Raw genomic sequence first — 227,982 nt, 5'->3', positions numbered from 1 at the left:
CAACAGCGACGGGGCCTGCGGTTGGCATCAGGCCAACAGTTTCAATTTCGATTTCAGCCTCTTCCATGCCAACGGCGAGGCAGTCAAGGCGAACTATGCCGGCCAGCAGTGGCAGGCACGCGCCTTCGCCGATCGCCTGGCCCAGGCCCGCGAACAGCTGGAGTACCTGAGCCGACCGCCCAAGGTGCTGTTGCCGGGCGCGTATCGCGCCTACCTGGCGCCGGCGGCCCTGGATGAAATCATCGGCATGCTGGGCTGGGGCGGTTTCTCTGCACAAGCCATCGCCAGCAAGAACAGCCCCCTGCAACGGCTGTACGCCGGCGAGGCACGCTTGAGTGCGCAGGTGAGCTTCGAGGAGCGCATCAGCGGTTCGTTGACCCCGGCGTTTTCCCTGGAAGGCTATCCGCGCAAGGACCTCTCGCTGGTCAGCCACGGCTTGGCCGTCGAACGCCTGGTGGACTCGCGCAGCGCGGCCGAATACGGCCTGCAAGGCAACGGCGCGGACAACTCGGAAATGCCCGGCGCGCTGCAGATGGCCGCCGGTGACCTGCCTTTGGCCCAGGTGCTGCAACGCCTCGGCACCGGGCTGTACATCAGTAACCTGTGGTACCTGAACTACTCCGACATGCCAGCGGCGCGCATGACCGGGCTGACTCGGTTCGCCACTTTCTGGGTGAAGGACGGTCAGATCGTTGCACCGGTCCAGACCATGCGTTTCGACGACAGCGTCTACAGTGTCCTGGGGGACCAGCTGGAAGCGCTGACGACCGAGCGCGAGCTGATCCTCTCGACCAGCACCTACGGTGAGCGCCAGACCAGCTCCAGTTTGCTGCCCGGCGCGTTGGTGAAGCGGTTGCTGTTGACGCTGTAGGAGCGGCCCGTGGCCGCGAAAGGTACACCGCCATCGGCCTGACACACCGCGGCGACCCCTTCGCGGCCGATGACCGCTCCTACAGTAGGTTGCGGCACTGCGGTCACTGTAGGAGCGGCCCGTGGCCGCGAAAAGGGCACCGCAGAGCGTCAGGTACACCGCGGCAACCCTTCGCGGCCGGTGACCGCTCCTACGACAGGTCGCGGCACTGCGGTCACTGTAGGAGCGGCCCGTGGCCGCGAAAGGCGCACCGCAGAGCGTCAGGCATACCGCGGTGACCGCTGCTACGGGGTTTGCCATGAACATTCGTCATTCACCTCAAACAACAAGAGGCCCCATGTCCACGCGCCCAACACTGGATCCCGCTACCGCTCGCTGGCTGCCCTGGGTCATCGCCATTGCCTTCTTCATGCAGGCCCTGGACGGCACCATCCTCAACACCGCGCTGCCGGCCATGGCCAGCGACCTGGCGGAAAACCCGTTGCGCATGCAATCGGTAATCATCGCCTACATGCTGACGGTCGCGCTGCTGATCCCCGCCTCAGGCTGGATTTCCGACCGCTTCGGCACACGCAAGGTGTTCTTCAGCGCCATCATGCTGTTCAGCATCGGCTCGCTGCTGTGTGCACTGTCCCAGAGCCTGGCGATGCTGGTGGCGGCTCGGGTCATTCAAGGCCTGGGCGGTGCCCTGATGCTGCCGGTGGGCCGGCTGGTGGTGCTGCGCGCCTACCCGCGCTCGGAACTGGTGCGCATCCTCAGCTTCATCACCGTGCCTGCCTTGCTCGGCCCGCTGCTGGGGCCGACCCTGGGTGGCTGGATGGTCGAATGGCTGAGCTGGCACTGGATCTTTCTCATCAACCTGCCGGTGGGCGCACTGGGCTGCTGGGCGGTGTGGCACTTCGTGCCCGACCTGCGCGGCGCCGAACGCACGCGCTTCGATGGCATCGGCTTCGTGCTGTTCGGGGCGGCGATGGTACTCATCACCATCGCCATGGAGGGCCTGGGCGAGCTGCACTTGCCGCACCTGCGAGTGATGCTGCTGCTGTTCGTCGGCATGGCCTGCCTGGCTGCCTACTGGCTGCGGGCGGGGCAGATCGACAACCCGCTGTTCTCGCCGAACCTGTTTCGCACGCGCACCTTTGCCATCGGCATTCTCGGCAATCTGTTCGCCCGCCTGGGCAGTGGCGCCCTGCCGTTCATGGTGCCGTTGCTGCTGCAAGTCGCCCTGGGGCATTCGCCTTCGGAAGCCGGCATGAGCATGATTCCACTGGCGGCAGCCGCCATGGTGTCCAAGTCGTTTTCCCGGCCGATCATCGAACGCTTCGGCTATCGCATCGTGCTCACCGGCAACACCTTGCTGCTGGGCGTGTTGCTGGCCAGCCTCGGCCTGGTCTCGGAAACCACCCCCTACTGGCTGCTGTTGACCCAACTGGGCTTGCTCGGCGCAGTCAACTCGCTGCAGTTCGCGGCGATGAACACCGTGACCCTGATCGATCTGGACGACGAAAACGCCAGCAGTGGCAACGGTCTGCTCTCGGTGGTGGCGCAGCTCTCCCTCGGCCTGGGCGTGGCCTGCGCCGGTGCTCTGCTGGGCGGATTCACCGCGTCCCTGGGCAACGAGGGTGTGGACACGGTGCTGGGTGCGTTCCAGGCCACGTTCCTGACCATCGGGTTGATGGCGATGCTGGCTGCCGGGATCTTCGTGCAACTGTCCGACAGCGATGGACGGCGCGCACCTCGTCAGGAACCTCCGGTGGAGCACTAAGCAGGCTTAGGGCGAAAGGCCACGGGGCTGATACACTGCGCGACATTTTGTTTTGCAGGCCCGTCCCGTGACCACCATTGCCACTGCTTTCAACACGCTGCCCCTGTCCGCCGCCATGCTGGCCAACCTGGAATCCCTCGGGTATGCCCAGATGACGCCGATCCAGGCGCAGAGCCTGCCGGTGATTCTCAAGGGCATGGACCTGATCGCCCAGGCCAAGACCGGCAGCGGCAAGACGGCCGCGTTCGGCATCGGCCTGCTGAACCCGATCAACCCGCGCTATTTCGGCTGCCAGGCGCTGATCATGTGCCCCACGCGCGAGCTGGCCGACCAGGTGGCCAAGGAAATCCGTCGCCTGGCCCGCGCCGAAGACAACATCAAGGTGCTGACCCTGTGCGGCGGCGTGTCGTTCGGCCCGCAGATCGCCTCGCTGGAACACGGCGCGCACATCATCGTCGGCACGCCGGGACGCATCCAGCAACACCTGCGCAAAGGTTCGCTGGTCCTCGACGGGCTCAACACGCTGGTGCTCGACGAAGCCGACCGCATGCTCGACATGGGCTTCTACGACTCTATCGCCGACATCATCGAGCAGACCCCGGAACGCCGGCAGACCTTGCTGTTCTCGGCCACCTACCCGGTCGGCATCAAGCAGCTGTCGTCCAAGTTCATGCGCGATCCACAGCAGGTCAAGGCCGAGGCACTGCATGCCGACAGCCAGATCGAGCAGCGCTTCTACGAAATCTCGCCGGATGACCGCATGGCCGCCGTGGTGCGCGCCCTGGGCCACTTCCGCCCACAGTCGTGCGTTGCCTTCTGCTACACCAAGCAGCAATGCCAGGAAGTGGTCGATCACCTGACCAGCAAGGGCATCAGCGCCGTGGCGCTGCATGGCGACCTGGAACAGCGCGACCGCGACCAGGTTCTGGCGATGTTCGCCAACCGCAGTACGTCCGTGCTGGTGGCCACCGACGTGGCCGCCCGTGGCCTGGACATCGATGCCCTGGACATGGTGATCAACGTCGAGCTGGCGCGTGACTCGGAAATTCATATCCACCGCGTTGGCCGTACCGGTCGCGCCGGCGAGAAAGGCCTGGCCATCAGCTTCGTCGCCCCCGCCGAGGCGCACCGCGCCCAGGCCATCGAGCAACTGCAGAAGTCGCCGTTGGCCTGGGCCGAACTCGACAGCCTGACTTCCAAGGGCGGCGAGCCGCTGCTGCCGCCAATGAGCACCCTGTGCATCGGCGCCGGGCGCAAGGACAAGGTACGGCCGGGCGATATCCTCGGCGCGCTGACTGGCGATGCGGGCATTCCCGGGACCCAGGTCGGCAAGATCGCCATTTTCGATTTCCAGGCGTTCGTGGCCGTGGAGCGCGGAATCGCCAAGCAGGCGCTGCAGCGTCTGAACAGCGGCAAGATCAAGGGCCGTTCGCTGCGCGTACGGATTCTCTGACCGCAGGCCAGGCCTCTTCGCGGGCAGAGGGCTCGCCGCCCGCCCCGCTCCCACAGGGCGAGGTCCGAACGCCTAACCTTGTGGGAGCGGGCTCTGCCCGCGAAGAGGCCTCCCCTGACACCCCCGATTCGAGAGGACCCAGCAGTGCGCTCTACCCCCGTCATCATCATCGGCGCCGGTGCCGCCGGCCTCATGTGCGCCTTGAGCGCTGCACAGCGAGGCCGCGAGGTACTGCTGATCGACCACGCCAACAAGCCGGGCAAGAAGATCCTCATGTCCGGCGGCGGTCGCTGCAACTTCACCAACATGTACACCGAACCGGCCAACTTCCTCTCGCAGAACCCGCACTTCTGCAAGTCTGCCCTGGCGCGCTATACCCAGTGGGATTTCATCGCCATGGTGGCCAAGCACGGCGTGCTCTACCACGAGAAGAAACTCGGCCAGCTGTTCTGCGACAACAAGTCCAGTGACATCCTCGGCCTGCTGCTGGACGAGTGCGAAAGCGCCGGCGTCGAGTTGCGCATGGACACCTCGGTGCAGTCCATCGAGAAAACCGCCGACGGCTATCGTTTGCAGACTTCACTGGGCCTGCTGGCGTGCCAGTCGTTGGTGGTGGCCACTGGCGGGCTGTCGATTCCGACCCTGGGCGCGACCGGCTTCGGCTACCAGATCGCCCGCCAGTTCGGTCACAGTGTGCTGCCCACCCGCGCAGGGCTGGTGCCGTTCACCATCACCGACCAGCTCAAGGACATCTGCACCGAGTTGTCCGGCACCTCGGTGGATTGTGTGGCCAGCTGCAACGACCAGGCGTTTCGCGAGAACCTGCTGTTCACCCATCGCGGCCTGAGCGGGCCGGCGATCCTGCAGATTTCCTCGTTCTGGCAGCCCGGCGACACCGTCGAGATCAACCTGCTGCCCGATCACGATGCGTTGGCGTGGCTGCAGCAACAGCAGGCCGAGCGGCCCAATTCGGAGCTCAAGACCCTGCTGGGTGAAGTCTTCACCAAGAAAATGGCCAACCTGCTGGCCGAACACTGGTTCGTGTCCAAGCCGATGAAGCAGTACACCCCGGCCGAGCTGCAAACGGTTGCAAATACGCTGGGCGCCTGGCAGTTGGTGCCGGCCGGCACCGAAGGCTATCGCACCGCCGAGGTGACCTTGGGCGGCGTCGATACCCGCGAGGTGTCGTCCAAGACCCTGGAATCGCTGAAGAGCCCTGGGTTGTATTTCATCGGCGAAGTGCTCGATGTCAGCGGGCATCTGGGCGGCTTCAATTTCCAGTGGGCGTGGGCCTCCGGATACGCCGCCGCGCAGTACGTGTAGCACGCCGGGGATCTGCGGCGCTGCCGGACGCGGCTCGCGCCGCTGCTACAGAGTCCCCACACTCTCTCGATCCGCCACCGCCCCTGTAGCAGCGGCGCAAGCCGCGTCAGGGGCCGCCGCGCAGTATCGGGCGTGCGCCGACAATGGTAGATTGACGCCGTTCATCAGTTCTCTCGCCTACAGGTCGACTCCTTCTTCATGGCATCCAGGTCGTTCCGCCAATCAATGCGCCGCTTGTGGGCGCTGGACAAGTTCAGCTACAGCGTACGGGTGTTCATCGCGCTGTCCGGCAGCATGGCGCTGTGCTGGTATGAAAACGAGATGCGTCTGCTGGTGCCACTGTTCCTGGGCATCATCGCCTGCGCCCTGGCTGAAACCGACGACAACTGGCAAGGCCGCATCCGCGCCCTGGCAGCCACCCTGTCGTGCTTCACCGTCGCCGCTTTTGCCGTTGAACTGCTGTTCCCCTACCCCTACATCTTCGTCACGGCCCTGGCCGTGGCCAGCTTCGCCCTGACCATGCTCGGCGCGCTCGGCGAGCGCTACGGTGCCATCGCCTACGCCACCCTGATCCTCTCGGTCTACACCATGATCGGCGTCGACCAGCGCGGCGGCGAAGTCAGCAACCTGTGGCGCGAGCCGGTGCTGCTGGTGGCCGGCGCCGCCTGGTATGGCCTGCTGTCGGTGCTGTGGCAGGTACTGTTTTCCAACCAGCCGGTGCAACAGGCCCTGGCGCGACTGTTCAGCGAACTGGGGCAGTACCTCAAGCTCAAGTCGAGCCTGTTCGAACCGATCCGCCAGCTGGACGTGGAAGCCCGCCGCCTGGAGCTCGCCAAGCAGAACGGTCGGGTCGTGGCCGCGCTCAACGCGGCCAAGGAAATCATCCTGCACCGGGTCGGCAACGGTCGTCCCGGCTCCAAGGTCAGCCGCTACCTGAAACTCTACTTCCTGGCCCAGGACATCCACGAGCGCGCCAGTTCCTCGCACTACCCCTACAACGCATTGGCCGACGCCTTCTTCCACAGTGATGTGCTGTTTCGCTGTCAGCGCCTGCTGCGCCAGCAGGGCGTGGCCTGCCAGCGGCTGGGCGAGTCGATCCAGTTGCGCCAGCCGTTCATCTACGACGACAGCTTCGCCGAGGCCTTGAGCGACCTGCACGCTTCGCTCGAACACCTGCGGATCCAGAGCAACCCGGCCTGGCGCGGCCTGTTGCGGTCGCTGCGCGCGCTGGCGGCCAACCTCGGCACCCTCGACCGCCTGCTCAGCGACGCCGGCAATCCCGACCGTCTGGCCGATGCCCGCGACAGCAGCCTGCTGGACCGCTCGCCGCACACCCTGAAGGACTTCTGGGGCCGCATCCGGCAGAACCTCACGCCCACTTCGCTGCTGTTTCGCCATGCCCTGCGCCTGCCCCTGGCACTGGTGATCTGCTACGCCATGGTCCACCTGATCCACCCCAGCCAGGGCTACTGGATCATGCTGACGACCTTGTTCGTGTGCCAGCCCAGCTACGGCGCTACCCGCCGCAAGCTGGGCCAGCGGATCATCGGCACCGCCATCGGCCTGACCGTGGGCTGGGCGCTGTTCGACCTGTTCCCCAGCCCCATCGTGCAATCGTTGTTCGCCATCGGCGCCGGCCTGGTGTTCTTCGTCAACCGCACCACGCGCTACACCCTGGCAACCGCCGCCATCACCTTGATGGTGCTGTTCTGCTTCAACCAGACGGGCGACGGCTATGGGCTGTTCCTGCCGCGGCTGTTCGACACCCTGCTCGGCAGCCTGATCGCCGGCCTGGCGGTGTTCCTGTTCCTGCCCGACTGGCAAGGTCGCAAGCTGAACAAGGTGCTGGCCAACACCTTGACCTGCAACAGCATCTACCTGCGCCAGATCATGCAGCAATACGCCAACGGCAAGAGCGACGACCTCGCCTATCGCCTGGCACGACGCAACGCCCACAATGCCGACGCTGCGCTCTCCACCACCCTGGCCAACATGCTCATGGAGCCCGGCCACTTCCGCAAGGAAGCCGACGTCGGCTTCCGCTTCCTGGTGCTGTCGCACACCCTGCTCAGCTACCTGTCCGGGCTGGGTGCGCACCGTGGCACCGAGCTGCCGGCCGAGGCGCGCGAACAATTGATCGGCGGGGCCGGCGAAAGCCTGGCACGCAGCATCGACGAAATCGCCACGGGCCTCGCCACGCGTGTGCCGGTACAGGTGCAGAGCGACAGCGAGGAAGCGCTGGCCGACGAACTGGAACAGATGCCCGAGGAGGTCGACGAAGGCCAGCGTCTGATGCAGACCCAGTTGGCGCTGATCTGTCGGCAGCTGGGGCCACTGCGCACCCTGGCCGCGCACTTGATCAAAGGCCCGACCTCAGCTGCCGCCAGCTAGCGGCGCAACCGAAACCTTGAACGAGGCAACCATGGCCATCGAATGGATGTGCATGCACCACAGCGAGCTGGATGTGCAGCAGCTGTACGAAATCCTGCGCCTGCGCAGCGAAGTCTTCGTGGTCGAGCAGCAATGCCCCTATCAGGATGTCGATGGGCAGGACCTGCACGCCGACACCTGTCACCTGCTGGCTTGGAGCGAGGGCCGCCTGGTGGCCTACCTGCGCCTGCTCGACCCTTCCACACAGGGCGGTGACGTGGTGATCGGCCGAGTGATCACTGCCCCATCTGCGCGCGGCACCGGGCTGGGCCACGCGCTGCTGGCCAAGGCTCTGGAGCACGCCGCGCGGCGCTGGCCGCAAATGCCGATAAAGCTATCGGCCCAGGCTCATCTGCAAGGCTATTACGGCCGCTACGGCTTCATTGCCCACGGCCAGGAATACCTGGAGGACAACATTGCGCACATCGCCATGTACCGGCGCGTCGAGGCTCAGGGGTAACCGAGTACCTGACGGATCTGCCCCAGGTTCTGGCCGATCCATTCACGGTCGATCGCGCCCCACTGCCTGATCACGTAGCGACCGATGTGGTTGCGCTCGCCATCCTGCTGCTCGAATTCGCAGGCGATGTCCAGGTCGGCCAGCGCCGCAATGGTGTCCTGGGCCGTGCGCCGGGGCATCCCGGTGGCCTCGATGAGGGCCGGCACGGTGGCCGCCTGGCCACTGTCGATCAGCCAGGCCACGTAGAGCCGGCGATAGAAACTGCTGCGGGTCTTGCTGACTTGCATGGGGATATCCTTCACGGCGGCGGGGGCAGATCACGGTAGGTCAGGTAGACACGCAGGTCGAATTCCAACTGTTGATAACCGGGCAGCATGTGTTCGCACAGCTGGTAGAACGCCTTGTTGTGGTCGCTCTCGCGGAAATGCGCCAGCTCATGCACCACGATCATCTGCAGAAACTGCGGCGCCGCGTCCTTGAACAGCGAAGCGATGCGGATTTCCTTCTTGGCCTTGAGCTTGCCGCCCTGAACCCGCGAAACCGCGGTGTGCAGGCCCAGTGCGCGATGCGTCAGGTCCAGGCGGTTGTCGAACAGCACCTTGTCGATGGCCGGCGCGTTGCGCAGGTACTCCTGCTTCAGGGCCATGGCATAGTTGTACAGCGCCTTGTCGCTCTGCACGGCGTGGCGATCCGGATAGCGCTGGCTCAGGTAGTCCGCCAGCTGTCCGCGCGCGATCAGTTGCCGGACCTGCTCCTGCAGTGCGGGTGGGTAGGCTTGCAGGTACTTCAGCGCGGTCATGGTGCCTGTTTCGACTTGAGAAAGGTGTCCAGTGTAACGCCTGCGCGGCGCTGGCGTCACACCGCTGCCGGCTGCACGCCCGCGCTGACCAGAGGAAAGTCGCTGGCGGCCTGCGCCGTCAATGGCCGGGCGATCACGAAGCCCTGGATCCACTCGCAACCGGCGGCGCGCAGCCACTGACATTGCTCGGCGGTCTCCACGCCCTCGGCGATCACCGTGATGTCGAACGCGTTGCAGGCCTGGATCACACTGCGCGCGAACACGCCATCGGGCTTGGAGTCGGGCAGTCGAGCGATCAAGTGACGGTCCAGCTTGAGCGTGTCGATGGGCAAGTCGCGCAGCAGTTTCAGCGAGCACGGGCCGGTACCGAAATCATCCAGGGCGATGCGCACCCCCAGGTTGCGCAACTGCTGCAACTGCGCGGTGGCCTGGGGCAGGTTGTGCATCAGCGAGCACTCCACTACCTCCACCTCGAGCTGACGCGGGCGCAACCCATGCAAGGCAATCGCGCGTTGCAGTTCGGCCACCAGGTTGGGCATGGCGAACTGGGCATTGCTCAGGCTGATGCTGAGCACCAGTTCGGCGGGAAAACGGCTGGACCAGGCGCGGCGCTGGGCAGCGCCTTCGGTGTAGATCCAGCTCGCCAGGCGACTGATCAGTCGCGCCTGTTCGAGCAAGGGAATGAACAGCCCCGGCTGTACGTCGCCGACGCTGGGATGACACCAGCGCAACAGCGCCTCGAAACCGCGCAGACGCCCATCGAGCAGGGACACCTGCGGCTGGTAGACCAAACTGAAATCACGGTTCTCGATGGCTTCACCAACACTGGTTTCCAGCAGCAGACGCGAGCGCGCGCGACCGTTCAAATCCTGATCGTAATAGCGGTATTGCTGGCGACCGGCCTGCTTGGCGGCATACATGGCGATATCGGCAGCGCGCAGCAGGCTGTCCAGATTGGTGCCACATTCGGGGTAGGTGGCAATGCCGATGCTGACGCCCAGGCTGATGTCCACTCCATCCACGGTCTGCTCGATGGCGATGCGTTCCATGAGTTTTTCGGCCACCTTGGCGGCCTGCTCGGGGTAGTCGAGGTTGTCCAGCAGCGCAGTGAATTCGTCGCCACCCATGCGCGCCACCACGTCGAAGGGGCGCAGCACCGCTTTGAGCTGTTCGGCCACCCAGCGCAAGGCCCGGTCTCCGGCGTCGTGACCATGGGTGTCGTTGATACGCTTGAAGCCGTCCAGATCCAGATACAGCAGCGCCTGAGCCTTTTCCGCACGCTCGTTGCGCACCAGCGCGCTCTCCACGGCCTGATAGAAACCGCGGCGGTTGAGCAGCCCGGTCAGCGGGTCGGTCACCGCCTGGTATTCCAGCTGCTGGTGCAGGCTGCGCACCACCGACATGTCGAGGATCGTCACCACCATGGCGCGCTGCTCGCCGGGCAACGGCGCGCACGACAGAGCCACCGGCAACTGCTGGCCGTTGGCCGTGCGCAGCAGCGCGTCATGCACCCGGTAGGTATTGCGCGTGCTGTAGGCGCGGTAGAAGTCGGACTCGGACCATTCGGGAATCTGCGGCTTGTGCAGGTAATCCGCCAGCACGCCGCGCTGCAGTTGCTCGACACTGGCACCCAGCAGGCGCGAGATGGCGGGGTTGGCGAAGGTGATCAGACCGTGCTCGTTGACCACCAGAATGCCCTCACCGGCATTTTCCAGCACCGAGGCATTGAAGGCGCGGGCCGCTTCCAGGTCACGGCTCAAACGCTGCAGGTCACGCCGGTTGCGCTGCTGTTCGAGCAGGGCCTGGACCTTGGGCCGCAGGATCTGCGGGTCGAACGGTTTGAACAGATAGTCCACCGCCCCTGTGGCGTAGCCCTTGAGCACGGAAGCCTGCGACTGCTCGTTGGCAGTCAGGAAGATGATCGGGGTCAAGCGCGTGCGCTGGCTGCCGCGCATCAGACGAGCCACTTCGAAACCGTCCATACCCGGCATCTGCACGTCGAGCAGCACCAGATCGACCTCATGCTCGAGCAGTTTGCCCAGCGCTTCGACACCGGAAGCTGCGGTCACCACCTGCCAGTCCTGGCGCTCGAGCAGGGCTCTCATGCTCAGCAGGTTTTCCGGATAATCGTCGACCACCAACAACGTGGAACCACCGTCAACGGACGGATCAGGGGCGCATTCCATGCTAATACTCGTTCAGACGTGCTGAATCCGGATTCGCCCGGAAACTTCTTGCGTTACTTTAGACGGGCTCGGCACAAAGCTGTAGGACAATTTCCCACGGTTTGCGTCACGAATGAGCACTCGCCGATGGACGGCGCGCCCTGCTCAAAAGGCAGTACCCTGCCCAGAACACCGCGCCAGAACGAAAAAACCCGCCAACAGGCGGGTTTTTCGACAGCGGTAAGGCCTAGTTGACCTTGGCGTTCAACTCGCCGCTGGCATAGCGCTGGAACATGCCTTCCAGGGAGATCGGCTTGATCTTCGAGGCGTTGCCGGCGGTGCCGAATGCTTCGTAGCGGGCGATGCAGACGTCACGCATGGCTTTCACGGTTTCGGCGAAATATTTGCGCGGGTCGAACTCGGCCGGGTTCTGCGCCATGAAACGGCGGATCGCACCGGTGGAGGCCAGGCGCAGGTCAGTGTCGATGTTGACCTTGCGCACGCCGTACTTGATACCTTCGACGATTTCCTCGACCGGCACGCCGTAGGTTTCCTTGATGGCGCCGCCGTACTCGTTGATGATCGCCAGCCATTCCTGCGGCACCGACGAGGAGCCGTGCATCACCAGGTGAGTGTTGGGAATGCGCGCATGGATCGCCTTGATGCGGTCGATCGCCAGGATGTCGCCGGTAGGCGGCTTGGTGAACTTGTAGGCGCCGTGGCTGGTGCCGATGGCGATGGCCAGGGCGTCGACCTGGGTCTTGGCGACGAAATCGGCCGCCTCTTCCGGGTCGGTGAGCATCTGGCTGTGATCCAGGATGCCTTCGGCGCCCACGCCGTCTTCTTCACCGGCCTGACCGGTTTCCAGCGAACCCAGGCAGCCCAGCTCGCCCTCTACCGACACACCGCAGGCGTGGGCGAAGGAAACGGTCTGCGAAGTCACGCGCACGTTGTAGTCGTAGTCGGTGGGGGTCTTGCCGTCGACGCCCAGCGAGCCGTCCATCATCACCGAGCTGAAGCCCAGCTGGATCGAACGCTGGCAGATGTCGGGGCTGGTGCCGTGGTCCTGGTGCATGCACACCGGGATATGCGGGAACTCTTCGATCGCCGCCAGGATCAAGTGACGCAGGAACGGGGCACCGGCGTATTTGCGGGCGCCGGCCGAAGCCTGGACGATGACCGGGGAATCGGTCTTGTCGGCCGCTTCCATGATGGCGCGCATCTGCTCGAGGTTGTTGACGTTGAAAGCTGGAACGCCGTAGCCGAATTCGGCGGCGTGGTCCAGCATCTGGCGCATGCTGATAAGTGCCATTGTAGTTGTGTCTCCCGGTTCAGGGTCGTTGATCGTTGCAGCTCACCGCATCGGCGGCCGCTCTTGAAGTAATGCCTATCATCGGGCTGGCGCAATGGGCCCAGCCGTCACGGAGCCTTGCAGCCCCGGCCAATCAAATCGTCGGTGGCGACCCAGTACACCAGGCCTTCGTCACCTTTCTTGTGAAACGCCAGCACACCATCGCTGAACAGCTCGCCCTCGGCCCCGGCCTGGGGCGTCAAGGCGTACTGCTTGTCGCTGCCGGCCAGGCGCACCTGCATCGCGCTCTTGTCGGCGACACTGTACCGCCATTGCACCTCGACCTGGCTGTCGCACTGCCAACGTGTCCAGTCGGGGGACACCGGCATCGGCTTATCCAGGTAGGCGCAGCCAGAAAGCAGCGCCATTGCCATTATCGCCAAACCGCCTTTCATTCATATACCTCTGAGCACTGGCTCACGCGCCGCAATCCTGTGCCGTGTTCCGGGCACCGGCCGGCGCACCAGTGGCGTTGGTCTGCACCCGTTGATCGTCCTGAGTCGTGGGCGTCACCACAGACACCGGGCTGAACACTTCACAGGCGCTGCCGGCGCCTGAACTCATGCAACCGCTGGACAGCGCCGCTGCCAGCAGGGTGGCCAAACCGAATGTCGCGGAACCGATCTTCATGGTGAACTCCTTGTGCCGCAGGCACAGATAATCTTGGTGCCAAAGGCAGTGATAATCGTGAGACTCACCACAGAAGACCCCTGGCAAGCGCCATTGGTTGCCCTCACGGACAACCCGGTGCCTGCGCCTGCTGTTCCGGCTCGTAGCGCTCCAGAGCCTCAGGCCCCATGCGCTTGCCGACCACTGGGATGCTTTCGGCCTGCCACTGCGACTGCGAACAGCCGCCACGGATCGCCGCCGGACCGTCGTCGACCGATGTTGCCGGCGCACCGGAACAGCCGGCCAGCAGGCCGATCAGCAACGCCAGGGTGGGTGCCTTGAGCATCCGTTTCTCCTCGAGCCTCAAAGGACGTCAGGCCTTGGCCCGCTGTTCCAGCATTTCCACGGCCGGCAGCACCTTGCCCTCGACGAACTCGAGGAACGCACCGCCGCCAGTCGAGATGTAGGAGATGTCGCCAGCGACGCCGTACTTGTCGATGGCCGCCAGGGTATCGCCGCCACCGGCGATGGAAAAGGCCGGGCTCTGCGCGATCGCTTTGGCCAATACCTGGGTGCCGTTGCTGAACTGATCGAACTCGAACACACCGACCGGGCCGTTCCACAGAATGGTCTTGGACGACTTGAGCAACTCGGCGAAGTGCTCGGCGGTCTGTGGACCGATGTCGAGGATCATGTCGTCATCGGCTACGTCGGCAATCAGCTTGACCGTGGCTTCGGCGCTTTCGGCGAACTCCTTGGCCACCACCACGTCGACCGGCAACGGCACGCTGACTTTGGCCGCGATGGCGCGCGCCGTGTCGAGCAGGTCAGGCTCGTACAGCGACTTGCCAACCTTGTGCCCGGCTGCGGCCAGGAAGGTGTTGGCAATGCCACCGCCCACGATCAGCTGGTCGCAGATGCCGCTGAGGCTATTGAGCACGTCCAGCTTGGTCGAGACCTTGGAGCCGGCAACGATGGCGGCCATTGGCTTGGCCGGGGCGCCCAGCGCCTTGCCCAGCGCTTCAAGCTCCGCGGACAGCAGCGGGCCGGCAGCGGCCACCTTGGCGAACTTGGCCACGCCATGGGTGGAGCCTTCGGCGCGGTGCGCAGTGCCGAATGCGTCCATCACGAACACGTCGCACAGCGCCGCGTAGCGTTGAGCCAGCTCGTCGGCGTTCTTTTTCTCGCCCTTGTTGAAGCGCACGTTCTCGAACAGCACCATATCACCCGCCTCGACCTGGACGCCGTCCAGGTAGTCGGCGACCAGCGGCACGTCGCGGCCCAAGGCCTTGCTCAGGTACTCGGCCACCGGCTTGAGGCTGTTCTCGGCAGAGAATTCGCCTTCGGTGGGCCGGCCCAGGTGCGAGCAGACCATCACCGCCGCGCCCTTCTCCAGGGCCAGCTTGATGGTGGGCAACGAGGCGAGGATGCGCGCGTCGCTGGTTACCTTGCCATCCTTGACGGGTACGTTGAGGTCTTCGCGAATCAGTACGCGCTTACCTTGCAGGTCGAGGTCGGTCATCTTCAACACGGTCATTGCGTTCAGTCCTTTCAAGCTCGTTTGGAATTGTTCATGACGCGCAGGTAATGCCCCGCAACGTCGAGCATTCGATTGGCAAAACCCCATTCGTTGTCGAACCAGGCCAGCAGGTTCACCAGGCGCGGGCCGGAAACGCGGGTCTGGCTGGCATCGACGATGGCCGAATGAGGGTCGTGGTTGAAATCACAACTGGCGTGCGGCAACTCAGTGTAGGCCAGCAGCCCCTGCAACGGGCCACTGCACGCTGCTTCGTAGAGAATCCGGTTGACCTCCACGGCACAGGTGTCGCGCGCCATCTGCAGGGTAATGTCCAGGCATGACACGTTGACGGTCGGCACGCGCACTGCTTTGGCCTGGATTCGACCGGCAAGTTCCGGTAGCAGCCGTTCGATGCCACGGGCCAGGCCGGTGGAAACCGGAATGACCGACTGGAATGCCGAGCGCGTACGGCGCAGGTCTTCGTGGTGGTAGGCGTCGATCACCGGCTGGTCGTTCATGGCCGAGTGAATGGTGGTGATGGACACGTATTCCAGGCCGATGGCCTGATCCAGCAGGCGCAACAGTGGCACGCCGCAATTGGTGGTGCAGGACGCGTTGGAAACCAGCCGTTCGCGTCCGCTGAGGCAATCCTGATTGATACCGAACACGATGGTGGCATCGACGTCGGCTTCGCTGGCCATGGGCTGGGAAAACAGCACGGCCGGTGCGCCGGCGGCCAGGAAACGCTGGCCGTCGCCGCGGGTGTTGTAGGCCCCGGAGCATTCGAGCACCAGGTCGATGTCGAGCGCGGCCCAGTCGATCGCTTCGGGCGTGGCACTGCGGGTGACGCGTATGCGTTGACCGTTGATCAACAGGTGGTCGGCATCCACCGTGACTTCACCGGGAAAGCGGCCGTGGGTCGAATCGAAGCGCGTGAGGTACTCGATGCTGGCCATGTCGGCCAGGTCGTTGATCGCCACCACCTCGAACTCGGCCTGCGCACCGCGCTCGCACAACGCACGCAGCACGCAGCGACCGATGCGGCCGTAACCGTTGAGAGCGACTCTGTAGGGGCGTGGAGAAGACATGAGCAAGTACGCCTGGAATTATTATGAGCATCCGAGGACCACCCGTAGGAGCGGTCCGTGGCCGCGAAAGCCTCGCCGCGGTACACCTGACACACCGCAGCACGCCCTTCGCGGCCGATGACCGCTCCTACAGGAGGTCCGCAATCCCCGTAGGAGCGGTCCGTGGCCGCGAAAGCCTCGCCGCGGTACACCTGACACACCGCAGCACGCCCTTCGCGGCCCATGACCGCTCCTACGCGGGTGTGGATCAGTCTTCGAGCAATTCTTCGGCGGTGGCCAGGATATTCTCCAGGGTGAAACCGAACTCTTCGAACAAGGCCGGCGCCGGTGCCGACTCGCCAAAGCTAGTCATGCCGATCACGCGGCCTTCCAGGCCCACGTACTTGTACCAGTAGTCGGCATGCGCCGCCTCGATGGCGATGCGCGCGCTGACCTGCAGCGGCAACACCGACTGCTTGTAGCCTGCGTCCTGCGCGTCGAACACGCTGGTGCACGGCATCGACACGACGCGCACGTTGCGGCCCTGCTCGGTGAGTTTGTCGAATGCCTTCACCGCCAGACCAACCTCGGAACCGGTGGCAATCAGGATCAACTCAGGCTCGCCAGCACAATCCTTGAGCACATAGCCGCCACGGGTGATATCGGCCAGTTGGGCCTGGTCGCGGGTCTGGTGATCGAGGTTCTGACGCGAGAAGATCAGCGCCGATGGACCGTCGTTGCGCTCCAGGGCGAATTTCCATGCTACCGCCGACTCGACCGCATCGGCAGGACGCCAGGTGTCGAGGTTCGGGGTGCAGCGCAGGCTGGCCAGCTGTTCGATCGGCTGGTGGGTCGGGCCATCTTCGCCCAGACCGATGGAGTCGTGGGTGAATACGTAGATCACGCGCTTCTTCATCAGCGCCGACATGCGTACCGCGTTGCGTGCGTATTCCATGAAGATCAGGAAGGTCGCGCCGTACGGCACGAAGCCGCCATGCAGGGCGATGCCGTTCATGATCGCGCTCATGCCGAATTCGCGTACGCCATAATAGATGTAGTTGCCGGCGGCGTCATCTGCTTCGACACCCTTGCAGCCTTTCCACAGGGTCAGGTTGGAACCGGCCAGGTCGGCCGAGCCACCGAGAATTTCCGGCAGCAATGGGCCAAAGGCGTTCAAGGCGTTCTGGCTGGCCTTGCGGCTGGCGATGGTCTCGCCCTTGGCGGCCACTTCGGCGATGTAGGCGCTGGCCTTTTCGGAGAAATCGGCTGGCAGCTCACCGCTCATGCGCCGCACGAATTCATTGGCAAGTTCGGGGTAGGCGGCGGAATAGGCAGCGAAGCGCTGGTTCCACTCGGCTTCCACGGCAACGCCGGCTTCCTTGGCGTCCCATTCCTTGTAGATGTCGGCCGGGATTTCGAACGGGCCGTGGTTCCACTTCAGCGCGGCGCGGGTCAAAGCGATCTCTTCGGCACCCAGTGGCGCGCCGTGGCAGTCTTCCTTGCCCTGCTTGTTCGGCGAGCCAAAGCCGATGGTGGTCTTGCAGCAGATCAGGGTGGGCTGCTCGCTCTTGCGCGCGGTCTCGATGGCGGTCTTGATTTCGTCCGCATCGTGGCCGTCGACGTTGCGAATCACTTGCCAGCCGTAGGCTTCGAAGCGTTTCGGCGTGTCGTCGGTGAACCAGCCCTCGACTTCGCCGTCGATGGAGATGCCGTTGTCATCGTAGAAAGCGATCAGCTTGCCCAGGCCCAGGGTGCCGGCCAGCGCGCTCACTTCGTGGGAGATGCCTTCCATCATGCAGCCGTCGCCGAGGAACACATAGGTGTTGTGATCGACGATCTTGTGGCTGTCGCGGTTGAACTGCGCCGCCAGCACTTTTTCTGCAATGGCGAAACCGACGGCGTTGGCCAGGCCCTGACCCAGTGGGCCGGTGGTGGTTTCCACGCCTGGGGTGTAGCCGTACTCGGGGTGGCCCGGGGTGCGGCTGTGCAGCTGGCGGAAATTCTTCAGGTCCTCGATGCCCAGGTCGTAGCCGGTGAGGTGCAGCAGCGAATAGACCAGCATCGAGCCGTGGCCGTTGGACATGACGAAACGGTCGCGGTTGGCGAACGCCGGGTTGGCCGGGTTGTGCTTGAGGAAGTCACGCCACAGCACTTCGGCGATATCCGCCATGCCCATGGGGGCACCTGGGTGGCCGCTGTTGGCTTTTTGCACGGCATCCATGCTCAGTGCACGAATGGCATTGGCGCGCTCACGACGGCTGGGCATCGCATGTCTCCTGGGGTCTGTGTAGGCAGGGATACAACAAAGAACGACATTTTCCCCCACCGGCAGGGGGTTGGGCAATCGGACATTTGCCCCAGCGGGCAAATGCCCGGCCGCACCACCCCCGAACCAATATCAAAACTTTTTGATATTGGTCTTGCGAGGCTGCGCATCGCTCACTAGACTGCCGAACCTATGAACCTGCGCGCCCCTGCTTTCGACCATCAGGCAAGTGACGATCTGGCGGCCCTGTGCAAGGCCGGCGGCGATCCACTGCGCCTCAACGTGCTGCGCGCGCTGGCCAGCGATTCGTTCGGCGTGCTCGAGCTGGCGCAGATCTTCGCAGTGGGCCAGTCGGGCATGAGCCATCACCTCAAGGTGCTCGCCCAAGCCGACCTGGTGGCTACCCGCCGCGAGGGCAACGCGATTTTCTACCGCCGCGCCCTGCCCAACGCTCGCGCGCTGGGCGGGCGCCTGCACAGCGCTTTGCTCGAAGAGGTCGACGCGTTGAGCCTGCCGGCCGAGGCCCAGGTGCGCATGGCCGTGGTGCAGCGCCAGCGCGCGGCGGCCAGCGAAGATTTCTTCTCGCGCATGGAAGAAAAATTCCGCGCCCAGCAGGACCTCATCGCCGGCTTGCCGCAGTACCGCGAAAGCCTGCTGGCCCTGCTCGACAAACTCAGCTTCACCAGCCAGGCCAGCGCCTTGGAAGTGGGCCCTGGCGACGGCGGCTTCTTGCCCGAGCTGGCGCGGCGCTTTGCTCAGGTCACGGCGCAGGACAACAGCCCGGCCATGCTCGAACTGGCGCGTCAGGTCTGCCTGCGCGAGCGGTTGGGCAACGTGCGCCTGGAGCTGGTCGATGCCTTGGCACCCACCAGCCTGCGCGCCGACTGCGTGGTGCTGAACATGGTCCTGCACCACTTCAGCGACCCGCAGCAGGCCCTCGGTCATCTGGCCCAGCGCGTGCAACCGGGTGGCAGTCTTTTGGTCACAGAATTGTGCAGCCACAACCAGAGTTGGGCCAAGGAGGCCTGCGGTGATCTCTGGTTGGGTTTCGAACAGGAAGATCTGGCCCGTTGGGCCACCGCTGCGGGGCTTGTACCCGGAGAGAGCCTCTACGTGGGCTTACGTAATGGTTTCCAGATTCAGGTCCGACATTTCTCGCGGCCGGCTGGCGACACTCACCATCGGTCAATTTAGGAAACCGTCGAGATGAGCGAATACTCCCTTTTCACCTCCGAGTCCGTCTCTGAAGGACACCCGGACAAGATCGCCGACCAGATTTCCGACGCGGTGCTGGACGCCATCATCACCCAGGACAAGTTCGCCCGCGTGGCTTGCGAAACCCTGGTCAAGACCGGCGTGGCGATCATCGCCGGCGAAGTCAGCACGTCGGCCTGGGTCGACCTGGAAGACATCGTGCGCAAGGTCATCGTCGACATCGGCTACAACAGCTCCGATGTCGGCTTCGACGGCGCCACCTGTGCGGTCATGAACATCATCGGCAAGCAGTCGGTAGACATCGCCCAGGGCGTGGACCGCAGCAGGCCGGAAGATCAGGGCGCAGGCGACCAGGGCCTGATGTTCGGCTATGCCAGCAACGAAACCGACGTGTTGATGCCCGCGCCGATCTGCTTCTCGCATCGCCTGGTCGAGCGCCAGGCCGAAGCGCGCAAGTCCGGCCTGCTGCCGTGGCTGCGCCCCGATGCCAAGTCGCAGGTCACCTGCCAGTACGAAGGCGGCAAGGTCGTGGGCATCGATGCAGTGGTGCTGTCGACCCAGCACAACCCGGACGTGTCCTACAAGGACCTGCGCGAAGGCGTGATGGAGTTGATCGTCAAGCACGTGTTGCCGGCCGAACTGCTGCACAAGGACACCCAGTTTCACATCAACCCGACCGGCAACTTCATCATCGGTGGCCCGGTGGGTGACTGTGGCCTGACCGGACGCAAGATCATCGTCGACAGCTACGGCGGCATGGCCCGCCACGGTGGCGGTGCGTTCTCCGGCAAGGATCCGTCCAAGGTCGACCGCTCTGCGGCCTACGCCGGTCGCTACGTGGCCAAGAATATCGTCGCCGCCGGCCTGGCCGAGCGCTGCGAGATTCAGGTGTCCTACGCCATCGGCGTGGCCCAGCCCACGTCGATCTCGATCAACACCTTCGGCACCGGCAAGATCAGCGACGACCAGATCGTCAAGCTGGTGCGTGCGCACTTCGACCTGCGTCCGTATGCCATCACCACCATGCTCGACCTGCTGCACCCGATGTACCAGGCCACCGCGGCCTACGGCCACTTCGGCCGGGCGCCGGTGGAAATGACCGTAGGCGACGACACCTTCACCGCGTTCACCTGGGAGCGCACCGACCGTGCCGCGGCCCTGCGCGACGCCGCCGGCCTCAAGTAAGCCAGGCGCCTGACAGCAGTACACGAAAAGCCCCGGCCGGGTGACTGGCCGGGGCTTTTTTGTGTCGTCGCAAACGGCGCAGGCCTGCTTCGAGGCGAGACGGCTTTGACCTGGCCGGCAAAAGGTCCTTCAATGGAAGGATCATGTCGTGGGCCACTGCAGCAACTCGATACGTGGTGCCACGAATAGGACGCGTCCTACAGAAATTTACTTCAATTCATCGTCAACTATTCAGAATCATATTCACGGAGTCACCATGAACAAGCTTTCCTCCCTGTGCGCTTTGCTGGTCACCGGTGTGCTTGTCGCCCCGGCGATGGCTGCCCCTCCTGCCCCCGCCGTGGCGGCAGTGGCCACCGGTTGCGCCGCCAAGCAGCAGAACGTGCAGGCACAGATCGCCGTCGCCAAGGCCAACGGCAACCAGAATCAGGTCGATGGCCTGAACACCGCACTGCGCGAGATCCAGACCAACTGCACCGACAATTCGCTGCGCAAGGAACGTGAAGGCAAAGTGCTCGATGCCAAGCGCGAAGTCAGCAAGCGTCAAAGCGACCTGGACAAAGCCATGAAGAAAGGCGATTCGGAGAAGATCAACAAGCGCAAGGACAAGCTCGCCGAGTCGCGCAAGGAATTGCAAGAAGCAATGGATGAGCTGGACAAGTAACGAGCATTGCGCGGCGAGTCATGTCGATGATCCGCCGCCTGTACGCAAAGTGCCGCTACATCGAGACGAAGAAGTAACTGACGATGATCGCGAACCCGGTGAACCATACCAACGACCGCAAGGCAGCCCAGTCGGCCAGGTAACAGATGATGTACAGCAGACGTGTAGTGATGAACACCACTGCCAGCACGTCGAGCGTCACCTGTTGCGCATTGCCGACGATATCGGAAATGACCACTGCGGCGATGAAGCCGGGAAGAATTTCGAAACTGTTCAACTGCGCGGCGTGGGCCCGCTTGGGCAAGCCCTCCAGCGCGTCGAGGTAGGCACGCGGATCATGGTTGTGGCGCAAGCCGAAGTTGCCGCCCGTGAACTTGGCGATATAGGCGCATGCGTAGGGCAATACCAAAGCGATCAAGACACACCAGAAGGCGACGGTCATACAGAGTTCCTTGTTCGAGTCTTCCACACCGATGTGCCCATGCACGCTCGATAGATATTAAGAGGACACACGCCGCGAAAGGTTCGCCCGCGCAGAGTTCCATTGCAATTATCAATTTGGCCGCCTTTGCGGCACTCCCTATAATACGCGCCGCTGTATTGCTGCATCCTTTTGCGCTCCTATTCCAATAAATCGTGTTCTCTGCAGTTCATGCGGAGGCTGGCGCATGCCTTTGTCGGGCAACTCACCCTCCTACTCGAGAACATCCGCATGCCACTTGCATTGTTTGCATTGGCCGTCGCCGCATTCGGCATCGGCACCACCGAATTCGTCATCATGGGCCTGCTCACCGATGTGGCGCAGGACCTGTCCGTCAGCATCCCGGATGCGGGCTTGCTGATCACCGGCTACGCCCTGGGCGTGGTCTTCGGCGCGCCGGTGCTGGCGGTGCTCACCGCCAACCTGCCGCGCAAGGCTACCTTGCTGGGCATGACCTTGATGTTCATCCTCGGCAACGTGCTGTGCGCGCTGGCGCCCAATTACGCCACGCTGATGGGCGCCCGAATCATCACGGCCCTGTGCCATGGAGCGTTCTTCGGAATCGGCTCGGTAGTGGCCGCAGGCCTGGTGGCGCCGAACAAGCGCGCCCAGGCCATCGCCCTGATGTTCACCGGACTGACCCTGGCCAACGTGCTGGGGGTACCGCTGGGCACGGCGTTGGGCCAGTTCGCCGGCTGGCGCTCCACGTTCTGGGCCGTCTCGGTGATCGGCATCATTGCCTTGCTGGCGCAGATCGTCTGGCTGCCCAAGGCCATTCCCATGGAACGCGGCAACCTGGCCCGCGAGTTCCGCGTGCTGCGCAAGCCCAACGTGTTGCTGCCCCTGGCCATGAGCGCGATGGCCTCCTGCAGCCTGTTCAGTGTGTTCACCTACATTGCACCGATCCTGCAGGACGTTACCGGCGTCAGCGCCCACGGCATCACCGTGATGCTGCTGCTGTTCGGCGTCGGCCTGACCATCGGCAGCATGCTCGGTGGCCGTCTGGCCGACTCGCGCCTGCTGCCCTCGCTGGTGGGCATGGCCATTGCGGTGGTGTTGATCCTGGCCCTGTTCACCCAGACCAGCGGCTCATTGATCCCGGCCGCGCTGACATTGCTGGCGTGGGGCGTGTTCGCCTTCGCGCTGTGCCCGATCCTGCAATTGCTGATCATCGACCAGGCACACGAGGCGCCGAACCTGGGCTCGACCCTCAACCAGAGCGCCTTCAACCTGGGCAACGCCGCCGGCGCCTGGGTCGGCGGCCTGGTTGTCGCCAGTGGTGCACCACTGGTGGATTTGCCATGGACCGGCGCCATCACCGGCATCGGCACCCTGATACTCGCCGTGGTGTTCATCTATTGGCAGCGCAGGCCGACGGCGGCACTCAACGCGGCGGGATGAACGGGTGTGCCGTTCGGGCGCACGGCAACATCCAACAACATCGCAGCGCTTGATAGACCTCATCTATCGATAAATCTTCATCATTTGACCAAAGGAGCCCGGATGCTCGAGTTAGTTGCCACATTCATCTGCCTCACCACACTGCTGACCTATGTGAATTTCCGCTTCATCGGCCTGCCCCCTACCATCGGCGTGATGGTGACCGCTCTGCTGTTCTCGCTGATCCTGCAAGGCTTGAGTTTCATCGGCTACCCGGGCCTGGAAGAACGCGTCGAAGCATTGATGAACCAGATCGACTTCGGCGATCTGCTGATGAACTGGATGCTGTCCTTCCTGCTGTTCGCCGGCGCCCTGCACGTGAACCTCGCCGACCTGCGCAACTACCGCTGGCCGATCGGTCTGCTGGCCACTTTCGGCGTGCTGATCGCCACCTTCGTCATCGGCGCCCTGGCCTTCTGGATCTTCGGCCTGTTCGGCTGGCACGTCAGCTTCCTGTACTGCTTGCTGTTCGGCGCCCTGATTTCACCTACCGACCCGATCGCGGTGCTGGGCGTGCTGCGCACGGCCAACGCCTCCAAGCCGTTGAAAACCACCATTGTCGGCGAATCGCTGTTCAACGATGGCACGGCGGTGGTGGTGTTCACCGTGCTGCTGGGTATCGCTCAACTGGGCGAAACACCGACGGCGGGCGCAACGGCCATGCTGTTCCTGCATGAAGCCGTAGGGGGCGCACTGTTCGGCGGCCTGATCGGCTACATCGTCTACCGCATGATCAAGAGCATCGAGCAGTACCAGGTCGAGGTCATGCTGACCCTGGCGCTGGTGATCGGTGGCTCGGCCATGGCCTACGAGCTGCATGTGTCGGCGCCGATCGCAATGGTGGTGGCCGGGTTGATCATCGGCAACCTGGGGCGCAACCTGGCGATGAACGACATGACCCGGCGCTACATGGACGGCTTCTGGGAGTTGCTCGACGACATCCTCAACGCCCTGCTGTTCGCCCTGATCGGCCTGGAACTGTTGCTGCTGCCGTTCTCCTGGCTGCACCTGTTCGCAGCCTCCCTGCTGGCCGTGGCGATCCTGCTCTCGCGGTTGCTCACGGTGGCCCCGGCGATTCTGCTGCTGCGACGCTTTCGCAGCGTCCCGCGTGGCACCATTCGCGTGCTTACCTGGGGTGGCCTGCGCGGCGGCGTCTCGGTCGCCCTGGCCCTGGCCCTGCCGATCGGACCGGAACGCGACCTGCTGTTGAGCATCACCTACATCGTCGTGCTGTCCTCGATCCTGCTGCAGGGCCTGAGCATCGGCAAACTGGTCAAGGCCGTGACCCGCGAGCCGGATACGCAGGCCGTGCGCGAGCATTGATCGGCATCGTTCGCATACGAAAAACCCCGCTCTCGCGGGGTTTTTCATTTACAACATCACAACCAGGTCGCCATCAGAAGATGTTGATCGGGTACTCGACGAAAGCGCGTACTTCGTTGCCGTCGTCGTTATAGCCCGAAGCACGGACGTTGTCCGAGGTGCGCAACCACGAGCCGCGCAGACGCAGGGTCAGGTCCTTGGCCGGGCCGTTCTGCACCACGTACTGGACCTGGTTGAAGATCTCGCGTTCCTGGCCATCGCCCGTCGGGGTGCGGATGTTGTCGCCACGCACGTAGGCCACCTTGTAGGTCAGGCCGGGCACGCCGAACGTGCGGAAGTCGATGCCGTAGCCCAACTGCCAGGAGACTTCGTCTTCGGCGTTGAAGTCCGACCAGTACGAGTTGGCCAGGAAAATGGTCGAGCCACCGTCGCCCACGCCACCGGCGTTCTGATAGAAACCGTAGTTGTAGCCGGTATCGCCCGTGCTGCGCTGGTGTGCCAGGGTCAGCGAGTGCGGACCGAAGGCCCAGGTCGCGGCCAGGCTCCAGATCTTGTTGTCCTGGCCAGTGCCCAGCGTGCTGGCGTAGTCCTTGTCCAGGTGCGAGCGGTAGCCGTTGAAATCAAACGTCAGCGACTGTTCGCTCGGCAGGGCCAGCACGTAGTTGAGGTTGACGTACTGCTTCTTCAGCCGGTCTTCGACATCCGAGGCATACAAGGCACCGGTCAGGCTGTCGCTGAACTGATAGCTGCCGCCGTACACGTCGATTTTCTTCAGGCCACCGCTGTCGCGGGCTTCGGCGCTCTTGCGCGCTTCCTGGGTGAAGCGGCCGGCGTTGAGCACCAGGCCATCGATTTCCTTGGAGGTGATCAGGGTGCCGGTGAAGCTTTCCGGCAACAGGCGCGAATCGTCGAAATTGAGCACCGGCAGCGCCGGCATCTGGTCGCCGTACTTGATCACGGTATTGGAGATGCGCACTTTCACCGCTGCGCCGGCGCGGGCCAGATCGTGGGGCGCACTGCTTGGATCGTCCGAAGTACCGCCACGCTTGAAAAAGTCGATGCCGCCGGCACCGGCGCGACCGGTGCCGCCGTCCAGGCGCAGCGCATACAGGCCGAATGCATCGACGCCGACGCCGACCGTGCCCTGGGTGAAACCGGAATTGAACTTGGCGATCACACCCTGGCCCCACTCGGCCTTGTCCTGCCCGCCATGCTTGTAGTCACGACTGATGTAGGCATTGCGCAGCAGTACGTCGAGGTGGCTGTCTTCGACGAAGCCCTTGCTATCGGCCTGTTCGCTGGCCATGGCCTGGGTCGCCGCCATCACGCCCAGCGCGAGGACAGCCAGTTTCTTGTTCAACATCTTGTTTTCCCTAATCACCAGTGAGGACGCGACACGGCCACCCGCTCGTTTCCCGCCGTCCGCATTGCCAGCGCAACGCTCTGCAACAGGCATTCGGAGGGGCGGGGCAGGGTTTATGCGGGCCAGTGCGCGGGGTCGGATCCTAGCGATGGGAGGACGCGAAAGTCAAAATTTCGTGAAACTTTATCGCTATAAGCAGGTCGCTTTGCGGCATAACGCCCACAAAAAAGCCCGACATCAGGTCGGGCTTCAAAGGCTGGTCAGCCCGCCTCAGCCGCGCACGGGCGCCGGCTGCTGCTGGGTCAGGCAATGGATGTTGCCGCCACCGAGCAGCAATTCACGGCCCGGCACCATCACCACTTCGTGCTCCGGAAACAGCTGCTGCAACAGGGCCTGCGCCTGGCTGTCGAGCGGGTCGTCGAAGCTGGGCGCGATGATGCCGCCGTTGACGATCAGGAAGTTAACGTAGGATCCGGCCAGGCGCACGGACGGGTGACGCTCCTGGCTGCCGGCAACCAGATCGACGCCATCGCACTCCTGCTGGGTGGCATACAGGGGCCCCGGGATCGGCATCTTGTGCACCACCAGCGCCCGGCCCTTGGCATCGACACTGCTTTCCAGCACCTGCAGGGCAGCCTGGCAACGGGCATAGTTCGGGTCACTGGCGTCGTCGGTCCAGGCCAGCAGCACTTCACCGGGACGCACGTAGCAGCAGAAGTTGTCGACGTGTCCGTCGGTCTCGTCGTTGAACAGGCCGTCGGGCAGCCAGATGACCTTGTCCACTGCCAGATGATCGGACAGGATTCGCTCGATCTGCTCGCGGTTCAGGTGCGGGTTGCGATTGCGGTTGAGCAGGCATTCCTCGGTGGTGATCAGCGTGCCTTCGCCGTCCACGTGAATCGAGCCGCCTTCGAGCACGAAACCTTGCGTGTAGTAACCCTGGCAGCGCTCCATGCCCAGCACCTTGCTTGCCACCTGCTCGTCGCGGTTCCAGGGCGCATAGAGGCCACCTTCAAAGCCGCCCCACGCATTGAACGCCCAGTCTACACCGCGCACCTGGCCGCTTTCGTCGATCACGAAGGTCGGCCCGGTATCACGCATCCAGGCATCGTCGCTGCTCATTTCGACCACGCGAATGTTCGGCACGTCCAGGCGCGCGCGCGCGTTGTCGTACTGCCCGGCAGACACCCCGACCGTGACCGGCTCGAAACGCGCGATGGCCTTGGCCAGGGCGACATGCGCCGCCTGCACCGGCTTGCCGCCCAGGCGCCAGTTGTCCGGGCGCTCGGGCCACAGCATCCAGGTCTGGGTATGGGGCGCCCATTCGGCCGGCATGTGGAAACCGTCGGCGCGAGGGGTACTGTCGAGCGTGGTCATGGGTCAGGGCTCCGGTGGTCCATGAAAAAGGTATGGGCGCACTCTACAGGTTGTCGAGCGGATCGTGAAACGCGCCCAGGCCTGTCTTTCAGCCCTGGATTTCGTCAAGCACCTGCGCCACGCAATCGACGAAGAAATCCACGCTCTGTCGGGTGGTCACCATCGGCGGCTTGATCTTGAGGATGTTCAGGTGGTCACCGGTGGGCTGCATGAAGATGCCCAGCTCGCGCAGCCGCTCGCACAGCAACGCCGTCTCCTGCGTCGCCGGCGCCAGGCTATGGCGATCGCGCACCAGTTCCAGGCCCAGATAGAACCCGGACCCGTGCACGGCGCCCACCAGCGGATGCTGGTCGAGCAACCCTTGCAAGCGTGCCTTGAAATGCCCGCCGACCACCCTCGCGTTCTCCCACAGCCCCTCTTCGGCCATCACATCGAGCACCGCCAGGCCGATGCGGCAACTGACCGGGCTGCCACCGGACGATGAGAAGAAATACCCCTCGGCTTCCAGTGCCTCGGCTACCTCGCGGCGGGTAATCACCGCGCCCAGCGGGTGACCATTGCCCATGCCCTTGGCCATGGTGATGATGTCCGGCACCACGCTTTGCTGTTCGAACCCCCAGAAATACTCGCCCAGGCGCCCATAGCCAACTTGCACTTCGTCGGCGATGCACAGCCCGCCCCGCGCGCGAACGCGCTCATAGACCTGCTGCAGATAGCCCTCGGGCAAGGCTATGCCACCGGCGTTGCCGTACACCGGCTCGCAGATGAAACCGGCCAGTTGGCGGCCCTGCTCATCCAGCTGATGCAAGGTGTCGTTGACACTGCGGACGTAGCCTGCGGTGCAGTCGGGACCACGGAAAGTGCCACGGTAGCTGTTGGCCGCCATGACCGGATGGACCCAGTCCGGTCGCGTGCTCAACGCCTGCGGGTTGTCGGCGATGGAGGTGGAAATGGCATCGGTGGCCACCGACCAGCCATGGTAGGCCTCGAGCATGCTGAGCATGTCGCGCCCGCCGCTGGCTGCCCAGGCCAGGCGGATCGCCAGATCGTTGGCCTCGGTGCCGCTGTTGACCAGAAACACCCGATCGAAACCTGGCGGCGCAAGCGCCAGCAGGCGCTCGGAAAACTCGGCGATCGCTGCATAGTGAAAGCGTGAGTTGGTATTGAGCAGTGACCATTGCCGCGCCGCCACCTGGGCCATGCGCGGGTGTCCATGGCCGAGCACCGCGACGTTGTTGAGCATGTCCAGGTACGACTGGCCGTGCATGTCGATCAGATGGTTGCGCCAGCCGCGCTCGATCTGCGGCGGCGCCTGGTAATAATGCTTCTGCGAGCGAGCGAAACTGGCGTCGCGCCGCTGCAGCAGCAGACTTGCGTCGGGCGGTAGCGGCGCGTCGCAATCCATGCCGAGCACCCTTGCCGGCGACGGGCACAGGGACTGCCAGGCCGCCGCCCGCGCCGGCGTGCAGAACAGTGGCGGGCTCACATCAGGGCTGCGGCACAACTGCACCAGCAGCGAACCGTCGACCTTGCCCAACGGTGCGCCCGCAGCCAGCACGGTCCCCGCAGGGCTTGGGCAGTCGAGCCCCCACAGGTGCAGGCTCACGGAAGGACCTTCGAGCACCACGCTGGCATCTGCCAACCGCTTCAGCGTGCCAGCCCAGGGCGCCTGCAGGTTGGTGCCAGGCGGCGCCTGAACCTGCACGTGCAGCGCGCAGGTCGCCGACGCCGCGCAGGTATCGATGCGAGTACGCGAGAGGCGATACTCACCATAACCTGTACAGGCCCAGCCGCTGCCCGCTGCGGCACCGCTCAGCAGCCGTTCGTCGATATTCGCTTGCTCCCAGTTGCCGTCCGCGAAATGCTCGCTGAGTACGCTCAAGTCCACTCGACAAACTGTCGAATGCGTCACGTGAGCAAACAAAGGCAATATGCCATCTCCGGCTGATTCAGGTATGCTCTGCCCCACACTGCTGAAAATTGCCGCTTCCATCAATTCGAATGGTTCTGCGGTAGCTATGTCGAAGATTTCCCACTCATGCTCGACATTGGCCCGGATATAGTCGTTGTCCGGCGCCACGCTCAGCTGCCGGGCGCTGCTCGACACCAGCACCGCTGCCCGCAGCACCACCAATGGCCATAAGGCACGCAGCTCCGCTTGCTCGAGCGGATTGACCCGATGATAGGCTGCCACTGCCGGCAACACCGCGAACGGATCGCCATGGCCATGATGCAGCAGCGCAGCACAGGTCGCCGCCAGGTCCGCCACCCGCCAGGTGTGCACCAGATCACCGAAGTCGATCAGGCCCGCAAGCTGCCAGCGCAGGTCGGCATCACGCTGCCAGACACTGTTGTCATCGGTGATGTCCAGATGCACCGCCTGCAGCGGCAGATCGGCACTGACCGCACCCAGTCGACGCTGCGCCTGGAACGCCATTTCGACCACACGGCCGCGCTGCCCGGGATCGTCGAGCGCCGGCAACAGATGATCAAGCAACTTATGCGCATGTCGCGGGTCCCATTGCAGCGTGCGCGCAAGGCCAGGGTGTTGAAAGTCGAGCAAGGCGCGGTCTACCTCGCCGCACAACTGACCGATGCGCGCGATCGCAGCCGGCCCCAGATGCTTGAGGCGTGTCAACGGCTGACCGTCCAGATAGCTCAACACGCGCATCTGCAGGCGCTGCTGGCCCAGGTGTACGCCAAGGGTGTCGCGACCGTCGAGGGCAGCCAGTGCCTGTGGTACTGCAAGGCCGTGGCCAGCCAGATGGCGCATCGCGGCATGCTGGGCCGCGAGTGCCTGGGGGGCGTCATCGTGACAGAACTTCAGCACCCAGCGATGCTGGGCGCTTTCCACGCGAAAATTGAGGTCTTGCTGGCTGCCCAGGCTGTGCAGCTGACCTTGCAGGCCATAATGCTCGAACAACAATGCCTGCGCCTGTTCGATACTCACCACGGGGTTGGAACGACTGGCGCGATGCACGAGCGTGTCGAGCGGCATGAATGAAACCTCGATGGTCTGGTTTGCAAGTACTGTAGCGGTTCGCCGCGCAGGATTTCCACCGCCGGCAACCCTGCCACTCGCGATCCGATCGCGCAGGCAGGCTGCCGTTGAACTACGCCGCCCCAGGCCTGTGTCATTCACGAACAGGCCTGGGGCGGAACACCGTTGCACATTCGTTTGACAAACCGGGCTTGCACCGCCGCGCCCATCCACACAAGCTAGGCTGCAACGAATCATTGTCAGCTCAGGAAGAAGGCTTTCGACATGCGCATTCTCATCACCGGCGGCGCCGGTTTCATTGGCTCGGCACTGGTGCGTCACCTGATCGCCAACACCGAGCACGAAGTACTCAACCTCGACAAGCTGACCTACGCCGGCAACCTCGAATCACTGGCTGAAATCGCCAGCGACAGCCGTTACGAATTCGTCCAGGCCGACATTGCCGACCAGGCCGCGGTAAGCGCCGTGCTGGCGCGCTTCCAGCCCCACGCGATCATGCACCTGGCGGCCGAATCCCACGTCGATCGCTCCATCGACGGGCCGGGCGAGTTCATCCAGACCAACGTGGTCGGTACCTACGCCTTGCTCGAAGCCACCCGTGGCTACTGGCAGCACCTGCCGGCGGCCGAACGCGAAGCCTTCCGCTTCCACCATATTTCCACCGACGAGGTCTACGGCGACCTGCACGGCGTGGACGACCTGTTCACCGAAACCACACCGTACGCGCCAAGCTCGCCGTACTCGGCCAGCAAGGCAGCCTCCGACCACCTGGTGCGTGCCTGGCAGCGTACCTACGGGCTGCCGGTGCTGATCACCAACTGCTCGAACAACTACGGCCCGTATCACTTCCCGGAAAAACTCATTCCGCTGGTGATTCTCAATGCCCTGGCCGGCAAGCCACTGCCCGTGTACGGCAATGGCATGCAAGTGCGTGACTGGCTGTACGTCGAAGACCATGCCCGCGCCCTGTTCAAGGTCGTCACCGAAGGCGTGGTCGGCGAGACCTACAACATCGGCGGCCACAACGAGCAGAAGAACATCGACGTGGTGCGCAGCATCTGCGGCCTGCTCGACGAACTGGCGCCACAGCGTCCGGACGGCGTGGCGCACTATGCCGACCTGATCACCTTCGTCAAGGACCGCCCGGGCCACGATGTGCGCTATGCCATCGACGCCAGCAAGATCGAGCGCGAACTGGGCTGGGTGCCACAGGAAACCTTCCAGACCGGCCTGCGCAAGACCGTGCAGTGGTATCTGGACAATCTTCAATGGTGCCGTCGCGTACAGGACGGCAGTTATCAAGGTGAACGCCTGGGCTTCACCGAACCTAAGGATTTGATCGCATGATGAAAGGTATCGTTCTGGCCGGGGGCTCCGGCACCCGCCTGCACCCCATTACCCTGGGTGTTTCCAAGCAACTGCTGCCCATCTACGACAAGCCGATGATCTACTACCCGATCTCGGTACTGATGCTGGCCGGCATCCGCGAGATCCTGCTGATCTCCACCCCTCAGGACCTGCCGCAATACCGCCAGTTGCTCGGCGACGGCAGCCAGTTCGGGATCAACATCCAGTTCGCCGAACAGCCAGCACCGGACGGCCTGGCCCAGGCGTTCCTGATCGGTGAGGAATTCATCGGCGAAGACCCGGTGTGCCTGATCCTGGGCGACAACATCTTCCACGGCCAGCACTTCAGCGACCAGCTCAAGCGTGCCTCGGCGCACCCGACCGGCGCCACCGTGTTCGGCTACTGGGTCAAGGATCCGGAGCGTTTCGGCGTGGTCGAGTTCGACCAGGACGGGCGTGCACTGTCCATCGAAGAGAAGCCGACCGAGCCCAAGTCCAGCTATGCGGTCACCGGCCTGTATTTCTACGACAACGACGTGGTGCGCATCGCCAAGGATGTCCAGCCTTCGCCACGTGGCGAGCTGGAAATCACCGACGTCAACAATGCCTATCTGGAACGCGGCGACCTGCGCGTGGAACGCTTCGGCCGCGGCTTTGCCTGGCTCGACACCGGTACCCACGACAGCCTGCTCGATGCTTCGCAATACGTGCAGACCATCGAACACCGTCAGGGCCTGAAAGTGGCTTGCCTGGAAGAGATCGCCTACCAGAACCACTGGATCGACCGCGAACAGCTGCTGGTACGCGCCAAGTACTTCGGCAAGACCGGCTATGGTCAGTACCTGTACTCGCTGGCCGGAGAAACCCGATGAAAGTGATCGCTACCGACCTGCCCGATGTGTTGATCATCGAGCCGAAGGTTTTCGGTGACGAGCGCGGCTTCTTCTACGAAAGCTTCAATGCCAAGGCCTTCCAGGAGGCCACCGGCGTGACGCTGCCGTTCGTCCAGGACAACCATTCACGCTCCGCCCGCGGCGTGCTGCGCGGGCTGCACTATCAGGTGCAGCATGCCCAGGGCAAGCTGGTTCGCGTGGTCACCGGGCAAGTGCTCGACGTGGCAGTGGACATCCGCCGCAGCTCGCCGAACTTCGGCAAGTGGGTGGCGGTCGAGCTGTCCGCGCAGAACAGCCGTCAGTTGTGGATTCCGCCAGGCTTCGCCCACGGTTTCGTGGTGCAGAGCGAGTACGCCGAGTTCCTCTACAAGACCACCGATTACTACGACCCGTCGTCCGAGCGCAGCATTGCCTGGGATGACGAGCAGTTGGCAATCGACTGGCAGCTGGACGCAGCCCCGTCGCTGTCGGCCAAGGACCTGGCCGGCAAGCGCCTGGAAGAGGCCGACGTGTTCCCGTGATCGGCCTGCGGTAACGTCGCGATGCATGTCGACCGTGCTTCGCGGCGTTTACGTGGCGCATAATACGCCGGTCAATTCCGGCGTGTTGTCCTATGACCTCCAGACCTTTCATCACTCGCAGACCCCGCTGGCGCAGCCTGGCAATCCTGGCCCTGTGCCTGGCGCCACTGTTGTGGCCACTGGAGCATCTGGCCGAGCGCTATTACAAAAGCGAGCTGGTCAGCCAGAATCGGCAGACGCTGGACCTCTACGTCGCCAACCTGCTGGGCACCCTGCACCGCTACGAAACCCTGCCGCAGATCCTCGGTGACCTGCCGGCGCTGCGCGCCTTGCTGGCCGCTCCCCGCGATGCCCAGGCGATCCTCGACGCCAACCACCTGCTCAAGGACATCCGCGAACAGACCGGCGCCGAAGTCATGTACCTGCTGGACGCCGACGGCAATACCCTGGCCGCCTCCAACTGGGAACAGCGCGACAGTTTCGTCGGCCGCAATTTCGCCTTCCGCCCCTATTACAGCGATGCCGTGGCCGGGCGCCTGGGGCGCTTCTTCGGGCTCGGCACGACCTCGGCCAAGCGCGGCTACTTCTTTGCCGCCGCCGTGCATGACCAGGACAAGGTCATTGGCGTTCTGGTGGTGAAGGTCGACCTCGACCACACCGAAACCCTGTGGGGCAAGACGCCTGAACAGCTGCTGCTCACCGACCACAACGGCGTGGTCATCCTGACCTCGCGCCCTGAATGGCGCTTCCGTGCCACGCGCCCGCTCAGCGACAGCGAGCGCCAGGCCATCGTCTCGATCCTGCCCTACCCCACCCGCGATCCACAGCCGCTGAACCTGGACCCCGATGCCTGGCTCACGCAAACGCGCACCATCGCCGAAACCGGCTGGAACGTCAGCATCCTCGCCCCCAAAACCTTGCTCGATCGACCGGTGCGCACCGTCGTCGCCGTGGGCGGAGCCTTGCTCCTGGCATTGATGCTGCTGCTCGGCCTGATGATGCAGCGCCGCCGCCACTACCTCGAGCGCATCGAGTTCGAAGGGCGTACCCGGCACGAACTGGAAACCCGGGTGGTGGAACGCACCAGTGCGCTCGAAGGGCTCAACAGCAAGCTGCGCCAGGAAGTGCTCGAACGCGAGCAGGCCCAGCAGGAACTGGTGCGTGCCCAGGACGAACTGGTGCAGGCGGGCAAACTGTCGGCACTGGGCACCATGTCGGCCAGCATCAGCCACGAGCTCAACCAGCCCCTGGCGGCCATTCGCAGCTACGCCGAGAACACCGAAGTGCTGCTCGACCACGAGCGCATCGAGGATGCGCGAGGCAACCTCAAGTTGATCAGCGAACTGACCGGGCGCATGGCCTCGATCATCGCCCACCTGCGCGCCTTTGCCCGACGCGACCGCCACGCCCTGGAAAGTGTCGCCCTGCAACCAGCCCTCGACGATGCCCTGGCCCTGCTCGCCAAACGCCGCCGGGCCATGGCCGTCGAACTCATCCGCGACCTGCCCGATGCGCCGCTCTGGGTGCAGGCCGGTGAAACCCGACTGCGCCAGGTGCTAGGCAACCTGCTGGCCAATGCCCTGGATGCCTTGACCGAAAAGGCCAACCCGCGCTGCCTGTGGCTGAGCGCCGAACAAACGGCCGACGGCGTCGAACTGCGCATCCGCGACAACGGCCCAGGCTTCACCAGCGAGGCCATGGCCCGCGCCCGCGAACCCTTTTTCACCACCAAGACACGCACGCAGGGACTTGGCCTGGGCCTGGCGATCTGCGATACGCTGATGCGCGCGCTGGGCGGCGAACTGCTGCTGTCCAATCATCCCCAAGGCGGTGCCCTGCTGATCCTGCGCTTGCGCGCCGGAGAGCCCGGGGTCAGCCTGCAAGCTCCAGAGGACCCATCGGCATGACCAGCTACAGCGCCATCGACAGCAAGATCCAGGTCGTGCTGATCGACGACGATCCCCACCTGCGCCAGGCCTTGAGCCAGACCCTGGACCTGGCCGGGCTGAAAGTGCTGGCCCTGGCCGACGCCCAGGGCCTGGCCGCGCGCATCGAGCGCGACTGGCCGGGTGTCGTGGTCAGCGACATCCGCATGCCGGGCATCGACGGCCTGCAGTTGCTCGAACAACTGCATGCGCGGGACACCGAACTGCCGGTTCTGCTGATCACCGGGCACGGCGACGTCCCATTGGCCGTGCAGGCCATGCGCGCCGGTGCCTACGATTTCCTCGAAAAACCATTCGCCAGCGATGCGCTGCTCGACAGCGTGCGTCGCGGCCTGGCCGTGCGCCGGCTGGTGCTGGACAACCGCAGCCTGCGCATGGCCCTGAGCGATCGCCAGCAGCTGAGCACGCGCCTGGTGGGCCAGTCGGCGCCGATGGCGCGTTTGCGCGAACAGATCGGCGCCCTGGCCGGAACCAAGGCCGACGTGCTGATTCTGGGCGAAACCGGCGCCGGCAAGGAAGTGGTGGCGCGCGCTCTGCACGACCTGTCCAGCCGTCGCGGCGGTCCCTTCGTGGCAATCAACGCCGGTGCCCTCGCCGAATCGGTGGTGGAAAGCGAGCTGTTCGGCCATGAACCCGGCGCCTTCACCGGCGCGCAGAAACGCCGCATCGGCAAGTTCGAGTTCGCCAACGGCGGCACCTTGTTTCTCGACGAAATCGAAAGCATGAGCCTGGACGTACAGGTCAAGCTGCTGCGCCTGCTGCAGGAGCGCGTGGTCGAGCGCCTGGGCGGCAACCAGCAGATCCGCCTGGACATCCGGGTGATTGCCGCCACCAAGGAAGACCTGCGTCAGGCCGCCGACCAGGGACGCTTCCGCGCCGACCTGTATTACCGCCTCAATGTTGCCTCGCTACGCATTCCGCCGTTGCGCGAGCGTGGCGAAGACGTGCTGTCGTTGTTCCAGTACTACGCCGACGCTGCCGCCGAGCGCCACGGGGTACTGGCCAACGAGCTGTCGGCGGCCCAGCGTGCATTGTTGTTGCGGCACAGCTGGCCGGGCAATGTGCGCGAACTGCAGAACGCTGCCGAGCGCTTCGCCCTGGGCCTCGAACTGGCCCTGGACAACGGCGAGCCCGGCCCCGTGGACATGGCGCGGACGGTCGCCGGCGGGCTCAGCGAACAGGTCGAGCATTTCGAACGCGCCTTGATCGCGGCCGAGATGAGCCGCTCGCACACCTCCGTGCGCAGCCTGGCCGAGGCCCTGGGCATTCCACGCAAGACCTTGCACGACAAGCTGCGCAAGCATGGCCTGAGCTTTGGCGGGGGCGACGAACACGAGTGAATCCAGGGCTCTGCAGCGACTGCCTAGTGCTCGCTCCCGGCCTGCGCCAGCGTCACCAGCGACTGACGCCATGGCACCTCCCTGGGCAGCGCCAGGAACGACGGGTTGAGCAACGACTGGCGGGCAGGATAGACGAACGGCTGCCCGTCGATCTGCAGCACTTCGCCGCCAGCACCTTCGAGCACACCCTGGGCGGCAGCGGTGTCCCATTGCGAGGTTGGCGCCAGGCGCGGATAGCAATCGGCGGCGCCTTCGGCCAACAGGCAGAACTTCAGCGAGCTGCCGACACTGACCAGATCCAGGGGGCCCACCACGGCACTCAACCCGGCGAGCAGGTGCTCCTGCCCGGGGCTGGAATGGCGGCGGCTGGCAACCACCTTGAACGCGCTGCCTGGCGCAGGCGTGCGGCGCACGCTGATCGGTTGCGCCGGCTGCTGGCCCACGGCGTGCCAGGCGCCGAGCCCCGCCCCGCCATAGTAGGCGCCGCCCGTGGTTGGCACAGTGACCACACCGAACAGCACCTGACCATGCTCGATCAGGGCGATGTTGACGGTGAATTCCTCGCTGCCGTTGATGAATTCCTTGGTGCCGTCCAGTGGATCGACCAGCCACCAGCGGGTCCATCGTTCGCGCACGTCCAGCGCGATGTCCGCATCTTCTTCGGACAGGATCGGGATATCCGGTGCCAACGCCTTCAATCCATCGACGATGACGTGATGCGCGGCGAGGTCGGCTGCGGTGACCGGCGACTCGTCGGCCTTGGCCATGACCTGCACATCGGCCCGCCAGAACGGCAGGATCGCCGCTCCAGCCCGATGGGCCAGCGCCACTACTTCTGGCAACAGACGTTCGAGATCGCTCACAGGCTGAACACTCCACGCTGGATCAGCAGGTCGCGCGCCAGGTACAGGGCGGCCAGTGCGCGGCCTTCGGAGAACTGCGGATGCTGGGCCAGGCTGGCCAGCTCGCGCAGGTTCACCCGCTCGACCCGCATCGGCTCCGGCTCGTCGCCCTCGAGCTGCTCCTCGTACAGCCCTTGCGCCAGAACCACCTGGATTTTCTGGCTCATGTAGCCGGGCGACAACGACAGCTCGGTCAGGTGCTCGAGCTGCCGGGCGCCGAATCCGGCTTCTTCCTTGAGCTCGCGATCGGCTGCAGCCAGCACGTCTTCGCCCGGCTCGATCAAACCCTTGGGCAGCGACAGCTCATAGGCGTCGGTGCCCCCGCAATACTCTTCGACCAGCAGCGCATGCTCGGCATCGGCCATCGCCACGATCATCACCGCGCCATAGCCATTGCCGCGCCCCACCAGACGTTCGTAGGTACGCTCGACACCATTGGAGAAGCGCAATTGCACTTCTTCGACACGGAACAGGCGACTACTGGCGACGATTTCGCGGGCAAGGACTTCGGGTTTCTGGCGCATCGGGCAGCTCCTGGACGTGAACGGGTTACTATACCGTGGCTTGGCCTGCGGCAGGCCACCCTTGATCCACCACTGCCCGAGAATCTTCGCTATGCCACGCCTCGCCTGGAGCACCATCGATACCGTCCTGCTGGACATGGATGGCACCTTGCTCGACCTGCATTACGACAACCATTTCTGGCTCGAACATCTGCCGCAGCGCTATGCCCAACTGCACGGGGTGAGCCTGGCCATGGCACAGCTGGAGCTGCAACCGCTGTTCACCGACAACGCCGGCAAGCTGAACTGGTACTGCCTGGATTTCTGGACCCGCGAACTGAACATCCCGGTACGCGAGCTGAAACTGGAGACGGCCGATCTGATCGCCCTGCGCCCCGACGCCGACACGTTTCTGGCAGCGATTCGGCGCGCCGGCAAGCGGGTGATCATGATCACCAACGCCCACCGCGACTCGCTGTCGCTGAAGCTGGAGCGCATCGAGCTGGCGCCGTATTTCGAACGGCTGATCAGTTCCCACGACTACGGCTACCCCAAGGAAAACGGGCAGTTCTGGGACGCCCTGCAGGCCGACATCGGCTTCGACCCGGCGCGCAGCCTGTTCATCGACGATACCCTGCCGGTGCTGCGCAGCGCCCAGGCCTACGGGGTCAAGCATCTGCTCGCGGTGTGCGAGCCGGACAGCCGCAAGGGCGCCAAGGACACCGAAGAATTCGAGGCGGTGGGTGATTACCGCGAGCTCATCGCAGGTCTGTGACCCACCCTGCTGCCCACCGCCCCACCGCCAGCGCGTGCCGCTATACTGCGCATCGCCTACCCAGGAGCGAGCATGGACATCAAGCAACTCAAATTCCTTATCGCGTTGGATGAAACCCGTCATTTCGGCCAGGCCGCAGCGCGTTGCCACATCACTCAGCCGACCCTGTCGATGCGCCTGCGCAACCTTGAAGAAGAGCTCGAGTTGCCCCTGGTGAAGCGCGGCCAGCGCTTCGAAGGCTTCACTGCCCCAGGCGAGCGCGTGCTGGCCTGGGCGCGTACCGTGCTGGCCGCCTACGACGGCCTGCAGGCGGAAGCCGCGGCCTGTCGCGGGCATCTGGTAGGCACCTTGCGCCTGGGGGTGGTGCCGCTGTCCAGCTTCGACCCGGTGCCACTGCTGCACACCCTGCACGGTGCGCATCCGAACCTGCGCTTCGAGCTCAGCTCGCTGAGTTCCGAACAGATCCTCGAGCAACTGGCGAGCAACCGAATCGACCTGGGCGTATCGTTTCTGGAGCGGCTGGACCAGGAGCGCTTCGAATCGAGGGCGCTGGGAGAAACCCGCATGGGCCTGTTGTTCGATCAACGCCACTATGATTTCGGCGAGCAGGCCCTGAGTTGGGAGGCGCTCATCGAGTTGCCGCTGGGCATGCTCACCACCGGCATGCATTTTCGTCAGTCCATCGACCACAATTTCCACTCCCGCGGGCTGGCGCCGCAGCCCTTGCTGCAGACCGACGCGGTTCACCAGTTGATCCAGGCCGTACACGGTGGCCTGTGCTGCGCCATCATGCCCCTGGCCGGCGGGCTGGAAGGGCTGACCGAGCACTTGCGCCTGCAACCCATCGCCGACGCCCACACGCTGGCGCCGCTGGGGCTGATCATGCGCCGCGCGGCGCCGCGTTCGGCACTGGCCGAAGCCTGCTTCAAGCTGTATGACGCGCCATGATCAATGCGGTCTATCGTCGCATCGGCAATAGCAATTAGACGCTGGCTCGTCCTGCGCCTAGGCTAAAGGCTGAATTCACTGCCGGTCCATTCCCATGAACGCCAAGCACCCGGCCAGCGCGGTGCCCGTTTCTTCCTCGGTTGCACCCCTCGCCAACCCCATCGCCAGCCAGACCTACAGTTATTGCAGCTTGAGCCTGGACGAGCCCGGCAGTACGCCGCTGGCCGAAGAAGTGGCGCTGGCGATCGCCTACAACGGCATCAGCCAGGCGGTGATGCTGGTCACGCCCACCGATCTCGAAGACTTCGTCACCGGCTTCAGCATCGGCAGCGGCATCGTGGCCGATGCCAATGAAATCTACGACATCAAGCTCAGCGGCACTGGGTCGGCACGCCACGCCGAGGTACAGATCGCCAACCGCGCCTTCTGGAACCTCAAGACCCAGCGTCGGCAATTGGCCGGCAGCAGCGGTTGCGGGCTGTGCGGGGTCGAAGCCGTGGAGCAGGCACTGCCTGAACTGGCCGTGCTGGCCGGCGCCGACTTGCCGCCGGTGCAGTGGCTCGAGGGCCTGCGCCAGCGCATCGGCGCCTTCCAGCCCCTGGGGCAACGCAGCGGCGCGGTGCATGCGGCGCTGTTCATGGACGCCCAAGGCACCCTGCTGCTGGGCCGTGAAGACATAGGCCGGCACAACGCGCTCGACAAGGTGATCGGCGCCCTGGTGCGGCAGAACATCGACAGCACCGGCGGCCTGGCCATCGTCACCAGCCGGTGCAGCCTCGAACTCATCCAGAAAGTACTGCGCGCCGGCATCCAGACCCTGGTCAGCCTGTCGTCGCCCACCGGCCTGGCCCTGCAATGGGCACGCCGGCACAACCTGAACCTCATTCACCTGCCGCAGCACAGCGCGCCGCGGGTCTATAGCCCTGCGTTGGAGAATCAAGCGTGAGCATTCACAATCAAGCCGACAAGACCCCTGTTCCTCGCTACAAGCCCTACAAAGGTGCAGCGGGTGGCTGGGGCGCACTGATCAGCGTGACGCAGTTCTGGCTGAGCAGCGACAACGCGCTGAAGAACATCCGCACCCTGCTCAAGACCAACCAGAATGGCGGCTTCGACTGCCCCGGTTGTGCCTGGGGCGATTCGCCGGAAAGCGGCATGGTGAAGTTCTGCGAAAACGGCGCCAAGGCGGTGAACTGGGAGGCGACCAAGCGGCGTGTCGACCCGGCCTTCTTCGCCAAGCACAGCGTCACTTCCCTGCTCGAGCAGAGTGACTACTGGCTCGAGTATCAGGGCCGTCTCACCGAGCCGATGGTCTACGACCCTGCCAGCGACCGCTACGTGCCGATTGCCTGGGACGATGCGTACGCGCTGGTCGCCAAGCATCTGCTCAACCTCGAAAGCCCCGACCAGGCCGAGTTCTACACCTCGGGCCGGGCCAGCAACGAAGCGGCCTACCTGTATCAGCTGTTCGTGCGGGCGTTCGGCACCAACAACTTCCCCGATTGCTCGAACATGTGCCACGAAGCCAGCGGCGTTGCATTGTCGCAGAGCATCGGGGTGGGCAAGGGCACAGTGACGTTCGACGACTTCGAACACGCCGACGCCATCTTCGTCTGGGGGCAGAACCCTGGCACCAACCATCCGCGCATGCTCGAACCCCTGCGCGAAGCGGTCCAGCGTGGCGCCCAGGTGGTCTGCATCAACCCGCTCAAGGAGCGCGGCCTGGAGCGCTTCCAGCACCCCCAGCATCCGATCGAGATGCTCACCAACGGTGACCGTCCGACCAACACCGCCTACTTCCGTCCGGCACTGGGCGGCGACATGGCGATGATGCGCGGCATGGCCAAGTTCCTGCTGCAATGGGAACGCGAGGCCCAGGCCAACAACGCGCCGTCGGTGTTCGACCACGACTTCCTCAACGAGCACACCGCCACCGTGCTGGAATACCTGGCCGCGATCGACGACACGCCATGGGCGCACATCGTCGAGCAGTCCGGCCTGCCGCTGGAGGACATCGAGCTTGCCGCGCGCATGTACCTCAAGGGCAAGAACGTGATCATGTGCTGGGCCATGGGCATCACCCAGCATCGCCACTCGGTACCGACCATTCAGGAAATCTCCAACCTGATGCTGTTGCGCGGCAACATCGGTCGTCCCGGTGCCGGCCTGTGTCCGGTAAGGGGTCACAGCAACGTGCAGGGCGACCGCACCATGGGCATCAACGAGCGCCCACCGGCGTTCCTCCTCGACGCCCTGGAAAAACGTTTTGGCTTCAATGTGCCGCGCACCAATGGCCATAACGTGGTGGAAGCCATCCATGCGATGGCCGAAGGCAGGGCCAAGGTCTTCATCGCCCTGGGCGGCAACTTCGCCCAGGCCACGCCGGACAGCCCGCGCACGGCGCAGGCGCTGCGCAACTGCGAGCTCACGGTGCAGATCAGCACCAAGCTCAACCGCAGCCACCTGATGCACGGCAAGCAGGCACTGATTCTGCCCTGCCTGGGTCGCACCGACATCGATCAACAAAGCGAGGGCCCACAAGCGGTCACTGTGGAAGATTCGTTCAGCATGGTGCACGCCTCCAATGGCCAACTGCAGCCGCTGTCGAAGCACATGCGCTCGGAGCCGGCCATCGTCGCCGGCATCGCCGCCGCCACGCTCGGTACGCAGCCGGTGGACTGGAACTGGCTGATCGGCGATTACGATCGCATTCGTGACCTGATCGCCGATACCCTGCCCGGCTTCAAGGACTTCAACCAACGGCTGAAGCATCCGGGCGGCTTCTACCTGGGCAACAGCGCCGGTGCACGCCGCTGGAACACCCCCAGCGGACGGGCCAATTTCAAGCCCAACCGCCTGCCGCTGGACCTGATCGACGAACGCGTACGCGCCACCGGCCAGATACCGGACCTGATCATGCAGTCGATGCGCTCCCACGACCAGTACAACACCACCATCTACGGCCTGGACGACCGCTATCGCGGCGTGCGTGGCCAGCGTGACGTCCTGTTCGCCAATGAAGCCGACATCATTCGCCTGGGCTTCCGTCCAGGGCAGAAAGCCGATCTGGTGTCGATCTGGGAGGACGGCCGCGAACGGCGCGTGAAGGGCTTCACACTGCTGGCGTTCGACATTCCGGCCGGTCAGGCCGCAGCGTACTACCCAGAGGTCAATCCGCTGGTGCCGCTGGAAAGCGTGGGCGAAGGCAGCAGCACGCCTACTTCGAAGTTCGTTGCCATCCGCCTGGAGCAGCCCGCCCCGAGCGCCCGCATCGCCTGATGTCGAGCGCAGCCCCTTGTCTTTTCGCGGCGCGTGGGCCGCCGACGCGGCTGGCGCCGCTGCTACAGGTAGATCGTACGCCCTGTAGCAGTGTCGCCAGCCGCGTCGCTTTTGATCGTGATCTCGATCTCGACAAAAAGACGCCACTCCGGAAGTACGTGCGACCACCCTCCCTGCTCAAAGTTTCCCCATGAAACTTCCGAATCTCGGAACTGCGTACCCATCGTGCTTTCCATCACATCGTGCTTGTCGGCTGACCCATCGCATTGCAAAGTCGCGCCGTCATCCCTCTGAGATCTGATCGATGAAATTTCCCTCGATACTTTTGTTGACCCTTGGCCTGGTGACAGGCGCTGCTTCTGCAGGCAGCAACACCGAAGCCGGTGTAGGGGGCGCATTGGGTGGGGTTCTGGGCGCGGTGGTAGGCCAGCAACTGGGCGGCAGCACCGGCTCGACCATTGGCGCAGGCCTGGGTGGTGCCGCCGGCAGTGCAGTGGGCGCAGACAAGCGCAATCGCGGCCAGGCCGCCATTGGTGGCGCGCTGGGCGCTGCAGGTGGCAACGTGGTGGGCCGCACCGTGGGCGGCAGCACCGGCGGGCTGGTGGGCGCGGCGACGGGTGGCGGCGCAGGCGGCGCATTGGGCAACTACATGGGTACCTCGGCCGACCGCGACGACCGTGACGATCGTCGCTATCGCGGCCACGACAATCGCGGCAAATCGAAACATCGCGACCGCGGCCGCCACGTCGGCCACAACAAGCACTGGCGCGATCGCTGAGCCAGGCTTTCTGCAAACGCGGCAGGCGGCAAGGCTTCCAGCTGCAGGCCTTCAACCGTCCGCCTGTCCCAGAGCCATAAAAAAACCGCCCTCAAGGGGCGGTTTTTTTATTTCAGCAGACGCTTACAACTGCGGACCGGCAGCCTTGATCGAATCGCTCACTTCGAACTTCTTGAAGTTCTCGATGAACAGCGAAGCCAGGCCTTTGGCCGCTTCGTCGTAGGCAGCTGGGTCGGCCCAGGTGTTGCGCGGGTTGAGCAGGTTGGTATCGACGCCCGGTACGACCTTTGGCACGTCCAGGTTGACGATGTCCAGGTGCTCGGTCTCGGTCCCGATCAGGGCGCCGCTCTGGATCGCTGCAATCACGCCACGGGTGGTGGGGATGTTGAAGCGCTTGCCAACGCCGTAGCCGCCACCGGTCCAGCCGGTATTGACCAGGTAGACCTTGGAACCGAAGCCACGGATACGCTTGATCAGCAGCTCGGCGTACTCGCCCGCCGGACGCGGGAAGAACGGTGCGCCGAAGCAGGTCGAGAAGGTCGACTTGATGCCGCTGCCCGAGCCCATTTCGGTCGAACCTACCAGTGCGGTGTAGCCCGACAGGAAGTGATAGGCAGCCTGCTCTTCGCTGAGGATGGACACAGGCGGCAGCACGCCGGTCAGGTCGCAGGTCAGGAAGATCACGGCATTGGGCTCACCGCCCAGGTTCTTCGGCGCGCGCTTCTCGATCAGCTCGCGAGGGTACGCGGCACGGCTGTTCTGGGTCAGGCTGTCATCGGCGTAGTCGGCCTTCTTGTCGGCATCGAGCACGACGTTTTCCAGCACGGCGCCGTGTTGAATGGCTTTCCAGATGACCGGCTCGTTCTTCTCGGACAGGTCGATGCACTTGGCATAGCAACCGCCTTCGATGTTGAACACCACGCCCACGCCCCAGCCATGTTCGTCGTCGCCGATCAGGTAACGGCTTTCGTCGGCCGAAAGCGTGGTCTTGCCAGTGCCCGACAGGCCGAAGAACAGAGTGACGTCGCCGTCTTCGCCCATGTTGGCGGCACAGTGCATCGGCAGCACGTCGGCAGCCGGCAGCAGGAAGTTCTGCACCGAGAACATGGCCTTCTTCATTTCGCCGGCATAGCGCATGCCGGCGATCAGCACCTTGCGAGCCGCGAAATTGATGATCACGGTACCGTCGGAATTGGTGCCGTCGCGCTCTGGGACGCACTCGAACTCAGGCGCATTGAGCACCTGCCATTCGTCCTTGCCACCGCCGTTGTACTGCTCGGGGTTGATGAACAGGCAACGTCCGAACAGGTTGTGCCAGGCGGTCTGGGTGGTCATCTTGACCGGCAGGTAGTGCGCCGGATCGGACCCTACATGAACATGGGAAACGAACCGCTCGCGCTCGCCCAGGTAGGCTTCGACACGATTCCACAAGGCATCGAACTTGTCGGCCGGGAATTTGCGGTTGATCGGGCCCCAGGCGATGGCGTCCTGGGTGGTGGGCTCTTCGACAATGAAGCGGTCGACTGGCGAACGACCGGTGCGATGACCGGTACGCACTACCAGAGCACCGGTATCGGCAAGCTCGCCTTCACCACGGTTCAGGGCTTCTTTAACCAGATCGTCTACAGTCAGATCGGCGTACACGGCGTTCTTGGCTTGCGTCATGAGGTTCCCCGTCGGCTCTGGGCCGAGTGCTCCAAACATTTTGTAGTAAGTTTACAACAACCACTACAGCTAAAAAGTGGGCCGGATTATGCCAGAAACGCTCGAAAAGAATAGCGTCCTCCGGTCGGTAACGGCGTTATTCCGGCGTGTTTTTCTTCATTTAGCGAGACTAAATCGGTTCAGTGACGGGTATCTGACGGAGCGTCGACACCAGCACCACTGAAGAGTTGATCGACGTCGGTGGCGTCAAACAAGTAGCGCTGGTTGCAGAACTGGCAGTCGATTTCCACCGTACCGCCATGCTCCTTGAGCAACTCGCGTGCATCGTCGTGCCCCAGGCTGACGAGCGCTCGTGCCGAACGCTCCCTGGAACAGCTGCAGCGAAACCGTATCGGCTGGGTATCGAAAAGCCGCAGTGCCTGCTCGTGATACAGGCGGTACAGCACGGTTTCGTTATCCAGGCCCAACAGTTCTTCGGCCTTGAGGGTGTCCGCCAGGGTGATGGCGGCCGTCCAGCTCTCGGCGCGCTCGTCCTCGTCCTTGATCACGGCGGCAGGCAATTGCTGCAGCAGCAAGCCACGGGCACGGGTGCCGTCGGCCTTGAGCCAGAAGCGCGTGCCGAGCTGTTCGGAGAGGGCGAAATAATTCGAGAAACTTGCCGACAGGTCGGCACCTTCCAACTCCACGATGCCTTGGTAGCGCTGGCCTTCGGTAGGGTCGATGGTCATCGCCAGGGTTCCGGCGGGCATCAATTCGGGCAGGCCATCGGTGTCGTTGATCTGCTCGGCGTGGAAACGCGCCAGGCCGCGGATCTCGCGTTCGCTGGAGCACTCGATCATCAACAGTGGCACGGGGCCTTCGGAACGGGCCTGCAGGATCAGCAAACCGTCGAACTTGAGCGTACCTACCAGCAGGGCCGCGGCAGCCATGAACTCGCCCAGCAGCAACTGCACCGGCAACGGATAGTCGTGCTTGGCCAGAACCTCGGCATAGCTGCGCTCCAATGCTACCGCCTCACCGCGTACATCGGCGTCATCGAAAATAAAGCGTTGGGTGAAATCGGCTTCAGGAAGATCGTGCATAATTCCAGTATCTGAGAATGGTGACAAAATGTGTAGCGGCTTTTATAAAGCCCGCTTCAGGGCGTTCGCTTGATCGCTCACTGCCCTGTAGATGTAGAGGTATCTTATGAACAAAGCCCCGCTGTTCCAAGCCAGGTGGAACGTTAGCGGCTTGCTGCTGTGCAATACAATCCCGATCGTGCTGTTGTGCTTCTGGTTATGGCCTATTGGCCATCATTTGTGTACAGCATTCGACGAATGGCTGTTTCGGCTGCTCAACGCGCCCTTGGCCAGCAACGCCGCCTGGCGTTACGCCTGGACCCTGGGCAGTCTGCGCCCCTTCGATATCGTGGTCGGCGTGATCATGCTGGCGCTGCTGATCCGCGGCAACTGGGTGTTCAAGGCCCATCAGGTTCGCCAGGCTTTCTTCGGCTTCATGGCCGTGCTGTTGCTCTTAGTGGTGGTGCGCGCGCTGTTTTCCAAGTGGATACACGCAATGGGCTGGGACCATGACAGCCCGAGCATGGTATTGGCCGACCCGGTACTGCTCAGCGACTGGTACCCGAACCTGGAACGTCACTGGGAGCTCAAGGACCGCTCCAGCCAGAGTTTTCCCGGCGATCACGCTTCGGTGCTGTTGATCTGGGCGCTGTTCATGAGTGTCTGTACCCGCAGGCTCGGGCAGTGGCTGTGCATCTGGGCCCTGGCCGTGGTGTTCATGCTGCCGCGCCTGGTGGCTGGCGCCCACTGGGGGCAGGACGACTACATTGGTGGCGTGTTGATGGCCGTCTGGGCGCTGGGGTGGGGGTATTACACACCTTTCGCGGCCCACACTTCACAGTGGCTCGTACGTGCCACCGAGCCACTGTTCAGGCTGCTGGCGAAGCTGCCGGTGCTGGGACGGTTGAGTATCGTCGCGGGCTGATGTGTCGTCCGTGCCGGCCTCTTCGCGGGCAGAGCCCGCTCCCACCCGCCCCGCTCCCACAGTTTTTTCCTTGTGGGAGCGGGCTCTGCCCGCGAAGAGGCCGGCACTGCGCTGCATCAATCCACTGAGCGAAAACTGAACAGCTGCCGGCGCTGCTTCTTCGAAGGCTTGCCATCGGTGGTAACACCCAGGGCACCTGCCTTGCGCATGGCCGCCGCGGCCTCGCGCCTGGCCTGGCTCTGTTCGGTCTCGCGGTAGAGCGTCTGCGCTTCCGGCGCCCCACGCCGCACGATTGACAGCGCCTCGATGATCACGCTGCGCTCTTCGAAACCGGTGCGTATCTGCAACTCGTCGCCCACGTGTGGCTCCTTGCCAGGCTTGCAGCGCTCGCCGCGGTAATGCACCTTGCCGCTCTCGATGGCTTCCTTGGCCAGCGCGCGCGTCTTGTAGAAGCGCGCCGCCCACAGCCATTTGTCCAGACGGACCTTTTCCTCTTCTTCCTGCTTGTGCTTCTGTGCCACAGGCTCACCTCGCGAAATGCCGTCATCAAACTGTACTACCGTGCCTGTCGGATGCAAGCGGCGGTCTTTGCGATTACAGTGCACGCATGCTTGCCAAGCGGCGTCGGGCTGGGTTGAATTGATCCGGTCCGCGCCGGTCTGAAGCTTGCGTATACGGGTCCATCCCTACCTCTTGCGGTTTGCCGATTTGAAGACATTTGACCATCTGACTGTTATCGGTCTGCGCGAGTGGGTGGCGCTGCCCGATCTGGGTGTCGCCGGCCTGCGCGCCAAGATCGATACCGGCGCCAGCACCTCCAGCCTGCACGCCACGGACATCGAGCCGTTCACCCGTGCCGGTGAAAAATGGGTGCGTTTCACCGCTCATCTGGGCACCGTGGTACAGCTGCGCCACCGGCGCTGCGAAGCGCCGCTGGTGGCGATGAAAACCATCAAGAGCTCCAATGGCCATGCGCAGACGCGCTACGTGATCAAGACCACCCTGGCCCTGGGCGACCGGGTCTGGACAGTGGAATTCACCCTGGCCTGCCGCAAGTCCATGCGTTACCGCCTGTTGCTCGGCTCCAAGGCGCTGGTCCATGGCCAACTGGTCGTGAACCCGGGCGTCACCTACGTTCAAGACAAGCCGGTGTTCCCGGCCTCTACTACCTCTGCCACAGGTGTTGCATGAAGATCGCTGTGCTGTCGCGCAATCCGCGTCTGTATTCCACTCGTCGTCTGGTCGAAGCCGGTACTGCCCGTGGCCATGAAATGGTGGTGATCGACACGCTGCGCGCGTATATGAACATCGCCAGTCACAAACCGCAGATCCACTACCGCGGCAAACCGCTGCAGGGCTTCGATGCGGTCATTCCGCGCATCGGCGCGTCGGTGACGTTCTATGGCTGCGCGGTGCTGCGCCAGTTCGAAATGATGGACGTCTTTCCGCTGAACGAATCGGTGGCCATCGCCCGCTCGCGGGACAAGCTGCGCTCGCTGCAGCTGCTGTCGCGACGCGGTATCGGCCTGCCCGTCACCGGCTTCGCCCACTCGCCGGACGACATTCCCGACCTGATCAGCATGGTCAACGGCGCACCCCTGGTGATCAAGGTGCTCGAGGGTACCCAGGGCATCGGTGTGGTCCTGTGTGAAACCACCAACGCGGCCGAATCGGTGATCGAAGCGTTCATGGGCCTCAAGCAGAACATCATGGTTCAGGAGTACATCAAGGAGGCCGGCGGTGCCGACATCCGCTGTTTCGTGGTGGGTGACAAGGTGATCGCTGCGATGAAGCGCCAGGCCAGGCCCGGTGAGTTTCGCTCCAACCTGCACCGCGGCGGCTGTGCCAGCCTGATCAAGATCACACCCGAAGAGCGCATGACCGCGATCCGCGCCGCCAAGGTGATGGGGCTCAGCGTCGCCGGCGTGGATATCCTGCGCTCCAACCACGGCCCGCTGGTGATGGAGGTGAACTCATCACCCGGTCTGGAAGGGATCGAGGTGACCACCGGCAAAGACGTGGCCGGGATGATCATCGAACACATCGAAAAGAACAGCGGCCCGAACATGACCCGCACCAAGGGCAAGGGCTAAACACCGCAACATGCCGTTCGGCCAGCGTTGGCGAACGGCGTCCTCGTGGCGGCAGCCCTACACGGCGTCCCTGGGCAGCATCAGGCCCAGCGGCAGCCTGACACGCGCCTCCAGCCCACCCGTCGAACGATTGCGCAGCTCTACGTTGCCGCCATGCATGGCAGCGATGCGCTTGACGATCGCCAGGCCCAACCCGGTGCCCTTGCCACTGCGGGCACGGTCCCCGCGAATGAACGGGTCGAAGATGCCGGCCAGTTCACCCGGATCGATGCCTGCCCCCCGGTCCACCACACTGAGCACCACATAGGGCGCATTGTCGTCGCCCGAAACATGGACGGCCACTTCCACGCCGCTGCCGGCATGGTAGAGGGCGTTGCCGATCAGGTTGTTCAGCAGGCGCTTCATCGACACCCGGCGCAGCGGGAACGGCGGGATCGGTTCCAGGCGAAGCAGTACCTGTTCTTCTGCCTGGTTATAGGGCGCGACCACTTCCTGCACCAGATGGCCCAGATCGACGACCTCGACGCTTTCGTCACGGCCGTCGCGAATGAAGGCCAGGAACTGATCGAGGATCGCGTCCATGTCCTCGATGTCGCGGACCATGTCGGGGGTGAACTCGTTGTCCGAGGTCATCAGTTCCAGTGACAGCCGCAAGCGGGTCAATGGCGTGCGCAGATCGTGGGACACCCCGGCCAGCATCAGCTCGCGCTCGCGGCCGGCCTGTTCGACGTCCTCGGCCATCTGGTTGAACGCTCGGTACACCTCGGTCATTTCGCTGGGCGTGTCGCTGACCGGCAGGCGCACGCTGCGGCCCTGCCCCAATTGCCTGGCGGCGAACACCAGACGCTTGAGCGGCTGGTTGAGCTGACGCACGAAGATCCAGGCCGAAGCGGTCGACAGCAAGCCGATCGCAAGGAACCAGCCCAGCACGCTCCAGATCTTCTGCCCACGCAACGGGTGCGGGTACAGAGGCACTTTCAACCAGCCCGCGCCCAGGCTCGGCGCACGCACCCACAGCGCGGGCGGGGCGTGGACGCGCAGGCGCACTTCGGTGTCTTCGCCCAGTTCGGCCTGCATCTGGCGTTGGTAGATTTCACTGTACGGCCAGTGCTGCTCGCCTTCCGGCACGCCGCCGCCGACCACCCGGATCAGGCCCGCCGCATCGGCGATCTGGTCACGGTTGTTCTCGTCCGCCGCCCAGTAGGCACGCAGCGTCAGCGCCACGCCGTGACTGTACTGGCGGTCGACCAGCACGTCCTCGTTCATCAACAGGTAGACCAGGGTCAAGGCCTTCGAGAACAGGACGACGACCAACACCAGCCAGAGGGTTCGGGCGAAAAAACTTTGGGGAAACCAGACAGGGGTTTTCATTGCGTGGCGATCACATACGTTGCAGGAGCGAGCAGGCTCGCAGACATTGTGGATGACGAACATCCCGAATCAACGAGTGATTCAGGATATCGCTCCTACAAAAACCCCGGCAGTCTATCGGGCAGCGTTGCCATCGGGTACGAACACGTAACCCACACCCCAGACCGTTTGAATGTAGCGAGGCTTGGAGGGATCGGGCTCGATCATGCGGCGCAGCCGCGAGATCTGCACGTCGATGGAACGCTCCAGGGCATCCCATTCACGTCCGCGAGCCAGGTTCATCAGCTTGTCGCGGGTCAGTGGCTGGCGCGCGTTCATCACCAGGGCCTTGAGCACGGCGAACTCACCGGTGGTCAGCATGTGCACTTCGTCGCCGCGCTTGAGTTCGCGGGTGGCCAGGGAAAGCTCGTAGTCGCCGAAGGAAACCGATTCGTCCTCGCTGCCCGGAGCGCCGGGAACCGGCGCCGACTGGCGACGCAGCACGGCCTTGACACGCGCCATCAGTTCATCCGGGTTGAAGGGCTTGGCCAGGTAGTCGTCCGCGCCCAGTTCCAGACCCTTGATCCGGCTGAGTTCGTCACCCTTGGCGGTCAACATGATGATCGGGACCTGGTTGTTGCTGGCACGCAGGCGGCGGCAGGCAGACAGGCCGTCTTCACCGGGCAGCATCAAGTCCAGGACAACCAGATGGAACACTTCACGGGCGAGCAGGCGATCCATTTGCTCGACATTGGGCACGGCGCGCGCACGGTAGCCTTTGCTGGTGAAGAATCGCTCCAGCAGGCTGCTCAGTCCCGGATCGTCGTCAACGATGAGGATCTTTTCACCTTCGGCTGCTTGTGCGGTACTGCTCATGGGTTGCTCCTCTGATCTCGGCGCGCATTATGGCGTAGCTGCCAACGCTCGTGCCGTGTGCATTGTTAGCAGATTTTTCCTGGCCCGCCAGTCACAATCCTCGATCGCCCGGGCGTCGGGTTCGCGCCGCGACGATGTCGCTGGGTATACTGCACGGCTCGTCAGCCGGGCTCGGCGGGGATTGCACCTTGTACCCAACATTTTTCAGGTGGTTATCATGATCAGCATAAACAGCCGCATCGCCGAGGAACTCGGCGTCCGCCCTCAACAGGTCGAAGCGGCCGTCGCACTGCTGGATGAAGGTTCGACCGTGCCTTTCATCGCTCGTTACCGCAAGGAAGTGACCGGCAGCCTGGACGACACCCAGCTGCGTCACCTCGAAGAGCGCCTGCGCTATCTGCGCGAACTCGACGAGCGCCGGGCAAGCATCCTCGCCAGCATCGAGGAGCAGGGCAAGCTGACCCCCGAGCTGGCCCGCGAGATCAACCAGGCCGACACCAAGACCCGCCTGGAAGACCTTTACCTGCCGTACAAGCAGAAACGCCGCACCAAGGGCCAGATCGCCCTGGAAGCCGGCCTCGGCGAGCTGGCCGACCGCCTGTTCGGCGACCCTGCGCTGACCCCGGAAGCGGAGGCGGCACGGTTCGTCGACAGCGACAAGGGCGTCCTCGATACCAAGGCCGCGCTTGAAGGCGCCAAGTACATCCTGATGGAACGTTTCGCCGAAGACGCCACGCTGCTGGCCAAGCTGCGCGGTTTCCTCAAGCAGGAAGCCGTGCTCAGCGCCCGGGTGCTGGCCGGCAAGGAAGAGGAAGGCGCCAAGTTCCGCGACTACTTCGAGCATGACGAACCGCTCAAGAGCATGCCTTCGCACCGCGCCCTGGCGATCTTCCGCGGACGCAACGAGGGCATCCTCGGTTCTTCGCTGAAGGTCGGCGAGGAACTGCCGGGTACCCTGCACCCGTGCGAGATGATGATCGCCGAGCGTTTCGGCGTGAAAAACCAGCAGCGGGCCGCCGACAAGTGGCTCGGCGAAGTGGTGCGCTGGACCTGGAAGGTCAAGCTCTACACGCACCTGGAAACCGACCTGCTGAGCGAGCTGCGCGAGAACGCCGAAAGCGAGGCCATCAACGTCTTCGCACACAACCTGCATGACCTGCTGCTGGCCGCCCCGGCCGGCCCACGCGCCACCCTGGGCCTGGACCCGGGCCTGCGCACCGGCTGCAAGGTGGCGGTGGTGGATGCCACCGGCAAGCTGCTCGATCACGCCACGGTGTATCCGCACGTTCCGCACAACAAGTGGGACCAGACCCTCGCCACGCTGGCCGCGCTGTGTGCCAAGCATGCCGTGGACCTGATTGCCATCGGCAATGGCACTGCCAGTCGCGAGACCGACAAGCTGGCGGCCGAGCTGATCAAGAAATACCCAGGCCTGAAAATGACCAAGGTCATGGTGTCCGAAGCCGGTGCGTCGGTGTATTCGGCCTCGGAGCTGGCTGCTCGCGAGTTTCCCGATCTCGACGTGTCTATCCGCGGTGCGGTCTCCATCGCCCGCCGCCTGCAGGATCCGCTGGCCGAACTGGTCAAGATCGATCCGAAATCCATCGGCGTGGGCCAGTACCAGCACGATGTCTCGCAGCTCAAGCTGGCGCGGGGCCTGGATGCCGTGGTCGAGGACTGCGTGAACGCCGTGGGCGTGGACGTCAACACCGCTTCCGTGGCGCTGCTGGCGCGCATCTCCGGGCTCAACGCCACACTGGCGCAGAACATCGTCGCCCACCGCGACGAGCATGGTGCATTCAGAACCCGTGCGGCGCTGAAGAAAGTCTCGCGCCTGGGCGAAAAAACCTTCGAACAGGCGGCGGGCTTTCTGCGCGTCATGAACGGCGACAACCCGCTGGACGCCTCGGCCGTGCACCCCGAAGCATACCTGCTGGTGCAGCGCATTGCCGCGGGCACCGATCGCGACATTCGCTCGCTGATCGGTGACAGCGGCTTCCTCAAGCGCCTCGATCCGAAAAAATTCACTGACGAAACCTTTGGCCTGCCCACCGTCACCGACATCCTGCAGGAGTTGGACAAACCGGGCCGCGACCCTCGTCCCGGGTTCAAGACCGCCGAATTCCAGGACGGTGTCGAAGACCTCAAGGACCTGCAACTGGGCATGGTGCTCGAAGGCGTGGTCACCAACGTGACCAACTTCGGCGCGTTCGTCGATATCGGCGTCCACCAGGACGGCCTGGTGCACATCTCGGCACTGTCGGAAAAATTCATCAAGGACCCGCGTGAAGCGGTGAAGGCTGGCGACGTGGTCAAGGTCAAGGTGATGGAAGTGGACATTCCGCGCAAACGCGTAGGGTTGTCGATGCGTATGGGCGACACGCCCGGCGAGAAGATCGACGGCGCACGTGGCAGCCGCCCTGGTGCCGCCGGGCGCCAGCAGGCCGCTCCGGCGCGCGTCAAGGAACCTGCCGCCGCACCGGCCAGTGGTGCCATGGCGTCGTTGTTCGCCAATGCCAAACAGCTGAAGAAGCGCTGATGCAGGTCGACGACGAGTTGACCCAGAGCGCCTACTTTCGCAACCTTGGCTGCGAGGTGCGGCGCCTGGACGCCGGCGTGGCCGAGGTGGCACTGCCACTGGCCGCGCACCTGCGCAATCGTGGGCAGGTGATGCACGGTGGCGCCATCTTCAGCCTGGTCGACATTGCCATGGGCCTGGCATGTTCCACCGCGCACGGTTTCGATAATCGAAGTGTCACGCTCGAATGCAAGATCAATTACCTTCGCGCGGTGTCAGAAGGTGAGGTGATCTGCAAGGCCCAGGTATTGCACGCCGGTCGGCGCACGATGGTGGTCGAGGCCGAAGTGCTCCAGGGCGAAAAACTGATGGCAAAAGCACAAGGTACCTTCGTGGTTCTCTAGCCCGAAGGGGCCGTTATGCGGTAATTTCGGCACGGCGCAGGCGGTGCCGAACGCCGCACGGCCTGTACCCTGCCCGATCGAAACCAGGCGACAACGCCGGTTCCTTTTTGTCTTCACCCTTGCAGACCGTCCGCTCCACCCCCATATCGGGGCGACTGACGCGTGAAGGAATCCAACTTGAGCGAATTTCTCAACCGCCGCCTGACTTTGCTCGGCGAGCCTGCCACCCTTTCCCTGCTCGCGCAGTGCCTGCATGGCATAGAGCGCGAGTGCCTGCGCGTCAACCACGAGGGTCGCCTGGCACAGACGCCACACCCCGAGGCGTTGGGCGCGGCGCTGACCAATGAACAGGTCACTACGGACTATTCCGAATCGCTGCTGGAATTCATCACGCCCGCGCTCCAGGATCCTGCACAGACCCTGCACAGCCTCGAGCAGATCCACCGCTTCGTGTACAGCAAGCTGGGCAGCGAGTACCTGTGGAGCCCCTCCATGCCCTGCCCGCTGCCAGCCGAGGAAGACATCCCGCTGGCCTACTACGGCACCTCGAACATCGGGCGCCTCAAGTATGTCTATCGCCAGGGGCTGTCCCTGCGCTATGGCCGCACCATGCAGTGCATCGCCGGCATTCACTATAATTTTTCCCTGCCCGAGCAGCTGTGGCCGGTGCTCAAGCAGGCCGAGGGTTATGTCGGCACCGCTCGCGATTATCAGTCGGCGGCCTACATCGCACTGATCCGCAATTTCCGCCGCTACAGCTGGTTGCTGATGTACCTGTTCGGCGCCTCGCCGGCGCTGGATGCAGGCTTCCTGCGCGGACGTGCCCATCAACTCGAGCAACTGGATGCGCAGACCCTGTACCTGCCCTATGCCACCAGCCTGCGCATGAGCGACCTGGGCTACCAGAGCAATGCCCAGGCGGGCTTGACGCCGTGCTACAACGATCTGGCCAGCTACACCGACAGCCTGCGCAAGGCGGTTGCCACGCCCTACGCACCTTACGTCCAGGTCGGTACGCACAAGGATGGCGAATGGGTGCAGTTGAACACCAACATTCTGCAGATCGAAAACGAGTACTACTCCAACATTCGTCCGAAACGAGTGACCTACAGCGGCGAACGGCCGATCCAGGCCTTGATGGCGCGCGGCGTGCAGTACATCGAAGTGCGTTGCCTGGACATCAACCCGTTCCTGCCCACCGGCGTTGACCTGCCCGAGTCGCGTTTTCTCGATGCGTTCCTGCTGTTCTGCGCGCTGGAAAGCAGCCCGCAGATCGACAGTGCCGAGTGCTCGGCGTGCACCGACAATTTCCTCAATGTGGTCAAGGAGGGTCGCCGCCCTGGCCTGCAGCTGCAGCGCAATGGGGAAGCGGTCGAGCTCAAGGACTGGGCCAATGATCTGCTGGAGCGTATCGACGCCGTCGCCGCCCTGCTCGATCGCAGCACTGGTACCGATGAGCATGTGCAGGCGATGGCGGCGCAGCGTGCCAAGGTTGGCGATGCGTCGCTGACGCCGTCGGCGCAGGTACTGGCGAAGATGGCCGAGCAGAAGCAGAGTTTTGCCGAGTTCTCCTTCAGCCAGAGCCAGGCTCACGCCGACTACTTCCGCGAGCAGCCATTGAGCCCCCAGGACCAGGCGCGCTTCGAACAGCAAGCCCGCGATTCGCTGGTAGCCCAGGCGACGCTGGAAGCCGAAGAAGTTGGCGATTTCGATCTGTTCGTCGGCTCCTATCAGGCAAGCATCCTCGCCATCAGCAACTGACCAAGCGGTCGATCCTCGAAAGACCGCGGCGCCTGCTTCGCGGCCACGCACCGCTCCTACGGATGGCCTCAACCTCACGTAGGAGCGGTCATCGGCCGCGAAAGGGGCACCGCGTAGCATCAGACAAACCGCAGCGCGCCCTTCGCGGCCACAGACCGCTCCTACGGATGGCCTCGACCTCACGTAGGAGCGGTCATCGGCCGCGAAAAGGGCGTCGCGTAGCATCAGACAAACCGCGGCGCGCCCTTCGCGGCCACGGACCGCTCCTACGGATGGCCTCAACCTGACGTAGGAGCGGTCATCGGCCGCGAAAGGGGCACTGCCGATCCAGCGGATGCCCCGCTACAGCGCTTTTTCGAAGATCTTCGAATTGCGCTGGTAGTTGTACAGCGAGGCGCGCGCCGAGGGCAGGCGTTCGACACCGCTGGGCACGAAGCCACGCTCGCGAAACCAGTGCGCCGTACGGGTGGTCAGCACGAACAGGGTGTTGAGCCCGAGCGCGCGCGCCCGTTCCTCGATGCGCTCGAGCAGCTCGTCGCCACGCCCGCCGTGGCGGTATTCCGGATTCACCGCCAGGCAGGCCAGCTCGCCGGTCTGCGAATCGGCGATCGGGTACAACGCCGCGCAGGCGATGATCATGCCTTCACGCTCGACCACGCTGAACTGGGTGATCTCACGCTCCAATACTTCCCGGGAGCGGCGCACCAGAATGCCCTGCTCTTCCAGCGGACTGATCAAGTCCAGCAACCCACCGACGTCTTCGATGTTGGCTTCGCGCACCTGTTCGAACTGCTCTTGCGCCACCAGGGTGCCGCCGCCATTGCGAGTGAACAGCTCGGTCAGCAGTGCACCGTCTTCGGCGTAGCTGACGATATGCGCGCGGCTGACGCCACCCTTGCACGCCTGAGCGGCGGCATCGAGCAACTCGCCCTGGTAGTCGTTGCCCAGACGCAGCAAGTGCGCCGGTACCTGCTGCGGACGCAGCTCGCGCACCAGATGACCGGTTTCGTCGAGCAAGCCCGGCTCGGCGCCGAACAGCAGCAACTTGTCGGCTTCCAGGTCGATGGCTGCCCGCGTGGCCACGTCTTCGCAGGCAATGTTGAAGATCTCGCCGGTGGGCGAATAGCCCAGTGGTGACAGCAGCACGATCGAGCGTTCGTCGAGCAGGCGATTGATGCCCTTGCGATCGACCCGCCGCACTTCGCCGGTATGGTGGTAATCGACACCCTCGACCACGCCGATCGGCCGCGCCGTGACCAGGTTGCCGCCCGCCACGCGCAACCGCGAGCCCTGCATCGGTGAGGACGCCATGTCCATGGACAGGCGTGCCTCGATGGCGATCCGCAGGTGACCCACCGCATCGATCACGCATTCGAGCGTGGCCGCATCGGTGACCCGCAGGTTGCGATGGTAATGCGGGCTCAGACCGCGCGCGGCCAGGCGGCTCTCGATCTGCGGGCGCGACCCGTGGACCAGCACCAGACGCACGCCCATGCTGTGCAGCAGCACGAGGTCGTGGACGATATTGCCGAAGTTGGGGTGGGCAACGCCTTCGCCGGGAAGCATCACCACGAAGGTGCAGTCACGGTGGGCATTGATGTAGGGAGAAGCGTGGCGAAGCCAATTCACGTAGTCGGGCATGACAGCAAAAGCCTGTAGAAAAGTGGGACGAAAAGCATCACTCGGCGCACAGCGGTATGAGGGTTATCGTCGTGACAGGCTAGGCAACACGCGTGCACTCCTTGCATGGATGGCGGCCTCGGGCGCGGCCAGATTCAGGTGATCACCGATTCGAGGCAGTAATGCCCGATCAGTTCACGCAATAGACGCACGGTAGGCTGCAAACGTGACATTTCGAGGTATTCGCCGGGCTGGTGGGCACAGGCGATGTTGCCCGGACCCAGCACCAGGGTTTCACACCCCATGCTCTGCAGGTAGGGCGCCTCGGTGCCGAAGCCCACGGCGGCTGCAGTGTGCCCGGTCAGGCGCTCGGCGACCCGGACCAGCTCGGCGTCGGCACGCTGCTCGAAGGGCGGTACCTCGGCGAACAACGGGGCATAGTCGATCTTCACCTGGTGCAGCTCGGCCAACGGTGCCAGCTTGCCGAGAATCGCGGCACGCAGGACCTGCGGGTCCATGCCCGGCAACGGCCGCAGATCGAACTCCAGCGAGCATTGCCCGCAGATACGGTTGGGGTTGTCGCCGCCGTGGATACAACCCAGGTTCAAGGTCGGCTGGGGCACACTGAACTGGGCATTGTTGTACTCGCGCTGCCATTGTTGGCGCAGGCTCAGCAACTCGCCGATCGCCCCGTGCATCGCTTCCAGGGCGCTGTGGCCCAGGCTTGGGTCCGAGGAATGGCCACTGCGACCGAGGATGTCGATGCGTTCCATCATCACCCCCTTGTGCAGGCGTATCGGCCTGAGCCCGGTCGGCTCGCCGATGACCGCGGCACGGCCCAACGGGCGACCGGCCGCGGCCAGCGCCTTGGCGCCGGACATCGAACTTTCCTCGTCACAGGTGGCGAGGATGATCAGCGGCTGTTTGAACGGCTGGTCGATCAGGCCGCGCACCGCCTCGATCGCCAGCGCGAAGAAGCCCTTCATGTCGCAACTGCCCAGCCCGACCCAGCGTCCGTCGACTTCGGTGAGCTTGAGCGGATCGGTGCTCCACAGCGCCTCGTCGTAGGGCACCGTGTCGCTGTGCCCGGCCAGCACCAGGCCGCCGGGGCCGCTGCCGAACGTGGCGATCAGGTTGAACTTGCCGGGCTCGACCTGCTGGATATCGCAGGCAAAACCCAGGTCGGACAGCCAGCCGGCCAGCAGATCGATCACCTGGCGGTTGGACTGGTCCAGGCTGGGCTGGGTGCAACTCACAGAAGGCGCCGCAATGAGGGCGGCGAACTGTTCCTGCATGGACGGCAATGGCATGGCGAACCTCCCGGGGCGAGCCCCATCATAGAGCCATCGGGCGCCAAGAATAAACCGCCGTGGCGCGACTGCTGTACACTGCACGGCCTTATCTAGTCATCAGCGCGTTGTTGTCCGCCAGCGCTTGGATTGCCCCCTCATGCACAAAGAAACCGAAATCAAACTGCGCGTCAGCCGCGAAACGCTCGCTGCCTTGCGTGAGCACCCTTTGCTGAAGAAGCGCAACAAAAGTGGCTGGGAGCGCCGAGAGCTGTTCAACCAGTACTTCGACACGCCTGCGCGCGAACTGGCGGCGGCCAAGGTTGCCCTGCGCCTGCGTCGCGATGGCGAAGAAGTCATCCAGACCCTCAAGACCCGTGGCAGCAGCGTGGCCGGGCTGTCGCAGCGCAACGAGTACGACTGGACCCTGCCCAAGGCCAAGCTCGACCTGAAGAAACTCGACGGCGAATGCTGGCCCGAGCAACTGGCCGAACTCGACAAGAAGACCATCAAGCCGGTGTTCACCACCGATTTCGTGCGCGAGCGGGCAGAGATCGCCTGGGGCCGCGGCAAGGCCCGGGTGGTGATCGAAGCCGCCCTGGACCTGGGCAAGGTCATCGTCGGCAAGCAGTCCGAAGAGATCTGCGAACTGGAGCTGGAGCTGCGTGAAGGTGAGCCATCGGCATTGCTCGAGCTGGCCGCCGAACTGGCCGAGAAACTGGCGCTGATGCCCTGTGACATCAGCAAGGCCGAGCGCGGCTATCGCCTCAGCGATCCGGACAGCTACGCCCTGAGCCTGCCGGCGCCGGAACTGAACGCTGAAACCTCGCTCGACGACGCCTTCACCGCCTTGGCCTGGCACCTGTTGGCGAACAGCCAGCGCCTGGCCGAGCAGTACCGTTTCAACGGCCACTGGCGCCTGCTGCAGGACTGGGTACAACAACTCGTCGAACTGCGCGGACTGGTTGGCAGTCTCGGCCAGGCCGCTCCACGCACCAGCAGCAACGAGCTGCGCACCTCCCTCGATGCGCTGCTCGAAGACTGGCGCCCGCTGGTGCAGGCCGGGCAGGAGGACGAGGACGTGCGCAAGGCCGCGCCCGAGCAGTTCGCCGAAGAGCTGCTGGACGTGCGCTGGGGCCAGTTCTCGCTGAACACTTCGCGCTGGCTGCTGGGCCGCCTGTGGACGGTCGAGCGCAACAACCGCGGCAACCGCCAGGGCGCCGCCCAGCTGCAAAGCTGGCTGGGCCACCTGCTGGCCGAAGAAGGCGCAGCGCTGCAACTGCCGCGCTACCAGCAGCAGCCCGAGGACCTGGCCGAGCAGTTGCCACGCATCGAACGCATCCAGAGCTGGCTGCACCTGGCCCGCGGTGTGCTGGACGTGCCGGAAGTCGACCGCCTGTTCGGCGAACTGAACAAGCTGCATGCATTGGCCAGCCTGGATATCAGCGATGAAGTGCTGGACGCGCGGATGCAGCAGGCCATTGCCGTGAGCCAGAACCGCGCCTGGAAACTGCTGCTGCGCAAGTAAGCTTTGCGGGGTTTTTCCGACCTCTTCGCGGCTGCCAGCCGCTCCTACCGGGTGTTGTGAACCTGTAGGAGCGGCTGACATCGCGCCTCACCGATTCACCGGCAAACTGGTGGTGGACTTGATTTCGGACAGCGCCACCGTCGAATTCACCTCTTGAATGCCCGGCACCATCGACAGTTTCTCGAAGAAGAAACGCTCGTACGCTTCGATGTCCGGCGTGACGATGCGCAGCAGGAAATCGACATTGCCCATCAACACATAGCACTCCAGCACTTCCGGAAAGCCGCGTATCGCTTCGGTGAACTCGGTGAAGTTCGAGCGACCGTGGGCGTTGAGTTTCACTTCGGCGAATATCTGCGTGTTGAGGCCGATCTTCTTGCGGTCCAGCAGCGTCACCTGCGCCCTGATCACCCCCTCTTCCTTGAGCCGCTGGATGCGCCGCCAGCAGGGTGACTGCGACAAGCCCACCTGCTCGGCGATCTGCGCGCTGGAGAGCGTGGCGTCCTCTTGCAGCAATGCCAGGATGCGCCGGTCATAAGCATCCAAAGAACTTTGCATAGAAATGCCTCTGCCTTGCGGTTTATGGAATTGCACAATTCAAGATAGCTCAATAACTCGCCAAGTCAGGCAAGAAATACCCGTTCCAGCGTGGGAGACTTTCTCCCATCGACCACGGAGATCGCCCATGTCCGCCTTTGAACTGCTGACCTCGCCGCGCCCCGATGTCTGGGCCGCAGGCAACCTGACCACCACCGTGCAGTTCAGCCTGAGTGCCGAGATCGAGGCCGACGTGCTGTGCCGGGTGCTCAATCTGTTTGCCATGCAGTACCTGATCCCCCGGCAGCTCGCTGCATCCCAGGTAGCGGACAGCCTGCAGATCCAGGTGCAGGTGGGCGAGTTGACCTGGCACCGCGCACAGGTGATCGCGGAAAAGATGCGCAACCTGATCAGCGTGTTCGATGTGCAACTGGTCGATGCCCAGCACCCGGCCCAGGTACAGTCGTACGCTTGAGCGGTCGACAAATGCGGCAACGGTTGCCATGACGGCGACTTCCGGCACGGGCGCTAGGCTGGGTAGCACGACAGATCGCGCACCGCCAAGGAGGCCTCCGCATGACGCTCGTCGCCACTCCCCGCCGACATTGCCACGACGGCAGCCTGAACCTCGATGATCTGATCGACGCCCTGCTCGTCGAAGGCCTCATCGCAGCGGACGTCGCCCAGGCACTGTGCGACGACTTGAAACAGGAATGCGCGCACCCAGCCCACCCCCTGCAACGGCTCGCCGACTGCCGATTGCCCGACCCGCGCCAACCTGGGCACCTGCTGACGCTCGAGGTCCTGAGCCGGTGGCTGGCGGACCACGCCGGGCAACCCTACCTGCGCATCGACCCGCTGTGCATCGACGTTGCCACCGTGGTCGCCTTGATGCCCCAGGCCTTCGCCATGCGCCACAACATTCTCGCCGTGGCCGTGGACGAACACAGCGTCACCATCGCCAGCGCGCAGCCCTGGCAGCGCCAGTGGGAAGCCGACCTGGCCCACGCACTCAAACGCTCGATCAAGCGCGTGGTCGCCAACCCCGCGGACATCCAGCGTTTCACCGAACAATTCTTTCAGCTGGCGCGCTCGGTCAGCGGCGCCAGGGTCCAAGGCCAGCCCGGCGCCGCGGGCAATCTGGAGCAGCTGCTGCAACTGGGCGACATGGCCACGGTGCCCGCTGCCAGCGACCAGCACGTCATCAATATCGTCGACTGGCTGTTCCAATACGCGTTCGAGCAGCGCGCCAGTGACATTCATATCGAGCCGCGGCGCGACTTCGGTGCGCTGCGCTTTCGCATCGATGGCTTGCTGCATTGCGTGTACCGGTTCCCCGAGCAGGTCACCCTGGCTATCGTCAGCCGCCTGAAAAGCCTGGGGCGCATGAACGTCGCCGAGAAGCGCAAGCCTCAGGATGGTCGGATCAAGACGCGCCTGCCGCAGGGCCAGGAAATCGAGCTGCGCCTGTCCACCCTGCCCACGGCCTTCGGCGAAAAGCTGGTGATGCGCATCTTCGACCCTCAGGTATTGCTCAAGGATTTTGCCCAGCTGGGCCTGGTGGCCGAAGACCTGCGGCGCTGGCAGCAGATGACCTCCCAGGCGCACGGCATCGTGCTGGTGACCGGACCCACGGGTTCGGGCAAGACCACCACGCTGTACACCACCCTCAAGCAGCTGGCGACCCCGCAGATCAACCTGTGCACCATCGAAGATCCGATCGAGATGGTCGAACCGGCCTTCAACCAGCTGCAGGTGCAGCACAACATCGACCTGGACTTTGCCAGTGGCCTGCGTGCACTGATGCGGCAGGATCCGGACATCATCATGATCGGTGAGATCCGCGACCTGGAGACGGCCGAGATGGCGATCCAGGCGGCCCTCACCGGCCATCTGGTGGTATCGACGCTGCACACCAACGATGCCGTGGGCGCGATCACTCGCCTGCTGGAACTGGGTGTCGCGCACTACCTGATCAAAGCGACGGTGCTGGGCGTCATGGCGCAGCGCTTGGTACGTACGCTGTGCGAAGACTGCAAGGCGCCGGTGCGCATCGACCCGAAGAGCTGGCAGGCGCTCATCGAGCCTTGGCGCATGGCCGTGCCCGAGGGTGCGCGGCGGGCCGTCGGCTGTCCGCGCTGCCGCGACACCGGTTACTGCGGACGTGCCGGGGTCTATGAAGTGCTGCTGATAAGCGACGGCGTGAAGGCCTGCATCGACGCCCACACCGACCTCGCCGAGCTGCGGCGCCAGGCCTGCCGGGAGGGCATGCGCAGCCTGCGCCTGAGTGGCGCACGGCAGATCGCCGCCGGCCTGACCACGCTCGAGGAGGTGCTGCGCGTCACCCCGCGCAGCGAGTCGATGTAACGCCACGGCGATAGCCAAGCCGTTGGCCTTGGGGAACTTGGACGTGGTTGGCCGTATCCAACGTGCGAACGACAACTGCCCCGGATTACATTCGTACCGGATCACACTGTGGAGTCTCGATCATGCGCCTCAAAACCGCCGTTGCTACCCTCGCGTTGCTGTCCCTGCCCGTAAGCTCGGCCATGGCCGACCCCTTCTGGCGCAACGTGCTCTCTTCCGGCGCCACGACCGGCTCCTCCTACCTGACCTTCAAGGATCACAAGTTGATCATCGCCGCCCAGGACGATGCCGGCAGCTTCGTGGCCAGCGAAGGCGGTATCCGTGGCCCGTACCTGGAAGCCGCGATCCACAAGGTACGCGCCGAGAACCCTGGCCTGCAGGCTTCCGACATGGACCTGGCCAACGCCATCCTGGCCAGGAACGCCGTCGACGACAACTGATAGCGCAGCCATGAAAAAACCCTCGCACCCAGGTGCGAGGGTTTTTTTGTGTGCAGGTTATTTGCACGGGCGCGAGCGAGGGGCCGTGGGCCCCTTGCCCCTGTCAGCGCACCAGATGCAGGAACTGCATGTGCCGTTCGTACTGGTCGAGGATGTCGTTGATGATCTGCTCCTTGCTGTAGCCGACCAGGTCGTAGTCCTGGCTACCTTCGGCCAGATGCACCTCGGCACGGTAGTAGCGCCGGTTCTTCAGTTCCTGATTGCCCATGCCGCCACGGGCGAAGGATGGCGTGAAGTAACCGCGCATCTGCACCTGATAGATGAACGGCCGCTCTTCACCATGACCGATCTCGAAGATCACGTTGTCGTGAGGCGTGTCCTCTTGCGCAACGGCATCCAGGCCTTTCTCGGCGAACGATGCGGTCACTTCGGCCACGGCTGGCCGTACATGGGTGTCCATGAACCGGTACACCTCGTCACGCGAGGGGAAGCTCACGGCCTGACTCAATCGCTGCCGCCAGCCGCCACGCCCTGGGCGCGAGCTGGCAACCGGGGCCAGCGAATACAGCTGGGCGATCTTGCGCTGGCTTTCCATGTGGAACGCCTTGTGCAGTCCCCACATCATCGCCAGCAGAATGATCGAGAACGGCAGCGAGGTCAGCACCACCGCCGATTTCAGCGAGTCGATGCTGCCGGCGAACAGCAGGCCACTGGTGACCAGCGCGGTCATCGCACCCCAGAATACCCGCAGCCATTTCGGCCCGTCTTCGTCGGGGTTGCCGCCACGTGCCGACAAGGTGGAGAGCACGACGGTGCCCGAGTCGGCCGAGGTGACGAAGAACACGAAACTGATGAACACCGTAACGGCAATCACCGTCCTCGCCCATGGGTAGGTTTCGAGCAGCAGGTAGAGGGTCATCGACGGGTCGTCGATGGCCGACTGGCCGATGGCAGCCATGCCGTGGTTGATCACCTGGTCGATGGCGCTGTTGCCGAAGATCGACATCCAGGCCAGGGTGAAGCCCAGTGGAATCAGCAGCACGCCGAAGACGAACTCGCGAATGGTGCGTCCGCGCGAGATGCGCGCAATGAACAGCCCCACGAAAGGCGACCAGGCAATCCACCAGGCCCAGTAGAACACCGTCCAGTTACCCAGCCAGTCGCTGGGTTTGTCGTAGGCGTAGACGTCGAAGCTCTTGCTGGGCAGAGCACCCAGATAATCGCCAACGTTCTGCACCAGCGTGCTGAGCAAGTGCTGGGTTGGCCCGGCGAACAGCACGAAGAGCAACAGCGCACAGGCCAGCAGCATGTTGATGTCGGACATCACCCGCACGCCCTTGTCGACGCCGGAGACCGCCACCAGAATCGCTGCACCCATCATCAGGGTGATCAGGATCACCTGCACCCACTGGGTGTGGGCCACCCCGAACAGGTAGTCCAGGCCGGAATTGAGGTGCAGCACGCCGAACCCCATATCGGCCCCCAGGCCGAAGATGGTGGCGATGATGCCGAAGCCGTCCACGGCGTAGCCGATCGGCCCGTTGATGCGTTTGCCGATCAATGGATAGAGCGCCGAACGCAGCGCCAGCGGCAGGTTGTGGCGATAGGCGAAATAGGCCAGGGCCATGCCGACGAAGGCGAACACGCCCCACCCGTGCAGGCCCCAGTGCAGGAACAACAACTGCATGGCCTGGCGCGCGGCTTCCTGGGTGCCCGCCTCGCCCTGCGGCGGTTGCAGCATATGGGTCAGCGGCTCGGAAACGCAGAAGAAGAACAGCGTGATGCTGATGCCGGCGGCAAACAACATGCCGGCCCAGGACAGGTAGCTGAACTCGGGCTCGTCATGATCGGCCCCCAGCTTGATCTTGCCGTAACCCGACAGCGCCGTGACCACGACGAACACCAGGTACAGGGTCATGGCCAGCATGTAGTACCAACCGACCGTGTTGGCGGCCCAGCTTTGCGCCGCCATCAGCCACTGGCCAGCTGCCTGCGGAAAGGAGATGACGACGATGCCGAAAATCAGGATGAAACTGGCGGCGAAGTAGAACACCGGAGGGTTCATGCGCACGTTGCCGCTTGGCGCTGATGAAGATGCACTCATGCGCGGTGCACTCCACACGTTCGTAAATGGAAGAAACTGGGCGTTTTCAGCAAGGGATGGCCTCCTGTTGAACGCGAATCGCGATCCATGGTTTTATTGAACGAGCGTTCAATTAAAACACGACTGATAGGTAGATGGCCAATTGATGAGCCGAACGGTCCTGCCTGGCAGGCCGTTCGCGGCGTCTTGCCAAGCCCTATTTCTGACTGCCGTCGTCGTGCACCAGGTTGGCCTGGGTAAGGTTGCTGCCGGCCGGCACGGTGCGCGTGAGCCAGACGTTGCCGCCGATGGTCGAGCCGTGGCCGATGGTGATGCGACCCAGGATGGTCGCGCCGGCGTAGATGACCACATCGTCCTCGACGATCGGGTGGCGCGGATGCCCCTTCTGCAGCTGCCCGGACTCGTCCGCGGGGAAGCGCTTGGCGCCCAGGGTGACCTGCTGGTAGATACGCACCCGCTCGCCGATGACGGCGGTTTCGCCGATCACCACGCCCGTGCCGTGGTCGATGAAGAAGCTTGGGCCGATCCGCGCGCCGGGGTGGATATCGATGCCGGTCGCCGAATGCGCCAGTTCCGAGCTGATGCGCGCCAGCAACGGCAGGCCGGCGAGATACAGATGGTGAGCGAGGCGATGATGGATCACCGCGAGCACGCCGGGATAGCACAGCAATACCTCATCGACACTGCGCGCCGCGGGATCGCCGTGATAGGCGGCCAGCACGTCGGTGTCGAGCAAGCGCCGCAGGCCGGGCAGCGCCGCAGCGAAATCCTGGATCAGTTCCAGGGCCCTGGCGTCGACGGCAGGCAAGTCGCAGTCGCCATTGCGCGCGGCGTAGCGCAGTTCCAGGCGGGCCTGGGTCAAGAGTTCGTTGAGCGCGGCGTCCAGGGTATGGCCTACATAGAAGTCTTCGCTTTCTTCGCGCAGGTCCACCGGCCCCAGGCGCATCGGGAACAACGCGCCGCACAACTGCTCGAGCACTTTGGCCATGGCCTCGCGCGACGGCAGCTCGCGGCCGCCCTGCATGCCGCAACTGCGTCCGTTCTGCCGGCGCCAATCGGAGCGCGCCTCATGCAACTGGCCGACGATGGACTGCAACTGCCAATGGCCTCTGCGTGCCTGAGGAATGTCGTTCACGGTTATACCCTGCCTTGTGTGGAAACAGCGATGGCCGCCGATTGGCGCCCACCATACGGGAAAAATCCAGGCGGTAAAAAGAACGCTTTGGACGTGTCGTGGAGCATCTGAACATAAGCCGCGGTCATACGTTCCGTGGGCGCCGAGGGGGCTTGTGGGCCAGCGTGGCGGTGCCTATAGTCCTGTTTTCCCATTGCGCCTTCGCCTCGACGACCGGTAACCGCACAGGTGGCCGCCAACGCTGCGAAACCCTCCCTCATTTCAAGGATCCGCCATGAAGTTTCCCGCATTGCGCAAACACCTGCTGATCGCCGGCCTGGTTCTGGGCAGTTCGCTGCTGGGCCAGGCAATGGCTGGCGAACAATTGCAGAAAATCAAGGACGCCGGTGTCATCAACATCGGCCTGGAGGGTACCTACCCGCCGTTCAGCTTCGTGGACGAAAACGGCAAGCTGACCGGCTTCGAAGTGCAACTCTCCGAGGCCCTGGCCAAGGAACTGGGCGTCAAGGTCAAGCTGCAGCCCACCCCATGGGCCGGTATTCTCGCAGCGCTGGAGTCCAAGCGGCTCGACGTCGTGGTCAATCAGGTGACCATCTCCGATGAGCGCAAGAAGAAGTACGACTTCTCCAAGCCCTACACCGTGTCCGGTATCCAGGCCGTGGTCGCGAAGAAGAATGCCGACAGCATCAAGCAGGCCTCCGACCTGGCCGGCAAGAAAGTCGGCATGGGCCTGGGCACCAACTACGAGCAGTGGCTCAAGGACAACGTGCCGAGCGCCGTGGTGAAAACCTACGACGATGATCCGACCAAGTACCAGGACCTGCGCGTCGGCCGTATCGATGCGATTCTGGTGGACCGCCTGGCCGCATTCGACCTGATCAACAAGACCAACGAAACCCTCGCCCTGGCAGGCGATGCGTTCTCGCGTCAGGAAGCCGGGATCGCCGTGCGCAAGGGCGAGCCGGAACTGCTCAAGGCACTCGACGACGCTCTCGACAAACTGCGCGCCGACGGCACCCTGGCCAAGCTGTCCAAGCAATGGTTCAGCGCTGACGTCACGCAATGATCGAGAGCAGCCTGCAGCTGATGCTCGATTCGGCACCCTTTCTGCTCAAGGGTGCCTACTACACGGTCTTCCTCAGCCTGGGCGGAATGTTCTTCGGCCTGCTGCTGGGGTTCGGCCTGGCGTTGATGCGGTTGTCCCGAAGCCGCCTGCTGAGCTGGCCGGCCAGGGTCTACGTGTCGTTCTTCCGCGGCACGCCGTTGCTGGTCCAGCTGTTCGTCATCTACTACGGCCTGCCGCAGATCGGTATCGAACTGGACCCGTTGCCCGCTGCACTCATCGGCTTTTCGCTGAACATGGCCGCCTATGCCTGTGAAATCCTGCGGGCGGCGATCGCGTCCATCGAGCGCGGCCAGTGGGAGGCAGCTGCCAGCATCGGCATGACCCGCGCGCAGACCTTGCGCCGGGCCATCCTGCCGCAGGCCATGCGCACCGCCCTGCCGCCACTGGGCAACAGTTTCATTTCACTGGTCAAGGACACGGCACTGGCAGCGACCATTCAGGTACCGGAGCTGTTCCGCCAGGCGCAGTTGATCACCGCCCGTACGTTCGAGATCTTCACCATGTACCTGGCGGCAGCATTGATCTACTGGCTGTTGGCAAGCGTTCTGGCGCACCTGCAGAATCATCTGGAACGGCGGGTCAACCGCCACGACCAAGAGGCATGAAGCAATGATCGCGGTAAAGGGCCTGACCAAACAGTTCAATGGCCACAGCGTGCTCAAGGGCATCGACCTGGAGATCGCCGCCGGTGAAGTGGTGGCGATCATCGGCCCCAGCGGCTCGGGCAAGACGACCTTCCTGCGCTGCCTGAACCTGCTGGAAACACCTACCAGTGGCAAGATCCGTGTGGGCGACATCGAAATCGACGGAGCCCGCGTGGCGCAGCAGCAGGGCCTGATTCGCGAGTTGCGCCAGCAGGTGGGTTTCGTCTTCCAGAACTTCAACCTGTTTCCCCATCGCACGGCGTTGGCGAACGTCATCGAAGGGCCGCTGGTGGTAAAGAAGATGGCCATGGCCGAAGCGACCGAACTGGGCCGCGAGCTGTTGGCCAAGGTTGGCCTGGCCGGCAAGGAAGAGGCCTACCCCAGGCGGCTCTCGGGCGGTCAGCAGCAGCGCGTGGCGATTGCCCGGGCACTGGCCATGCAGCCGCAGGTCATCCTCTTCGACGAGCCGACTTCAGCGCTGGACCCGGAGCTGGTCGGCGAAGTGCTGGCAACGATTCGGGGCCTGGCGCAGGAAAAGCGCACCATGGTCATCGTCACCCACGAGATGCAGTTCGCCCGCGACGTGGCCAATCGCGTGGTGTTCTTCGACCAGGGGGTGATCGTGGAACAGGGACCGGCCCGCGAGTTGTTCGCCAACCCGCAGCAGGCACGGACCCGGCAGTTTCTCGACAAGTTCCTGCACCCGGAGGGCTAGCGCCGTTCAGCGCTTGCGGAACACGTAGAACAGGTTGGGTTCGCTGACCATGTACAGGTTGCCATCGTCGTCCATGGCGATGCCTTCGGGTTGCGGCACGCTCTTGCTCAAGCCCTGGCGGCCCTTGCGCAGCGACATGGTGCTCAGGGGCCGGCCCTGCACGTCCAGTTCCAGCACCAGCAGCGATTCGTCCGACAGGGCGAGCAGGTGGCCGCTGCGCTCGTCGTATTGCAGGCTGGAAAGGTCGCGCACGAACAGGCCGGCATCGCGCCGGCGGTCCTGGGTCACCTGCACGTCCAGCGGCTTGTCGCTGACCCCGCGCGGAAAGCCCTGCACTTCGTAGATCAGCATGGGATCGCGCTCGCGCGCCACGAACAGGCGCTTGCCGGTCGAGTCGTAGGCCAACCCCTCGAAACCCTTGTTGCTGCGGCCACCGAAGTTGAGGCTCAACTGCTCGGCCTGCTGGGCGTCGATGATCTGCGTATCGTCGGTGACGTTGACCTTGATCAGGCGCTGCTGGCGCTCGTCGGTGATCACGTAGACGCCAGGGCTGATGTACTCGACTGCCTCCGGGTCGCCGAACCCGACCAGCGCGATACGTCGCAGGATGGTGCCCTGCAGCGACAGCTCGATCAGCTCGGAACGCTGGTTGGTAACGGTGAACAGGGTCTTGCGCGATGGATCGAAGGTCAGTGCCGAAATGTCGTCGTCCAGGCCTTCGACCACCTGCGCCTCGATATCCACCTGATAGCTGTCCAGGTTGATTGCGCCTGGCAGCGGGCCTCCGAGCCAGCGCTCGACGTTGAAACTGGCCCGTTCGATCCAGCGAAAGTGATGCAGTGCGGCGAAGGCGCAGATCAGTGCAAGCAGTGCCGCGATCAGCAGCAGGTGAATGGGTCGAACGAAGAAACGCATCGCGTCGGGCTCTGAAGTGAAGTGTGCGCATCAAACCATTAAATGATGAAGCCAGGCTTAAGTTTCTACGGATTGATTTGTAGGAAACGTCGAAGCAATTGCAGCGCCAGAAGACGCTGCTATCCGGCTCAACGCTTGCGCAATACGTAGAACAGATTCGGCTCGCTGACCAGGTAGATCGTGCCTTCGTCGTCCATGGTCACGCCTTCGGCGCGGGGAATGGTGTCCTTGAGGCCGTTCATGCCGCCCAGCAGGGTCATGAAGCTCCACTGCTTGCCGGTTTCGTCGTATTCCATGAGCAGGTGCGAGTCGGCCGAGAGCAGCAGGCGGTGACCGGTGCGCGGATCCACTGCCAGCGCCGAAAGGTTGCGCATGTCCAGGTCGGGCGCATCGAGGCGTTGCTTCTCGCCGGCGGGCAGGCCATCGCTGCCCAGCTTCAGCGAGAACAGCGCCGGTGGTCTTTCTTCGCCGAGCAACAGGCGCTGGTTGCGCGGATCCCAGGCCAGGGCTTCGAAAGCCTTGTTCTGGTCCGCCGAAGGGCCGAGGTCGAACGGCGCGAAGTCGGCGATGTTCAGCTCGCGGGTGTCGGCCTCGACCTTGACCACGGTCAGTTGGTGCTGGCGCTCGTCGATGATCGCCAGGCGCCCATCGGCGAGTGTGGTGATGGCCTCCGGATTGCTCCAGCCGGTCAGCGGTATCTTGCGCAGCACGTCGCCCTGCAGGCTCAGCTCGACCAGATAGGGGTTCTTGCCCATCACCGCGAACAAGGTACGGGTGCCGGGGTGATAGGTGATGTCCGAGGCTTCGTCGCCTTCCATGCCGGGCAGGGCCTTGGCGTCGATCACGGCTTCATAGTCAGGCAGCCAGACACTGGCCTTGCGCTCGGCGCTGTTGTGCGTCCACTCCTGCACCCACAGCTCGGCGCGGTCGTCCCAGTGCAAGACCACCGCGACGATGTAGCCGATCAGCAGCACCAGCAAGGTCCACAGGTACCAACGTTTATGCAGGGGGCGGGATGAATGCAGCGCGGCGCGGACCATGAAGTACCCTTGCTGGAGACGGATTCATACGGGCACATCCGAACAATGCACCCACTTGGGTGGGGGCATTATCCAGATCGAATGTAAAAAAAAGGTGAGGCGTGGGGCGACTACTGGACGCGGCTGGTGAAGCGGCTGACACCGGGCAGTTCCAGCACGATTTCGGCGCCGATTTCGAGCGGGCCTACCCCGGCCGGGGTGCCGGTGAGGATCACGTCGCCAGCCTGCAGCGAGAAGCACCCGGCCATGTACTGGATCATCGGCACGATGGCGTTGAGCATCAGGTTGCTGTTGCCGTCCTGGCGCACGTCGCCATCGATGGTCAGGCGTATCGGGATGTCGGTGAGGTCGGGGAAGCTGTCGGCCGATACGAACGGTGCGATCACTGCCGCGCCGTCGAACGACTTGGCGATTTCCCACGGCAGGCCCTTCTCGCGCAGGCGCGCCTGGACGTCGCGCAGGGTCAGGTCCAGCGCCGGGGCGAAGCCGGAGATGGCATCGATGACTTCTTCGGCACTGGGCCGGGTGCTCAGTGACTTGCCCAGCAGCACCGCGATTTCCGCCTCGTAGTGCACCGCGCCGCGATCGGTCGGAATGGTGAAGGTTTCCTGCAACGGCACCACGCAGCTGCTTGGCTTGATGAACAGCAGCGGCTCGGTCGGAATCGGGTTGTCCAGCTCCTTGGCATGCTCGGCGTAGTTGCGGCCGATGCACACCACCTTGCCCAGCGGAAAGTGGATGCGGGTACCGTCGATGTACTGGTGCTGGTAGCTCATTGCTCGAACCTCTGCTCAGATGAACGTATCAAATGGAAAAGATCTTGCCAGGGTTCATGATCCCATTGGGGTCGAACACTGCCTTCATGGCTTTCATGTACTGGATTTCGACCGGCGAGCGGCTGTACTGCAGGTAGTCGCGCTTTACCATGCCCACGCCGTGCTCGGCGGAGATGGAGCCGTTGTACCTGCGCACGGTTTCGAAGACCTCGGTATTGACCAGCGCACATTCGGCAAAGAATGCGTCCTTGTCCATATGCTCGGGCTTGAGGATGTTCAGGTGCAGGTTGCCGTCGCCGATGTGGCCGTACCAGAGCACGTCGAATGCCGGATAGCGCTCGCTGACGATGGCGTCGATCTCGCGCAGGAAAGCCGGCACCTTGGAAATGGTCACCGAGATGTCGTTCTTGTACGGCACCCAGTGGGAAATGGTTTCGGAGATGTACTCGCGCAGCTTCCACAGGTTGCGCAACTGCTGCTCGCTCTGGCTCATGACGCCATCGAGCACCCAGCCCTGCTCCACGCAGTGTTCGAAGGTGGCCAGCGCGGTGTCGGCGATGTCGTCGGTGGTGGCTTCGAACTCCAGCAGGGCATAGAACGGGCAGGCCGTTTCGAACGGCGCCGGCACGTCGCCGCGGCCCAGCACCTTGGCCAGCGCCTTGTCGGAGAAGAACTCGAACGCCGTGAGGTCGAGCTTGCCCTGGAACGCATGCAGCACCGGCATGATCGCATCGAAGTCGGTGGTGCCGAGCACCATCGCGGTGAGGTTCTTCGGCGCACGGTCCAGGCGCATGGTGGCCTCGACGATGAACCCCAGGGTGCCTTCGGCGCCGATGAACAACTGACGCAGGTCGTAGCCGGTGGCGTTCTTGACCAGGTCCTTGTTCAGCTCCAGTACATCGCCCTGGCCGGTGACCACTTTGAGGCCCGCCACCCAGTTGCGCGTCATGCCGTAGCGGATGACCTTGATGCCGCCGGCGTTGGTGCCGATGTTGCCGCCGATCTGGCTGGAACCCGAAGAGGCGAAATCCACCGGGTAGTACAGGCCGTTTTCCTCGGCCAGGTTCTGCAGCTGCTTGGTGATGACGCCTGGTTGGCAGACCACGGTGCGGTCGGTGGCGTTGAAGTCGAGCACCTTGTTCATGTAGTCGAACGACACCACCACCTCGCCGTTGGCCGCCACCGCCGCAGCCGACAGACCGGTACGCCCACCCGAAGGGACCAGCGCCACCTTGCGCTCGTTGGCCCAGCGCACGATGGCCTGGACCTGCTCGGTGGTCTTGGGAAAGACGATGGCGCTGGGTGCCGGGGCGTACTGTTTGGTCCAGTCCCGGCCGTAGGTGTCGAGCGAAGCGGCATCGGTGAGGACCTTGCCAGGCTCGAGCAGGGTCTTGAGTTCATCGATCAGGGCATGACGGTTCATGGACGCGACTCTGCAAGTGAAGGATTCACGAATCGGGCGATTCGCGGCCCGCGAAACCTCGGACCATTCATAGTCACCCTGAGAACGGCTCATGACCCAGGATGGGCGTACGACAGGGAGGCTATGCTAGCATACGCCCCCCGCCAATCGAGCTCTGGCCCGGTGTGCGCCGCTTCACTTCCTGCCATTTTTTTCGGGACACAGGTTTACGCAGATGAGCAAGACTTCCCTCGACAAGAGCAAGATCAAGTTCCTTCTTCTCGAAGGCGTCCACCAATCCGCCGTGGACGTCCTCAAGGCTGCCGGCTACACCAGCATCGAGTACCACACCAAGTCGCTGCCCGAAGCCGAACTCAAGGAAAAGATCGCCGATGCGCACTTCATCGGCATTCGCTCGCGCACCCAGCTGACCGAAGAGCTGTTCGACTGTGCGAAGAAACTGGTCGCCGTGGGCTGCTTCTGCATCGGCACCAACCAGGTTGATCTGTCAGCCGCTCGCGAACGCGGTATCGCGGTGTTCAACGCACCGTATTCCAACACCCGTTCCGTGGCCGAACTGGTGCTGGCCGAAGCCATTCTGCTGTTGCGCGGCATCCCCGAGAAGAACGCTTCCTGCCACCGTGGCGGCTGGATCAAGAGCGCGGCGAACTCCTTCGAGATCCGCGGCAAGAAACTGGGCATCGTCGGCTATGGCTCGATCGGCACCCAGCTGTCGGTCCTGGCCGAAGGCCTGGGCATGCAGGTGTACTTCTACGACACCGTGACCAAGCTGCCGCTGGGCAACGCCACCCAGGTCGGCAGCCTGACCGAGCTGCTGGGCATGAGCGACATCGTCACCCTGCATGTGCCCGAAACCGCCGCCACCCAGTGGATGATCGGCGAGAAGGAAATCCGTGCCATCAAGAAGGGCGGTATCCTCATCAACGCCGCGCGCGGCACCGTGGTCGAGCTCGACGCACTGGCCGAGGCGATCAAGGACAAGCACCTGATCGGCGCTGCCATCGACGTGTTCCCAGTCGAGCCACGCTCCAACGACGACATCTTCGAAAGCCCGCTGCGTGGCCTGGACAACGTCATCCTGACCCCGCACATCGGTGGTTCCACCGCCGAGGCGCAGGCCAATATCGGCTTGGAAGTGGCCGAGAAACTGGTCAAGTACAGCGACAACGGTACCTCGGTGTCGTCGGTCAACTTCCCGGAAGTGGCTTTGCCCGCGCACCCTGGCAAGCACCGTCTGCTGCACATCCACGAGAACGTGCCGGGCGTGATGATGGAGATCAACAAGGTCTTCGCCGAGAACGCCATCAACATCTCCGGCCAGTTCCTGCAGACCAACGAAAAGGTCGGCTATGTGGTGATCGACGTCGACGCCGATTACTCGGACCTGGCGCAGGAAAAGCTGCAACAGGTCACCGGAACCATTCGCTGCCGCGTATTGTTCTGATAGCGGCCGGATTGCGGTGTGCCTGGCACACCGCGTCCTCTGGTTCGCGGCTGCCAGCCGCTCCTACAATCAACCCAGATCCCCTGTAGGAGCGGCTAGTAGCCGCGAACTAGGCGACGCGGTGTATCAGAACGGCTCGTTGCCCCGACGGCGGAACCAGCCGGTCAGCGACAGCCGATTGCGCTGCGCCGGCATCACTTCGTGCGGCACTTCTCCGGAAAGAAACACCACCAGCGTGCCACCGATCGGCTGCACGTCGTACGCCGTGTCCCCGCGCAGGTACATGCGCAGCTGACCCCCGTCCTCTTCGCTCCAGTCGGCATCGTTCAGGTACAGCACCGCTGACACCATGCGCCGGTCATCGTCGCGAAAGCGATCCAGGTGACGCAGGTACACGCTGCCCGGTGGGTACAGGGCGAAATGGCATTCGAAGTCTTCCAGGCCCAGAAAAAGACCACGATTGAGCGCTTCGCGCAGGCTGTCCATGATCTGCATGTAGGCGTCGCACGGCACGGCTTCGCCCGGTTCGATCCACTGGATGCGGTCACCGCGAATGCCTTCGCGGATCTCCTGGGATGGACCGCGCCCGACGGCCGCCGGCGCCAGTTCGCCTTGGGCATGGCGGGTACGGCACTCGGCCGCCAGCGCCAGGGTCAAAGCCTGGGGCACGAAGAGTTCCTGCTGCGACCAGCCGTGCTCGGCGAGGTCGTCGACGATGCGCAGCAGCAGTGGATGATCAGAAGGTATTTGCATGCCCGGCATAGTATCCATACGCCTGCAAAACCGACAGAGGCTTGCACGAGGTCGCTGCGCAGTCGATGCATCGAGGCGCAGCGTGCATGTCACTTCTCGACAAAGCCAGGCAATGCCACGGACAATGGCCCCTTGCCGACAGGAGTCCCTATGCGCCGCGTCCTTGTGTTCTTGATGATGTTCAGTACGACGCCCGCCTGGGCCGACGACCACGACCTGCTGTACAAGGCCGCTGGCTGGCCTGAACAAAGGGCGCATTTCAGCGACGCCCTCAAGGCGGCCCAGCAGCGCTACCAGAGCAGCTTGCCACCGGCGGTTTTCCAGGCACTGGTGAGCAACAGCGACCAACGCTTCGCGGCGCAGGCCATGGACCAGCGGGCCGAAGCGCGACTGCGCCAGGGCCTGGCCGATCCCAAACCGGCCCTCGCCTTCTTCGAGTCTGCCCTGGGCCGCAAGATCGTCGCCGCCGAGCTGCTGGCCACCCGCAGTGATCAACTGGCCAAGAACGCCCAGGGCCTGCCGAAACTGCAGGTCGAGTCGACCCGCGCGCTGTTGATCGGCCATCTGGCGCAGGCACTGCCGGCGCGCCAGGCTGGCGCAGAGGTCAGCCTGGCGATCGCCGGGGTGGCCGCCGACAGCCTCAGCTCGATGATTCCAGGTCTGTTGGGGGGCGGCCAGGCTGCAGGTCTGCTCGATGGCCAGCGTGAGCGGCTGCAACAGCAGATCGCCATCGACCTGAACAATACGCTGCTGTACGTGTACCGCGAATTGTCCGATCCGGAGCTGGAGGAGTTCGTCGGCTTCGCCGAGTCTGCCGCTGGCCAGGCTTATTATCAGGCGGCCCTGGAGGCGGTACGGGCTGGGCTGGCGGTTGGACAGACACCGGGCAAGGCGGGAAACTGAGGAGCGCCGTTCGCGGCCGCTGACCCACCCGCAGCAATGGCCCACCCCCGTAGGAGCGGTCAGCGGCCGCGAAGAAGACGACTCGGTTATAGATTCTGTTCGAAGAAATCGAAACACTTCGCCCGAATCGCAGGCAGCTCGTTGACCAGATGATGCCGGGCCCCCGCCACCTGCAACACCCGCACCTCGGCGAACTTTGCGCGCAGCACCTTGAGGTTGTGCCGCCAATCCACGGTGTCGTCATCCTCCCCCTGCACGACCACCACCGTGCGCGGGCTGCGCTGCGCTGCCTCGATGTGCTGCACCCACTGCACCAACGCCCCCACCCACGCTGTAGGCAGGCGCACGGGCTGCAGCGGGTCCGCCTGCAGGAACGGCATGAAATCCGGGTCGTTGGTATTGGCGCTGAACCGCCTGGCAATGCCGTTGACGAACGGCTTCAGCACGCGATAGCTGAGTTTGGACAAACCCCATGCGCTGGGCCGCACCAGCGGCGCCATCAGCAGCACCTGCCCCTGCGCCGCGGACTGCGCGCCCTGGTGCAGCAGATGGTCGACGATGATCGCGCCACCGGTGCTCTGCCCCAGCAGGTGCCAAGGCTGCGGCAGCTGCAGGGTACGTGCTTCGGCGAACAGGCCATCGAGCGTGGCCTGGTAATCGGCAAAGCTGTGAATGCTGGCTCGCTCGCCGCTGGACAGACCATGGCCCGGCAGGTCGCAGGAAATGACCGCGAAGCCACGCGCCAAGGCCCACTGCACGGCGTGCCGGTACAACCCCATGTGATCGTAGAAACCGTGCATGACGAAGAGCGTGGCGACAGGCCGCTCCGGCAACCACACCTGGGCCACCAAGTCGAAGCCGGCGGCACTGAAGCACCCCAGCCAGCTTTGTACCGGCAGGTCTAGCTGATAGAAGCGCTGGTAGGCCTGAGCCTCAGCGGACAGCGGCTGTCGGGTGCCCAAGGGTGGCAGGGAATTTCGCAGGGTGTCGGGATGAAATGCAATGGGCATGGATGATTGTTCCAAGGCAATACGTGTGCTGACCAGGCCGGCCTCTTCGCGGGCAGAGACCCGCTCCCACAATAAACCCGCGCTGTACCTGTGGGAGCGGGTCTCTTCCCGCGAAGAGCCCCCCTCCCACAAAAAACCCGCGCTGTGCCTGTGGGAGCGGGTCTCTGCCCGCGAAGAGGCCGGCAAGGGCGCTGGAGATCCAGCGCCCTGCCCTCATCACACCGACGCTGCCGGCCGCTGAGTCTTCGGCTGTTGCCAGGAGTTGGCGGCGCTTTCCTCGATGGCTTGCTGGATCGCCTTGCGACGACGCTCTTCGGCCCTACGCCCGAAATACCACACCAGGAACGTCACCAACGAAACGGCCAGCAGAATCAGGCTGGCCACCGCATTGATCTCAGGCTTCACGCCCAGGCGGACCGCCGAAAACACTTCCATCGGCAGGGTCGTGGAACCCGGCCCGGAAACGAAGCTGGCCAGCACCAGATCGTCCAGCGACAGCGCGAAGGACATCATCCCGCCGGCCGCCAGCGATGGCGCGATCATGGGAATGGTGATCAGAAAGAACACCTTCCAGGGCCGCGCACCCAAGTCCATGGCCGCCTCTTCGATCGACAGGTCCAGCTCGCGCAACCGCGATGACACCACCACCGCCACGTACGAGGCACAGAAGGTGGTATGAGCGATCCAGATCGTGGCGATGCCACGCTCCTGCGGCCAGCCGATCACCTGGGCCATGGCCACGAACAGCAACAGCAGCGACAGACCGGTAATCACCTCGGGCATCACCAGCGGCGCCGTCACCAGGCCGCCGAACATGGTGCGCCCCTTGAAGCGACTGATGCGCGTCAGCACGAACGCCGCCATGGTCCCCAGGGCCACGGCCGTCACTGCCGTGTAGCAGGCGATTTCCAGCGAGCGCATCACCGCGCCCATCAGCTGGGAGTTGTCCAGCAGGCCGACGTACCACTGCACCGACCAGCCACCCCACACCGTCACCAGCCGCGAAGCGTTGAAGGAATAGATGACCAGGATCAGCATCGGCGCATAGATGAACACCAGACCCAGCACCAGGATCAGTTTGGAGAACCCGAAACGCTTCATGCCTTGCCCTCCAGTTCTTTGGCCTGGCTGCGATTGAACAGCACGATGGGCACGATCAGAATCGCCAGCATCAACACAGCCAATGCCGAGGCAACGGGCCAGTCGCGGTTGTTGAAGAACTCCTGCCACAACACGCGGCCGATCATCAGGGTTTCCGGACCACCCAGCAGCTCGGGAATCACGAACTCGCCGACCACCGGAATGAATACCAGCATGCAGCCGGCGATGATGCCGTTCTTCGACAGCGGCACGGTGATCTTCCAGAAACTGTTGAAGGTGCTCGAGCCCAGGTCGGAGGCGGCCTCCAGCAAGCTGTTGTCATGCTTCACCAGATTGGCGAACAACGGCAGGATCATGAACGGCAGGTACGCATAGACCACCCCGATGTACACCGCCAGGTTGGTGTTGAGAATCTGCAGCGGTTGGTCGATCACCCCCAGCCACATCAGGAAGGCATTGAGCAGGCCGTTGTTGCTCAGGATGCCCATCCAGGCATACACGCGGATCAGGATCGCCGTCCAGGTCGGCATCATGATCAGCAGCAGGAGCACGGTCTGCAGGTCCTTGCGTGCCTTGCTGATGGCATAGGCCATGGGATAGCCGAGCAGCAGGCAGATCAGGGTGCTGAAGAAGGCCATCTTCAGCGAGCCCAGATAGGCCGAGATGTACAGATCGTCTTCGGTGAGCAGCGCGTAGTTGGCGAAATTGAGGATCAACTCGAACTTCTGTTCGGCGTAGCTCCAGATTTCGGTGTACGGCGGGATCGCCACGTCGGCTTCGGCGAAGCTGATCTTGAGCACGATGAAGAATGGCAGCATGAAAAACAGGAACAGCCACAGGAACGGTACGCCGATGACCATCTGGCGACCGTTGGGGATGATCCTCTTGAGCTTGCGTTTGATCTTGCGCAGCTTCATGAGCGCAGTACCACGCCGCTGTCGTCTTCCCACCAGACGAACACTTCGTCGTCCCAAGTCGGCCGGGCGCCACGGCGCTCGGCGTTGGCCACGAACGACTGCACCAGCTTGCCGCACGGCAACTGCACGTGGAACACCGAATGGCCGCCCAGGTAGGCGATGTCATGGACCTTGCCGCGCGACCAGTTGTGTTCGCTGTCGGGCTGCTGGGTGGTCACCAACATCTTTTCCGGGCGAATGGCGTAGGTCACGTTCTTGTCTTCGGCAGCGGTACTTACACCGTGACCGACATAGATGCTGCGCTCCAGCTCCGGGCTGCTGATCAGTGCGTAGCCTTCCATGTCCTCGACCACCTGGCCTTCGAACAGGTTGACGTTGCCGATGAACTCGCACACCAGGCGGCTGGTGGGGGTTTCGTAGATGTCGATCGGGCTGCCGATCTGCGCGATCCAGCCCAGGTGCATGATGGCGATGCGCTGGGCCATGGTCATGGCCTCTTCCTGGTCGTGGGTCACCATCACGCAGGTCACGCCGACCCGCTCGATGATCTCCACCAGTTCCAGTTGCATCTGCGAGCGCAGCTTCTTGTCCAGCGCGCCCATCGGCTCGTCGAGCAGCAACAGCTTGGGCTTTTTCGCCAACGAGCGTGCGAGCGCGACGCGCTGACGCTGGCCACCGGACAACTGGTGCGGCTTGCGCTTGCCGTACTGGGTCATCTGCACCAGCTTGAGCATTTCCGCCACCCGCGCGTCGATCTCGGCAGCAGGCAGCTTGTCCTGCTTGAGGCCGAAGGCGATGTTCTGCGCCACGGTCATGTGCGGAAACAACGCGTAGGACTGGAACATCATGTTGATCGGCCGCTCGTAGGGCGGCATATCGGTGATGTCCACGCCGTCGAGGAAAATACGCCCCTCGGTCGGCCGTTCGAAGCCGGCCAGCATGCGCAGCAGGGTGGATTTGCCGGAACCGGACCCGCCCAGCAAGGCGAAGATCTCACCCTGGTTGATTTCCAGCGACACGTCGTCCACGGCCACCGTTTCGTCGAATTTCTTCGTTACCTTTTCGATCCGGACCAGCACCTTTTTCGGTTGCTGGCTGCCTTCGAGGGCTTTTTTGTAGGCGCTGGAGGCAACAGCCATTCACGAAACTCCCAAACTTGAGTGGGGGCGGCTCTGGATCGGGCCGCCCCGAGTATTTATTTGCCCGACTTGACCTTGGTCCAGCTGCGGGTCATCAAACGCTGCACCTTGGGCGGCAGCTCGACGTTGACGTAGAGCTTGTCCTGGATGGCCTGCGGCGGGTAGACCGCCTCGTCGTTGCGCACGTCCTGATCCATCAGCTCGCCGGACTTGAGATTGGGGTTGGCATAGCCGACATAGTCGCTCACCTTGGCAATCACTTCAGGCTTCAACAGGTAGTCGATGAACGCCAGGCCCTGCTTGGCATCCGGCGCATCGGCGGGGATGGCCAGCATGTCGAACCACAGGTTGCCGCCTTCCTTGGGAATCGAGTAGGCCAGCTTGATGCCCTTGCCGGCTTCCTCGGCCCGTGCCTTGGCCTGGAATATGTCGCCGGAATAACCCACGGCCACACAGATGTTGCCATTGGCCAGGTCGCTGATGTACTTGGAAGAATGGAAGTAGGTCACGTACGGACGGACCTTGAGCAGCTTGGCCTCGGCTTGCTTGTAGAGCTTCTCGTCGGTGGTGTTGGGGTCCAGGCCCATGTAGTTGAGCACGGCCGGAAACATCTCGTCGGGCGAGTCGAGGAAGGCGACGCCGCACTTGGACAGTTTCTTGATGTTTTCGGGCTCGAACACCATGGCCCAGGAGTCGATCTTGTCGACGCCCAGCACAGCCTTGATCTTTTCCACGTTGTAACCGATGCCGTTGGTACCCCACAGATAGGGAACGGCGTACTGGTTACCCGGATCGTTCTTTTCCAGGCGCTTGAGCAGCACCGGATCAAGGTTGGAATAGTTGGTCAGCTGGGCCTTGTCCAGTTTCTGGAAAGCCCCGGCCTTGATCTGTTTGCCCAGGAAGTGGTTGGACGGCACCACCACGTCGTAGCCGGTATGGCCGGCCAGCAACTTGCCTTCCAGGGTTTCATTGGAGTCGAAGACGTCGTAGATCGGCTTGATCCCGGTGGCGGCTTCGAAATCCGCCAGGGTGCTTTCGCCGATGTAGTCGGACCAGTTGTAGATGTGTACGGTGCCTGCCGCTTGAGCATTGAGCGCCAGGGTCAGACCCGCACCGATCAGCATGGCCTTGCGAAACAAAGAGTGTGACAAGTGGAGGTCCTCTCAAGCGTTTGTTCTATAAGACAAACCGGCGCGCAACTTACAGCCCATGCGCGCGCGCCGCAATTGCTGATTCACCTGGCCCGAGCTCGCGGTGCGCCATTCGCGGCCACGGGCCGCTCCTACGGGGTATGTGTGGGAGCGGTCATCGGCCGCGAAAGGCGCATCGCAATACCAGCCCGGCTTACTTGCCCGACTTAATCTTGGTCCAGCTGCGCGTCATGATGCGCTGCGTCGCCGCCGGCAGGTCGGCAATGGCATACAGCTTGGCCTGCACATCGGCCGGCGGGTAGATGCCCGGATCGCCGCTGATGGCTTTATCCACCAATGCTGTTGCAGCCTGGTTACCGTTGGGGAACTGCACGCTGTTGGTGATCTCGGCCATGACTTCCGGTTTCATCAGGAAGGTCATGAACTTGTAGGCGCCTTCGACGTTCTCGGCATCCTTGGGGATGGCGACCATGTCGAAGAAGCTGCCAGCGCCTTCCTTGGGAATGTTGTAGCTGACCTTGACCTTGCCACCCGCTTCTTCGGCGCGCGACTTGGCCTGGTAGATGTCACCCGAATACCCCACGGCCACGCAGATATTGCCGTTGGCCAGGTCGGAGATGTACTTGGAGGAATGGAAGTAACCGATCGATGGACGCACCTTGAGGAACAGCGCCTCGGCCTCGGCAAGCTGCTTCTTGTCCTGCGAGTCCGTCGGGTAGCCCAGGTAATGCAGGGCGATCGGCAGCATCTCGGTGGGCGAATCGAGGAAGCTGATGCCGCACGACTTCAGCTTGGCCGCGTTTTCCGGCTTGAACAGCAGGTCCCAGCTGTTGGTCGGTGCATCGGCGCCCAGCGCAGCCTTGACCTTGTCGGCGTTGAAGCCGATGCCGATCGAGCCCCACATGTACGGGAAGGCATGCTTGTTGTCCGGGTCGCTCACCGACACCGCCTTGAGCAGCGATTCGTTGAGGTTTTTCCAGTTCGGCAGTTTCGAGCGATCCAGTTCCTGGTACACACCGGCCTTGATCTGCTTGGCCAGGAAGTTGTTGGAAGGCACGACGATATCGTAGCCGGACTTGCCGGCCAGCAGTTTGGCTTCCAGGGTTTCGTTGCTGTCGAATACGTCGTAGACGACCTTGATCCCCGACTCCGCCTCGAATTGCTTGATCGTGTCCGGCGCGATGTAGTCCGACCAGTTGTACACGTGCAGAACCTTGTCGTCTGCCTGCGCAGCACTGGCCATCGCCCCCATCAGGGCCACGGCGAGGAGGGTCTTGCCAAATATCTTCATGCGTTGTGCTCCTAAATGTTCTTGGTCTTAACCTGATGCCAATATTGATCGAGTGCCGTGTTTTGATGATCCGTAGGAGCGGTCATTGGCCGCGAAGAAACCACTGCGGTATCAGTCGAGACCGCGTCGCAGCTTTCGCGGCCGGTGACCGCTCCTACGGAACGCCGTCGCATTTTGCGTACCGATGCTCCCGACGGGAGCAAGCCTAGCATCTAGCCCCCGAGTGCTTCGAGTGTCAGGTCCAGGCAAAGCCGTGCCTTGCTCACCAGCTCGTCGATCTCGGCGTGGCTGATGACCAGCGGCGGTGCAATGATCATGGTGTCACCGACGGCCCGCATGATCAGCCCGTTGTCGAAACAGAACTGGCGACAGATCATACCGGCGCCGCGCCCTTCGTGACGGCTGCGAGTCGCCTTGTCCTTGACCAGTTCGATTGCGCCGAGCATGCCCAGGCCACGGACCTCACCCACCAGCGGATGGTCCTGCAGTTCGCGCAGACGCTTTTGCAAATACGGTGCCGCATCGGTCCGGACCGTGTCGACGATGTGCTCGTCGCGCAGGATACGCAGGTTTTCCAGCGCCACCGCCGCCGCGACCGGATGCCCGGAATAGGTGAAGCCGTGGTTGAAGTCGCCACCCTGGTTGATCACCTGCACCACCTCGTCGCGCACGATGACGCCGCCCATGGGGATGTAGCCGCTGGTGAGGCCCTTGGCGATGGTCATCAGGTCGGGCGCCAGATCATAGTAGTCGCTGCCGAACCAGTGGCCGGTACGGCCGAAGCCGCAGATGACTTCATCGGCCACGAACAGGATGTCGTAGCGCGCCAGCACTTCCTTGACCTTCGGCCAGTAGGTCTCGGGCGGAATGATCACACCGCCGGCGCCCTGGATCGGCTCGGCGATGAACGCCGCGACGTTGTCTTCGCCCACTTCCAGGATCTTCTTTTCCAACTGCTCGGCGGCCCAGATGCCGAACTCGTCCGGGGTCATGTCACCGCCCTCGCCGAACCAGTACGGCTGGGCGATGTGCACGATGCCCGGGATCGGCAGATCGCCCTGCTCGTGCATGCCCGCCATGCCGCCCAGGCTGGCGCCGGCCACGGTGGAGCCGTGGTAGCCATTGATGCGGCTGATGATCACCTTTTTCTCGGGCTTGCCCTTGAGCGCCCAGTAATGGCGCACCAGGCGCAGCACGGTGTCGTTGCCCTCGGAACCGGAGCCGGTGAAGAACACATGGTTCATGCCCTCGGGCGCCAGGTCGGCGATGGCCTTGGCCAGCTCGAGAGCGGGCGGGTGGGCGGTCTGGAAGAACAGGTTGTAGTACGGCAGTTCGCGCATCTGCTTGCTGGCTGCCTGCACCAGCTCCTCGCGACCGTAGCCGATCGCCACGCACCACAGGCCGGCCATGCCGTCGAGGATCTTGTGCCCTTCGCTGTCCCACAGGTACACGCCGTCGGCCTTGGTGATGATCCGCGGACCCTTCTGCGCCAGCTGCGTGTAGTCGCTGAACGGCGCCAGGTGGTGGGCGCTGCTCAAGTCTTGCCAATGCTGGGTCTGGGGGTTGTTGTTGCTCATCTGTCGCTCCTTTTTCTCACACCGCGAACAGCAGGAACTCACGTTCCCACGAGCTGATCACGCGTTTGAAGTTTTCGTGTTCGGCGCGCTTGACCGCAACATAGCCAACGACGAATTTCTTGCCCAGGTACTTCTCCACCGTCTTGCAGTTTTCCATGCGCTCCAGCGCATCCTCGATGGTCAACGGCAGCCGCAGGTTGCGCCGCTCGTAGCCGCGGCCCTGCACCGGCGCACTCGGGTTCAGGCCCTCGACCATGCCGATGTAGCCGCACAACAGGCTGGCGGCGATGGCCAGGTAGGGGTTGGCATCGGCGCCCGGCAAGCGGTTCTCGACCCGCCGGTTCTGCGGCGTGGCGTCGGGCACGCGCAGGCCAACGGTGCGGTTTTCCTCGCCCCACTCGACGTTGACCGGCGCCGAAGTGTCGGGCAGGAAACGACGGAACGAATTGACGTTGGGCGCGAACAGCGGCAGCAGTTCGGGAATGAATTTCTGCAGGCCGCCGACGTGGTGCAGGAACAGCTGGCTCATCGAGCCGTCTTCGTTGGCGAAGATGTTCTTGCCGGTGGCCGAATCGACGATGCTCTGGTGCAGGTGCATGGCACTGCCCGGCTCGCCCGTCATCGGCTTGGCCATGAAAGTGGCGGCGACGTTGTGCTTGAGCGCGGCCTCGCGCATGGTGCGTTTGAACACCAGGATCTGGTCGGCCAGGTGCAGGGCATTGCCGTGCCGGAAGTTGATTTCCATCTGCGCCGTGCCGTCTTCGTGGATCAGGGTGTCGAGGTCCAGGTTCTGCGCCTCGCACCAGTCGTAGACGTCTTCGAACAACGGATCGAACTCGTTCGCCGCTTCGATGGAAAACGATTGCCGACCGGTTTCCGGGCGTCCCGAGCGGCCGATCGGCGGCTGCAGCGGGAAGTCCGGGTCTTCGCAGCGCTTGGTCAGGTAGAACTCCATCTCCGGCGCCACGATCGGCTGCCAGCCTCGGTCCGCATACAGCTTCAAGACCTTCTTGAGCACGTTGCGCGGCGACAGCTCGATAGGGTTGCCCTGCTTGTCGTACGTGTCGTGGATGACCTGCGCCGTGGGCTCTATGGCCCAGGGAACGAGAAACACCGCGTTCTCGTCGGGGCGGCAGATCATGTCGATGTCGGCAGGGTCGAGCAACTCGTAGTAGATGTCGTCTTCTACATAGTCGCCAGTCACGGTTTGCAATAGAACACTTTCCGGCAAGCGCATGCCTTTTTCGGCGATGAACTTGTTGGTCGGGGAAATCTTGCCGCGGGTGATCCCGGTGAGGTCGGCGATCAGGCATTCGACTTCGGTGATCTTGTGATCTTTCAACCAATCGGTGAGCTGGTCGAGGTTGGGACTCATAAATACCTCAGGAGGCCATTGACCTGGCTCGCGGCGAGCCGGGCACGTGTTGACGCGTGGGCGTCGTTCGGAAAGCGGTCAAGCGAGGGCGGCACACTGCCCACCCGGCCTCTCGATACCCGGCCGGAACGTGAAGCTCAGGGTAGCGGTTTCGGGGCTCAGGCAGTACAGGAGGGACAAAAAAACAGAGACGCAACGCCGTGGGCTGTCAATTATTCTGGTCGCCGGCAACCGGTGGCTGCAGCGAGCTCCATCAGATAATGGCAGGCGTGCCATGACTCACCCTCGGTATTATTGAAATGGCGGGTTGAAAACGAGCTTAGCCTTGTTCATTTTTTTCCACAACTATCAGGCGGCAAACTTCCGCAGACACTTTTCAGGCAGTTGCAAGGCACCGTAATTGCCAGGCGCATGCGCCCCGATATGCAGCAAAAGAGGCTCAACAGCGCTCTTTCAGGGCAAAACCCGGCTCGCTTGACTTAGTGTTGGCTTTCGGATTGACTGAAACCTGTTCGACCCAATGATTGATATTTTTAACAACAAAGGTGTTGCATCATGTCGGTACCCCCGCGTGCCGTTCAGCTTAACGAAGCGAACGCATTCCTTAAGGAACATCCTGAGGTTCTGTACGTCGACCTTCTGATTGCAGATATGAATGGTGTGGTGCGTGGCAAGCGCATCGAGCGCACCAGCCTCCACAAGGTTTACGAGAAAGGCATCAACCTGCCCGCCTCGCTGTTTGCCCTGGACATCAACGGCTCTACCGTGGAAAGCACCGGTCTTGGCCTGGACATCGGCGATGCCGATCGTATCTGCTACCCCATTCCCGACACCCTGTGCAACGAGCCTTGGCAGAAGCGCCCTACCGCGCAGTTGCTGATGACCATGCACGAACTCGAAGGCGAGCCGTTCTTCGCCGACCCGCGTGAAGTGCTGCGCCAGGTCGTCGAGAAGTTCGACGCCATGGGCCTGACCATCTGCGCCGCCTTCGAGCTGGAGTTCTACCTGATCGACCAGGAAAACGTGAACGGTCGACCGCAGCCGCCGCGCTCGCCGATCTCCGGCAAGCGTCCGCATTCGACCCAGGTGTATCTGATCGACGACCTGGACGAGTACGTGGACTGCCTGCAGGACATCCTCGAAGGGGCGAAGGAACAGGGCATCCCGGCCGACGCCATCGTCAAGGAAAGTGCGCCGGCGCAGTTCGAGGTCAATCTGCACCACGTTCCGGATGCCATGAAGGCCTGCGACTATGCAGTGCTGCTCAAGCGCCTGATCAAGAACATCGCCTACGACCACGAGATGGACACCACGTTCATGGCCAAGCCCTATCCGGGCCAGGCGGGCAACGGGCTGCACGTGCACATCTCGATCCTGGACAAGGACGGCAAGAACATCTTCACCAGTGAGGATCCCGAGCAGAACGCCGCATTGCGTCACGCGATCGGCGGTGTGCTCGAGACCCTGCCCGCGTCGATGGCGTTCCTGTGCCCGAACGTCAATTCGTACCGCCGCTTCGGTGCTCAGTTCTACGTGCCCAACTCGCCCTGCTGGGGCCTGGACAACCGTACCGTTGCCTTGCGCGTGCCTACCGGAACCCCGGATGCCGTGCGCCTGGAACACCGCGTTGCCGGCGCCGATGCCAACCCTTACCTGTTGATGGCCGCAGTATTGGCCGGCGTGCACCACGGCCTGACCAATCAGGTCGAGCCCAACGAGCCGGTGACGGGCAACTCCTACGAGCAGAACGAGCAGAGCCTGCCGACCAACCTGCGCGATGCCCTGCGCCTGCTGGACGACAGCGAGGTGTTGGCCAAATACATTGATCCGAAATACATCGATATCTTCGTGGCCTGCAAGGAAAGCGAGTTGGAAGAATTCGAGCACTCCATCTCGGACCTCGAGTACAACTGGTACCTGCACACCGTATAAGGGCCGGACCCTGTGGTATGCCAGCCATACCACAGCGTTCATGAACGCGTCTTCTGGCCTGCGGTGCGGCAGGTGCACCGCGTCGCACCCGGACGCGGCTTGCGCCGCTGCTACAGGGTTTCATCGTGTCATCTGAATGCGGTGTGTCTTCTGGGCTGCGGTGCGGCAGGTGCATCGCGTCGCACCCGGACGCGGCTCGCGCCGCTGCTACGGGGGATCGCCGTTTCGTCTAGGTATGCAGTCCCTGTAGCAGCGGCGCGAGCCGCGTCGGCGGTACGTGCGGATTACCTGACGTACCGCGTCCGGATCAGCATGCCCAGCGCAACTGGGTCGGCAATGGCGACGGCGGCTCGGGCTCCGGTGGATTGCCCGGCAGCGCCAATACTCGATTGAGCACTTCGCTTTCCAGCGCCGCCAGGCGATGGGAACCGCGAGCGCGCGGACGTGGCAACTCGACGGCCAGGTCCAGACCAATGCGCCCCTCCTCGATCAGAATCACCCGGTCGGCAATCGCCACCGCCTCGGCCACATCGTGGGTTACCAGCAACACGGTGAAACCGTGCTTGCGCCACAGGCTCTCGATCAACTGCTGCATCTCGATGCGCGTGAGCGCATCCAGCGCCCCCAAGGGCTCGTCCAGCAGCAACAGCCGCGGCTTGTGAATCAGGGCCCGCGCCAGCGCCACGCGCTGCTTCTGCCCCCCGGACAACCCCGCCGGCCACTCATCGGCGCGCTCGGCCAGGCCCACCGCTTCGAGCGCCTGCAAGGCCTGCTCGCGCCAATTGCCGGACAGCCCCAGACCCACGTTGTCGATCACTCGTTTCCATGGCAGCAGGCGGGCTTCCTGGAACATCAGCCGGGTGTCGTTGCGCGCATCGCTGAGCGGACCGGAACCTGCCAGCAGTTGTCCGCTGGTGGGTTGGTCGAGTGCTGCCAGCAGCCGCAGCAAGGTGCTCTTGCCGCACCCGCTGCGGCCGACGATGGCCACGAACTGCCCGGCCGGAATGTTCAGGTCGATCTCGCGCAGAACTTCGCGCTCGCCAAAGGTCTTGCGCAGCTGGCGAACCGCCAGTGGAATCCCGCGCCGCAGGTTCTGCGGCTGTTCCTTGAAAACGGTCATGCTGCACCTCCCTTGGTTTGATAGGCCGGATGCCAGCGCAGCCACACTCGCTCCAGCCCACGCGCCGCCAAATCGGCCAGCTTGCCGAGAATCGCATAGAGCACGATGGCCAGCACCACCACGTCGGTCTGCAGGAATTCGCGCGCGTTCATGGCCAGGTAACCGATGCCGGAGCTGGCGGAAATGGTTTCCGCAACGATCAGCGTCAGCCACATCAGGCCGAGGGCGAAACGCACGCCGACCAGAATGGAAGGCAACGCCCCGGGCAGAATCACCTGCCAGAACAAACGAAATCCGGACAGGCCATAGCTGCGTGCCATTTCCACCAACGCGGGGTCGGCGTTCTTGATGCCGTGGTAGGTGTTCAGGTAGATCGGGAACAATGTGCCCAGCGCGACCAGAAAGATCTTCGCCGACTCATCGATACCGAACCACAGAATCACCAGCGGAATCAGCGCCAGGTGCGGGACGTTGCGGATCATCTGCACCGAGGTGTCGAGCAGGCGCTCGCCCCAGCGCGACAGGCCGCTGATCAGCCCCAGTAGCAGACCGATGCCGCCACCGATGGCGAAGCCGATGCCCGCGCGCCAGCCGCTGATGGCCAGGTGCGTCCAGATCTCCCCGGACTTGAACAGCGCGACGCCTGCCGCGAGCACCGCGCTGGGCGCTGGCAGGATCCGCGTCGACAGCCAGCCGACGCTGACCGCCAGCTGCCAGATCAACAGCAGGCCCACCGGCAGCGCCCAGGGCGCCAGCCGGTGGATGATTTTGCTCGTTGTACTCATGGCAGTTTCTCAGCGCTGGGCGGCCTTGGGCAAAATGTCGTTGGCCACCATCTCACCGAACGGGCTGACGTAGTTGGCGCCGGTCGGCGCTTCCGGGCGCTGTACGTCCAGGTGCGGGAACAACAGCTCGGCCACGCGGTACGACTCTTCCAGGTGCGGGTAGCCGGAGAAGATGAACGTGTCGATGCCCAGTGCGGCGTACTCCTTGACTCGCTCGGCCACCGTCGGGCCGTCACCGACCAGCGCGGTTCCGGCGCCGCCGCGGACCAGGCCGACGCCGGCCCACAGGTTGGGGCTCACCTCCAGCTTGTCCTTGCTGCCGCCATGCAATGCGGCCATGCGCTGCTGACCCACCGAATCGAAGCGCGCCAGCGAAGCCTGGGCACGGGCAATGGTATCGTCGTCGACATGGGCGATCAGCCGCTCGGCGGCCTGCCAGGCTTCTGCATTGGTTTCACGCACGATCACGTGCAGGCGGATTCCGAAGCGTACGGTCCGGCCGAGCTTGGCGGCCTTCTCGCGCACCTGGGCGATCTTCTCGGCCACCGCTGCCGGTGGCTCGCCCCAGGTCAGGTACATCTCCACCTGTTCGGCGGCAAGGTCTTGAGCCGCATCGGAAGACCCGCCGAAGTACAGCGGCGGACGCGGCTGCTGCACCGGCGGATAGAGCAGCTTGGCGCCTTTGACGGTGAGGTGCTTGCCATCGTAGTCGACCGTTTCGCCTTCCAGCACGCGGCGCCAGATACGGGTGAATTCCACCGACGCCTCGTAGCGCTCCTCGTGGGTAAGGAACAGACCGTCGCCGGACAGCTCGTCAGGGTCGCCGCCAGTGACCAGGTTGAACAGCGCGCGGCCGTTGGACAAGCGGTCCAGGGTCGCTGCCTGACGCGCGGCCACGGTGGGCGAGATGATTCCAGGGCGCAGGGCAACCAGGAATTTCAGGCGCTGGGTGACCGGAATCAACGAGGCCGCCACCAGCCAGGAGTCTTCGCAGGAGCGCCCGGTAGGGATCAGTACGCCGCCGTAGCCGAGGCGATCGGCCGCCTGCGCGATCTGTTGCAGGTAACCGTGGTCGACCGCCCGTGCACCTTCGGAGGTGCCCAGGTAATGACCGTCGCCGTGGGTGGGAAGAAACCAGAAAATATTGAGGCTCATGGAGTTGTCTCCTGACGTGGCTCGGAACCGATGCGCGGGCACCGGTGCGGTTGTGCGGTGGCGGGGGCGCAGCGGATCACGGTGCCTTGGCAACGTTGGCCGGCGGTGTCCAGATGACATCCTGAATGCGCAGCGGCTTGGGGATCAGCTTGAGCTGGTGAAAGCTGTCGGCGATCTTCTGCTGCGCGGCAACGGTCTGCGGGTTGAGAAATTGCGCGCCGTAGCCTTGGCGTTTCACCGAAGTCAGGGTGATGTCCGCTGGCAGGCCCAGCAACGGTGCGACCTGGGCGGTCACTTCTTCGGGATGCGCCTTGGACCACTCGCCCACGGCGCGTACCTCCTCGACCAGCGCGGTGATCACCTCGGGGTGCTGCTCGGCATAGGGTTTGGTGGCCAGGTAGAACTGCAGGTTGTCGACGATGCCCTGGCCGTTGCGCAGGGTGCGCGCCTGCAACTGCTGCTCGGCCGCTGCCTGGTAGGGATCCCAGATCACCCACGCATCGACGCTGCCGCGCTCGAACGCCGCGCGGGCATCGGAAGGCGGGAGGTAGACGGTCTGGATGTCGGAGTACTTGAGCCCGGCTTCTTCCAGCGCGCGCACCAGCAGGTAATGCACGTTGGAACCCTTGTTCAGCGCAACCTTCTTGCCCTTGAGTTCAGCGACCGAGCGGATCGTCGAATCCTTGGGTACCAGGATCGCTTCGCTGGTCGGGGCCGGCGGCTCGTAGGCCACATACAGCAGATCGGCCCCGGCGGCCTGGGCGAATACCGGCGGGGTTTCACCGGTCACGCCGAAATCGATCGAACCGACGTTCAGCCCTTCGAGCAACTGCGGGCCGCCGGGAAACTCGGTCCATTTGACGTCGACGCCCTGAGCCGCCAGGCGTTTCTCCAGCGTGCCCTTGGCCTTGAGCAGCACCAGCGTGCCGTATTTCTGGTAACCGATGCGCAGGGTTTCAGCCTGGGCCTGGGTGATGGCGCCGAACGACACAGCCGCAGCAAACAGTGCGACCACGCCACGACGCAAGAACAGGGTGCGCATGGCACTCTCCTTCTGCAGGGGGAATTGGGTTGCACCTGCTTGCCCGTTGGCGGGCCAGTAAGGTGGGTACAGCGAAAAGTGTCGCGGCCGCGAGCGGCGGTTGGAATCAGATGCTCCAGCGGGCACTGCGCAGGCTTTGCATGAGCAAGGCCGGGTCATGGGTCTGTGGTTTGCGCAGCAGGAAGGCATGAAACTCCTGCAGCGCATTTTCCAGGCGCTGCTCGAGCGCTGGCGCCAACTGGGCTGCATGACTGCCTTCGCCATAGGCGATCTGGCTGTCGTCGGCGAAGATGCCCTGGAGCATTTCCTGGGCCTTGAGCGAAGCCAGCACTGGTTTCAGCGCGTAGTCCACCGCCAGCATGTGGGCGATGCTGCCACCGGTGGCAATGGGCAGCACCACCTTGTTGCTCAGGGCCCGCTCGGGAAGCAGGTCGAGCAGGGTCTTCAGCGCACCGGAGAACGACGCCTTGTACACCGGCGTGGCAACCACTAGGCCATCGGCCTTGCCGACCAGTTCGTTGAAATGCAGTACGTGCGGGCTGTCGAAGCGGGCATGCAGCAGGTCTTCGGCCGGGAAGTCCCGTACCTGAAACGTCACCACTTCGACGCCTTGTCGTTGCAGCCACTGCTTGCTGCGCTCCAGCAGTACACCAGAGCGCGAGCGCAGGCTGGGGCTGCCGCCCAGGGATACGACCAGCATGGGGTAAATCCTTGAATAGCGAAATCGGAGCGCTTCTGGAGAAGTCGCCGGAATGGAAGGAACAGTAGCAGGCAGGATTTATATCTTTAAATCATATTTATTCATTTGGTTATTCGATAAAAACATATACCTACATTTTCCTATCCCTGCTGCGCACACCGCATGGATATCACCGCGATACCTGTAGCAGCGGCGCAAGCCGCGTCAGCGGGCCATGCGGTGCATTTGATACACCGCGACGTCCTGGACGCGGCTCGCGCCGCTGCTACAGAGGGCAAGTTGTATCAGGTTCAGATCAGCGGTTGGGCTGGGGGGTCAGGCGCAGGTAGGGTTTCACTGCCGTGTAGCCCTTGGGGAAGCGCTGCCTGATTTCCTCTTCGTCCTTGAGCGAAGGCACGATCACCACGTCATCGCCATCCTGCCAGTTGGCCGGGGTGGCAACCTTGTGGCTGTCGGTCAATTGCAGCGAATCGATCACCCGCAGGATCTCGTGGAAATTGCGCCCGGTACTGGCCGGGTACGTGATGGTCAGCCGCACCTTCTTGTTCGGGTCGATGACGAACAGCGAACGCACCGTAAGGGTGTCGCTGGCGTTCGGGTGAATCAGATCGTAGAGCTGGGACACCTTGCGGTCGGCATCGGCCAGGATCGGGAAATTCACTGTGGTGCCCTGAGTCTCGTCGATGTCGCCGATCCAGCGATGATGGGATTCGACCGGATCCACCGACAGCGCGATGGCCTTGACGTTGCGCCTGGCGAACTCGTCGGCGAGCTTGGCGGTAAAACCCAGTTCGGTGGTGCACACCGGCGTGAAATCGGCGGGGTGCGAGAACAGCACCCCCCATTGGTCGCCCAGCCACTGATGGAAGCTGATGGTGCCCTGGCTCGAGTCCTGCTGGAAATCGGGGGCGATGTCGCCGAGTCGAATGGTCATGGTGATGCTCCTGGGCTGTTGTGCGCATGACTGTGCACTGAGCGGCCCGGAAACAAAAAGAATGGATCGTGCTGGGGCTAGGCGAAACGGGAATAACGCCAGGGCAGAAAACAAAAAGCCCGCACAAGGCGGGCTTTTTCCAACGGCACGTATTACTTGAAAGCGTACGTGTAGTTGAAGATCAGACGGGTCTGATCGGTGTTGGTGCCGACGTCGCTGCGGTAGGTACCGTTACGCAGGGTGGCGCCGAAGTTCTTCAACAGACCGCTCTGGATCACGTAGTCGACGCGCATGTCGCGTTCCCACTCGGAATTGTTCGAGTCGCCGGTACCGGCCGCGCGAATGTCGTCGCCATGCAGGTAGGCAACCGAGGCTTTCAGGCCAGGGACGCCGATGCGGCTGAAGTCATAGGAGTACTGGGCGAACGTGGTGTTTTCGCCAGCGCGGGTGAACGAGTTGACCATGCTGTCGGTGAACAGATAGACGCTGGAACCGCCGTTGCCTTCGTTGCGGTTGTTGCCATCGACAACGCTGCCGTTGTTGATGAACGGCATGCCGCCGTCGTCGCCCACTTGCTGGTAACCGGCCAGGAATGCGTGGCCAGCGATGCTGTAGGTGAAGATGGCACTCCAGGTCTTGTTGTCGACTTCGCCAGGGTTCTTGGCGTAGCCGCTGTTGTTGTTGAAGCGGTAGCCAGCATCACCGTTCTTGCCGTCGGAGCTGCTGTCGAAGTAGCGCAGGTCGGTCTTGAACGACTGGTCTTCACCCAATGGCAGTACGTGCACGGCGCCGAGGAAAGTCTGCTTGTAATAGTCTTCCAGCTGCGCGTGGTAGACCTGCAGGGTCAGGTCCTTGGTGGCCTTCCAGTCGACACCGGCGAACTGGAAGTTGTTCGAGTCCTGCGTACCGCCGTTCAGGCCCAGGCCCGAGTAGTTGCTGGTGGCACGGCCCGCAGACTTGTTCAGGCGGCCGGCGGTGAAGGTGAAGTTGTCCAGGTCCTTGGAGGTCAGGATACCGCCCTGGTAAACGGCAGGCAGCAAGCGACCATCGTTGGATACCAGGATCGGCAGGTTGGGCTGCAGTGCGCTACCCACCTTGAGTTCGGTCTTGGCGAACTTGACCTTGCCGTTGGCGCCTACACGCGACCACGACTTCTCGGCCGAACCGTCGGTGTCGCTGGGGAAGAAGCTGTTGTTGTTCGGGTGGTGACCGCGGCCGCCGTCCAGGTGGATGCCGGTCATGCCCTGCACGTCCAGACCGAAGCCGACGGTGCCGGGGGTGTAGCCAGAAATGAAGTTGAAGAGGAAGCCTTGAGCCGATTCTTCCTGGTCGTTCGCCGTGCCTTCACGGGTATCGTTGCGGAAATACATGGTCCGCGAGCTCAGCGTTGCTTTGCTGGCTTCGAGGAAACCCGAGGGTGCCGGATCGGCGGCGTAGACACTGGTGGAGATGCTGGCGAGCGCGATGGCTGCGGCGAGCGACTGCTTGTACATGTGATGCTCCTCTGGTTTCTAATTTTTGTGGTGTCTTTGGTCGGGGGTCTGGCGCCCCTTGTCCGCAGATGCGCGATTAGCGCCAAAGCGTGACCGGTTAGTCAATGTTTACAAGCCGATTCGAGACCTTGGTCTAAGCCAAACTCTGGTTGCCGAGGTTAACGAAATTTTCACAAAACCAAAAAGAATTGTTTCAAGTTTTTTTAGAATTTAAACGCATAACAACCTAGACCATCCAAACAAAAAAGTTCAATCCAGTTGCAAAACATAAGCTAATTCCCAAACGGTATTTCAAAGCCGTTTCTTATATCGTTTAGATTCGCCCTCATTCGCCCTTCCGACACTTGCCGTTTCGCGCTTTGGCAGCGCGGGTTCGAAGGTCCTCAGCCACCCGACTCTCGCAAAAGGCAGCCACCATGGCCAAGCAGCATTTCGCACGAAAACTGGTCAGCACCCTGGCCCTGGCCAGCCTGGCCATGGGCATCCAGGCCGCTACGTTGACCGTCGGCTACCAGACCGGCATCGACCCCAGCAAGGTCGCCCAGGCCGACGGCACCTATGAAAAGGCCATTGGCGAGAAGATCGACTGGCGGCGCTTCAACAGTGGCCCGGAAGTGGTCACGGCGATCGCCTCGGGCGATGTACAGATCGGCAACCTGGGATCGAGTCCGCTGGCTGCCGCCACCTCACGCAAGTTGCCCATCGTCGCTTTCATCGTTTCGGCGCAGATCAATTCCGCCGAAGCCCTGGTGGTGCGCAACGGCAGCGGCATCGACAACCCGCAGCAGTTGGTCGGCAAGACCATTGCCACACCGTTCGTGTCCACTTCCCACTACAGCCTGCTCGGCGCGTTGAAGCATTGGGGTCTGGAAGGCAAGGTCAAGGTGGTCAACCTGCAGCCGGCCGAAATTGCCGCTGCGTGGAAACGTGGCGACATCGACGGCGCCTTCGTCTGGTCGCCGGCGCTGGGCGAGATCCGCAAGAGCGGCAAGACCCTCACCGATGCCGCACAGGTCGGCCAGTGGGGCGCACCGACTTTCGAGGTCTGGGTGGCGCGCAAGGATTACGCCGAGAAGCACCCCGAGGTGATCGCCCGGTTCGCCAAGGTCACGCTGGATTCATTCGCCGACTATGCGAAGAACCAGGCGCAGTGGACCGCCGATTCCGAGCCGGTGCGCAAGATCGCCAAATTGACGGGAGCCAACGCCGCCGACGTCCCCGACCTGCTCGCCGGCTCCACCTACCCCGATGCCCAGGCCCAGGCTTCCGCCGCGCTGCTGGGTGGCGGCACCGCACAGGCCGTGGCCAAGACGGCCGAGTTCCTCAAGGAGCAAGGCAAGCTGGAAGCGCTCCTGCCTGACTACACGCCGTACGTCAGCGCCCGGTTCGTTCAGTGATCGCGCGCATGCCAACCGGAGTTCGACCGTGGCCCAATTGATTCTTGACCGTATCGGCGCCCACTACCCGGGCGCCGCGCAGCCGGTGCTCCAGGACATCTCGCTGAGCCTGGGGCCACAGCAGCTGTGCGTCGCACTGGGCCCGTCGGGCAGCGGCAAGACTTCGCTGCTCAACCTGATCGCCGGTTTCGTGGCTCCCAGCAGTGGCCGCATCACCCTGGACGGCGTTGCGGTGAAGGGGCCGGGGGCCGACCGTGGCGTGGTCTTTCAGGATGACGCCTTGTTGCCCTGGCAGGACGTCCTGACCAATGTCGCCTTCGGTTTGCAACTGGCAGGCACCGGCCGGGCGCAGCGTGAGGCGCGCGCGCGGGACATGCTTGCGCTGGTCGACCTGGCAGGTTTCGGCGAGCGACAGATATGGCAACTCTCCGGTGGCCAGCGTCAACGCGTGGGCCTGGCTCGAGCGCTGGCGGCCGACCCGCAGGTGCTGTTGATGGACGAGCCGTTCGGCGCACTGGATGCGTTCACCCGGGAGCAGATGCAGGAGTTGCTGCTGCAGGTCTGGCAACGTACCGCCAAGCCGGTGTTCCTGATTACCCACGACATCGAAGAAGCGGTATTCCTGGCCACCGACCTGATTCTGCTGGCGCCCAACCCCGGCCATGTCGAGGAGCGCCTGAGCCTGGACTTCGGCCAGCGCTATGCCGCTGGCGAGAGCGCCCGGGCGATCAAGTCCGACCGCCGATTCATCGAAACCCGCGAGCACGTCCTTGCCCAGGTTTTCGCCCAGCGCGTTGTCACACAGGGCGCCATTGCGCGCAAGGAGCCGGCATGAGCCTCTACCCGACGCACGCTCTCGACAGCGCCCGCGCACCTGCCGCGCGCCGGCCCTGGCGCTTGAGTACGCGCGCCATCAGCACGCTGACCCTGGCAGGCGTGCTGGCACTGTGGTGGGCGGTGACCGCCACCGAGCTGATAGAGCCCCTGTTCCTGCCCTCGCCCGGCGCGGTACTGGACAAAGCCTGGCTGCTGGCAACCCAGGGCTATATGGACGCCACGTTGTGGCAACATTTGGGTGCCAGCCTGGGGCGCATCGGCCTGGCCCTGGCATTCGCCGTGCTGTTCGCCATTCCGGTGGGCATCGCCATCGGCCACAACCGCATAGCGCAAGGCATTCTCGATCCGCTGATCGAGTTCTACCGGCCCATTCCGCCGCTGGCCTACCTGCCGCTCATCGTGATCTGGTGCGGCATCGGCGAAACCTCCAAGGTGTTGCTGATCTACCTGGCCATCTTCGCGCCGATTGCCATCGCCACGGCCACCGGGGTGCGCAATGTCGATCCCGCCCGTTTGCGCGCCGCGCAATCGCTGGGCGCCACCCGGGCGCAACTGATCCGCCACGTGATCATACCCAGTGCGCTGCCGGACATCCTCACCGGTATCCGCATCGGCCTGGGCGTCGGCTGGTCGACCCTGGTCGCCGCTGAGTTGATCGCAGCCACCAGCGGCCTGGGCTTCATGGTGCAGTCGGCCGCGCAATTTCTGGTCACCGATGTGGTGGTGCTGGGCATCCTGGTAATCGCACTGATCGCCTTCGCTCTGGAAATGGGCCTGCGCGCCCTGCAGCGGCGCCTGGTGCCCTGGCACGGCCAGAGCCACTGAACCAGCCACTTTGCCAACAGAGCTGACCAACATGACTCTGCACATCACCCCCTTGAGCCCAACTATCGGCGCGGTCATCGAAGGCGTCGACCTCAGTCGGGAACTGACCCCGGCCCAGCAGCGCGAGATCGACGCCGCGCTGCTCGCCCATCAGGTGCTGTTCTGGCGCGACCAGCCGCTGACCCCTTTTCAGCAGGCACGGCTGGCGCAGCAGTTCGGTGACCTGCACGTTCATCCGATCTATCCCGGTGTGCCGGGGCAACCCGACGTGCTGGTGCTCGACACCGCCGTGACCGACGTACGCGACAACGCCATCTGGCACACCGACGTGACCTTTCTGGCGGAACCGGCGATGGGCGCCATACTGACCGCCCAGCAGGTACCGCCCTTTGGCGGGGACACTTGCTGGGCCAGCGGAATCGCGGCATTCGAGGCGCTGTCCAGGCCCATGCAGGCCCTGCTCGACGGTCTGACCGCCACCCATGATTTCGCCAAATCGTTCCCGCTCGAACGCTTTGGCAACGATGCCCAGGCATTGGCGCGCTGGGAGCAGACCCGCCGGCAACATCCCCCGCTGTCACACCCGGTGGTACGGACCCATCCGGTCAGCGGGCGCAAGGCGTTGTTCGTCAGCGATGGTTTCACCACCCACATCAACGAACTTTCGACAGCTGAAAGTCAGGCGCTGCTCGACCTGCTGTTCGCCCACAGCACGCGTCCGGAGTTCTGCGTACGCTGGCAATGGCGCCAAGGGGACGTCGCCTTCTGGGACAACCGCGTGACCCAGCATTACGCGATAGACGACTACCGCCCGCAGCGACGCGTGATGCATCGAGCGACGATAATGGGGGATCGACCGTATTGAACGCACGGGGGGCGGCGATGGCCGCCCCCGCTGGCCGTCATTCGCCGATGGCGGCCTTGTAGCCGGCGGCGTCGAGCAGCGTGTCCAGCTCACTGGCAGCGCTTGGCTTGAGCTTGAAGAACCAGGCGCCATAGGGTTCGCCGTTGACGCTTTCCGGGCCATCGGCCAACGCTTCGTTGATCGCGACCACCTCGCCCCCCACTGGGGAGTAGATGTCCGAAGCGGCCTTGACCGACTCGACCACGCCCGCCTGATCACCGGCGGCGAAGACCTTGCCGACTTCCGGCAGCTCGATGAACACCACGTCACCCAAGGCTTCCTGGGCGTGATCGCTGATGCCCACGGTCACCGTGCCATCTGCTTCCAGGCGTGCCCACTCGTGGCTTTCGGCAAAACGGAGTTCAGCAGGGATATCGCTCATAACATTGTCCTCAACAAGGGTCAGCGGCCAGCCCGCCATACGATTCAGATCAGGGTTCTACCATGCCGGACGAAGGTCGGCTTGACCACCCGTACCGGGTACCATTTGCCACGTATCTCGACTTCCGCACGGTCCGCGGTCGCCATCGGTACACGCGCCAATGCAATCGACTTGCTCAGCGTAGGGGAGAAACTACCACTGGTGATCTCTCCTTCGCCAACTCCGGCGATGCGGACCACCTGATGCGCGCGCAGCACCCCGCGTTCTTCGAGCACCAGGCCGACCAGTTTCATCGCCGGCCCGGCGGCCCGTTCACGCTCCAGCGCCTCGCGCCCGATGAAGGCGCGCGCGCTCGGTTGCCACGCCACACTGCCGGCCATGTTGGACGCCAGCGGCGAATGCGCCTCGTCCATGTCCTGGCCATACAAGTTCATCCCGGCTTCCAGACGCAGCGTATCGCGCGCGCCCAGGCCGATGGGCGAAATGCCCGCACCGATCAATTCGTTGAAGAAATCGACCGCCTGCGCGGCGGGCAAGACGATCTCGATACCGTCCTCGCCGGTATAGCCGGTGCGGGCAATGAACCAGTCGCGATGGTGACGGCCTTCGAAAGGGTTCAGTTGCAAAAGCAGCTCGCGGCGTTGGCTGCCCAGCAGGTCGGCGACCTTGCGCCGTGCCTGCGGCCCTTGCACGGCCAGCAACGCCAGCTCGGGGCGCTCGCGCCATTGCACATCGAACGTGCCTGCCTGGGCGCTGAGCCAGGCCAGGTCCTTGTCACGGGTCGCGGCATTGACCACCAGGCGATAGCCTTCCTCGGTGCAGTAGGCGATCAGATCGTCCACGATCCCGCCCTCGGCGTTGAGCATGGCGCTGTACAAGGCCTGGCCAGGGCCGGTCAGGGTGGCGACATCGTTGGCCAACAGGTATTGCAGGAACGCCCGGGCGTCCGGCCCTTGGACATCGATCACGGTCACATGCGACACGTCGAAGACGCCGCAATCGCGACGTACCTGATGATGCTCTTCGACTTGCGAGCCGTAATGCAGAGGCATGTCCCAACCGCCAAAATCGACCAGCTTTGCGCCGAGGGCAAGATGCAGGTCATACAGAGGCGTGCGCTGTCCCATGGGTTTCTCCTTCCGGGCGTGGCGAAAGCGCAGGCGAATTGTCCTTGGTGCCTGCGCCGGATGCGGCGCATTGTAGCGACAAGGTCGCGGGCGTGATATCTGTAGCGACAAGGTCGCGGTGGTGATATCTGTAGCGACAAGGTCGCGGGGGTGATATCTGCAGCGACAAGGTCGCGTAGCCGGTCAGTGGTTTCGACCGACCTGGCGCGCCGAACGTCGAATCAACCCGATGACCGGCAGCAGGCCGACCAGCACCAGGGTCAGGGCAGGCAGCGACGCCCGCGCCCATTCGCCTTCACTGGTCATTTCGAATACCCGCACCGCCAGCGTGTCCCAGCCGAACGGGCGCATCAGCAAGGTCGCCGGCATCTCCTTGAGCGTGTCGACGAACACCAGCAGCGCGGCGCTGAGCGTGCCGGGCAGCAACAGGGGCAGATAGACCTTGAAGAACAGCCGCGGACCACCCACTCCCAGGCTTCGTGACGCCTCGGGCAGCGAGGGGCGAATCCGCGCCAGGCTGCTTTCCAGCGGCCCATAGGCCACCGCGATGAACCGTACCAGATAGGCCACCAGCAGCGCCGCCACACTGCCCAGCAGCAATGGCCGCCCGGCACCGCCCAGCCAGCCGGACAACGGCACGACCAGCTCGCGGTCGAGAAAACTGACAGCCAGCATCAGCGACACCGCCAGCACCGACCCCGGCAAGGCATAGCCCAGGTTCGCCACCGCCACTCCGGCGCGAATGCCTCGCGTAGGCGCCTGCCGCCGCGCAAACGCCAGCAGCAGCGCTACCGTGACCGTGATCAGCGCGGCCATGGCGCCCAGGTACAGGGTATGCACGATCAGCTCACGGTAACGTTCGTCGAGGTCGAAGCGCCCGCGCTGCCAGCACCACACCACCAACTGCAGCATGGGCACGACGAAGGCGCAGGCGAACACCAGCGCACACCAGCCGCTGGCCACCCATGCCTTGAGCCCGCGCAGCCGATACAGCGCCTGCCCACGCGGGCGTTCGCTGGCCGCATGATCCTGACCGCGCGCACGCCGCTCGCCGTAAAGCACCAGCATCACCGCCAGCAACAGCAAGCTGGCCAGCTGCGCCGCGCTGGAGAGGCTGAAGAAGCCGTACCAGGTCTTGTAGATGGCCGTGGTGAAGGTGTCGAAATTGAACACCGCCACAGCGCCGAAATCCGCCAGGGTTTCCATCAATGCCAGTGCCACGCCCGCACCGATGGCCGGCCGGGCTACCGGCAAGGCCACTCGCCAGAAGGCTTGCCAGGGGGATTGGCCGAGCATGCGCGCCGCCTCCATCAAGCCCTTGCCCTGGGCCAGGAACGCGGTCCGCGCCAGCAGGTACACGTACGGGTAGAACACCAGCACCAGAACGATGATGACCCCTCCCGTGGAGCGCACCCGCGGCAGGCGCAGGCCGCTGCCGAACCACTCGCGCAGCAGGCTCTGCACCGGCCCGGCAAAATCCAGCAGGCCGACGAAGACGAACGCCAGTACGTAGGCCGGAATGGCAAACGGCAGCATCAGGGCCCAGTCGAGCCAGCGGCGGCCGGGGAATTCACACAGGCTGGTAAGCCAGGCGAGGCTGACGCCAAGCACCGTCACGCCCGTACCTACGCCCAGCACCAGGGTAAGCGTATTGCCCAGCAGGCGCGGCATCTGCGTATCCCACAGGTGGGACCATATCTGCATGTCGATGCTTTGCCAGGAAAGCACAAGCACGCTCAACGGCAGCAGCACCAGCCCGACCACGGCCAAGACCAGCGGGTACCAACGGCGTTGGACGGAAGAAGACAATGGATTCACTCGTGGTTTTCAGGTTGCAGGCTTTCAACGCAACAGCCCGGCGCCTCTGCCTCTGCAGATAGGCGGAAAGACCGCAGCGCACCCTTCGCGGCCACGGACCGCTCCTACAGGGTGTACCGCAGCCAGGCTCCTTGGAGGAGCCCCACCGATATCAGCTCAGTTCCAGCCCGCCCGATCCATCAACCGGATCGCCTCGGCCTGACGCTTGCCGGCCACTTCCACGGGCAAGGTGTCGGCCTTGAACTCACCCCAACTGGCGACTTCTGCAGATGGAGCCACCGTCGGGTTGGCCGGAAACTCCTGGTTCACCCCGGCAAAGATCGCCTGCGCCTGCGGCCCGGTCATCCACTCGACCAGCGCAATGGCCGCCTGCGGATGCGGTGCATACTTGTTCAGGCCAATGCCCGACAGGTTCACATGAACGCCGCGATCGCCCTGGTTCGGCCAGAACAGCTTCACGCCCAGATTCGGCTGCTGCTTGTGCAGGCGCCCATAGTAGTAGCTGTTGACGATACCCACGTCGCACTGCCCGGCGTCGATGGCCTGCAGCACCGCAATGTCATCGGAGAACACGTCGGTGGACAGATTGTTCACCCAGCCCTTGAGAATCTGCTCGGTCTTCTCGGCGCCATGGGTCTCGATCAACGTGGCGGTCAGCGACTGGTTGTAGACCTTCTTCGCCGTACGCAAGCACAACCGCCCTTCCCATTGCTTGTCGGCCAAGGCCTCGTAGGTGCTCAGCTCCTGCGGCTTGACCCGTTCGCTGGCGTAGGCGATGGTCCGCGCGCGCAGGCTCAGGCCGGTCCATTGATGGGACGCGGCACGGTATTGCGCGGGAATGTTGCCGTCAATGACGGCTGACGTGATGGGTTGCAGGATACCCATCTGCTCGGCCTGCCACAGGTTGCCGGCGTCGACGGTGAGCAGCAGGTCGGCCGTGGCGTTCTGCCCTTCGGCCTTGATGCGCTGCATCAACGGCGCTTCCTTGTCGGTGATGAACTTGACCTTGACCCCGGTTTTCGCGGTGTAGGCGTCGAACACCGGCTTGATCAGCTCGTCGATGCGCGAAGAATAGACGACCACTTCATCGGCAGCGTGGGCGTTGCCACCCAACAGACAGAGCGCCAGTGCAGCGAGAAGACGTTTGCGCGCCATCATGAGGGAACCCTTGCCATTCGAGTGAGGGCGAAATGGTAGTGAATCACATTTAGCTTCTCAACCGAACTTGGGGTCCAGCCGTTACCAAATGTTACCGGCCATCGATCACACCTCATGCCTACAGGCGTGCCAGCGCAGGCAGATCCCCCGTGAGGCCAAGCGCCTGGCGGACGAACAGCGCCTTGGCTTCGGGTAGCCGTTCCACCCATTTCAAGCCCGTGTTGCGCAGCCAGCGCAACGGCAGCTGATCGGCCTGGAACAGGCGCTCGAAGCCTTCCATGGCCCCCATCAAGGCCAGGTTGTGCGGCATGCGCCGACGCTCATAGCGGCTCAGCACGGGCAGGCCGGCGAGCCGTTCGCCTCGCTGTCGGGCATGTATCAGCTCTTCGGCCAGCACGGCGGCGTCGAGCAAACCCAGGTTGACCCCCTGCCCGGCCAACGGATGGATGGTGTGCGCGGCATCGCCGATCAGCGCCAGGCCGGTCTCCACGTAGCGCTTGGCATGCCGCTGGCGCAATGGTACGCACAGGCGGGCATCGGCAGCGACCACCTCGCCCAGACGGCCCTCGAAGGCCTGCCCCAGGGCTTTGCAGAACGCGGCGTCATCCAGCGCCATCAAGCGCTCGGCCTGCTCCGGCGTGGCCGACCAGACGATCGAGCACCAATGCTTGCCATCTCCGCGCTGCAGAGGCAGAAACGCCAGCGGGCCGTCATCGGTAAAACGTTGCCAGGCCGTATCGCGATGCCCCTCGCTGCACTGCACGCTGGTCACGATGGCGTGGTGCAGGTAATCCCACTCGCGCGTCTCGCAACCCGCCAGACCACGGACCGCCGAATGCGCGCCGTCTGCGGCGATCACCAGCGGGGTACGCACGGTCTGGCCACCGGCCAGGGTCAACAGTCGGTCATCGCCCGAATAGCGCAACTGCTCCAGCCGGGCATTGGCCAGCAGACGGATTCCGCTGTCCTGCAACCGCTCGAGCAGCGCGTCCTGAACCACGCGATTCTCGACAATGTGCCCCAGCGTGTCGGCATGCACGCTGGCCGCGGAAAAATTGATCTGCCCGGTACCGCTGCCGTCCCATACGCACATGTGGCCGTAGGGGTTGGCACGCCGCGCCTGGATACCGTCCCAGGCGCCCAGGCGCTGAAGAATGCGCTGGCTGGCCACGGACAGCGCACTGACCCTAGCCTCGAACGGCGCCAGTGCGTCGAAAGGCCTGCCGGTCAACGGCCCGCCGTCGATCAGCAGGATATCCAGGCCGCTGTCACGCAGGGCGAGTGCCAGCGCGCTGCCAACCATGCCCGCGCCGACGATGACCAGTTCGGCGCGCAGTTCATTCGTATGGGTCACTGTATTCATTGCCCTTCGATCTCCGACCGAGTGCCCAGGCCCATGGCCTGGCGTGCGAACCAGCGCTTGGCCGGCGGTAGCAGATCGAGCCCCAGCAGGCCCAGGTTGCGGCCTACTGCAAGCCAGGGATCGGGCGTTGCGAACAGCCGCGTCAACTGGTCCGAAAAGCCCACGGTCAGCCGTTGGTCCAGGCGCTGGCGTTGCGCATAGCCACGCAGCAGGGATAGCTGGCCCAAATGACCGGTGCTGGCGAGCAAGGCCTCGGCCAGCGCCTGCACGTCGCGCATCGACAGGTTGAAGCCCTGCCCGGCGATGGGGTGCAAGGCATGCGCCGCGTTGCCGAGCACGACCAGATTGGAGCGCACCTGCTCCTCGGCCTGCACCAGCGACAGCGGGTAGACGTGCCGAGCGCCGACGCGCTGCAGAGTGCCCAGGCGATAGCCGAACACCGCCTGCAGCTCTTGCAGAAATGCCTGGTCGGGCAAGCCCTGCAAGCGTCGAATGTCGGCGGGAGTACGGGTCCAGATGAGTGCGCAGCGGTTGTCGGGCAACGGCAACAGGGCCATCGGCCCGTCATCGGTGAAGCGCTCGAACGCCTGGCCCTGGTGCGCATTGCCTGGGGTGACGTTGGCAATCAGGGCGTCCTGATCGTAGCGCGTCTGTTGCACGGCGATGCCCAGCTGCTCGCGCAACTCGGAACGACCGCCGTCGGCCAGCACGGCCAGGTCGCACTGCAGCTGGGTGCCGTCGTCCAGGGTCAATTCATGGCCGTCAGCCAGCGCCTGCATCCGAGTCACTTCCGCTGGGCACCGCCAGCTCACGACCTCTTGGTCCAGCGCCTGCCACAGGCACTGCCCCAGCCAGGCGTTCTCCACCACATAGCCCAAGGCCGGCACGCCCTCGTCATCGGCACGAAGCCGCGCGGTGCCGAAGCGACCGCGGTCGGACACGTGGATCTGGCGGATCGCCTCGGCGCGCTGGCTGATCGCCGGCCACAAGCCCAGGCGTTCGTAGATCTGCCGGGTGCCGAAGGACAGCGCCGAGGAGCGCGCATCATAGCTGGGCTGGTAGGCATCGCCCGGCGCGAAACGCTCGATCAGCACGATCTTCCAGCCGCGCGCCCTGGCCCCGGCCTGCAACGCCAGGGCCAGGCTCGCGCCGACCAGCCCGCCACCAATGATGGCCAGGTTGAAGCGGCTCATGCGTCCGCCCGTGCGGCGGCCATCAGCGCCTCGATCTCGGCGACCGACTTGGGCACTGCCTCGGTAAGAATCTCGCAGCCTTTCTTGGTCACCACAACATCGTCCTCGATTCGTACGCCAATGCCGCGCCACTTCTTCGCAACGCTGAGGTTGTCGGGCGCTATGTAGATGCCAGGTTCGACGGTCAAGGTCATGCCGGGTTCGAGCACCCGCCACTCGCCGCCGACCTTGTACTCGCCGACATCGTGCACATCCAGCCCCAGCCAGTGCCCGGCGCGGTGCATGTAGAACGCGCGGTGCGCATCGCGGGCGATCAGCTCGTCGACCTCACCCTTGAGCAGGCCCAGCCGCACCAGCCCCCGGGTAATGACCTGGACCGTCGCTTCATGGGCCTGGTTCCAGTGCTTGTCGGGCCCGATGGCGGCGAAGGCCGCGTGCTGCGCCTCGAGCACCAGCTCATAGATGGCTTTCTGTTCGGGTGAAAAGCGGCCGCTCACGGGGAAGGTCCGGGTGATGTCGCTGGCATAGCAGTCGATTTCGCAGCCGGCGTCGATCAACACCAGGTCGCCGTCGCGCAGCACCGCATCGTTCTGCTGGTAATGCAGGATGCAGGCATTGCGACCGGCCGCGACGATCGAGCCATAGGCCGGCATCTTCGCCCCGCCCTTGCGGAACTCGTAGTCCAGCTCGGCCTCCAGGCTGTACTCGTGCAGCCCGGCACGACAGGCCTGCATGGCGCGCACATGGGCGCGTGCGGAGATATCGGCGGCCCGGCGCATGACCTTGACCTCGGCGGCCGACTTGTACAGGCGCATGTCGTGCAGCAGGTGGTCGAGCGCCTCGAATTCATTGGGTGGCTGGGCGCCCAGGCGCGCCTTGGAACGGATGCTGTTGATCCAGTCCATCAGGTGCCGGTCGAACTCGGGGTGGCTGCCGATCGACGAATAGACGCGGTCGCGCCCCTCGATCAGGCCGGGCAGGATGTCGTCGATATCGCTGATGGGAAAAGCGTCATCGGCACCGAAATCGCGAATTGCCCCCTCCTGCCCGGCCCGCAGGCCGTCCCACAGCTCGCGCTCGGGATTGCGCTCGCGGCAGAACAGCACATACTCACCATGCTCGCGCCCCGGAATCAGGGCAATCACCGCCTCGGGCTCGGCAAAGCCGCTCAGGTACTGGAAGTCGCTGTCCTGGCGGTAGACATGCTCCACGTCGCGATTGCGGATGGCCACGGCGGCGGCAGGCAGGATGGCGATGCTGTTGGGCACCATCTGCGCCATCAGCGCCTTGCGGCGGCGGGCAAATTCCGATTTCGGGATGTGGCTCATGGGCAGGCAAAGGCTCCGGTCAATGCAGCGACGGCTTGGCGCTGGCTGCGGTCGGTTGCTTGGCCGATTCGGTGTAGAGCAGCAGCGGTGCTACCCGCAGGTATTCCATGACTTCCATGTAGTCGGTCTCGCCGTCTTCGGACTCCTCCAGCGCATCCTGCACCTGGGCGATGGCGGCCAGGTCCTGCAGCACTTCCATGGCTTCGGTGCTCAGCGCCGTGTCGCGCGCGGTCAGGCCGAAACCGGCGAGGAAACCCTGGCACCACTCGCCCAGCGCGGCGGCGCGCTCGGGCAACGGCGATTCGTCGCTGGGAACCAGCAGCACCACGGTCATGTCGTCGCTGGTGAGTTCGCCCTTGACCATTTCCTGCAGGCCGATGAGCGCCTGGCGAACGTTGTGTGCGGCCGGTGTACCCAGCAGATCGGCGGCATCCAGCAGCCATGGCTCGATCTCGAAGCCGGCACCGGCGCAACTGCGACCCAGCAACAGCCCGTGCAGTTCGGCGGGCGAAACGGTGTGGCCGCTGCTGGTGAGCAGGGCGGCGAAGGCGTGATAGGGAGAATTCTGAATAGGCATGGGCAACTAGGCGCCAGACGGCGCAATGACTAGAATGAAGGCCTTGTATCCTAGCACCGGCAACCGCGCCAGACTATCGACGCGGACAACTACGTGTTCATCTTCACCGGGCCCGCCAGTTCATCGGCGGGCAACATTTCCCAACCGTACCCACCGGGACTCCATGGAACACAACGACCTGCAAGCGCTGATGAGCCGACTCGAATCATTGATCGGACGAGTCGAGCAACTAAAACGACAAAACGGACTCCTATTAGCGCAGGAAAAAACCTGGCGCGAGGAACGCGCAAATCTCATCGAAAAGAATGAAATCGCCCGGCGTAAGGTCGAGTCCATGATTTCGCGCCTCAAGGCCCTGGAGCAAGACTCATGAGTTCAAGCAATAGCGTCACCGTTCAGATCCTGGACAAGGAATACTCGATCATCTGCCCGCCGCAGGAGCGCAGCAATCTGGTCAACGCCGCACGCTACCTGGACGGCAAGATGCGCGAGATCCGCAGCAGCGGCAAAGTGATCGGTGCCGACCGCATTGCCGTCATGGCCGCGCTGAACATCACTCACGATCTGCTGCATCGCCAGGACACACCGGAGCTGTCGGTCAACGGCACCACTCGCGAGCAGGTTCGCGACCTGCTCGAACGCGTGGACCTGGTGCTTGCCACCGATCCGGAAACGCCCAAGGGCTGAAATCCGCAAAGCTTTTCTGTATACTGGCATCACTCCCTGGAGTGCTTGCCAGTCGGTCATGTCCCTGAGCCGATACGCACAACCACGGGGGTTGCACGTGGGGTTGGTGTGCATGTCCGCTCGACGGAAAGCCTTAAAACCTCCTGTGATCTCCACCTTGAACTTTCGGGTTCAAGGGCTACACCGACAGCGGTTCGTCGGGGAGTACCTGAATTTCCAGCCCATGCCGGCAACACTTGGCGTGGGCTTTTTCATTCGTCGCCGGGCAGCACTGTCCAACGGCGCCCTTGATCAGGATCGACCGCGCCCATGACCGTATCCGCGCCGCTGCCTCGTCAAACACAGCCTCGTCAATCCCTGCGCCGCCAGCTACGTGCGGCGCGTCGCGCCCTTACCCCTGCACAGCAGCGCCTGGCCGCTCGCGATCTCTACCGACAACTGGCCCAGCATCCGCTGTTTCGCCGTGCCCGACACATTGCCCTGTACCTGCCCAACGACGGCGAGATAGACCCGCGGCCTCTGTTGCGTGAAGCTCAACGGCGCGGCAAGCGCACCTACCTGCCGGTGCTCAGCGATTGGCCGCGCACCAAGATGGTGTTTCAGCCGGTACGCCGAGGCGAAAAGCTTCGTCCCAACCGCTTTGGCATTCCAGAACCCCGTATCCAGCGCGCACGCCAGCGCACCATCTGGGCACTGGACCTGATCCTGCTGCCGCTGGTGGGGTTTGACGACGAAGGTGGGCGCCTGGGCATGGGCGGCGGCTTCTACGACCGCAGCCTGGCCTACCGCAATCGCCGCACGGCCTGGCAAGCCCCGGTGCTGCTGGGGCTGGCCCATGAGTGTCAGAAGGTGGAGCGCCTGGCGCAGGCCAGTTGGGATATACCGCTGCAGGGAACGGTGACGGACAAGGGTTGGTATCTGAGGTGAGCCTTGCGCCGCGGCGCCAACCTGCGGGAGCGGTCAGTGGCCGCGAACGGGCGCTACCGTTACCGCGGACGTGCCATCGAACCTTGTACCATCGAAGTCTGCACCATCGAAGCCTGCACCACGATCAGCTCTGCAGCGGTATCCGCCTTGCTCGCCCACAGACTCTGCGCGTATCCAGTGGTGACGATACCCAAGCCCAACAAAATCACCAATGTCCACAACAAGTCCGGCTTACGGCGCATCGACGTTGCCCCCCTACAGGCAATTAAAGAATCGACAGAACGATATTCTGGCGTGCCGAGCAGCAGCGTCGGGCTTAAATTTGCGCGCATTCTGGGGCAAGCTTGGTAGACAAGCAAACGTTGTTCACGACCAATTGTCGGGTGCACTTGAATCCCACAAAAGCTGGCCATTTCACATTATCGAGGAACACTCGCCATGGCCTATTGGCTGATGAAATCCGAGCCTGACGAATTGTCCATCCAGGGCCTAGCCACGCTTGGCCAGACGCGCTGGGACGGCGTACGCAACTATCAGGCACGCAACTTCATGCGCACCATGGCCGTTGGCGACCATTTCTTCTTCTATCATTCCAGCTGCCCCGAGCCAGGCATCGCCGGCATTGGTCGCATCGTCGCGAGCGACTATCCCGACCCCACTGCCCTGGACCCGGACAGTCATTACTTCGATCCCAAGGCCAGCACCGAAAAGAACCCCTGGACTTCGGTGGATGTAGCCCACGTCGAAACCTTCGACCCCGTGCTCGGCTTGGCCTTGTTGAAGCAGCAGAGCGGGCTTGCCGAACTTGCGCTGGTACAAAAAGGCAGCCGGCTTTCGGTGATGCCGGTAACGACACAGCAGTGGGAAATTGTGCTGGGATTGCGATAGAAGGCTATGTCGAACTGGCCATGACGTTACGCTTCTGGCCCTCGCTCCACATAGCCGCAGTGCGCCATGCGTACCTGCATAGCGCGTTGTGTGCACAAGACTTAACCTTTTCAGCGTCTAACGATGCAGCCCCGTCTGCGCCAAAGAAAACACCCACTCACGTCCATCCTTGCGTTTCTGAAACAAACCTAAATCCACAAGACCGTTGAGTACCGAAGCTGCCGTGTTGTACGAGCAGCCCAAGCTCTCTTTCAGGTTCACAGCCGTGAACTTCATCCCCTTCTCGTTGCTAGCCACCTGCAGTACGGTTTTCTGCTTGTCGCTCAGCTGTGCATACAAACCACTGTCGAACAGGAAGCGATTGAATGAGTTCATATCGGCCAGCGTTTTTTCGTAGGCTTCTTTGAAATCCGCGATGCCGCGAATGATCGTGCGACTTTGGTAGTCGACGAAATACGTCAGGTCCATATCGTCGGTTTCGGTATAGAGATAACTCTTGCCGTACTGCACAGGGGCGGCCTTGAGCAATTTGCTGATAGCTATGTAACGAAAGGCAGCGAAGTCATGCTTGAACATGAACCAGTAGAACAATGACCGGGCCACCCGGCCATTGCCGTCGTGAAAAGGGTGCTCATAGCCAATGGCAAAGTGCAGGACGATCGCCTTGATCAGCGGATGCAGGTAACGATTGGTCCTGAACTCACCATGGTTGCTGTTGGCCCATTCGGCCAAGGCTTCCAGCCGCGACTCCAGACCGCGTGCTGGCGGTGGTGTATGCACCACATTGCCATCGCCGTCCTGGACCACTACCTCATCGTTAACGCGGAACACACCTGGGTGATAATGCTCGTCGTCGATGTTCTCCACACCCACTTGGTGGATCTCGGCGATCAAATCAGCACTCAGCGGTCGTGTGCGATGCTCCCACACGAACTGCATCATCCGATAATTGCCCAGAATCATCTTTTCATCTGGAGTGCGCGGACCTCGCTGACGCTTGAGCAAGTCCTTGGCCACTTGGGTCGTGGTCGATGCACCCTCCAACTGGCTACTGCTGATGGCCTCGTCTTCTATGAGGTCGTTGAGCAGGTACGTCACGTGTTTCTGCTCACCGATCTTGTTGCTCATCCACTCCAATGCAGCACCCGTAGTGTGCCGGTCAGTCTCGGAGGTCGCGGCATGGATCGCTGGCGTCAGTAGCAGTTGGCATTGATGTGCAGGCTGACCCAGTACAACGACGTCGCTCAGTTGCCGTTCACGCGCCAACTTCACCAGCGACCACACCAGTTCATGGTTCAGTCCTTCAGGAATGCGGAAACGAAGCTTGTCGAAATGCTGATACCGGCCCTTGCCATCCAAGGGCGCGTTGAGAGCCAGGTACTCAGCTATGCGCTCCGGACAATCCCGAGCAATGCGTTGAAGCGGATCGCGGATAACGGCGGGAGGGATCTTGAACATCGCTGTCTCAAAACTCGGTAATTTTGAGACAGCCTACGCCAATGGCAATCTTCTGTCCGCCTTGCTGCAAAACAATCAGTTCACTGCACGATCAGGTTATTGAACAGCAGGTCTTCGACGATAGGCTTGCCCTCTTCGTCGTTCATCACCTGCTGCAATTGCTTGAGGGCTTCCTGACGCAGTTTCTCCTTGGCTTCGACGTTGCCCATCGATTCGGCGGTCTGCTGTGCGAACAGTGCTACCAATTGATTGCGCAGCAGCGGGTCCTGGCGCTTCACGGCAGCTTCCGCTTCCGCGCCGGTGACCTTCAAAGCGATGTCCGCCTTGTACACGTGCAGCTTGGGGCCACCGTCCAAGGCGTAGTTGCCCACGAACGGTGGGGTCATGCCGATATAGGCAACCTTGGGCGCTGCGTTCTCGCCCTCTTTGGCTGCCTCGTTGGCCATCACGGCGGTCGGCAGGGCCAACGCCAGCCCTATGAATACCCAGGCTTTCATCACATATGTCTCCGCAAGATCGTGTGCTGACTGTATCGGCCAGCACGGGCGATTCAGTAGCTCGTTCGAATCCACTGGGCTGAAACGATTATGCAGAAGCGTCAAGCGAGTGGGTGAACAGAACTGAACCGCTTAAGTTCGCATTGCAACATTTTCGCAAACTCCGCTGGGCGGTAATTCGTTTTATTTTCGGTAACGAAACTGTAACATTCGAATCCGCAGCAAATAACAATAAATGGAGTTTGTGAATGTTCGCCTTCTTCCGCCCCGCCCCCCATCGTGCAGCCCTGCCCGATGAAAAGATAGACAGCACCTACCGTCGCCTTCGCTGGCAGATCTTCGCCGGGATATTCATCGGTTACGCCGGTTACTACCTGCTGCGCAAGAACTTCTCGCTGGCCATGCCCTACCTGATCGAAGAACAGGGCTATACCCGAGGCCAACTGGGCTTGGCGATGTCGGCCATCGCCATCTCCTATGGCCTGTCCAAATTCCTCATGGGGATCGTGTCCGACCGCTCCAACCCGCGCTACTTCCTGCCATTCGGGTTGCTGGTTTCCGCCGGCGTGATGTTCGTCTTCGGCTTTGCGCCGTGGGCAACGTCAAGCGTCACCATGATGTTCATCCTGCTGTTCATCAACGGCTGGGCGCAAGGCATGGGCTGGCCGCCGAGCGGCCGGACCATGGTGCACTGGTGGTCGCAGAAGGAACGCGGCGGCGTGGTGTCGGTGTGGAACGTGGCGCACAACGTCGGCGGTGGCTTGATCGGCCCGCTGTTCCTGCTCGGCATGGGCTTGTTCAACGATTGGCACGCAGCGTTCTACGTACCGGCCGCAGTTGCCCTGCTGGTGGCCCTGTTCGCCTTTGCGACCATGCGCGACACACCGCAATCGGTCGGCCTGCCGCCCATCGAGCAATACAAGAACGATTACCCGGAAGGCTACGATTCAAGCCACGAAGAAGAATTCAGCGCCAAGGAAATCTTCGTCAAGTATGTGCTGCGCAACAAGATGCTCTGGTACATCGCCTTGGCCAACGTGTTCGTCTATCTGCTGCGCTATGGCGTACTGGACTGGGCGCCGACCTACCTCAAGGAAGCCAAGCACTTCACCGTCGACACCACCTCATGGGCCTATTTCTTCTATGAGTGGGCCGGTATTCCCGGCACGTTGCTGTGCGGCTGGATGTCGGACAAGATTTTCCGTGGCAACCGTGGGCTGACCGGCGTGGTGTTCATGGCGCTGGTGACCGTGGCAACCCTGGTGTACTGGCTCAACCCGCCCGGCAACCCGACCGTGGACATGATCGCGCTGGTCTCGATCGGCTTCCTGATCTACGGCCCGGTCATGCTGATCGGCCTGCAGGCCCTGGAACTGGCGCCCAAGAAAGCGGCCGGTACTGCCGCTGGCTTCACTGGTCTGTTCGGCTACCTGGGCGGCTCGGTCGCCGCCAGCGCGGCGATGGGTTACACCGTGGACCACTTCGGCTGGGACGGTGGTTTCGTCCTGCTGATCGGCGCCTGCCTGTTGGCGATCGTCTTCCTGATCCCCACGCTCTGGCACAAACAGGTGGCCAGCACCCAGCGTAACGCCTGACGCAAGGCGTGAAGCGCCGTCAGGGCCGGAATTGCTGCGAGGCTTGAGTGCAGCTGCCCTGGTGGCAACGCTTGAGCCTGGCTTCCAGGTTCTTGTCCGGCATTGCGTGATTGCGCAGGGCACTGATGGTTTGCTCGACGTAATCGCGGGTGCTGCCAAATCGCCCGCTGGCACTGTCGAGAATCTGCGTCAGCAGGTTATCCGGCAGGTTGCCTGCATAGCTGGGCAAATGCCGCTCCAATACGAACCCCAACGCCTGCACCTTGGTGCCGTCTTCGAGACGGCAGTTGAGCCAATGCGGGCGGTACGAGGGATAGGGCATCTCGCGCTTCCACAGCGCCAGCAGCGAATTCTCCAGATCTTCCTGAGGCAAGCGATAGGCGAACCCGGCGCATGAGCCGCCTCGGTCCAGACCGAACACCAGGCCGGGTCGCTCGGGTGTGCCACGGTGCTCGTGGGACCACAGGTACAGGCCCCGGTGATAGCCATGCACACGCGCCCGGCGCCGCTCAGCAGCGCTGCATTCGGGCCGCCAGATGAGCGAGCCGTAGGCGAACAGCCAGACCGGCCCGCCACGATGGCGTCGCATCGTGGTGTCCAACGAATGAAGAAGTTGCTCGTGGGTCAATTGCGGCCCGAGATCGAGCGACGGCGGATAGACCACATTCAAGTGCGCAGTTTCGAGTACCGACATAAGCAGTCGCCTGTTATCCCCGTAAGATTGCAATGAAGCCCAACTCTAACGCATTGCAACTGCCGCGTTCCTACCGTATGGCAGATAGATCAATAAATACAAGCGCTTATAATCAACTTCAAATAAATAAGTTATAAGCACCAAACAGGCTCACGGACACATCGACGTGCACGATTTCACGGCAATGCCACTGCGTCGGGTTCGACGCAGGCATCACGACAGCAGAAGCAGGCAACGAAATGACGCAGGGGCAGTGGCAATCAGGCGGGCCGCGGCGCGTAGGCAAAGACGTCGGCACGCATCTGGTGCGCATCCATCCCTGCATTCACCAGTGCATCGAGCGTGGCGTAGATCATCGCCGGTGAACCGCTGCCATAGACATGCACGGCGGTCAGATCGGCTATGTCTTCGCAGACCGCTTCATGCAGCATGCCGCAGCGCCCTTCCCAGCCGCACAGGTCGCTCACCACCTTGTTCAGGAACAGGTTGGGCAACTGCTTCCATTGCTCCCAATGTTCCAGCGCATAGAAATCCTCGGGCCGACGTACACCCCAGTACAGATGCACCGGATGCTTGAACCCTGCGCGACGGCAGTGCTCGATGAGGCTGTTCATCTGCGCCATGCCGGTACCTGCAGCAATCAGCACCAGCGGCCCATCCGGCAACTCGGCCAGGTGGGTATCGCCATAGGGCATGTGCACACGGGCCATGCCATTGCGCTGCAACTGCTCGATCAAGCTCTGCGCACTGGCTTCGCGGACCAGTACGTGCAGCTCCAGGTCGCGTCCGCTGTGGGGTGCAGAGGCCAGGGAGAAGGCCGACTTTTCGCCGTTGTCGCGCTCGATCATCAGGTATTGCCCGGCATGGTAGCGCGGCGGCTTGCCGGCCGGCGCACGCAGGCGCACGCGCCAGACATCGCCGCCGATATCGACGCAGTCGATCAGCTGGCAGGCCAGGCTGCGCACCGGCAGCTCGCCCTTGGCCAGTACGCCGTCCCAGAGGATCACGCAGTCTTCCAGCGGCTCGGCGATGCAGGTATGAAACTCGCCGCGGTCGATCACCGCGCCCTCCTCGCGAACACTGCCTTCCACCAGCACCGCGCTGCACACATGGCAGTTGCCATTGCGGCAGCTCTGCGGGCAGTCATAGCCCAGACGCTGCGCGGCCGCCAGGATCCGCTCACCAGGCAGGGTTTGCAGCACCACGCCCGAAGGTTGCAAGGTCACACGCATCAATCTATTCCCAACTGATTCCAGAGTTCATCGATGCGGCGGGTCACGGCCTCGTCCTTGACGATGACCCGACCCCATTCGCGCGTAGTCTCGCCCGGCCACTTGTGCGTGGCGTCCAGGCCCATCTTGGAGCCCAGGCCGGACACCGGCGAGGCGAAATCCAGGTAGTCGATCGGCGTGTTGTCGATCAGCACGGTATCGCGCTTGGGGTCCATGCGCGTGGTGATGGCCCAGATCACGTCGTTCCAGTTGCGGGCATTGATGTCGTCGTCGGTGACGATGACGAACTTGGTGTACATGAACTGGCGCAGGAACGACCAGACCCCGAGCATCACCCGCTTGGCGTGCCCCGGGTACTGCTTCTTCATGGTCACCACCGCCATGCGGTACGAGCAGCCTTCGGGCGGCAGGTAGAAGTCGGTGATTTCCGGGAATTGCTTCTGCAGGATGGGCACGAACACTTCGTTCAGCGCCACGCCCAGGATCGCCGGCTCATCGGGTGGCCGGCCGGTGTAGGTGCTGTGGTAGATCGGCTTGATCCGGTGAGTGATGCGCTGCACCGTGAACACTGGAAACTTGTCGACTTCGTTGTAGTAGCCGGTATGGTCGCCATAGGGCCCTTCGTCGGCCATCTCGCCCGGATGAATCACCCCTTCCAGGATGATCTCGGCAGTGGCCGGCACCTGCAGGTCGTTGCCGCGGCATTTCACCAGCTCGGTGCGGTTGCCGCGCAGCAGCCCAGCGAAGGCGTACTCGGAAAGGCTGTCGGGTACCGGCGTCACCGCGCCCAGAATGGTCGCAGGGTCGGCACCCAGGGCCACGGCCACGGGAAACGGCTGGCCAGGGTGCTTGTCGCACCACTCGCGGTAATCCAGGGCGCCACCGCGATGGCTCAGCCAGCGCATGATGACCTTGTTGCGGCCGATCACCTGCTGGCGGTAGATACCCAGGTTCTGGCGTTCCTTGTTCGGCCCCTTGGTGACGGTCAGGCCCCAGGTGATCAGGGGTGCCACGTCTCCCGGCCAGCAGTGCTGCACGGGCAGCATGCCAAGGTCGACGTCGTCGCCTTCCAGGACGATTTCCTGGCAAGGCGCGTCCTTCACCACCTTGGGGGCCATGGCGATGATCTTCTTGAAGATCGGCAGTTTCGACCAGGCATCGCGCAGGCCCTTGGGCGGCTCGGGCTCCTTGAGGAACGCCAGCAGCTTGCCGATCTCGCGCAGCTCGCTCACCGATTCGGCCCCCATCCCCATTGCCACCCGCTCGGGCGTGCCGAACAGGTTGCCGAGCACCGGGATATCGAAGCCGGTGGGCTTTTCGAAAAGCAGGGCCGGGCCCTTGGCACGCAGCGTGCGGTCGCACACCTCGGTCATTTCGAGCACCGGCGAGATGGGCACCTGAATGCGTTTCAACTCTCCGCGCTGCTCAAGCTGCTGCACGAAATCCCGAAGATCCTTGAATTTCATCGACCATGCCAGTTAGAAAATAAGCGTACATCCTACCTGCTCTGGCGGCCGCTGGCAGCCGCCGGCTGGGCTTTAATGGGAATTGCCAGGCGCTGGCGCGTCTACGGGCGCAAGCAGCGGGGCGAACAAGGGCGCCACGAACCCGGCCGCGTCGTCACCCAGGTGGTTGTCGTCCATGTACAGCGAACGCCCGGCAGACTCGGCCACGCAGGTCATGCCATCGGCGCAGAACAGCTGGGTCGTATCGAGGATGCGCACCTGGGGATCACTGGCCGCCAGCTCGGCGAACAGCCCCTGCATGAACGCCTGACGCTGTCGGTGTTCGCGCAGCGGGCGCCCGATGCCGTCGGTCGATCGCTGGAGCATGGCCAGGCGGCTCAGCCGGTAAGGTGCGTTGGCGTTCTGCAAAGGGACTTCATCGAGCAGCCAGACCCGGCTGCCCGCCTGGCGCAAGGCTCGGACTTCGCGCTTGAGCGCTTCGGCCATCTGCACCGGCGCATCGGTACCGGGCAAGCGATAGGTCAGGTCGCCATACTCGTCGCCATACAGGTACAACGTCCAGCGCGCGACCAGCACCACGTCGCGCTGCGGCGCCTGCGCGATCACGCTGCGGACCTGCGCATTGAACTGCCGGCACAGGTCGTTGCGCTCCAGCCCCGCGACCGGTACGCAGCCGGCCGAGCTGGCCAGATCGAGTGCCTGCCCGGTGCGCTCGCTGTGCACGCGCAGCGCCGGCATCAGCGCGGCTGCATGGCTGTCGCCCCAGATCAGCGGTGGCAGCACGTCTTTGCTCCGGCGTCCGAGGTGACAGATGAGGCGTTCGGGCGCAGTGGTTTTCTCGAACATGCAGTCACGCTGCCCGGCATGCCATTCGCCGGCCTCGGCGTAGGCCAATGCCTGCGCCGACAGCCGCGACGGTACGCCATCGCTCCAGCGCAGGGATTGCCCCGCCAGGCCCACCACCACCATGGCCAGCAATGCGGCCAACAGCGCCTGACGCGGCTGGGCCAGCCAGCGCCGACCGCGCAGGGGCGTTTCGACCCAGCGCCAGGACAGGTAGCCGAGCAGCAGACTGCCCAGGATCAGCGCAAGGTTTTCGTGCCCAGCGATACCGTCCACGGCGGCATAGTCGGCGAATACGTGCACCGGCCAGTGCCACAGGTACCAGGAATAGGAGATCAAGCCCACCGCCACCATCGGCCGCGTGCCCAGCAGCCGTGACAGCCAGGTCGGCTGGCTGGCGCCGGACCAGATGATCGCCAGCGTGCCCAACACCGGCAGCAGTGCCGCCATGCCGGGGAACGCGGTACGCCAGTCATAGCAGGCAATGGCCACGCCCACGGCAGCGATCCCGGCGGTGGCCACGCCCTGACGCACGGCCACTGTCAGTGGGCGCTGGACCACCGGCGCCACCGCCAGCAGGCTGCCGGCCAACAGTTCCCACGCGCGCGCCGGCAATAGAAAGAATGCCTGCGCCGGGGCTTGCTGAACCTGCCAGACGCTCACCGCAAACGATGCCAGGGCAATGCCGAACAAGCCTCTGCGCCATGCCTTCACATACCGGCCGAGCACGGCCAGCAACAGCGGCAAGAGAATGTAGAACTGCTCTTCCACCGCCAGCGACCAGGTGTGCAGCAGTGGCTTGAGCTCCGAATCGGTATCGAAATAGCCGTCCTGCCGGGCGAACAGCACGTTGGACATGAACATGGCCTGGTAGCGCGCCGAGCGCCCCAGCTCTTCATAGTCACGCGGCACCAGCAGGAACCAGCCAACGATCAGACAGGCCACCACCATCACCACCAGGGCGGGCAGGATCCGCCGCGCACGGCGCACCCAGAACTCCACAAAACTGAAGTGGCCCGAGGCACGCTCGCGGCAGATGATCGAGGTGATCAGATAACCCGAGATCACGAAGAACACGTCAACGCCGACGAACCCGCCGGCAAAACCTGGAATACCAAAGTGGAACAACACCACGGCAATGACCGCCACGGCGCGCAAGCCGTCGATGTCACGTCGATAGGCTAGGTGAGTCATAACAATCCTTGTCGGCCGAACGGGTCTGGCATGGCTATGCAACGTTGAAAATGCGAATGGCGCCGCAAGGGCGCCATTCGGATCAAGCAGCGGGTGGGCTTACTTGCGTTTCATCGACAGGAAGAACTCGTCGTTGGTCTTAGTCTGCTTGAGCTTGTCGATCAGGAACTCGATGGCCGCCACTTCGTCCATCGGGTGCAGCAGCTTGCGCAGGATCCACATGCGCTGCAGTTCGTCGTCGGCGGTCAGCAGCTCTTCGCGACGGGTACCGGAACGGTTGATGTTGATGGCCGGGAAGACGCGCTTCTCGGCGATCTTGCGGTCCAGGGGCAGTTCCATGTTGCCGGTACCCTTGAACTCTTCGTAGATCACTTCGTCCATCTTCGAGCCGGTTTCGACCAGCGCGGTGGCGATGATGGTCAGCGAACCGCCTTCCTCGATGTTACGCGCGGCACCGAAGAAACGCTTGGGCTTCTCCAGGGCATGGGCGTCGACACCACCGGTCAGGACCTTGCCGGAGCTCGGGATCACGGTGTTGTAGGCACGCGCCAGGCGAGTGATGGAGTCGAGCAGGATGACCACATCCTTCTTGTGCTCGACCAGGCGCTTGGCCTTCTCGATCACCATCTCGGCCACTTGCACGTGGCGGGTTGGCGGCTCGTCGAAGGTCGAGGCGACCACTTCGCCGCGCACGGTGCGCTGCATCTCGGTGACTTCTTCCGGACGCTCGTCGATCAGCAGGACGATCAGGTGGCATTCAGGGTTGTTGCGCGTGATGTTCGACGCGATGTTCTGCAGCATGATGGTCTTGCCCGCTTTCGGCGGAGCGACGATCAGGCCACGCTGGCCCTTGCCGATCGGTGCGCACAGGTCGATGACACGACCGGTGAGGTCTTCGGTGGAACCGTTGCCGGCTTCCATCTTCATGCGCACCGTAGGGAACAGCGGCGTGAGGTTTTCGAAGAGAATCTTGTTTTTCGCGTTTTCCGGACGGTCGAAGTTGATGGTATCGACTTTCAACAGGGCGAAATAACGCTCGCCTTCCTTGGGCGGACGGATCTTGCCGACGATGGTGTCGCCGGTACGCAGGTTGAAGCGGCGGATCTGGCTGGGCGAGACGTAGATGTCGTCTGGGCCGGCCAGGTACGAGGCGTCAGCCGAACGCAGGAAGCCGAAGCCGTCCTGGAGAATCTCCAGCACGCCATCACCGGAGATTTCCTCACCGCTTTTGGCGTGCTTCTTCAACAGGGAGAAAATCACATCCTGCTTGCGCGAACGGGCCATATTTTCTATGCCCATCTGTTCGGCCATTTCGAGCAGATCGGTGATCGGCTTTTGCTTGAGTTCAGTCAGGTTCATAAGGGAATGACGTAATCATGTATGGAGGGGAGAAATTAAGCTTTGGGCTTAATGAGGCCGCGCCGCAGAGAAGGCGACAGGATCGCGTACTGATTCGAGTAGGAGTGCGTCGGCGACGGCTTGCAGGGGGCAGAGGAGAAACCAATGCGAGGCCGAATGTAACACCTCGATTTGTAGGCGTCCAGTATCGCGCCCAGAAAAAAGCCCCGACGAATGCGGGGCCTTTCAGGTATCAGATATTGGCGTCCAGGAAGGCTGCCAACTGCGACTTGGACAGCGCGCCGACCTTGGTCGCCTCGACGTTGCCGTTCTTGAACAGCATCAGCGTCGGGATACCGCGCACGCCATGCTTGGCCGGGGTTTCCTGATTCTCGTCGATGTTGAGCTTGGCGACGGTCAGCTTGCCCTTGTAGGTTTCGGCGATTTCGTCGAGCACCGGGGCGATCATCTTGCACGGGCCACACCATTCGGCCCAGTAGTCGACGAGTACAGCACCGTCAGCCTTGAGTACATCTGCTTCGAAGCTGGCGTCGCTGACGTGCTTGATAAGGTCGCTGCTCATGGAGTGTCTCCGTGGTCATATTCGGAAAGAAAAACGTGGCCCATCATAGCGGCACAGCGCTGCTACAGGAAGCCGATGATCATTGATCATCACTATGAACATCGGTGATACAGGCAATGGAACCCCGCTCGGCGCACCAGGAATGACCGCAGGCACTGCCCAGTGCGCTCCGCAACGGTGCGCGGCCAGTCCGGCACAGAGCACTCGTTGTAGCTCGAACCCCGATCCCACGCCGCGGCGCACGCCCCCTGCCCCATTCTGGCACGCGCTGTGCTACCTCCCTGGCAACCTCGACTCGATCGCAATCGGAGTATCGCCATGATTTCGCGCTGCAGCCTGCTGTTCACCGCCCTGGTCGCCAGTTTCATGCTGGGCCAGGCAGCCCATGCCGATGGCTTGAGCGACATCACCGAGCGCGGCACCTTGCGCGTTGCCGTGCCGCAGGATTTCCCGCCGTTCGGCTCGGTCGGCCCCGACATGCAACCGCGCGGACTGGACATCGACACGGCCAAGCTGATCGCCGACCAACTCAAAGTGAAGCTGCAGCTCACTCCGGTGAACTCCACCAACCGCATTCCCTACCTCACCACCGGCAAGGTCGACCTGGTGATCTCCAGCCTGGGCAAGAATGCCGAGCGTGAACAGGTCATCGATTTCTCCAGTGCCTACGCGCCGTTCTACCTGGCCGTGTTCGGCCCGCCGGAAGCGCCGATCGCCACGCTGGACGACCTCAAGGGCAAGACCATCAGCGTGACCCGTGGCGCCATCGAAGACATCGAGCTGAGCAAGGTCGCGCCCGAAGGCCTCACCATCAAGCGCTTCGAAGACAACAACTCGACCATCGCCGCCTACCTCGCCGGCCAGACAGACCTGATCGCCAGCGGCAACGTGGTGATGGTGGCCATCTCGGAAAAGAACCCTAAACGCATTCCAGCCTTGAAGATCAAGCTCAAGGACTCGCCGGTGTACGTGGGCATCAACAAGCAACAGCCCGAGCTGCTGGCCAAGGTCAATCAGATCATCGCTGCGGGCAAGAGTGACGGCAGCCTGGAAAAGAATGCGCAGACCTGGCTGAAGCAGCCGCTGCCCGCCGACCTCTGATTGTCGAGCGCACCCAATGGCCTATCAGTTCGCTTTCGCCCCGGTACTCGCACAGGCCGACCTGCTGCTCAAGGGTGCGCTGTTCACCCTTGAGCTCACCGCCATCGGCGCACTGCTCGGGGTAGCCGTGGGCATCGTCGGCGGCGCCGTGCGGGCCTGGCAGATCAAGCCGTTCGCCGGCCTCTTCGGGGTCTACGTGGAGCTCATCCGCAACACGCCCTTCCTGGTCCAGCTGTTCTTCATTTTCTTCGGCCTGCCCAGCCTGGGCGTGCAGATCAGCGAGTGGCAGGCCGCGGTGCTGGCCATGGTGGTCAACCTGGGGGCGTATTCCACCGAGATCATCCGCGCGGGCATCCAGGCCGTGCCAAAGGGGCAGCTCGAAGCCTCTGCGGCCCTGGCCATGAGCCGCTTCGAGGCGTTTCGCTACGTGGTCCTGCAGCCGGCCCTGGCCAAGGTCTGGCCCGCGCTGAGCAGCCAGATCATCATCGTCATGCTGGGTTCGGCGGTGTGCTCGCAGATCGCCACGCAGGAGCTGAGCTTCTACGCCAATTTCATCCAGTCGCGCAATTTCCGCGCCTTCGAGACGTATCTGCTGACCACCCTGGTGTACCTGGTCATGTCGATCCTGATCCGCATGCTGCTGAACTGGCTGGGTCGGCGTTTCATCATGAGGAACAGCTGATGGATTTCACCCTGTGGGACATCGTGCGCAACCTGCTCATCGGCCTGCAATGGACCCTGGCCTTGAGCCTGGTGGCGTTCATTGGCGGTGGTTTGATCGGCTTGCTGGTGATGACCCTGCGCATCTCGCCCACGCATCCGCTGCGCACGCTGGCACGCTGCTATATCGAAGTGTTCCAGGGCACGCCTCTGTTGATGCAGCTGTTTCTGGTGTTCTTCGGCGTGGCGCTGATGGGCGTGGACATCTCGCCCTGGGTGGCCGCCGCCCTGGCCCTGACGCTGTTCACCAGCGCCTATCTGGCCGAGATCTGGCGCGGCTGCGTGGAGTCCATCGGCAACGGCCAGTGGGAAGCCTCCGCCAGCCTGGCGCTTACCCGCAACGAGCAGCTGCGCCACGTGATCCTGCCCCAGGCCTTGCGCATTGCCGTGGCGCCGACCGTGGGCTTCTCGGTGCAAGTGGTCAAGGGCACCGCAGTAACCTCGATCATCGGCTTCACCGAGCTGACCAAGACCGGCAGCATGCTGGCCAACGCCACCTTCGAACCCTTCATGGTCTACGGCTTCGTCGCCCTGGGCTACTTCGCCCTGTGCTACCCGCTGTCGCTCAGTGCCCGCTATCTGGAAAGGAGGCTGCATGCCGCTGCTTAGGATTTCCGCCCTGCACAAGTACTACGGCGATCATCATGTGCTCAAGGGCATCGACCTGAGTGTGGACGAAGGTCAGGTGGTCGCGATCATCGGTCGCAGCGGCTCGGGCAAGAGCACCTTGCTGCGTACCCTGAACGGCCTGGAATCGATCAACGACGGCGTCATCGAAGTCGACGGTGAATACCTGGATGCGGCGCGCGCCGACTTGCGCAGCCTGCGCCAGAAGGTCGGCATGGTGTTCCAGCAGTTCAACCTGTTCCCGCACCTGAGCGTGGGCGAAAACGTGATGCTGGCCCCTCAGGTGGTGCAGAAAGTGCCCAAGGCTCGCGCCCGCGAACTGGCTCGCGAGATGCTCGAACGGGTCGGCCTGGGCGAGAAGTTCGATGCGTTCCCCGAACGTCTGTCCGGCGGCCAGCAACAGCGCGTGGCGATCGCCCGCGCACTGGCCATGTCGCCCAAGGTGCTGCTGTGCGACGAGATCACCTCGGCGCTGGACCCGGAGCTGGTCAACGAGGTGCTCAGCGTGGTGCGCAAGCTGGCCGAAGACGGCATGACCCTGATCATGGTCACCCACGAAATGCGCTTCGCCCGCGAGGTCGGCGACAAGCTGGTGTTCATGCACCATGGCAAGGTGCACGAGGTGGGCGATCCCAAGGAATTGTTCGTCAATCCGCGCACGCCCGAGCTGGCGCAGTTCATCGGCATGCAGCCGGCATGAATGCCGTTCGGGCTCGCCAGAGCTCGGACCTTGGGGCAAAGATCAGGATGGCGCGTTGGCGCCGTCGCCTGATCGTGGCACGATGCGGGGGTTAACGACCGAGATCCTTTGACCATGCCGCAGACCAAAGCCAAGAACCTGTCCCTGATCGCCGCCATCGACCTGGGCTCGAACAGCTTTCATATGGTGGTGGCCAAGGCCCACGTCAATGAAATCCGCATCCTCGAACGCCTGGGCGAAAAGGTCCAGCTGGCCGCCGGCATCGACGAAGAGCGCAAGCTCAGCGAAGAGTCGATGCAGCGCGGTCTGGACTGCCTCAAGCGCTTCGCCCAACTGATCAACGGCCTGCCCCTGGGCGCGGTGCGCATCGTGGGCACCAACGCCCTGCGCGAAGCCCGCAACCGCAACGAATTCATCGTCCGCGCCGAGCAGATCCTCGGCCATCCGGTAGAGGTCATCTCGGGCCGCGAAGAGGCCCGCCTCATCTATCTGGGCGTCTCCCACACCCTGGCCGACACGCCGGGCAAGCGCCTGGTCGCCGACATCGGCGGCGGCAGCACCGAGTTCATCATCGGCCAGCGCTTCGAACCCCTGCTGCGCGAGAGCCTGCAGATGGGCTGCGTGAGCTACACCCAGCGTTACTTCCGCGATGGCAAGATCACCCCGGCCCGCTACGCCCAGGCGTATACGGCGGCGCGCCTGGAGATCATGAGCATCGAGAATGCCCTGCACCGGCTCAGCTGGGACGAGGCCATCGGCTCCTCCGGCACCATCCGCGCCATCGGCCTGGCCCTCAAGGCCGGCGGCCAGGGCAGCGGCGAGGTCAATGCCGAGGGGCTGGCCTGGCTCAAGCGCAAGCTGTTCAAGCTGGGCGATGTCGACAAGATCGATTTCGACGGCATCAAGCCGGACCGCCGGACCATCTTTCCCGCCGGGCTGGCGATTCTCGAAGCGATCTTCGATGCCCTCGCCCTGCAGCGCATGGACCATTGCGATGGCGCCCTGCGCGAAGGCGTGCTGTACGACCTGTTGGGCCGTCATCACCACGAAGATGTGCGCGAACGTACTTTGGGTTCGTTGATGACCCGCTACCACGTCGATGTCGAGCAGGCCGAGCGCGTCGAGCGCAAGGCGCTGCATGCCTTCGACCAGGTGGCGGCGGACTGGGAGCTGGAAGACGGGGTCTGGCGCGAGCTGCTGGGCTGGGCGGCGAAGGTTCACGAGATAGGCCTGGACATTGCCCATTACCATTACCACAAGCACGGCGCCTACCTGATCGAACACTCCGACCTGGCCGGGTTCTCGCGCGAAGACCAGCAGATGCTGGCGCTGCTGGTGCGCGGCCACCGCCGCAACATTCCCAAGGACAAGTTCGCCGAGTTCGGCGACGACGGTGTGCAGTTGATCCGTCTGTGCGTGCTGCTGCGCTTCGCCATCCTGTTCCACCACATCCGTGGTACCCAGGAGATGCCGGCGGTGTCCCTGCATGCCAAGGCCAAGAGCCTGGATGTAGTGTTCCCCGATGGCTGGCTGGAGAACAACCAGCTGACCCAGGCCGACTTCGCCCAGGAAGCCGAATGGCTGACCCGCGTAGGCTTTACCCTCACCGTGCGCTGAGATCGCACCGCCATCTGCCCGATACACCGCAGCGCATGTTTCGCGGCCGATGACCGCTCCTACGGTGCAACGCGATTCCCGTAGGAGCGGCCAGTGGCCGCGAACGCCGCACCGCCATCTGCCCGATACACCGCAGCGCCTGTTTCGCGGCCGATGACCGCTCCTACGGTGCAACGCGATTCCCGTAGGAGCGGCCAGTGGCCGCGAAAGCCGCACCGCCGATCTTGCTGGCTGCTAGCGCACCGGCAGGATCGGGTTGCTCAGCCGTTCGAGCAGCGTGTCCTGCGCGCTGCGGGCGTTCTGGTTGCCGGTCGGGGTGTTGCGCACGTAGCGCCCGTCGGCCTGCAGGATCCAGGAATGGGTATTGTCGGTCAGGTAGCTTTCCAGCTCCTTCTTGACCCGCACGATCAGCTTCTTGCCTTCCACCGGGAAACAGGTTTCGACACGCTTGTCGAGGTTGCGCTCCATCCAGTCGGCACTGGACAGGAACATCTGCTCCTCGCCTCCGTTGAGGAAGTAGAACACCCGCGTGTGCTCCAGGAACCGCCCGATGATCGAGCGCACATGGATGTTGTGTGACACCCCGGGAATGCCCGGACGCAGGCAGCACATGCCGCGCACCACCAGATCGATGCGCACGCCTGACTGGCTGGCCTTGTACAGCGCGCGAATGACCTTCGGGTCGGTCAGCGAGTTGAACTTGGCAATGATGTGCGCCGGCTTGCCTTCGATGGCGTACTGGGTCTCGCGAGCGATCATGTCGAGCATGCCCTTCTTCAACGTGAAGGGTGCATGCAACAGCTTCTTCATGCGCAAGGTCTTGCCCATGCCGATCAACTGGCTGAACAACTTGCCGACGTCTTCGCACAGTGCATCGTCCGAGGTCAGCAGACTGTAGTCGGTGTACAGCTTGGCATTGCCGGCGTGGTAGTTACCGGTGCCAAGGTGTGCATAGCGTACGATCTCGCCCGCCTCGCGGCGCAGAATGAGCATCATCTTGGCGTGGGTCTTGAAGCCCACCACGCCGTAGATCACCACCGCGCCCGCGGCTTGCAGACGGCTGGCCAGCTGCAGGTTGGACTCCTCGTCGAAGCGCGCGCGCAGCTCGATGACGACGGTGACTTCCTTGCCATTGCGGGCGGCATCCACCAACGCATCGACGATCTCGGAATTGGCACCGCTGCGGTACAGCGTCTGCCGCACGGCCAGCACATGAGGGTCCTTGGCCGCCTGGCGCAGCAGATCGACCACGGGCGTGAACGATTCGAAGGGGTGCAGCAGCAGGATGTCCTGCTTGCTGACCACGCTGAAAATGTTCTCGCTGTTCTGCAACAGCTTCGGAATCTGTGGCGTGAACGGCAGGTACTGCAGCTCGGGATGGCTGTCCAGACCAGTGATGCTGAACAGACGCGTCAGGTTGACCGGACCGTTGACCTGATACAGCTCGGTGTCCGACAGGTTGAATTGCTTGAGCAGATAGTCGGACAGAAGCTTGGGACAGGTGTCGGCCACTTCCAGACGTACCGCATCGCCGTAGCGACGCGAGAACAGCTCGCCGCGCAGCGCACGCGCCAGGTCTTCGACGTCCTCGGTATCGACCGACAGGTCGGCGTTGCGGGTCAGGCGAAATTGATAGCAGCCCTTCACTTTCATGCCTTGGAACAGGTCATCGGCATGGGCATGGATCATCGAGGACAGGAACACGAAATTGTCGCCCGGCCCGCCTACGTCCTCGGGCACCTTGATCACCCGCGGCAGCAACCGCGGTGCCGGAATGATCGCCAGGCCAGAGTCGCGACCGAAGGCATCGACGCCTTCGAGCTCGACGATGAAGTTCAGGCTCTTGTTCACCAGCAGCGGGAACGGGTGCGTAGGGTCCAGGCCGATGGGCGTGATGATCGGCGCGATTTCGTCGCGGAAATAGCGACGCACCCAGGTCTTGAGCTTGGTTGTCCAATGCCGCCGACGAATGAAGCGAACCTGGTGTTTCTCCAGCTCCGGCAACAGGATGTCGTTGAGGATGGCGTACTGGCGATCGACATGGCCATGCACCAGCTCGCTGATCCGCGCCAGCGCCTGATGCGGCTGCAGACCGTCGGCGCCGGCCTGTTCGCGGGCAAAGGTGATCTGCTTCTTAAGCCCTGCGACGCGGATCTCGAAGAATTCGTCGAGGTTGCTGGAAAAGATCAGCAGGAACTTGAGCCGCTCGAGCAGCGGATAGGATTCATCCAACGCCTGCTCCAGCACGCGGATGTTGAACTGCAACTGCGACAGCTCGCGATGGATGTACAGGCTGCTGTCGTCCAGCCCCGGCACGACGATGTGCGGCGCCGGTGCGAGGGCTTCGCTCGGGTGCGCGGGTTCGACGATGGCTTCTATGACCAACGGCGCTTCTACCGGGGTTTCGACCACCGGCTGATCTTGGGTGAGAGCGACTTGAGTCTGGGCTTCGTTGTTCATCTGGCGTTCCCGAGGGCGTAACTGCCCTTTGCAATTGAGCGGCACGGATCGCGTAATGCGTCAGGATGCCATTGACGCCTGCACGCTTGGAAGGGGGGCGCGACAGTTATAAGCATGGATTATGACGGTTGCATGACATGACCGGCCGCATCCACAAGGTGTCTGCGTTCTCAGGTTGACAAGCATTGTTCACGACAAGACACATTTGGACACTTTCATGTATGCCCATGACGGGTTAGGCTGCGCATTCACTTCGCCAGCATCGATAAAATGCTCCAACAATTCCTGAACGATTTTGGCTATTTCGCCCTGTTCCTCGGCACGTTCTTCGAAGGCGAGACCATTCTGGTCCTGGCCGGGTTTCTGGCGTTCCGTGGCTACATGGATATCAACATGGTTGTGGTGGTGGCCTTCTTCGGCAGCTACGCAGGCGACCAGCTATGGTATTTCATGGGCCGCAAGCATGGACGCAAGCTACTGGCGCGCAAACCTCGTTGGCAGCTGTTGGGCGACCGTGCGTTGGAGCACATCCGCCGGCATCCGGACATCTGGGTCCTGAGCTTTCGTTTCGTCTATGGCCTGCGCACCGTCATGCCGGTGGCAATCGGCCTGTCCGGCTACCCACCACGGCGTTACCTGCTGCTCAACGGCATCGGGGCTGCGGTCTGGGCCACGGCACTGGGCCTGGCGGCCTACCATTTCGGCTCGTTCCTCGAACACATGCTGGGCAACGTCAAGAAATACGAGCTGTGGGTCCTTGGCGCGCTGGTGCTGATCGGCGTCCTGCTGTGGGTACGGCGCCGCATCAAGGCCGCACGCATCGCCCGCCAGGCGCGCCTGGAAGCCCCTGCGGCGACGCCTGCGCCCGGTGACGAGCAGCCCTGAGGGCCCGCTCGAACTGAACACACGCCGCCGAGCGTGATCCATGCTACTGAACACATGCCAATGAAGCAGTGGCCACAATCGGAGTTCGACATGACCAAGAAAATCGCGGTGATCCTTTCCGGCTGTGGCGTCTATGACGGCAGCGAAATTCAGGAAAGCGTGATCACCTTGCTGCGCCTGGACCAGCGCGGCTGCGAAGTGCAGTGCTTCGCGCCCGACGTCGCCCAGAAGCATGTGATCAACCACTTGAACGGCGAGGAAATGCCCGAGTCGCGCAACGTGCTGGTGGAATCGGCGCGGATCGCCCGTGGCGAGGTCAAGGACATCGCCCTGGCCAACGCCGACGACTTCGATGCCTTGATCGTTCCAGGCGGATTCGGCGCGGCGAAGAATCTGTCCTCTTTCGCCAGCGACGGCGCCGCCTGCTCGGTCAACCTGCAAGTGCAGGCACTGGCCGAGGCCTTCGCCGAAGCGCGCAAGCCGGTTGGCTTGATCTGCATCTCACCGGCGCTGGCGGCAAAAATCTACGGCCCCGGCGTGACCTGCACCATCGGTACCGATGCCGAAACCGCGCAGGCCATCGAGAAGATGGGTGGCACCCACCAGGAATGCGAAGTGACCGAGATCGTCGAGGACACCGCCCGCAAGCTGGTCAGCACCCCCGCCTACATGAGCGCCAAGACCATCAGCGAAGCCGCCGCCGGCATCAACAAGCTGGTGGACCGGGTGATCGAACTCACCCAGGCCTGACCGCCGAATTCAGGCAGGCACCCGCCGCAGCGTAGCGAGCAGGGTCGCCGCCGCCACGAACAAGCCGGCGAAGGTGCGGTTCATGCGTCGCTGCTGACGCGGCGTGCGCAGCAGCCGCAGCACCTTCGCCGCCAACCCGGTATAGCCGGCCATGACGATCAGGTCCACGGTCACCATGGTGGCTGCAATGGTCAGGTATTGAACCAGCAGTGGCGCGTGCGGATTGATGAATTGCGGCAATACCGCCAGCATGAATACCAGCGCCTTGGGGTTGCCGACGTTCACCAGAAAACCACGCAGCACCAGGCTCGAGGCCTTGCCAGCCGGCTTTTGCCCCGCTTCCTCACCGAGGTCGGCAGGCAGTGCACGCCATTGCTTGAACGCAAGATAGAGCAGATAGAGCACGCCAAACCACTTGATCGCCTGGAACGCCGTGGCCGACGCCGCGAGCACGGCCCCAACGCCAGCCGCAATGATCGCAATTTGCAGAAGCAGCCCCAACTGCAGGCCGATCGCATTCCAATAGCCGCGCAGGAAACCGTGCTGCAAGCCACTGGACATGGACGCGATAGCTCCGGCCCCAGGCGAAAGACTGATGATCCAGCACGCCACCAAAAAGGCCAACCAGGTTTCCAGCAGCATACGAACCTCGACGCTCGAATAGGGACAGCCTAAGGTAAAACGGCGCAGCGAATTTGGCTATGGGCCCGTGCAGGCAGCTCGGCATCAAGCCCCAGTATCAGGCCAATGCCTCGAGCTGCGCCTGCATGTCTTCGAGCAGTTCCAGCGCTTCCATCCACTGCTCTTCCAGCTCACCCTCGCGCACCTTGAGCCTGGCCTGTTGGGCAAGTTGATCGCGCAGTTCATCCTTGCGCGCGGCCTCGTAGAGGGCGCTGTCGGACAAGGCGGCTTCTATCTTCGCCAGTTTCTCGTGCACTTCACCCAGATCGCGCTCCAGCTTGTCGGCCTGGCGCTTGTGCGGTGCCAGTTGCTGACGCAGCGCGGCGGCGGCCTGCCGCTGGGCTTTCTTGTCGGTCTTGTCGAGGTTGACCGGGGTATTGCTGATCGGGGCATGGCGCTGGCGATAATCCACCAGCCAGCGCGCGTAGTCGTCCAGATCGCCATCGAACGGCTCGACCTTGCCATCGGCCACCAACAGGAAATCGTCGGTGGTGCTCTTGAGCAGATGCCGGTCGTGGGACACCACCAGCACCGCGCCACTGAACTCCTGCAGGGCCATGGTCAGGGCCAGGCGCATCTCCAGGTCGAGGTGGTTGGTCGGTTCGTCGAGCAGCAACAGGTTGGGCCGTTCCCAGGCAATCAACGCCAGCGCCAGGCGGGCCTTTTCGCCACCGGAGAAATTCAGCACCGGTTCATCGATGCGCGCGCCACGGAAATCGAAGCCACCGAGGAAGTCGCGCAGTACCTGCTCACGCTCGCCCGGCGCCAGCCGCTGCAGATGCAGCAACGGGCTGGCCTTGCTGTCCAGGGAGTCCAGCTGGTGCTGGGCGAAATAGCCCACCACCAGGTTCTCGCCACGTACCAGGCGTCCGCCGATGGGCGTGAGCTCGCCGGCGAGGTTCTTGATCAGGGTCGACTTGCCCGCGCCATTGGGGCCCAACAGGCCAATCCGCGCACCGGGCGCAAGCTGCAGCTTGACCTTCTCCAGCACAGCCGTTTCGCCGTAGCCCAGCCGACCTTCGGACAGGTCGAGCAAGGGGCTGGAAATCTTCACCGATTCGCGGAACACGAAGTCGAAGGGCGAGTCGACGTGTGCCGCCGACAGCTCTTCCATGCGCTCCAGGGCCTTGATCCGGCTCTGTGCCTGACGCGCCTTGGTGGCCTGGGCCTTGAAGCGCGCAATGTACTTCTCCATGTGCGCGCGCTGCACCTGCTGCTTCTCGTACGCTTGCTGCTGCTGCGCCAGGCGTTCGGCACGGGCGCGTTCGAAGGCGCTGTAGCCACCACGGTACAGGGTCAGCTTCTGCTGTTCGACGTGGGCCACGTGATCGACGACTTCGTCGAGGAAGTCGCGGTCGTGGGAGATCAACAGCAGGGTGCCGGGATAGCCCTTGAGCCAGTCCTCGAGCCACAGGATGGCGTCGAGATCCAGGTGGTTGGTCGGTTCGTCGAGCAGCAGCAGGTCGGAAGGGCACATCAATGCCTGAGCCAGGCTCAGGCGCATCCGCCAGCCCCCGGAAAAATCACCGACCTGACGGTCCATCTGCTCGTTGCTGAAACCAAGCCCTGCGAGCAGCTTGCGTGCACGTGCGTCCGCGGTATAGCCGTCGGCACTGTCGAGCTCGGCATGCAGGCGCGCCTGGGCCGCACCGTCCTGCGTGGCCTCGGCGTCCGCCAGTGCCTGCTGGACTTCGCGCAGACGCACATCGCCATCGAGTACGTAGTCGACCGCAATGCGTTCGAGGGTATCGACTTCCTGGCGCATGTGAGCGATACGCCAATCGGCGGGCAGGTAGCAATTGCCGGAGTCGGGCACAAGCTCGCCGCGCAGCAAGGCGAACAAGCTGGATTTGCCGGCGCCGTTGGCGCCGATGAGGCCGGCTTTCTGACCGGCGTGCAGGGTCAGCTCGGCGTCTTCTAGCAGACGCTGCGGGCCACGCTGTAAAGTGAGGTTCTGAAGTCGGATCATAATGGCGGCGAAGTCTACCAGCTTCCTTGCCCACTGGCGCGAGTAGCACGATGCATGATGAGTTGTGGAAGTTTGCCCTGGACCTCTATGCCCGACCAGGCATCGAAACCACCTGCCTGCAGCTGCAGGCAGGTGGCGCCAACGTGTGCCTGCTGCTGTGCGGTGCCTGGCTGGATGCCAGGGGCGTGGCCTGCACATGCGAACGGGTGACGCTGCTGGAGGCGATCGCCACGCCTTGGCATGAGGACGTGGTGCGACCCTTGCGCGAATTGCGCCAGCAGTGGCGAGCCCAGGCCGTGCAAGACCCTGAGCTGATGCACCTGCGCGAATCGGTCAAGGCACTGGAACTGAACGCCGAACGCCAGTTGCTGCAGCGCCTGCACGATCAGGCCGCACCTTGGCCCCTCGCTACGCAGGGCTTGAGCATGACCTGGCTGCCTGCTTTGCTACCCGCAACGGCCGCGCACTCGAGCGCGGCGTTGCACGTGCTGGGCGTGGCAGCCAGGGAGACTCAGGCTTGGCTCGAAGATGCGTCGCCCTTGTCGTCCTGAGCGCCAGTGGCGGGAGCACCGGACTCGGTCGCACTCGAATGCACGGCTGCGGCAAGCGACTTGGCGGCCGCAGGCTTTCTGGCCGGCCGCGCAGCCGGCTTGGCGGGTGCCTTGGCGTCAGGCTTGACCGCCGCGCCCGGGGCCGCCAGGGCCTTGCGGGTAGTGCTGCGGGAAACCGCCGGCTTGCTCGCAGTGGCTGCGGCAGCTACACGGGTGGTTTTGCTGGCTGCAGGCTTCGCGGCCGCACGTGCAGTCGACCCGGCTGGGGTGCTCTTGGCGGGCGTGCGAGCGGCAGGCTTGGCTGCCGGGCTGGCCGACTTGGCCGCGACCGCAGGGGTTGCCTTGGGCTTGGCCGAACGGGTTTCGATTGCCTTGCTCGCCGCTTCCTGGACGCGCCCTACCCCGGCCGCCAGTTTCAGGCTTTCCTGGGCGTCGCGCTTGAGCTCGACGATGTAGGCGCGGGTTTCGGCCTGGCGGTCCTTGAGCTCGTCGAGCAGTTGTTCGAGTTCGCTCACCGAGTCGTGCGCCTTGGCTTGCTTCTTTTTCTTGCCGGCAGTAGCAGCGTCCTGCACTTTGGTGCGCGACTTGTGCAGTTTTTCCTGAGCCTTGCCGCGCTGCTTCTCGAGCTTGGCGAGCAGTTTTTCAGCATCGGCCAAGGCCTGGGAACATGCACTTTCGAGGTGCTCGAGCAAACTGCCGGAAAGCTGTTGAAGCAAATGCAACGGGGTGTTTACGGGCTTCTTGTTAGCCGACATGGGTTACCTCCTGGCCGATGGGTAGAGGCTCATACTAGACCTGTGGCTGTAGAGCCGCCAGAACATGTTGACTGTGTCCGCGAGGCCCCGTTTCCCGGTCGGTGGCATAATCGGTCCATGCTCGCCGTGTCTTGTCCTGGAGAATGTGATGTTGCCTCGCCTGCTGTTGTCGTTGTCCCTGGTGCCATTGTCCCTGGCCCTGCCACAAGCGCACGCGCAAGCTGCGCCGGACGGTGCCCGCGACCTGGCCTACAGTGTGGGCGCCAGCCTGGGGGAACGCCTGCGCCAGGACGCCCCCGGGCTTCAACTCGACGCCCTGCTCAAGGGCTTGCAGGAGGCGTATCGACAAGAGCCGCTGGCATTGAGCGACGAGCGCATCGGCCAATTGCTGGCTCAGTATCAGGCACAGGCGGACAAGACGGACAAGACGGACAAGCCTGACGAAGCAGCCGATACGGAACAGGCGCTGGCCGCCGAGCGCCGCTTCATGGCCGCCGAACGAGCCAAGGCCGGGGTGCGGGAGATCGCTGAGGGCATTCTGGTAACCGTACTGGAACCTGGCGCAGGGGCACCTGCCACCGCCGATGGACGTGTGCAGGTTCAATACGTGGGGAAGCTGCCCGACGGCAGCGTGTTCGACCAAAGCACCCAGGCGCAGTGGTTTCGCCTGGACAGCGTCATCGAGGGCTGGCGTACGGTGTTGCCGCAGATGCCGGTCGGCGCGAAGTGGCGTGTGGTCATTGCATCGGCGCACGCCTATGGAACAGACGGCGCCGGTGCCTTGATACCACCCAATACACCGCTGACGTTCGACATTCATCTGCTGGCCACGGCCCCTTAGGGCCGCGTCGAAAGAGAGTCACGCCTGGGCGACGGACTCTTCCTTGTGAGCGTTGTGCAAGACCTCGATCAGGCAGTCCTCGAGCTCGAAGCGCTCGTGCAACAACCGACCCAGCTCCTTGAGCTTGTCCAGAATGACGGCGGCATCGGAGCAGTCGCCCTTGTCGCAGTAATCGTTGAAGTCGAGCGCTTTCTGGGTGATTTCGTCGATGCGTGGCCAGATCGTGTCGGCCAGTTCCAGACCACGCTTGTCATTGAACGCCTTGGCTTCGTCGGTCAACTGTTCGTAGATTTCAAAATGGCCGGCCGATGTGTAGTCGACCAGCAAGCCGCAGAAATCCTGCAGCCTCTTGCGATCTTCGACCAGAGCCTGAGGCGTGTCGCCCAATGCATCGAACGCCTTGATCAGCTCATTGCGCTCCTGCAGCCAGCGATCGATCAGCAGGTGAACTCCGCCCCAACGTTCCTGGGCATTCTGGCAACTTTCCAACATGATGAGTGCTTCCCTTGTGGGTCATGCCCGGCTTCGCGCTCCTGTACGACAGGAAGCAGGGCTCGGACCGATTCGCGGTCTGTGACGGCGAATGTCGATGTACATGCAGGGGGAGATTATGCCCGTGCGCCAATGGCATCAAGGTACGCATCGGATAAAGTTCATACAAGCGTTTAATCAGGGGGACATTGCGCCAAATGCCGGTTTTACTGGCGCCTGCCCCTGCCTCCGGGTGCGCACGGGGGCAGAGCAGTGGCGCGGCCTCGTTCTACACGCGAAAGCGATTCAGAGCGTGCGCACCGAAGTGGGCAGGGGTGCAGCCAGCAAACGTTCGTCAAGCAGCCCGAGGCCTTCCTGGAACAACTGGTTGCTGCGTTCGGTATCGCCCAACTGGGCGAGCAGGCGTGCAAGTTCTGCGCAGGTTTCCGGGCTGCGCTGCAGGCGCAGGCTGCTTTCCAGGTAGTCGCGGGCCTTGCCCCACAAGCGGTTCTGCAGGCACAGGCGACCCAGGGTCAGTAACAACCCGGCATCGTGGGGGTGCTGTTTGAGCCAGCCTTCGGCAGTCTGCAGTTGGCGCGCAGGGTCGGTGCCGATCACCAGGCCATAGAGGCGAGCCAGGTGCGTGTCGTACTGACGCTTCTGCGCAGTCCGTAGCACGTCTTCAGCCTGGGCTTGCGCACCCACCTGACGCAGTTGTTCGGCATAGGCGAGCACCAATGCGGGTTCCTGGCGCTGTGCCGAGCTGAGTGCCTGCCAGGCGCGCTCCAGTGCAGCCAGTCCTGCCTCACCCTGCCCCTGCTCCTGAACGGGCGCGTGCGCGGCCACGCTCAGGTTCTCGCCCCAGGCACGCCGCTCGAGCTCGGCGAGTTCGGCCGCCGGCAGGGCCTTGTCCTTGCGCAGTTGTGGTAGCAGTTTGACCACTGCTGGCCAGTCTCCACGCTGCTGGTGCACACGCTGCAGCTGACGCAGCACCTGCACGTTGCGCGGATGACGTTCGTGCATGGCCTGCAGGGTCTGCAGCGAACCGTCGCTGTCGCCGCGATCGCTCTGCAATTGAGCATGGTTCAAGGCAATTGCCAATTCCGCTTGTGGCTGACGTGCCAGGGCCCGTTCGAGCAGGTTGTCGCTGTCTTCGTAGCGGCCCTGCTCATTGGCGGCGCGTGCTGCGCCGAGGTAATAGAGCAATGGCTGGCGTTCATTTTCGGCTGCGTGCTGCAAGTGCTTCTGGGCACTGGCCCAGCGCCCTTCGGCGAGGTCCAGCTGGCCCTTCTCGATGGATGTCTGCACGCGGCGGTTGCGATTGCGGCCCGACCATGGATTGACCACGCGGCCGGAGCTGACCAGCACGCTGATCAGCAGGTAGACGACGAACGCCACCAAGACCAGCACCAGCAACGCCAGCAGCGTGGTCCACAGGCCTGACTCGTAGCGCATCACATGGGGGTAGTCGATCAATACGTAGCCGGGGTGTTTGGCCACGGCCAGGCCGAGGCCGACCATGGCGGCAATCACCAGAAACAGGATCACGTAGAACCGTTTCATGGTTGGCTCTCCACAGCGGCCGGCGCTGCTTCGGTCGACTTCTGCAGGCCTTCGACCGGCGTATGACGATGTTGCAGGTAGGCCTGGATGGCGTTGAGGCTTGCATCCAGATCAGGTGTGGTGACCGAAACCGGCTGATTCTTCAGGGCGGTCAACTGTTCGATCATGGCCTGGGTCGGGCCATTCTCGCGATTGAAGCCTGCCACCAGAATACTGCGGGCGTCGTCCAGCGCTTGCGTATATACCTTGCCCTGACCATTTAGCGCGGCCCACTGGGCCTGCTCAAGCGCCAGGCTCAAGGCGAGGCGAACCTGACTCAGGCTCTGCCCGGCCAGCAACGGCCGGATGCTGTCATCGGGGCTGAAGTCGACCCGGAAGAAACCGGAAATCTTGTTCCACCACTGGCGCAAGCGGGTCTCGCCTTCGGGTGAGTTGCCCTGCGCAGCTGCCGCGGCCGCCTGGAATTCGGGCGCCAGCGCCGTCAGCTGCGTGGCCTGCTCGCGCAAGGCGCTCAGCTGCAGGAACAACCCGGTGCGATCCGGCTGGGTGGTGCCTTGCAGCGACGCCAGGCTGCGGGTCAGTTGCTCGCGTGCGGCGAAGGCCTGTGGGTCGTCCTGCTCGCGCAGGATTTCGTCGGCGCCCTGCACCAGCGCCTTGGCGCTGGTGACGTCCTGCAGAGCAGACAGGCGCAGGCTGGCCAGACGCAGCAGGTGCTCCGCTTCGGCCAGACGCCAGTCCTTGCGGCTGGCGCCCAGCACGGTTTCCAGGCGCTGGCTCAAGCGCTGCTGATCGCCCTGCAACTGGGCGAGCAGGCGGTGGCGGTCTTCGAGTTCGTTGGAGTCGGGCAACTGCGCGAGATCGGCACTGAGTTGCCGTTCGTTGTGTTCCAGCGTCAGCGTTTGCGTGGCGAGCCCTTCGATCACCCGCGACTGCTGCTGGTGGCCGGCGGTCAGCGTGCGCACCTGCCACACGCCCCAGCCAGCTGCGGCCAGACCGGCAGCGGCAAGCAGCAGCGCAATGATCGCCAAGCCGTTGCCATTGGCCGAGCGCTGCGGGGGCAAGGCGGCTGGCTGTTCGAAAGGCACCTGTGGGGCGCTCTTGGGTTCGTCTTTGGGCAAGGCTGTTTCGCTCACGTGTCCATCCTTTGCATAGGGGCGCGGTCGCCTCGCTGGCGGTCGCGCCTTACGATCTGGGTGCGGCCTGCGTGCGCAGCGCCGCCAGCAACGCCGAGGTACTGGCACCTCGGCAATCCACAACATTCACCGCACCGGCTTCACGCGCCAGCGCAGCTACCCGCGGGCTGGGCACGAACAGCGGCAGGGTACGGATCACCGACCACTGCTCGCCTGCCAATTGGTGCAAGTGTTGAAAACCCTGCCCACTGCTGACCGCCAAGGCGTTCAAGCGTTCCGATGCGATACGGGACGCCAGCGCACCCGGTGGGTAGACCGGAATGCTGCGTCGGTACAGTTGCAGATACTCTACCGTCGCGCCCTGCTCACGCAAGTGCTCGGCCAGAGCCTCGCGTCCGCCTTCGCCACGGATGATCAGCACCCGTGGATGGGGGCTCGCCAATGCGACGCGCAATTGGGCCAGATTCAGCAAGGCTTCGCTATCGTCTCCTGTTTCAGGATACGTCACGGTCAGCCCACGCGCTTCGAGAATGGCCGCCGTGCCGGCACCGACGCTGAACCACGAGGTCTGCCCGAGGTTGGCAGGCGCGCGGTCCAGGGCCAGGCGCGCGGCGGGCTTGCTGACCACGATCACGGCATTGTATCGATTCAGTTCGGCCAACACCTGCCGCTGAGTGTCGCTGTCCGCTAGCGGCTCGATCGCCAGCAATGGCAGGCTCGCCGCGAACACGCCCTGTTCCAGCAGCGCCTGGGCTTGCAGCGCGCACTCGTCGCAGGGTCGGGTCAGCAACACTCGCCAGGGGTTCAAGGATGACCGGCCTCGCCGTACACCGCGCGCAGAATGTCGTCGGCGCCCTGCTCCAGCAGGGCTTCGGCCACCTGTACGCCCAACTGTTGCGCATCGGCCAGCGGCGCGCGTGCCTGAGCATGCAGCAGACGCTGCCCAGCCGGGTCGCCCACCAGGCCGCGCAGCCAGATCTGCTCCCCTTCGAGCACGGCGTAACAGGCGATGGGCACTTGGCAGCCACCGTTGAGGTGTTTGTTCAGGGCGCGCTCGGCGCTCACGCGAAATTCGGTATCGCGGTGATGCAATGACCCCAGCAGCGCGTGGATCTCGCTGTCGGCCGTCCGGCACTCGATGCCGACCGCGCCCTGGCCGCCCGCAGGCAGGCTGTCTTCGACGCTGATGCTGGTGGTGATGCGCTCTTCGAAGCCCAGGCGGATCAGGCCGGCCGCAGCCAGAATGATCGCGTCGTATTCACCGGCATCGAGCTTGGCCAGGCGGGTGTTGACGTTGCCGCGCAGAAAGCGGATCTGCAGGTCGGGACGTCGCGCCAGCAGCTGGGTCTGGCGACGCAGGCTGGAGGTGCCGACGATGCTGCCGGGCGGCAGCGCCTCCAGGCTGTCCCAGGCGTTGGAAACGAAGGCGTCGCGAGGGTCTTCGCGCTCGCAGATGCAGTACAGCCCCAGCCCGTCGGGGAAGTCCATCGGCACGTCTTTCATCGAGTGCACGGCGATGTCCGCCGTGCCTTCGAGCAGGGCGGTTTCCAGCTCCTTGACGAACAGCCCCTTGCCGCCGATCTTCGACAATGGTGAGTCGAGCAGCTTGTCGCCGCGACTGACCATCGGCACCAGGGTGACCTGCAGATCGGGATGCGCCTGCTCCAGGCGGGCCTTGACGTATTCGGCCTGCCACAGAGCAAGCGCGCTTTTACGGGTGGCGATGCGGATTTCGCGAATGGGCATGAATCGATCCGTATGAAGATTAGCGGACGATGATACCAGCTGTGCGCCAGGCCGCGCCCAGCCCGGCGGACTGGGCACGCCTGCTGAGGGCTAGAGGTGCTGCATCATCTTGCGCACGCCGGCCACATGGCGTCGGCTGACGATCAGCGCGTCGCCGTTGAGCCCCTTCAGATAGAGCTGAAAGTGACCCAGGGGCGTGCGCTGCAAGCGCTCGATGCGCTCGCGGGCCACCAGGGCGTTGCGATGGATACGCACGAAGCGATCGCCAAACTCGTCTTCCAACGCCTTGAGCGGTTCATCGAGCAAGACCTCGCCGCCTTCGTGGCGCAGGGTGACGTACTTGTGATCGGCAATGAAGTAGATAACCTGATCCAACGGAATCAACTCGATGCCCTTGCGGGTTCTTGCGCTTATATGGCTGCGCGGACCGGTCCCCGCCTCGGCAGCCGGACGTGTCAGGGCGGCCAGTTGCACGCGGTTGGGTTTTTCCGCCTTCTTCAACGCTTCGAGCAGGTGTTCGGAGCGCACCGGCTTGACCAGGTAGCCCACGGCACTGACCTGAAAGGCATCCAGGGCAAACTCGTCATGGGCGGTGCAGAATACCACCGCCGGCGGCGTGTCGCGCTCGCACAGCCTGGCGGCGACCTGCAGGCCATCCAGGCCGGGCATGCGAATGTCGAGCAGGACTACGTCCGGCTTCTGTGCCTCGATCATGCTCAGGGCTTCTTCGCCGTTGCTGGCGCCGGGTTCGAGCACATGGTAGCCCTCGAGCTCGCCAACCAGTCGGCTCAAACGTTCGCGGGCAAGGGGTTCGTCATCAACGATCAGGACATTCATAGAGCGCTGGATTCCTGCGTGAGTCTCGCACATGGATAACGTAGACAAGTGAAGTGACGACCGTCACGGCGATTCACGCTAAGACTTGCGCGCGGACCGAAAAGTGCCGCAAGTCGAGCGCCAATGTTTGCCAGCGCCTGCTGGGTTCCGCCCGACGCCTGCGCTGTGGCGGCCTCTTGGTAGGGATTGCTGATGGTCAATATGAACTCTCCCCCTTTGTAGTCGGCCTCCACGCTGATCACCCCGCCCGAAATCAAAGGGGCGATGCCATGTACCAGCGCATTCTCCAACAACGGTTGCAAAGTAAGTTGGGGGATCGGCAGATCATCCGGGATTGTTTCGATCCTCCAGTGCAACTGTAGACGCTCGCCGAGACGATATTGCTCAATCGATAAATAACGTTTGGCCAACTCCACCTCATCACGCCACATCACCAGGCTGTTGGGCTGGGCCAGGCTGGCACGAAACAGGTCGGACAGATTGAGCACCGCCTGCTCGGCCTTGACCGGATCGCTGACCACCAGGCTGGCGATGCTGTTCAAGCTGTTGAACAGAAAGTGCGGGCGAATGCGCGCCTGCAGGGCCTGGATACGCGACTGCAATTCGGCCTGTTGCTGGCGCCGCCACTGGCTCTGCAGGTAGAAGTAGCGCAGCAGCAAGGCCGACATGATCAGCCCGATCAGGGCGTGGCGCAGGTACCGATTGACCTCCACGGTCGGCGTGTCGAGCCCGCCCAACTGGAAGTAGTCGATCACCGCCGTGCCCGCGAGGGTCAGGCCCACCACCAGGGCGCAGCACAACCCACCCGCCATACCGGGGCGCAGGCGCGCCAGCCAGGGGCGCAGGGCACAGAGCAAGGCCGCCGAGAGCAGCACGATCCATTGCACGAACAGCGAAGTGAGGGCCAGGCGCACCCAGTTGAAGCCTGGGTTCATGGGTTCGGCCAGCACCAGCACGAACACCAGCAACTGCGCCAGCACGATCAGCATCAACAACGCCTGGGGCAGGCAAAGCTCGGGCAGGAAGAAATCCGGCTCGGGAGGGTTCGACGGCTTGCTGAACATGTACGGCTTCCTGGCTGCTGTAGTGTGTCGCAGGCCTCTTCGCGGGCAGAGACCCGCTCCCACAGGTCAACGTGATCACTTGTGAGAGCGGGGGCGGGCGGCGACCCCTCTGCCCGCGAAGGAGTGAATGCAGACAATAGACACCTGCACTATGCCGCCAACAGACCCGGGCCGCATTTGTTATTATTGCGGCAATTTCCCGTTCACGCCTTGCACGAGCCAATTCATGAGCACTGACAAGACCAACCAGTCCTGGGGCGGCCGCTTCAGTGAACCCGTCGACGCCTTCGTCGCCCGCTTCACCGCCTCGGTCGATTTCGACCAGCGCCTGTACCGCCATGACATCATGGGCTCGATCGCCCACGCCACCATGCTGGCCAAGGTCGGTGTGCTCACCGATGCGGAGCGCGACACCATCGTCGACGGTCTGCGCACCATCGAGCAGGAAATCCAGGCGGGCCAGTTCGACTGGCGCACGGATCTGGAAGACGTGCACATGAACATCGAAGCGCGCCTGACCGATCGCATCGGTGTCACCGGCAAGAAGCTGCACACCGGGCGCAGCCGCAACGACCAGGTGGCCACCGACATTCGCCTGTGGCTGCGTGACGAGATCGACCTCATCCTCAGCGAAATTACTCGCCTGCAGCAGGGCTTGCTGGAACAGGCCGAGCGCGAGGCCGACACCATCATGCCGGGCTTCACCCACCTGCAGACCGCGCAGCCGGTGACCTTCGGGCATCACCTGCTGGCGTGGTTCGAAATGCTCAGCCGCGACCATGAACGCCTGGTCGATTGCCGCAAGCGCACCAACCGCATGCCGCTGGGCAGCGCCGCGCTGGCCGGCACCACCTACCCCATCGACCGCGAGCTGACCTGCACGCTGCTGGGCTTCGAAGCCGTCGGCGACAACTCGCTGGATGGCGTTTCGGACCGTGACTTCGCCATCGAATTCTGCGCTGCGGCCAGCATCGCGATGATGCACCTGTCGCGCTTCTCCGAAGAGCTGGTGCTGTGGACCAGCGCGCAATTCCAGTTCATCGACCTGCCCGACCGCTTCTGCACCGGCAGCTCGATCATGCCGCAGAAGAAGAACCCCGACGTACCGGAACTGGTGCGCGGCAAGAGCGGCCGGGTATTCGGTGCGCTGATGGGCCTGCTGACCCTGATGAAGGGCCAGCCGCTGGCCTACAACAAGGACAACCAGGAAGACAAGGAACCGCTGTTCGACGCCGCCGACACGCTGCGCGACTCGCTGCGGGCCTTTGCCGACATGATCCCGGCCATCAAGCCCAGGCACGCCATGATGCGCGAAGCCGCGCTGCGTGGTTTCTCCACCGCCACCGACCTCGCCGATTACCTGGTGCGCCGTGGCCTGCCGTTCCGCGATTGCCACGAGATCGTCGGGCATGCGGTCAAGCATGGCGTGGACACCGGCAAGGACCTGGCGGAAATGAGCCTGGAAGAACTGCGCCGGTTCAGTGACCAGATCGATGCGGACGTGTTCGAGGTATTGACCCTGGAAGGCTCGGTCAATGCCCGCGACCACATCGGCGGCACGGCGCCTGCTCAGGTGCGTGCGGCAGTCGCTCGCGGCCGCGATTTGCTGGCGGCTCGCTAGGCGCTTGGCAGGTCCGGCCTCTTCGCGCCCCGCTCCCACAGTAGATGTTAGATATCCTGTGGGAGCGGGTCTCTGCCCGCGAAGGGCTCCCCCCAGAACCCGACATTGACCCCGATCGAGAACATCCCCATGAGCGACAACCTGCCAGACGAAGACGAAGCATTTGCCGAAGCCACCCTCACCCAGGCCATCGAGAATCAGATCGAAAGCGACAACCCGCCCGCGGCCAAGGCCACGTTCAACAAGCTGACGCTGGTGGGCTATGAGCGCGAGGACATCCTCAACATGATGGCCCATGTACTGGCGATCGAGATCGATGCCATTCTGGAGCAGGATCGCGCGTTCGACACGGCCTGGTACGAAGCCGCTCTGCGTGCCTTGCCCGAGCTGCCCGCGGAAAAAGTCTGACGCTGAACAGGCGCGTTCGCCTGCGGCTGACTACACTGGAAAAACCCCGCTGCCACGGTGTCGGGGTACAGCGTTCAGCGCCCCTCGGTGCTGTCGTTCATTCCATAAGAAAGTCGGGAGCGCCTATGTCGTCCTACACCCCGGAACTGGTTGCCGAGCTGGAAATCCTTGCCCTGTTCAACCTCGGCAACACCATGGAAGGTCTGAAAATCCACCACACTGCATCACCTGCGGCCATTGCCGCCGCGACTCGCCTGCATGAAAAGGAATTGATCACCAAGCCCGATGGCGGCTACCTGACCAGCCTGGGCCATGAGGCTGCCGGGCACGCGCAGTCATTGCTCACCATCCTGACGGTGGCCGAGCCTGCCTGAGCATCGGGGCTTGATGAAAGCAGGTGCTGTCAGTCGCCAGCAGGCGCCGACAGCGCCTGCAACCGGCGCTGATCAGCCACAGCGATGATCTGGCGCCGCGTATCGTCATCGGCCGAGCGCCAGGCGCGGATATCCTCGACATGGCGGAAACACCCTTGGCAAACGCGTTCTTCGTCCAGCCGGCACAGGCTCACGCAAGGTGACTGTACCGACGGGCTGACGTTGCTGTAGAGCGGCTTGGGCGCGCGTGCGGGCTGGCTCACCATCAGATCTCTTCGAAATCCAGCTCGACGCCGGCCTGTTCCTCGGTCGCCCGGGCCAGTACCTCGCCCAGCAATTCCTCGGATTTCTCGCAGCGCCACTTGCCCGACTCTTCGTCGTAATCGAAGTGATAGCCACCGGAGCGCGCGGCCAGCCACAGCTGGCGCAGCGGCTCCTGGCGGCTGATGATCAGCTGGCTGCCGTTGTCGAACTTGATGGTCATCATGCCGGCGGAAATTTCGATGTCGTCGGCGTGGTCCTCGAGCAACTCCTCCAGCGCCTGCTGGGTGGCATCGACCAGGTCGTGGAAACGGGCTTCGGTCAAACTCATTGCAGGAACCTCGGAAAGTGTCTGTTCGCGCTACGGGCGGCAAGATACGAGCAGCCAGCGGTTTATGCAAAGCATAATGCACCCGTCTGGATCGGTGGCACCGCTGGCGGCCCACCTGCATAGCCACCATGCCGGGCGCTGGGTATACTCGGGCGCAATTACTGCTTATACAAAGGATTTCGCCATGAAGCGCCTGATCTCTTCCCTGGCCGCGCTCGTCGCCGTTGCCTGCCTGGTGTCCGCCTGTGGTCAAAAGGGCCCGCTGTACCTGCCCGATGACAGCAAATCTCCCGAGGACCAAGCCAAGTCGTCGCAACCGCACAAGCACTACTAAGGGAACACCATGGACGCTTTTCAACGCCGCGACGGTGAACTGTTTGCCGAAGGCGTAGCCCTGTCGGCCGTGGCCCAGCGCTTCGGCACGCCGACGTACGTCTACTCGCGCGCCCACATCGAGGCGCAGTACAACGCCTACGCCGATGCCCTGCAGGGCACCCCGTCGCTGGTCTGCTTTGCCGTGAAGGCCAACTCCAACCTGGCCGTGCTCAATGTCCTGGCGCGTTTGGGCGCCGGTTTCGACATCGTCTCGGGCGGCGAACTGGAGCGCGTGCTGGCTGCGGGCGGGCGCGCCGAGCGCGTAGTGTTTTCCGGGGTCGGCAAGACCCGCGCCGACATGCGCCGCGCCCTCGAAGTAGGCGTGCACTGCTTCAACGTCGAATCCACCGACGAGCTGGAACGCCTGCAGGAAGTCGCCGCCGAGCTAGGCGTGCGCGCGCCTGTGTCGCTACGGGTCAATCCGGACGTCGACGCGGGCACCCACCCGTACATTTCCACGGGCTTGAAAGAGAACAAGTTCGGCATCGACATCGCTGCAGCCGAAGACGTCTATGTACGTGCCGCGCAGTTGCCCAACCTCGACGTGATCGGCGTGGATTGCCACATCGGCTCGCAACTGACCACGCTGGCACCGTTCCTCGACGCCCTGGATCGCTTGCTCGACCTGGTCGATCGCCTTGGCGACTGCGGCATCTACCTGCGCCACATCGACCTGGGCGGTGGCCTGGGCGTGCGCTACAGCGAAGAGCAGCCGCCCTTGGTTGCCGACTACATCCAGGCCGTGCGCGAGCGCCTGGACGGTCGCGAGCTGACCCTGGTGTTCGAGCCGGGGCGGTTCATCGTGGCCAATGCCGGGGTCTTGCTGACTCAGGTGGAATACCTCAAGCATACCGAGCACAAGGATTTCGCCATCGTCGACGCGGCGATGAACGACCTGATCCGCCCGGCCCTGTACCAGGCATGGATGAATGTCAGCCCGGTCAAGCCGCGGGAAGGTCAGGCACGTGCCTACGACATCGTCGGGCCGATCTGCGAAACCGGTGACTTCCTCGCCAAGGAGCGTGAACTGGTGCTGGCCGAAGGCGACTTGCTGGCCGTGCATTCGGCCGGCGCCTACGGTTTCGTCATGAGCTCGAACTACAACACGCGCGGCCGCTGTGCCGAGGTGCTGGTCGATGGTGACCAGGCATTCGAAGTACGCCGCCGCGAAACCGTGGCCGAGCTTTTCGCCGGCGAAAGCCTGTTGCCGGAGTAATCCCATGCTACTGCGTTTTACCAAGATGCATGGCCTGGGCAACGACTTCATGGTGCTGGACCTGGTCAGCCAACATGCCCATATCCTGCCCAAGCATGCCAAGCAGTGGGGCGATCGCCACACCGGCATCGGCTTCGATCAATTGCTGCTGGTCGAAGCGCCGAACAATCCCGATGTCGACTTCCGCTATCGCATCTTCAATTCCGACGGTTCGGAGGTGGAGCAATGCGGCAACGGCGCGCGCTGCTTCGCCCGCTTCGTGCTGGACAAGCGCCTCACGGCCAAGAAGACCATTCGCGTGGAAACCAAGGGCGGCATCATCACCCTGGACGTCCGCAGCGATGGTCAGATCAGCGTCGACATGGGCCCGCCGCGCCTGGTGCCGGCCGACATCCCGTTCCAGGCCGACTCCCAGGCGCGCAGCTACGAGCTGTCCGTCGATGGCCAGAGCGTCGAGATCGCCGCCCTGTCCATGGGCAACCCCCACGCAGTCCTGCGTGTCGACGACATCAACAATGCGCCGGTGCACGCACTGGGGCCGAAGATCGAACACCATCCGCGCTTTCCGGCACGGGTGAACGTGGGCTTTCTGCACGTAGTCGATCGCACCCGCGCGCAGTTGCGTGTCTGGGAGCGTGGCGCCGGCGAGACCCAGGCCTGTGGCACCGGCGCCTGTGCTGCCGCAGTCGCAGCCATCAGCCAGGGCTGGATGGATTCGCCACTGCTGCTCGACCTGCCGGGCGGCCGCCTGTCCATCGAATGGGCCGGGCCAGGCCATTCGGTGATCATGACCGGCCCTGCGGTTCGGGTCTTCGAAGGACAAGTGCGTTTATGACCGAGTACAGCCAATGACCGACCAGCCTCAAGTACCCGCGCCTGCGGAGGTCCTGGAGGCTTCGGCCGTGGCCGACTTTCTTGCCGCCAACCCGGCGTTCTTCGAGCAGCATGAGGAATTGCTGACTCAGCTGCGCCTGCCCCACCAGCGCGGCGACACGGTGTCGCTGGTGGAACGGCAGATGACGCTGCTGCGTGACCGCAACGGCGAGATGCGCCAGCGCCTCTCGCACCTGATGGAGGTCGCGCGCGACAACGATCGCCTGTTCGAGAAGACTCGCCGCCTGATTCTGGCCATGCTCGATGCCGCGTCCCTGGACGAGCTGGTGATCAGCGTCGAAGACAGCCTGCGCGAAGACTTCCAGGTGCCCTTCGTCAGCCTGATCCTGTTCAACGACATTCCCGCCCCGGTAGGCCGCAGCGTGACCAGTGGTGAAGCGCAGCAGGCCATCGGTGGGCTGTTGTCGGAGGGCAAGTCGCTCAGTGGTGCCTTGCGCGAACACGAACTGGCGTTCCTGTTCGGCAGCGACCAGGCCCCGCAGGTCGGCTCGACCGCGCTGGTGCCATTGCTGCATCAAGGCCTGCACGGCGTACTGGCCATCGGCAGCCGCGACCCTGCGCACTACAAGAGTTCGGTGGGCACGCTGTTCCTCAGCCATATCGGCGAAGTGCTCAGCCGGGTATTGCCACGCTACACCGGCGCGCTGCGCTCGGTACGTTGAGGTGCGCGAACAACTGGATGCCTACTGCACGCACCTGCGCAGTGAGCGCCAGGTGTCGGTGCATACCCTGGATGCCTACCGGCGCGACCTGACCAAGGTCGTCGAATTCTGCGAGAAGGAAGGCCTGGCGACCTGGCAGGCACTGGACATCCAGCTGCTGCGGCGTCTGATCGCTCGCCAGCATCAGCAAGGGCAGTCGTCGCGCAGTCTGGCGCGCCTGCTTTCGGCCGTGCGTGGCCTGTATCGCTACCTCAATCGCGAAGGCCTCTGCAGCCACGACCCGGCCAATGGCCTGGCGCCGCCCAAGGGCGAGCGTCGCCTGCCCAAGACGCTGGACACCGATCGCGCCCTGCAGCTGCTCGAAGGTGCGGTGGAAGACGACTTCCTGGCCCATCGCGATCAGGCCATTCTCGAGCTGTTCTATTCTTCGGGTCTGCGCTTGTCGGAGCTGACCAGCCTCGACCTCGGGCAGCTCGACCTCGCCGACGGCCTGGTGCAGGTGCATGGCAAGGGCAGCAAGACCCGTGTACTGCCCCTGGGTCGCAAGGCGCGCGCGGCGCTGGAGCAGTGGCTGGCGCTGCGCTCGATGAGCGACCCCATCGACGATGCCGTGTTCGTCAGCCAGCAGGGGCGCCGGCTCGGGCCGCGTGCCATCCAGGTACGGGTCAAGGCCGCCGGCGAGCGTGAGCTGGGGCAGAACCTGCATCCGCACATGCTGCGTCATTCGTTTGCCAGCCACCTGCTCGAGTCGTCCCACGACCTGCGCGCCGTGCAGGAGATGCTTGGCCACGCCGACATCGCTACCACGCAGATCTATACCCACCTGGACTTCCAGCACCTGGCCAGTGTCTACGACAGTGCCCACCCACGGGCAAAACGCAAAGGCGGCGACTCATGAGCATCAAGCTGATCACTTTCGACCTCGACGACACCCTGTGGGATACCGCCCCGGTCATCGTCAGCGCCGAAGCCATCCTGCGCGACTGGCTGGCCGACCAGGCGCCGGCACTGGGCCCAGTGCCGGTCGAGTACCTGTTCCAGATCCGCCAGCGCCTGGTCGACGCCGACCCTTCGCTCAAGCACCGCATCAGCGCGCTGCGCCGTCGTGTGCTGCGGCACGCCATGCAAGACGCTGGCTATGCCGAGGATGAAGCGGCCTCGCTGGCCGACAAGGCCTTCGAGGTATTCCTGCACGCTCGGCATCAGGTGGACATCTTTCCCGAGGCCCAGCCAGCCCTGGAGATCCTTTGCCAGCGTTATACCCTGGGCGTGGTTACCAACGGCAACGCCGATGTGCGTCGACTGGGCATCGCTGATTTCTTCACCTTTGCGCTGTGTGCCGAAGACCTGGGCGTGGGCAAGCCGGATTCGCGGCCCTTTCTGGAAGCCATGCGCCTGGGCGATGCGGGCGCCCACGAATCGGTGCACATTGGCGATCACCCCAGCGATGACATCGCCGGCGCGCAGAAGGCGGGCATGAAGGCCATCTGGTACAACCCGCAAGGCAAGCCATGGGCCGCCGAAGGCAAACCCGACGCCGAGATCGCCAGCCTGGCACAGTTGCCTGCACTGCTGCTGCAACTGGGCTAGCTGTGGGAGCGGGCGAGCGGCGAGTTCTCTGCCCGCGAAGAGGCCGTCAGTGTCTACCCCGCACCCACAAAAAAGCCCGCAGCGACCGCGGGCTTTTTCTATGTTGCTTCGAGCGACGAGCCTTCAGATAGGGCGGCTGCCGTACTTGTTGTCGGGCTTCTTGGGTGGATCGGCCACCACGTTGGGCTCGACTTCCTGCACCTTGCCGCCGCGCGACAGGAACTCTTCCATCGCCCGAGCCAGCGCATCGCGCTCTTTGTTCTTGGCTTCGATACTCGGCAGTTCATCCACCGACACCGCCGCCTTGGCCTTGCCCTTGGCAGCGGGTACGGGTGTGTCGCCACCGTCGTCCTCCGCAACGTCTTCGGCAGCCGCCTCGAGGGTTTCTTCGGCCTCGTCTTCTTCGCCTACTTCGAGGTCGTCGTTTTCCAGATCATCGTCGCTCATGTTCTACCTCATGACTTGCGAAAGCAGATTATTTATAGCCCAGCTTTACCTTATGTCGACGGTTGCCGGAAAAAATTCACATCCACTGGTAACCAGCGGTCAAGCGTCCTCACCATACAGCGTGGCAAGGACCCGACGCGCGCCGCCATGATCGCGATGCTCGCCCAAATAAATACCTTGCCAGGTACCTGTCGCCAGCCTTCCCGAGGTCACCGGAACGGTCACCTGGCAGCCCAGCAAGCTGGCCTTGAAGTGCGCTGGCAGGTCGTCGGGCCCTTCGTCGTTGTGTTCGAAACCGTCTGCACCCTGTGGCACGAGGCGGTTGAAGAAACGCTCGAAGTCCCGGCGAACGGCCGGATCGGCGTTTTCGTTGACGGTCAACGACGCCGAAGTGTGTTGCAGCCACAAATGCAGCAGGCCCACGCGGCATTCGCGCAGGCGCGGCAGTTGTGCGAGCAACTCGTCAGTCACCAGGTGAAACCCGCGAGGCCTGGCTCGCAAGGTGATGAGGGTTTGCTGCCACATACCGTTCTCGTCCGTTCGGGGCGCATTCTAGCGCGCTCTGGGAAAAAGCAAAGAGCCTGTTCGCGACTGTTTTGCACTGAGCCGCCGCGCGCGATCGCTACGGCAGCCGACAGCCCCGGCGGCAAACCCGCCGGACCTGAAGCAGATGACAAATCGCAGGCAAAAAAATGCCCGGCAAGCCGGGCATTTTTTTCCGAACGGTTACAAGTTGTAGCCGCGCTCGTTGTGCTGCGCGAGGTCAAGGCCCACGGCCTCTTCTTCTTCGTTGACTCGCAGACCCATCACCGCATCCAGCACCTTGAGGATGACGTAGGTCACGATACCGGTGTAGACCACGGTGAAACCGACGCCCTTGAGCTGGATCCAGACCTGCGCGCCGATGTCTTCGACGGTGCCGAAACCACCCAGCGCGGGCGCTGCGAACACGCCGGTCAGAATCGCGCCGACGATGCCGCCGATGCCGTGTACGCCAAAGGCGTCCAGTGAGTCGTCGTAGCCCATCTTGCGCTTGAGCGTAGTAGCGCAGAGGAAGCAGATGACACCGGCCACCAGGCCGATTGCCAGTGCACCCATCGGACCGACAGTACCGGCCGCCGGGGTGATGGCCACCAGGCCAGCAACCACGCCCGAAGCGATGCCCAGTGCGCTTGGCTTACCGTGGGTCAGCCACTCGGCGAACATCCAGCCCAGCGCCGCAGCGGCGGTGGCGATCTGGGTGACCAGCATTGCCATACCGGCAGTGCCGTTCGCCGCTGCAGCCGAACCGGCGTTGAAGCCGAACCAGCCGATCCACAGCATGGCCGCGCCGATCAGGGTGTAGCCCAGGTTGTGCGGCGCCATCGGGGTGGTCGGGTAGCCCTTGCGCTTGCCCAGCACGATGCACGCAACCAGACCGGCAACACCGGCGTTGATGTGCACCACGGTGCCGCCCGCGAAGTCCAGCACGCCCCAGTCCCACATCAGGCCGCCGTTGCCGGACCAGACCATGTGCGCGATGGGTGCATAGACCAGGGTGAACCAGATGGCCATGAAGATCAGCATCGCGGAGAACTTCATGCGCTCGGCGAAGGCGCCGACGATCAGCGCCGGGGTGATGATGGCGAAAGTCATCTGGAAGGTGATGAACACTGCCTCAGGGAACAGTGCCGCCGGGCCGGTGACGCTGCTCGGCGTCACGCCACTGAGGAAAGCCTTGGACAGCCCGCCGACGAACGAATTGAAGTTGACGACGCCCTGCTCCATGCCAGTGGTGTCGAAAGCCAGGCTATAGCCGTAGACCATCCACAGGATGCTGATCAGGCCAGTAATGGCGAAACACTGCATCATCACCGAGAGCACGTTCTTGGAGCGCACCATGCCGCCGTAGAACAACGCCAGGCCAGGAATGGTCATGAACAGCACGAGGGCGGTCGCGGTCAGCATCCAGGCGGTATCGCCGGAGTTGAGAACGGGGGCTGCCGCCTCGTCCGCCAGGGCAAGGCCTGGCATTGCGAGGGACAACAGGGCTCCTAGCCCTGCGAATTGACGCAGAGTCATATTGTTTACTCCTGGGGCGTTGGGTTGTGTCGGCTTTTTTTTAGATTGCGTCGGTATCGGTTTCGCCGGTACGAATGCGAATCGCCTGTTCCAGATTGACCACGAAAATCTTGCCGTCGCCGATCTTGCCGGTGTTGGCGGCCTTGGTGATGGCTTCGATGACGCGATCCAGATCCTTGTCATCGATGGCGACGTCGATCTTGACCTTGGGCAGGAAGTCGACCACGTACTCCGCGCCGCGATACAGCTCGGTATGGCCTTTCTGCCGACCGAAACCCTTGACTTCGGTAACGGTGATGCCTTGCACGCCGATTTCCGACAACGACTCGCGCACGTCGTCCAGCTTGAATGGCTTGATGATGGCAGTGACTAGCTTCATGAAACTCTCTCCCGAATTGGTGGACTTGCCCCAGGAAAACAAACCCGGATCAAGTCTAAGCGCAGTGCCTGGCTTTGTAACGCGTCGTCGACCCCGCAGCCCGGACCGACAACCGATAAACAACTGCTGACGAAACACTTCCCTTGAAGCTGCGCACCGTTCTCGTCACGACGAGTCCATCAGTGCCTGGGTCTCTTGGCTCTAAGCAGAAAGCTTGCCATGTCGTGCAAACCGCGAGATTTGGCCACCCTGCGCGGCTTTTGTGCAGCGGTTTGAGCAGGCAGCGCGGGCAAGCGCACAACAAGGGTGCAGCGCTGGGCACACCTGTGCGCGAAAACCGTGCGCCGCGGCTCGGCTTTTCAGCGCATGGCTGCGTGATACACTGCGCATCACTTTGTCTCAGGAAATTTCCCATGCTCCCGCCCAAAGCGTTCCTCGACACCCTGAGCGACCACGCCTCGCGCTTGTTCAGCGGTGACACCGCACAGCCGCGCGCGGAGCTCGAAGGTCAGTTCAAGGCATTGCTGCAGTCCGGCTTCAGCAAGCTCGACCTGGTCAGCCGCGAGGAATTCGACAGCCAGATGGTCGTGCTGGCGCGTACCCGCGCGCGCTTGGAGAGCCTGGAAGCCAAAGTCGCCGAGATGGAAGCCAAGGCAGCACCCAAGGCCGAGTAATATCTGAGACGCAGCTCGGTTGCCGATCGGCTGCACCGCTTTGTGCCACGCTCGGCATTGCCATTGAACAGCAGGGACGTGCTTCGATGAACCGCAACGAGCTGCGCAAGGCTGATATCAACCTGATGGTGGTGTTCGAAGCCCTCATGCTCGAGCGCAACGTCACCCGCGTCGCGGAAAAGCTGTTCCTCGGCCAGCCCACGGTCAGTTCAGCCCTGAACCGGCTGCGCGCCCTGTTCAACGACCCGCTGTTCATCCGCATCGGCCATCGCATGGAACCCACCGCGCGCGCCGAGGAAATCATTCGGCACCTCTCCCCCGCGCTGGACGCGATGTCGGTGGCGCTGAGCCTGACCCATGATTTCGATCCGGCCGTAAGCACCATGACCTTCCGCATCGGCCTGTCCGACGACGTCGAGTTCGGTTTGCTGCCGCAAGTGCTGCGCGCACTGCGCACCGAGGCGCCGAAAGTGGTGATCGTGGTGCAGCACGTGGATTACTGGCGCATTCCCGACCTGCTCGCCTCCGGCGACATCACCGTGGGCATCAGCCAGACCCGCGGCCTGCCGGCCAATGCCAAGCGCAAACTACTACGCCGCATGCGCCCCCGCGTGCTGCGCGCCGATAAATCGGCCACCCCTCTGACCCTGGACGAATACTGCGCCCGGCCCCATGTACTGGTGTCACCGACTGCGCACACCAGCGGTATCGCCGATGAGTGGCTGCAGGAAATCGGCCGCACCCGCCAAGTGGTGCTGTCGGTGCCCCAGTTCAGCTCGCTGCCCGCCCTGCTCGCCGGCACCGACATGCTCGCCGGCCTGCCCGACTACGCCGCCACCGCGATGGCTGCCCATGGAAACCTGTTCGACGAACCGCTGCCGTTCGATGCGCCAACGCTGGATTTGTCGATGGTGTGGTTGAGCATCACCGATACGGATCCGGCGGAGCGGTGGTTGCGGTCGCGGCTGGAGGCGTTCATGGGAGATCGAGGGGGGGTGGTGTAGGGTCGCAACAACGTGTAACCCATCTCACAAACTCGCCTTGGTGGCGGGTTTGTTGCTGAAAAGCAATCTCTGGAAACCATGACCTGCCTGCTGCTGCCACCCGTAGCACCGTGAATCATTTCTCCACTGGCGCCCCCTTCCCCATCCACTACCCTCGCACCACCACCGCAGGAAGCGGTTCCTCTTTCAACGCATGGAGCACGCATGTCTCTCGCTATCGTTCACAGCCGAGCCCAGGTGGGCGTGGGTGCGCCTGCGGTCACGGTCGAGGCGCATCTGGCCAATGGGCTGCCGGCGCTGACGCTGGTGGGGCTGCCGGAGGCCTCGGTCAAGGAGAGCAAGGATCGCGTGCGCAGCGCGATTCTCAATTCGGGGCTGGAGTTTCCGGCGCGGCGGATCACCCTGAACCTGGCGCCGGCGGATCTGCCGAAGGACGGCGGCCGGTTCGACCTGGCCATTGCGCTGGGTATCCTGGCGGGCAGCGGGCAGATTCCGGCCATTACCTTGGATAACGTGGAATGCCTGGGCGAGCTGGCGCTGTCGGGCGCCGTGCGGCCGGTGCAGGGTGTCTTGCCCGCTGCCCTCGCTGCTCGCGATGCAGGGCGAACGCTGATCGTGCCCAGGGATAACGCCGAAGAGGCAGCGCTGGCCTCGAACCTGACGGTGATTGCTGCGGATGATCTGATGCAGCTGGTCAGTCACTTCAATGGGCGCAACCCGATCAGTCCTTTCAATGCCAATGGCCTGCTGCTGTTGAGCAAGCCTTATCCAGACCTGAGCGAAGTGCAGGGCCAGGTTGCGGCCAAGCGTGCGCTGCTGGTGGCCGCCGCTGGCGCGCACAACCTGTTGTTCAGCGGCCCACCGGGAACGGGCAAGACCTTGCTCGCCAGTCGATTGCCCGGATTGCTGCCGCCGCTGGACGAGCGCGAAGCGCTGGAGGTGGCGGCCATTCAGTCGGTGGCCAGCCATGTGCCGCTGAAGAACTGGCCGCAGCGGCCCTTTCGGCATCCTCATCATTCGGCCTCGGGCGCTGCCTTGGTAGGCGGTGGCAGTCGGCCGCAGCCAGGAGAAATCACCCTGGCGCATCATGGCGTGCTGTTTCTCGATGAATTGCCGGAGTTCGACAGGAAGGTACTGGAAGTCTTGCGCGAACCCCTGGAAAGCGGAGAGATCGTGATTGCGCGGGCGCGGGACAAGATCCGTTTTCCGGCGCGGTTCCAGTTGGTGGCGGCGATGAACCCGTGCCCGTGTGGGTATCTGGGTGACCCCAGCGGCAAATGCCAATGCGGCAGCGACCAGATTCAGCGGTACCGCAACAAGCTGTCCGGGCCGTTGCTCGACCGGATCGATCTGCATCTGACGGTAGCGCGCGAGGCGACGGCGCTGAGCCATGTGCCACAGGCGGGTGAGAATACGGCCAGTGCTGCCAGCAAGGTGGCCGAGGCGCGCGAGTTGCAGAGTCGGCGTCAGGGGTGTGCCAATGCCTTTCTCGATCTGCCGGGGTTGCGCGAGCATTGCAGGTTGTCGGTCGAAGATGAGCGCTGGCTGGAAACCGCCTGTGAACGGCTGACGCTGTCGCTGCGGGCGGCGCACCGGTTGTTGAAGGTGGCCCGCACCTTGGCGGATCTGGAGCAGGCGAAAGACATCGAGCGGGCGCATGTGGCGGAGGCGTTGCAGTATCGGCCGTCGGCGCAGTGATCGGTAAGACGCCAGGCGTCATTGCGTTTCAGCACGCCCATCGGGGATACCGCCGACGCGGCTTGCGCCGCTGCTACAGGGGATTGGGTATTCATTCATCACCGCGTCGGTCGTGAATGCGGTGTTCGGGGCTCACCACGCCGGCGGGGGATTGCGATACCCCTGTAGCAGCGGCGCGAGCCGCGTCGGCGGTGGGTGCGGTGTGGCTGTCGGAACGCGATCGGGGCCAAAGCGGCTTGCGCCGCTGCCACAGGGCTTGGAGGCTACAAAACCACGCGCAGGACTTGGCCGGCGTGGTAGAGGGAGAAGCCGGTTTCATAGACGCCGGTGCGCAGGGTCGGTACCGAAACGGGTTTATCCGTGCAGAACGGCAGGGGCAGCCTGTCGGCCTGGCCATGCAGCAGAAACTGCGCCAAGGCCTTGCCCACGACGGTGCCGGTGGTGTTGCCACGGCCGTTGTAGCCGGTGACCGAGACCAGCCCCGGGGCGGGTTCGAACAGGCGCATGAGGTGGTCGGGGGTGAAGTCGATGCAGCCGGTCCAGTGCATTTCCCATTCGACCTTGCCCAGTTGGGGAAAGTAATGGGTCTGGATGCGGTCGGCCCAGCGGCGGATGAACCAGGCCGGCTTGTTGTCCACGCGGCCCATGCTGCCGAGCAACAAACGGCCATCATCGTCACGGCGAATGCTGCTCAGTACCAGGCGGGTGTCCCAGGAACCCTGGCCGTGTTTGAGCACAGCGTCTGCCGCGGCCGAGTGCAGAGGTTTGGAAGCCACCTGGTAGTAGTAACCACGGAAGAACTGGCCTTGCAGATTGCACCAGTCGCCTTCGGTGTAGGCGCCGGTAGAGATCAGTACCTTGTCGGCGTTGACTTCGCCTTTGGCAGTCTTGACCAGCCAGCCACCACCCTGCTGTTCCAGGCCCAACACCGGCGAGTGCTGGAACACCTGCCCGCCCAGGCGCTCGACGGCCGAGCCCAGGCCACGGGTATAGGCCATGGGGTTGATGGTACCGGCGCGCCGGTCGAGCAAGGCGGCCTCGATCTTTTTGGTGCCGCAGTAGTCGACGCATTGCGCCCCGGTGAGCAGCTCGACGTCGGCGCCGCGCCGTTGCCATTGCTCGCAGCGCGATTTCAGGTCGGCCACGCCATTGGCGTTGTGGGCCATGTGCAGGGTGCCGTCGTTGTGCGCCTGGCAGTCGATGCCATAGCGCTTGATCAGCGCGAACACTTCAGCCGGCGCGCCGCCGAGCACGCTGTTGAGACGACCGCCCACCGCACTGCCCAGGGTCTGCTCGACTTCGTCGGGCGGAATCCAGGTGCCGGCGTTGACCAGTCCGACGTTGCGGCCCGAGCCGCCGGTGCCGATTTCACTGGCATCGAGCAGCACCACACGCTTGCCCTGCTCCAGCAACTCGATGGCAGCGCACAACCCGGTGATGCCGCCGCCGATCACGCAGACGTCCGCCTTTACCGCACTGGCCAGGGCCGCCTTGTGAGGGGGCCTGGCGGTGATGTGTTCCCAAAGACATTGTTGCCGTAGTTCGCTCATGACTCATTCCAAGCCAGGGAAATCGGGTTCGGACCGCGCCGTCGTCATCGCGGGCAGAGCCCGCTCCCACAGGGATATCCATTGCAGCAAAGATCCCTGTGGGAGCGGGTTCTACCCGCAATAGCGCCAGCCCCGCCACCACATCACTCAACCATCAATCAAACACGATGCCTTGGGCCAGCGGCAGTTCGCGCGAGTAGTTGACGGTGTTGGTCTGGCGGCGCATGTAGGCTTTCCAGGCATCGGAGCCGGATTCACGTCCGCCGCCGGTTTCCTTTTCGCCGCCGAAGGCACCGCCGATTTCCGCGCCGCTGGTGCCGATGTTGACGTTGGCGATGCCGCAGTCGCTGCCCGCTGCGCTCTGGAATCGCTCGGCTTCACGCAGGTCGGTGGTGAAGATGCACGAGGACAGGCCCTGTGGCACTTCGTTGTTCAGGCGCAGGGCCTCGTCGAAGTCTTCGTAGCTCAATACATACAGGATCGGCGCGAAGGTTTCATGGCGCACGACATCCGATTGACCAGGCATTTCGACGATGGCGGGTGCGACGTAATAGGCGTTCGGGTATTGATCGGCCAACTGACGCTCACCGCCGAACACTTCGCCCCCCTCGTCACGCGCCTTGGCCAGGGCACCCTGCATGGCATCGAAGGACTGCTTGTCGATCAGCGGGCCGACCAGATTGTCCTTGCGTGGATCGCCGATACGTACCTTGGCATAAGCCGCCTTGACCCGAGCAACCACTTCGTCCTTGATCGAGCTGTGCACGATCACCCGGCGCAAGGTGGTGCAGCGCTGGCCAGCGGTGCCCACGGCACTGAAGAGAATGCCGCGCACGGCCAGGTCGAGGTCGGCGCTGGGGGCCAGGATCATGGCGTTGTTGCCGCCCAGTTCGAGGATGGTGCGGCCGAAGCGCGCAGCGACCCGTGGACCCACTTCGCGACCCATGCGGGTGCTGCCGGTGGCGCTGACCAGGGCGACGCGCGGATCATCGACCAACGCCTCGCCCGCTTCGCGATCACCGATGATCAATTGCGCCAGGCCTTCGGGCGCATCGCCGAACTGCTGCAGGGCCTTGTCGAACAGCGCCTGGCAGGCCAGCGCGGTCAGCGGGGTCTTTTCCGATGGTTTCCAGATCACCGAATCACCGGCCACCAGGGCCAGGGCAGTGTTCCATGCCCACACCGCCACCGGGAAGTTGAAGGCGCTGATCACGCCGACCACGCCCAGCGGCTGCCAGGTTTCACGCATATGGTGACCTGGGCGCTCGGAAGCGATGGTCAGGCCGTACAGCTGGCGAGACAGGCCGACGGCGAAATCGCAGATGTCGATCATTTCCTGCACTTCCCCCAGCCCTTCCTGGGTGATCTTGCCCGCTTCGACCGAGACCAGCTCACCGAGCTGGGCCTTGTGTGCGCGCAGGACTTCGCCGAACAGGCGCACCAGCTCGCCACGACGCGGGGCCGGCACGGTACGCCAGGCCAGGAAAGCGCTATGCCCCAGCTCGATCTTGGCCACGACCTGCGCCTTGGATTCCAGGCTCACCGAGGCGATCTGGCTGCCGTCGATTGGGGTGTGAACAGGATGGTTGCCATCCTTGAATGCACTCGCCGCAACACCCAGGCTTTCGAGCAGGCCATCGACCATTATTTTCTCCTCACAAGGCTTTAACGATAAGAACGGATTGAGATCAGTATTAATCCGCAGGCCAGACCACCACAACGGAGCAATATTCCATATATCATTCCCTCACCTCATGACCTTGCGGCGATGCCTCCATGTCAAAACGCCTTGTTCCTTCGATGACGGCCTTGCAGTGCTTCGAAGCGGCCGCCCGCCACCTGAGCTTCACCCGCGCAGCGGAAGAACTGCACCTGACCCAGAGCGCGGTCAGCAAGCAGGTTGCGCAGCTCGAAGACATGCTGCGTCACCACCTGTTCCTGCGCATCCGCCGACGCCTGCAACTGACACCGGCCGGCTCGCTGTACCTGGCCGAAGTGAACAAGATCCTCACTCAGGTGGACATTTCCAGCCGCTACATCCTGTCCTACGGCGACGAAACCGAAGTGCTCACCGTCGCCACCCAGCCCAGCTTCGGCGTGGGCTGGCTGATCCCCAAGCTCAAGGGTTTCGGCAAGGCGCACCCCAATATCCATCTGGACATCCGCAACGAACTCGAGCCGTTCGCCTTGCTGCAGGCCAAGGCCGACGTGGGGTTTTTCTTCGGCCAGGGCACCTGGCCCGGAGCGACCTGCATCGAGTTGTTCGACGATCAGGTGGTGCCGGTGTGTGCGCCCGACCTGCTCGATCAGCCGCTGACCCACGCCGAACAGTTGGCCGAGCTGGTATTGATGCAATGCACGTCGCGCCCCGAGGCGTGGCACGAGTGGTTTCTGGAGCAAGGCCTGAGCGCCCAGAACAGCTACCACGGCCCGCGCTTCGATACCTTCTACATGTGCCTCAGCGCTGCCCTGTCCGGCTGTGGCGTGGCCCTGGTGCCGCGCTACCTGGCAGAGAACCACCTGGCCAGCGGCAACCTGGTCATGCCCTGGCCGCACACCATGAGCAGCCAGGGCGCGCATTTCGTCGCCTTTGCCGAACACGCCGCGGAAGTGCCGAAGGTGCGCGCGCTGGTCGACTGGATTCTGGGGCAGATCGCCCACTAGCGGCGCAGCATGAACGACAGCGAAGCCGACCTGCGGGAATGACCCCCGCACTTTTTTTCGCTTGATCGTGCAGGTCATTCCCCGCTTTCATACTCCCAGCCCTTTGCGCCAGGAGTTCGCCATGCCTTTCGTCAGCCCCGACCAGACCCGTGCCGCGTTTTCCCGCGCCATGTCCAAGATGTACAAGAACGAAGTGCCGTTGTATGGCGACTTGATGAGCCTGGTCGGCGAAGTCAATCGCCAGGGTCTGGAACAACAGCCGGATTTGGCCGCGTCCCTGGCGCGCACCGGCGAGATCGAGCGTCTGGATGCCGAGCGCCATGGCGCGATTCGGGTCGGCACCGCCGCAGAGCTGGCAACCATCGCTCGGCTGTTCGCGGTGATGGGCATGCAACCGGTGGGCTACTACGATCTCACCTCGGCGGGTGTGCCGGTGCACTCCACGGCATTTCGCGCGGTGCACGAACAGTCTTTGCAGGTAAGCCCGTTTCGCGTGTTCACGTCCCTGCTGCGTCTGGAACTGATCGAGGATGCCGCATTGCGCGAACAGGCCACCCACCTGCTGGCGCAGCGGCAGATATTCACCTCGCCGTGCCTGGCCCTGATCGAGCGATTCGAGCGCGACGGCGGCCTCGACCAAGCCGACGCCGATGCGTTCGTCGAGCAGGCCCTGGAAACCTTCCGCTGGCACCACGACGCCACGGTGACAGCGGACCAGTATCAACGCCTGCACGACGCCCATCGACTGATCGCCGATGTGGTGGCGTTCAAGGGGCCGCACATCAATCACCTGACCCCGCGCACGCTGGACATCGACAAGGTGCAGGCGCTGATGCCCGCGCGCGGGATCACACCCAAGGCCGTCATCGAAGGGCCGCCGCCGCGTCGCCATGCCATCCTGTTGCGGCAGACCAGCTTCAAGGCGCTGCAGGAAAAGGTCGCCTTCACCGATCAGGCCGCTGTCGCCGAAGGCAGCCACACCGCGCGCTTCGGCGAGATCGAGCAACGCGGCGCGGCGCTGACGCCCAAGGGGCGTGCGCTGTACGATCGCTTGCTGAACGCCTCGCGCAGCGCGCTTGCCGGGTTCCCCAGCGAGACCAATGCCGACGAGTACATGCGTCTGCTGGGCGAGCAGTTCAGTGAGTTTCCGGATGATCTGGCGCAGATGCGCGAGCAGGACCTGGCGTTCTTCCGCTATTTCGCCAGCGGCCAGCCCAGCGCGGGCCAGACGACGCTGAAAGGTCTGCTGGACAATGGCGCGATTCGCTGCGAGCCCTTGGTCTACGAAGATTTCCTGCCGGTCAGCGCCGCAGGCATCTTCCAGTCCAACCTGGGCGACGATGCCCAGGCCGACTATGGTTTGGGGTCGAGCCAGGAGGCTTTCCATCAGGCCCTGGGCCGAACGGTGCTCGACGAGCTGGCGCTGTACGCCCAGACCCAGCAGCGCTCGCTGGACGACTGCGCCCGCGCACTGGGCCTTGCCGCGCTGAACTGAGGCCGGTCGCGCCGAAGCCTGCCGCTAGCGGGCACCGCCTACACGGAAACGGTTCACTTCCTGGCGCAGCTCTGCGGCCAGGCCTTCCAGCTCGCGGGCGGTCTGGGCCAGGTTGGACACCACCTCGCGCTGCTCGCCGTTGGTCATGGCAATGCTCTGCAGGTTGCTGCTGAGCATGGTGGCCGTGCTGCTCTGCTCCTGGGTGGCGGTGCTGATGGCATCGAACTGATTCCCGGCCGAACGGCTCTGCTCGTCGATCTGCGCCAACGCCTGGGCGACCTTGGCGTTGCGCGTCAGGCCTTCGCGCATCAACACGTTGCCTTGGTCCATGGTGCTGATGGCGTTGGCGGTTTCCTTCTGGATGCTGCTGATCATGCCGGAGATTTCATCGGTGGCCTGACGGGTGCGTGAGGCCAGGCTGCGCACTTCGTCGGCGACCACGGCAAAGCCCCGGCCCTGCTCGCCGGCACGGGCCGCTTCGATGGCGGCGTTGAGGGCCAGCAGGTTGGTCTGCTCGGCAATCGAGGTGATCACGCCGACGATGCCGCCGATTTCCTGCGAGCGCTGGCCCAACGTGTTGATCACCCCTGCGGTGCTGTTCAGCGCGCCGGCGATCTGCTCGAGAGAATTGGACGCCTCATCCATGGAGGTTCGACCGATGCGGGTCTGCTGGGCGTTGTCCTGGGCCATCCGCTGGGTGTGGCCCATGTTGTCGGCGATATCCAGGGACGTCGCACTGAATTCCTCGACTGCGCCGGCCATGCTGGAAATCTCGCCGGACTGGTGTTCCATGCCCTCGTAGGCGCCCGCCGACAGGCTCGACAACGTTTGCGCGCGGCCACTGACTTCATGGGCGGCATTGCGGATGTGCACGACCATGTTCGACAAGGCTTCGCCCATGTGGTTGAAGCTGCTGGCCAGCTGGCCTATTTCGTCATGGCTGGACACCTTCAGCCGTGCATCGAGGTCACCCGCGCCCAGGGCTTCGGCCTGGCGCACCAGTTCGCCCAGAGGCCGCAGCTTGCTGCGCAGCAGCCAGATGGCTGCGCCCACGGCGATCAGCATGGCCAGCAGGCTGCCGATCGCCAGTTGCGTCCCCACGCTCCAGGTCACGGCATTGATTTCTGCCTTGGGCATGCTCGCCACGACGCTCCAGGGCCCGCCGGGGAATGTCACCGCTTCGGAAAAGATGTCCTGCTTGCCGTCGTTCCACAACCGGCCCTTGCCATCCAGCAGTGCCAGGTCGGCCAATGCCTTGGCGGCGGCGTCCGGGTCGTTGACGTTGGCTGGCGCTACCAGCCAGCGATTCTGCTCGTCGAGCAAGGCCAGCGAGCCGGTCTGGCCGATGCGGAAGCGCTGCAGGTTGGCGAACTGGGTGTTCTGCGCGTCGGTGTAGTCGAAGCCGACGAACAATACCGCAATCACTTGGCCTGAGCCGTCGCGCACCGGTGTGTACTGGGTCATGTAGGAACGTTCGAACAACACCGCACGGCCGATGTAATTCTGGCCGTCGAGCAAACGCTGGTAGGCGGGATGGGCATGGTCGAGCGCGGTACCGATCGCGCGGCTGCCATCCTGCTTGGTCAGGGAAGTACTGATACGCACGAACTCGGCGCCGCTGCGCACGAACACCGTAGCGACACCCGCTGTCAGCTGCTTGAAATCGTCGACTTCCTTGAAGTCGTTGTTCAGGGTCTGGCTGCCCAGGCGCAGGCTCGGTGTCTGCTGGTTGGCCACTGTGACCGGGCTGCTGGCGTCCACGCTCAGGCCGCCGGCGAAGCGCTTCTCGAACAGCCCGCTCAAACGCTGGGTGCTGTCGCGCAGGGTGCTGTGGAAGGTGCTGAGCTGGTCGGCCAGCAGCCGCGCCTCGCTGGCCATGTGCTGTTCGCGGATGGCCAGGTTGGCGATGTCCAGCGAACGCAGGGCGAAGGCGGTGCTGCCGGTGATGACGATCGCGAGGATCACGGCCAGGGCAATGCCCAGCTGCGTGGCGATACGAGCGCGAGGTTGAGACATGTGAAGCTCCTGGGAAACGTGTACGTGGCAGGCAGTGCCAGGGATGGTCCAGACCTTTCTTGCACCTGCCATCCTTGATTTTATTGGTACTGCTACATCGGCGATCCAAACGAATACTTGAGCGCCGCACTGCGACATGAACGTTACACATCACATTTGCGTTGCGCTGCCACAAGGCTGAGAATCCTGCGTCCCACCCCTGAGCCGACCGAGCCGGATTCATCATGCAGCCCACCGTACGTATCGAACTTCAGGCCCTGCTTCGGCTGGCGGGGCCGCTGATCGCCTCGCAGCTGGCACACATGCTGATGGTCCTGACCGACACCCTGATGATGGCCCGCCTGAGCCCCGAGGCGCTGGCTGGCGGCGGCCTGGGGGCGGCCAGCTATTCCTTCGTCTCGATTTTCTGCATCGGCGTGATCGCTGCAGTCGGCACCCTGGTGTCGATCCGCAAGGGTGCCAACGACCAGCAAGGCGTGGCGCGCCTGACCCAGGCCGGGTTGTGGCTGGCTTGGGGCATGGCGGCGGTGGCGGCGGTACTGCTGTGGAACCTGGGGCCGGTCCTGGCCATGCTCGGGCAGACTCCGGCCAACGTCGCTTTCGCCACCCAGTTCCTCTTGCTGCTGCCCTTCGCGCTGCCAGGCTTCCTGAGCTTCATGGCGCTGCGCGGCTTCACCGCCGCGCTGGGTCGGGCGACGCCGGTGATGGTCATCAGCATCATTGCCACGGTAGCCAACTACCTGCTCAACCATGCGTTCATCGAGGGCCTGTTCGGCTTGCCCAAACTGGGCCTGGTGGGCATCGGCATGGTCACCGCGATCGTCAGCAACCTGATGGCAATCGCCCTGGCGCTGTACATCCGCTATCACCGTGCCTACACGCCCTACCCGCTGCTCAAGGGTCTGGCCCGGCCGAACCTGCCGGCCTTGCGCGAGTTGTGGCGATTGGGGCTGCCGATCGGTGGCACCTACGCCGTGGAAGTCGGCCTGTTCGCCTTCGCCGCGCTGTGCATCGGCACCATGGGCAGCACGCCGCTGGCGGCGCACCAGATTGCCCTGCAGATCATCTCGGTGGCTTTCATGGTGCCTGCCGGCATGTCCTACGCGGTGACCATGCGCATCGGCCAGCACTACGGCGCCGGGCACTTGCTGGCTGCGCGCCTGGCCGGGCGGGTCGGCATCGGCTTCGGTGCGGTGGTGATGCTCGGCTTCGCCCTGCTGTTCTGGCTCGCACCGGGCCCTTTGGTGGGCATCTTTCTGGACCGGGCCGACCCGACCTTCCACGGTGTCATCGAGCTGGCCATCAGCCTGTTGGCGGTGGCGGCCTGGTTCGAGATGTTCGACGGCATCCAGACCATCGCCATGGGCGCCATTCGCGGCCTCAAGGATGCCAAGACCACGTTCCTGGTGGGACTTTTCTGCTATTGGGCCATCGGTGCGCCAGCGGCCTGGAGCCTGGCGTTCCACTTCCAGCTCGGTGCGGTGGGCGTCTGGTGGGGATTGGCGCTGGGCCTGCTGTGCTCGGCCTGTACCTTGACCTGGGCGTTCGAATGGCGCATGCGCCGACTGCGCCGTCTGGCCGGGCCTACGGCGCTGGCGACCTGATGGCCTGGGCCTGGCCGAAACGCAGGAATGCCTGCAGCTGCTCCAATGGCAGGGGCCGGCTGATCAGGTAACCCTGCACCTGATCGCAGCCGAAATCGCGCAGCAACGCAAGCTGCTCGGGGGTTTCGACGCCCTCGGCGACGACCTTGAGGTCAAGGTTGTGCGCCAGGTTGATCATGGCGTGGACCAACTTGCTGTTTTCCGGACGCTGTTCCATGCCACTGACGAAGCTCTTGTCGATCTTGAGCAAGGCGATCGGCAGGCTGCTCAGGTGGACGAACGAGGAGAAGCCGGTGCCGAAATCGTCGAGGGAGAAACGCACGCCCAGGCAGCCCAAGGCGTCCATGGTCCGCTTCACCAGGTCGTTGCGGCGCATCACGGCGGTTTCGGTGAGTTCGAATTCCAGCCAGCCGGCGTCGATGCCGCGCTCGGCGATCAAGCGCCCCAGAGTGCTGAGCAGCTGGCTATCCTGGAACTGCCGGAACGACAGGTTGATTGCCATGTGCAATGGTTCGAAGCCACCATCGCGCAAGGTCTGCATGTCGCGCAGGGCGCGGGCGATCACCCAGTAACCCATCGGTACGATCAGCCCACTCTGCTCGGCCAGGGGCACGAATTCGCCGGGGGCAAGCACGCCACGCTCGCGGTGGCGCCAGCGCACCAGGGCCTCGAGACCGACGATGGTATTGCCGCTCAGGTCCAGCCGCGGCTGGTAGTGCAGCTCCAGCTCGTCACGCCGCAGGGCGCGGCGCAGCTCGCTTTCCAGGTCCGCCAGGCTGCGCGCGTGACGGTTGATGCGTTCGTTGAACAGATGATAGCTGCAGCCCTGGGTGCTCTTGGCCTGCTGCATGGCGATGTGCGCATGCCACATCAGCGGATCGGCGCCCGCACCGGCGCGGGCATGGGCGATGCCCAGGCTGCAGCCGATCAGCAGGCTCTCGCCGTCCACGTAATACGGCTCGGCCATGGCCTCGATGATGTTGGCGGCCAGGCGCTCGGCCCGTGACGGGTCACGCCGGGTGTCGAGCAACAGGGCGAACTCGTCGCTGCCCAGGCGGGCAACCTGATCGCCCGCCTCGAGCTGCTTCTTCAGGCGCGCCACCACCTGCAGGATCAGCCGGTCGCCGGCCTGGTGCCCGAGCGCATCGTTGGCATGGCGGAAGTTGTCCATGTCCAGGTGGCCCAGGGCTACGCCACGGCCCTCCTGCTCGGCCAGGCGCGCGGCCAGCAGTGTCTGGAAACCGGGGCGGTTGGCGATGCCGGTCAGCGGGTCCTGCTCGGCCAGGCGCTGCAGGGTGTCCTGCAGCACGCCACGCTCGCGCACATGGCGCAGGCAGCGGCGCAGCGTGTCGCTGGTGAGTTCGCCCAGCACCAGCCAGTCGCTGGCGCCCGGCGGCGGCTCGTCCGGCTCCTGGGTCAGCAGCAGCACGATCGGCAGCGCGCAACGGCCGGGCGCCGGCAGCAGGGCGGTGGTGGTCAGCAGCAAGGTGCCGGGCTGGTTGTCGAAGTGCGCAGCCACAGGATCCCAGGCGGACGCCTCGATCAATGTGGCCACATTGCCAAGGGTCGCCAGACACTCACGCAGCGACGTGGCCCAGGTGCGATCCTGGGCCAGCAGCAACAGCCGCGCGGGTTCGACAGGCGTAGACAAACGAGCTCCTTGGGACAGTTTCACAGTCATTCGATAGCGCTTAAAAACGGCCTCGCCAGCAGCTCGGGGCAGACCCAATCCACAGTACGTGTCAACGTGTAACCACATCCTGCTGCAAAGTCGGCAAACCGGCAAATTTTAATGGATCTGCGGTCGCGGCACAGTTGAACCAGCGGTGCTAAAATGCGCGGCCATTTCGTCAGTGACTCCCGTCATGTCCCGACTCAACCCCCGGCAGCAAGAAGCCGTGAACTACGTCGGCGGCCCTCTTTTGGTGCTCGCCGGTGCAGGCTCCGGCAAGACCAGCGTGATCACCCGCAAGATCGCCCATCTGATCCAGAACTGCGGCATTCGTGCCCAGTACATCGTCGCCATGACCTTCACCAACAAGGCGGCGCGCGAGATGAAAGAGCGCGTCGGCAGCCTGCTGCGCGGCGGCGAGGGCCGCGGCCTGACCGTGTCGACCTTTCACAACCTGGGCCTCAACGTCATCCGCAAGGAACACGCGCGGCTGGGCTTCAAGCCAGGCTTCTCGATCTTCGACGAAGCCGACGTGAAAGCGCTGATGACCGACATCATGCAGAAGGAGTACTCGGGCGAAGACGGCGTCGACGAGATCAAGAACATGATCGGCGCCTGGAAGAACGACCTGGTCCTGCCGCCCCAGGCGCTGGAGCAGGCACGCAACCCCAAGGAGCAGACCGCCGCCATCGTCTACAGCCACTACCAGCGTACGCTGCGCGCGTTCAACGCGGTGGACTTCGACGACCTCATCCTGCTGCCGGTCAAGCTGTTCCAGGACCACCCCGACGTTCTCGAAAAATGGCAGAACAAGGTCCGCTACCTGCTGGTGGACGAATATCAGGACACCAACGCCAGCCAGTACCTGCTGGTGAAGCTGTTGATCGGCACGCGCAACCAGTTCACCGTGGTCGGCGACGACGATCAGTCGATCTACGCCTGGCGTGGCGCGCGTCCGGAAAACCTGATGCTGCTCAAGGACGACTACCCGTCGCTGAAGGTGGTCATGCTGGAGCAGAACTATCGCTCCACCAGCCGTATCCTGCGCTGCGCCAACGTGCTCATCTCGAACAACCCCCACGCGTTCGAGAAACAGTTGTGGAGCGAAATGGGTCACGGCGATGAAATCCGCGTGATCCGCTGCCGCAACGAAGATGCCGAGGCCGAGCGGGTGGCCGTCGAGATTCTCAGCCTGCACCTGCGCACCGACCGGCCCTACAGTGACTTCGCCATCCTCTACCGGGGCAACTACCAGGCCAAGCTCATCGAGCTGAAGTTGCAGCACCACCAGATTCCGTATCGCCTGAGCGGCGGCAACAGCTTCTTCGGGCGTCAGGAAGTGAAGGATCTGATGGCCTACTTCCGCCTCATCGTGAACCCGGACGACGACAATGCCTTCCTTCGCGTGATCAACGTGCCGCGCCGGGAAATCGGCTCGACGACCCTGGAGAAACTCGGCAACTATGCCACCGAGCGCAAGATCTCGATGTACGCGGCCACCGACGAGATCGGCCTGGGCGAACATCTGGACGCCCGCTTCACCGATCGCCTGGGCCGCTTCAAGCGCTACATGGACAAGGTCCGCGAGCAGTGCGCCGGTGAAGACCCGATCGGCACGCTGCGCAGCATGATCATGGACATCGACTACGAGCAGTGGCTGCGCACCAACAGCTCCAGCGAGAAGGCCGCCGACTACCGCATGAGCAACGTGTGGTTTCTGGTCGAGGCCTTGAAGAACACCCTGGAGAAAGACGAAGACGGCGCGATGACGGTCGAGGAAGCGATCGGCAAGCTGGTGCTGCGCGACATGCTCGAACGTCAGCAGGAAGAAGAGGACGGCGCCGAGGGCGTACAGATGATGACCCTGCACGCCTCCAAGGGGCTGGAGTTTCCCTACGTGTTCATCATGGGCATGGAAGAGGAAATCCTGCCGCACCGTTCCAGTATCGAGGCCGACACCATCGAGGAAGAACGCCGTCTGGCGTACGTGGGTATCACCCGCGCGCGACAGACCCTGGCGTTCACCTTTGCCGCCAAGCGCAAGCAGTACGGTGAGATCATCGATTGCGCGCCCAGCCGCTTCCTCGACGAGCTGCCGCCCGACGATCTGGCCTGGGAAGGCAACGACGATACGCCCACGGAAGTCAAAGCCGTGCGCGGCAATACTGCATTGGCCGATATCCGCGCCATGCTCAAACGCTGAATTCAACCCTGCCCGGGCCACAGCCGGCCCGCGCACATTGGTACATCGAGGAACCACCGTGGAAGCTCTGCACAAAAAGATTCGCGAAGAAGGCATCGTGCTTTCCGATCAGGTATTGAAGGTCGATGCCTTTCTCAATCACCAGATCGATCCGCTCTTGATGCAGCAGATCGGCGACGAGTTCGCTCGCCGCTTTGCCGATGCCGGGATCACCAAGATCGTCACCATCGAGGCCTCGGGTATCGCGCCGGCGGTGATGGCCGGGCTGCGCCTGGGCGTGCCGGTGATCTTCGCGCGCAAGCATCAGTCGCTGACGTTGACGGAAAACCTGCTGGTGGCTTCGGTGTATTCGTTCACCAAGCAGACCGAAAGCACCGTGGCCATTTCGCCGCGTCATTTGAACAGCAGCGATACCGTGTTGGTGATCGATGATTTCCTGGCCAACGGCAAGGCATCGCAGGCATTGATTTCGATCATCAACCAGGCCGGTGCAAAGCTGGCCGGGCTGGGTATCGTCATCGAAAAATCCTTCCAGGGGGGCCGCGCCGAGCTCGATGCACAGGGCTATCGCGTAGAGTCCCTGGCGCGCGTGCAGTCGCTGGCCAACGGCATCGTGACCTTCCTGGAGTGACCTGATACACCGCATCCAGCCCTTCGCGGCCGATGACCGCTCCTACGGCGAGCATCATCGGCCTGCGTGGGAGCGACCCATGACCGCTATGGCTGGCATCATTGGTCTGCGTAGGAGCGACCCACGACCGCTATGGCTGGCATCATTGGCCTGCGTAGGAGCGGTCATCGGCCGCGAAGGGAGCACGCGGTGTAACGCCTAGAACACCGGGGTTTCGGTCTCCTGCAGGGCGGCCAGTACCAAACGCTGGTAAAGCTCTTCGCGCAAACCCTGCGGCTGGTCCAGCGCCATGCGCTGCAGGTGCAGCGGGTAGCGGTTGGCCGGGGGCGCTTCGAGCGCCGCCTTGCCCAGCTCGAGCATTTCGCTGAGCTTGAACTTGCTCTTGAGCCAATTCAGCGCCCGCAGCAGGTCCTTTTCCTCATCGGTGAAGTCACACCCCAGCGGATACTCCGGAAACAGCGGAGCATGCCGCTCGCGAATCGCCTGCAGACGCTCGCTGGTGTTGTTAGCGAAGCGCGGATCGAGCACGAAATCCCGGCTCAACTTGCCGGCACGCTGGGCCTCGTCGATCAGGCTGGGCTGAAAGCGCGAATCGCTGATGTTGATCATCGCCTCGATCACCTCGGCGTCGGTACGCCCACGCAAGTCGGCGATGCCGTACTCGGTCACGACGATGTCGCGCAGGTGCCGTGGAATCGTGCAATGGCCGTAGTCCCACAGCACATTGGAACTGATCACCCCTGCCGACTCGCGCCAACTGCGCAGGATCAGCACCGAACGCGCGCCTTCCAGGGCATGCCCCTGAACGACGAAGTTGTATTGCCCGCCGACCCCGCTGATGACCCGACCGTCTTCGAGCTGGTCCGACACCGCCGCACCCATGACCGTGGCCGTGAACACGGTGTTGATGAAGCGCGCATCGCGCCGTTGCAGACGCTTGAGCTGCTCGTCGCCGTACAACTCGTTGATGTAGCTGATCGCGGTCATGTCGAACTGCGCAAGGCTGGCCGGGGGCAGCTCGCGCAAGCGCTCATAGAAACTGTTCGGCCCGAGGAAGAAACCGCCGTGCACCACCACCCCGTCCCGGTCCTCGTCGGCGTGCAGCACACCGGCGTTGGCCGCCGCCTGGCGAGCCACGTCGGGATACACCTTGCGGCGTATCACGCCTGCTTCGGCCAGGGCCAGCAGGCCGTTGACGAACATCTCGCTGCAACCGTACAGGCCGGTAGCAAAAGGCTCCACCCCACCTTCGGCCTGGATCAAGGCCTGCCAGGGCGACAGATCGAGCTCAGCGAGCAGCGCCCGGTAGCCGCCGTTGTCCGCCTGGCGCGCGAGCAAGGCAGCGCTCAGCGCATCGCCCATTGCACCGATGCCGATCTGCAGGGTGCCGCCGTCGCGCACCAGGGTGCTGGCGTGCAGACCGATGAAGTGATCCTGCAGGCCGACCGGCATGTTCGGCGTCGAGAACAGCGTCGAGCGCTCTGCGGTATCGACCAGCAGGTCAAAGGCCGCGCTGTCGATTTCGGCACTGCCCGGCATGAACGGCAATGCCTCGTGGACCTGGCCCAGCACCAGGATGGTCTCGCCAGCAGCGCGACGCTTTTCGATCATCGGCAGCAGATCCAGAGTGATGTCCGGATTGCAGCTCAGGCTCAGGCGACCGGCCTGCTCGGGGTGCTGGCTGACCAGTTGCGCCACCAGGTTCAGCCCCTTTGCATTGATGTCGCGAGCGGCGTGGCTGTAGTTGCTGCTGATGTAGCTCTGCTGCGCCGTCGTGCTGCTCAACAAACTGCCCGGCTGCATGAAGAATTGCTGCACGCTGACGTTTGCGGGCAGCTCGTCACGGCGCAGGTCGGCGAGAAACTCGAACTCGGGATAATCACCGAAAACGCGCTCCACGAAGGGTTCGAGCAAGCGCTTCTGCAAACCGTCGCCCAAGGGTGGCCGGCCCAGCACCAGTGCGGTGTAGATCGTCAGGCGTCGCTGGGGAAGGCTCTTGATCCGGGCATACAGCGCGTTGACGAAGCGGTTGGGTTTGCCCAGGCCCAACGGCATGCCCATGTGAATGTGGGCAGGCAGTCGTTCGAGCACCTGGTCCACGGCTGCCTCGATGGAACATCGCTGGACCATGCACAGGCTCCCTAGAAATTGGCCGGTGTGGCGGCGCTGATAAGGCGTGCCGGCGTATCGAACGGATTGCGGAAGCGATGCGGCTTGCTGCTTTCGAAGTAGTAGCTGTCGCCCTCTTCCAGCACGTAGGTGTCTTGGCCAACCACCAATTCCAGGCGCCCCTCCACCAGGATGCCGGTCTCTTCGCCTTCATGCATGAGCATTTCCATGCCCGTGTCGGCGCCGGGTGGATAGACCTCGCTGAGAAAGGCAATGGCCCGGCTTGGATGGGCCTTGCCCACCAGCTTCATGGTGACCGCGCCGTCGGAGATATCGATCAGCTCACTGGCCTTGTAGACCACCTGGGTCGGCCGTTCGGCTTGCAGCTCTTCGGAAAAGAACTCGACCATGGACATCGGGATCCCGCCCAGCACCTTGCGCAGCGAGCTGATCGAGGGGCTCACGCTGTTCTTCTCGATCATGGAAATGGTGCTGTTGGTGACGCCCGCCCGTTTGGCGAGTTCACGCTGGGACAAACCCTTGAGTTTGCGAATGGCTTGCAGTCGTTCGCCGACGTCCAATGCGTAAGCCTCCTGGAATGCTGTGCAGTTCATGATGGCCGGTATCATGGCAACAGCGTTCGGGATTTACAACACATTGGCAGGCGCCGCCGCGGCACATGGGCGCAACGCGCTCCGGTCGTGGCGCCAGCGGTTGCGCTAGAGGTACTGCAGAGGCACCCGGCGCAGGTTGCAGAAGATCTGGTAGGCGATGGTCCCGGCGGCATGGGCCACGTCGCTGGCCAGCACCTGCTTGCCCCACAGTTCGACCGTGCTGCCGACGCCGGCATGGGGCACATCGGTCAGGTCGACATTGAGCATGTCCATCGACACCCTCCCTGCCAACCCGGTGCGTACGCCGTCGACCAGCACCGGCGTCCCGTTGGGTGCCAGGCGCGGGTAGCCATCGGCATAACCCATGGCCACCACGCCGATTCGGCTCGGCCGCTGGGTGACGAAGCGGGCACCGTAGCCCACGGCCTCCCCGGCAGGCAGTTCACGCACGCTGATGACCTTGGATTGCAGGGTCATCACCGGCTGCAGAGCGGCGCTGGCAGGCGTGGCGGTTTCGAACGGTGTGGCACCGTAAAGCATGATGCCCGGACGCACCCAGTCGCTGGGGATCTGCGGCCAGCCAAGCACGGCCGGGGAATTGCGCAGGCTGATTTCGGCTGACAGGCCTTGGCGCGCCGTGTCGAATACCGCCAATTGCTCGGTACTGCTGGGGCAGTCCAGTTCATCGGCGCGGGCGAAATGGCTCATCAGTACGATCTTGGCCACCTTGCCGCTGGCCAGCAGGCGCTGATAGGCGCTCTGGTAATCCTTGGGGTGTAGGCCCACGCGGTGCATGCCCGAGTCGAGCTTGAGCCAGACCTGCAGCGGCTGGCTCAACCGCGCCTGCTCGATGGCTTCGAGCTGCCACAGCGAGTGCACCACGCACCACAGCCCATGCTCGGTGATGAGGGGCAATTCGCTGGCTTCGAAAAAACCTTCGAGCAGCAACACCGGTGCCTCGATGCCAGCCGCGCGCAGTTGCAGGGCTTCCTCGATGCAGGCCACGGCGAACCCGTCCGCTTCGCCCTCCAACGCCTGCGCGCAGCGCACTGCACCGTGACCGTAGGCGTCGGCCTTGACCACTGCCAGTGCCTTGGCCCCGCTCATTTCACGCGCCAGGCGATAGTTGTGGCGCAGGGCCGAAAGGTCGATAGAGGCGCGAGCTGGACGCATGGCGGGCTTCTTGTGCAAAAGTTGACGAAGTCGCCCGGTTGTATACCGAACCGGGCGAGGAGCAGGTGTGAAACTTACGAGTGCGCTGGCGCTGACTGGCCTCGGCGAACGGTGTCGTACGGCTGGCCGTAGCGCGATATGTCGAGACCGGCAGCGCTGATCTGCGGCGTTTTACGCGCGATCAGGTCGGCAAGCAAGCGCCCCGAGCCGCACGCCATGGTCCAGCCCAGGGTGCCGTGACCGGTGTTGAGAAACAGGTTCTTGAACGGCGTGGCACCGACGATCGGCGTACCGTCGGGGGTGGTTGGCCGCAGCCCGGTCCAGAAACTGGCCTGGGCCAGATCCCCCCCCTGTGGGTACAGGTCATTGACGATCATTTCCAGGGTCTCGCGGCGACGCGGGTTCAGGCTCAGGTCGAAACCGGCGATTTCGGCCATCCCGCCCACGCGGATACGGTTGTCGAAACGGGTGATCGCGACCTTGTAGCTCTCGTCGAGAATGGTCGAGGTCGGCGCCATCGCCGGGTGGGTGATCGGCACGGTCAGCGAGTAGCCCTTGAGCGGGTAGACCGGCGCCTTGATGCCCAATGGCTTGAGCAACTGCGGCGAATAGCTGCCCAGTGCCAGCACGTAGCGGTCGGCGGTTTCCAGCTTGCCGTCGATCCATACACCGTTGATGCGGTCACCGGCGAAATCCAGGCGCTCGATGGCCTGGCCGAAGCGGAACTGCACACCCAGATCCTTGGCCATCTGCGCCAGGCGGGTGGTGAACATCTGGCAATCGCCGGTCTGGTCGTTGGGCAGGCGCAGGGCGCCGGCCAGAATGCCGGTCACCGATGCCAGGGCCGGCTCGACGCGGGCAATGCCCTCGCGGTCGAGCAATTCGTAGGGCACGCCGGACTGTTCCAGAACGGCGATGTCCTTGGCCGCGTTGTCCAGTTGCGCCTGGGTACGGAACAGCTGAGTGGTGCCCAGGGTGCGGCCTTCGTAGGCGATGCCGGTTTCCGCGCGCAGCTCGTCGAGGCAGTCGCGGCTGTACTCGGACAGGCGCACCATGCGCTCCTTGTTCACCGCATAGCGGCTGGCGGTGCAGTTGCGCAGCATCTGCGCCATCCACAGGTACTGGTCGACATCGCCGGTCAGCTTGATCGCCAGCGGTGAATGGCGTTCCAGCAGCCATTTGATCGCCTTGAGCGGCACACCCGGCGCGGCCCAGGGCGAGGCATAGCCCGGCGATACCTGCCCGGCATTGGCGAAGCTGGTTTCCATGGCGACGGCCGGCTGGCGATCGACCACGGTCACATCCATGCCCTGCCGAGCCAGATAATAGGCACTGACGGTGCCGATCACACCACTACCGAGTACCAGAACGCGCATGTGTGTCGCCCTCATCGCGGAAATCCGCTGACGTAAGATGTTAGGTCCGAAGATGTGGGCAGTATAAAAAGGTCCAGCCAGTGCTTTTCACTGTATGCAAGGCTATATTTGGCGACAATTCTCGGCCATCAGCGCTTTAACGGAGGGGCATCGCCTGTGCGTACCCAGCACCAGAGCAAACGCGAACTCGACAAGATCGACCGCAACATCCTGCGCATCCTGCAGGCCGACGGGCGCATGTCGTTCACCGAACTGGGCGAGAAGGTCGGCCTGTCGACCACACCGTGCACCGAGCGAGTCCGCCGCCTGGAGCGCGAAGGCATCATCATGGGCTATTACGCCCGGCTCAATCCGCAGCATCTGCGCGGCAGCCTGCTGGTGTTCGTCGAGATCAGCCTGGACTACAAGTCGGGCGACACCTTCGAAGAGTTTCGCCGCGCCGTGCTCAAGCTGCCCCATGTGCTGGAATGCCATCTGGTGTCGGGTGACTTCGACTACCTGGTCAAGGCACGTATCTCGGAGATGGCGTCCTACCGCAAGCTACTGGGCGATATCCTGCTGAAACTGCCCCACGTGCGCGAATCCAAGAGCTACATCGTCATGGAAGAAGTGAAGGAGAGCCTGAACCTGCCGGTGCCGGACTGATCCACAGACGCTTCAGACCAGCACCTGACGCGTACTGGCGATCAGCTTGTGCACCTGATGTTCCACGGCAGGGTCGATCAGCTCGGTGGGGCGCCGTCCGTTGGGGCACGGCAATGTCGGCGTGGTCCCGAACAGCCGGCAGATCAGCGGGCGCTCCTCGTACACCGTGCATCCCTGCGGCCCCAGGTGCACACAGTCGAGGCGGGCCATCGCGGCCTCCTGCTCGGCGGCCGTCTTGCGCGGCAGCCGGGCCATTTCCTCGGACGATGTGGTCACCGGACCGCAGCAGTCGTGGCAGCCCGGCACGCATTCGAACGAGGGAATCTGCTCGCGAAGAAAGCGGAGCTTGTGGCTGTTGCAGCTCATGACGGGTCACCTGGTGGGCAAGGCGCCATTGTGCCGCGCGGTTGCCGCCATGGGAAACCCCGGCTTATGCTGCGTCAGGTTTTCCACACACTGCCATCAGGACCCTATCCATGAATGCTCACGCCGAGCACGCCGCTTCGTACTACGCCGCCAGCCTGCACCGGCAGCCGGTATACCCGCCCCTGCTGGGTGAGGTCAGCGTCGACGTCTGCGTGGTGGGCGGCGGTTTCTCCGGGCTCAACACCGCCATCGAGCTGGCTCAGCGCGGGCTCAGCGTCGCGCTGCTCGAAGCCCACCAGATCGGCTGGGGCGCCAGTGGGCGCAACGGCGGGCAATTGATTCGTGGGGTCGGCCACGGCCTGGAGCAGTTCCGCAAGGTCATCGGCGACGACGGGGTGCGCGACCTGACCCTGATGGGGCTGGAAGCGGTCGAAATCGTGCGCCGGCGCATCGACCAGCATCGTATCGAGTGCGACCTGACCTGGGGCTACTGTGACCTGGCCAACAAACCGGCCCAGTTGCAGGGCTTCATGGAAGAAGCCGAGGCGCTGCGCAGCCTGGGCTACGCGCATGAGTTGCAGATCGTCGAAGCGCAGGACATGCGCAGCGTGGTCGGGTCGGATCGCTACCACGGCGGCCTGGTCGACATGGGCTCCGGCCACCTGCATCCGCTGAACCTGGCCTTGGGCGAAGCCGAGGTGGCGCGGCAGCTCGGCGTGCAGCTTTTCGAGCACTCGCGGGTGACACGCATCGAGTATGGCCCGCAGGTGCGCGTGCACAGCGCTCAGGGCCAGGTACGGGCACGCTACCTGGTGCTGGGCTGCAATGCCTACCTGAACGATCTCAACCCACAGCTGAGCGGCAAGGTGCTGCCTGCAGGCAGCTATATCATCGCCACCGAGCCGCTGGATGCCGAGCAGGCGCGGCAGTTGCTGCCGCGCAACACGGCGGTGTGCGACCAGCGCGTGACGGTCGACTACTACCGATTGTCTGCCGATCGGCGCTTGCTGTTCGGCGGTGCCTGTCACTATTCAGGGCGTGACCCGAAGGATATCGCCCAGTACATGCGGCCGAAGATGCTCGAGGTGTTCCCGCAACTGGCGGATGTGCGCATCGACTATCAGTGGGGCGGCATGATCGGCATCGGCGCCAACCGTTTGCCGCAGATCGGCCGACTCAAGGAACAGCCCAACGTGTTCTATGCCCAGGCATACTCCGGGCACGGCCTGAACGTTACCCACCTGGCCGGCAAGCTGCTTGGCGAGGCCATCAGCGGCCAGGCCAGCCGTGGTTTCGACCTGTTCGCCAAGGTGCCGCACATGACCTTTCCCGGCGGTCGCCACCTGCGCTCGCCGCTGCTGGCGCTGGGCATGCTCTGGCACCGGTTCAAGGAACTGGGCTAGCGCTGCGAACGCTGCAGCCGCCAGGAACTCGCACGACTACAGGCGCCAGAACGGCTTCAAGCCTTCGCTACGCGCCTGCTGCGCATCCAGGCCGATATCGCGCAACTGGTCCTTGTCCAGTTCCAGCAAGGCTGGCCGTGTGCGCAGGCGATGCAGCATCAGCGCCCAACGTCCCAGGTCTGCCGGTGCGCGCTCGGCGCAGGGGCGCAGCCTCGGCTCTTCCAGCAATTCTTCGGTGCGCAGCAGCAGACGTACATCGGTCAAGCCGTTCATGGCCGTTCTCCTTGAAGTGTTTGGACAGCAAGGCCATGGTGCCGCAGCCGAGGGCATCTCATACAGATTCAAAAAGGGCTTATGTTTTCCATACAGCCAGCTGACCTGCCGGTCTGAATGCTGTATTTTGGGCGCATCTGTATGGTTACCCGCGCGAGCGACCCTATGACCCTGTACATGAACCTCGCCCAGCTGCTCACTCGGCGCATCGAACAGGGCCTCTATCGCCCCGGCGATCGACTGCCCTCGGTGCGCGCCCTGAGCATCGAGCACGGCGTCAGCCTGAGCACCGTGCAGCAAGCCTATCGCCAGCTCGAAGACCACGGCTTGGCGGCACCGCGGCCCAAATCCGGCTATTTCGTGCCCACCGTCCGTGAGCTGCCGGCGCTGCCAGCCGTAGGCCGGCCCATGCAGCGTCCGGTGGAAATCTCGCAGTGGGACCAGGTGGTCGAACTGATGCGCGCCGCGCCGCGTGATGACGTGGTGCAGCTGGGCCGCGGCATGCCCGATGTCAGCAGCCCGACCCTGCGTCCCCTGCTGCGCGAGCTGGCCCGCCTGAGCCGACACCAGGCCATGCCAGGCCTGTACTACGATTCGCTGTATGGCACCCAGGCCCTGCGCGAGCAGATCGCCCGGTTGCTGGTGGACGCCGGTTGCCAGTTGAGCATTGGCGAACTGGTGGTCACCACCGGCTGCCACGAGGCGCTGTCGGCCAGCGTGCGCGCCATCTGCGAACCCGGCGATATCGTCGCCGTGGACTCGCCGAGCTTCTTCGGCGCCATGCAGACGCTCAAGGGCCTGGGCATGAAGGCTCTGGAAATCCCCACCGACCCGCTGACCGGCATCAGCCTGCAGGCGCTTGAACTGGCATTGGAGCAGTGGCCGATCAAGGCCATACAGCTGACGCCCAACTGCAACAACCCATTGGGCTACGTCATGCCCGAAGCCCGCAAGCGCGCGCTGCTGACGCTCGCCCAGCGCTTCGACGTGGCGATCATCGAGGACGATGTGTATGGCGACCTGGCCTTCAGCTACCCACGTCCGCGCACGATCAAGTCGTTCGACGAAGACGGCCGGGTGCTGTTGTGCAGTTCGTTCTCCAAGACCCTGGCGCCGGGTCTGCGGATCGGTTTCGTCGCCCCGGGCCGCTACCTGGAACGGGTGCTGCACATGAAGTACATCGGCACCGGGTCGACATCGACACAGCCGCAGCTGGCCATCGCCGAGTTCATCAAGGGCGGCCACTACGAACCGCATCTGCGGCGCATGCGCACCCAGTACCAGCGCAGCCGCGACCTGATGATCGACTGGGTCACTCGTTACTTTCCCGCCGGCACCCGCTGCAGCCGCCCGCAAGGCGGGTTCATGCTGTGGGTCGAATTGCCCGACGGCTTCGATACCCTCAAGCTCAACCGCCTGCTGCTCGACCAGGGCGTGCAGATCGCCGTGGGCAGCATTTTTTCGGCGTCGGGCAAATACCGCAATTGCCTGCGCATGAACTTCGCCAGCAAGCCCACGCCGCAGATAGAGGCCGCGGTGCGCGCGGTGGGCAGCTGCGCACGGCAACTGCTGGTGGAAAATCCACACCCCGATGCTGACCTTTGACGGCCTGCCAGGGTCGAACTGCACGCCTCCCCCTCTGCCAAGGATGATCGCTTTGCCCTGCCCCAGGCTGTTACCGCTGCTGTTGACCTTGATCCTGGCCCTGCAAGGCTGCGCCAGCGTGAACGCGCCGCGGGACTACAGCGAGATGTTACCGGCCGAACAATCGGCCTTCGGCAGGTCGGTGCAGGCTCAGGTACAGGCCCACCACGGACAATCGGGGTTCCGCCTGTTGTCGAGCAGCGATGAGGCGTTTCGCGCACGCGCCGAATTGATCCGCAACGCCCAGGGCAGCCTCGACCTGCAGTACTACATCGTTCACGACGGTTTCAGTACCCGAGCGCTGGTCGACGAGCTGCTCAAGGCCGCCGAACGCGGCGTGCGCGTGCGCATCCTGCTGGACGACACCACCAGCGATGGCCTGGACAAGACCATCGCCACCCTGGCCGCGCATCAGAACATCCAGATCCGCCTGTTCAACCCGACGCACCTGGGCCGATCCACCGGCGCCACGCGTGCAGTGGGCCGCCTGCTGCAACTGTCGCGGCAACACCGGCGCATGCACAACAAACTGTGGCTGGCCGACAACAGCGTGGCCATCGTCGGCGGGCGCAACCTGGGCGACGAATACTTCGACGCCGAGCCGGACATGAACTTCACCGACATCGACCTGCTCGGCTTCGGGCCGGTGGCCCAGCAACTGGGCTACAGCTTCGATCAGTACTGGAACAGTGCGCTGAGCCAGCCGATCGCCAACTTTCTGTTCACCGTTCCCACGGCCAGGCACCTGGCGTCCACGCGCGTGCGCCTGGAGCAGTCGCTGCTTGAATCCAGACGCCAGCACCATGTTCTCTACGAACGCCTGATGACCTATCAGAGCGCGCCACAGATGGACATCTGGCGGCAGCAACTGATCTGGGCCTGGGGCCAGGCGCTGTGGGATGCACCTACCAAGGTGCTGGCCCGCGGCGAGCCCGACCCGCACCTGCTGCTGACTACCCAGCTCGCGCCTGAGCTGACCCGGGTCAAGCATGAACTGATGTTGATCTCTGCCTATTTCGTACCGGGCGAGGCTGGCCGCGACTACCTCACCGGGCGCGCCGACGCCGGGGTCGACGTCAGCCTGTTGACCAATTCACTGGAAGCCACCGATGTGCCCGCAGTACACGGCGGGTACGTGCCCTACCGCAAGGCGTTGCTCGAACATGGCGTGAAGCTGTTCGAACTGCGTCGCCAGCCAGGTGACGATGGCGACGTGTCCCTGAGTTTCACCGGCAGTTCCGATTCCAGCCTGCACAGCAAGGCGATGATCTTCGATGCGCGCAAATCCTTCATCGGCTCGTTCAATTTCGATCCGCGTTCGGTGTTGTGGAATACCGAGGTCGGGGTGCTGGTCGACAGCCCGGAACTGGCAGCGCAGATGCGCCACCTGGCCCATGAGGGCATGTCGCCTGCGCGCAGCTATCAGGTGCGCCTGGAAAATGGCCAGGTGGTATGGGACACCGAGGACCACCAGCAGATGCATACCCTCTACCGCGAGCCGGGTGACTGGTGGCGAAGGCTGAACGCATGGTTCAGCGAGGCAGTGGGGCTGGAAAAGATGCTTTGATTCCCCAGCCCCCCTGGCGATGGATCAGAGCTTGATCCAGGTGGCCTTCAATTCGGTGTATTTGTCGAACGCGTGCAGCGACTTGTCACGGCCGTTGCCCGACTGCTTGAAACCACCGAACGGCGCGGTCATGTCGCCACCATCGTACTGATTGACCCACACACTGCCGGCACGCAACGCCTTGGCCGTCAGGTGCGCCTTGGAGATGTCCGCCGTCCATACCGCGGCGGCCAGGCCATAGGCGCTGTCGTTGGCGATGCGCACGGCCTCCTCGGCAGTATCGAAGGTAAGCACCGACAATACCGGCCCGAAAATCTCTTCCTGGGCGATCTTCATGGCATTGGTCACGCCATCGAAAATGGTCGGTTCTACGTAAGTGCCGCCGGTTTCCTCGAGGATGCGCTTGCCGCCCACCAGCAGCGTTGCGCCGCCTTCCTGACCGGCCGCAATGTACGACAGCACGGTGTTCATCTGCTGGGTGTCCACCAGCGCACCGACGTTGGTCGCCGGGTCCAGCGGGTTGCCGGGTTTCCAACCCTTGAGCGCCTCGACCACCATCGGCAGAAAGCGCTCCTTGACCGAACGTTCCACCAGCAGGCGTGAACCGGCCGTACAGACTTCGCCTTGGTTGAAGGCAATGGCACTGGCTGCCGAATCGGCCGCGGCCTGCAGGTCCGGCGCATCGGCGAACACGATGTTGGGGCTCTTGCCACCTGCTTCCAGCCAGACGCGCTTCATGTTCGACTCGCCAGCGTAGATCATCAGTTGCTTGGCGATCCTGGTCGAGCCGGTGAACACCACGGTGTCCACGTCCATGTGCAGAGCCAGCGCCTTGCCCACCGTGTGGCCGTGGCCCGGGAGCACGTTGAGCACACCTTTGGGAATGCCCGCCTCGATCGCCAGCTGGGCGATGCGAATGGCCGTCAGCGGAGATTTTTCCGAAGGCTTGAGAATCACCGAGTTGCCCGTGGCCAGGGCCGGCCCCAGTTTCCAGCAGGCCATCATCAGCGGGAAGTTCCACGGCACCACTGCGGCGACCACGCCCACGGCTTCGCGGGTGACCAGGCCGAGCTGATCGTGCGGGGTCGGGGCGACTTCGTCGTAGACCTTGTCGATGGCCTCGCCGCTCCAGGCCAGGGCATTGGCCGAACCAGGCACGTCGATGTTCAGCGAATCGCTGATCGGCTTGCCCATGTCCAATGTTTCCAGAAGCGCGAGCTCTTCGGCATTTTCCCGCAGCAGGCTGGCGAAACGAATCAGGGTGGCCTTGCGCTTGGCCGGTGCCGCCTTGGCCCAGACGCCGGAGTCGAACGTGGCGCGGGCATTCTCGACCGCTCGCTGGGCATCGGCAGCGTCGCAGCTGGCCACCTGGGCCAACAGCCGGCCATCGACGGGGCTTACGCATTCGAAGGTCTGGCCCGACACGGCGTCGGTGTATTCGCCGTCGATGAACGCGCGCCCTTCGATCTTCAGCTGCTGGGCACGTTGTTCCCAGTCAGCGCGAGTCAGAGTGGTCATACGGATCTCCTGTGATTGAATGCAAAGCCCGGCCGTGCAAGGCTGGACGGGATGACATCGAACCACCCTAAACCACCGGTGTGACGCTTTTCAATATATTTGACACTTGGCGCACAGAGGCCCACGGATGTGCGTTTTATCCAACAAGCGAGGGGTTTCCTGCATGAACATCACCAGCATCGTCGATTTTGCTCAACACAGCGTCGCCCCGGAACGCTACCGGCCTGCGCCCGAGAAGATCCTTGGCGGCGACCCCGAACAGACACTGTTCAACCACTACCAGAGCCCCTGCGGGCAGATGAACGCGGGGGTATGGGAAGGCCAGGTAGGGCAATGGACAGTCAACTATACCGAGCATGAATACTGCGAAATCGTGCAGGGCGTCTCCGTGTTGCGCGACAGCCAGGGCAACGGCAAGACGCTGCGCGCCGGCGACCGCTTCGTGATCCCCGCCGGTTTCAGTGGCACTTGGGAAGTACTGGAAGCCTGCCGCAAGATCTACGTGGTGTTCGAAGCCAAGGATTAAGGCTGCTCCACACACCCCCTGTAAGAGCGAGTGCACCTGTGGGAGCGGGTTCTACCCGCGAAAGCACCCCCGCGATCCAGAATTCACACCAAAAAAAAGGCCCGCATCTTTCGATACGGGCCTTTTTCTGGTCGCCAAAATCAATTACTTGATTTTGCCTTCCTTGTACATCACGTGCTTGCGAACAACCGGATCAAATTTCTTGATCTCGATCTTGTCCGGAGTAGTACGCTTGTTCTTGTCGGTAGTGTAGAAGTGACCAGTACCGGCGCTCGAGATCAAACGAATCAATTCACGCATGATAAAGCTCCCTTAAACCTTGCCGCCATCGCGACGGATTTCGGCCAGCACGACAGTGATGCCACGCTTGTCGATGATACGCATGCCCTTGGCGGATACGCGCAGACGCACAAAACGTTTCTCTTCTTCAACCCAGAAGCGGTGATGCTGCAGGTTCGGCAGGAAACGACGACGGGTTTTGTTGTTTGCGTGGGAAATGTTATTCCCAGTCACCGGACCCTTACCGGTAACTTGACAGACTCTCGACATGCCTCAGCCCTCTAAAACCACATGCCCAACCCGGCATGGGTTGGCCGCTTATCTTTCAGTCATTTGGCGCACGGCGCCGCGTTTCTTCAGGGTCTTACCCACCTCACCGTAAAGGCAGAGGAACAGGGCCCTAGAAAAGAGCGCTGCTTTATACCAGAAAGCCTTTGGCGCAACAACTGCAGATGCACAATCAATGTGTCGCGCAACACAGCTACTGGCTCACGCGCAGCAGTGGCGGGCGTGCTGCGGCACGACCACTCGTCGCGCAAAAAAACGATTTAGGGATAGTCAACGCTGCCGGACATCTCTAGGGTAGGACTTTTCTCCAGACTGCATAGGCAGATGGGCCCTCGACACGCCAAGGAACACACCATGCGTCTTGCGACTTTGCCGTTCTTGCTTGCTCCCCTGTTTGCCTCTGCGCTGGTTCATGCCGCGCCGCTGACAGTCTGTACCGAGGCCAGCCCCGAAGGCTTCGACGTGGTCCAGTACAATTCCCTGACCACCACCAACGCGTCGGCCGACGTGCTGATGAACCGCCTGGTGGAGTTCGATGCCAAGGCCGGCAAGGTCGTTCCCAGCCTGGCGGACAGCTGGGCCGTATCGGCCGATGGCCTGACCTACACGTTCAAGCTGCACCCCGGCGTCAAGTTCCACGGCACCTCGTACTTCAAGCCCGACCGCGAGCTGAATGCGCAGGACGTGCTGTTCAGCTTCCAGCGCATGCTCGACCCGGCCAACCCCTGGCACAAGGTCGCGCAGAGTGGCTTTCCGCACGCCCAGTCGATGCAGCTGCCGAGTCTGATCAAGAAGATCGAGGCGCCTGATCCGCTGACCGTCCGGTTTACCCTGGATCATCCCGATGCGACGTTCCTGGCGACCTTGAGCATGGGCTTCGCCTCGATCTATTCGGCGCAATACGCCGAGCAACTGATGCAGGCCGGTACTCCGGAAAAACTCAACAGCCAGCCGATCGGCAGCGGTCCGTTCATCTTCGTACGCTTCGAGAAGGACGCCGTGGTGCGCTACAAGGCCAACCCGGATTACTTCGCCGGCAAACCTGCGGTCGACCCGCTGCTGTTTGCCATCACCCCGGACGCCAACGTGCGCCTGCAGAAGCTGCGGCGCAACGAGTGCCAACTGACCCTCTCGCCCAAGCCGCTGGACATTGCCGCAGCCGCCGACGACAAGAGCCTTCAGGTGATCAAGACCGAAGCCTTCATGACCGCGTTCCTGGCCATCAACAGCCAGCACCCGCCGCTGGACAAGCCTGAAGTGCGCCAGGCGATCAACCTGGCGTTCGACAAGGACAGCTACCTCAAGGCCGTGTTCGAGGGCACTGCGGAGGCGGCCAATGGGCCCTACCCGCCCAATACCTGGAGCTATGCGCGGGACCTGCCGGGTTACCGGCAGGACACCGCCAAGGCGCGTGAATTGCTGGCCAAGGCCGGCCTGAAGGACGGCTTCAACACTACCATCTGGACCCGCCCATCGGGCAGCCTGCTCAACCCCAACCCCAGCCTGGGAGCGCAGCTGCTGCAGGCGGACCTGGCCAAGGTCGGCATCAAGGCCGAAATCCGCGTGATCGAATGGGGCGAGCTGATCCGTCGCGCCAAGGCCGGTGAGCATGACCTGTTGTTCATGGGCTGGGCTGGCGACAACGGTGATCCGGACAACTTCCTGACGCCGCAGTTTTCCTGCGCGGCGGTACAGTCCGGGACCAACTTCGCGCGCTATTGCGACAAGACCCTGGACAAGCTGATCAGTGATGGCAAGGCGGTGACCGACCAGGCCCAACGCAGCAAGCTGTACCACCAGGCCCAGATGCAGATCCAGCAGCAGGCGCTGTGGCTGCCACTGGCACACCCGACGGCGGCCGTGCTGGCCCGCAAGGGCGTCGAGGGGTACAGCGTCAGCCCGTTCGGCCGGCAGGACTTTTCCAAGGTGTCTGTGGGTAAATAGGACGCAGCGAGGCCACTCACATCCAGCCATGCTCGACCATCGACAGCGGCTCGCCTTCGCCGATGATGATGTGATCGAGCACGCGCACGTCGACCAGCGCCAGCGATTCCTTGAGGCGCTGGGTCAGCGCGCGGTCGGCCTGGCTCGGGGTCGGGTTTCCTGAAGGGTGATTGTGCGTCAGGATCAGCGCCGCGGCGTTCATGGCTATGGCCCGCTTGACCACTTCGCGCGGATACACCGCCGCGCTGTCGATGGTGCCGCGAAACAGCACCTCGAAACCCAACGGCTGGTGCTTGGTGTCCAGGAACAGGCAACCGAACACTTCCTGGCGCTCATGGCGCAGCTTGGCCTTGAGGTAGCGGCGCACCGACTCGGGATCTTCCATGGCCGGTCCGCGGTTCAGCCGCTCGGCCATGTAGCGGCGGTTCATCTCGATGGAGGCCTGCAGCTGGGCGTATTTGGCAGGCCCCATGCCGAAGTGCTGGCTGAAGGTTTTCTGGTCGGCCTCGAGCAGGGCCCGCAGGCCGCCGAAGCGGATCAGCAGGTTGCGCGCCACGTCCACGGCGCTGTGCCCGGCCACGCCGGTACGCAGGAATATCGCCAGCAGCTCGCCATCGGAAAGACTGCCCGGACCATGCGCCAGCAGGCGCTCACGTGGCCGCTCGGCCTCGGGCCAATCGCGAATACTCATCCCCACTCCCTGTCTGTGAGCCTCGCTGTTCCATAGCGAGCGCTGTGCTATCTTAGCGCAACTTTTTGCACGGCGACCCGGCCCCGGGAGGCGGTTTCACCGTGGTGTTATTACCAGATGATAAAGGCAGGCCTATGCAGCGGCTGTATCGAAAACGCATCATTCTGGGCGTCGGCGGCGGCATTGCCGCCTACAAGAGCGCCGAGCTGGTACGTAGGCTTCTGGAGCAGGGTGCCGAAGTACGCGTGGTAATGACCAAGGGCGGCAGCGAGTTCATCACGCCGCTGACGCTGCAGGCGCTTTCCGGCCACCCGGTACACATGGACCTGCTGGACCCCGCGGCCGAAGCCGCCATGGGCCATATCGAGCTGGCCAAATGGGCCGACCTGGTGCTCATCGCCCCCGCCACTGCCGACCTGATGGCGCGCCTGGCGCAGGGCATGGCCAACGACCTGCTGACCACGCTGGTACTGGCTACCGATGCCACCGTGGCCATCGCGCCGGCCATGAACCAGGCCATGTGGCGCGATCCGGCCACCCAGGACAACCTGCACCTGCTGCGCAGCCGTGGCCTGAAAGTCTTCGGCCCGGCTGCGGGTAGCCAGGCCTGTGGCGACATCGGCCTGGGCCGCATGCTCGAAGCCACCGAGCTTGCGCTGTGCGCGGCCGACTGCTTCGAGCACCTGGCCTTGACCGGCAAGCACGTGCTGATCACCGCCGGCCCGACCCAGGAAAACATCGATCCGGTGCGCTACATCACCAACCACAGCTCCGGCAAGATGGGCTTTGCCCTGGCCGAAGCGGCCGTCGAGGCCGGCGCTCGCGTCACCTTGATCTGTGGCCCGGTGCACCTGCCCACGCCCGACCGCGTGACGCGCATCGATGTGGTCAGCGCACGCGACATGCTCGCTGCCTGCGAAGCCGGCATGCCCTGCGACGTGTTCATCGCATCCGCCGCCGTGGCCGACTACCGCCCCGAAGTGGTGGCCGCGCAGAAGCTCAAGAAAGACCCGGCCAGCGGTGACGGCCTGCTGCTGCAGATGGTACGCAACCCGGACATCCTGGCGACCATCGCCGGCCGCGCCGATCGCCCTTTCAGCGTCGGCTTCGCCGCCGAAACCGAACACCTGCTCGACTATGCCGCGCGCAAGCTCCAGGACAAGAACCTGGATTTGATCGTGGCCAACGACGTCGCCAACCCCAGCATCGGTTTCAACAGCGAAGAAAACGCCTGCAGCGTGATCGACCGCCAGCTGCAGACCACTGCTTTCGCCCAGACCAGCAAGGGCAAGATCGCCCGCCAGCTGGTTTCCTTCATCGCCAAGCGCCTCGATCAGGTTTAACGACATTCATGCACGCCCTTCAAGCCAAAATCCTCGACCCACGCCTGGGCCGGGACTTCCCGCTGCCGCACTACGCCACACCCGGCTCCGCCGGCCTGGACCTGCGCGCCATGTTGCAGCAAGACACACTGCTGGCACCTGGGCAGACCTTGCTGATTCCTACCGGCCTGTCGATCTACATCGGTGATCCGGCCCTGGCGGCGCTGATCCTGCCGCGCTCGGGCCTGGGCCACAAGCATGGCATCGTGCTGGGTAATCTGGTCGGCCTGATCGACTCCGATTACCAGGGCGAACTGATGGTTTCGTGCTGGAACCGTGGCCACACCGAGTTCACCCTGACAGTGGGCGAGCGCATCGCCCAACTGGTATTGGTACCGGTGGTGCAAGCCCATTTCGAGCTGGTCGAAAGCTTCGACGAAAGCCAGCGCGGGACCGGCGGTTTCGGTCACTCCGGCACCCAGTAAACGGCCATGCAGAGCAGGCGGCCGTGGCGAGACCATGCCGTTCCAACGCGTTCAATGCGGAGATGACAGGTGAAAGGATTTCCTCGCAATGCCAAGACGGCCGAGCACGGCCAGGCTTCGAACGCACGGCCCAACGCCGGCAACCAGGCGTTGCTGCTCGCCATTGCCGGGGTGCTTGCCGCCCTGCTGCTGATCTGGTTTCTGGTGGTTGCACCGCTGGCCGGCCGCGCCTTCCAGAACGCCGAGGCGAGTGCCGCCGCGCCTTTCACCGCGGGCCTGGACGCTGCGATCGCGCGTCAGGCCGGCCAGGCGGCCGCCCTGGCCCATTCACCTGCACTCATGGCCGCGCTGGCCAGCCAGGACCCCGCAGGTATCGCCCAGGCCGCCAATGCAGTGCCGTTGATCGACGGCCTGCAAGGCGTGCGCCTGAACCTGCCGGGACAGGCCAAGGTCGACCAGCAGGGCGCGGCCCCGATCAATTTTGCCGTACTGGACATGCTCAGCCGCGCCGAACGCGGTGTTGCCACCCCGCCTGAAGCCTACAAGGTCAACGGACGCTGGTGGATCTACACCGTCGCGGCCGTCCAGCAAGGCCCGCAGTCACCCGTGCTGGGCACACTGCTGCTGGGGTTCGACATGCAGCCACTGGTCAAGGCGCTGGCATTGCCCGACGCCGAGTTCGGCCAGTTGCGCCTGCAGCAAAGCGTACTGGGCAGCCCACCGCAACTGCTGGTCGAGCAAGGCAGCAACGCGTCTGCCACACGCTATCCGTATGCGACCTCCAACCCCAACTGGCGCCTGGAATTCAGCCCGGGGCCATTGTTCCAACCGCCCTTCGCCTGGAGTTCGCTGGGCCTGATGATGCTGGCGGCGGCAATTGCCATTGGCTGCGCGGCGCTGGCGGTGCGTCTTGCCCAGCGCCAGCTGTATGCGCGCATCGAGGCCGATGCGCGGCAACTCGAGCAGTTGCTCGACGAGTTGTCCGGCGGCAAGGCGGTCAAGGCGTTCGGCCTCAGCCTGGCGCCACTCAACGGCCTGGCACAGGGCCTGGCGCGGCTGTCGCTGCGTGAAGGCAGCGCGCAACCCACCGACGGCACTGCCGTTGTGCCAGCGCCTGCTGCGGACAATTGGACCAATCCGATCTTTCAGGACACCGACATGCTCGAAGTCGACGCGGCGGAGCCTGACCCCGACCCGGGCACCCTGCCACCGGCGCTGCCCCACGGGATCTTTCGCGCCTATGACATCCGCGGCATCGTCGGCAGTACCCTGAATGCCGACACGGCCTACTGGGTAGGCCGTGCCGTCGGTGCGCAAAGCCTGGCCATGGGCGAGGCCAACGTCAATGTCGGCCGGGACGGACGCCTGTCCGGGCCCGAATTGGTGCAGCCGCTGATCCAGGGGCTGGTAGACGCCGGCTGCCACGTCAGCGACGTGGGCCTGGTGCCGACACCGGCGCTGTACTATGCCAACCACGTGCTGACCGGACGTTCCGGGGTGATGCTCACCGGCAGCCACAACCCGCCTGACTACAACGGCTTCAAGGTGGTGATCGCCGGCGACACGCTGGCCAACGAACAGATCCTGGCATTGCATCAGCGCCTGCTGCACAACGACCTCAGCCAGGGCCAGGGCAGTGTCGAACAGGTGGACATCCTGCCGCGCTATGTCGCGCAGATCCGCGATGACATCGTGCTCACCCGTCGACTCAAGGTGGTGGTCGACTGCGGCAACGGCGCTGGCGCGGTGGTAGCCCCGGAACTGATCCAGGCCCTGGGGTGCGAGGTCATCCCGCTGTTCTGCGAGGTCGACGGGCATTTCCCCAATCACCACCCGGACCCGAGCAAGGCCGCCAACCTGCAGGCGTTGATCGCCAAGGTGGACGAAAGCGGCGCCGACCTGGGCCTGGCCTTCGATGGCGACGCCGACCGTGTGGGCGTTGTGACCAACACCGGTCGCATCATCCATCCCGATCGCCTGCTGATGCTGTTCGCGCGCGATGTGCTGTCGCGCAATCCCGGTGCCGACGTGATCTACGACGTCAAGTGCACGCGCCGCCTGGGCCCTCTGATCAAGGAGCACGGCGGGCGTCCGGTGATGTGGAAGACAGGACATTCCCTGATCAAGAAAGAGATGAAGCGCACTGGCGCGCTGGTAGCCGGGGAAATGAGCGGGCACATCTTCTTCAAGGAGCGCTGGTTCGGCTTCGACGACGGCATCTACAGCGCCGCGCGACTGCTGGAAATCCTCAGCCGGGAAAACCTCAGCGCCGAAGAGGTGTTCGCTGCATTCGCCGACGACGTGTCCACGCCCGAGCTGAATATTCCGGTGACCGAAGACAGCAAATTCGGCCTCATCGACGCCTTGCACCAAAGCGCCCAGTGGGGCGACGCGCAGCTCACCACCATCGATGGCGTGCGCGTGGACTACCCTAGAGGCTGGGGCCTGGTCCGTGCCTCCAACACCACGCCGGTGCTGGTGACACGCTTCGAAGCCGAAGACGCCGAGGAACTCGAACGAATCCAGGGCGTCTTCCGTACCCAGCTGTTGAAAGTCGCACCTGACCTGCACCTACCGTTCTGACCACTTGTTTCACTGGAGCCCCGCATGACCCTCGAACGTGATGCCGCCACCAACGTCGCCAAGGTATTGTCCGAAGCGCTGCCCTATATCCGCCGCTTCGTCGGCAAGACCCTGGTGATCAAGTACGGCGGCAACGCGATGGAGAGCGAAGAGCTCAAGACCGGTTTCGCCCGTGACATCGTGTTGATGAAGGCTGTCGGCATCAACCCGGTGGTGGTGCACGGCGGCGGGCCGCAGATCGGCGACCTGCTCAAGCGCCTGTCCATCGAGAGCCATTTCGTCGACGGCATGCGGGTTACCGATGCGCAGACCATGGACGTGGTGGAGATGGTGCTGGGTGGCCAGGTCAACAAGGACATCGTCAACCTGATCAACCGCCACGGCGGCAGCGCCATCGGCCTGACCGGCAAGGACGCCGAGCTGATCCGCGCGCGCAAGCTCACGGTGACTCGCCAGACGCCTGAAATGACCAAGCCGGAAATCATCGACATCGGCCACGTCGGGGAAGTCACCGGGGTCAACACCGATCTGCTGAACATGCTGGTCAACGGCGATTTCATTCCGGTGATCGCGCCTATCGGTGTCGGCCCGGACGGTGAGTCCTACAACATCAACGCCGATCTGGTAGCGGGCAAGGTGGCCGAGGCGCTCAAGGCCGAGAAGCTGATGCTGCTGACCAACATCGCCGGCTTGATGGACAAGGAAGGCAATGTACTGACCGGCCTGACCACCGAGCAGGTCGCCGGTCTGATCGCTGACGGCACCATTTATGGCGGCATGCTGCCCAAGATCCGCTGCGCACTGGAAGCGGTCCAGGGCGGCGTGACCACCTCGCACATCATCGACGGCCGCGTTCCCAACGCCGTGTTGCTGGAAATCTTCACCGACAGCGGTGTCGGTACCCTGATCAGCAACAAGAAAATCGGTTGATCCGACAGCGGTGCGCCAAACGCACCGCAGCGATCGCCGACGCGGCTTGCGCCGCTGCTACAGAATTCCCGACCCCCTGTAACAGCAGCACAAGCCGCGTCGCCCGCAAACGCTCCCTGTAGCAGCGGCGCGAGCCGCGTCGGCGGTAAATGCCCCCCCGTAGCAGCGGCGCGAGCCGCGTCGGCGGTGAATGCTCCCCTGTAGCAGCGGCGCGAGCCGCGTCGGCGATGAATGCGGTGCATCAGGCAGAACGCGGTAAGGCCCGACGCGGCTTGCGCCGCTGCTACAGGGGATTTTCGAGAAGTTTGACCAGTTGGGTTCGCTGCTGCGCAAAGCCGGCGTCGGCTTCGCTGCGCGATTGCTGCAGCCTGGCGATGCGGGTTTGCAGCTCGGCGACTTGAGCGTGCACATCACGCAGCTGGTCGAGCATCGACGTCGACACCTCCTGACCTGCACGTTCCTGGGCGGCAGCCTGCCCCTGCAATGTCGCCTGCTGACCCTGCAAGGTCTTCACGTTCGCCGTGGCCACGGCAATCAGCGCATCGATTTCCGCCCGACGACGGGCACTGGCCTTGTCCAGCTCTTCCAGCGATGGGTAGCGATCGAGCAGCTGTGCATCGGCCTGCGCCTGGGCGTCGGCCTGCTGCTTGAGGCGCAGCTCCTCGGCGGTAGGAGCAGGCGGCACCGTCTGTACCACCCGACCGGTCTGGTTGAGCACCTGGTAACCCTTGCCCACGTACTCCGGGGGCACGCCCTGGCGATCCAGCACGGTCACGCCGCGGCTATCGACGTAGCGATAGAGCAGCATGCCCGGCGCCTCGGCCGCCGTTGCCGCCAGCACCGGCAGCAGGCTGATCGCCGCCACCGCCAGGCGCAGACGCACGTGCTCAGATACCGTATTGCGCACGGTAGGCTTCGACCGCCGGCAGATGCTGCTTGAGCTGCGCATCGTCGGCGAGAAATTCCAGCACCTGGTTCAGCGAAACGATACTGACCACCGGCACGGCGAAGTCACGCTCCACCTCCTGGATGGCCGACAGCTCGCCGTTGCCACGCTCCTGGCGATTCAGGGCGATCATGACTCCAGCAGCAGTGGCACCCTGCTGCTGGATGATCTGCATCACTTCACGGATGGCCGTACCGGCGGTGATCACGTCGTCGATGATCAGCACGTTGCCGGCCAACGGCGAGCCGACCAGGCTGCCACCTTCGCCGTGCGCCTTGGCTTCCTTGCGATTGAAGCACCAGGGCACGTCCAGCTGGTGCCTTTCGGCCAGTTGCACGGAAGTGGCGGCCGCCAGGGGAATACCCTTGTAGGCAGGGCCGAACAACACGTCGAAGGCAATGCCGCTGTCAACGATGGCTGCGGCATAATAGCGCGCCAGTTCGGCCAGTGCGGCACCGGTATTGAACAGGCCGGCATTGAAGAAATAAGGGCTGGTACGCCCTGATTTCAGGGTGAATTCGCCGAAACGCAGAACGCCTCGATCAATGGCAAAACGAATGAAGTCGCGCTGATAGGCCTGCATCGAAAAAGTCCCGGATACCACGGATTTAGCTAATTAGGTAGAGCTCGGGTATCATACACGCACAAGATTTTTGGGGCCATGTATGCGGATCATCAGTGTGAACGTCAATGGTATTCAGGCGGCAGTCGAGCGCGGGTTGCTCAGTTGGCTGCAGGCCCAGAATGCCGACGTCATCTGCTTGCAGGACACCCGTGCTTCCGCCTTTGAACTGGACGACGCCGCCTTCCAACTGGACGGCTACTTCCTTTATGCATGCGATGCCGAAGTGCCCGCCCAAGGCGGCGTGGCGCTGTACTCGCGGTTGCAACCCAAGGCGGTCATCAGTGGGCTGGGTTTCGAGACAGCCGACCGCTACGGGCGTTATCTGCAGGCAGATTTCGACAAGCTCAGTATTGCCACCCTGCTGTTGCCCTCGGGCATGAACGGCGATGAAGACTTGAACCAGAAGTTCAAGCTCATGGACGACTTCGGCAAGTACCTGGACAAGCAACGGCGCAAGCGTCGCGAATACATCTACTGTGGCTCGCTGTATGTAGCGCAACAGAAACTCGACATCAAGAACTGGCGCGACAGCCAGCAGTCGCCGGGTTTCCTGGCACCCGAGCGCGCTTGGATGGACGAAATCGTCGGCAACATGGGTTACGTCGACGCACTGCGCGAAGTCAGCCGCGAAGGCGACCAGTACAGCTGGTGGCCCGACAACGAACAGGCCGAGATGCTCAACCTGGGCTGGCGCTTCGACTACCAGCTGCTCACACCTGGCCTGCGCCGTTTCGTGCGCAGCGCGCGCCTGCCGCGCCAGCCGCGTTTTTCCCAGCATGCGCCACTGATCGTGGACTACGACTGGACCCTGACGATCTGATCGCCAGGCACAAAAAAGCCGACCCCTCGAGGTCGGCTTTTTTGTTTGCTTCTTGCAGAGCTTGAAACACTGTGGGAGCGGGGCGGGCAGAGGGCTCGCCGCCCGCCCCGCTCCCACAGAAAGCTCGCCCCTGGAGAGAGCCTGCCCCCCCACAGAGGTTTGCATCACTCGCCCAGGGCGACTTTCTGCAAGGCGAAGATTTCTTCCATGCCGTGCTGAGCCAGCGCCAGCATGGCGTTCAGCTCGGCGGGCTGGAACGGCGCGCCTTCGGCGGTGCCCTGCACTTCGATGAAACCACCGGTGCTGGTCATCACCACGTTGAGGTCGGTCTCGGCGGCGGAGTCTTCCAGGTAGTCCAGGTCCAGGACCGGCTCGCCCTGATACATGCCCACCGATACTGCAGCGATCATCTGCTTGAGCGGATCGCCGCCTTTCAGGCCGCCGCGCTTCTTGACCATTTTCAAGGCATCGACCAACGCCACCATGGCACCGGTAATGGACGCGGTACGGGTACCGCCATCAGCCTGGATCACATCGCAATCGACGTAGAGGGTGATGTCGCCCAGCTTGCTCATGTCGAGCGCTGCGCGCAGCGAACGGCCGATCAGGCGCTGGATTTCCAGGGTGCGACCGCCTTGCTTGCCACGGCTCGCCTCACGCTGGTTACGGTCGCCGGTGGCGCGTGGCAGCATGCCGTATTCGGCGGTCAGCCAGCCTTGGCCCTGGCCTTTGAGGAAGCGCGGAACGCCGTTTTCGACGCTGACGGTGCAGATCACCTTGGTGTCGCCGAACTCTACCAGCACCGACCCTTCGGCGTGCTTGGTGTAGTTGCGAGTGATGCGGATCGAGCGGAGCTGATCGGCGGCGCGACCACTTGGACGTTTCATCGGGATACCTGTACTGGACTCAAATCTGACGGGCATTATAGGGCGTCCGACCACGAATTGCCCGCGCGGGGTCGGAGCGGGACATTGCAGATGGCCTCTGCGCCGGCACAGGGCTCACCGCCCGCCCCGCTGCCACAGTGTGTGCAATGCCATACGGGGATGGACAAGGCAGCATTGGGAGCCAGCGCCAGGTTGCGCTACAATCCTGCGCCTCGATTCATCCTCCACCGCCTGCGAGGTTTCCCCCCCATGGTGCACAGCATGACCGCCTTCGCCCGCTGCGAACGCGCCGCGGCCCAGGGCACCCTGAGCTGGGAGCTGCGCTCGGTCAATCACCGCTACCTGGAACCGCACCTGCGCCTGCCCGAGGCCCTGCGCGACCTCGAAGGCTCGGTGCGCGAAGCACTGCGCCAGGGACTCTCGCGCGGCAAGGTCGAATGCACCCTGCGCTACACCGAGGAAACCGGCGGCCAGCCCCTGCAGGTCGATCGTGAACGCGCCACCCAACTGATAGCCGCCGCCGAGACCATCGCCGGCTTGATCAAGCAGCCTGCGCCACTCAACCCGCTGGAAGTGCTGGCCTGGCCTGGCGTGCTGGTGGCCGATGCCAGCGATCCGCAGGCCTTGAGCATGGCGGCCAACGAATTGTTCGCTCAGGCGCTGGCCGAGCTGAAGAATGGCCGCGTGCGCGAAGGCGCCGAACTGGCCCGACTGATCAACGACCGGCTCGATGCCATGAGCAGCGAGGTCGCCACCCTGCGCAGCCTGGTACCGCAGATGCTCAGCACGCAACGGCAGAAGATCCTCGATCGCTGCGCCGACCTGCAGGTCGAACTCGATCCGCAGCGCCTGGAGCAGGAAATGGTCCTGTTGGCGCAGAAAAGCGACGTGGCCGAAGAGCTCGATCGCCTCGCCACCCACGTTACCGAAGTGCGTCGCGTGCTCAAGGCCGGCGGCGCCGCCGGCCGGCGCCTGGATTTCCTCATGCAGGAACTCAACCGCGAAGCCAACACCCTGGGCTCCAAAGCCTTCGACCCACGTAGTACGCAGGCTGCCGTCAACCTCAAGGTGTTGATCGAGCAGATGCGTGAACAAGTGCAGAACATTGAGTAAGGCCAACCCGTCATGAACCACAGCACCGGCACCCTGTACATCGTTTCGGCGCCTTCGGGCGCTGGCAAGACCAGCCTGGTCAAGGCCCTGATCGACGCCCAGCCGTCCATTCGCGTCTCGGTCTCGCACACCACCCGCGCCATGCGGCCAGGCGAAGCCTGCGGCGTGAACTACCACTTCGTCGACCGCGAAACCTTCATAGACATGATCGGCCATGGCGATTTCCTGGAGCAGGCCGAAGTGTTCGGCAACCTCTACGGCACGTCCCAGAGCCACCTGCAGCAGACGCTCGACGAAGGCCACGACCTGATCCTGGAAATCGACTGGCAAGGCGCCGAGCAGGTGCGTCGGCTGATGCCAGGGGCGCGCTCGATCTTCATTCTGCCGCCTTCGCAACTGGCGCTGCGCCAGCGCCTGACCAACCGCGGCACCGACAGCGACGAGATCATCGAGACGCGCATGCGCGAAGCGGTCAGCGAGATGAGCCACTATGTGGAATACGATTACCTGATCATCAACGACGACTTCGCCTCGGCCCTGGAAGACCTGAAAGCGGTGTTTCGCGCCAACCGCCTCCAGCAGCAGGCGCAGCAGCAAAGGCACGGCAATTTGCTGGCCGAGCTGCTTGCCTGAAAACAAAGCTTCCCTAAACGCTGGTGATTTTTTAAACTGTCTAGTCCGCTCGCCCATCCGGGCTGCGCGCATAATCGCATTTGCTACGAGGAAGACCATGGCCCGCGTAACCGTTGAAGACTGCCTAGAACACGTGGATAACCGTTTCGAGCTGGTCATGCTCTCCACCAAACGCGCTCGCCAACTGGCGACCGGCGGCAAAGAGCCGAAAGTGGCGTGGGAAAATGACAAGCCTACCGTGGTAGCCCTGCGTGAAATCGCCGAAGGCCTGATCGACTATGCTGCTATCGCTGAAGCTGAAATCGTTGAAGACGAGCCCCTCTTCGCAGCGTTCGAAGACGAGGCCAACGAGGCCGTCTGAGTCCATGCCCGGTCGACGCTGTACGGCGCGAGGTTCTATCCCACATCGGCAGGAGGTTTTCCCTTGCCGAGCATAGACGCCCTCGCCGATCGCCTGTCGACCTACCTCGGCAAGGAACAGGTCAACCTGGTCCGCCGAGCGTACTTCTACGCCGAACAAGCCCACGACGGCCAACGCCGTCGCAGCGGTGAAGCCTACGTCACGCATCCGCTGGCGGTGGCAGGCATTCTCGCCGACATGCACATGGACCATCAGAGCCTGATGGCGGCCATGCTGCACGATGTGATCGAAGACACCGGTATCGCCAAGGAAGCACTCAGTGCCCAGTTCGGCGAAACCGTGGCCGATCTGGTCGACGGGGTCAGCAAGCTGACCCAGATGAACTTCGAGACCAAGGCCGAGGCCCAAGCGGAAAACTTCCAGAAAATGGCCATGGCCATGGCCCGGGATATCCGCGTCATTCTGGTCAAGTTGGCCGACCGCCTGCACAACATGCGCACCCTCGAGGTGCTGTCCGGTGAAAAGCGCCGGCGCATCGCCAAGGAAACCCTGGAGATCTACGCGCCCATCGCCAACCGCCTGGGCATGCACAACGTGCGCGTCGAATTCGAGGACCTGGGCTTCAAGGCCATGTACCCGATGCGCTCGGCGCGTATCTACCAGGCCGTCAAGCGCGCCCGGGGCAATCGCAAGGAGCTGGTCAACAAGATCGAGCAGTCCCTGGCCCATTGCCTGTCGGTGGATGGCATCGAGGGCGATGTCAGCGGGCGGCAGAAACACATCTATGGCATCTACAAGAAGATGCGCGGCAAGCGTCGTGCCTTCAACGAGATCATGGATGTGTATGCGTTCCGCATCGTGGTCGACAAGGTCGACACCTGCTACCGCGTGCTGGGCGCCGTGCACAACCTGTACAAGCCGCTGCCGGGTCGCTTCAAGGACTACATCGCGATCCCCAAGGCCAATGGCTACCAGTCGCTGCACACCACCCTGTTCGGCATGCACGGCGTGCCCATCGAGATCCAGATCCGCACCCGTGAAATGGAAGAGATGGCCAACAACGGCATCGCTGCCCATTGGCTGTACAAGTCCAGCGACGACGAACAGCCCAAGGGCACCCATGCCCGTGCCCGCCAGTGGGTCAAGGGCGTGCTGGAAATGCAGCAACGTGCCGGCAACTCGCTGGAATTCATCGAGAGCGTGAAGATCGACCTGTTTCCGGACGAGGTCTACGTGTTCACCCCCAAGGGTCGCATCATGGAGCTGCCCAAAGGCTCCACCGCGGTGGACTTCGCCTATGCGGTGCACACCGACGTGGGCAACAGCTGCATTGCCTGCCGCATCAACCGACGCCTGGCTCCGCTCTCCGAGCCGCTGCAGAGCGGCTCGACGGTGGAAATCGTCAGCGCGCCCGGCGCCAGGCCCAACCCGGCCTGGCTCAACTTCGTGGTCACCGGCAAGGCCCGCACGCACATTCGCCACGCCCTGAAGCTGCAGCGCCGCTCCGAGTCGGTGAACCTTGGCGAACGCCTGCTCAACAAGGTGCTCAATGGTTTCGACAGCGCTCTGGACACGATCCCCGCCGAGCGCATTCAGGCGATGCTGGCCGAGTACCGCCTGGAACTCATCGAAGACCTGCTCGAAGACATCGGCCTGGGCAACCGCATGGCCTATGTGGTGGCTCGACGCCTGCTGGCGACCGATGGCGGCGAGCAGCTGCCCAGCCCCGAGGGGCCGCTGGCCATCCGCGGCACCGAAGGCCTGGTGCTCAGCTATGCCAAGTGCTGCACGCCGATTCCGGGCGACCCGATCGTCGGTCACCTGTCGGCGGGCAAGGGCATGGTGGTCCACCTGGAAAACTGCCGCAACATCAGCGAAATCCGCCACAATCCAGAGAAGTGCATCCAGCTGGGCTGGGCCAAGGACGTCACGGGCGAGTTCAATGTCGAACTGCGCGTGGAGCTCGAACACCAGCGCGGCCTGATCGCGCTGCTGGCCAGCAGCGTCAACGCGGCCGATGGCAACATCGAGAAAATCAGCATGGACGAACGCGATGGCCGCATCAGCGTGGTCCAGCTGGTGGTCAGCGTGCACGACCGCGTGCACCTGGCTCGCGTGATCAAGAAACTGCGCGCCCTGGCAGGCGTCACCCGTCTCACGCGCGTGCGTGCGTGAGGCGCAGAACCTTCATTTCAAGGAGCTGTTCATGACCAAGACCGTAATCACCAGCGACAAGGCCCCGGCCGCCATCGGCCCCTATTCCCAAGCCATCAAGGCTGGCAATACCGTCTACATGTCCGGCCAGATCCCACTGGATCCCACTACCATGGAGCTGGTCGAAGGGTTCGAAGCCCAGACCGTGCAGGTCTTCGAGAACCTCAAGTCGGTGGCCGAGGCGGCCGGTGGTTCGTTCAAGGACATCGTCAAGCTCAACATCTTCCTGACCGACCTGGGCCATTTCGCCACGGTCAACGAAGTGATGAGCCGCTATTTCCAGCAGCCCTATCCGGCCCGTGCCGCCATTGGCGTTGCCGCCCTGCCCAAAGGCGCGCAGGTTGAAATGGACGCTATTCTGGTCATCGAATAAGCCGCTTCGCGCGCTGCGGCCACTGGCTGCAGCGCCGTTCGCCAGCAAGGACTTCCTTCATGCGTCACGCGCTCGCCCTATCTCTGGCCGCCCTGTTCCTGGGCGGCTGCGCCAGCCACGAAAACGTGGACCCCAACGGCGTCTGGATCAATCAGAAAGCCATCGATGCCGCGGCCAAGGGCGCAAGCCTGCGCCAGGCGCTGCTGGCCAACGGCCCGACCCTGGAGTGGTCGATCGACACCGTGGCCGGCCAGGCCCGGTTCAGCAATGGCTTCGAAGAGGGCGAAGGCAAGCTGCTGCCCCAGGCCGACGGCCAGCTCAAGGTGGACTTCTACGGTAACGGCGAAGATACCCTGAAGGTCGACGGTGATACCCTGCAGCAGGCAGCGAGCGATAACACCCCGGTGCAGACGTTCAGCAAGTCGGCGACGCCCGTGCGTGCGGACACGCCAGCGGGCAGCACCTTCGAGCAGGCACTGTACACCGCCTACATGGGTGGCGACTGGAAAGTGGTCGAGGGCCCGGGCAAGGGCGGCGTGGCGCATTTCCTTCCCGACGGCCGCATCGACGGGCTGGCCGGCCTGGATCGCTATGCGCTGTGCCTGGCGGGCGACTGCGCCGCCATGAGTGGCGAGTTCGACAGCATGTGGCTGGAACAGCAACAGCGCGGCAATGCGTTCATCTTTCGTCGCAACGGCAACCAACTGGAAATCCTGCAGGCGCTCAACCAGGCCCAGGATGACGAAATGCCCAACCTGGTGCCCGGCACCCGGCGCTGGTTGCTCAGCAAGTAACACCAGGCGAATGCACGACTATCGTTCCAGCAAGGCTGCGTAGCCCTCACGGTAGGTGGGGTACTGCGGCAGCCAGCCGAGCGCCTTGGCGCGCGCATTGCTGCAGCGCTTGGAACCGGTGCGGCGAATGCTCTGGGTCTGCGACCGATGGGTGACGCCAAGGTACGCCCGCAGCCAGTCCACGACCTCGTGCAGTGCTGCCGGGGCGTCGTCGACACCTATATAGCAATCGTCCAGCACCTCACCCCGAGCATCCGCTTGCAGCACGAACGCCAGCAGGCCGGCGGCATCGTCCGCGTGAATGCGGTTGCCATACAGCGGTGGCTGCGACGCGACCTGATACCCCTCGCGCACCTGAGCCGCCAACCGCTCACGGCCAGGACCATAGATGCCGGTCAAGCGCACAACGGTCGCCGGCACCGGGGCGTTCAGCGCCAGTTGCTCGGCCTTGCGCATCAGCTGCCCGGAAAATCCGCCTGGCGCTACCGGCGAGGTCTCATCGACCCACTCCCCTTCGCTCTGTCCGTACACGCTGCTGCTGGACACGAAGACTATTCGACTGGGTGTCTGCCGGTTCTCTGCCAACCAGGCCAGCACATGGCGCAGACCGTCGACATAGGCCGCCTGATAACCCGCCTCGTCATGCTGGGTGGCGGCCACGCAATACAGCAGGTAATCCAGGGGCTCCCGTGGCCAGGCGTCGGGGCATCGTGCCTGATGCAGGTCGGCGGCGACGCCGAGCACACCGGTGGGCAGCTGCTCGACCTGTCGCCGCAGGCCGTACACGCGCCAGTCCAGCGCCAACAGACGGCGGGCGACGCGACTGCCGATATCGCCGCAACCGGCTATCAATACAGTGGGTGAGGTCATGCGCAGGGCTCCTGAATGTCAGGCGTCGAGCCTACCTGCGCCGGGGCTTTGGCGGCCAGCGGAATTAAATAAGTTACATTATTACTTTTGCTAACAAGAATTACTTGCAATAATACTTCCCCAATCTGTTCTCGGCCTTTCGCGAGGCCTTGAAGAACGTTGACCCCTTTTTCTCTCTTCTCAGGTCCGGCCAGCATGATTCGCAAACACCCTTCCGCTTCGCCAAACCAGCCACGCGCATGGAGCGCCATTGCAGCGTTGCTGCTGGGCCTGGCCATCGCCCCGCTGTCATTCGCCGACGCCACCGCTCCGAACAATGCATCCAATACGGCGCCCGCCAGCACCGCAGCCGCGGCACCAGTACCCGCCGCACCGGCCAATGCCGTGCCTGCTGCGGCTCCTGCGCAGGGATCCGAGCAACTGGCCTCGGCGCCGGCCGAGCAGGCGCTGGTCGAGGACACCACCCTGGGCATGGGCCACGACCTGTCGCCCTGGGGCATGTACCAGAACGCCGACATCGTGGTGAAGGCCGTAATGATCGGCCTGGCCATCGCCTCGATCATCACCTGGACCATCTGGATCGCCAAGGGCTTCGAGCTGTTGGGCGCCAAGCGTCGCCTCAAGGGTGAAATTGCCGCGCTGAAGAAGGCCGCCAACCTGAAGCAGGCAAGCGAGACTGCCACCCGCAAGGGCACGCTGGCCAACCTGCTGGTACACGACGCGCTCGAAGAAATGCACCTGTCGGCGAATGCGCGCGAGCGTGAAGGCATAAAGGAGCGCGTCAGCTTCCGTCTCGAGCGCCTGGTAGCTGCCTGCGGCCGCAACATGAGCATGGGCACCGGCGTGCTGGCCACCATCGGTTCCACCGCACCCTTCGTCGGCCTGTTCGGCACCGTGTGGGGCATCATGAACAGCTTCATCGGCATCGCCAAGACCCAGACCACCAACCTGGCGGTGGTCGCACCCGGCATCGCCGAGGCCCTGCTGGCCACGGCACTGGGCCTGGTCGCGGCCATTCCCGCGGTGGTCATCTACAACGTTTTCGCCCGCTCCATCGCCGGCTACAAGGCGCAGGTATCGGACGCTTCGGCGCAGGTGCTGCTGCTGGTCAGCCGCGACCTGGACCACCAGCCAGGCGAGCGCGCAGCTCAGCCGCAGATGGTCAAGGTGGGCTGACCTATGGGCCTGCACCTGAACGAAGGCGGCGATGATCTCGCCGAAAACCATGAAATCAACGTGACGCCGTTCATCGACGTCATGCTGGTGCTGCTGATCATCTTCATGGTCGCCGCACCCCTGGCGACCGTGGACATCAAGGTCGACCTGCCTGCGTCCACCGCCAAGCCGGCGCCGCGGCCCGAAAAACCGGTATTCCTGAGCGTCAAGGCCGATCAGAACCTGTACGTGGGCGATGACCGGATCGAGCGTGCGCAACTGGGCCAGATCCTCGACGCCAAGACTCACGGCAACAAGGACACGACCATCTTCTTCCGGGCCGACAAGGGCGTGGATTACGGCGACCTGATGGAAGTGATGAATACCCTGCGCGGCGCGGGCTACCTGAAGGTAGGCCTGGTCGGACTCGAGACGGCAGCCAAGCAATGATCACGACGCGCCAGAAAACGACGCGTTATGGTGCCAGCCTGGCGGTAGTCCTCGGCGTGCATGCAGTTGCCGTGGTGATTGCCTTGAACTGGCCCGCGCCGCAGCCCATCGAGCTGCCACCGCAGGCCATGATGGTGGAGATGGCGCCGCTGCCCGAGCCTGCACCACCGCCGCCACCCCAGGTCGTCACACCCCCTCCGCCGCCCGAACCGGTGGTCGAGGATCCGTTGCCGAAGCTGGCCGAAGCGCCCAAGCCGACTATCTCCGTGCCCAAGCCGACGCCGCCCAAGCCCAAGCCCAAACCGCAGCCGCCCAAGGTCGAGAAGAAACCCGAACCGCCCAAGGAGCAACCGCCGGCCGAACAGACCGTCGACAGCCGCCCTGCTCCACCGCAACCGGCCAAGCCGGCAGCGCCCGCGCCAAGTGTGCCATCCAACAGCAACGCGCTGCCCAGCTGGCAGAGCGACCTGCTGCGTCATCTGGCCAAGTACAAGAAATACCCCGAAGACGCGCGTCGTCGCGGCATGACCGGGGTCAACCGCTTGCGCTTCGTGGTGGACGCCGACGGCAAGGTGTTGTCCTACTCCCTGGCCGGCGGTTCAGGCAGTGCCGCACTGGATCGCGCGACCATGGAGATGATCCGTCGAGCGCAACCCTTGCCCAAGCCGCCGGCCGAGATTCTGGTCAACGGCAGCCTGGAAGTGGTCGCACCTTTCGTCTACTCGCTGGACAAGCGCTGAATCGCGGATATTGATGCGTTTCAGCACGGTTGATAACGTGCGTCTATCGGTTGCAGCCGCTATGCTGGGCTCGCAACTTCATGGACGCACGTTATGACCCTCACAGAATTGCGCTACATCGTTACCTTGGCCCAGGAACAACACTTCGGCCACGCTGCCGAACGCTGCCACGTCAGCCAGCCTACCCTGTCGGTAGGCGTCAAGAAGCTCGAGGACGAGCTCGGCGTGCTGATCTTCGAACGCAGCAAGAGCGCCGTGCGCCTGACCCCGGTGGGTGAAGGCATCGTCGCCCAGGCACAGAAGGTGCTCGAGCAGGCCCAAGGCATTCGCGAACTGGCCCAGGCTGGCAAGAACCAGCTGACGGCCCCGCTCAAGGTCGGCGCCATCTACACCGTCGGCCCGTACCTGTTCCCGCACCTGATTCCGCAACTGCACCGCGTTGCGCCACAGATGCCGCTGTACATCGAGGAAAACTTCACTCACATCCTGCGCGACAAGCTGCGCAACGGTGAGCTGGACGCGGTGATCATCGCGCTGCCGTTCAACGAAGCCGATGTACTGACCCTGCCGCTCTATGACGAGCCGTTCTACGTGCTGATGCCTGCCGACCACCCGTGGACGCGCAAGGAAACCATCGACTCGGGCCTGCTCAACGACAAGAGCCTGCTGCTGCTGGGTGAAGGCCACTGCTTCCGCGACCAGGTACTGGAAGCCTGCCCCACCCTGACCAAGGGTTCGGAGGGTGCCAAGCACACCACCGTCGAGTCCAGTTCGCTGGAAACCATTCGGCACATGGTCGCGTCGGGCCTGGGTGTTTCGATCCTGCCGCTGTCGGCAGTCGACAGCCATCACTACGCCCCCGGCATCATCGAAGTCCGCCCACTGACCCCGCCGACGCCGTTCCGCACCGTGGCCATCGCCTGGCGCGCCAGCTTCCCGCGGCCCAAGGCGATCGAGATCCTCGCCGACTCGATCCGCCTGTGTTCGGTGGCCAAACCGGTGGGCCGCGACGCGCCATGACCGAGCTGGCTCAGGTAGCGGTTACCGCGCTCAAGGGCGTGGGCGAGGCCATGGCGGAAAAACTCGCCAAGGTCGGTCTTGAAAACCTGCAGGACGTGTTGTTCCACTTGCCCCTGCGCTATCAGGACCGTACCCGCGTGGTGCCGATCGGCGCCCTGCATCCCGGCCAGGATGCGGTCATCGAGGGGGTGGTCAGTGGCGCCGACGTGTCCATGGGCAAGCGACGCAGCCTGCTGGTACGCCTGGGCGATGGTAGCGGTTCGTTGAGCCTGCGCTTCTATCACTTCAGCAATGCCCAGAAGGAAGCGCTCAAGCGCGGCACGCACCTGCGTTGCTACGGCGAAGCGCGGCCCGGCGCTTCGGGGCTGGAGATCTACCACCCCGAATACCGCGTCCTGACCGGCGAAGAAGACATTCCGGTCGAACAGAACCTGACGCCGATCTACCCGACCACCGAAGGCCTGACCCAGCAGCGTCTGCGTCAGTTGTCCCAGCAGGCCCTCGACCTGCTGGGGCCGCGCAGCCTGCCCGACTGGTTGCCCCTGGAGTTGGCGCGCGAGCATCGACTGGCGCCGCTGGACGAAGCGATCCGCTACCTGCATCGCCCACCACCGGACGCCGATCTCGAGGAGCTTGCGGTCGGTCATCACTGGGCTCAGCACCGCCTGGCCTTCGAAGAGCTGCTGACCCATCAGCTTTCGCAGCAACGCCTGCGCGAAAGCCTGCGTGCCCAGCGCGCACCCGCCCTGCCCCTGGCCAAAGACCTGCCGGGGCGCTATCTGGACAACCTGGGTTTTGCGCCAACCGGCGCTCAACGTCGCGTGGGTGCCGAGATCGCCTACGACTTGAGCCAGCCAGAGCCTATGTTGCGCCTGGTGCAGGGCGACGTTGGTGCGGGCAAGACAGTAGTGGCGGCCCTCGCGGCACTGCAAGCGCTGGAAGCGGGCTATCAGGTGGCCCTGATGGCGCCGACCGAGATTCTCGCCGAACAGCATTTCATCACCTTCCAGCGCTGGCTCGAACCGCTGGGCATCGAAGTCGCGTGGCTGGCCGGCAAGCTCAAGGGCAAGGCGCGGGTCAGTGCACTGGAGCGTATCGTCGGCGGCGCGCCCATGGTGGTGGGTACCCACGCGCTGTTTCAAGCCGAGGTGCAGTTCGCCCGCCTGGCCCTGGTGATCATCGATGAGCAGCATCGTTTCGGCGTGCAGCAGCGTCTGGCGCTGCGGCAGAAAGGCGTGGGCGGCACCCTGTGCCCGCACCAGTTGATCATGACCGCCACGCCCATCCCGCGGACCCTGGCCATGAGCGCCTACGCCGACCTCGACACCTCGGTGCTCGACGAGCTGCCACCCGGGCGCACGCCGGTCAACACGGTGCTGGTGGCCGACAGCCGTCGCCCGGAAGTGGTGGAGCGGGTGCGCGCCGCCTGTGCCGAGGGCCGCCAGGCCTATTGGGTCTGCACCCTGATCGAGGAATCCGAAGAGCTGACCTGTCAGGCCGCGCAGAGTACCTTCGAAGAGCTGACCCTGGCCCTTGGCGAGCTGCGCGTCGGACTGATCCACGGGCGCATGAAGCCGGTCGAGAAGGCCGCGGTGATGGCGCTGTTCAAGGCCGGCGAACTGCAGCTGCTGATCGCTACCACGGTGATCGAAGTCGGGGTCGATGTACCCAACTCCAGCCTGATGATCATCGAGAACCCGGAACGTCTCGGGCTTGCCCAGCTTCACCAGTTGCGCGGTCGGGTCGGTCGCGGCAGTGCCGCCAGCCACTGCGTGCTGCTCTACCACCCCCCACTGTCGCAGATCGGCCGGGAACGGCTGGGCATCATGCGCGAGACCAATGACGGCTTCGTGATCGCCGAAAAGGACCTGCAGCTGCGGGGCCCTGGCGAGATGCTCGGCACCCGGCAGACCGGACTGCTGCAGTTCAAGGTCGCCGACCTGATGCGCGACGCCGACCTGCTGCCGGCCGTGCGCGACGCTGCCCAAGTGCTGATCGAACGCTGGCCCGGGCACGTCACGCCGCTGCTGGAACGCTGGCTGCGCCACGGGCAGCAATACGGTCAAGTCTGACGCGCGCCGGAAACTTGCGCGATAGAGGTCTCGGTTTCCCAGACAAGCTGAGTATACTGAGGCGAATGTAGGACAATGGATGCAGACCATGAATGAATATGCGCTGGAAGCCGTCACTCCGCACGCCGCCTCGGTGATCCAGAAGATGCTCGACGATTTCGGCATCGCCTGGAGCCAGGTGGACGCACAGCACGTGACCGCTGCCGATGCCAGTCGTACGATCCAGGCCGTGCTGCTGGCCGATGCGATCGGCGCGCTCATGGTGCTGTTTCCGCAGAGCAAGCTGCTGGACCTCAGCCGCCTGGCCGAATTGACTGGGCGCAAGCTCACCGCGGTGCCCGAAGAGCGCCTGATGAAGATGCTGGGCAAGCACCAGCTGACCGTGCTCCCGGCCCTGCCGATCCTCACCAGTTCGCCGTGCCTGTACGATGAGCGCCTGATGCTCGAACCCACGCTGCTGATCAGTTCCGGGGAACCGGGTACATGGCTGGAGATCAGCGGCGACGATTTCCGCAAGATGCTCACCAAGGCCAGCTCAGGCGTGTTTGGCGAACCACTGGCCAATGTTCGCCCCAACCTCGATCGCCCCGACGACGACAGCCAGGAAATCGATCGCGCCGTGCAGAATTTCACTGCACGGCGAATCCAGCAGCGCCTGGAGTCGACCATCGAGATTCCACCGCTGGCGGCCACTGCGCAGAAAATCATCAAGCTGCGTGTCGACCCCAACGCGACCATCGACGACATCACCGGCGTGGTCGAAACCGACCCGGCGCTGGCCGCGCAAGTGGTCAGCTGGGCCGCTTCACCCTACTACGCGTCACCGGGCAAGATCCGTTCGGTGGAAGATGCCATCGTCCGCGTGCTGGGTTTCGACCTGGTCATCAACCTGGCGCTGGGCCTCGCCCTGGGCAAGACCATGAGCCTGCCCAAGGATCATCCTCAGCACGCCACGCCCTACTGGCACCAGTCCATCTACGTCGCGGCGGTGATCGAAGGCCTGACGCGTGCCATGCCTCGGGCCAGTCGTCCGGAGGCAGGCCTCACTTATCTGGCCGGTTTGCTGCACAACTTTGGCTACCTGCTGCTCGCCCACGTCTTTCCGCCGCATTTTTCCTTGATCTGTCGCCACCTGGAGGTCAATCCGCATCTGCAACATGACTTCGTCGAGCAGCACCTGCTGGGTGTCACCCGCGAGCAGATGGGTGCCTGGCTGATGCGCTATTGGGAAATGCCGGAAGAGCTGAGCACGGCGCTGCGCTTTCAGCATGACCCTGGCTACACCGGCGAGCACGCCGCCTACGCCAACCTGGTCTGCCTGGCCATCCGCTTGCTGCGCAGCCGCGGTATCGGCAGTGGCGAGCAACACATTCCGGACGCCCTGCTCGAACGCCTGGAGCTGAGCCGAGACAAGGCCGAAGATGTCGTGAGCAAGGTGCTGGAAGCCGAAGCGCTGTTGCGCGAGCTGGCCCATCAGTTCGACTGACCGGTGCGCGGGTGCCTCAGCGCTTTTTCGGCCTTAGGTACTTCATCGCGCCCTGGAACCACACGACCAGTGCCGGATTGCCCTTGATCTGAATGTGCTTGTCCTGGATGCCTTGCATGAAGGCCAGCTGTTTATTGCTGGCCTGCAAGGTGTCGTAGCCGTATCCGGCATCCCTGAAGGCAATCGCGAAGGCCGGCTGCGCCACGCTGCCGCTGCGGCTGGTCACGCGTTGATTACGCACGGTGAAGTGCCGGGCGATCTTGCCGTCCAGTGTCTGCAGCTGGAACACCAGGTCCTTGTCCTTGAGTTGCTGGGCGAATGCCGGATTGTTGCGGCTGGCGCGGGCCATCATCAGGCCCATGGCCCAGAGCAGAAGGCGGAATTTCATGGCGAAGTCTCGGCACGGGAAAGTGCCGGCGAGTGTACCGGCAATGCCTTGGCCAAGGCAGCCCGGCTACGCCTGGGCACGATGTTTGGCAGGTATGCCGGCCGTGGCGGCGGCGCGTACGTCGCAGGCACCCGGCGAACCGGGTGCCATGGCGGGCTGCGCTCAGCGGCGCGGCAGCAGACACCTCACTTGGTGCTGTTCACGCTGTCCTTGAGAGATTTCCCAGGCTTGAAGGCAACGGTGTTGCTGGCCTTGATCTTCACCGGCTCGCCGGTCTGCGGATTCTTGCCGGTGCGGGCGCCGCGGTGACGCTGGATGAAGGTGCCGAAGCCCACCAGGGTGACACTGTCCTTGCGATGCAGTGCGCCGGTGATTTCTTCGAGTACGGCATTCAAGACGCGGTTGGCCTGTTCCTTGGTCAGGTCCGCTTTTTCAGCAATGGCATCTACGAGCTCTGGTTTACGCATGGTGAAGCCTCTCATTGACGGTTTTTGTTTTTATTGGCGGCTGCCTGGAGGACGGCGACGCCCAACTCGCCGCAGGCTCTACGCTGCGGCAGACGGAGTGAGAATGGCACGCTGCACGAGGGCGCGCCAGTGTCTGCCACGGGTTTGTTGCGGCCAGATGCCGGTTATTCCGACAGAACGGCGCCGATCCGCACGCCGGGCCTGCCTGTGGGTAGCAATCAGCCGATCTCGATCATTTCGAAATCCATCTTGCCCACGCCACAATCGGGGCAAAGCCAGTCTTCGGGCACGTCTTCCCAGCGGGTTCCAGGGATGATCCCGTCCTCGGGCCAGCCATCGGCTTCGTTATAGATCAGGCCACAGACGATACATTGCCACTTCTTCATCATTTCCCCTTGGTATTCAGGCGGTCTGGCGGGCGCTCGATGGTGTGACGTTGTCACCCGGCTCTCGCGGTTTGTACTGATCAACGCCGTGCGATGCAAGCTTCATCAGGCGCGGGCAGCCAATCGGCGTCGGCAAACATGATAAGCTCGGCGTCTTTCCGGCCGACCCGATCCACTACCGTGCCCCACTCAGGATACCCCTCCCCCGATTGGCAATGCCTGGCCAATGCCGAACCGCTGGTACACGACTGGCTGTTCGACCCAGGCTCCCTGACCCGCCGCTTGATCCAGCTCAGCGATGATCATTTCGGCGTCACCGTGCTGCTGCAGGACTGGCAGCCGCTGCGCGATGAAGAATGCCTGGCGCTGGGGGTGCCGCCGGCCAGCCAGGGCTGGGTGCGCGAGGTCTGCCTGCTCGGTCACGGCCAGCCGTGGGTGTTCGCCCGCAGCGTGGCGGCGCGCAGCGGCCTGCAGGCCAGCGACCTGGATCTGCAGGCGCTGGGCAACCGTTCGCTGGGCGAGCTGTTGTTCTGCGACCCGGCGTTCGTCCGCGGCCCCATCCAGACCTGCCGCTACCCGGCCCGGTGGCTGCCCGCGCAGCAGGCTGGCGAGGGCCTGTGGGCGCGGCGCTCGCGTTTCGACCGCGGCCCGTTGGCGGTGCTGGTTGCCGAAGTCTTCCTGCCGCCGCTGTGGCAAGCCGTTCGTACCCAAGTGGAGAGCCGTTGATGTACCAGAGCCTGCTCAAGTCGCTGAACCGGCTGAACCCGCGCGCCTGGGATTTCGTCCAGCTCACGCGCATGGACAAGCCCATCGGCGTCTACCTGCTGCTCTGGCCGACGCTGTGGGCCTTGTGGATCGCCGGCGAAGGTCGGCCTTCGCTGGCCAACCTGGCGATTTTCGTTGCCGGCGTGGTGTTGATGCGTGCGGCCGGCTGCGTGATCAACGATTTCGCCGACCGCAAGGTCGACGGACACGTCAAACGTACCGAAGCGCGGCCACTGGTCAGCGGCAAGATCAGCAGCAAGGAAGCACTGGTGTTCTTTGCCGTACTGGTCAGCATCAGTTTCATTCTGGTGCTGTGCACCAACGCCCAGACCATCGGCCTGTCGGTCGGCGGTCTGGTATTGGCGGCGAGCTACCCGTTCATGAAGCGCTACACCTACTACCCACAGGTGGTGCTGGGCATGGCGTTCTCGTGGGGCATGCCGATGGCGTTCACCGCCGAAACCGGCGAGCTGCCAGCCGCCGCCTGGCTGCTGTGGATCGCCAACCTGCTGTGGACGGTGGCCTACGATACCTATTACGCCATGACCGACCGCGACGACGACCTGCGCATCGGGGTGAAGTCGACCGCCATCCTGTTCGGCGCTGCCGATCGGTTGATCATCGTCATTCTACAGGGGCTGGCGCTGGCCTGCCTGCTGCTGGCCGGCGCGCGGTTCGGCCTCGGCGGCTGGTTTCATGCAGGCCTGGCGGTAGCCGCCGTGTGCTTCGGCTGGCAGTGGTGGCACAGCCGCGAGCGCGAGCGGATGGCCTGCTTCAGGGCGTTTCTGCACAACCACTGGGTGGGCCTGGCGATTTTCGTCGGTATCGTGCTCGACTATGCGTTGCGTTGAGGGGCCTTGCGTTGACGGGCTCTGCGTTTAGGCGCGTTGCGTCGATGCCGTCCCTGGCAGCTGCAGCGTAGCGCGCGAAGCGGATCAGTCTTCTACAGGGCGCGCCACCTGCCAGGCATTCTCCTTCTTGCCATCGCCACTGGTTTCGCCAGGCTTCTTGTCGCCCTTGTAGGTGTACAGCGGGCTGCCCATGTAGGCCCATTGCAGGCTGCCGTCGTCGCGGCTGAGCACGGTCCAGTCGCCATCGTCGCTGGCGCCCTTGTCGGCCATCAGCGGCGGCCAGTTCTTGGCGCAGTCGGCGTTGCACGTCGATTTGCCGTCTTCGTCCTCGGCGTAGGTATAGAGCGTCATGCCGCGACCATCGACGAATGCCTTGCCCGGTTCCAGGCGCGGATGATCGGCGGCCATCGCCATGCCGGACAGCGTCAGCGCCAGGGCGCCACACAGGGCCGTCCAGGCCGAAGTCGTGCGAGTCTTCATGAGTGCTTCTCGTCTTCAATGAACAGGGATTTACAGCTTAGTACAGTCTGACTAATTTGATACGCTCGAACACCTGTCACACGACTGCAATAATTGCGTTATCTAATGCGGCGCATGACAGGGTAATGACAAGAGGTTCGCACAATGGCTGGCAGGAGCATTCTCATCGTCGACGATGAGGCACCGATCCGCGAAATGATCGCCGTGGCCCTGGAAATGGCAGGCTACGACAGCCTTGAGGCGGAGAACGCGCAGCAGGCCCACGCGATCATCGTCGACCGCAAACCCGATCTCATCCTGCTCGACTGGATGCTGCCCGGCACCTCGGGCATCGAATTGGCCCGGCGCCTCAAGCGCGACGAGCTGACCGGCGATATCCCGATCATCATGCTCACCGCCAAGGGCGAGGAAGACAACAAGATCCAGGGCCTGGAAGTCGGTGCCGACGACTACATCACCAAGCCGTTCTCGCCGCGCGAACTGGTGGCCCGGCTCAAGGCCGTGCTGCGCCGCGCCGGCCCCAGCGATGGCGAATCGCCGATCGAAGTCGGCGGCCTGCTGCTCGACCCGATCAGCCATCGCGTCACCATCGACGGCAAGCCTGCCGAAATGGGCCCCACCGAATACCGCCTGCTGCAGTTCTTCATGACCCATCAGGAGCGCGCCTACACCCGCGGGCAGTTGCTCGACCAGGTCTGGGGTGGCAACGTCTATGTCGAAGAGCGCACCGTGGACGTGCATATTCGGCGCCTGCGCAAAGCCCTGGGTGACGCCTACGAAAATCTGGTACAAACCGTGCGCGGCACCGGTTACCGCTTCTCCACCAAGAGCTGAACCGGCAGGCTTTCACAGCAAAGGATGCGCGATACGTGAAACAAGACTGGTATGCCACCCTGGTGCGTCACATGCTGCTGCTGGTGGCGGGGTGCCTGTTGGTCGGCATGCTCACCGGCCACTACGGCTGGTGCCTGGCAGCGGGGCTGGCGGTGTACCTGGCCTGGACCCTCAAGCAACTGTTGCGCCTGCACCGCTGGCTGCGCGAGCACCAGCCCGACCAGCCGCCGCCCGACGGTTATGGCCTGTGGGGTGAAGTGTTCGACAGCATCTATCACATGCAGCGCCGTGATCAGCGCGCGCGCGGGCGGCTGCAGGCCGTGATCGACCGCGTGCAGGAGTCCACTGCGGCGCTGCGCGATGCGGTGATCATGCTCGACGCCGACGGCAACCTGGAATGGTGGAACCGCGCCGCCGAAACCCTGCTGGGGCTCAAGACCCCGCAGGACAGCGGCCAACCGGTGACCAACCTGATACGCCATCCACGCTTCAAGGAATACTTTGCGCACGAGCAGTACGCCGAGCCTCTGGAAATCCCCTCGCCGGTCAACGACCGCCTGCGCGTGCAGTTTCTGATCACCCGCTACGGCAACAACGAACACCTGATGCTGGTGCGCGATGTGACCCGCATTCATCAGCTGGAGCAGATGCGCAAGGATTTCGTGGCCAACGTGTCCCACGAGCTGCGCACGCCGCTGACGGTGATCACCGGCTACCTGGAAACCCTCCTGGACAACGTCGAAAACGTCAATCCACGCTGGACCCGGGCCCTGCAGCAGATGGAGCAGCAAGGCGTGCGCATGCAGACCCTGCTCAACGATCTGCTGTTGCTGGCCAAACTGGAAGCCACCGACTACCCCTCGGACAACCTGCCGGTGGCGGTCACGCCTCTGCTGCAGAGCATCGTCAGCGACGCGCGGGCCTTGTCCGGACCGCGTAACCAGACGATCAGCCTGGACATCGAAAACGATGTACTGCTCAAGGGCAGCGAGGCCGAGTTGCGCAGTGCGTTCTCCAATCTGGTGTTCAACGCGGTGAAATACACGCCGGAACAGGGGACCATCCGTGTGCGCTGCTGGGCCGATGCCCAGGGCGCCCATCTGCGGGTCCAGGATTCGGGAATCGGCATCGACGCCAAGCACCTGCCGCGCCTCACCGAACGCTTCTACCGAGTGGACTCGAGCCGGGCTTCCAACACCGGCGGTACCGGGCTGGGCCTGGCCATCGTCAAGCACGTGCTGCTGCGCCATCGGGCCACGCTGGAGATCAGCAGCGTGCCGGGCCGTGGCAGCCTCTTCACCTGCCACTTCTCGGCGGTGCAGGTAGTGATTCGGTAACCGCACAGGGCGCGATCCTGTCGCAGGCGCGGCCATTGGCCGCGAAGCAGGCGCTGCGGTGTGCAGGGGGGAGCGCGGCGCGCCCTTCGCGGCCACGGACCGCTCCTACGGGAATCGTGGTGTTCCTGTAGGAGCGGCCATTGGCCGCGAAGCATGTGCTACGGTGCAGGGGGGAGCGGCGCGCCCTTCGCGGCCACGGACCGCTCCTACGGGAATCGTGGTGTTCCTGTAGGAGCGGTCATTGGCCGCGAAGCAGGCGCTGCAGTCTGTTGGGAGAACGCTGCATATGGCAGCCTTATCGGCGCACCCCACTAGGCAAGTGCCCGCCCAGCCGTTACATTGCCAAACACATTACCCGCGCCGGGTATCGCCTCACTTCCCTTCCAGCACACGGACACCGTAAAACGCCACCATGGACCCTTCCACAGGCATCTCCCTTTCGTCATTGTTCGCCGACTTCGGCATGATTCTTTTCGCTCTGTTCCTGGTATTGCTCAACGGCTTCTTCGTTGCCGCCGAGTTCGCCATGGTCAAACTGCGCTCGACCCGCGTGGAAGCCATCGCCAAGAAGCATGGATGGCGCGGCAGCATCCTGCGTACCGTGCACAGCCAGCTGGACGCCTACCTGTCCGCCTGCCAGTTGGGTATCACCCTGGCCTCGCTGGGCCTGGGCTGGGTCGGTGAGCCGGCCTTCGCGCACATACTCGAACCCCTGCTGGGCGCAGTCGGCGTGCAGTCGCCGGAAGTGATCAAGGGCGTGTCGTTCTTCAGTGCCTTCTTCGTCATCTCCTACCTGCACATCGTGGTCGGCGAGCTGGCGCCCAAGTCATGGGCGATCCGCAAGCCCGAGCTGCTGTCGATGTGGACGGCCGTGCCGCTGTATCTGTTCTACTGGGCGATGTACCCGGCCATCTACCTGCTCAACGCCAGCGCCAACGGCATTCTGCGCATCGCCGGCCAGGGCGAGCCCGGCCCGCACCACGAACATCACTACAGCCGCGACGAGCTCAAGCTGATCCTGCATTCGAGCCGTGGCCAGGACCCCAGTGACCAAGGCATGCGCGTGCTGGCGTCGGCAGTGGAGATGGGCGAGCTGGAAGTGGTCGACTGGGCCAACTCCCGCGAAGACCTGGTGAGCCTGGAATTCAACGCGCCGCTCAAGGAAATCCTGGCGATGTTTCGCCGGCATAAATTCAGCCGCTATCCGGTGTACGACACCGAGCGCGAAGAATTCGTCGGCCTGTTGCACATCAAGGACCTGCTCCTGGAGCTGGCCGCACTCGACCACCTGCCGGAGTCGTTCAACCTGGCCGAGCTGACCCGCCCGTTGGAGCGCGTGTCGCGGCACATGCCGCTGTCGCGCCTGCTGGAGCAGTTCCGCAAGGGCGGCGCACACTTCGCCCTGGTGGAGGAAGCCGACGGCAAGATCATCGGTTATCTGACCATGGAAGACGTGTTGGAAGTGTTGGTCGGCGATATTCAGGACGAACATCGCAAGGCCGAGCGCGGCATCCTCGCCTATCAGCCCGGCAAGTTGCTGGTGCGTGGCGACACGCCGCTGTTCAAGGTCGAGCGGCTGTTGGGCGTGGACCTGGATCACATCGAGGCGGAAACCCTGGCAGGCTTGATCTACGAGACCCTCAAGCGGGTGCCCGAGGAAGAAGAGCTGCTGGAAGTCGAAGGGCTGCGCATCATTATCAAGAAGATGAAGGGGCCCAAGATCATCCTGGCCAAGGTGCTCAAGATCGAGTGATGTGAAACCCTACTGGCCGCCGACGGCGAAGTTGGGGAGCACGCCCAGTGGCCGGTCGAACTGGTAGGGGATCGATTCCAGCGCCAGGCCGACGTTGCGCTGCACCACGAAATGCAGGTGCGGGCCGGTGCTGTTGCCGGTGTTGCCCGAGCGCGCCAGCGCCGAGCCGACACTGACCTGCTGCCCCTCCCTGACGCTGACCGAACCGCGCATCAGGTGCAGATAGACGCCCATGGTGCCGTCCTCGTGGAGGATGCGCACGAAGTTGCCCGACGGGTTGTCACCGCGATTGTCCTGCTCGTTTTCCACCTTGATCACCGTGCCGCCGCGCGCCGCTATGATCGGCGTGCCTTCGGGCATGGCGATGTCCATGGCATAGCGTCCCTTGGCGCCGAAATGGCTGTATTTGCCATTGGGGCCCTGGGTCAGGCGGAAAGGTCCGCCGCGCCATGGGAACGGATAGCGATAACCATGCGCCTCGCCCTGCGGGTCACCGATCGAGGACACCAGCGTCTGCGCATAGCCCAACGGCTTGCCGGCCTGCTGGGCCGTGAGCACCACCAGGCTGACGCTGCTGCGCGCGGGCACCACCCGGCGGATGCTGCTGGGCGGCAGGCCTTGCACGTTGCGCAACTTGCTCAGCTTCAGCTCGACCTCGACGGGCGCGTACAGATCGTTGCGCACCATGAAATTGGCGCTGCCCTTGCCTTTCTTCACCTCCAGACGAACCTGCCGGTCGATGCGCTCGACGATGCGCTCGCGCAGCACGAAGACCCGCGCGCCGGGCACGGGCCGGTCGGTATAGGAGGTGACGCCATCGGCATTGGTGAACTTGTAGACGGTCGCCGCCTGAGCCATGGGGGCGGCCGCGAGCAGGCCGCAGATCAGCAGGAGGCGATAGACCATGGGGGCGATGTCTGAAGGGGAACGAGCGCCAAGATTAGCAGGTATCGGCGCAGCGGCAATGTGCCATCTGTCAGGCGCCTGGCACGAAATGTTTCTGCACCGATCCACGGGCGATCAAGCGCGAAACGTAGTCGAGCTTCTGCGCATCCTGATCGAGAAAACGGAACGTCAGCTGCAGCCAGTCGCTGTCGGGCTTGGGCTCGAAAGCGGCGACGGCGTGCAGGTAGCCGTTGAGGCGAGCCACCTCGGCATTCTCGCCCTGCTCAAGGTCCAGGACAGCCAACTCCAGCACCTGGGGCAACACGGCTGCGCGGCGTACCACCAGCAACGCTTCCTTGAGGCTCAGGGCCTTGATCACGCACTGCTGGCTGCCACCCGGCAAGCGCAGTTGGCCCTGCCCGCGGCCCATGGGCGCTGAAGCTCGCGGGGGCGGCGGCGCTGCACCTGCCAATAGTGGGCTGGCAGGACGAGACGCCGGTGCTGCAGCCCGTGCAGGCTCGGCACGGCCCGAGGTCAACGCACTGAGTGAATCGTTGGCAAAGGCCGAAGCGGCCTGCTGGCGAGTCGGCGCCCCGGCGGCCAATGCCTGCAGCTTGCCGACCTTGGCCAGGGCCTTCTTGACCTTGGTCATCAGCTGTTCGTTGGTGAACGGCTTGCCGATGTAATCGGAAACGCCGGCCTGGATCGCTTGCACGACGTTTTCCTTGTCGCCTCGACTGGTCACCATGATGAAGGGCAAGGTCTTGCTGTTTTCCTGCTCGCGGGTCCAGGTCAGCAGTTCAAGGCCTGACATTTCCGGCATTTCCCAGTCGCACAGCACCATGTCGTAACTGTTGTGCATCATCAAGGACTGCGCCTTGCGTCCGTTGACTGCATCTTCGACGACGATGCCGGGAAAGGCATTGCGCAGGCATTTCTTCACCAGATCGCGGATGAACGGCGCGTCATCCACTACCAGTACACTGATCTTGCTCATCGACCGCTCCTGAAAACCGCGCAGGCATTACCGCTCGCCAAGGGCCACGTGCCACGTGGCGTGGCTGGCCACACGGCTGCCTCGCTTCGACCCACAATGAAAAACGCCCGGCAAAGGCCGGGCGTTCGTGTCGGGCCACCTTACTTATCGTCAGGTTGGTCCAGAACATTAGCGCTGTCGAGGGTGCCTTCGACTTCCTGCTTCATGCGCTTGAGGCCCATGTGCCGCACATCGGTACCGCGCACCAGGTAGATCACCAGTTCGGAGATGTTGCGCGCATGGTCGCCGATGCGCTCCAGCGAGCGCAGCACCCAGATAACGTTGAGCACTCGGGAGATGGAGCGCGGGTCTTCCATCATGTAGGTCACCAGCTCGCGCAGCGCCGTCTTGTACTCGCGGTCGATGGTCTTGTCGTACTGCGCCACCGACAGAGCCAGGTCGGCGTCGAAGCGGGCGAAGGCGTCGAGTGCGTCGCGCACCATGATGCGTACCTGGTCGCCGATGTGCCGCACCTCGACGTAGCCACGCGGCGACTCGCCCTCCTCGCACAGCTGGATGGCGCGACGGGCGATCTTGGTCGATTCGTCGCCGATGCGCTCCAGGTCGATCACCGACTTGGAAATGCTGATGATCAGCCGCAGGTCGGAGGCCGCGGGCTGTCGACGTGCGAGGATGCGCAGGCATTCCTCGTCGATGTTGCGCTCCATCTGGTTGATCTGCTCGTCGACCTCGCGCACCTGCTGGGCCAGGCCGGAGTCGGCCTCGATCAGCGCGGTGACCGCGTCGTTGACCTGCTTCTCGACCAGCCCGCCCATGGCCAGCAGGTGGCTGCGCACCTCCTCGAGTTCGGCGTTGAACTGCTGCGAGATGTGATGGGTGAGGCCTTCTTTACTGATCATGAGTCGAATCCTTGGTGCGTCCACTCGGGATGATGCCAGCAACCGCTGCGAAGCCCTGGCCGTAGCGACCGGTAATGTAGTCTTCGGTCTGCTTCTTGGCGGGATTGGTGAACAGCGTGTCGGTATCGCCGAACTCCACCAGCTTGCCCATGTACATGAACGCCGTGTAGTCCGACACCCGCGCGGCCTGCTGCATGTTGTGGGTCACGATGACGATGGTGTACTTGGACTTGAGCTCGTAGATCAACTCTTCGACCTTGAGCGTGGAAATCGGGTCGAGCGCCGAGCACGGTTCGTCGAGCAACAGTACCTCGGGCTCGACGGCGATGGTGCGGGCGATCACCAGACGCTGCTGCTGGCCGCCGGACAGGCCCAGCGCCGACTCGTGCAGGCGGTCCTTGACCTCGTCCCACAAGGCTGCGCCCCTGAGCGCCCACTCGACCGCTTCATCGAGGATGCGCTTCTTGTTGATGCCCTGGATGCGCAGGCCGTAGACCACGTTCTCGTAGATGGTCTTGGGGAACGGGTTGGGCTTCTGGAACACCATGCCGACACGGCGACGCAGCTCGGCGACGTCCTCGCCCTTGCTATAGATGTCGTGGCCATAGAGGTTGATGGCACCCTGTACGCGGCAGCCATCGACCAGGTCGTTCATGCGGTTGAAGGTGCGCAGCAGGGTCGACTTGCCGCAGCCCGACGGGCCGATGAAGGCGGTCACGCGCTGCTTGGGAATGTTCATGCCGATGTCGAACAGCGCTTGCTTGTCGCCGTAGAACAGGCTCAGGCCGGGCACTTCGATGGCCACGGTCTCTTTCGCCAGGTTCAGGCTCTGCTTGTCGCGCCCCAAGGCCGACAGGTTGATGCCATGGGATGGGTTTTCATGCTGCATGGCAGACTCCAGAGGCTGTCAAATTCGGTTCAACGTCGGAATATTCCAAGGGCTGTGATGACCTGTTCGCAGGCGGAGCGGGCTCTGCCCGCGAAGGGGTCATCACTGACACACCCCTCAACTGTCCAGCGCCTTGTACTTCTCGCGCAAGTGGTTGCGGATCCACACTGCCGACAGGTTCAGCGTAGCGATCACCAGCACCAGCAGCAATGCGGTGGCATACACCAGCGGTCGCGCGGCCTCCACGTTGGGGCTCTGGAAACCGACGTCATAGATATGAAAGCCCAGGTGCATGATCTTCTGGTCCAGGTGCAGGTACGGGTAGTTGCCGTCCAGCGGCAGCGACGGCGCCAGCTTGACCACACCCACCAGCATCAGCGGCGCCACCTCGCCAGCAGCGCGGGCCACGGCCAGGATCATGCCGGTCATCATTGCCGGGCTGGCCATGGGCAGGACGATCTTCCACAGGGTTTCCGCCTTGGTCGCGCCGAGGGCGAGCGAGCCCTCGCGCACGGTCCGCGGAATTCGTGCCAGGCCCTCCTCGGTGGCCACGATCACCACCGGCACCGCCAGCAGGGCCAGGGTCAGCGACGCCCACAACAGCCCCGGCGTGCCGAAGGTCGGCGCCGGCAGGGCCTCGGGAAAGAACAGCCGATCGAGCGAGCCACCGAGCACATAGACGAAGAACCCCAGGCCGAACACGCCATAGACGATGGCCGGTACACCCGCCAGGTTGTTCACCGCAATGCGGATCAGACGCGTGAAGGTATTCTGCTTGGCGTACTCACGCAGGTAGACCGCCGCCAGTACGCCGAACGGCGTGACGATGACGGCCATGATCAGGGTCATCATCACCGTGCCGAAGATGGCTGGAAAGATCCCGCCCTCGGTGTTGGCTTCGCGCGGGTCATCGCTGAGGAATTCCCACATCTTGCTGAAATAGAAACCCAGCTTGGTCAGCGTATTCATGGCATTGGGCTGATAGGCGTGGACGATCTGGCCCAGCTGAACCTCGATTTCCTTGCCGTTGGCGTCACGCACCGTGAGGCTGTCGCGATTGACCTGGGCATGCAGCGCGCCCAGGCGGGTTTCGATGTCTTTGTAACTCGCGTCGAGCTCGGCGCGCTCGGCGTCCATGTCGGCCTGCGCCACAGGCGTGAGTTGGCCTTCGAGCTCCAGTCGGCGGGCCTGCAGGCGCAGCCTTTCCAGGCCGGCGTTGACCTTGCCGATATCGGACTTCTCCAGCCGCCTCAGTGCCTCCGCCAGGTCGCTGACCCGGGTGATGCGGCTTTGCAGTTCCGGCCAGGCAGTTTCGCCCTCGGCGACAACCTTGCCTTGTTCCTTGATATTGACCAGGTAGCCATAGAAATTGCCCCACTCGCGCCGCTCCAGCGCCATGAGCTCGGGCGGGGTGCTCTGCTCGGCCAACCAGTCGCCGACGATCCAGGTGAAATCGGCACCGTTGATGTCGCGGTTGCCGACCTTGACCAGCTCGCGGGTCATGAATTCGGGGCCGCTGTCCGGCACCGGCAGGCCGGCACTTTTCAGACGTTCGCGCGGCACCTCTTCCTTCTGCACGATTTCGCCGATGACCAGGTGGTTGGCCATTCCCGGCACGTTGTAGCTGGCGTGTATCAGGTCGGCCGGCCAGAAATGTGCCAGGCCACGCACGGCGATCACCGCCAGCAGCCCCAGGGTCATGATCACCGCGATGGACACGGCCCCGCCGCTCAGCCATACGCCGGGCGAGCCGCTCTTGAACCAGCCTTTCAGGGAGTTCTGCTTCACAGCTGGCTACCTTTTCTCAAAGCGACGAATACTTTTTGCGCAGGCGCTGACGAATCAGCTCGGCCGCGGTGTTCATGACGAAGGTGAACAACAGCAGCACCAGGGCCGAGAGGAACAGCACGCGGTAGTGACTGCCGCCCACTTCCGACTCGGGCATTTCCACCGCGACGTTGGCCGCCAGGGTGCGCAGGCCTTCGAACAGGTTCATTTCCATGACCGGTGTGTTGCCGGTGGCCATCAGCACGATCATGGTTTCGCCCACGGCCCGGCCCATGCCGATCATCAGCGCCGAGAAGATGCCTGGGCTCGCGGTCAGAATCACCACCCGGGTCAGGGTCTGCCAGGGTGTGGCGCCCAGCGCCAGCGAACCCAGGGTCAGGCCGCGCGGCACGCTGAACACGGCGTCCTCGGCAATCGAATAGATGTTCGGAATGACCGCGAAGCCCATGGCCAGGCCCACCACCAACGCGTTGCGCTGATCGTAGGTGATGCCCAGGTCGTTGCTGATCCACAGGCGCATGTCGCCGCCGAACCACCAGGTTTCCAGGAACGGGCTCATGTACAGCGCAAACCAGCCCACCAGCAGGATCACCGGGATCAGGATCGCGCTTTCCCAACCGTCCGGAATGCGCAGGCGGATCGACTCCGGCAGGCGACTGACCACGAAACCTGCGCTCAGGATGCCCAGCGGGGTAAGCAGGAGCAGGCTGAAGATACCGGGCAGGTGACCTTCGACATAAGGTGCCAGGAACAGGCCGGCGAAGAAGCCGAGGATCACCGTAGGCATGGCTTCCATCAGCTCGATGACCGGCTTGACCTTGCGGCGCATGCCGGGGGCCATGAAGTAGGCGGTGTAGATCGCCGCGGCAATGGCCAGCGGTGCGGCCAGCAGCATTGCGTAGAACGCGGCCTTCAAGGTGCCGAACGTCAGCGGCGCCAGGCTCATCTTGGGTTCGAAATCGGTGTTGGCTGCGGTCGACTGCCAGACATAGGCTGGTTTGTCGTAGTTTTCGTACCAGACCTTGCTCCACATCGAGCTCCACGAAACTTCCGGATGCGGGTTGTGCAGGGTCAAGGGCTGCAACGCGCCGTTGGCTTCGACCATGAGCTTGTTGGCCCGCGGCGCCATGGCGTAGATACCCGCGCCGTCGACCACGGGCTCGACCAGCAGGGTGCGGTGCGCCGTGCTGTGGAAAACCCCCAGCTGGCCGGATGCATCCAGGGCGGTGAAGCCCTTGCGCCGCTGTTCGGAGCTGATCTGGATGATCGGCGTGTGTCCCATCTGGAAGGTACGGATCTGCTTGAGGCGCGGTTCGCCGTCTTCGTCGCGGGCCATGAACCATTGCGCCAGGCCGCCCCTGGAGTCGCCGATGATCAGCGAGATGCCGCCGACCAACTGGGCGCTGGCGGTGATCTGGGTGTCGGCGTTTTCGCTGAGCTTGTAGCGGCCGTTCATGCTGCGGTCGCGCAGGCTGAAAACATCGACCTGGGCACGGCCGTTGATCACATAAAGCCACTGCTGGCGCGGGTCGATGAAGATCGCCTTCACCGCCTGGTTCATCTGCGGCAGCTCGATGCGCTTCTGCTCGTTGGCGACCTCGCCGGTCATCATGTTTTCTTCGCGGGTGAGCTGCAGCACGTGGAGCTGGTCACCGGTCGAGCCGGCCAGGATCAGGCTGGAATCGCTGGCATTGATGCTCACCCGCTCCAGCGCGCGGCCTTGAGGATCAAGTTCGATGGGGGCGTTGCCGTAGGGGTATTCGATCGCCGGGGTCACCGTCTTGTTGCCACCCGGGTAAGTCACCCGGTAGGTGTGGCGAAACACCAGAGCCTGGCCGTTGGACAGGCCCAGTACCACCAGTGGCGCACCTGGCTGGTCCTTGGCGCTGGCGGTCACGGTCACGCCGGCGGGAATCGGCAACGCCGTGCGCGACAGCTCTTCCCCGGTATGAGCATTGAAGAACAGTGCCGTGCCCTGCTCCGAGACGCGCATGCCCGCCTCGTTCTGCTCTTCGAGCGCATACACCAGAGGCTTGCCGGCATTCTGCAGCCAAGCGGGATGCAGCGGCGGCTCGACCGTCAGGTCTGCGCCTTTGAACAGCGGTACCACCACGTAGGCGAGAAAGAAGAAGATCAAGGTGATCGCGGCCAGCACGGCCAGGCCACCGACCAACACATACCAGCGCGTGAAGCGATCCTTGAGCGCGCGAATACGCCGCTTGCGCTGCATCTCGGGGGTGTTGAAATCGATGCGCTTGGGTGGAGAAGTCGGGGTCATCGGGGAATTGGCCAGATCGTTCATGCGCACACCCTAGCGATCCTGTATGACAGAAACATGACAATGAGGTGACGCGACAAAATCGCCGGCCGGCTCAGGGCCGTCGGCGAATGGATGTAGGTTAATCCCGTAGGAGCGGTCTGTGGCCGCGAACCTGTCACTGCGGTGCATCAGGTGTACCGCGGCGCTCGTTTCGCGGCCACCGGCCGCTCCTACGGGGTGGCGATGTTTATTGCTTGGCGACGTCTGCGCCTTCCTTCAGACCCAGGTCGGCCAGGGCCTTGGCGGCGACTTTGGCCGGCAGGGGAATGTAGCCATCCTTGACCACGACTTCCTGACCCTGCTTGGACAGCATCAGCTTGACGAACTCGGCCTCCAGCGGCGCCAGCGGCTTGTTCGGCGCCTTGTTGACGTACACATAGAGGAAGCGCGACAACGGATACTTGCCGTTCAGGGCGTTTTCCTCGGTGTCTTCGATGAACTCGCTGGTGCCTTTCTTGGCCAGCGGGACGGTCTTCACACTGGCGGTCTTGTAACCGATACCCGAGTAGCCAATGCCATTGAGCGAGCTGCTGATCGACTGTACCACCGAGGCCGAGCCTGGCTGCTCGTTGACGTTGGCCTTGTAGTCACCCTTGCACAGGGCCTCTTCCTTGAAATAGCCATAGGTACCGGACACCGAGTTGCGCCCGAACAGCTGCACCGGTTTGTTGGCCAGGTCGCCGGTCACGCCCAGGTCGCCCCAGGTCTTCACATCGGCCTTGGCGCCACACAGGCGAGTGGACGAGAACACCGCGTCGACCTGTTCCATGGTCAGGTGCTGGATCGGGTTGTCCTTGTGCACGAACACGGCCAGGGCGTCGACGGCCACCGGAATGGCCGTGGGCTTGTAGCCGTATTTCTGCTCGAAGGCCGCCATCTCGGTGTCCTTCATCTTGCGGCTCATGGGCCCCAGGTTGGCGGTGCCTTCGATCAGCGCCGTGGGCGCCGTGGCCGAACCTGCTGCCTGGATCTGGATATTGACGTTCGGGTATTCCTTCTTGTAGTTCTCGGCCCACAAGGTCATCAGGTTGGCCAGGGTATCGGAGCCCACACTGGACAAGTTGCCCGACACGCCGGTGGTCTTGACGTACGCAGGGATGGAAGGGTCGACGGCGGCTACCGCATTGGCAGTGGCAACGCCTGCGGCGACGAAGGTCATGGCGGCCATCAAACGCGTGAGTTTCATGCCTTGCTCCTAGCAAATCCAGAAAAGGGTGTTGACTCGGCGCTCGGTATTGGCGGGCCGTGGGGACACTCTATGAAAGGATTGTGACAGTAGGATGAATGGCCATCATCCTCCGTGCGGGCCTCGTTCGCAGGCTCTGCCAGCGAACAAGGCCAACGGATTCAGCGCTTCTTGGCCATCAGGTACAACCCGCACAGGAAGCCGATCACACAGATCGCCGCCACATAATAGGCCGGCCCCATGGGATTGGACTTCATCAGCAGGGTCACTGCCATCGGCGTCAGGCCGCCAAAGATGGCATAGGCCACGTTGTAGGAGAACGACAGGCCGGAGAAACGCACCACTGCCGGGAACGCCTTGACCATCACGTAGGGCACCGCGCCGATCACACCCACGCACAGGCCAGTCACCGCATACAGCGGAAACAGCCAGTCGGGATGCGCGTGCAGGCTGTGGAACAGGGTCCAGGAGGTGGCCAGCAGCGCCAGGCTGCCGACCACGAACACCTTGCCGGCGCCGAAACGATCAGCCAGCGCGCCCGAACCGATGCAGCCCAGGCTCAGGAACACGATGGCCAGGCTGTTGGCCTGCAGCGACTGCTTGGGGGTAAAGCCGTAGAGGGTCTGCAGAATGGTCGGGGTCATCAGGATGACCACGATGATCCCCGCCGAGAGCAACCAGGTCAGCAGCATGGAAATGGCCACGGCCCCACGATGGTCGCGCAGCACCGTGCGCAACGGCACTTCGGCGGCCAGCGCCTTGCGCTGCTGCAGTTCGGCGAAGACCGGGGTTTCATGCAGCCAGCGACGCAGGTACACCGACGCCAGGCCGAACACACCGCCGATCAGGAAAGGGATACGCCAGGCGTAGTCCGAAACCTCGGCCGGGGTGTAGATGCTGTTGATGGCAGTGGCCATCAGCGAGCCCAGCAGGATCCCGGTGGTCAAGCCGCAGGTCAGCGTGCCGCAGGCATAGCCGACGTTGCGCCCCGGCACATGCTCGGAGACGAACACCCAGGCACCGGGTACTTCGCCGCCGATGGCCGCGCCCTGGATCACGCGCATCAACAGCAACAGGATGGGCGCAAAGATGCCGATCTGTGCGTAAGTGGGCAGCAGGCCCATGATCAGGGTGGGCACGGCCATCATGAAGATGCTCAACGTGAACATCTTCTTGCGCCCCAACAGGTCACCGAAGTGCGCCATGATGATGCCGCCCAGCGGCCGCGCTAGATAGCCAGCGGCGAAGATGCCGAAGGTTTGCATCAGCCGCAGCCACTCGGGCATGTCGGCAGGAAAGAACAACTTGCCCACCACCGCCGCAAAGAACACGAAGATGATGAAGTCGTAGAACTCAAGTGCACCGCCCAGGGCGGACAACGAAAGTGTCTTGTAATCACTGCGGGTCAGCGGACGCGAAGGCGGAGCGATACTCGAAGGCGCGGCGGTCATGTGATGTTCTCTTATATACAAATCCACAGCTTTGTTGCTGTTTTGGGTTTGGCAGTGCAGGCACGATAGCAAATTGCTAGAAAAAGCACATGGCCTGTATTGGCAATCGCAGTAATTGGACAGCGAACGGTCGTTATGGCGGTTCTGCGCCTATATACTGGCCTTAATTAAAGGGTGTTGTGCGAAAACGCAGCTAGCGTTGTAGCCGATTTCGCAGAGGTACCCTGTGTGCGCCAGTTGAAAGAAAAGCCGTGTAGGCTTTTGTCATTGGCGCCGATCAATGCGCCACTCCAATAAAGCGTCACGGGTCAGAGGCCCCCCCGGCATGATTGAACTCGAACAAGAAGATCCCATTCCCCAAGGCGACCTGGCCTTGCAGATCACCGCGCTGCCGCGCGAAACCAACGGCTTTGGCGATATTTTCGGCGGCTGGCTGGTCGCCCAGATGGATCTGGCCGGAACGGCCATGGCCAGCAAGGTGGCCGGTGGACGGGTGGCGACGGTAGCCATCGATCGCATGGCGTTCCTGGTCCCGGTTGCCGTCGGCGCGCAATTGTCCTTCTATACCCAGACCCTGGAGATCGGCCGCAGCTCGATCCAGATGATGGTCGAGGTATGGAGCGACGATCCACTGTCGAGCGAATGGCGCAAGGTCACCGAGGCCGTCTTCGTGTTCGTCGCCATCGACGGCAGCGGCCGTACGCGCGCGGTACCACCGCGGCGCTGATGTACCACCGGCGCATCAGCCGACTTTTTGAACCCATAGCGAGAACTCTTCATGTCTGAGCCGCAGGTCGAATCGGTCAAGCTCGATGAACTCAATTGCTGGCGCATCAGCACCGATCAGGCTGAGCTGCTGATCGCGCAACAAGGCGCCCAGGTAATCAGCTATCAGCGTCACGGTCAGCAGCCGCTGATCTGGCCCAACCCGGCCGCCCTCTACAAGCCGGGCAAGGCCGTTCGCACCGGCGTGCCGGTGTGTTGGCCATGGTTCGGCAACCTGGGGCGCAATCCCGAGGCGGTGCAGGCCATGCGCACCGCCAGCGACGAGGCCCCTGCCCACGGCCTGGTGCGGACGCTGGACTGGGAGTTGCTGGGTATCGACCAGCTCGAATCGGGCATCAAGGTCGAATTGAGCGTGCCGCAGGCAGCTCGCGGTGAACTGCCAGGGTGGCCGCACAAGGTCGAGGTCAGGCTGTGCGTGGTACTTGGCGAGGCGCTGGAGATCACCCTGCACAGTCGCAACGTGGACGACCATCCCGTCAGCCTGAGCCAGGCGCTGCACAGCTACTTTGCGGTGAGCGACGTGCGTCAGGCCACCGTCGAGTGCCTGGGCGGCCTGACGTACATCGAAACCCTGGACGGCTGGCAGCCCCGCCAGCAGGCTGGCGTGCTCGGGTTTGCCGGCGAAACCGACCGGATCTACCTGAATACTCCAGCGCAGCTGAGTTTCGTCGACCCAGGCTGGCAACGTCGGGTGACCCTCGCCTCCACCGGCTCGCGCAGCGCAGTGGTGTGGAACCCGTGGGTCGAGCGCGCCACGGCCTTGCCGGACATGGCCGACGACGGTTGGCAGGGCATGCTGTGCATCGAGACGGCGAACGTCTGGGATGACGTGGTGACGCTGGCACCCGGTGCGGCGTGTGCCATGGGTGTGAGGTTTACGGCTTCAGAGCTTTGATATTTGCAGGCAGGTCCGGCCTCTTCGCGGGCAGAGCCCGCTCCCACATGGACTCTGTATGCCCCACTGTGGGAGCGGGGCGGGCGGCGAGCCTTCTACCCGCGAAGAGGCCAGACCTGCAGAATCACAAATCCGACTCCTCCACCACCCGCACTTTCTGTGCATCCAGCGCATAAGCCGCATCGGCCAGGTCGTTGCTGATCTTCTCCACCTTGACCTTGCCCG

General features: G+C 63.6%; 211 protein-coding genes, 1 other RNA gene and 2 pseudogenes (2 of these 214 running past the window's edge). 103 read left to right on the top strand and 111 right to left on the bottom strand.

The features are described 5' to 3' along the window. The 6 genes from IFU31_RS13075 to IFU31_RS13050 form a co-directional block, all read left to right on the top strand. Window positions 1–871, top strand: the 3' portion of a protein-coding gene (locus tag IFU31_RS13075; protein ID WP_192103198.1) for a TldD/PmbA family protein. Its footprint begins 458 nt before the window's first position; only the last 871 of its 1,329 coding nucleotides appear in the window; its start codon lies beyond the left edge, outside the window; its stop codon occupies window positions 869–871. 298 nt (window positions 872–1,169) lie between these two features. Then, window positions 1,170–2,636, top strand: a complete 1,467-nt coding sequence (gene mdtD / locus IFU31_RS13070) for a multidrug transporter subunit MdtD (RefSeq protein ID WP_274598219.1) — start codon at window positions 1,170–1,172, stop codon at window positions 2,634–2,636. A gap of 115 nt (window positions 2,637–2,751) precedes the next feature. Further along, window positions 2,752–4,089, top strand: coding sequence for an ATP-dependent RNA helicase DbpA (gene dbpA, locus IFU31_RS13065; RefSeq protein WP_240998843.1), 1,338 nt, complete (start codon window positions 2,752–2,754; stop codon window positions 4,087–4,089). A gap of 144 nt (window positions 4,090–4,233) precedes the next feature. Then, window positions 4,234–5,412 (top strand): aminoacetone oxidase family FAD-binding enzyme, encoded by a 1,179-nt coding sequence (locus tag IFU31_RS13060; RefSeq protein WP_192103195.1) that lies wholly within the window; start codon window positions 4,234–4,236, stop codon window positions 5,410–5,412. A gap of 198 nt (window positions 5,413–5,610) precedes the next feature. After that, a complete protein-coding gene (gene yccS / locus IFU31_RS13055) occupies window positions 5,611–7,803 on the top strand; it encodes a YccS family putative transporter (RefSeq protein ID WP_192103193.1) in 2,193 nt (730 codons plus the stop codon). A 31-nt stretch (window positions 7,804–7,834) separates the two neighbouring features. Then, a complete protein-coding gene (locus IFU31_RS13050; protein ID WP_192103191.1) occupies window positions 7,835–8,302 on the top strand; it encodes a GNAT family N-acetyltransferase in 468 nt (155 codons plus the stop codon). Here the strand turns inward: IFU31_RS13050 and IFU31_RS13045 are convergent. The 10 genes from IFU31_RS13045 to tkt all read right to left on the bottom strand — a co-directional run bounded on the left by IFU31_RS13045 (window position 8,293) and on the right by tkt (window position 18,078). Beyond that, window positions 8,293–8,589, bottom strand: a complete 297-nt coding sequence (locus IFU31_RS13045) for a winged helix-turn-helix domain-containing protein (RefSeq protein WP_049861413.1) — start codon at window positions 8,587–8,589, stop codon at window positions 8,293–8,295. The two genes, IFU31_RS13050 and IFU31_RS13045, sit on opposite strands and share 10 nt — an antisense overlap. 11 nt (window positions 8,590–8,600) lie before the next feature. Next, a complete protein-coding gene (locus IFU31_RS13040) occupies window positions 8,601–9,101 on the bottom strand; it encodes a M48 metallopeptidase family protein (protein WP_185794749.1) in 501 nt (166 codons plus the stop codon). Window positions 9,102–9,157: 56 nt separating this feature from the next. Beyond that, entirely contained in the window at window positions 9,158–11,287 is a 2,130-nt protein-coding gene (locus IFU31_RS13035) for a putative bifunctional diguanylate cyclase/phosphodiesterase (protein WP_192103189.1), read from the bottom strand. 226 nt (window positions 11,288–11,513) lie between these two features. Next, window positions 11,514–12,578, bottom strand: a complete 1,065-nt coding sequence (gene fba, locus IFU31_RS13030; protein ID WP_043192347.1) for a class II fructose-bisphosphate aldolase — start codon at window positions 12,576–12,578, stop codon at window positions 11,514–11,516. Window positions 12,579–12,685: 107 nt separating this feature from the next. Continuing rightward, window positions 12,686–13,012, bottom strand: a complete 327-nt coding sequence (locus IFU31_RS13025) for an MliC family protein (protein ID WP_122479813.1) — start codon at window positions 13,010–13,012, stop codon at window positions 12,686–12,688. A 22-nt stretch (window positions 13,013–13,034) separates the two neighbouring features. Next, entirely contained in the window at window positions 13,035–13,247 is a 213-nt protein-coding gene (locus IFU31_RS13020) for a hypothetical protein (RefSeq protein ID WP_122479814.1), read from the bottom strand. A 103-nt stretch (window positions 13,248–13,350) separates the two neighbouring features. Further along, a complete protein-coding gene (locus IFU31_RS13015; protein WP_122479815.1) occupies window positions 13,351–13,572 on the bottom strand; it encodes a hypothetical protein in 222 nt (73 codons plus the stop codon). Between the two features lie 27 nt (window positions 13,573–13,599). Continuing rightward, window positions 13,600–14,763 (bottom strand): phosphoglycerate kinase, encoded by a 1,164-nt coding sequence (locus IFU31_RS13010; RefSeq protein WP_192103187.1) that lies wholly within the window; start codon window positions 14,761–14,763, stop codon window positions 13,600–13,602. A gap of 14 nt (window positions 14,764–14,777) precedes the next feature. Next, window positions 14,778–15,833, bottom strand: coding sequence for an erythrose-4-phosphate dehydrogenase (gene epd / locus IFU31_RS13005; RefSeq protein ID WP_122479817.1), 1,056 nt, complete (start codon window positions 15,831–15,833; stop codon window positions 14,778–14,780). A gap of 247 nt (window positions 15,834–16,080) precedes the next feature. Then, window positions 16,081–18,078, bottom strand: a complete 1,998-nt coding sequence (tkt, locus tag IFU31_RS13000) for a transketolase (protein WP_122479818.1) — start codon at window positions 18,076–18,078, stop codon at window positions 16,081–16,083. Window positions 18,079–18,270: 192 nt separating this feature from the next. Between tkt and IFU31_RS12995 the strand changes: the two genes are divergently transcribed. From IFU31_RS12995 to IFU31_RS12985, 3 genes are all read left to right on the top strand, one after another. Further along, window positions 18,271–19,272 (top strand): metalloregulator ArsR/SmtB family transcription factor, encoded by a 1,002-nt coding sequence (locus IFU31_RS12995; RefSeq protein WP_122479819.1) that lies wholly within the window; start codon window positions 18,271–18,273, stop codon window positions 19,270–19,272. Window positions 19,273–19,284: 12 nt separating this feature from the next. Continuing rightward, the gene (metK, locus tag IFU31_RS12990; protein ID WP_122479820.1) at window positions 19,285–20,478 is read left to right on the top strand and encodes a methionine adenosyltransferase; all 1,194 of its coding nucleotides are present in this window, start codon (window positions 19,285–19,287) and stop codon (window positions 20,476–20,478) included. Between the two features lie 256 nt (window positions 20,479–20,734). Next, the gene (locus IFU31_RS12985) at window positions 20,735–21,142 is read left to right on the top strand and encodes a DUF1090 domain-containing protein (protein WP_185794743.1); all 408 of its coding nucleotides are present in this window, start codon (window positions 20,735–20,737) and stop codon (window positions 21,140–21,142) included. 55 nt (window positions 21,143–21,197) lie between these two features. Here IFU31_RS12985 and IFU31_RS12980 read toward each other — a convergent pair whose 3' ends face one another. Further along, entirely contained in the window at window positions 21,198–21,584 is a 387-nt protein-coding gene (locus IFU31_RS12980; RefSeq protein ID WP_185794742.1) for an MAPEG family protein, read from the bottom strand. A gap of 270 nt (window positions 21,585–21,854) precedes the next feature. Here IFU31_RS12980 and IFU31_RS12975 point away from each other — a divergent pair, with 270 nt between their 5' ends. Together IFU31_RS12975 and IFU31_RS12970 are read left to right on the top strand one after the other, a co-directional pair. Beyond that, on the top strand, window positions 21,855–23,024 hold the full coding sequence (locus tag IFU31_RS12975) for an MFS transporter (RefSeq protein WP_185794741.1): 1,170 nt from the start codon (window positions 21,855–21,857) through the stop codon (window positions 23,022–23,024). Between the two features lie 102 nt (window positions 23,025–23,126). Beyond that, on the top strand, window positions 23,127–24,386 hold the full coding sequence (locus tag IFU31_RS12970) for a cation:proton antiporter (protein WP_122479824.1): 1,260 nt from the start codon (window positions 23,127–23,129) through the stop codon (window positions 24,384–24,386). Between the two features lie 73 nt (window positions 24,387–24,459). On the opposite strand, the gene IFU31_RS12965 is transcribed toward IFU31_RS12970, so the two are convergent. The 3 genes from IFU31_RS12965 to IFU31_RS12955 form a co-directional block, all read right to left on the bottom strand. Then, on the bottom strand, window positions 24,460–25,749 hold the full coding sequence (locus IFU31_RS12965; RefSeq protein WP_192055013.1) for an OprD family porin: 1,290 nt from the start codon (window positions 25,747–25,749) through the stop codon (window positions 24,460–24,462). Window positions 25,750–26,019: 270 nt separating this feature from the next. Beyond that, entirely contained in the window at window positions 26,020–27,126 is a 1,107-nt protein-coding gene (gene aguA / locus IFU31_RS12960) for an agmatine deiminase (RefSeq protein ID WP_192103185.1), read from the bottom strand. Window positions 27,127–27,214: 88 nt separating this feature from the next. Further along, on the bottom strand, window positions 27,215–30,124 hold the full coding sequence (locus IFU31_RS12955) for an aminotransferase (protein WP_192103182.1): 2,910 nt from the start codon (window positions 30,122–30,124) through the stop codon (window positions 27,215–27,217). A gap of 267 nt (window positions 30,125–30,391) precedes the next feature. Between IFU31_RS12955 and rfbB the strand changes: the two genes are divergently transcribed. The 5 genes from rfbB to IFU31_RS12930 all read left to right on the top strand — a co-directional run bounded on the left by rfbB (window position 30,392) and on the right by IFU31_RS12930 (window position 36,174). Next, a complete protein-coding gene (rfbB, locus tag IFU31_RS12950) occupies window positions 30,392–31,474 on the top strand; it encodes a dTDP-glucose 4,6-dehydratase (RefSeq protein WP_122479828.1) in 1,083 nt (360 codons plus the stop codon). Further along, window positions 31,471–32,346: a glucose-1-phosphate thymidylyltransferase RfbA gene (gene rfbA, locus IFU31_RS12945; protein ID WP_122479829.1), complete on the top strand. Its 876-nt coding sequence runs from the start codon at window positions 31,471–31,473 to the stop codon at window positions 32,344–32,346. Before rfbB ends, rfbA begins: the two co-directional genes overlap by 4 nt. Continuing rightward, window positions 32,343–32,888, top strand: coding sequence for a dTDP-4-dehydrorhamnose 3,5-epimerase (rfbC, locus tag IFU31_RS12940; protein WP_122479830.1), 546 nt, complete (start codon window positions 32,343–32,345; stop codon window positions 32,886–32,888). The genes rfbA and rfbC overlap by 4 nt, the downstream gene beginning before the upstream one ends. Window positions 32,889–32,980: 92 nt before the next feature. Further along, window positions 32,981–34,795, top strand: coding sequence for a sensor histidine kinase (locus IFU31_RS12935; protein ID WP_122479831.1), 1,815 nt, complete (start codon window positions 32,981–32,983; stop codon window positions 34,793–34,795). Continuing rightward, window positions 34,792–36,174, top strand: coding sequence for a sigma-54-dependent transcriptional regulator (locus IFU31_RS12930; protein ID WP_192103181.1), 1,383 nt, complete (start codon window positions 34,792–34,794; stop codon window positions 36,172–36,174). Before IFU31_RS12935 ends, IFU31_RS12930 begins: the two co-directional genes overlap by 4 nt. A 23-nt stretch (window positions 36,175–36,197) precedes the next feature. On the opposite strand, the gene cysQ is transcribed toward IFU31_RS12930, so the two are convergent. Next, entirely contained in the window at window positions 36,198–37,037 is an 840-nt protein-coding gene (cysQ, locus tag IFU31_RS12925; protein WP_192103180.1) for a 3'(2'),5'-bisphosphate nucleotidase CysQ, read from the bottom strand. Beyond that, window positions 37,034–37,600: an ADP compounds hydrolase NudE gene (nudE, locus tag IFU31_RS12920; RefSeq protein ID WP_122479834.1), complete on the bottom strand. Its 567-nt coding sequence runs from the start codon at window positions 37,598–37,600 to the stop codon at window positions 37,034–37,036. Before nudE ends, cysQ begins: the two co-directional genes overlap by 4 nt. A gap of 91 nt (window positions 37,601–37,691) precedes the next feature. On the opposite strand from nudE, the gene yrfG reads away from it, so the two are divergent. From yrfG to IFU31_RS12895, 5 genes are all read left to right on the top strand, one after another. Then, a complete protein-coding gene (gene yrfG, locus IFU31_RS12915; protein WP_192103179.1) occupies window positions 37,692–38,354 on the top strand; it encodes a GMP/IMP nucleotidase in 663 nt (220 codons plus the stop codon). A gap of 72 nt (window positions 38,355–38,426) precedes the next feature. Then, entirely contained in the window at window positions 38,427–39,302 is an 876-nt protein-coding gene (locus IFU31_RS12910; protein WP_192059459.1) for a LysR family transcriptional regulator, read from the top strand. A gap of 94 nt (window positions 39,303–39,396) precedes the next feature. Further along, complete coding sequence (gene fdhD / locus IFU31_RS12905) at window positions 39,397–40,248, top strand: formate dehydrogenase accessory sulfurtransferase FdhD (protein WP_122479837.1); 852 nt, start codon at window positions 39,397–39,399, stop codon at window positions 40,246–40,248. Further along, the gene (locus IFU31_RS12900; RefSeq protein WP_185794734.1) at window positions 40,245–42,581 is read left to right on the top strand and encodes an FdhF/YdeP family oxidoreductase; all 2,337 of its coding nucleotides are present in this window, start codon (window positions 40,245–40,247) and stop codon (window positions 42,579–42,581) included. Before fdhD ends, IFU31_RS12900 begins: the two co-directional genes overlap by 4 nt. A 304-nt stretch (window positions 42,582–42,885) precedes the next feature. Then, a complete protein-coding gene (locus IFU31_RS12895) occupies window positions 42,886–43,359 on the top strand; it encodes a glycine zipper 2TM domain-containing protein (protein WP_185794733.1) in 474 nt (157 codons plus the stop codon). Window positions 43,360–43,482: 123 nt separating this feature from the next. On the opposite strand, the gene IFU31_RS12890 is transcribed toward IFU31_RS12895, so the two are convergent. Then, window positions 43,483–45,024: a phosphoenolpyruvate carboxykinase gene (locus IFU31_RS12890; RefSeq protein ID WP_185794732.1), complete on the bottom strand. Its 1,542-nt coding sequence runs from the start codon at window positions 45,022–45,024 to the stop codon at window positions 43,483–43,485. 179 nt (window positions 45,025–45,203) lie between these two features. Further along, entirely contained in the window at window positions 45,204–46,106 is a 903-nt protein-coding gene (gene hslO, locus IFU31_RS12885) for an Hsp33 family molecular chaperone HslO (protein WP_192059453.1), read from the bottom strand. A gap of 106 nt (window positions 46,107–46,212) precedes the next feature. Between hslO and IFU31_RS12880 the strand changes: the two genes are divergently transcribed. Then, a complete protein-coding gene (locus IFU31_RS12880; protein ID WP_192103178.1) occupies window positions 46,213–47,010 on the top strand; it encodes a phosphatase PAP2 family protein in 798 nt (265 codons plus the stop codon). A 116-nt stretch (window positions 47,011–47,126) separates the two neighbouring features. On the opposite strand, the gene IFU31_RS12875 is transcribed toward IFU31_RS12880, so the two are convergent. Then, window positions 47,127–47,531: an RNA-binding S4 domain-containing protein gene (locus IFU31_RS12875; RefSeq protein WP_185794730.1), complete on the bottom strand. Its 405-nt coding sequence runs from the start codon at window positions 47,529–47,531 to the stop codon at window positions 47,127–47,129. Window positions 47,532–47,718: 187 nt separating this feature from the next. On the opposite strand from IFU31_RS12875, the gene rimB reads away from it, so the two are divergent. Both rimB and rimK read left to right on the top strand, forming a co-directional pair. After that, the gene (rimB, locus tag IFU31_RS12870; protein WP_043192313.1) at window positions 47,719–48,201 is read left to right on the top strand and encodes a retropepsin-like aspartic endopeptidase RimB; all 483 of its coding nucleotides are present in this window, start codon (window positions 47,719–47,721) and stop codon (window positions 48,199–48,201) included. After that, entirely contained in the window at window positions 48,198–49,103 is a 906-nt protein-coding gene (gene rimK / locus IFU31_RS12865; RefSeq protein WP_122479844.1) for a 30S ribosomal protein S6--L-glutamate ligase, read from the top strand. The genes rimB and rimK overlap by 4 nt, the downstream gene beginning before the upstream one ends. A gap of 57 nt (window positions 49,104–49,160) precedes the next feature. On the opposite strand, the gene IFU31_RS12860 is transcribed toward rimK, so the two are convergent. Further along, window positions 49,161–50,474 carry an ATP-binding protein gene (locus tag IFU31_RS12860; RefSeq protein ID WP_122480125.1) on the bottom strand — a complete coding sequence of 438 codons (1,314 nt, stop codon included), beginning with the start codon at window positions 50,472–50,474 and terminating at the stop codon, window positions 49,161–49,163. 114 nt (window positions 50,475–50,588) lie between these two features. After that, entirely contained in the window at window positions 50,589–51,329 is a 741-nt protein-coding gene (gene ompR / locus IFU31_RS12855) for an osmolarity response regulator transcription factor OmpR (protein ID WP_122479845.1), read from the bottom strand. 217 nt (window positions 51,330–51,546) lie between these two features. Between ompR and IFU31_RS12850 the strand changes: the two genes are divergently transcribed. The 3 genes from IFU31_RS12850 (at window position 51,547) to gshA (ending at window position 56,012) form a co-directional block, all read left to right on the top strand. Beyond that, window positions 51,547–53,868: a Tex family protein gene (locus IFU31_RS12850; protein ID WP_192103176.1), complete on the top strand. Its 2,322-nt coding sequence runs from the start codon at window positions 51,547–51,549 to the stop codon at window positions 53,866–53,868. Then, on the top strand, window positions 53,868–54,251 hold the full coding sequence (locus IFU31_RS12845; protein ID WP_122479847.1) for a PaaI family thioesterase: 384 nt from the start codon (window positions 53,868–53,870) through the stop codon (window positions 54,249–54,251). The genes IFU31_RS12850 and IFU31_RS12845 overlap by 1 nt, the downstream gene beginning before the upstream one ends. Before the next feature lie 177 nt (window positions 54,252–54,428). Next, window positions 54,429–56,012, top strand: a complete 1,584-nt coding sequence (gshA, locus tag IFU31_RS12840) for a glutamate--cysteine ligase (protein WP_192103174.1) — start codon at window positions 54,429–54,431, stop codon at window positions 56,010–56,012. 342 nt (window positions 56,013–56,354) lie between these two features. Here the strand turns inward: gshA and argA are convergent, their stop codons facing one another. Both argA and argE read right to left on the bottom strand, forming a co-directional pair. Further along, window positions 56,355–57,653, bottom strand: a complete 1,299-nt coding sequence (argA, locus tag IFU31_RS12835; RefSeq protein WP_122479849.1) for an amino-acid N-acetyltransferase — start codon at window positions 57,651–57,653, stop codon at window positions 56,355–56,357. Window positions 57,654–57,787: 134 nt separating this feature from the next. Continuing rightward, window positions 57,788–58,942, bottom strand: coding sequence for an acetylornithine deacetylase (argE, locus tag IFU31_RS12830; RefSeq protein WP_185794727.1), 1,155 nt, complete (start codon window positions 58,940–58,942; stop codon window positions 57,788–57,790). A 139-nt stretch (window positions 58,943–59,081) separates the two neighbouring features. On the opposite strand from argE, the gene IFU31_RS12825 reads away from it, so the two are divergent. Next, the gene (locus tag IFU31_RS12825) at window positions 59,082–60,449 is read left to right on the top strand and encodes a CYTH domain-containing protein (RefSeq protein ID WP_185794726.1); all 1,368 of its coding nucleotides are present in this window, start codon (window positions 59,082–59,084) and stop codon (window positions 60,447–60,449) included. A gap of 87 nt (window positions 60,450–60,536) precedes the next feature. On the opposite strand, the gene IFU31_RS12820 is transcribed toward IFU31_RS12825, so the two are convergent. Further along, window positions 60,537–61,007, bottom strand: a complete 471-nt coding sequence (locus IFU31_RS12820; protein WP_122796211.1) for an Lrp/AsnC family transcriptional regulator — start codon at window positions 61,005–61,007, stop codon at window positions 60,537–60,539. Window positions 61,008–61,134: 127 nt separating this feature from the next. Between IFU31_RS12820 and IFU31_RS12815 the strand changes: the two genes are divergently transcribed. The 3 genes from IFU31_RS12815 (at window position 61,135) to IFU31_RS12805 (ending at window position 63,793) form a co-directional block, all read left to right on the top strand. After that, window positions 61,135–61,461 (top strand): hypothetical protein, encoded by a 327-nt coding sequence (locus IFU31_RS12815; RefSeq protein ID WP_244657671.1) that lies wholly within the window; start codon window positions 61,135–61,137, stop codon window positions 61,459–61,461. Window positions 61,462–61,562: 101 nt separating this feature from the next. Then, window positions 61,563–63,353 carry a GspE/PulE family protein gene (locus IFU31_RS12810; RefSeq protein ID WP_192103172.1) on the top strand — a complete coding sequence of 597 codons (1,791 nt, stop codon included), beginning with the start codon at window positions 61,563–61,565 and terminating at the stop codon, window positions 63,351–63,353. Between the two features lie 122 nt (window positions 63,354–63,475). Next, a complete protein-coding gene (locus tag IFU31_RS12805) occupies window positions 63,476–63,793 on the top strand; it encodes a DUF2388 domain-containing protein (RefSeq protein WP_192103170.1) in 318 nt (105 codons plus the stop codon). A 103-nt stretch (window positions 63,794–63,896) separates the two neighbouring features. Here the strand turns inward: IFU31_RS12805 and betT are convergent, their stop codons facing one another. Together betT and epsC are read right to left on the bottom strand one after the other, a co-directional pair. After that, on the bottom strand, window positions 63,897–65,858 hold the full coding sequence (gene betT, locus IFU31_RS12800) for a choline transporter BetT (protein WP_185794803.1): 1,962 nt from the start codon (window positions 65,856–65,858) through the stop codon (window positions 63,897–63,899). A 235-nt stretch (window positions 65,859–66,093) separates the two neighbouring features. Further along, window positions 66,094–67,032, bottom strand: a complete 939-nt coding sequence (epsC, locus tag IFU31_RS12795; protein ID WP_122479856.1) for a serine O-acetyltransferase EpsC — start codon at window positions 67,030–67,032, stop codon at window positions 66,094–66,096. A gap of 274 nt (window positions 67,033–67,306) precedes the next feature. Between epsC and tcyJ the strand changes: the two genes are divergently transcribed. Genes tcyJ through tcyN form a run of 3 tightly spaced genes read left to right on the top strand, consistent with a single transcriptional unit; the run spans window position 67,307 to window position 69,517 of the window. Continuing rightward, window positions 67,307–68,098, top strand: coding sequence for a cystine ABC transporter substrate-binding protein (tcyJ, locus tag IFU31_RS12790; protein WP_122479857.1), 792 nt, complete (start codon window positions 67,307–67,309; stop codon window positions 68,096–68,098). Next, entirely contained in the window at window positions 68,098–68,763 is a 666-nt protein-coding gene (gene tcyL, locus IFU31_RS12785; RefSeq protein WP_122480127.1) for a cystine ABC transporter permease, read from the top strand. The genes tcyJ and tcyL overlap by 1 nt, the downstream gene beginning before the upstream one ends. 4 nt (window positions 68,764–68,767) lie before the next feature. Next, window positions 68,768–69,517, top strand: a complete 750-nt coding sequence (tcyN, locus tag IFU31_RS12780; protein WP_192103168.1) for an L-cystine ABC transporter ATP-binding protein TcyN — start codon at window positions 68,768–68,770, stop codon at window positions 69,515–69,517. Window positions 69,518–69,523: 6 nt separating this feature from the next. On the opposite strand, the gene IFU31_RS12775 is transcribed toward tcyN, so the two are convergent. The 4 genes from IFU31_RS12775 to IFU31_RS12760 all read right to left on the bottom strand — a co-directional run bounded on the left by IFU31_RS12775 (window position 69,524) and on the right by IFU31_RS12760 (window position 73,671). After that, window positions 69,524–70,432, bottom strand: coding sequence for an SdiA-regulated domain-containing protein (locus tag IFU31_RS12775; RefSeq protein WP_122479859.1), 909 nt, complete (start codon window positions 70,430–70,432; stop codon window positions 69,524–69,526). Between the two features lie 128 nt (window positions 70,433–70,560). Further along, window positions 70,561–71,472, bottom strand: coding sequence for an SdiA-regulated domain-containing protein (locus IFU31_RS12770; RefSeq protein WP_192103166.1), 912 nt, complete (start codon window positions 71,470–71,472; stop codon window positions 70,561–70,563). Between the two features lie 110 nt (window positions 71,473–71,582). Beyond that, window positions 71,583–72,248, bottom strand: coding sequence for a fumarylacetoacetate hydrolase family protein (locus IFU31_RS12765; protein ID WP_122479861.1), 666 nt, complete (start codon window positions 72,246–72,248; stop codon window positions 71,583–71,585). Window positions 72,249–72,276: 28 nt separating this feature from the next. Continuing rightward, the gene (locus tag IFU31_RS12760) at window positions 72,277–73,671 is read right to left on the bottom strand and encodes an FAD-binding oxidoreductase (protein WP_192103164.1); all 1,395 of its coding nucleotides are present in this window, start codon (window positions 73,669–73,671) and stop codon (window positions 72,277–72,279) included. A 214-nt stretch (window positions 73,672–73,885) separates the two neighbouring features. Here IFU31_RS12760 and serA point away from each other — a divergent pair, with 214 nt between their 5' ends. After that, a complete protein-coding gene (gene serA / locus IFU31_RS12755) occupies window positions 73,886–75,115 on the top strand; it encodes a phosphoglycerate dehydrogenase (protein ID WP_122479863.1) in 1,230 nt (409 codons plus the stop codon). Between the two features lie 126 nt (window positions 75,116–75,241). Here serA and IFU31_RS12750 read toward each other — a convergent pair whose 3' ends face one another. Next, window positions 75,242–75,877, bottom strand: a complete 636-nt coding sequence (locus tag IFU31_RS12750; protein WP_192103162.1) for a 2OG-Fe(II) oxygenase — start codon at window positions 75,875–75,877, stop codon at window positions 75,242–75,244. 141 nt (window positions 75,878–76,018) lie between these two features. On the opposite strand from IFU31_RS12750, the gene IFU31_RS12745 reads away from it, so the two are divergent. Beyond that, window positions 76,019–76,771, top strand: a complete 753-nt coding sequence (locus IFU31_RS12745; protein ID WP_122479865.1) for a DUF2059 domain-containing protein — start codon at window positions 76,019–76,021, stop codon at window positions 76,769–76,771. An 86-nt stretch (window positions 76,772–76,857) separates the two neighbouring features. Here the strand turns inward: IFU31_RS12745 and IFU31_RS12740 are convergent, their stop codons facing one another. The 8 genes from IFU31_RS12740 to IFU31_RS12705 all read right to left on the bottom strand — a co-directional run bounded on the left by IFU31_RS12740 (window position 76,858) and on the right by IFU31_RS12705 (window position 86,332). Then, complete coding sequence (locus IFU31_RS12740) at window positions 76,858–77,781, bottom strand: alpha/beta hydrolase (protein ID WP_192103160.1); 924 nt, start codon at window positions 77,779–77,781, stop codon at window positions 76,858–76,860. A gap of 216 nt (window positions 77,782–77,997) precedes the next feature. After that, window positions 77,998–78,882, bottom strand: coding sequence for an ABC transporter permease subunit (locus IFU31_RS12735; RefSeq protein WP_122479867.1), 885 nt, complete (start codon window positions 78,880–78,882; stop codon window positions 77,998–78,000). Continuing rightward, on the bottom strand, window positions 78,879–79,760 hold the full coding sequence (locus tag IFU31_RS12730; protein ID WP_163007645.1) for an ABC transporter permease subunit: 882 nt from the start codon (window positions 79,758–79,760) through the stop codon (window positions 78,879–78,881). Before IFU31_RS12730 ends, IFU31_RS12735 begins: the two co-directional genes overlap by 4 nt. A 35-nt stretch (window positions 79,761–79,795) precedes the next feature. After that, a complete protein-coding gene (gene potA / locus IFU31_RS12725; protein WP_122479869.1) occupies window positions 79,796–80,938 on the bottom strand; it encodes a polyamine ABC transporter ATP-binding protein in 1,143 nt (380 codons plus the stop codon). A gap of 56 nt (window positions 80,939–80,994) precedes the next feature. Then, on the bottom strand, window positions 80,995–82,089 hold the full coding sequence (locus IFU31_RS12720; protein ID WP_122479870.1) for a polyamine ABC transporter substrate-binding protein: 1,095 nt from the start codon (window positions 82,087–82,089) through the stop codon (window positions 80,995–80,997). A gap of 193 nt (window positions 82,090–82,282) precedes the next feature. Continuing rightward, a complete protein-coding gene (locus tag IFU31_RS12715; protein ID WP_122479871.1) occupies window positions 82,283–83,380 on the bottom strand; it encodes a polyamine ABC transporter substrate-binding protein in 1,098 nt (365 codons plus the stop codon). Between the two features lie 212 nt (window positions 83,381–83,592). Then, a complete protein-coding gene (locus IFU31_RS12710; protein WP_192055043.1) occupies window positions 83,593–84,957 on the bottom strand; it encodes an aspartate aminotransferase family protein in 1,365 nt (454 codons plus the stop codon). Window positions 84,958–84,973: 16 nt separating this feature from the next. Beyond that, window positions 84,974–86,332 carry a glutamine synthetase family protein gene (locus IFU31_RS12705; protein WP_122479873.1) on the bottom strand — a complete coding sequence of 453 codons (1,359 nt, stop codon included), beginning with the start codon at window positions 86,330–86,332 and terminating at the stop codon, window positions 84,974–84,976. Window positions 86,333–86,887: 555 nt separating this feature from the next. Here IFU31_RS12705 and IFU31_RS12700 point away from each other — a divergent pair. After that, on the top strand, window positions 86,888–88,264 hold the full coding sequence (locus IFU31_RS12700) for a glutamine synthetase family protein (RefSeq protein WP_122479874.1): 1,377 nt from the start codon (window positions 86,888–86,890) through the stop codon (window positions 88,262–88,264). Between the two features lie 307 nt (window positions 88,265–88,571). Here IFU31_RS12700 and ssuB read toward each other — a convergent pair whose 3' ends face one another. The 7 genes from ssuB to IFU31_RS12665 all read right to left on the bottom strand — a co-directional run bounded on the left by ssuB (window position 88,572) and on the right by IFU31_RS12665 (window position 95,493). After that, a complete protein-coding gene (gene ssuB / locus IFU31_RS12695; protein ID WP_192103158.1) occupies window positions 88,572–89,384 on the bottom strand; it encodes an aliphatic sulfonates ABC transporter ATP-binding protein in 813 nt (270 codons plus the stop codon). Further along, a complete protein-coding gene (ssuC, locus tag IFU31_RS12690) occupies window positions 89,381–90,169 on the bottom strand; it encodes an aliphatic sulfonate ABC transporter permease SsuC (protein ID WP_192103156.1) in 789 nt (262 codons plus the stop codon). Before ssuC ends, ssuB begins: the two co-directional genes overlap by 4 nt. Before the next feature lie 9 nt (window positions 90,170–90,178). After that, entirely contained in the window at window positions 90,179–91,324 is a 1,146-nt protein-coding gene (gene ssuD, locus IFU31_RS12685; RefSeq protein ID WP_185794713.1) for an FMNH2-dependent alkanesulfonate monooxygenase, read from the bottom strand. A 76-nt stretch (window positions 91,325–91,400) separates the two neighbouring features. Then, window positions 91,401–92,366 carry a sulfonate ABC transporter substrate-binding protein gene (locus tag IFU31_RS12680; protein ID WP_185794712.1) on the bottom strand — a complete coding sequence of 322 codons (966 nt, stop codon included), beginning with the start codon at window positions 92,364–92,366 and terminating at the stop codon, window positions 91,401–91,403. Between the two features lie 106 nt (window positions 92,367–92,472). Continuing rightward, complete coding sequence (gene ssuE / locus IFU31_RS12675; protein WP_122479879.1) at window positions 92,473–93,066, bottom strand: NADPH-dependent FMN reductase; 594 nt, start codon at window positions 93,064–93,066, stop codon at window positions 92,473–92,475. A 295-nt stretch (window positions 93,067–93,361) separates the two neighbouring features. Continuing rightward, the gene (locus IFU31_RS12670) at window positions 93,362–94,000 is read right to left on the bottom strand and encodes a peroxiredoxin (protein WP_122479880.1); all 639 of its coding nucleotides are present in this window, start codon (window positions 93,998–94,000) and stop codon (window positions 93,362–93,364) included. A gap of 152 nt (window positions 94,001–94,152) precedes the next feature. Further along, window positions 94,153–95,493: an OprD family porin gene (locus IFU31_RS12665; RefSeq protein ID WP_122479881.1), complete on the bottom strand. Its 1,341-nt coding sequence runs from the start codon at window positions 95,491–95,493 to the stop codon at window positions 94,153–94,155. Window positions 95,494–95,909: 416 nt separating this feature from the next. Here IFU31_RS12665 and tauA point away from each other — a divergent pair, with 416 nt between their 5' ends. From tauA to tauD, 4 genes and pseudogenes are all read left to right on the top strand, one after another. Continuing rightward, a complete protein-coding gene (tauA, locus tag IFU31_RS12660) occupies window positions 95,910–96,890 on the top strand; it encodes a taurine ABC transporter substrate-binding protein (protein ID WP_122479882.1) in 981 nt (326 codons plus the stop codon). A 28-nt stretch (window positions 96,891–96,918) separates the two neighbouring features. Further along, window positions 96,919–97,725 (top strand): taurine ABC transporter ATP-binding subunit, encoded by an 807-nt coding sequence (gene tauB / locus IFU31_RS12655; RefSeq protein ID WP_122479883.1) that lies wholly within the window; start codon window positions 96,919–96,921, stop codon window positions 97,723–97,725. Window positions 97,726–97,784: 59 nt separating this feature from the next. Then, a pseudogene (gene tauC, locus IFU31_RS12650) lies at window positions 97,785–98,552 on the top strand (taurine ABC transporter permease TauC); the annotation flags it as partial. Between the two features lie 31 nt (window positions 98,553–98,583). Beyond that, window positions 98,584–99,417: a taurine dioxygenase gene (gene tauD / locus IFU31_RS12645; RefSeq protein ID WP_192059416.1), complete on the top strand. Its 834-nt coding sequence runs from the start codon at window positions 98,584–98,586 to the stop codon at window positions 99,415–99,417. 37 nt (window positions 99,418–99,454) lie between these two features. Here the strand turns inward: tauD and gcvH are convergent, their stop codons facing one another. The 8 genes from gcvH to IFU31_RS12605 form a co-directional block, all read right to left on the bottom strand. Beyond that, entirely contained in the window at window positions 99,455–99,838 is a 384-nt protein-coding gene (gene gcvH, locus IFU31_RS12640; RefSeq protein ID WP_185794707.1) for a glycine cleavage system protein GcvH, read from the bottom strand. Between the two features lie 44 nt (window positions 99,839–99,882). Beyond that, the gene (gene gcvT / locus IFU31_RS12635) at window positions 99,883–100,965 is read right to left on the bottom strand and encodes a glycine cleavage system aminomethyltransferase GcvT (protein WP_185794706.1); all 1,083 of its coding nucleotides are present in this window, start codon (window positions 100,963–100,965) and stop codon (window positions 99,883–99,885) included. 183 nt (window positions 100,966–101,148) lie between these two features. Further along, window positions 101,149–102,774 carry an ABC transporter permease gene (locus IFU31_RS12630; RefSeq protein WP_192103154.1) on the bottom strand — a complete coding sequence of 542 codons (1,626 nt, stop codon included), beginning with the start codon at window positions 102,772–102,774 and terminating at the stop codon, window positions 101,149–101,151. A gap of 165 nt (window positions 102,775–102,939) precedes the next feature. Next, window positions 102,940–103,941 carry an extracellular solute-binding protein gene (locus IFU31_RS12625; protein ID WP_185794704.1) on the bottom strand — a complete coding sequence of 334 codons (1,002 nt, stop codon included), beginning with the start codon at window positions 103,939–103,941 and terminating at the stop codon, window positions 102,940–102,942. Window positions 103,942–104,059: 118 nt separating this feature from the next. After that, the gene (locus IFU31_RS12620; RefSeq protein WP_192103240.1) at window positions 104,060–105,277 is read right to left on the bottom strand and encodes a 2-octaprenyl-3-methyl-6-methoxy-1,4-benzoquinol hydroxylase; all 1,218 of its coding nucleotides are present in this window, start codon (window positions 105,275–105,277) and stop codon (window positions 104,060–104,062) included. 23 nt (window positions 105,278–105,300) lie between these two features. After that, the gene (ubiH, locus tag IFU31_RS12615) at window positions 105,301–106,497 is read right to left on the bottom strand and encodes a 2-octaprenyl-6-methoxyphenyl hydroxylase (protein WP_122479891.1); all 1,197 of its coding nucleotides are present in this window, start codon (window positions 106,495–106,497) and stop codon (window positions 105,301–105,303) included. Beyond that, window positions 106,494–107,825, bottom strand: coding sequence for a Xaa-Pro aminopeptidase (pepP, locus tag IFU31_RS12610; protein ID WP_192103152.1), 1,332 nt, complete (start codon window positions 107,823–107,825; stop codon window positions 106,494–106,496). The genes ubiH and pepP overlap by 4 nt, the downstream gene beginning before the upstream one ends. Before the next feature lie 19 nt (window positions 107,826–107,844). Beyond that, window positions 107,845–108,402, bottom strand: a complete 558-nt coding sequence (locus IFU31_RS12605) for a YecA/YgfB family protein (protein ID WP_192103151.1) — start codon at window positions 108,400–108,402, stop codon at window positions 107,845–107,847. A 163-nt stretch (window positions 108,403–108,565) separates the two neighbouring features. On the opposite strand from IFU31_RS12605, the gene IFU31_RS12600 reads away from it, so the two are divergent. From IFU31_RS12600 to IFU31_RS12585, 4 genes are all read left to right on the top strand, one after another. After that, on the top strand, window positions 108,566–108,775 hold the full coding sequence (locus IFU31_RS12600) for a TIGR02449 family protein (protein WP_122479894.1): 210 nt from the start codon (window positions 108,566–108,568) through the stop codon (window positions 108,773–108,775). Next, entirely contained in the window at window positions 108,772–109,089 is a 318-nt protein-coding gene (locus IFU31_RS12595) for a cell division protein ZapA (RefSeq protein WP_122479895.1), read from the top strand. Before IFU31_RS12600 ends, IFU31_RS12595 begins: the two co-directional genes overlap by 4 nt. Window positions 109,090–109,119: 30 nt before the next feature. Further along, window positions 109,120–109,297, top strand: a non-coding RNA gene (ssrS, locus tag IFU31_RS12590) — 6S RNA. Between the two features lie 101 nt (window positions 109,298–109,398). Beyond that, window positions 109,399–110,016: a 5-formyltetrahydrofolate cyclo-ligase gene (locus IFU31_RS12585; RefSeq protein ID WP_192103149.1), complete on the top strand. Its 618-nt coding sequence runs from the start codon at window positions 109,399–109,401 to the stop codon at window positions 110,014–110,016. Between the two features lie 59 nt (window positions 110,017–110,075). On the opposite strand, the gene IFU31_RS12580 is transcribed toward IFU31_RS12585, so the two are convergent. Further along, window positions 110,076–110,258, bottom strand: a complete 183-nt coding sequence (locus IFU31_RS12580) for a hypothetical protein (protein WP_192103239.1) — start codon at window positions 110,256–110,258, stop codon at window positions 110,076–110,078. A 196-nt stretch (window positions 110,259–110,454) separates the two neighbouring features. Here IFU31_RS12580 and IFU31_RS12575 point away from each other — a divergent pair, with 196 nt between their 5' ends. Continuing rightward, the gene (locus IFU31_RS12575) at window positions 110,455–110,904 is read left to right on the top strand and encodes an EVE domain-containing protein (protein ID WP_192103147.1); all 450 of its coding nucleotides are present in this window, start codon (window positions 110,455–110,457) and stop codon (window positions 110,902–110,904) included. 117 nt (window positions 110,905–111,021) lie between these two features. On the opposite strand, the gene IFU31_RS12570 is transcribed toward IFU31_RS12575, so the two are convergent. Then, on the bottom strand, window positions 111,022–112,362 hold the full coding sequence (locus IFU31_RS12570) for a Fic family protein (protein WP_185794697.1): 1,341 nt from the start codon (window positions 112,360–112,362) through the stop codon (window positions 111,022–111,024). An 80-nt stretch (window positions 112,363–112,442) separates the two neighbouring features. Further along, window positions 112,443–112,859: a flagellar basal body-associated protein FliL gene (locus tag IFU31_RS12565; RefSeq protein WP_192059406.1), complete on the bottom strand. Its 417-nt coding sequence runs from the start codon at window positions 112,857–112,859 to the stop codon at window positions 112,443–112,445. Window positions 112,860–113,107: 248 nt separating this feature from the next. Here IFU31_RS12565 and glpT point away from each other — a divergent pair, with 248 nt between their 5' ends. Continuing rightward, on the top strand, window positions 113,108–114,454 hold the full coding sequence (gene glpT, locus IFU31_RS12560) for a glycerol-3-phosphate transporter (protein WP_122479901.1): 1,347 nt from the start codon (window positions 113,108–113,110) through the stop codon (window positions 114,452–114,454). Between the two features lie 19 nt (window positions 114,455–114,473). Here the strand turns inward: glpT and IFU31_RS12555 are convergent, their stop codons facing one another. From IFU31_RS12555 to trxA, 6 genes are all read right to left on the bottom strand, one after another. Continuing rightward, window positions 114,474–115,148, bottom strand: coding sequence for a gamma-glutamylcyclotransferase (locus tag IFU31_RS12555; protein WP_192103145.1), 675 nt, complete (start codon window positions 115,146–115,148; stop codon window positions 114,474–114,476). A 260-nt stretch (window positions 115,149–115,408) separates the two neighbouring features. Next, window positions 115,409–116,380 carry a CDP-6-deoxy-delta-3,4-glucoseen reductase gene (locus IFU31_RS12550; RefSeq protein ID WP_122479903.1) on the bottom strand — a complete coding sequence of 324 codons (972 nt, stop codon included), beginning with the start codon at window positions 116,378–116,380 and terminating at the stop codon, window positions 115,409–115,411. After that, window positions 116,380–117,846 (bottom strand): 4-hydroxy-3-polyprenylbenzoate decarboxylase, encoded by a 1,467-nt coding sequence (ubiD, locus tag IFU31_RS12545; RefSeq protein WP_192103143.1) that lies wholly within the window; start codon window positions 117,844–117,846, stop codon window positions 116,380–116,382. The genes IFU31_RS12550 and ubiD overlap by 1 nt, the downstream gene beginning before the upstream one ends. A gap of 72 nt (window positions 117,847–117,918) precedes the next feature. Further along, window positions 117,919–119,883 carry an acyltransferase family protein gene (locus IFU31_RS12540; RefSeq protein WP_192103141.1) on the bottom strand — a complete coding sequence of 655 codons (1,965 nt, stop codon included), beginning with the start codon at window positions 119,881–119,883 and terminating at the stop codon, window positions 117,919–117,921. Window positions 119,884–119,982: 99 nt separating this feature from the next. Then, the gene (rho, locus tag IFU31_RS12535) at window positions 119,983–121,242 is read right to left on the bottom strand and encodes a transcription termination factor Rho (RefSeq protein WP_043192255.1); all 1,260 of its coding nucleotides are present in this window, start codon (window positions 121,240–121,242) and stop codon (window positions 119,983–119,985) included. A gap of 232 nt (window positions 121,243–121,474) precedes the next feature. Further along, on the bottom strand, window positions 121,475–121,804 hold the full coding sequence (gene trxA, locus IFU31_RS12530; RefSeq protein ID WP_043192254.1) for a thioredoxin TrxA: 330 nt from the start codon (window positions 121,802–121,804) through the stop codon (window positions 121,475–121,477). A gap of 318 nt (window positions 121,805–122,122) precedes the next feature. Here trxA and IFU31_RS12525 point away from each other — a divergent pair, with 318 nt between their 5' ends. The 5 genes from IFU31_RS12525 to ppx all read left to right on the top strand — a co-directional run bounded on the left by IFU31_RS12525 (window position 122,123) and on the right by ppx (window position 126,569). Beyond that, a complete protein-coding gene (locus IFU31_RS12525) occupies window positions 122,123–122,905 on the top strand; it encodes a transporter substrate-binding domain-containing protein (RefSeq protein WP_122479906.1) in 783 nt (260 codons plus the stop codon). Between the two features lie 16 nt (window positions 122,906–122,921). Then, window positions 122,922–123,587: an amino acid ABC transporter permease gene (locus tag IFU31_RS12520; protein ID WP_056844749.1), complete on the top strand. Its 666-nt coding sequence runs from the start codon at window positions 122,922–122,924 to the stop codon at window positions 123,585–123,587. Beyond that, entirely contained in the window at window positions 123,584–124,234 is a 651-nt protein-coding gene (locus IFU31_RS12515; protein WP_185794800.1) for an amino acid ABC transporter permease, read from the top strand. The genes IFU31_RS12520 and IFU31_RS12515 overlap by 4 nt, the downstream gene beginning before the upstream one ends. Continuing rightward, window positions 124,221–124,952, top strand: a complete 732-nt coding sequence (locus IFU31_RS12510) for an amino acid ABC transporter ATP-binding protein (RefSeq protein WP_122479908.1) — start codon at window positions 124,221–124,223, stop codon at window positions 124,950–124,952. Before IFU31_RS12515 ends, IFU31_RS12510 begins: the two co-directional genes overlap by 14 nt. 114 nt (window positions 124,953–125,066) lie before the next feature. Further along, complete coding sequence (gene ppx, locus IFU31_RS12505) at window positions 125,067–126,569, top strand: exopolyphosphatase (RefSeq protein ID WP_122480128.1); 1,503 nt, start codon at window positions 125,067–125,069, stop codon at window positions 126,567–126,569. 234 nt (window positions 126,570–126,803) lie between these two features. Here ppx and ppk1 read toward each other — a convergent pair whose 3' ends face one another. Beyond that, a complete protein-coding gene (ppk1, locus tag IFU31_RS12500; RefSeq protein WP_122479909.1) occupies window positions 126,804–129,029 on the bottom strand; it encodes a polyphosphate kinase 1 in 2,226 nt (741 codons plus the stop codon). Window positions 129,030–129,299: 270 nt separating this feature from the next. Here ppk1 and IFU31_RS12495 point away from each other — a divergent pair, with 270 nt between their 5' ends. After that, window positions 129,300–129,914: a DedA family protein gene (locus tag IFU31_RS12495; RefSeq protein ID WP_122479910.1), complete on the top strand. Its 615-nt coding sequence runs from the start codon at window positions 129,300–129,302 to the stop codon at window positions 129,912–129,914. A gap of 90 nt (window positions 129,915–130,004) precedes the next feature. Then, window positions 130,005–130,664, top strand: coding sequence for an isoprenoid biosynthesis glyoxalase ElbB (gene elbB / locus IFU31_RS12490; RefSeq protein ID WP_122799748.1), 660 nt, complete (start codon window positions 130,005–130,007; stop codon window positions 130,662–130,664). 9 nt (window positions 130,665–130,673) lie between these two features. Here the strand turns inward: elbB and IFU31_RS12485 are convergent, their stop codons facing one another. Together IFU31_RS12485 and IFU31_RS12480 are read right to left on the bottom strand one after the other, a co-directional pair. Further along, on the bottom strand, window positions 130,674–131,306 hold the full coding sequence (locus tag IFU31_RS12485; protein ID WP_185794693.1) for a LysE family transporter: 633 nt from the start codon (window positions 131,304–131,306) through the stop codon (window positions 130,674–130,676). A 97-nt stretch (window positions 131,307–131,403) separates the two neighbouring features. Continuing rightward, window positions 131,404–133,314 (bottom strand): ATP-binding cassette domain-containing protein, encoded by a 1,911-nt coding sequence (locus tag IFU31_RS12480; RefSeq protein ID WP_192103138.1) that lies wholly within the window; start codon window positions 133,312–133,314, stop codon window positions 131,404–131,406. A 50-nt stretch (window positions 133,315–133,364) separates the two neighbouring features. On the opposite strand from IFU31_RS12480, the gene IFU31_RS12475 reads away from it, so the two are divergent. Next, on the top strand, window positions 133,365–133,865 hold the full coding sequence (locus IFU31_RS12475; RefSeq protein WP_192103136.1) for a TIGR02444 family protein: 501 nt from the start codon (window positions 133,365–133,367) through the stop codon (window positions 133,863–133,865). Here IFU31_RS12475 and IFU31_RS12470 read toward each other — a convergent pair. Further along, a pseudogene (locus IFU31_RS12470) lies at window positions 133,862–134,620 on the bottom strand (AlgP family protein); the annotation flags it as partial. The gene IFU31_RS12475 and the pseudogene IFU31_RS12470 sit on opposite strands and share 4 nt — an antisense overlap. Window positions 134,621–134,768: 148 nt before the next feature. Here IFU31_RS12470 and IFU31_RS12465 point away from each other — a divergent pair. After that, window positions 134,769–135,461: an FKBP-type peptidyl-prolyl cis-trans isomerase gene (locus IFU31_RS12465; RefSeq protein ID WP_192103133.1), complete on the top strand. Its 693-nt coding sequence runs from the start codon at window positions 134,769–134,771 to the stop codon at window positions 135,459–135,461. An 18-nt stretch (window positions 135,462–135,479) separates the two neighbouring features. Here IFU31_RS12465 and rsd read toward each other — a convergent pair whose 3' ends face one another. The 7 genes from rsd to IFU31_RS12430 form a co-directional block, all read right to left on the bottom strand. Next, window positions 135,480–135,953: a sigma D regulator gene (gene rsd / locus IFU31_RS12460; protein ID WP_122479915.1), complete on the bottom strand. Its 474-nt coding sequence runs from the start codon at window positions 135,951–135,953 to the stop codon at window positions 135,480–135,482. 285 nt (window positions 135,954–136,238) lie between these two features. Next, window positions 136,239–137,495 (bottom strand): heme biosynthesis HemY N-terminal domain-containing protein, encoded by a 1,257-nt coding sequence (locus IFU31_RS12455; RefSeq protein ID WP_192103132.1) that lies wholly within the window; start codon window positions 137,493–137,495, stop codon window positions 136,239–136,241. Beyond that, the gene (locus IFU31_RS12450; RefSeq protein ID WP_192103130.1) at window positions 137,492–138,628 is read right to left on the bottom strand and encodes a uroporphyrinogen-III C-methyltransferase; all 1,137 of its coding nucleotides are present in this window, start codon (window positions 138,626–138,628) and stop codon (window positions 137,492–137,494) included. The genes IFU31_RS12455 and IFU31_RS12450 overlap by 4 nt, the downstream gene beginning before the upstream one ends. Before the next feature lie 49 nt (window positions 138,629–138,677). Next, a complete protein-coding gene (locus tag IFU31_RS12445) occupies window positions 138,678–139,436 on the bottom strand; it encodes a uroporphyrinogen-III synthase (RefSeq protein WP_192103128.1) in 759 nt (252 codons plus the stop codon). Continuing rightward, window positions 139,433–140,374, bottom strand: a complete 942-nt coding sequence (gene hemC / locus IFU31_RS12440; RefSeq protein ID WP_122479919.1) for a hydroxymethylbilane synthase — start codon at window positions 140,372–140,374, stop codon at window positions 139,433–139,435. The genes IFU31_RS12445 and hemC overlap by 4 nt, the downstream gene beginning before the upstream one ends. Window positions 140,375–140,464: 90 nt before the next feature. Then, window positions 140,465–141,211, bottom strand: coding sequence for a LytR/AlgR family response regulator transcription factor (locus tag IFU31_RS12435; RefSeq protein ID WP_122479920.1), 747 nt, complete (start codon window positions 141,209–141,211; stop codon window positions 140,465–140,467). After that, a complete protein-coding gene (locus IFU31_RS12430; RefSeq protein WP_192103125.1) occupies window positions 141,208–142,275 on the bottom strand; it encodes a sensor histidine kinase in 1,068 nt (355 codons plus the stop codon). Before IFU31_RS12430 ends, IFU31_RS12435 begins: the two co-directional genes overlap by 4 nt. Before the next feature lie 226 nt (window positions 142,276–142,501). Here IFU31_RS12430 and argH point away from each other — a divergent pair, with 226 nt between their 5' ends. The 3 genes from argH (at window position 142,502) to IFU31_RS12415 (ending at window position 144,678) form a co-directional block, all read left to right on the top strand. After that, window positions 142,502–143,896: an argininosuccinate lyase gene (argH, locus tag IFU31_RS12425; protein WP_192103123.1), complete on the top strand. Its 1,395-nt coding sequence runs from the start codon at window positions 142,502–142,504 to the stop codon at window positions 143,894–143,896. Between the two features lie 129 nt (window positions 143,897–144,025). After that, a complete protein-coding gene (locus tag IFU31_RS12420; protein ID WP_122479923.1) occupies window positions 144,026–144,304 on the top strand; it encodes a hypothetical protein in 279 nt (92 codons plus the stop codon). Between the two features lie 125 nt (window positions 144,305–144,429). Further along, window positions 144,430–144,678: a TIGR02647 family protein gene (locus IFU31_RS12415; protein ID WP_122479924.1), complete on the top strand. Its 249-nt coding sequence runs from the start codon at window positions 144,430–144,432 to the stop codon at window positions 144,676–144,678. Between the two features lie 29 nt (window positions 144,679–144,707). Here the strand turns inward: IFU31_RS12415 and IFU31_RS12410 are convergent, their stop codons facing one another. After that, on the bottom strand, window positions 144,708–144,944 hold the full coding sequence (locus IFU31_RS12410; protein WP_192103122.1) for a DUF1289 domain-containing protein: 237 nt from the start codon (window positions 144,942–144,944) through the stop codon (window positions 144,708–144,710). Further along, on the bottom strand, window positions 144,944–145,270 hold the full coding sequence (gene cyaY, locus IFU31_RS12405; protein WP_122479926.1) for an iron donor protein CyaY: 327 nt from the start codon (window positions 145,268–145,270) through the stop codon (window positions 144,944–144,946). The genes IFU31_RS12410 and cyaY overlap by 1 nt, the downstream gene beginning before the upstream one ends. Window positions 145,271–145,454: 184 nt before the next feature. Here cyaY and lptM point away from each other — a divergent pair, with 184 nt between their 5' ends. From lptM to IFU31_RS12375, 6 genes are read left to right on the top strand one after another with little or no spacing between them, the layout of a single operon-like run. Continuing rightward, entirely contained in the window at window positions 145,455–145,604 is a 150-nt protein-coding gene (lptM, locus tag IFU31_RS12400) for an LPS translocon maturation chaperone LptM (RefSeq protein ID WP_043192229.1), read from the top strand. A gap of 9 nt (window positions 145,605–145,613) precedes the next feature. Continuing rightward, window positions 145,614–146,861, top strand: coding sequence for a diaminopimelate decarboxylase (gene lysA / locus IFU31_RS12395; RefSeq protein WP_192103119.1), 1,248 nt, complete (start codon window positions 145,614–145,616; stop codon window positions 146,859–146,861). Window positions 146,862–146,865: 4 nt separating this feature from the next. Further along, a complete protein-coding gene (gene dapF, locus IFU31_RS12390; protein ID WP_122479928.1) occupies window positions 146,866–147,696 on the top strand; it encodes a diaminopimelate epimerase in 831 nt (276 codons plus the stop codon). Window positions 147,697–147,709: 13 nt separating this feature from the next. Continuing rightward, window positions 147,710–148,417, top strand: a complete 708-nt coding sequence (locus IFU31_RS12385; protein WP_185794683.1) for a DUF484 family protein — start codon at window positions 147,710–147,712, stop codon at window positions 148,415–148,417. A gap of 1 nt (window position 148,418) precedes the next feature. Further along, window positions 148,419–149,315 (top strand): tyrosine recombinase XerC, encoded by an 897-nt coding sequence (gene xerC / locus IFU31_RS12380; RefSeq protein ID WP_192103117.1) that lies wholly within the window; start codon window positions 148,419–148,421, stop codon window positions 149,313–149,315. Then, window positions 149,312–150,007: an HAD family hydrolase gene (locus IFU31_RS12375; protein ID WP_192055092.1), complete on the top strand. Its 696-nt coding sequence runs from the start codon at window positions 149,312–149,314 to the stop codon at window positions 150,005–150,007. Before xerC ends, IFU31_RS12375 begins: the two co-directional genes overlap by 4 nt. Before the next feature lie 123 nt (window positions 150,008–150,130). On the opposite strand, the gene sutA is transcribed toward IFU31_RS12375, so the two are convergent. From sutA to glnK, 4 genes are all read right to left on the bottom strand, one after another. Further along, a complete protein-coding gene (sutA, locus tag IFU31_RS12370; RefSeq protein WP_122479932.1) occupies window positions 150,131–150,454 on the bottom strand; it encodes a transcriptional regulator SutA in 324 nt (107 codons plus the stop codon). A 99-nt stretch (window positions 150,455–150,553) separates the two neighbouring features. Further along, window positions 150,554–150,979, bottom strand: coding sequence for a secondary thiamine-phosphate synthase enzyme YjbQ (locus IFU31_RS12365; protein ID WP_122479933.1), 426 nt, complete (start codon window positions 150,977–150,979; stop codon window positions 150,554–150,556). Between the two features lie 201 nt (window positions 150,980–151,180). Next, window positions 151,181–152,515 (bottom strand): ammonium transporter, encoded by a 1,335-nt coding sequence (locus tag IFU31_RS12360; protein WP_122479934.1) that lies wholly within the window; start codon window positions 152,513–152,515, stop codon window positions 151,181–151,183. A 40-nt stretch (window positions 152,516–152,555) separates the two neighbouring features. Next, window positions 152,556–152,894 (bottom strand): P-II family nitrogen regulator, encoded by a 339-nt coding sequence (glnK, locus tag IFU31_RS12355; protein ID WP_002555808.1) that lies wholly within the window; start codon window positions 152,892–152,894, stop codon window positions 152,556–152,558. 413 nt (window positions 152,895–153,307) lie between these two features. On the opposite strand from glnK, the gene IFU31_RS12350 reads away from it, so the two are divergent. From IFU31_RS12350 to IFU31_RS12340, 3 genes are all read left to right on the top strand, one after another. Beyond that, complete coding sequence (locus tag IFU31_RS12350; RefSeq protein WP_122479935.1) at window positions 153,308–153,568, top strand: accessory factor UbiK family protein; 261 nt, start codon at window positions 153,308–153,310, stop codon at window positions 153,566–153,568. 86 nt (window positions 153,569–153,654) lie between these two features. Continuing rightward, window positions 153,655–154,572, top strand: coding sequence for a LysR family transcriptional regulator (locus tag IFU31_RS12345; RefSeq protein ID WP_192059370.1), 918 nt, complete (start codon window positions 153,655–153,657; stop codon window positions 154,570–154,572). 204 nt (window positions 154,573–154,776) lie between these two features. Continuing rightward, window positions 154,777–156,270 carry a YifB family Mg chelatase-like AAA ATPase gene (locus IFU31_RS12340; protein WP_192103115.1) on the top strand — a complete coding sequence of 498 codons (1,494 nt, stop codon included), beginning with the start codon at window positions 154,777–154,779 and terminating at the stop codon, window positions 156,268–156,270. A 263-nt stretch (window positions 156,271–156,533) separates the two neighbouring features. On the opposite strand, the gene amaA is transcribed toward IFU31_RS12340, so the two are convergent. Beyond that, window positions 156,534–157,820 carry an L-pipecolate oxidase gene (gene amaA, locus IFU31_RS12335; RefSeq protein WP_192103113.1) on the bottom strand — a complete coding sequence of 429 codons (1,287 nt, stop codon included), beginning with the start codon at window positions 157,818–157,820 and terminating at the stop codon, window positions 156,534–156,536. Window positions 157,821–157,974: 154 nt separating this feature from the next. Beyond that, window positions 157,975–159,465, bottom strand: a complete 1,491-nt coding sequence (amaB, locus tag IFU31_RS12330; protein ID WP_192103112.1) for an L-piperidine-6-carboxylate dehydrogenase — start codon at window positions 159,463–159,465, stop codon at window positions 157,975–157,977. A 131-nt stretch (window positions 159,466–159,596) separates the two neighbouring features. Here amaB and IFU31_RS12325 point away from each other — a divergent pair, with 131 nt between their 5' ends. Together IFU31_RS12325 and hglS are read left to right on the top strand one after the other, a co-directional pair. Continuing rightward, window positions 159,597–160,484: a LysR substrate-binding domain-containing protein gene (locus IFU31_RS12325; RefSeq protein WP_192103109.1), complete on the top strand. Its 888-nt coding sequence runs from the start codon at window positions 159,597–159,599 to the stop codon at window positions 160,482–160,484. Between the two features lie 121 nt (window positions 160,485–160,605). After that, a complete protein-coding gene (gene hglS / locus IFU31_RS12320) occupies window positions 160,606–161,979 on the top strand; it encodes a 2-oxoadipate dioxygenase/decarboxylase HglS (protein WP_192103107.1) in 1,374 nt (457 codons plus the stop codon). A gap of 24 nt (window positions 161,980–162,003) precedes the next feature. Here the strand turns inward: hglS and IFU31_RS12315 are convergent, their stop codons facing one another. Further along, window positions 162,004–163,995 (bottom strand): methyl-accepting chemotaxis protein, encoded by a 1,992-nt coding sequence (locus IFU31_RS12315; RefSeq protein WP_192059360.1) that lies wholly within the window; start codon window positions 163,993–163,995, stop codon window positions 162,004–162,006. A gap of 224 nt (window positions 163,996–164,219) precedes the next feature. Between IFU31_RS12315 and IFU31_RS12310 the strand changes: the two genes are divergently transcribed. Then, window positions 164,220–165,599 carry a NorM family multidrug efflux MATE transporter gene (locus tag IFU31_RS12310; RefSeq protein ID WP_192103105.1) on the top strand — a complete coding sequence of 460 codons (1,380 nt, stop codon included), beginning with the start codon at window positions 164,220–164,222 and terminating at the stop codon, window positions 165,597–165,599. Here the strand turns inward: IFU31_RS12310 and IFU31_RS12305 are convergent. Beyond that, window positions 165,580–167,250 carry a putative bifunctional diguanylate cyclase/phosphodiesterase gene (locus tag IFU31_RS12305; RefSeq protein ID WP_122479944.1) on the bottom strand — a complete coding sequence of 557 codons (1,671 nt, stop codon included), beginning with the start codon at window positions 167,248–167,250 and terminating at the stop codon, window positions 165,580–165,582. The two genes, IFU31_RS12310 and IFU31_RS12305, sit on opposite strands and share 20 nt — an antisense overlap. Before the next feature lie 214 nt (window positions 167,251–167,464). Here IFU31_RS12305 and rep point away from each other — a divergent pair, with 214 nt between their 5' ends. Both rep and IFU31_RS12295 read left to right on the top strand, forming a co-directional pair. After that, entirely contained in the window at window positions 167,465–169,474 is a 2,010-nt protein-coding gene (gene rep / locus IFU31_RS12300) for a DNA helicase Rep (protein ID WP_122479945.1), read from the top strand. Window positions 169,475–169,532: 58 nt separating this feature from the next. Further along, on the top strand, window positions 169,533–170,105 hold the full coding sequence (locus tag IFU31_RS12295; protein WP_192103103.1) for a xanthine phosphoribosyltransferase: 573 nt from the start codon (window positions 169,533–169,535) through the stop codon (window positions 170,103–170,105). Between the two features lie 198 nt (window positions 170,106–170,303). Here IFU31_RS12295 and IFU31_RS12290 read toward each other — a convergent pair whose 3' ends face one another. The 4 genes from IFU31_RS12290 to dadA form a co-directional block, all read right to left on the bottom strand. After that, window positions 170,304–172,235 (bottom strand): acetyl-CoA hydrolase/transferase C-terminal domain-containing protein, encoded by a 1,932-nt coding sequence (locus IFU31_RS12290; protein WP_122479947.1) that lies wholly within the window; start codon window positions 172,233–172,235, stop codon window positions 170,304–170,306. An 11-nt stretch (window positions 172,236–172,246) separates the two neighbouring features. Continuing rightward, window positions 172,247–172,795, bottom strand: a complete 549-nt coding sequence (locus IFU31_RS12285; RefSeq protein ID WP_122479948.1) for a cupin domain-containing protein — start codon at window positions 172,793–172,795, stop codon at window positions 172,247–172,249. 138 nt (window positions 172,796–172,933) lie between these two features. Next, entirely contained in the window at window positions 172,934–174,001 is a 1,068-nt protein-coding gene (gene alr, locus IFU31_RS12280) for an alanine racemase (protein WP_122479949.1), read from the bottom strand. Window positions 174,002–174,075: 74 nt separating this feature from the next. Next, window positions 174,076–175,377, bottom strand: a complete 1,302-nt coding sequence (dadA, locus tag IFU31_RS12275) for a D-amino acid dehydrogenase (RefSeq protein ID WP_192103101.1) — start codon at window positions 175,375–175,377, stop codon at window positions 174,076–174,078. A 156-nt stretch (window positions 175,378–175,533) separates the two neighbouring features. On the opposite strand from dadA, the gene IFU31_RS12270 reads away from it, so the two are divergent. Continuing rightward, entirely contained in the window at window positions 175,534–176,022 is a 489-nt protein-coding gene (locus tag IFU31_RS12270; protein ID WP_043192202.1) for an Lrp/AsnC ligand binding domain-containing protein, read from the top strand. A 12-nt stretch (window positions 176,023–176,034) separates the two neighbouring features. Here the strand turns inward: IFU31_RS12270 and IFU31_RS12265 are convergent, their stop codons facing one another. Further along, window positions 176,035–176,388, bottom strand: a complete 354-nt coding sequence (locus IFU31_RS12265; protein WP_122479951.1) for a YkgJ family cysteine cluster protein — start codon at window positions 176,386–176,388, stop codon at window positions 176,035–176,037. Window positions 176,389–176,498: 110 nt separating this feature from the next. On the opposite strand from IFU31_RS12265, the gene IFU31_RS12260 reads away from it, so the two are divergent. Then, window positions 176,499–177,791 carry an NAD(P)/FAD-dependent oxidoreductase gene (locus IFU31_RS12260; RefSeq protein WP_122479952.1) on the top strand — a complete coding sequence of 431 codons (1,293 nt, stop codon included), beginning with the start codon at window positions 176,499–176,501 and terminating at the stop codon, window positions 177,789–177,791. A gap of 36 nt (window positions 177,792–177,827) precedes the next feature. Here IFU31_RS12260 and IFU31_RS12255 read toward each other — a convergent pair whose 3' ends face one another. Further along, entirely contained in the window at window positions 177,828–178,064 is a 237-nt protein-coding gene (locus IFU31_RS12255; protein WP_122479953.1) for a DUF1127 domain-containing protein, read from the bottom strand. A 165-nt stretch (window positions 178,065–178,229) separates the two neighbouring features. On the opposite strand from IFU31_RS12255, the gene IFU31_RS12250 reads away from it, so the two are divergent. Both IFU31_RS12250 and IFU31_RS12245 read left to right on the top strand, forming a co-directional pair. After that, complete coding sequence (locus IFU31_RS12250; protein WP_192103100.1) at window positions 178,230–179,669, top strand: aminotransferase-like domain-containing protein; 1,440 nt, start codon at window positions 178,230–178,232, stop codon at window positions 179,667–179,669. A gap of 43 nt (window positions 179,670–179,712) precedes the next feature. Then, a complete protein-coding gene (locus tag IFU31_RS12245) occupies window positions 179,713–181,275 on the top strand; it encodes a phospholipase D family protein (RefSeq protein WP_192103098.1) in 1,563 nt (520 codons plus the stop codon). Between the two features lie 24 nt (window positions 181,276–181,299). Here IFU31_RS12245 and IFU31_RS12240 read toward each other — a convergent pair whose 3' ends face one another. Continuing rightward, window positions 181,300–182,793, bottom strand: coding sequence for an aldehyde dehydrogenase (locus tag IFU31_RS12240; protein WP_122479956.1), 1,494 nt, complete (start codon window positions 182,791–182,793; stop codon window positions 181,300–181,302). A 163-nt stretch (window positions 182,794–182,956) separates the two neighbouring features. Here IFU31_RS12240 and IFU31_RS12235 point away from each other — a divergent pair, with 163 nt between their 5' ends. After that, complete coding sequence (locus tag IFU31_RS12235; RefSeq protein WP_122479957.1) at window positions 182,957–183,319, top strand: cupin domain-containing protein; 363 nt, start codon at window positions 182,957–182,959, stop codon at window positions 183,317–183,319. A 144-nt stretch (window positions 183,320–183,463) separates the two neighbouring features. On the opposite strand, the gene rpmG is transcribed toward IFU31_RS12235, so the two are convergent. Further along, the gene (gene rpmG / locus IFU31_RS12230; protein WP_022960960.1) at window positions 183,464–183,619 is read right to left on the bottom strand and encodes a 50S ribosomal protein L33; all 156 of its coding nucleotides are present in this window, start codon (window positions 183,617–183,619) and stop codon (window positions 183,464–183,466) included. A 12-nt stretch (window positions 183,620–183,631) separates the two neighbouring features. After that, a complete protein-coding gene (rpmB, locus tag IFU31_RS12225) occupies window positions 183,632–183,868 on the bottom strand; it encodes a 50S ribosomal protein L28 (RefSeq protein WP_122479958.1) in 237 nt (78 codons plus the stop codon). Window positions 183,869–184,240: 372 nt separating this feature from the next. On the opposite strand from rpmB, the gene IFU31_RS12220 reads away from it, so the two are divergent. Next, window positions 184,241–185,830 carry an ABC transporter substrate-binding protein gene (locus tag IFU31_RS12220; protein ID WP_192103097.1) on the top strand — a complete coding sequence of 530 codons (1,590 nt, stop codon included), beginning with the start codon at window positions 184,241–184,243 and terminating at the stop codon, window positions 185,828–185,830. A gap of 16 nt (window positions 185,831–185,846) precedes the next feature. On the opposite strand, the gene radC is transcribed toward IFU31_RS12220, so the two are convergent. After that, a complete protein-coding gene (gene radC, locus IFU31_RS12215; protein ID WP_122479960.1) occupies window positions 185,847–186,521 on the bottom strand; it encodes a RadC family protein in 675 nt (224 codons plus the stop codon). Between the two features lie 134 nt (window positions 186,522–186,655). Here radC and coaBC point away from each other — a divergent pair, with 134 nt between their 5' ends. From coaBC to argB, 4 genes are all read left to right on the top strand, one after another. Next, window positions 186,656–187,864, top strand: coding sequence for a bifunctional phosphopantothenoylcysteine decarboxylase/phosphopantothenate--cysteine ligase CoaBC (gene coaBC, locus IFU31_RS12210; RefSeq protein ID WP_122479961.1), 1,209 nt, complete (start codon window positions 186,656–186,658; stop codon window positions 187,862–187,864). Window positions 187,865–187,872: 8 nt separating this feature from the next. Beyond that, window positions 187,873–188,328: a dUTP diphosphatase gene (gene dut, locus IFU31_RS12205; RefSeq protein WP_122479962.1), complete on the top strand. Its 456-nt coding sequence runs from the start codon at window positions 187,873–187,875 to the stop codon at window positions 188,326–188,328. A 1,158-nt stretch (window positions 188,329–189,486) separates the two neighbouring features. Further along, window positions 189,487–190,911 (top strand): phosphomannomutase/phosphoglucomutase, encoded by a 1,425-nt coding sequence (locus IFU31_RS21670; protein WP_244652751.1) that lies wholly within the window; start codon window positions 189,487–189,489, stop codon window positions 190,909–190,911. Window positions 190,912–190,935: 24 nt separating this feature from the next. Beyond that, on the top strand, window positions 190,936–191,841 hold the full coding sequence (argB, locus tag IFU31_RS12195; RefSeq protein WP_043192190.1) for an acetylglutamate kinase: 906 nt from the start codon (window positions 190,936–190,938) through the stop codon (window positions 191,839–191,841). Window positions 191,842–192,124: 283 nt separating this feature from the next. Here argB and IFU31_RS12190 read toward each other — a convergent pair whose 3' ends face one another. Together IFU31_RS12190 and pyrE are read right to left on the bottom strand one after the other, a co-directional pair. Then, window positions 192,125–192,718, bottom strand: a complete 594-nt coding sequence (locus IFU31_RS12190) for a DUF4124 domain-containing protein (protein WP_192103238.1) — start codon at window positions 192,716–192,718, stop codon at window positions 192,125–192,127. Between the two features lie 10 nt (window positions 192,719–192,728). Then, the gene (gene pyrE, locus IFU31_RS12185) at window positions 192,729–193,370 is read right to left on the bottom strand and encodes an orotate phosphoribosyltransferase (protein WP_122479964.1); all 642 of its coding nucleotides are present in this window, start codon (window positions 193,368–193,370) and stop codon (window positions 192,729–192,731) included. 82 nt (window positions 193,371–193,452) lie between these two features. On the opposite strand from pyrE, the gene IFU31_RS12180 reads away from it, so the two are divergent. Continuing rightward, window positions 193,453–194,232 (top strand): exodeoxyribonuclease III, encoded by a 780-nt coding sequence (locus IFU31_RS12180; protein ID WP_043192186.1) that lies wholly within the window; start codon window positions 193,453–193,455, stop codon window positions 194,230–194,232. A gap of 164 nt (window positions 194,233–194,396) precedes the next feature. On the opposite strand, the gene rph is transcribed toward IFU31_RS12180, so the two are convergent. After that, on the bottom strand, window positions 194,397–195,119 hold the full coding sequence (gene rph, locus IFU31_RS12175) for a ribonuclease PH (protein WP_122479965.1): 723 nt from the start codon (window positions 195,117–195,119) through the stop codon (window positions 194,397–194,399). Between the two features lie 249 nt (window positions 195,120–195,368). Between rph and IFU31_RS12170 the strand changes: the two genes are divergently transcribed. The 6 genes from IFU31_RS12170 (at window position 195,369) to IFU31_RS12145 (ending at window position 200,607) form a co-directional block, all read left to right on the top strand. Beyond that, window positions 195,369–196,232, top strand: coding sequence for a YicC/YloC family endoribonuclease (locus IFU31_RS12170; protein ID WP_192103095.1), 864 nt, complete (start codon window positions 195,369–195,371; stop codon window positions 196,230–196,232). Window positions 196,233–196,244: 12 nt separating this feature from the next. Next, window positions 196,245–196,865, top strand: coding sequence for a guanylate kinase (gmk, locus tag IFU31_RS12165; RefSeq protein ID WP_122479967.1), 621 nt, complete (start codon window positions 196,245–196,247; stop codon window positions 196,863–196,865). 97 nt (window positions 196,866–196,962) lie between these two features. Beyond that, window positions 196,963–197,226 carry a DNA-directed RNA polymerase subunit omega gene (gene rpoZ, locus IFU31_RS12160; protein ID WP_043192179.1) on the top strand — a complete coding sequence of 88 codons (264 nt, stop codon included), beginning with the start codon at window positions 196,963–196,965 and terminating at the stop codon, window positions 197,224–197,226. A gap of 63 nt (window positions 197,227–197,289) precedes the next feature. Then, window positions 197,290–199,401: a bifunctional GTP diphosphokinase/guanosine-3',5'-bis pyrophosphate 3'-pyrophosphohydrolase gene (spoT, locus tag IFU31_RS12155; protein ID WP_122479968.1), complete on the top strand. Its 2,112-nt coding sequence runs from the start codon at window positions 197,290–197,292 to the stop codon at window positions 199,399–199,401. 31 nt (window positions 199,402–199,432) lie between these two features. Further along, window positions 199,433–199,813, top strand: coding sequence for a RidA family protein (locus IFU31_RS12150; RefSeq protein ID WP_122716145.1), 381 nt, complete (start codon window positions 199,433–199,435; stop codon window positions 199,811–199,813). 59 nt (window positions 199,814–199,872) lie between these two features. After that, window positions 199,873–200,607, top strand: coding sequence for a hypothetical protein (locus IFU31_RS12145; protein WP_122479969.1), 735 nt, complete (start codon window positions 199,873–199,875; stop codon window positions 200,605–200,607). A gap of 18 nt (window positions 200,608–200,625) precedes the next feature. Here the strand turns inward: IFU31_RS12145 and IFU31_RS12140 are convergent, their stop codons facing one another. After that, window positions 200,626–201,477 (bottom strand): SDR family oxidoreductase, encoded by an 852-nt coding sequence (locus IFU31_RS12140; RefSeq protein ID WP_192103094.1) that lies wholly within the window; start codon window positions 201,475–201,477, stop codon window positions 200,626–200,628. A gap of 195 nt (window positions 201,478–201,672) precedes the next feature. Here IFU31_RS12140 and exbB point away from each other — a divergent pair, with 195 nt between their 5' ends. The 6 genes from exbB (at window position 201,673) to IFU31_RS12110 (ending at window position 208,400) form a co-directional block, all read left to right on the top strand. Beyond that, window positions 201,673–202,653, top strand: coding sequence for a tonB-system energizer ExbB (exbB, locus tag IFU31_RS12135; protein WP_192103092.1), 981 nt, complete (start codon window positions 201,673–201,675; stop codon window positions 202,651–202,653). A gap of 3 nt (window positions 202,654–202,656) precedes the next feature. Continuing rightward, window positions 202,657–203,082 carry a TonB system transport protein ExbD gene (exbD, locus tag IFU31_RS12130; protein ID WP_122479972.1) on the top strand — a complete coding sequence of 142 codons (426 nt, stop codon included), beginning with the start codon at window positions 202,657–202,659 and terminating at the stop codon, window positions 203,080–203,082. Continuing rightward, window positions 203,079–203,822, top strand: a complete 744-nt coding sequence (locus IFU31_RS12125; protein ID WP_122479973.1) for an energy transducer TonB — start codon at window positions 203,079–203,081, stop codon at window positions 203,820–203,822. The genes exbD and IFU31_RS12125 overlap by 4 nt, the downstream gene beginning before the upstream one ends. 93 nt (window positions 203,823–203,915) lie before the next feature. Continuing rightward, window positions 203,916–204,842, top strand: a complete 927-nt coding sequence (locus IFU31_RS12120; RefSeq protein ID WP_122479974.1) for a hydrogen peroxide-inducible genes activator — start codon at window positions 203,916–203,918, stop codon at window positions 204,840–204,842. Further along, window positions 204,839–206,914: an ATP-dependent DNA helicase RecG gene (gene recG / locus IFU31_RS12115; RefSeq protein ID WP_192103090.1), complete on the top strand. Its 2,076-nt coding sequence runs from the start codon at window positions 204,839–204,841 to the stop codon at window positions 206,912–206,914. The genes IFU31_RS12120 and recG overlap by 4 nt, the downstream gene beginning before the upstream one ends. 88 nt (window positions 206,915–207,002) lie before the next feature. Further along, window positions 207,003–208,400 (top strand): aminoacyl-tRNA deacylase and HDOD domain-containing protein, encoded by a 1,398-nt coding sequence (locus IFU31_RS12110; RefSeq protein ID WP_185794661.1) that lies wholly within the window; start codon window positions 207,003–207,005, stop codon window positions 208,398–208,400. 16 nt (window positions 208,401–208,416) lie between these two features. On the opposite strand, the gene IFU31_RS12105 is transcribed toward IFU31_RS12110, so the two are convergent. From IFU31_RS12105 to IFU31_RS12095, 3 genes are all read right to left on the bottom strand, one after another. Continuing rightward, window positions 208,417–208,788, bottom strand: a complete 372-nt coding sequence (locus IFU31_RS12105) for a helicase (protein ID WP_192103088.1) — start codon at window positions 208,786–208,788, stop codon at window positions 208,417–208,419. A 185-nt stretch (window positions 208,789–208,973) separates the two neighbouring features. Next, window positions 208,974–209,255 carry an HU family DNA-binding protein gene (locus tag IFU31_RS12100; protein ID WP_192103086.1) on the bottom strand — a complete coding sequence of 94 codons (282 nt, stop codon included), beginning with the start codon at window positions 209,253–209,255 and terminating at the stop codon, window positions 208,974–208,976. 218 nt (window positions 209,256–209,473) lie between these two features. Next, window positions 209,474–209,641: a rubredoxin gene (locus IFU31_RS12095; protein WP_122479977.1), complete on the bottom strand. Its 168-nt coding sequence runs from the start codon at window positions 209,639–209,641 to the stop codon at window positions 209,474–209,476. Window positions 209,642–209,821: 180 nt separating this feature from the next. Between IFU31_RS12095 and IFU31_RS12090 the strand changes: the two genes are divergently transcribed. Both IFU31_RS12090 and ubiA read left to right on the top strand, forming a co-directional pair. Then, complete coding sequence (locus IFU31_RS12090) at window positions 209,822–210,367, top strand: chorismate--pyruvate lyase family protein (protein WP_446731034.1); 546 nt, start codon at window positions 209,822–209,824, stop codon at window positions 210,365–210,367. Further along, window positions 210,367–211,257: a 4-hydroxybenzoate octaprenyltransferase gene (gene ubiA, locus IFU31_RS12085; protein ID WP_122479979.1), complete on the top strand. Its 891-nt coding sequence runs from the start codon at window positions 210,367–210,369 to the stop codon at window positions 211,255–211,257. The genes IFU31_RS12090 and ubiA overlap by 1 nt, the downstream gene beginning before the upstream one ends. Window positions 211,258–211,341: 84 nt before the next feature. On the opposite strand, the gene IFU31_RS12080 is transcribed toward ubiA, so the two are convergent. Next, window positions 211,342–211,737, bottom strand: a complete 396-nt coding sequence (locus tag IFU31_RS12080) for a COG4315 family predicted lipoprotein (protein WP_122479980.1) — start codon at window positions 211,735–211,737, stop codon at window positions 211,342–211,344. A 144-nt stretch (window positions 211,738–211,881) separates the two neighbouring features. Here IFU31_RS12080 and phoB point away from each other — a divergent pair, with 144 nt between their 5' ends. From phoB to IFU31_RS12065, 3 genes are all read left to right on the top strand, one after another. Continuing rightward, window positions 211,882–212,571 (top strand): phosphate regulon transcriptional regulator PhoB, encoded by a 690-nt coding sequence (phoB, locus tag IFU31_RS12075; RefSeq protein ID WP_122479981.1) that lies wholly within the window; start codon window positions 211,882–211,884, stop codon window positions 212,569–212,571. Between the two features lie 71 nt (window positions 212,572–212,642). Further along, window positions 212,643–213,908, top strand: a complete 1,266-nt coding sequence (gene phoR / locus IFU31_RS12070; RefSeq protein WP_197975906.1) for a phosphate regulon sensor histidine kinase PhoR — start codon at window positions 212,643–212,645, stop codon at window positions 213,906–213,908. 412 nt (window positions 213,909–214,320) lie between these two features. After that, the gene (locus tag IFU31_RS12065) at window positions 214,321–215,661 is read left to right on the top strand and encodes a hemolysin family protein (protein ID WP_043192150.1); all 1,341 of its coding nucleotides are present in this window, start codon (window positions 214,321–214,323) and stop codon (window positions 215,659–215,661) included. 9 nt (window positions 215,662–215,670) lie between these two features. Here the strand turns inward: IFU31_RS12065 and IFU31_RS12060 are convergent, their stop codons facing one another. The 8 genes from IFU31_RS12060 to IFU31_RS12025 all read right to left on the bottom strand — a co-directional run bounded on the left by IFU31_RS12060 (window position 215,671) and on the right by IFU31_RS12025 (window position 226,076). Continuing rightward, entirely contained in the window at window positions 215,671–216,567 is an 897-nt protein-coding gene (locus tag IFU31_RS12060; RefSeq protein ID WP_185794657.1) for a peptidoglycan DD-metalloendopeptidase family protein, read from the bottom strand. Window positions 216,568–216,637: 70 nt separating this feature from the next. Continuing rightward, window positions 216,638–217,543, bottom strand: a complete 906-nt coding sequence (locus IFU31_RS12055; protein ID WP_122479984.1) for a response regulator — start codon at window positions 217,541–217,543, stop codon at window positions 216,638–216,640. A 140-nt stretch (window positions 217,544–217,683) separates the two neighbouring features. Beyond that, the gene (gene phoU / locus IFU31_RS12050; protein ID WP_043192144.1) at window positions 217,684–218,442 is read right to left on the bottom strand and encodes a phosphate signaling complex protein PhoU; all 759 of its coding nucleotides are present in this window, start codon (window positions 218,440–218,442) and stop codon (window positions 217,684–217,686) included. Next, entirely contained in the window at window positions 218,432–219,331 is a 900-nt protein-coding gene (gene pstB, locus IFU31_RS12045) for a phosphate ABC transporter ATP-binding protein PstB (protein ID WP_446731033.1), read from the bottom strand. The genes phoU and pstB overlap by 11 nt, the downstream gene beginning before the upstream one ends. Before the next feature lie 117 nt (window positions 219,332–219,448). Beyond that, window positions 219,449–221,119, bottom strand: coding sequence for a phosphate ABC transporter permease PstA (pstA, locus tag IFU31_RS12040; RefSeq protein WP_192103082.1), 1,671 nt, complete (start codon window positions 221,117–221,119; stop codon window positions 219,449–219,451). Between the two features lie 16 nt (window positions 221,120–221,135). After that, a complete protein-coding gene (locus tag IFU31_RS12035) occupies window positions 221,136–223,421 on the bottom strand; it encodes an ABC transporter permease subunit (RefSeq protein ID WP_192103080.1) in 2,286 nt (761 codons plus the stop codon). 205 nt (window positions 223,422–223,626) lie between these two features. Then, window positions 223,627–224,625: a phosphate ABC transporter substrate-binding protein PstS family protein gene (locus tag IFU31_RS12030; RefSeq protein WP_122479988.1), complete on the bottom strand. Its 999-nt coding sequence runs from the start codon at window positions 224,623–224,625 to the stop codon at window positions 223,627–223,629. 161 nt (window positions 224,626–224,786) lie between these two features. Next, a complete protein-coding gene (locus IFU31_RS12025; protein WP_122479989.1) occupies window positions 224,787–226,076 on the bottom strand; it encodes an MFS transporter in 1,290 nt (429 codons plus the stop codon). 325 nt (window positions 226,077–226,401) lie between these two features. Between IFU31_RS12025 and IFU31_RS12020 the strand changes: the two genes are divergently transcribed. Continuing rightward, on the top strand, window positions 226,402–226,803 hold the full coding sequence (locus tag IFU31_RS12020) for an acyl-CoA thioesterase (protein ID WP_043192132.1): 402 nt from the start codon (window positions 226,402–226,404) through the stop codon (window positions 226,801–226,803). Between the two features lie 51 nt (window positions 226,804–226,854). After that, window positions 226,855–227,757: a D-hexose-6-phosphate mutarotase gene (locus IFU31_RS12015; protein ID WP_192103077.1), complete on the top strand. Its 903-nt coding sequence runs from the start codon at window positions 226,855–226,857 to the stop codon at window positions 227,755–227,757. A gap of 124 nt (window positions 227,758–227,881) precedes the next feature. Here the strand turns inward: IFU31_RS12015 and IFU31_RS12010 are convergent, their stop codons facing one another. Next, window positions 227,882–227,982 carry the 3' portion of a DUF3299 domain-containing protein gene (locus tag IFU31_RS12010; RefSeq protein WP_192103075.1) on the bottom strand. 433 nt of this gene lie beyond the right edge of the window, so the window shows 101 of its 534 coding nt (coding positions 434–534); the start codon falls outside the window, past its right edge — the gene reads right to left on this strand; its stop codon occupies window positions 227,882–227,884.

Source organism: Pseudomonas sp. CFBP 13602, from assembly GCF_014842725.1.
In the GTDB taxonomy this organism is placed as follows: domain Bacteria; phylum Pseudomonadota; class Gammaproteobacteria; order Pseudomonadales; family Pseudomonadaceae; genus Aquipseudomonas; species Aquipseudomonas baltica.
The sequence above is the reverse complement of the archived record's forward strand: the minus strand, read 5'-3'. Positions and strand labels throughout refer to the sequence as shown.

Bases quoted from the DNA above. Each gene is read 5' to 3' on its own strand.
- IFU31_RS12825 (WP_185794726.1), top strand. From the start codon at position 59,082: ATGCACAAAGAAACCGAAATCAAACTGCGCGTCAGCCGCGAAACGCTC.
- betT (WP_185794803.1), bottom strand. From the start codon at position 65,858: ATGAACCCTCCGGTGTTCTACTTCGCCGCCAGTTTCATCCTGATTTTC.
- hemC (WP_122479919.1), bottom strand. From the start codon at position 140,374: ATGCCCATTCGCGAAATCCGCATCGCCACCCGTAAAAGCGCGCTTGCT.
- IFU31_RS12220 (WP_192103097.1), top strand. From the start codon at position 184,241: ATGCGTCTTGCGACTTTGCCGTTCTTGCTTGCTCCCCTGTTTGCCTCT.
- IFU31_RS12935 (WP_122479831.1), top strand. From the start codon at position 32,981: ATGACCTCCAGACCTTTCATCACTCGCAGACCCCGCTGGCGCAGCCTG.
- IFU31_RS12150 (WP_122716145.1), top strand. From the start codon at position 199,433: ATGACCAAGACCGTAATCACCAGCGACAAGGCCCCGGCCGCCATCGGC.
- IFU31_RS13035 (WP_192103189.1), bottom strand. From the start codon at position 11,287: ATGGAATGCGCCCCTGATCCGTCCGTTGACGGTGGTTCCACGTTGTTG.
- rpmG (WP_022960960.1), bottom strand. From the start codon at position 183,619: ATGCGTGAATTGATTCGTTTGATCTCGAGCGCCGGTACTGGTCACTTC.
- IFU31_RS12430 (WP_192103125.1), bottom strand. From the start codon at position 142,275: ATGTTCAGCAAGCCGTCGAACCCTCCCGAGCCGGATTTCTTCCTGCCC.
- rph (WP_122479965.1), bottom strand. From the start codon at position 195,119: ATGAAACGTCCAAGTGGTCGCGCCGCCGATCAGCTCCGCTCGATCCGC.
- IFU31_RS12435 (WP_122479920.1), bottom strand. From the start codon at position 141,211: ATGAATGTCCTGATCGTTGATGACGAACCCCTTGCCCGCGAACGTTTG.
- IFU31_RS12340 (WP_192103115.1), top strand. From the start codon at position 154,777: ATGTCTCTCGCTATCGTTCACAGCCGAGCCCAGGTGGGCGTGGGTGCG.
- IFU31_RS12495 (WP_122479910.1), top strand. From the start codon at position 129,300: ATGCTCCAACAATTCCTGAACGATTTTGGCTATTTCGCCCTGTTCCTC.
- IFU31_RS12890 (WP_185794732.1), bottom strand. From the start codon at position 45,024: ATGACGCAAGCCAAGAACGCCGTGTACGCCGATCTGACTGTAGACGAT.
- IFU31_RS12120 (WP_122479974.1), top strand. From the start codon at position 203,916: ATGACCCTCACAGAATTGCGCTACATCGTTACCTTGGCCCAGGAACAA.
- IFU31_RS12810 (WP_192103172.1), top strand. From the start codon at position 61,563: ATGACGCTCGTCGCCACTCCCCGCCGACATTGCCACGACGGCAGCCTG.
- IFU31_RS12525 (WP_122479906.1), top strand. From the start codon at position 122,123: ATGATTTCGCGCTGCAGCCTGCTGTTCACCGCCCTGGTCGCCAGTTTC.
- mdtD (WP_274598219.1), top strand. From the start codon at position 1,170: ATGAACATTCGTCATTCACCTCAAACAACAAGAGGCCCCATGTCCACG.
- ompR (WP_122479845.1), bottom strand. From the start codon at position 51,329: ATGAGCAGTACCGCACAAGCAGCCGAAGGTGAAAAGATCCTCATCGTT.
- IFU31_RS13025 (WP_122479813.1), bottom strand. From the start codon at position 13,012: ATGAAAGGCGGTTTGGCGATAATGGCAATGGCGCTGCTTTCTGGCTGC.
- IFU31_RS12850 (WP_192103176.1), top strand. From the start codon at position 51,547: ATGATCAGCATAAACAGCCGCATCGCCGAGGAACTCGGCGTCCGCCCT.
- IFU31_RS12375 (WP_192055092.1), top strand. From the start codon at position 149,312: ATGAGCATCAAGCTGATCACTTTCGACCTCGACGACACCCTGTGGGAT.
- IFU31_RS12025 (WP_122479989.1), bottom strand. From the start codon at position 226,076: ATGACCGCCGCGCCTTCGAGTATCGCTCCGCCTTCGCGTCCGCTGACC.
- ubiH (WP_122479891.1), bottom strand. From the start codon at position 106,497: ATGAGCCGCTTCAACCTGGCCATCATTGGTGGCGGGCTGGTCGGCGCG.
- IFU31_RS12020 (WP_043192132.1), top strand. From the start codon at position 226,402: ATGATTGAACTCGAACAAGAAGATCCCATTCCCCAAGGCGACCTGGCC.
- IFU31_RS12975 (WP_185794741.1), top strand. From the start codon at position 21,855: ATGCCACTTGCATTGTTTGCATTGGCCGTCGCCGCATTCGGCATCGGC.
- rfbA (WP_122479829.1), top strand. From the start codon at position 31,471: ATGATGAAAGGTATCGTTCTGGCCGGGGGCTCCGGCACCCGCCTGCAC.
- IFU31_RS12595 (WP_122479895.1), top strand. From the start codon at position 108,772: ATGAGTTCAAGCAATAGCGTCACCGTTCAGATCCTGGACAAGGAATAC.
- IFU31_RS12345 (WP_192059370.1), top strand. From the start codon at position 153,655: ATGAACCGCAACGAGCTGCGCAAGGCTGATATCAACCTGATGGTGGTG.
- dadA (WP_192103101.1), bottom strand. From the start codon at position 175,377: ATGCGCGTTCTGGTACTCGGTAGTGGTGTGATCGGCACCGTCAGTGCC.
- phoU (WP_043192144.1), bottom strand. From the start codon at position 218,442: ATGATCAGTAAAGAAGGCCTCACCCATCACATCTCGCAGCAGTTCAAC.
- IFU31_RS12580 (WP_192103239.1), bottom strand. From the start codon at position 110,258: ATGCGCCGTAAGCCGGACTTGTTGTGGACATTGGTGATTTTGTTGGGC.
- IFU31_RS12480 (WP_192103138.1), bottom strand. From the start codon at position 133,314: ATGATCCGACTTCAGAACCTCACTTTACAGCGTGGCCCGCAGCGTCTG.
- ppk1 (WP_122479909.1), bottom strand. From the start codon at position 129,029: ATGAACAACGAAGCCCAGACTCAAGTCGCTCTCACCCAAGATCAGCCG.
- IFU31_RS12245 (WP_192103098.1), top strand. From the start codon at position 179,713: ATGATCGCTTTGCCCTGCCCCAGGCTGTTACCGCTGCTGTTGACCTTG.
- IFU31_RS12235 (WP_122479957.1), top strand. From the start codon at position 182,957: ATGAACATCACCAGCATCGTCGATTTTGCTCAACACAGCGTCGCCCCG.
- pstB (WP_446731033.1), bottom strand. From the start codon at position 219,331: ATGCAGCATGAAAACCCATCCCATGGCATCAACCTGTCGGCCTTGGGG.
- yrfG (WP_192103179.1), top strand. From the start codon at position 37,692: ATGCCACGCCTCGCCTGGAGCACCATCGATACCGTCCTGCTGGACATG.
- IFU31_RS12420 (WP_122479923.1), top strand. From the start codon at position 144,026: ATGAGCGACAACCTGCCAGACGAAGACGAAGCATTTGCCGAAGCCACC.
- IFU31_RS12550 (WP_122479903.1), bottom strand. From the start codon at position 116,380: ATGCGTGTGACCTTGCAACCTTCGGGCGTGGTGCTGCAAACCCTGCCT.
- ssuC (WP_192103156.1), bottom strand. From the start codon at position 90,169: ATGAGTACAACGAGCAAAATCATCCACCGGCTGGCGCCCTGGGCGCTG.
- IFU31_RS13010 (WP_192103187.1), bottom strand. From the start codon at position 14,763: ATGACCGTGTTGAAGATGACCGACCTCGACCTGCAAGGTAAGCGCGTA.
- amaB (WP_192103112.1), bottom strand. From the start codon at position 159,465: ATGGTCGATGGCCTGCTCGAAAGCCTGGGTGTTGCGGCGAGTGCATTC.
- IFU31_RS12715 (WP_122479871.1), bottom strand. From the start codon at position 83,380: ATGAAGATATTTGGCAAGACCCTCCTCGCCGTGGCCCTGATGGGGGCG.
- IFU31_RS13015 (WP_122479815.1), bottom strand. From the start codon at position 13,572: ATGCTCAAGGCACCCACCCTGGCGTTGCTGATCGGCCTGCTGGCCGGC.
- IFU31_RS12745 (WP_122479865.1), top strand. From the start codon at position 76,019: ATGCGCCGCGTCCTTGTGTTCTTGATGATGTTCAGTACGACGCCCGCC.
- IFU31_RS12250 (WP_192103100.1), top strand. From the start codon at position 178,230: ATGACCCTGTACATGAACCTCGCCCAGCTGCTCACTCGGCGCATCGAA.
- recG (WP_192103090.1), top strand. From the start codon at position 204,839: ATGACCGAGCTGGCTCAGGTAGCGGTTACCGCGCTCAAGGGCGTGGGC.
- IFU31_RS12625 (WP_185794704.1), bottom strand. From the start codon at position 103,941: ATGATGGCGCGCAAACGTCTTCTCGCTGCACTGGCGCTCTGTCTGTTG.
- IFU31_RS12290 (WP_122479947.1), bottom strand. From the start codon at position 172,235: ATGGTCCAGCGATGTTCCATCGAGGCAGCCGTGGACCAGGTGCTCGAA.
- IFU31_RS12265 (WP_122479951.1), bottom strand. From the start codon at position 176,388: ATGAGCTGCAACAGCCACAAGCTCCGCTTTCTTCGCGAGCAGATTCCC.
- IFU31_RS12680 (WP_185794712.1), bottom strand. From the start codon at position 92,366: ATGCGCACCCTGTTCTTGCGTCGTGGCGTGGTCGCACTGTTTGCTGCG.
- gcvH (WP_185794707.1), bottom strand. From the start codon at position 99,838: ATGAGCGATATCCCTGCTGAACTCCGTTTTGCCGAAAGCCACGAGTGG.
- IFU31_RS12095 (WP_122479977.1), bottom strand. From the start codon at position 209,641: ATGAAGAAGTGGCAATGTATCGTCTGTGGCCTGATCTATAACGAAGCC.
- alr (WP_122479949.1), bottom strand. From the start codon at position 174,001: ATGCGTCCAGCTCGCGCCTCTATCGACCTTTCGGCCCTGCGCCACAAC.
- rfbB (WP_122479828.1), top strand. From the start codon at position 30,392: ATGCGCATTCTCATCACCGGCGGCGCCGGTTTCATTGGCTCGGCACTG.
- argB (WP_043192190.1), top strand. From the start codon at position 190,936: ATGACCCTCGAACGTGATGCCGCCACCAACGTCGCCAAGGTATTGTCC.
- IFU31_RS13040 (WP_185794749.1), bottom strand. From the start codon at position 9,101: ATGACCGCGCTGAAGTACCTGCAAGCCTACCCACCCGCACTGCAGGAG.
- IFU31_RS13050 (WP_192103191.1), top strand. From the start codon at position 7,835: ATGGCCATCGAATGGATGTGCATGCACCACAGCGAGCTGGATGTGCAG.
- IFU31_RS12360 (WP_122479934.1), bottom strand. From the start codon at position 152,515: ATGACTCTGCGTCAATTCGCAGGGCTAGGAGCCCTGTTGTCCCTCGCA.
- cyaY (WP_122479926.1), bottom strand. From the start codon at position 145,270: ATGAGTTTGACCGAAGCCCGTTTCCACGACCTGGTCGATGCCACCCAG.
- pyrE (WP_122479964.1), bottom strand. From the start codon at position 193,370: ATGCAGGCCTATCAGCGCGACTTCATTCGTTTTGCCATTGATCGAGGC.
- ssuB (WP_192103158.1), bottom strand. From the start codon at position 89,384: ATGACCGTTTTCAAGGAACAGCCGCAGAACCTGCGGCGCGGGATTCCA.
- IFU31_RS12105 (WP_192103088.1), bottom strand. From the start codon at position 208,788: ATGAAATTCCGCCTTCTGCTCTGGGCCATGGGCCTGATGATGGCCCGC.
- aguA (WP_192103185.1), bottom strand. From the start codon at position 27,126: ATGACCACGCTCGACAGTACCCCTCGCGCCGACGGTTTCCACATGCCG.
- yccS (WP_192103193.1), top strand. From the start codon at position 5,611: ATGGCATCCAGGTCGTTCCGCCAATCAATGCGCCGCTTGTGGGCGCTG.
- dapF (WP_122479928.1), top strand. From the start codon at position 146,866: ATGCTACTGCGTTTTACCAAGATGCATGGCCTGGGCAACGACTTCATG.
- IFU31_RS12125 (WP_122479973.1), top strand. From the start codon at position 203,079: ATGATCACGACGCGCCAGAAAACGACGCGTTATGGTGCCAGCCTGGCG.
- IFU31_RS12980 (WP_185794742.1), bottom strand. From the start codon at position 21,584: ATGACCGTCGCCTTCTGGTGTGTCTTGATCGCTTTGGTATTGCCCTAC.
- hglS (WP_192103107.1), top strand. From the start codon at position 160,606: ATGCCTTTCGTCAGCCCCGACCAGACCCGTGCCGCGTTTTCCCGCGCC.
- IFU31_RS12520 (WP_056844749.1), top strand. From the start codon at position 122,922: ATGGCCTATCAGTTCGCTTTCGCCCCGGTACTCGCACAGGCCGACCTG.
- IFU31_RS12700 (WP_122479874.1), top strand. From the start codon at position 86,888: ATGTCGGTACCCCCGCGTGCCGTTCAGCTTAACGAAGCGAACGCATTC.
- rimK (WP_122479844.1), top strand. From the start codon at position 48,198: ATGAAGATCGCTGTGCTGTCGCGCAATCCGCGTCTGTATTCCACTCGT.
- IFU31_RS12475 (WP_192103136.1), top strand. From the start codon at position 133,365: ATGCATGATGAGTTGTGGAAGTTTGCCCTGGACCTCTATGCCCGACCA.
- IFU31_RS12930 (WP_192103181.1), top strand. From the start codon at position 34,792: ATGACCAGCTACAGCGCCATCGACAGCAAGATCCAGGTCGTGCTGATC.
- IFU31_RS12570 (WP_185794697.1), bottom strand. From the start codon at position 112,362: ATGTTCAAGATCCCTCCCGCCGTTATCCGCGATCCGCTTCAACGCATT.
- IFU31_RS12985 (WP_185794743.1), top strand. From the start codon at position 20,735: ATGAACAAGCTTTCCTCCCTGTGCGCTTTGCTGGTCACCGGTGTGCTT.
- IFU31_RS12030 (WP_122479988.1), bottom strand. From the start codon at position 224,625: ATGAAACTCACGCGTTTGATGGCCGCCATGACCTTCGTCGCCGCAGGC.
- IFU31_RS13020 (WP_122479814.1), bottom strand. From the start codon at position 13,247: ATGAAGATCGGTTCCGCGACATTCGGTTTGGCCACCCTGCTGGCAGCG.
- phoR (WP_197975906.1), top strand. From the start codon at position 212,643: ATGCTGCTGCTGGTGGCGGGGTGCCTGTTGGTCGGCATGCTCACCGGC.
- IFU31_RS12315 (WP_192059360.1), bottom strand. From the start codon at position 163,995: ATGTCTCAACCTCGCGCTCGTATCGCCACGCAGCTGGGCATTGCCCTG.
- IFU31_RS12255 (WP_122479953.1), bottom strand. From the start codon at position 178,064: ATGAACGGCTTGACCGATGTACGTCTGCTGCTGCGCACCGAAGAATTG.
- rpmB (WP_122479958.1), bottom strand. From the start codon at position 183,868: ATGTCGAGAGTCTGTCAAGTTACCGGTAAGGGTCCGGTGACTGGGAAT.
- IFU31_RS12110 (WP_185794661.1), top strand. From the start codon at position 207,003: ATGAATGAATATGCGCTGGAAGCCGTCACTCCGCACGCCGCCTCGGTG.
- radC (WP_122479960.1), bottom strand. From the start codon at position 186,521: ATGAGTATTCGCGATTGGCCCGAGGCCGAGCGGCCACGTGAGCGCCTG.
- IFU31_RS12955 (WP_192103182.1), bottom strand. From the start codon at position 30,124: ATGCCGCTCGACACGCTCGTGCATCGCGCCAGTCGTTCCAACCCCGTG.
- IFU31_RS12140 (WP_192103094.1), bottom strand. From the start codon at position 201,477: ATGACCTCACCCACTGTATTGATAGCCGGTTGCGGCGATATCGGCAGT.
- tauA (WP_122479882.1), top strand. From the start codon at position 95,910: ATGGCCAAGCAGCATTTCGCACGAAAACTGGTCAGCACCCTGGCCCTG.
- IFU31_RS12260 (WP_122479952.1), top strand. From the start codon at position 176,499: ATGAATGCTCACGCCGAGCACGCCGCTTCGTACTACGCCGCCAGCCTG.
- tauD (WP_192059416.1), top strand. From the start codon at position 98,584: ATGACTCTGCACATCACCCCCTTGAGCCCAACTATCGGCGCGGTCATC.
- fdhD (WP_122479837.1), top strand. From the start codon at position 39,397: ATGAACGCCAAGCACCCGGCCAGCGCGGTGCCCGTTTCTTCCTCGGTT.
- IFU31_RS12310 (WP_192103105.1), top strand. From the start codon at position 164,220: ATGCAGCCCACCGTACGTATCGAACTTCAGGCCCTGCTTCGGCTGGCG.
- IFU31_RS21670 (WP_244652751.1), top strand. From the start codon at position 189,487: ATGCTCGAAGTCGACGCGGCGGAGCCTGACCCCGACCCGGGCACCCTG.
- IFU31_RS12815 (WP_244657671.1), top strand. From the start codon at position 61,135: ATGTCCGCCTTTGAACTGCTGACCTCGCCGCGCCCCGATGTCTGGGCC.
- IFU31_RS12465 (WP_192103133.1), top strand. From the start codon at position 134,769: ATGTTGCCTCGCCTGCTGTTGTCGTTGTCCCTGGTGCCATTGTCCCTG.
- fba (WP_043192347.1), bottom strand. From the start codon at position 12,578: ATGGCACTTATCAGCATGCGCCAGATGCTGGACCACGCCGCCGAATTC.
- IFU31_RS12880 (WP_192103178.1), top strand. From the start codon at position 46,213: ATGAACAAAGCCCCGCTGTTCCAAGCCAGGTGGAACGTTAGCGGCTTG.
- dbpA (WP_240998843.1), top strand. From the start codon at position 2,752: ATGCTGGCCAACCTGGAATCCCTCGGGTATGCCCAGATGACGCCGATC.
- IFU31_RS12455 (WP_192103132.1), bottom strand. From the start codon at position 137,495: ATGAAACGGTTCTACGTGATCCTGTTTCTGGTGATTGCCGCCATGGTC.
- glnK (WP_002555808.1), bottom strand. From the start codon at position 152,894: ATGAAGCTAGTCACTGCCATCATCAAGCCATTCAAGCTGGACGACGTG.
- IFU31_RS12665 (WP_122479881.1), bottom strand. From the start codon at position 95,493: ATGTACAAGCAGTCGCTCGCCGCAGCCATCGCGCTCGCCAGCATCTCC.
- IFU31_RS12895 (WP_185794733.1), top strand. From the start codon at position 42,886: ATGAAATTTCCCTCGATACTTTTGTTGACCCTTGGCCTGGTGACAGGC.
- hslO (WP_192059453.1), bottom strand. From the start codon at position 46,106: ATGCACGATCTTCCTGAAGCCGATTTCACCCAACGCTTTATTTTCGAT.
- IFU31_RS12765 (WP_122479861.1), bottom strand. From the start codon at position 72,248: ATGAGCTACCAGCACCAGTACATCGACGGTACCCGCATCCACTTTCCG.
- IFU31_RS12805 (WP_192103170.1), top strand. From the start codon at position 63,476: ATGCGCCTCAAAACCGCCGTTGCTACCCTCGCGTTGCTGTCCCTGCCC.
- ssuE (WP_122479879.1), bottom strand. From the start codon at position 93,066: ATGCTGGTCGTATCCCTGGGCGGCAGCCCCAGCCTGCGCTCGCGCTCT.
- IFU31_RS12145 (WP_122479969.1), top strand. From the start codon at position 199,873: ATGCGTCACGCGCTCGCCCTATCTCTGGCCGCCCTGTTCCTGGGCGGC.
- elbB (WP_122799748.1), top strand. From the start codon at position 130,005: ATGACCAAGAAAATCGCGGTGATCCTTTCCGGCTGTGGCGTCTATGAC.
- rfbC (WP_122479830.1), top strand. From the start codon at position 32,343: ATGAAAGTGATCGCTACCGACCTGCCCGATGTGTTGATCATCGAGCCG.
- IFU31_RS12775 (WP_122479859.1), bottom strand. From the start codon at position 70,432: ATGCGTTTCTTCGTTCGACCCATTCACCTGCTGCTGATCGCGGCACTG.
- IFU31_RS12770 (WP_192103166.1), bottom strand. From the start codon at position 71,472: ATGGTCCGCGCCGCGCTGCATTCATCCCGCCCCCTGCATAAACGTTGG.
- argH (WP_192103123.1), top strand. From the start codon at position 142,502: ATGAGCACTGACAAGACCAACCAGTCCTGGGGCGGCCGCTTCAGTGAA.
- dut (WP_122479962.1), top strand. From the start codon at position 187,873: ATGCACGCCCTTCAAGCCAAAATCCTCGACCCACGCCTGGGCCGGGAC.
- IFU31_RS12385 (WP_185794683.1), top strand. From the start codon at position 147,710: ATGACCGACCAGCCTCAAGTACCCGCGCCTGCGGAGGTCCTGGAGGCT.
- gmk (WP_122479967.1), top strand. From the start codon at position 196,245: ATGAACCACAGCACCGGCACCCTGTACATCGTTTCGGCGCCTTCGGGC.
- IFU31_RS12600 (WP_122479894.1), top strand. From the start codon at position 108,566: ATGGAACACAACGACCTGCAAGCGCTGATGAGCCGACTCGAATCATTG.
- IFU31_RS12750 (WP_192103162.1), bottom strand. From the start codon at position 75,877: ATGCCGGGCATGCAAATACCTTCTGATCATCCACTGCTGCTGCGCATC.
- lptM (WP_043192229.1), top strand. From the start codon at position 145,455: ATGAAGCGCCTGATCTCTTCCCTGGCCGCGCTCGTCGCCGTTGCCTGC.
- tcyN (WP_192103168.1), top strand. From the start codon at position 68,768: ATGATCGCGGTAAAGGGCCTGACCAAACAGTTCAATGGCCACAGCGTG.
- IFU31_RS12575 (WP_192103147.1), top strand. From the start codon at position 110,455: ATGGCCTATTGGCTGATGAAATCCGAGCCTGACGAATTGTCCATCCAG.
- IFU31_RS12180 (WP_043192186.1), top strand. From the start codon at position 193,453: ATGCGGATCATCAGTGTGAACGTCAATGGTATTCAGGCGGCAGTCGAG.
- IFU31_RS12760 (WP_192103164.1), bottom strand. From the start codon at position 73,671: ATGAACCGTCATGCCCTGATCGATGAACTCAAGACCCTGCTCGAGCCT.
- nudE (WP_122479834.1), bottom strand. From the start codon at position 37,600: ATGCGCCAGAAACCCGAAGTCCTTGCCCGCGAAATCGTCGCCAGTAGT.
- IFU31_RS13045 (WP_049861413.1), bottom strand. From the start codon at position 8,589: ATGCAAGTCAGCAAGACCCGCAGCAGTTTCTATCGCCGGCTCTACGTG.
- exbB (WP_192103092.1), top strand. From the start codon at position 201,673: ATGATTCGCAAACACCCTTCCGCTTCGCCAAACCAGCCACGCGCATGG.
- IFU31_RS12055 (WP_122479984.1), bottom strand. From the start codon at position 217,543: ATGAGCAAGATCAGTGTACTGGTAGTGGATGACGCGCCGTTCATCCGC.
- IFU31_RS12585 (WP_192103149.1), top strand. From the start codon at position 109,399: ATGACCGTATCCGCGCCGCTGCCTCGTCAAACACAGCCTCGTCAATCC.
- tcyJ (WP_122479857.1), top strand. From the start codon at position 67,307: ATGAAGTTTCCCGCATTGCGCAAACACCTGCTGATCGCCGGCCTGGTT.
- ubiA (WP_122479979.1), top strand. From the start codon at position 210,367: ATGTACCAGAGCCTGCTCAAGTCGCTGAACCGGCTGAACCCGCGCGCC.
- IFU31_RS12860 (WP_122480125.1), bottom strand. From the start codon at position 50,474: ATGAAAACCCCTGTCTGGTTTCCCCAAAGTTTTTTCGCCCGAACCCTC.
- coaBC (WP_122479961.1), top strand. From the start codon at position 186,656: ATGCAGCGGCTGTATCGAAAACGCATCATTCTGGGCGTCGGCGGCGGC.
- pepP (WP_192103152.1), bottom strand. From the start codon at position 107,825: ATGAGCCACATCCCGAAATCGGAATTTGCCCGCCGCCGCAAGGCGCTG.
- IFU31_RS12325 (WP_192103109.1), top strand. From the start codon at position 159,597: ATGTCAAAACGCCTTGTTCCTTCGATGACGGCCTTGCAGTGCTTCGAA.
- trxA (WP_043192254.1), bottom strand. From the start codon at position 121,804: ATGAGCAGCGACCTTATCAAGCACGTCAGCGACGCCAGCTTCGAAGCA.
- sutA (WP_122479932.1), bottom strand. From the start codon at position 150,454: ATGAGCGACGATGATCTGGAAAACGACGACCTCGAAGTAGGCGAAGAA.
- IFU31_RS12605 (WP_192103151.1), bottom strand. From the start codon at position 108,402: ATGCCTATTCAGAATTCTCCCTATCACGCCTTCGCCGCCCTGCTCACC.
- ssuD (WP_185794713.1), bottom strand. From the start codon at position 91,324: ATGAGCCTCAATATTTTCTGGTTTCTTCCCACCCACGGCGACGGTCAT.
- rsd (WP_122479915.1), bottom strand. From the start codon at position 135,953: ATGTTGGAAAGTTGCCAGAATGCCCAGGAACGTTGGGGCGGAGTTCAC.
- IFU31_RS12735 (WP_122479867.1), bottom strand. From the start codon at position 78,882: ATGAAGCGTTTCGGGTTCTCCAAACTGATCCTGGTGCTGGGTCTGGTG.
- argA (WP_122479849.1), bottom strand. From the start codon at position 57,653: ATGCCCGACTACGTGAATTGGCTTCGCCACGCTTCTCCCTACATCAAT.
- phoB (WP_122479981.1), top strand. From the start codon at position 211,882: ATGGCTGGCAGGAGCATTCTCATCGTCGACGATGAGGCACCGATCCGC.
- metK (WP_122479820.1), top strand. From the start codon at position 19,285: ATGAGCGAATACTCCCTTTTCACCTCCGAGTCCGTCTCTGAAGGACAC.
- IFU31_RS12565 (WP_192059406.1), bottom strand. From the start codon at position 112,859: ATGAAAGCCTGGGTATTCATAGGGCTGGCGTTGGCCCTGCCGACCGCC.
- lysA (WP_192103119.1), top strand. From the start codon at position 145,614: ATGGACGCTTTTCAACGCCGCGACGGTGAACTGTTTGCCGAAGGCGTA.
- IFU31_RS12035 (WP_192103080.1), bottom strand. From the start codon at position 223,421: ATGAACGATCTGGCCAATTCCCCGATGACCCCGACTTCTCCACCCAAG.
- IFU31_RS12510 (WP_122479908.1), top strand. From the start codon at position 124,221: ATGCCGCTGCTTAGGATTTCCGCCCTGCACAAGTACTACGGCGATCAT.
- argE (WP_185794727.1), bottom strand. From the start codon at position 58,942: ATGCCATTGCCGTCCATGCAGGAACAGTTCGCCGCCCTCATTGCGGCG.
- epd (WP_122479817.1), bottom strand. From the start codon at position 15,833: ATGTCTTCTCCACGCCCCTACAGAGTCGCTCTCAACGGTTACGGCCGC.
- IFU31_RS12410 (WP_192103122.1), bottom strand. From the start codon at position 144,944: ATGGTGAGCCAGCCCGCACGCGCGCCCAAGCCGCTCTACAGCAACGTC.
- IFU31_RS12365 (WP_122479933.1), bottom strand. From the start codon at position 150,979: ATGTGGCAGCAAACCCTCATCACCTTGCGAGCCAGGCCTCGCGGGTTT.
- IFU31_RS12970 (WP_122479824.1), top strand. From the start codon at position 23,127: ATGCTCGAGTTAGTTGCCACATTCATCTGCCTCACCACACTGCTGACC.
- amaA (WP_192103113.1), bottom strand. From the start codon at position 157,820: ATGAGCGAACTACGGCAACAATGTCTTTGGGAACACATCACCGCCAGG.
- IFU31_RS12415 (WP_122479924.1), top strand. From the start codon at position 144,430: ATGTCGTCCTACACCCCGGAACTGGTTGCCGAGCTGGAAATCCTTGCC.
- ubiD (WP_192103143.1), bottom strand. From the start codon at position 117,846: ATGAAATTCAAGGATCTTCGGGATTTCGTGCAGCAGCTTGAGCAGCGC.
- IFU31_RS12060 (WP_185794657.1), bottom strand. From the start codon at position 216,567: ATGGTCTATCGCCTCCTGCTGATCTGCGGCCTGCTCGCGGCCGCCCCC.
- serA (WP_122479863.1), top strand. From the start codon at position 73,886: ATGAGCAAGACTTCCCTCGACAAGAGCAAGATCAAGTTCCTTCTTCTC.
- IFU31_RS12910 (WP_192059459.1), top strand. From the start codon at position 38,427: ATGGACATCAAGCAACTCAAATTCCTTATCGCGTTGGATGAAACCCGT.
- tkt (WP_122479818.1), bottom strand. From the start codon at position 18,078: ATGCCCAGCCGTCGTGAGCGCGCCAATGCCATTCGTGCACTGAGCATG.
- IFU31_RS12845 (WP_122479847.1), top strand. From the start codon at position 53,868: ATGCAGGTCGACGACGAGTTGACCCAGAGCGCCTACTTTCGCAACCTT.
- IFU31_RS12710 (WP_192055043.1), bottom strand. From the start codon at position 84,957: ATGAGCAACAACAACCCCCAGACCCAGCATTGGCAAGACTTGAGCAGC.
- ppx (WP_122480128.1), top strand. From the start codon at position 125,067: ATGCCGCAGACCAAAGCCAAGAACCTGTCCCTGATCGCCGCCATCGAC.
- IFU31_RS12065 (WP_043192150.1), top strand. From the start codon at position 214,321: ATGGACCCTTCCACAGGCATCTCCCTTTCGTCATTGTTCGCCGACTTC.
- IFU31_RS12540 (WP_192103141.1), bottom strand. From the start codon at position 119,883: ATGACTCACCTAGCCTATCGACGTGACATCGACGGCTTGCGCGCCGTG.
- rpoZ (WP_043192179.1), top strand. From the start codon at position 196,963: ATGGCCCGCGTAACCGTTGAAGACTGCCTAGAACACGTGGATAACCGT.
- IFU31_RS12080 (WP_122479980.1), bottom strand. From the start codon at position 211,737: ATGAAGACTCGCACGACTTCGGCCTGGACGGCCCTGTGTGGCGCCCTG.
- IFU31_RS12820 (WP_122796211.1), bottom strand. From the start codon at position 61,007: ATGCAAAGTTCTTTGGATGCTTATGACCGGCGCATCCTGGCATTGCTG.
- IFU31_RS12100 (WP_192103086.1), bottom strand. From the start codon at position 209,255: ATGCGTAAACCAGAGCTCGTAGATGCCATTGCTGAAAAAGCGGACCTG.
- gcvT (WP_185794706.1), bottom strand. From the start codon at position 100,965: ATGGGACAGCGCACGCCTCTGTATGACCTGCATCTTGCCCTCGGCGCA.
- IFU31_RS12170 (WP_192103095.1), top strand. From the start codon at position 195,369: ATGGTGCACAGCATGACCGCCTTCGCCCGCTGCGAACGCGCCGCGGCC.
- IFU31_RS12965 (WP_192055013.1), bottom strand. From the start codon at position 25,749: ATGTTGAACAAGAAACTGGCTGTCCTCGCGCTGGGCGTGATGGCGGCG.
- IFU31_RS12015 (WP_192103077.1), top strand. From the start codon at position 226,855: ATGTCTGAGCCGCAGGTCGAATCGGTCAAGCTCGATGAACTCAATTGC.
- rep (WP_122479945.1), top strand. From the start codon at position 167,465: ATGTCCCGACTCAACCCCCGGCAGCAAGAAGCCGTGAACTACGTCGGC.
- IFU31_RS12350 (WP_122479935.1), top strand. From the start codon at position 153,308: ATGCTCCCGCCCAAAGCGTTCCTCGACACCCTGAGCGACCACGCCTCG.
- IFU31_RS12705 (WP_122479873.1), bottom strand. From the start codon at position 86,332: ATGAGTCCCAACCTCGACCAGCTCACCGATTGGTTGAAAGATCACAAG.
- potA (WP_122479869.1), bottom strand. From the start codon at position 80,938: ATGGCTGTTGCCTCCAGCGCCTACAAAAAAGCCCTCGAAGGCAGCCAG.
- glpT (WP_122479901.1), top strand. From the start codon at position 113,108: ATGTTCGCCTTCTTCCGCCCCGCCCCCCATCGTGCAGCCCTGCCCGAT.
- IFU31_RS12555 (WP_192103145.1), bottom strand. From the start codon at position 115,148: ATGTCGGTACTCGAAACTGCGCACTTGAATGTGGTCTATCCGCCGTCG.
- rho (WP_043192255.1), bottom strand. From the start codon at position 121,242: ATGAACCTGACTGAACTCAAGCAAAAGCCGATCACCGATCTGCTCGAA.
- IFU31_RS12995 (WP_122479819.1), top strand. From the start codon at position 18,271: ATGAACCTGCGCGCCCCTGCTTTCGACCATCAGGCAAGTGACGATCTG.
- IFU31_RS12740 (WP_192103160.1), bottom strand. From the start codon at position 77,781: ATGCCCATTGCATTTCATCCCGACACCCTGCGAAATTCCCTGCCACCC.
- IFU31_RS12485 (WP_185794693.1), bottom strand. From the start codon at position 131,306: ATGCTGCTGGAAACCTGGTTGGCCTTTTTGGTGGCGTGCTGGATCATC.
- IFU31_RS12240 (WP_122479956.1), bottom strand. From the start codon at position 182,793: ATGACCACTCTGACTCGCGCTGACTGGGAACAACGTGCCCAGCAGCTG.
- IFU31_RS12670 (WP_122479880.1), bottom strand. From the start codon at position 94,000: ATGACCATTCGACTCGGCGACATCGCCCCCGATTTCCAGCAGGACTCG.
- exbD (WP_122479972.1), top strand. From the start codon at position 202,657: ATGGGCCTGCACCTGAACGAAGGCGGCGATGATCTCGCCGAAAACCAT.